Annotated in this window: 175 protein-coding genes, 14 tRNA genes and 3 rRNA genes (2 of these 192 cut by a window edge); 95 read left to right on the top strand and 97 right to left on the bottom strand. The window is 40.8% G+C overall.

Annotated features, from left to right (window positions below; genetic code table 11):
* The 8 genes from aspS to VYJ22_RS05085 form a co-directional block, all read left to right on the top strand.
* On the top strand, positions 1 to 45 hold the 3' portion of the coding sequence (gene aspS, locus VYJ22_RS05120; protein ID WP_329905438.1) for an aspartate--tRNA ligase. The gene continues 1,719 nt to the left of window position 1, outside the view; the window shows 45 of its 1,764 coding nt (coding positions 1,720-1,764); its start codon lies beyond the left edge, outside the window; the stop codon is at positions 43 to 45.
* Between the two features lie 227 nt (positions 46 to 272).
* Entirely contained in the window at positions 273 to 1,811 is a 1,539-nt protein-coding gene (locus tag VYJ22_RS05115; protein WP_329905437.1) for a S8 family peptidase, read from the top strand.
* Between the two features lie 236 nt (positions 1,812 to 2,047).
* Positions 2,048 to 3,142: a Nif3-like dinuclear metal center hexameric protein gene (locus tag VYJ22_RS05110; protein WP_329905436.1), complete on the top strand. Its 1,095-nt coding sequence runs from the start codon at positions 2,048 to 2,050 to the stop codon at positions 3,140 to 3,142.
* A 9-nt stretch (positions 3,143 to 3,151) separates the two neighbouring features.
* On the top strand, positions 3,152 to 3,916 hold the full coding sequence (locus VYJ22_RS05105) for a zinc ribbon domain-containing protein (RefSeq protein WP_329905435.1): 765 nt from the start codon (positions 3,152 to 3,154) through the stop codon (positions 3,914 to 3,916).
* An 18-nt stretch (positions 3,917 to 3,934) separates the two neighbouring features.
* Entirely contained in the window at positions 3,935 to 5,275 is a 1,341-nt protein-coding gene (gene tilS, locus VYJ22_RS05100; protein ID WP_329905433.1) for a tRNA lysidine(34) synthetase TilS, read from the top strand.
* Between the two features lie 374 nt (positions 5,276 to 5,649).
* Positions 5,650 to 7,668 carry a transcription termination factor Rho gene (rho, locus tag VYJ22_RS05095; protein ID WP_329905432.1) on the top strand — a complete coding sequence of 673 codons (2,019 nt, stop codon included), beginning with the start codon at positions 5,650 to 5,652 and terminating at the stop codon, positions 7,666 to 7,668.
* Between the two features lie 155 nt (positions 7,669 to 7,823).
* Positions 7,824 to 7,897 (top strand) — tRNA-Arg (locus tag VYJ22_RS05090).
* Between the two features lie 49 nt (positions 7,898 to 7,946).
* Positions 7,947 to 8,019: transfer RNA gene (locus VYJ22_RS05085), tRNA-Pro, on the top strand.
* 372 nt (positions 8,020 to 8,391) lie between these two features.
* Here the strand turns inward: VYJ22_RS05085 and VYJ22_RS05080 are convergent.
* The 4 genes from VYJ22_RS05080 to VYJ22_RS05065 form a co-directional block, all read right to left on the bottom strand.
* Positions 8,392 to 9,300 (bottom strand): IS982 family transposase, encoded by a 909-nt coding sequence (locus VYJ22_RS05080; protein ID WP_329905397.1) that lies wholly within the window; start codon positions 9,298 to 9,300, stop codon positions 8,392 to 8,394.
* Between the two features lie 480 nt (positions 9,301 to 9,780).
* Positions 9,781 to 10,059, bottom strand: coding sequence for an encapsulin-associated ferritin-like protein (locus VYJ22_RS05075; protein ID WP_329905430.1), 279 nt, complete (start codon positions 10,057 to 10,059; stop codon positions 9,781 to 9,783).
* 86 nt (positions 10,060 to 10,145) lie between these two features.
* On the bottom strand, positions 10,146 to 11,459 hold the full coding sequence (locus tag VYJ22_RS05070) for an outer membrane beta-barrel protein (RefSeq protein WP_329905429.1): 1,314 nt from the start codon (positions 11,457 to 11,459) through the stop codon (positions 10,146 to 10,148).
* Positions 11,460 to 11,470: 11 nt separating this feature from the next.
* Entirely contained in the window at positions 11,471 to 12,025 is a 555-nt protein-coding gene (locus VYJ22_RS05065) for an RNA polymerase sigma factor (RefSeq protein ID WP_329905428.1), read from the bottom strand.
* 163 nt (positions 12,026 to 12,188) lie between these two features.
* On the opposite strand from VYJ22_RS05065, the gene VYJ22_RS05060 reads away from it, so the two are divergent.
* The 10 genes from VYJ22_RS05060 (at position 12,189) to VYJ22_RS05015 (ending at position 20,517) form a co-directional block, all read left to right on the top strand.
* Positions 12,189 to 12,938, top strand: a complete 750-nt coding sequence (locus VYJ22_RS05060) for a NigD1/NigD2 family lipoprotein (protein ID WP_329905427.1) — start codon at positions 12,189 to 12,191, stop codon at positions 12,936 to 12,938.
* A 105-nt stretch (positions 12,939 to 13,043) separates the two neighbouring features.
* Positions 13,044 to 13,970 (top strand): hypothetical protein, encoded by a 927-nt coding sequence (locus tag VYJ22_RS05055; protein ID WP_329905426.1) that lies wholly within the window; start codon positions 13,044 to 13,046, stop codon positions 13,968 to 13,970.
* A 200-nt stretch (positions 13,971 to 14,170) separates the two neighbouring features.
* Positions 14,171 to 14,905 (top strand): NigD1/NigD2 family lipoprotein, encoded by a 735-nt coding sequence (locus tag VYJ22_RS05050; RefSeq protein ID WP_329905425.1) that lies wholly within the window; start codon positions 14,171 to 14,173, stop codon positions 14,903 to 14,905.
* 491 nt (positions 14,906 to 15,396) lie between these two features.
* Positions 15,397 to 15,472 (top strand) — tRNA-Gly (locus VYJ22_RS05045).
* Between the two features lie 1,529 nt (positions 15,473 to 17,001).
* Positions 17,002 to 17,084 (top strand) — tRNA-Leu (locus VYJ22_RS05040).
* A gap of 45 nt (positions 17,085 to 17,129) precedes the next feature.
* Positions 17,130 to 17,213: transfer RNA gene (locus tag VYJ22_RS05035), tRNA-Leu, on the top strand.
* A 143-nt stretch (positions 17,214 to 17,356) separates the two neighbouring features.
* Positions 17,357 to 18,181, top strand: a complete 825-nt coding sequence (gene ispE / locus VYJ22_RS05030; protein ID WP_329905424.1) for a 4-(cytidine 5'-diphospho)-2-C-methyl-D-erythritol kinase — start codon at positions 17,357 to 17,359, stop codon at positions 18,179 to 18,181.
* The gene (locus VYJ22_RS05025; RefSeq protein ID WP_329905423.1) at positions 18,163 to 20,001 is read left to right on the top strand and encodes a YgiQ family radical SAM protein; all 1,839 of its coding nucleotides are present in this window, start codon (positions 18,163 to 18,165) and stop codon (positions 19,999 to 20,001) included. The genes ispE and VYJ22_RS05025 overlap by 19 nt, the downstream gene beginning before the upstream one ends.
* A gap of 102 nt (positions 20,002 to 20,103) precedes the next feature.
* A tRNA-Arg gene (locus VYJ22_RS05020) sits at positions 20,104 to 20,175 on the top strand.
* 156 nt (positions 20,176 to 20,331) lie between these two features.
* The gene (locus tag VYJ22_RS05015; protein ID WP_329905422.1) at positions 20,332 to 20,517 is read left to right on the top strand and encodes a hypothetical protein; all 186 of its coding nucleotides are present in this window, start codon (positions 20,332 to 20,334) and stop codon (positions 20,515 to 20,517) included.
* Between the two features lie 80 nt (positions 20,518 to 20,597).
* On the opposite strand, the gene VYJ22_RS05010 is transcribed toward VYJ22_RS05015, so the two are convergent.
* Entirely contained in the window at positions 20,598 to 23,879 is a 3,282-nt protein-coding gene (locus tag VYJ22_RS05010; RefSeq protein ID WP_329905421.1) for a S41 family peptidase, read from the bottom strand.
* A gap of 217 nt (positions 23,880 to 24,096) precedes the next feature.
* Here VYJ22_RS05010 and VYJ22_RS05005 point away from each other — a divergent pair, with 217 nt between their 5' ends.
* The 7 genes from VYJ22_RS05005 to VYJ22_RS04975 all read left to right on the top strand — a co-directional run bounded on the left by VYJ22_RS05005 (position 24,097) and on the right by VYJ22_RS04975 (position 31,076).
* On the top strand, positions 24,097 to 24,666 hold the full coding sequence (locus tag VYJ22_RS05005) for a DUF4199 domain-containing protein (protein WP_329905420.1): 570 nt from the start codon (positions 24,097 to 24,099) through the stop codon (positions 24,664 to 24,666).
* 47 nt (positions 24,667 to 24,713) lie between these two features.
* Positions 24,714 to 25,667 (top strand): glycosyltransferase family 2 protein, encoded by a 954-nt coding sequence (locus tag VYJ22_RS05000; protein ID WP_329905575.1) that lies wholly within the window; start codon positions 24,714 to 24,716, stop codon positions 25,665 to 25,667.
* Positions 25,664 to 26,188 carry a nitroreductase family protein gene (locus VYJ22_RS04995; protein ID WP_329905419.1) on the top strand — a complete coding sequence of 175 codons (525 nt, stop codon included), beginning with the start codon at positions 25,664 to 25,666 and terminating at the stop codon, positions 26,186 to 26,188. Before VYJ22_RS05000 ends, VYJ22_RS04995 begins: the two co-directional genes overlap by 4 nt.
* Complete coding sequence (locus tag VYJ22_RS04990; RefSeq protein ID WP_329905418.1) at positions 26,178 to 27,209, top strand: FAD:protein FMN transferase; 1,032 nt, start codon at positions 26,178 to 26,180, stop codon at positions 27,207 to 27,209. The genes VYJ22_RS04995 and VYJ22_RS04990 overlap by 11 nt, the downstream gene beginning before the upstream one ends.
* 91 nt (positions 27,210 to 27,300) lie before the next feature.
* On the top strand, positions 27,301 to 28,971 hold the full coding sequence (locus VYJ22_RS04985; protein ID WP_329905417.1) for an AMP-binding protein: 1,671 nt from the start codon (positions 27,301 to 27,303) through the stop codon (positions 28,969 to 28,971).
* A gap of 168 nt (positions 28,972 to 29,139) precedes the next feature.
* Positions 29,140 to 29,376 (top strand): hypothetical protein, encoded by a 237-nt coding sequence (locus tag VYJ22_RS04980; RefSeq protein WP_329905416.1) that lies wholly within the window; start codon positions 29,140 to 29,142, stop codon positions 29,374 to 29,376.
* Between the two features lie 1,568 nt (positions 29,377 to 30,944).
* Positions 30,945 to 31,076 carry a hypothetical protein gene (locus VYJ22_RS04975; protein WP_329905415.1) on the top strand — a complete coding sequence of 44 codons (132 nt, stop codon included), beginning with the start codon at positions 30,945 to 30,947 and terminating at the stop codon, positions 31,074 to 31,076.
* Positions 31,077 to 31,155: 79 nt separating this feature from the next.
* Here VYJ22_RS04975 and VYJ22_RS04970 read toward each other — a convergent pair whose 3' ends face one another.
* From VYJ22_RS04970 to feoB, 5 genes are all read right to left on the bottom strand, one after another.
* A complete protein-coding gene (locus tag VYJ22_RS04970) occupies positions 31,156 to 33,300 on the bottom strand; it encodes a S9 family peptidase (RefSeq protein WP_329905413.1) in 2,145 nt (714 codons plus the stop codon).
* A 163-nt stretch (positions 33,301 to 33,463) separates the two neighbouring features.
* Positions 33,464 to 33,537: transfer RNA gene (locus VYJ22_RS04965), tRNA-Arg, on the bottom strand.
* A gap of 56 nt (positions 33,538 to 33,593) precedes the next feature.
* A tRNA-Arg gene (locus VYJ22_RS04960) sits at positions 33,594 to 33,667 on the bottom strand.
* Between the two features lie 84 nt (positions 33,668 to 33,751).
* A complete protein-coding gene (locus VYJ22_RS04955; protein ID WP_329905412.1) occupies positions 33,752 to 33,955 on the bottom strand; it encodes a FeoB-associated Cys-rich membrane protein in 204 nt (67 codons plus the stop codon).
* Positions 33,952 to 36,504, bottom strand: a complete 2,553-nt coding sequence (gene feoB / locus VYJ22_RS04950) for a ferrous iron transport protein B (protein ID WP_329905411.1) — start codon at positions 36,502 to 36,504, stop codon at positions 33,952 to 33,954. Before feoB ends, VYJ22_RS04955 begins: the two co-directional genes overlap by 4 nt.
* 379 nt (positions 36,505 to 36,883) lie before the next feature.
* Between feoB and VYJ22_RS04945 the strand changes: the two genes are divergently transcribed.
* From VYJ22_RS04945 to VYJ22_RS04925, 5 genes are all read left to right on the top strand, one after another.
* Positions 36,884 to 38,413: a Do family serine endopeptidase gene (locus VYJ22_RS04945; protein WP_329905410.1), complete on the top strand. Its 1,530-nt coding sequence runs from the start codon at positions 36,884 to 36,886 to the stop codon at positions 38,411 to 38,413.
* Positions 38,414 to 39,152: 739 nt separating this feature from the next.
* On the top strand, positions 39,153 to 40,016 hold the full coding sequence (locus tag VYJ22_RS04940) for a sigma-70 family RNA polymerase sigma factor (protein ID WP_329905409.1): 864 nt from the start codon (positions 39,153 to 39,155) through the stop codon (positions 40,014 to 40,016).
* Between the two features lie 114 nt (positions 40,017 to 40,130).
* Positions 40,131 to 41,432 carry an acetyl-CoA hydrolase/transferase family protein gene (locus VYJ22_RS04935; RefSeq protein WP_329905408.1) on the top strand — a complete coding sequence of 434 codons (1,302 nt, stop codon included), beginning with the start codon at positions 40,131 to 40,133 and terminating at the stop codon, positions 41,430 to 41,432.
* 11 nt (positions 41,433 to 41,443) lie between these two features.
* Positions 41,444 to 43,057, top strand: coding sequence for a sulfatase family protein (locus tag VYJ22_RS04930; RefSeq protein ID WP_329905407.1), 1,614 nt, complete (start codon positions 41,444 to 41,446; stop codon positions 43,055 to 43,057).
* Between the two features lie 821 nt (positions 43,058 to 43,878).
* Positions 43,879 to 44,391: a hypothetical protein gene (locus VYJ22_RS04925; RefSeq protein ID WP_329905405.1), complete on the top strand. Its 513-nt coding sequence runs from the start codon at positions 43,879 to 43,881 to the stop codon at positions 44,389 to 44,391.
* A 264-nt stretch (positions 44,392 to 44,655) separates the two neighbouring features.
* Here the strand turns inward: VYJ22_RS04925 and VYJ22_RS04920 are convergent, their stop codons facing one another.
* Positions 44,656 to 45,702: an endonuclease/exonuclease/phosphatase family protein gene (locus VYJ22_RS04920; protein ID WP_329905404.1), complete on the bottom strand. Its 1,047-nt coding sequence runs from the start codon at positions 45,700 to 45,702 to the stop codon at positions 44,656 to 44,658.
* A gap of 242 nt (positions 45,703 to 45,944) precedes the next feature.
* On the opposite strand from VYJ22_RS04920, the gene VYJ22_RS04915 reads away from it, so the two are divergent.
* The 4 genes from VYJ22_RS04915 to VYJ22_RS04900 all read left to right on the top strand — a co-directional run bounded on the left by VYJ22_RS04915 (position 45,945) and on the right by VYJ22_RS04900 (position 53,060).
* Positions 45,945 to 48,713 (top strand): carboxypeptidase regulatory-like domain-containing protein, encoded by a 2,769-nt coding sequence (locus tag VYJ22_RS04915; protein WP_329905403.1) that lies wholly within the window; start codon positions 45,945 to 45,947, stop codon positions 48,711 to 48,713.
* Positions 48,714 to 48,733: 20 nt separating this feature from the next.
* Positions 48,734 to 49,546, top strand: coding sequence for a DUF5689 domain-containing protein (locus tag VYJ22_RS04910; protein WP_329905402.1), 813 nt, complete (start codon positions 48,734 to 48,736; stop codon positions 49,544 to 49,546).
* A 22-nt stretch (positions 49,547 to 49,568) separates the two neighbouring features.
* Positions 49,569 to 51,200, top strand: coding sequence for a DUF5689 domain-containing protein (locus VYJ22_RS04905; RefSeq protein ID WP_329905401.1), 1,632 nt, complete (start codon positions 49,569 to 49,571; stop codon positions 51,198 to 51,200).
* A 153-nt stretch (positions 51,201 to 51,353) separates the two neighbouring features.
* Positions 51,354 to 53,060 carry a DNA/RNA non-specific endonuclease gene (locus tag VYJ22_RS04900; RefSeq protein ID WP_329905399.1) on the top strand — a complete coding sequence of 569 codons (1,707 nt, stop codon included), beginning with the start codon at positions 51,354 to 51,356 and terminating at the stop codon, positions 53,058 to 53,060.
* Between the two features lie 13 nt (positions 53,061 to 53,073).
* Here VYJ22_RS04900 and VYJ22_RS04895 read toward each other — a convergent pair whose 3' ends face one another.
* Together VYJ22_RS04895 and VYJ22_RS04890 are read right to left on the bottom strand one after the other, a co-directional pair.
* Positions 53,074 to 53,214 carry a hypothetical protein gene (locus tag VYJ22_RS04895; RefSeq protein WP_329905398.1) on the bottom strand — a complete coding sequence of 47 codons (141 nt, stop codon included), beginning with the start codon at positions 53,212 to 53,214 and terminating at the stop codon, positions 53,074 to 53,076.
* A 524-nt stretch (positions 53,215 to 53,738) separates the two neighbouring features.
* Complete coding sequence (locus tag VYJ22_RS04890) at positions 53,739 to 54,647, bottom strand: IS982 family transposase (RefSeq protein ID WP_329905397.1); 909 nt, start codon at positions 54,645 to 54,647, stop codon at positions 53,739 to 53,741.
* 900 nt (positions 54,648 to 55,547) lie between these two features.
* Here VYJ22_RS04890 and VYJ22_RS04885 point away from each other — a divergent pair.
* On the top strand, positions 55,548 to 57,164 hold the full coding sequence (locus VYJ22_RS04885) for a hypothetical protein (RefSeq protein ID WP_329905395.1): 1,617 nt from the start codon (positions 55,548 to 55,550) through the stop codon (positions 57,162 to 57,164).
* A 12-nt stretch (positions 57,165 to 57,176) separates the two neighbouring features.
* On the top strand, positions 57,177 to 57,824 hold the full coding sequence (locus VYJ22_RS04880) for a hypothetical protein (protein WP_329905394.1): 648 nt from the start codon (positions 57,177 to 57,179) through the stop codon (positions 57,822 to 57,824).
* 438 nt (positions 57,825 to 58,262) lie between these two features.
* Here the strand turns inward: VYJ22_RS04880 and VYJ22_RS04875 are convergent, their stop codons facing one another.
* From VYJ22_RS04875 to VYJ22_RS04850, 6 genes are all read right to left on the bottom strand, one after another.
* Complete coding sequence (locus tag VYJ22_RS04875; RefSeq protein WP_329905392.1) at positions 58,263 to 59,693, bottom strand: MFS transporter; 1,431 nt, start codon at positions 59,691 to 59,693, stop codon at positions 58,263 to 58,265.
* Entirely contained in the window at positions 59,690 to 61,006 is a 1,317-nt protein-coding gene (locus VYJ22_RS04870; RefSeq protein WP_329905391.1) for a bifunctional folylpolyglutamate synthase/dihydrofolate synthase, read from the bottom strand. The genes VYJ22_RS04875 and VYJ22_RS04870 overlap by 4 nt, the downstream gene beginning before the upstream one ends.
* A 33-nt stretch (positions 61,007 to 61,039) precedes the next feature.
* A complete protein-coding gene (locus VYJ22_RS04865; protein WP_329905389.1) occupies positions 61,040 to 62,308 on the bottom strand; it encodes an adenylosuccinate synthase in 1,269 nt (422 codons plus the stop codon).
* Between the two features lie 15 nt (positions 62,309 to 62,323).
* The gene (locus VYJ22_RS04860; protein ID WP_329905388.1) at positions 62,324 to 62,791 is read right to left on the bottom strand and encodes a Fur family transcriptional regulator; all 468 of its coding nucleotides are present in this window, start codon (positions 62,789 to 62,791) and stop codon (positions 62,324 to 62,326) included.
* A gap of 309 nt (positions 62,792 to 63,100) precedes the next feature.
* Positions 63,101 to 63,682, bottom strand: a complete 582-nt coding sequence (gene ruvC, locus VYJ22_RS04855; protein WP_329905574.1) for a crossover junction endodeoxyribonuclease RuvC — start codon at positions 63,680 to 63,682, stop codon at positions 63,101 to 63,103.
* Between the two features lie 11 nt (positions 63,683 to 63,693).
* On the bottom strand, positions 63,694 to 64,026 hold the full coding sequence (locus VYJ22_RS04850; protein ID WP_329905386.1) for a DUF4286 family protein: 333 nt from the start codon (positions 64,024 to 64,026) through the stop codon (positions 63,694 to 63,696).
* 66 nt (positions 64,027 to 64,092) lie between these two features.
* On the opposite strand from VYJ22_RS04850, the gene VYJ22_RS04845 reads away from it, so the two are divergent.
* The 4 genes from VYJ22_RS04845 to VYJ22_RS04830 all read left to right on the top strand — a co-directional run bounded on the left by VYJ22_RS04845 (position 64,093) and on the right by VYJ22_RS04830 (position 70,331).
* Positions 64,093 to 64,166, top strand: a tRNA-Ala gene (locus VYJ22_RS04845).
* Between the two features lie 167 nt (positions 64,167 to 64,333).
* Positions 64,334 to 65,260 (top strand): DMT family transporter, encoded by a 927-nt coding sequence (locus VYJ22_RS04840; RefSeq protein ID WP_329905384.1) that lies wholly within the window; start codon positions 64,334 to 64,336, stop codon positions 65,258 to 65,260.
* 305 nt (positions 65,261 to 65,565) lie between these two features.
* Complete coding sequence (locus VYJ22_RS04835; RefSeq protein ID WP_407989381.1) at positions 65,566 to 68,832, top strand: S41 family peptidase; 3,267 nt, start codon at positions 65,566 to 65,568, stop codon at positions 68,830 to 68,832.
* A 1,280-nt stretch (positions 68,833 to 70,112) separates the two neighbouring features.
* Positions 70,113 to 70,331, top strand: a complete 219-nt coding sequence (locus VYJ22_RS04830; RefSeq protein ID WP_329905383.1) for a hypothetical protein — start codon at positions 70,113 to 70,115, stop codon at positions 70,329 to 70,331.
* Between the two features lies 1 nt (position 70,332).
* On the opposite strand, the gene VYJ22_RS04825 is transcribed toward VYJ22_RS04830, so the two are convergent.
* The 19 genes from VYJ22_RS04825 to VYJ22_RS04735 form a co-directional block, all read right to left on the bottom strand.
* Positions 70,333 to 71,070: a phosphatase PAP2 family protein gene (locus tag VYJ22_RS04825; protein WP_329905382.1), complete on the bottom strand. Its 738-nt coding sequence runs from the start codon at positions 71,068 to 71,070 to the stop codon at positions 70,333 to 70,335.
* Positions 71,071 to 71,080: 10 nt separating this feature from the next.
* Positions 71,081 to 71,938 (bottom strand): SH3 domain-containing protein, encoded by an 858-nt coding sequence (locus VYJ22_RS04820; protein WP_329905381.1) that lies wholly within the window; start codon positions 71,936 to 71,938, stop codon positions 71,081 to 71,083.
* Between the two features lie 9 nt (positions 71,939 to 71,947).
* Complete coding sequence (locus VYJ22_RS04815; protein WP_329905380.1) at positions 71,948 to 73,780, bottom strand: BatD family protein; 1,833 nt, start codon at positions 73,778 to 73,780, stop codon at positions 71,948 to 71,950.
* A 7-nt stretch (positions 73,781 to 73,787) separates the two neighbouring features.
* Positions 73,788 to 74,480 carry a tetratricopeptide repeat protein gene (locus VYJ22_RS04810; RefSeq protein WP_329905379.1) on the bottom strand — a complete coding sequence of 231 codons (693 nt, stop codon included), beginning with the start codon at positions 74,478 to 74,480 and terminating at the stop codon, positions 73,788 to 73,790.
* A gap of 46 nt (positions 74,481 to 74,526) precedes the next feature.
* Positions 74,527 to 75,555: a vWA domain-containing protein gene (locus VYJ22_RS04805; RefSeq protein WP_329905378.1), complete on the bottom strand. Its 1,029-nt coding sequence runs from the start codon at positions 75,553 to 75,555 to the stop codon at positions 74,527 to 74,529.
* Positions 75,555 to 76,538 (bottom strand): vWA domain-containing protein, encoded by a 984-nt coding sequence (locus VYJ22_RS04800; protein ID WP_329905377.1) that lies wholly within the window; start codon positions 76,536 to 76,538, stop codon positions 75,555 to 75,557. The genes VYJ22_RS04805 and VYJ22_RS04800 overlap by 1 nt, the downstream gene beginning before the upstream one ends.
* The gene (locus VYJ22_RS04795; protein ID WP_329905376.1) at positions 76,535 to 77,527 is read right to left on the bottom strand and encodes a BatD family protein; all 993 of its coding nucleotides are present in this window, start codon (positions 77,525 to 77,527) and stop codon (positions 76,535 to 76,537) included. Before VYJ22_RS04795 ends, VYJ22_RS04800 begins: the two co-directional genes overlap by 4 nt.
* Positions 77,528 to 77,533: 6 nt before the next feature.
* Positions 77,534 to 78,406: a DUF58 domain-containing protein gene (locus tag VYJ22_RS04790; protein WP_329905375.1), complete on the bottom strand. Its 873-nt coding sequence runs from the start codon at positions 78,404 to 78,406 to the stop codon at positions 77,534 to 77,536.
* A 14-nt stretch (positions 78,407 to 78,420) separates the two neighbouring features.
* Positions 78,421 to 79,413 carry an AAA family ATPase gene (locus tag VYJ22_RS04785; RefSeq protein WP_329905373.1) on the bottom strand — a complete coding sequence of 331 codons (993 nt, stop codon included), beginning with the start codon at positions 79,411 to 79,413 and terminating at the stop codon, positions 78,421 to 78,423.
* A 153-nt stretch (positions 79,414 to 79,566) separates the two neighbouring features.
* Positions 79,567 to 81,045 (bottom strand): LysM peptidoglycan-binding domain-containing protein, encoded by a 1,479-nt coding sequence (locus VYJ22_RS04780; protein ID WP_329905371.1) that lies wholly within the window; start codon positions 81,043 to 81,045, stop codon positions 79,567 to 79,569.
* 24 nt (positions 81,046 to 81,069) lie between these two features.
* On the bottom strand, positions 81,070 to 82,383 hold the full coding sequence (rimO, locus tag VYJ22_RS04775) for a 30S ribosomal protein S12 methylthiotransferase RimO (protein ID WP_329905370.1): 1,314 nt from the start codon (positions 82,381 to 82,383) through the stop codon (positions 81,070 to 81,072).
* Positions 82,380 to 83,333, bottom strand: coding sequence for a signal recognition particle-docking protein FtsY (ftsY, locus tag VYJ22_RS04770; RefSeq protein WP_329905369.1), 954 nt, complete (start codon positions 83,331 to 83,333; stop codon positions 82,380 to 82,382). Before ftsY ends, rimO begins: the two co-directional genes overlap by 4 nt.
* 21 nt (positions 83,334 to 83,354) lie before the next feature.
* Positions 83,355 to 84,500 (bottom strand): carboxynorspermidine decarboxylase, encoded by a 1,146-nt coding sequence (nspC, locus tag VYJ22_RS04765; RefSeq protein ID WP_329905368.1) that lies wholly within the window; start codon positions 84,498 to 84,500, stop codon positions 83,355 to 83,357.
* Between the two features lie 1,138 nt (positions 84,501 to 85,638).
* Positions 85,639 to 86,721, bottom strand: a complete 1,083-nt coding sequence (locus VYJ22_RS04760) for a S41 family peptidase (RefSeq protein WP_329905367.1) — start codon at positions 86,719 to 86,721, stop codon at positions 85,639 to 85,641.
* Positions 86,721 to 87,662: a DUF3316 domain-containing protein gene (locus VYJ22_RS04755; RefSeq protein WP_329905365.1), complete on the bottom strand. Its 942-nt coding sequence runs from the start codon at positions 87,660 to 87,662 to the stop codon at positions 86,721 to 86,723. Before VYJ22_RS04755 ends, VYJ22_RS04760 begins: the two co-directional genes overlap by 1 nt.
* 1 nt (position 87,663) lies before the next feature.
* Positions 87,664 to 90,321 carry a DNA gyrase/topoisomerase IV subunit A gene (locus VYJ22_RS04750; protein ID WP_329905363.1) on the bottom strand — a complete coding sequence of 886 codons (2,658 nt, stop codon included), beginning with the start codon at positions 90,319 to 90,321 and terminating at the stop codon, positions 87,664 to 87,666.
* 54 nt (positions 90,322 to 90,375) lie between these two features.
* Positions 90,376 to 90,882, bottom strand: a complete 507-nt coding sequence (locus tag VYJ22_RS04745) for an isochorismatase family protein (RefSeq protein ID WP_329905361.1) — start codon at positions 90,880 to 90,882, stop codon at positions 90,376 to 90,378.
* Between the two features lie 147 nt (positions 90,883 to 91,029).
* Positions 91,030 to 92,223, bottom strand: a complete 1,194-nt coding sequence (locus VYJ22_RS04740; protein ID WP_329905359.1) for a saccharopine dehydrogenase family protein — start codon at positions 92,221 to 92,223, stop codon at positions 91,030 to 91,032.
* Between the two features lie 253 nt (positions 92,224 to 92,476).
* Complete coding sequence (locus VYJ22_RS04735) at positions 92,477 to 93,433, bottom strand: alpha/beta fold hydrolase (protein WP_329905358.1); 957 nt, start codon at positions 93,431 to 93,433, stop codon at positions 92,477 to 92,479.
* Between the two features lie 891 nt (positions 93,434 to 94,324).
* Between VYJ22_RS04735 and VYJ22_RS04730 the strand changes: the two genes are divergently transcribed.
* Together VYJ22_RS04730 and VYJ22_RS04725 are read left to right on the top strand one after the other, a co-directional pair.
* On the top strand, positions 94,325 to 94,783 hold the full coding sequence (locus VYJ22_RS04730) for a hypothetical protein (protein WP_329905356.1): 459 nt from the start codon (positions 94,325 to 94,327) through the stop codon (positions 94,781 to 94,783).
* Between the two features lie 789 nt (positions 94,784 to 95,572).
* Positions 95,573 to 95,788: a hypothetical protein gene (locus tag VYJ22_RS04725; RefSeq protein ID WP_329905355.1), complete on the top strand. Its 216-nt coding sequence runs from the start codon at positions 95,573 to 95,575 to the stop codon at positions 95,786 to 95,788.
* 964 nt (positions 95,789 to 96,752) lie between these two features.
* On the opposite strand, the gene cls is transcribed toward VYJ22_RS04725, so the two are convergent.
* The 4 genes from cls to VYJ22_RS04705 form a co-directional block, all read right to left on the bottom strand.
* Positions 96,753 to 98,204: a cardiolipin synthase gene (gene cls, locus VYJ22_RS04720; RefSeq protein ID WP_329905353.1), complete on the bottom strand. Its 1,452-nt coding sequence runs from the start codon at positions 98,202 to 98,204 to the stop codon at positions 96,753 to 96,755.
* Between the two features lie 162 nt (positions 98,205 to 98,366).
* Positions 98,367 to 98,951: a ComF family protein gene (locus tag VYJ22_RS04715; protein ID WP_329905352.1), complete on the bottom strand. Its 585-nt coding sequence runs from the start codon at positions 98,949 to 98,951 to the stop codon at positions 98,367 to 98,369.
* Positions 98,952 to 99,082: 131 nt separating this feature from the next.
* Positions 99,083 to 99,559 carry a regulatory protein RecX gene (locus tag VYJ22_RS04710; RefSeq protein ID WP_329905351.1) on the bottom strand — a complete coding sequence of 159 codons (477 nt, stop codon included), beginning with the start codon at positions 99,557 to 99,559 and terminating at the stop codon, positions 99,083 to 99,085.
* Positions 99,556 to 100,449, bottom strand: coding sequence for a HemK/PrmC family methyltransferase (locus VYJ22_RS04705; protein WP_329905350.1), 894 nt, complete (start codon positions 100,447 to 100,449; stop codon positions 99,556 to 99,558). Before VYJ22_RS04705 ends, VYJ22_RS04710 begins: the two co-directional genes overlap by 4 nt.
* A 27-nt stretch (positions 100,450 to 100,476) precedes the next feature.
* On the opposite strand from VYJ22_RS04705, the gene ribD reads away from it, so the two are divergent.
* The 21 genes from ribD to VYJ22_RS04600 all read left to right on the top strand — a co-directional run bounded on the left by ribD (position 100,477) and on the right by VYJ22_RS04600 (position 132,026).
* Positions 100,477 to 101,478, top strand: a complete 1,002-nt coding sequence (gene ribD / locus VYJ22_RS04700; protein ID WP_329905349.1) for a bifunctional diaminohydroxyphosphoribosylaminopyrimidine deaminase/5-amino-6-(5-phosphoribosylamino)uracil reductase RibD — start codon at positions 100,477 to 100,479, stop codon at positions 101,476 to 101,478.
* A 573-nt stretch (positions 101,479 to 102,051) separates the two neighbouring features.
* Positions 102,052 to 103,098: a DHH family phosphoesterase gene (locus VYJ22_RS04695; RefSeq protein ID WP_329905348.1), complete on the top strand. Its 1,047-nt coding sequence runs from the start codon at positions 102,052 to 102,054 to the stop codon at positions 103,096 to 103,098.
* A 7-nt stretch (positions 103,099 to 103,105) separates the two neighbouring features.
* Positions 103,106 to 103,714 carry a DUF4827 family protein gene (locus tag VYJ22_RS04690; RefSeq protein ID WP_329905346.1) on the top strand — a complete coding sequence of 203 codons (609 nt, stop codon included), beginning with the start codon at positions 103,106 to 103,108 and terminating at the stop codon, positions 103,712 to 103,714.
* Entirely contained in the window at positions 103,711 to 105,114 is a 1,404-nt protein-coding gene (glmM, locus tag VYJ22_RS04685) for a phosphoglucosamine mutase (RefSeq protein ID WP_329905345.1), read from the top strand. Before VYJ22_RS04690 ends, glmM begins: the two co-directional genes overlap by 4 nt.
* 15 nt (positions 105,115 to 105,129) lie before the next feature.
* Positions 105,130 to 106,560 carry a 23S rRNA (uracil(1939)-C(5))-methyltransferase RlmD gene (gene rlmD / locus VYJ22_RS04680; protein WP_329905344.1) on the top strand — a complete coding sequence of 477 codons (1,431 nt, stop codon included), beginning with the start codon at positions 105,130 to 105,132 and terminating at the stop codon, positions 106,558 to 106,560.
* A 65-nt stretch (positions 106,561 to 106,625) separates the two neighbouring features.
* A complete protein-coding gene (locus VYJ22_RS04675) occupies positions 106,626 to 108,089 on the top strand; it encodes an MltF family protein (RefSeq protein WP_329905343.1) in 1,464 nt (487 codons plus the stop codon).
* A 33-nt stretch (positions 108,090 to 108,122) separates the two neighbouring features.
* On the top strand, positions 108,123 to 110,003 hold the full coding sequence (locus VYJ22_RS04670; protein ID WP_329905342.1) for an ABC-F family ATP-binding cassette domain-containing protein: 1,881 nt from the start codon (positions 108,123 to 108,125) through the stop codon (positions 110,001 to 110,003).
* A 12-nt stretch (positions 110,004 to 110,015) separates the two neighbouring features.
* A complete protein-coding gene (locus tag VYJ22_RS04665; protein WP_329905341.1) occupies positions 110,016 to 110,912 on the top strand; it encodes a TIGR01212 family radical SAM protein in 897 nt (298 codons plus the stop codon).
* A 1,061-nt stretch (positions 110,913 to 111,973) separates the two neighbouring features.
* On the top strand, positions 111,974 to 114,994 hold the full coding sequence (locus VYJ22_RS04660) for a tetratricopeptide repeat protein (protein ID WP_329905339.1): 3,021 nt from the start codon (positions 111,974 to 111,976) through the stop codon (positions 114,992 to 114,994).
* A 6-nt stretch (positions 114,995 to 115,000) separates the two neighbouring features.
* The gene (locus tag VYJ22_RS04655; RefSeq protein WP_329905338.1) at positions 115,001 to 116,842 is read left to right on the top strand and encodes a TonB-dependent receptor; all 1,842 of its coding nucleotides are present in this window, start codon (positions 115,001 to 115,003) and stop codon (positions 116,840 to 116,842) included.
* Positions 116,843 to 116,876: 34 nt separating this feature from the next.
* Positions 116,877 to 118,112, top strand: coding sequence for a Cof-type HAD-IIB family hydrolase (locus VYJ22_RS04650; RefSeq protein WP_329905336.1), 1,236 nt, complete (start codon positions 116,877 to 116,879; stop codon positions 118,110 to 118,112).
* A 76-nt stretch (positions 118,113 to 118,188) separates the two neighbouring features.
* Positions 118,189 to 119,886: a glutamine--tRNA ligase/YqeY domain fusion protein gene (locus tag VYJ22_RS04645; protein WP_329905335.1), complete on the top strand. Its 1,698-nt coding sequence runs from the start codon at positions 118,189 to 118,191 to the stop codon at positions 119,884 to 119,886.
* Positions 119,887 to 119,900: 14 nt separating this feature from the next.
* Positions 119,901 to 120,560 carry a DedA family protein gene (locus tag VYJ22_RS04640; RefSeq protein ID WP_329905334.1) on the top strand — a complete coding sequence of 220 codons (660 nt, stop codon included), beginning with the start codon at positions 119,901 to 119,903 and terminating at the stop codon, positions 120,558 to 120,560.
* Between the two features lie 211 nt (positions 120,561 to 120,771).
* Positions 120,772 to 121,512 (top strand): (Fe-S)-binding protein, encoded by a 741-nt coding sequence (locus VYJ22_RS04635; RefSeq protein ID WP_329905333.1) that lies wholly within the window; start codon positions 120,772 to 120,774, stop codon positions 121,510 to 121,512.
* Positions 121,509 to 122,876, top strand: coding sequence for a lactate utilization protein B (locus tag VYJ22_RS04630; protein WP_329905332.1), 1,368 nt, complete (start codon positions 121,509 to 121,511; stop codon positions 122,874 to 122,876). The genes VYJ22_RS04635 and VYJ22_RS04630 overlap by 4 nt, the downstream gene beginning before the upstream one ends.
* A gap of 11 nt (positions 122,877 to 122,887) precedes the next feature.
* On the top strand, positions 122,888 to 123,472 hold the full coding sequence (locus VYJ22_RS04625) for a LutC/YkgG family protein (RefSeq protein WP_329905331.1): 585 nt from the start codon (positions 122,888 to 122,890) through the stop codon (positions 123,470 to 123,472).
* Positions 123,473 to 124,910: 1,438 nt separating this feature from the next.
* Positions 124,911 to 126,869: a DNA topoisomerase (ATP-hydrolyzing) subunit B gene (gene gyrB / locus VYJ22_RS04620; RefSeq protein ID WP_329905329.1), complete on the top strand. Its 1,959-nt coding sequence runs from the start codon at positions 124,911 to 124,913 to the stop codon at positions 126,867 to 126,869.
* 22 nt (positions 126,870 to 126,891) lie between these two features.
* Complete coding sequence (locus VYJ22_RS04615; protein ID WP_329905328.1) at positions 126,892 to 128,700, top strand: membrane dipeptidase; 1,809 nt, start codon at positions 126,892 to 126,894, stop codon at positions 128,698 to 128,700.
* Positions 128,701 to 128,830: 130 nt separating this feature from the next.
* Entirely contained in the window at positions 128,831 to 129,484 is a 654-nt protein-coding gene (locus tag VYJ22_RS04610; RefSeq protein WP_329905327.1) for a hypothetical protein, read from the top strand.
* 177 nt (positions 129,485 to 129,661) lie between these two features.
* Positions 129,662 to 130,510: an SDR family NAD(P)-dependent oxidoreductase gene (locus VYJ22_RS04605; protein ID WP_329905326.1), complete on the top strand. Its 849-nt coding sequence runs from the start codon at positions 129,662 to 129,664 to the stop codon at positions 130,508 to 130,510.
* Complete coding sequence (locus tag VYJ22_RS04600; protein WP_329905324.1) at positions 130,503 to 132,026, top strand: class I adenylate-forming enzyme family protein; 1,524 nt, start codon at positions 130,503 to 130,505, stop codon at positions 132,024 to 132,026. The genes VYJ22_RS04605 and VYJ22_RS04600 overlap by 8 nt, the downstream gene beginning before the upstream one ends.
* 28 nt (positions 132,027 to 132,054) lie before the next feature.
* On the opposite strand, the gene VYJ22_RS04595 is transcribed toward VYJ22_RS04600, so the two are convergent.
* The 8 genes from VYJ22_RS04595 to VYJ22_RS04560 form a co-directional block, all read right to left on the bottom strand.
* A complete protein-coding gene (locus VYJ22_RS04595) occupies positions 132,055 to 132,807 on the bottom strand; it encodes an acyl-[acyl-carrier-protein] thioesterase (protein WP_329905323.1) in 753 nt (250 codons plus the stop codon).
* Positions 132,808 to 132,907: 100 nt separating this feature from the next.
* Positions 132,908 to 133,603 (bottom strand): ABC transporter ATP-binding protein, encoded by a 696-nt coding sequence (locus VYJ22_RS04590; protein ID WP_329905322.1) that lies wholly within the window; start codon positions 133,601 to 133,603, stop codon positions 132,908 to 132,910.
* Between the two features lie 23 nt (positions 133,604 to 133,626).
* On the bottom strand, positions 133,627 to 135,084 hold the full coding sequence (locus tag VYJ22_RS04585) for a DUF5687 family protein (RefSeq protein ID WP_329905321.1): 1,458 nt from the start codon (positions 135,082 to 135,084) through the stop codon (positions 133,627 to 133,629).
* A gap of 219 nt (positions 135,085 to 135,303) precedes the next feature.
* Positions 135,304 to 135,390, bottom strand: a tRNA-Ser gene (locus VYJ22_RS04580).
* Between the two features lie 213 nt (positions 135,391 to 135,603).
* On the bottom strand, positions 135,604 to 136,038 hold the full coding sequence (locus VYJ22_RS04575) for a hypothetical protein (RefSeq protein ID WP_329905320.1): 435 nt from the start codon (positions 136,036 to 136,038) through the stop codon (positions 135,604 to 135,606).
* 619 nt (positions 136,039 to 136,657) lie between these two features.
* Positions 136,658 to 137,116, bottom strand: a complete 459-nt coding sequence (locus tag VYJ22_RS04570; protein ID WP_329905319.1) for a hypothetical protein — start codon at positions 137,114 to 137,116, stop codon at positions 136,658 to 136,660.
* A 344-nt stretch (positions 137,117 to 137,460) separates the two neighbouring features.
* Positions 137,461 to 137,976 carry a methylated-DNA--[protein]-cysteine S-methyltransferase gene (locus tag VYJ22_RS04565; protein WP_329905318.1) on the bottom strand — a complete coding sequence of 172 codons (516 nt, stop codon included), beginning with the start codon at positions 137,974 to 137,976 and terminating at the stop codon, positions 137,461 to 137,463.
* 56 nt (positions 137,977 to 138,032) lie between these two features.
* Positions 138,033 to 139,628 carry a lamin tail domain-containing protein gene (locus tag VYJ22_RS04560; protein ID WP_329905317.1) on the bottom strand — a complete coding sequence of 532 codons (1,596 nt, stop codon included), beginning with the start codon at positions 139,626 to 139,628 and terminating at the stop codon, positions 138,033 to 138,035.
* Between the two features lie 168 nt (positions 139,629 to 139,796).
* Between VYJ22_RS04560 and VYJ22_RS04555 the strand changes: the two genes are divergently transcribed.
* From VYJ22_RS04555 to VYJ22_RS04520, 8 genes are all read left to right on the top strand, one after another.
* On the top strand, positions 139,797 to 140,813 hold the full coding sequence (locus tag VYJ22_RS04555; RefSeq protein ID WP_329905572.1) for an aspartate-semialdehyde dehydrogenase: 1,017 nt from the start codon (positions 139,797 to 139,799) through the stop codon (positions 140,811 to 140,813).
* Between the two features lie 5 nt (positions 140,814 to 140,818).
* Positions 140,819 to 141,664, top strand: coding sequence for a pantoate--beta-alanine ligase (panC, locus tag VYJ22_RS04550; protein WP_407989455.1), 846 nt, complete (start codon positions 140,819 to 140,821; stop codon positions 141,662 to 141,664).
* A 13-nt stretch (positions 141,665 to 141,677) separates the two neighbouring features.
* A complete protein-coding gene (locus VYJ22_RS04545; RefSeq protein WP_329905314.1) occupies positions 141,678 to 143,234 on the top strand; it encodes a glycoside hydrolase family 10 protein in 1,557 nt (518 codons plus the stop codon).
* A 15-nt stretch (positions 143,235 to 143,249) separates the two neighbouring features.
* Positions 143,250 to 144,377 (top strand): radical SAM family heme chaperone HemW, encoded by a 1,128-nt coding sequence (hemW, locus tag VYJ22_RS04540; RefSeq protein ID WP_329905313.1) that lies wholly within the window; start codon positions 143,250 to 143,252, stop codon positions 144,375 to 144,377.
* A 147-nt stretch (positions 144,378 to 144,524) separates the two neighbouring features.
* Entirely contained in the window at positions 144,525 to 146,798 is a 2,274-nt protein-coding gene (locus VYJ22_RS04535; RefSeq protein ID WP_329905571.1) for a GH92 family glycosyl hydrolase, read from the top strand.
* 135 nt (positions 146,799 to 146,933) lie between these two features.
* Entirely contained in the window at positions 146,934 to 147,368 is a 435-nt protein-coding gene (locus VYJ22_RS04530) for a copper resistance protein NlpE N-terminal domain-containing protein (protein ID WP_329905312.1), read from the top strand.
* A 148-nt stretch (positions 147,369 to 147,516) separates the two neighbouring features.
* On the top strand, positions 147,517 to 147,948 hold the full coding sequence (locus tag VYJ22_RS04525; RefSeq protein WP_329905311.1) for a flavodoxin family protein: 432 nt from the start codon (positions 147,517 to 147,519) through the stop codon (positions 147,946 to 147,948).
* A gap of 11 nt (positions 147,949 to 147,959) precedes the next feature.
* Positions 147,960 to 149,420, top strand: coding sequence for a catalase (locus VYJ22_RS04520; RefSeq protein ID WP_329905309.1), 1,461 nt, complete (start codon positions 147,960 to 147,962; stop codon positions 149,418 to 149,420).
* A gap of 116 nt (positions 149,421 to 149,536) precedes the next feature.
* Here VYJ22_RS04520 and VYJ22_RS04515 read toward each other — a convergent pair whose 3' ends face one another.
* The 3 genes from VYJ22_RS04515 to VYJ22_RS04505 are packed head-to-tail and all read right to left on the bottom strand — an operon-like array spanning position 149,537 to position 153,024.
* A complete protein-coding gene (locus tag VYJ22_RS04515; RefSeq protein ID WP_329905308.1) occupies positions 149,537 to 150,358 on the bottom strand; it encodes a purine nucleoside phosphorylase I, inosine and guanosine-specific in 822 nt (273 codons plus the stop codon).
* Between the two features lie 12 nt (positions 150,359 to 150,370).
* A complete protein-coding gene (locus tag VYJ22_RS04510) occupies positions 150,371 to 151,642 on the bottom strand; it encodes an amidohydrolase family protein (RefSeq protein ID WP_329905307.1) in 1,272 nt (423 codons plus the stop codon).
* 14 nt (positions 151,643 to 151,656) lie between these two features.
* On the bottom strand, positions 151,657 to 153,024 hold the full coding sequence (locus VYJ22_RS04505; protein ID WP_329905306.1) for a dipeptidase: 1,368 nt from the start codon (positions 153,022 to 153,024) through the stop codon (positions 151,657 to 151,659).
* Positions 153,025 to 154,134: 1,110 nt separating this feature from the next.
* Between VYJ22_RS04505 and VYJ22_RS04500 the strand changes: the two genes are divergently transcribed.
* The 5 genes from VYJ22_RS04500 to VYJ22_RS04480 are packed head-to-tail and all read left to right on the top strand — an operon-like array spanning position 154,135 to position 159,913.
* Positions 154,135 to 155,235 carry a chorismate-binding protein gene (locus VYJ22_RS04500; RefSeq protein ID WP_329905305.1) on the top strand — a complete coding sequence of 367 codons (1,101 nt, stop codon included), beginning with the start codon at positions 154,135 to 154,137 and terminating at the stop codon, positions 155,233 to 155,235.
* A 9-nt stretch (positions 155,236 to 155,244) separates the two neighbouring features.
* The gene (gene menD, locus VYJ22_RS04495; protein ID WP_329905304.1) at positions 155,245 to 156,915 is read left to right on the top strand and encodes a 2-succinyl-5-enolpyruvyl-6-hydroxy-3-cyclohexene-1-carboxylic-acid synthase; all 1,671 of its coding nucleotides are present in this window, start codon (positions 155,245 to 155,247) and stop codon (positions 156,913 to 156,915) included.
* Positions 156,912 to 157,736, top strand: coding sequence for a 1,4-dihydroxy-2-naphthoyl-CoA synthase (gene menB, locus VYJ22_RS04490; RefSeq protein WP_329905302.1), 825 nt, complete (start codon positions 156,912 to 156,914; stop codon positions 157,734 to 157,736). Before menD ends, menB begins: the two co-directional genes overlap by 4 nt.
* A complete protein-coding gene (locus tag VYJ22_RS04485; protein ID WP_329905301.1) occupies positions 157,736 to 158,797 on the top strand; it encodes an o-succinylbenzoate synthase in 1,062 nt (353 codons plus the stop codon). Before menB ends, VYJ22_RS04485 begins: the two co-directional genes overlap by 1 nt.
* 12 nt (positions 158,798 to 158,809) lie before the next feature.
* A complete protein-coding gene (locus tag VYJ22_RS04480) occupies positions 158,810 to 159,913 on the top strand; it encodes an AMP-binding protein (protein WP_329905300.1) in 1,104 nt (367 codons plus the stop codon).
* Between the two features lie 13 nt (positions 159,914 to 159,926).
* Here the strand turns inward: VYJ22_RS04480 and VYJ22_RS04475 are convergent, their stop codons facing one another.
* Entirely contained in the window at positions 159,927 to 160,457 is a 531-nt protein-coding gene (locus VYJ22_RS04475; RefSeq protein WP_329905298.1) for an NUDIX domain-containing protein, read from the bottom strand.
* A complete protein-coding gene (locus VYJ22_RS04470; protein ID WP_329905297.1) occupies positions 160,454 to 161,419 on the bottom strand; it encodes an ROK family protein in 966 nt (321 codons plus the stop codon). The genes VYJ22_RS04475 and VYJ22_RS04470 overlap by 4 nt, the downstream gene beginning before the upstream one ends.
* 186 nt (positions 161,420 to 161,605) lie before the next feature.
* On the opposite strand from VYJ22_RS04470, the gene VYJ22_RS04465 reads away from it, so the two are divergent.
* On the top strand, positions 161,606 to 162,490 hold the full coding sequence (locus tag VYJ22_RS04465) for an EamA family transporter (RefSeq protein ID WP_329905296.1): 885 nt from the start codon (positions 161,606 to 161,608) through the stop codon (positions 162,488 to 162,490).
* Between the two features lie 356 nt (positions 162,491 to 162,846).
* Here the strand turns inward: VYJ22_RS04465 and rrf are convergent.
* The 7 genes from rrf to VYJ22_RS04430 form a co-directional block, all read right to left on the bottom strand.
* Positions 162,847 to 162,957, bottom strand: a 5S ribosomal RNA gene (rrf, locus tag VYJ22_RS04460).
* 165 nt (positions 162,958 to 163,122) lie between these two features.
* Positions 163,123 to 166,020, bottom strand: a 23S ribosomal RNA gene (locus VYJ22_RS04455).
* Between the two features lie 163 nt (positions 166,021 to 166,183).
* A tRNA-Ala gene (locus VYJ22_RS04450) sits at positions 166,184 to 166,257 on the bottom strand.
* 37 nt (positions 166,258 to 166,294) lie between these two features.
* Positions 166,295 to 166,368 (bottom strand) — tRNA-Ile (locus VYJ22_RS04445).
* Positions 166,369 to 166,758: 390 nt separating this feature from the next.
* Positions 166,759 to 168,286: ribosomal RNA gene (locus tag VYJ22_RS04440) — 16S ribosomal RNA — on the bottom strand.
* Together the 16S, 23S and 5S rRNA genes with 2 tRNA genes alongside form the textbook arrangement of a ribosomal RNA operon.
* Positions 168,287 to 168,491: 205 nt before the next feature.
* A complete protein-coding gene (locus VYJ22_RS04435) occupies positions 168,492 to 168,692 on the bottom strand; it encodes a hypothetical protein (protein ID WP_329903671.1) in 201 nt (66 codons plus the stop codon).
* A gap of 967 nt (positions 168,693 to 169,659) precedes the next feature.
* A complete protein-coding gene (locus VYJ22_RS04430) occupies positions 169,660 to 170,967 on the bottom strand; it encodes an IS5 family transposase (RefSeq protein ID WP_329903374.1) in 1,308 nt (435 codons plus the stop codon).
* A gap of 1,152 nt (positions 170,968 to 172,119) precedes the next feature.
* Between VYJ22_RS04430 and VYJ22_RS04425 the strand changes: the two genes are divergently transcribed.
* From VYJ22_RS04425 to VYJ22_RS04415, 3 genes are all read left to right on the top strand, one after another.
* Entirely contained in the window at positions 172,120 to 172,722 is a 603-nt protein-coding gene (locus tag VYJ22_RS04425; RefSeq protein ID WP_329905295.1) for a riboflavin synthase, read from the top strand.
* A gap of 91 nt (positions 172,723 to 172,813) precedes the next feature.
* Complete coding sequence (locus tag VYJ22_RS04420) at positions 172,814 to 173,365, top strand: nitroreductase family protein (RefSeq protein WP_329905293.1); 552 nt, start codon at positions 172,814 to 172,816, stop codon at positions 173,363 to 173,365.
* A gap of 36 nt (positions 173,366 to 173,401) precedes the next feature.
* Entirely contained in the window at positions 173,402 to 174,010 is a 609-nt protein-coding gene (locus VYJ22_RS04415) for an aminotransferase class IV (RefSeq protein ID WP_329905292.1), read from the top strand.
* Between the two features lie 1,364 nt (positions 174,011 to 175,374).
* Here VYJ22_RS04415 and VYJ22_RS04410 read toward each other — a convergent pair.
* The 14 genes from VYJ22_RS04410 to VYJ22_RS04345 form a co-directional block, all read right to left on the bottom strand.
* Entirely contained in the window at positions 175,375 to 176,589 is a 1,215-nt protein-coding gene (locus VYJ22_RS04410) for an OmpA family protein (RefSeq protein WP_329905291.1), read from the bottom strand.
* A 37-nt stretch (positions 176,590 to 176,626) separates the two neighbouring features.
* The gene (locus VYJ22_RS04405; RefSeq protein ID WP_329905289.1) at positions 176,627 to 177,775 is read right to left on the bottom strand and encodes an OmpA family protein; all 1,149 of its coding nucleotides are present in this window, start codon (positions 177,773 to 177,775) and stop codon (positions 176,627 to 176,629) included.
* A gap of 467 nt (positions 177,776 to 178,242) precedes the next feature.
* Positions 178,243 to 179,232 (bottom strand): DUF5106 domain-containing protein, encoded by a 990-nt coding sequence (locus VYJ22_RS04400; RefSeq protein WP_329905287.1) that lies wholly within the window; start codon positions 179,230 to 179,232, stop codon positions 178,243 to 178,245.
* Between the two features lie 94 nt (positions 179,233 to 179,326).
* Positions 179,327 to 180,004, bottom strand: a complete 678-nt coding sequence (locus VYJ22_RS04395) for an OmpA family protein (protein WP_329905285.1) — start codon at positions 180,002 to 180,004, stop codon at positions 179,327 to 179,329.
* 34 nt (positions 180,005 to 180,038) lie between these two features.
* Positions 180,039 to 181,019, bottom strand: coding sequence for a dihydroorotate dehydrogenase-like protein (locus VYJ22_RS04390; RefSeq protein WP_329905284.1), 981 nt, complete (start codon positions 181,017 to 181,019; stop codon positions 180,039 to 180,041).
* A 168-nt stretch (positions 181,020 to 181,187) separates the two neighbouring features.
* Positions 181,188 to 181,889, bottom strand: coding sequence for a YggS family pyridoxal phosphate-dependent enzyme (locus VYJ22_RS04385; protein ID WP_329905282.1), 702 nt, complete (start codon positions 181,887 to 181,889; stop codon positions 181,188 to 181,190).
* A complete protein-coding gene (locus VYJ22_RS04380) occupies positions 181,873 to 182,316 on the bottom strand; it encodes a DUF4494 domain-containing protein (protein WP_329905281.1) in 444 nt (147 codons plus the stop codon). The genes VYJ22_RS04385 and VYJ22_RS04380 overlap by 17 nt, the downstream gene beginning before the upstream one ends.
* Before the next feature lie 135 nt (positions 182,317 to 182,451).
* On the bottom strand, positions 182,452 to 183,339 hold the full coding sequence (locus VYJ22_RS04375; protein WP_329905278.1) for a copper resistance protein NlpE N-terminal domain-containing protein: 888 nt from the start codon (positions 183,337 to 183,339) through the stop codon (positions 182,452 to 182,454).
* A gap of 880 nt (positions 183,340 to 184,219) precedes the next feature.
* Complete coding sequence (locus VYJ22_RS04370) at positions 184,220 to 185,128, bottom strand: IS982 family transposase (RefSeq protein WP_159036305.1); 909 nt, start codon at positions 185,126 to 185,128, stop codon at positions 184,220 to 184,222.
* 595 nt (positions 185,129 to 185,723) lie between these two features.
* The gene (gene gcvP, locus VYJ22_RS04365) at positions 185,724 to 188,591 is read right to left on the bottom strand and encodes an aminomethyl-transferring glycine dehydrogenase (RefSeq protein WP_329905276.1); all 2,868 of its coding nucleotides are present in this window, start codon (positions 188,589 to 188,591) and stop codon (positions 185,724 to 185,726) included.
* Positions 188,592 to 188,595: 4 nt separating this feature from the next.
* The gene (locus tag VYJ22_RS04360) at positions 188,596 to 189,255 is read right to left on the bottom strand and encodes an MBL fold metallo-hydrolase (RefSeq protein ID WP_329905274.1); all 660 of its coding nucleotides are present in this window, start codon (positions 189,253 to 189,255) and stop codon (positions 188,596 to 188,598) included.
* A gap of 17 nt (positions 189,256 to 189,272) precedes the next feature.
* Positions 189,273 to 189,896 carry a 16S rRNA (guanine(527)-N(7))-methyltransferase RsmG gene (gene rsmG / locus VYJ22_RS04355; RefSeq protein ID WP_329905272.1) on the bottom strand — a complete coding sequence of 208 codons (624 nt, stop codon included), beginning with the start codon at positions 189,894 to 189,896 and terminating at the stop codon, positions 189,273 to 189,275.
* A gap of 8 nt (positions 189,897 to 189,904) precedes the next feature.
* Positions 189,905 to 190,723: a DUF3298 and DUF4163 domain-containing protein gene (locus VYJ22_RS04350; protein WP_329905270.1), complete on the bottom strand. Its 819-nt coding sequence runs from the start codon at positions 190,721 to 190,723 to the stop codon at positions 189,905 to 189,907.
* A gap of 486 nt (positions 190,724 to 191,209) precedes the next feature.
* Positions 191,210 to 191,536: a hypothetical protein gene (locus VYJ22_RS04345; protein ID WP_407989453.1), complete on the bottom strand. Its 327-nt coding sequence runs from the start codon at positions 191,534 to 191,536 to the stop codon at positions 191,210 to 191,212.
* A 266-nt stretch (positions 191,537 to 191,802) separates the two neighbouring features.
* On the opposite strand from VYJ22_RS04345, the gene VYJ22_RS04340 reads away from it, so the two are divergent.
* Complete coding sequence (locus VYJ22_RS04340) at positions 191,803 to 192,897, top strand: AI-2E family transporter (RefSeq protein WP_329905268.1); 1,095 nt, start codon at positions 191,803 to 191,805, stop codon at positions 192,895 to 192,897.
* A 28-nt stretch (positions 192,898 to 192,925) separates the two neighbouring features.
* Here the strand turns inward: VYJ22_RS04340 and VYJ22_RS04335 are convergent, their stop codons facing one another.
* A complete protein-coding gene (locus tag VYJ22_RS04335; RefSeq protein ID WP_329905267.1) occupies positions 192,926 to 193,222 on the bottom strand; it encodes a DUF3784 domain-containing protein in 297 nt (98 codons plus the stop codon).
* Between the two features lie 381 nt (positions 193,223 to 193,603).
* Between VYJ22_RS04335 and VYJ22_RS04330 the strand changes: the two genes are divergently transcribed.
* Both VYJ22_RS04330 and VYJ22_RS04325 read left to right on the top strand, forming a co-directional pair.
* Positions 193,604 to 194,779 carry a proline dehydrogenase family protein gene (locus VYJ22_RS04330; RefSeq protein WP_329905266.1) on the top strand — a complete coding sequence of 392 codons (1,176 nt, stop codon included), beginning with the start codon at positions 193,604 to 193,606 and terminating at the stop codon, positions 194,777 to 194,779.
* Positions 194,780 to 195,046: 267 nt separating this feature from the next.
* Complete coding sequence (locus VYJ22_RS04325; protein ID WP_329905265.1) at positions 195,047 to 195,199, top strand: hypothetical protein; 153 nt, start codon at positions 195,047 to 195,049, stop codon at positions 195,197 to 195,199.
* A 44-nt stretch (positions 195,200 to 195,243) separates the two neighbouring features.
* Here the strand turns inward: VYJ22_RS04325 and VYJ22_RS04320 are convergent, their stop codons facing one another.
* Positions 195,244 to 195,393, bottom strand: a complete 150-nt coding sequence (locus tag VYJ22_RS04320; RefSeq protein WP_329905264.1) for a hypothetical protein — start codon at positions 195,391 to 195,393, stop codon at positions 195,244 to 195,246.
* Positions 195,394 to 195,735: 342 nt separating this feature from the next.
* Between VYJ22_RS04320 and VYJ22_RS04315 the strand changes: the two genes are divergently transcribed.
* From VYJ22_RS04315 to tpx, 3 genes are all read left to right on the top strand, one after another.
* Positions 195,736 to 197,889 (top strand): TonB-dependent receptor, encoded by a 2,154-nt coding sequence (locus tag VYJ22_RS04315; protein ID WP_329905262.1) that lies wholly within the window; start codon positions 195,736 to 195,738, stop codon positions 197,887 to 197,889.
* 4 nt (positions 197,890 to 197,893) lie between these two features.
* Positions 197,894 to 198,349, top strand: coding sequence for a DUF4625 domain-containing protein (locus tag VYJ22_RS04310; RefSeq protein WP_329905261.1), 456 nt, complete (start codon positions 197,894 to 197,896; stop codon positions 198,347 to 198,349).
* 140 nt (positions 198,350 to 198,489) lie between these two features.
* Entirely contained in the window at positions 198,490 to 198,993 is a 504-nt protein-coding gene (tpx, locus tag VYJ22_RS04305; protein WP_329905260.1) for a thiol peroxidase, read from the top strand.
* Between the two features lie 853 nt (positions 198,994 to 199,846).
* Here tpx and VYJ22_RS04300 read toward each other — a convergent pair.
* The 18 genes from VYJ22_RS04300 to VYJ22_RS04215 form a co-directional block, all read right to left on the bottom strand.
* On the bottom strand, positions 199,847 to 201,166 hold the full coding sequence (locus tag VYJ22_RS04300; protein ID WP_329905258.1) for a cupredoxin domain-containing protein: 1,320 nt from the start codon (positions 201,164 to 201,166) through the stop codon (positions 199,847 to 199,849).
* 155 nt (positions 201,167 to 201,321) lie between these two features.
* Positions 201,322 to 201,453 (bottom strand): hypothetical protein, encoded by a 132-nt coding sequence (locus VYJ22_RS04295; protein WP_329905256.1) that lies wholly within the window; start codon positions 201,451 to 201,453, stop codon positions 201,322 to 201,324.
* A gap of 262 nt (positions 201,454 to 201,715) precedes the next feature.
* On the bottom strand, positions 201,716 to 202,867 hold the full coding sequence (locus VYJ22_RS04290; RefSeq protein ID WP_329905254.1) for a DUF4856 domain-containing protein: 1,152 nt from the start codon (positions 202,865 to 202,867) through the stop codon (positions 201,716 to 201,718).
* A gap of 54 nt (positions 202,868 to 202,921) precedes the next feature.
* A complete protein-coding gene (locus tag VYJ22_RS04285) occupies positions 202,922 to 203,542 on the bottom strand; it encodes a hypothetical protein (RefSeq protein ID WP_329905253.1) in 621 nt (206 codons plus the stop codon).
* A 16-nt stretch (positions 203,543 to 203,558) separates the two neighbouring features.
* Entirely contained in the window at positions 203,559 to 204,482 is a 924-nt protein-coding gene (locus tag VYJ22_RS04280; protein ID WP_329905252.1) for a DUF4302 domain-containing protein, read from the bottom strand.
* 2 nt (positions 204,483 to 204,484) lie between these two features.
* Positions 204,485 to 205,432 carry a putative zinc-binding metallopeptidase gene (locus VYJ22_RS04275; protein ID WP_329905251.1) on the bottom strand — a complete coding sequence of 316 codons (948 nt, stop codon included), beginning with the start codon at positions 205,430 to 205,432 and terminating at the stop codon, positions 204,485 to 204,487.
* A 16-nt stretch (positions 205,433 to 205,448) separates the two neighbouring features.
* Positions 205,449 to 206,936, bottom strand: coding sequence for a RagB/SusD family nutrient uptake outer membrane protein (locus VYJ22_RS04270; protein ID WP_329905250.1), 1,488 nt, complete (start codon positions 206,934 to 206,936; stop codon positions 205,449 to 205,451).
* A complete protein-coding gene (locus VYJ22_RS04265; protein ID WP_407989345.1) occupies positions 206,933 to 210,289 on the bottom strand; it encodes a SusC/RagA family TonB-linked outer membrane protein in 3,357 nt (1,118 codons plus the stop codon). The genes VYJ22_RS04270 and VYJ22_RS04265 overlap by 4 nt, the downstream gene beginning before the upstream one ends.
* Positions 210,290 to 210,692: 403 nt before the next feature.
* Positions 210,693 to 213,146 (bottom strand): TonB-dependent receptor domain-containing protein, encoded by a 2,454-nt coding sequence (locus tag VYJ22_RS04260; protein ID WP_329905248.1) that lies wholly within the window; start codon positions 213,144 to 213,146, stop codon positions 210,693 to 210,695.
* 959 nt (positions 213,147 to 214,105) lie between these two features.
* Positions 214,106 to 214,936: an FKBP-type peptidyl-prolyl cis-trans isomerase gene (locus tag VYJ22_RS04255; RefSeq protein ID WP_329905246.1), complete on the bottom strand. Its 831-nt coding sequence runs from the start codon at positions 214,934 to 214,936 to the stop codon at positions 214,106 to 214,108.
* Positions 214,937 to 214,973: 37 nt separating this feature from the next.
* Entirely contained in the window at positions 214,974 to 215,804 is an 831-nt protein-coding gene (locus tag VYJ22_RS04250; protein ID WP_329905245.1) for an FKBP-type peptidyl-prolyl cis-trans isomerase, read from the bottom strand.
* Positions 215,805 to 215,839: 35 nt separating this feature from the next.
* Positions 215,840 to 216,424 carry an FKBP-type peptidyl-prolyl cis-trans isomerase gene (locus VYJ22_RS04245; protein WP_329905569.1) on the bottom strand — a complete coding sequence of 195 codons (585 nt, stop codon included), beginning with the start codon at positions 216,422 to 216,424 and terminating at the stop codon, positions 215,840 to 215,842.
* 202 nt (positions 216,425 to 216,626) lie between these two features.
* Positions 216,627 to 217,379, bottom strand: a complete 753-nt coding sequence (locus VYJ22_RS04240; RefSeq protein WP_329905243.1) for a DNA alkylation repair protein — start codon at positions 217,377 to 217,379, stop codon at positions 216,627 to 216,629.
* The gene (locus VYJ22_RS04235; protein ID WP_329905242.1) at positions 217,366 to 217,665 is read right to left on the bottom strand and encodes a GNAT family N-acetyltransferase; all 300 of its coding nucleotides are present in this window, start codon (positions 217,663 to 217,665) and stop codon (positions 217,366 to 217,368) included. The genes VYJ22_RS04240 and VYJ22_RS04235 overlap by 14 nt, the downstream gene beginning before the upstream one ends.
* On the bottom strand, positions 217,649 to 218,407 hold the full coding sequence (locus VYJ22_RS04230; protein ID WP_329905241.1) for a lysophospholipid acyltransferase family protein: 759 nt from the start codon (positions 218,405 to 218,407) through the stop codon (positions 217,649 to 217,651). Before VYJ22_RS04230 ends, VYJ22_RS04235 begins: the two co-directional genes overlap by 17 nt.
* 974 nt (positions 218,408 to 219,381) lie before the next feature.
* The gene (locus VYJ22_RS04225) at positions 219,382 to 219,840 is read right to left on the bottom strand and encodes a DUF4293 domain-containing protein (RefSeq protein WP_329905239.1); all 459 of its coding nucleotides are present in this window, start codon (positions 219,838 to 219,840) and stop codon (positions 219,382 to 219,384) included.
* 3 nt (positions 219,841 to 219,843) lie between these two features.
* Positions 219,844 to 220,173: a DNA-directed RNA polymerase subunit omega gene (locus tag VYJ22_RS04220; protein ID WP_329905238.1), complete on the bottom strand. Its 330-nt coding sequence runs from the start codon at positions 220,171 to 220,173 to the stop codon at positions 219,844 to 219,846.
* A 27-nt stretch (positions 220,174 to 220,200) separates the two neighbouring features.
* Positions 220,201 to 221,013, bottom strand: coding sequence for an outer membrane protein assembly factor BamD (locus tag VYJ22_RS04215; RefSeq protein ID WP_329905237.1), 813 nt, complete (start codon positions 221,011 to 221,013; stop codon positions 220,201 to 220,203).
* A 162-nt stretch (positions 221,014 to 221,175) separates the two neighbouring features.
* Here VYJ22_RS04215 and VYJ22_RS04210 point away from each other — a divergent pair, with 162 nt between their 5' ends.
* From VYJ22_RS04210 to hemH, 5 genes are all read left to right on the top strand, one after another.
* Complete coding sequence (locus VYJ22_RS04210) at positions 221,176 to 221,589, top strand: DUF2721 domain-containing protein (protein ID WP_329905236.1); 414 nt, start codon at positions 221,176 to 221,178, stop codon at positions 221,587 to 221,589.
* A 110-nt stretch (positions 221,590 to 221,699) separates the two neighbouring features.
* Positions 221,700 to 221,771 (top strand) — tRNA-Glu (locus tag VYJ22_RS04205).
* Positions 221,772 to 221,804: 33 nt separating this feature from the next.
* Entirely contained in the window at positions 221,805 to 222,059 is a 255-nt protein-coding gene (gene rpsT, locus VYJ22_RS04200; RefSeq protein ID WP_329905235.1) for a 30S ribosomal protein S20, read from the top strand.
* Between the two features lie 39 nt (positions 222,060 to 222,098).
* Positions 222,099 to 222,170: transfer RNA gene (locus VYJ22_RS04195), tRNA-Glu, on the top strand.
* Positions 222,171 to 222,880: 710 nt separating this feature from the next.
* On the top strand, positions 222,881 to 223,927 hold the full coding sequence (hemH, locus tag VYJ22_RS04190) for a ferrochelatase (RefSeq protein ID WP_329905233.1): 1,047 nt from the start codon (positions 222,881 to 222,883) through the stop codon (positions 223,925 to 223,927).
* A gap of 264 nt (positions 223,928 to 224,191) precedes the next feature.
* On the opposite strand, the gene VYJ22_RS04185 is transcribed toward hemH, so the two are convergent.
* Positions 224,192 to 225,634 (bottom strand): alpha-amylase, encoded by a 1,443-nt coding sequence (locus tag VYJ22_RS04185; RefSeq protein ID WP_329905232.1) that lies wholly within the window; start codon positions 225,632 to 225,634, stop codon positions 224,192 to 224,194.
* A gap of 390 nt (positions 225,635 to 226,024) precedes the next feature.
* Here VYJ22_RS04185 and VYJ22_RS04180 point away from each other — a divergent pair, with 390 nt between their 5' ends.
* The 4 genes from VYJ22_RS04180 to VYJ22_RS04165 all read left to right on the top strand — a co-directional run.
* On the top strand, positions 226,025 to 226,768 hold the full coding sequence (locus VYJ22_RS04180) for a succinate dehydrogenase cytochrome b subunit (RefSeq protein ID WP_329905231.1): 744 nt from the start codon (positions 226,025 to 226,027) through the stop codon (positions 226,766 to 226,768).
* A 34-nt stretch (positions 226,769 to 226,802) separates the two neighbouring features.
* Positions 226,803 to 228,746, top strand: coding sequence for a fumarate reductase/succinate dehydrogenase flavoprotein subunit (locus tag VYJ22_RS04175; protein ID WP_329905230.1), 1,944 nt, complete (start codon positions 226,803 to 226,805; stop codon positions 228,744 to 228,746).
* A 21-nt stretch (positions 228,747 to 228,767) separates the two neighbouring features.
* On the top strand, positions 228,768 to 229,523 hold the full coding sequence (locus VYJ22_RS04170; RefSeq protein ID WP_329905228.1) for a succinate dehydrogenase/fumarate reductase iron-sulfur subunit: 756 nt from the start codon (positions 228,768 to 228,770) through the stop codon (positions 229,521 to 229,523).
* Between the two features lie 596 nt (positions 229,524 to 230,119).
* Positions 230,120 to 230,686 carry the 5' portion of a GLPGLI family protein gene (locus VYJ22_RS04165; RefSeq protein ID WP_329905226.1) on the top strand. 270 nt of this gene lie beyond the right edge of the window, so only the first 567 of its 837 coding nucleotides appear in the window; the start codon lies at positions 230,120 to 230,122; its stop codon lies beyond the right edge, outside the window.

Raw genomic sequence — 230,686 nt, 5'->3', positions numbered from 1 at the left:
CAGCTAGAAGAATTATACCTCACGCTTAAGCCTGTGCAAGAGTAATTATTTCTCTTTAGGGATTTATACTTAGCAACAAACTCTATTTACCCGAAGATCGCAGTATATTAAGACAACACTGATCTTCGGGTAACGATTATATAATAGACTTGTTTTATACTCCTTTTTAATATCTTCCTCATATCGAATAGGAATATAAGGACAAATATTAATTAGCTTTTTTATATTCAATTATAATCGAAACCTGTACTAATCTTTAATAAATATACAAAATGAAAACAAAATTTATTTTCTTTATTTTTTGCGCCATACTATTTGGCTGCACCAATAACCAAAGACTAGAAGAAGAGAATGGAATGGAAACGGGATCAATCCTTTCTCACAAAGAAATCAACGACCTCATAAAGAAACGAATAAAAGAGACCGGGCAATTCGCATGGAATAAGGAAAGCGTTGACGTTGTATGGAGTGCCTTGGTTTGTGGCGACAGCATTCTCAGTGTTGGTTACGGAAGTTCACCGGTCGAAGATGGGCATAATCTCCGGGCCGTAAATAGGGATGAACTTTATCAATTACTTGAGATAGCGCCAGATAAAGCTTACGATCCCATAAAACTTAAGTCTCAATCAATGAGAGTAGGTTTTATTGACGAAGACACTGTTTTGAATGTTGTAGATATTAAAGTGGCAAGCAAAGAAAAACTTGCAGAACTGCTTGCTGATAAAAGATTGCGTTATATAGAACCCACAGGTTATAGATTTTTCTCTGAAGACGAACTCATTGGGCAAGAAAATGAGAATAAATCTTCTTCAGATCCCGGAAATTCATCGGGCTGTGGGTATAGTGATGACAAAATTGCTGAAGCCGACTACATATTGGTGGCACCCGGAGCAAAAGTCCCATGGAACTTCTATATCCATAGAATTCCTGAAGCATGGAAATTCAGCACAGGTGCTGGCATCACACTTGCAATAGTAGATACGGGTATCTCTCCTGAACAAGAACTGCTCAATAAATCATTCAACGAGGGCTATTCTCAAGGACGCTATATCGAGAAACATGGTGTATATGTAAATAGTTGGTTGCCATCATCATCTACCAATTACGACGGAGTGGATGATAAATGTGGACATGGAACCAAAATGGCTTCAGCAGCTACGGCTCCCCGGAATGATCATCATCTACCCGTGGGTATTGCATATAATGCAAACCTTGTGATGTATAGAGCTGTAAAAAATGTGGTGATCGATGGTTATAATGAACAAAACGGAGTAGCCAGGGCACTCAAAGAACTTGCCGATAATAAGGATGTGAAGATTATATCAATGTCGTTGGGACATATCATGAAGCTAAATAAAGTTGCTGATGCTATTAAATATGCTTACAGTAAAGGTAAAATTATTTTTGCAGCCGGAGGAACTTCTACTTCATGGACTAGTTGGGCTGGCGTGATATTTCCGGCAAACATGAAGGAGACATTTGCCGTAACAGGAGTTAAAGAAGGAGAAGAAATTCGGTGTGATATTTGTCACTCAGGTAGTCTTATTGATTTTACTGTAACTATGGAAAGAAAGGGAAGTAAGAACAATGTCCCCGTATTGAGCTATTACAATAATAAAGCCAGTTATGTAGGAGGGTCATCTGTAGCTACTGCTTCCATGGCTGGTATTACAGCTCTTGTATGGGCTCGTCATCCTGAATGGACAAGAGAGCAAGTCATTAATAAATTGATAGAATCTTCCCAATATTCTAAAAACAGAAGTAATCAATTTGGTTATGGCAATGTCGATGTTCTAAAAGCAGTGCAGTAGTAACTGATTATAGATGTATTATAAGGTATTAAGTTTGCAATATTTTATGATGAAAATCAAGGGAAAATTATTGGATAAATAAGCTTTCCGATCTTTTATCAAAAAACAAACTTAATTACCTTTGTATAAGCATTCATGAGGGACGTTTTTTTTATTAAGCTAATCTCATTGTTTATACAGTATGTGTATGACTATGCTACTATTAGATTATAAACTTAACAAATCCACAAATCATTATGATTATAAAAGAAATACTATCCCATCTGGAGTCATGCTTGCCGCTTGCCCTGCAAGAATCATATGATAATTGTGGCATACAGATTGGTGACCCCATGCAAGAAGCATCGGGAGCACTACTTTGCGTGGATATTACAGAAGAAGTATTACAAGAAGCTGTAAGCAAAGGGTGTAATTTGGTTATTGCCCATCACCCGTTGCTTTTCAAAGGTCTTAAAAGTATAACCGGTAAAACTTACATAGAAAGATGTGTGCTTTTTGCCATCAAGCAAGGATTAGTGATTTATTCCGCTCACACCAATGCTGACAATGCTCTCGGAGGTCTAAACTATGTATTGGCAGACCTTTTCGGGCTGAATAAAGTCACAGCCTTACAACCCATAAAAAACACATTGATAAAGCTAGTTACATATGTACCCGAAACACACGCAGAAGATCTAAGAAAAGCATTGTGGGATATAGGTGCGGGGCATATTGGAGGCTATGACTGTTGTAGCTATAATGTGCATGGTGAAGGTACATTCCGTGCCGGAGATGGCACCAATCCGTTTATGGGAATTCAAGGTAAGCTGCATACGGAAAAAGAGGTATGTGTATCTCTTATTATGCCCAGCTATCTGCAACCTCTTGCTCTAGCTACGTTGTTAGAGAATCATCCTTATGAAGAACCGGCTTATGATATCATTTCACTTTGCAATGAATGGGACGGAGCAGGCACAGGCATAGTAGGTGAACTTGAGAGTGAGGAGGATGCCCTGAAATTTATTCATCATATCAAACATATTTTTCAAGCGGAAAGAGTTTGTTATTCGACTTTGCCCCATAAAAAAGTAAAACGAGTAGCGATTTGTGGTGGAGCCGGAGGTTCTTTTCTTAGTGCAGCTAAAAGAGCAAAAGCGGATGTTTATATTACAGGAGAAGCAAAATACAATGACTTTTTTGATGCAGAATGTAAGCCTACCCTAGTAACTGTGGGACATTACGAGAGTGAAATATTTGCAACAAAGTTATTCAATAAGATTATTTCAGATAAATTCCATAACTTTGCAATTCATATAAGTCAAATTAATTCCAATCCGGTTAATTACCTATAATAATATAGTATGGCAAAAGAAATAGTAAAATCAGAGCAGGAACAAACAGTTGAAGAGAAACTGATTGCTTTGGGACGCCTCCAGGAAACCCTCTCCAAGATAGACAAAATCAAAACTCTCCGTGGTGAATTACCATTGGAGGTACAAGATTTGGAGGATGAGATTGCAGGGTTGGAGACTCGCTTGTCCAACTATGCTGCCGAGAGCAAGGCTCAGACTCAAGCTGCATCTGATGAAAAGACCAAAAGTGCCAATGCTAAAAGCTTGATCGAAAAATATAATAGTCAGTTGGATCATGTAAAGAACAACAGGGAATACGATAACCTCAAAAAGGAGATCGAATTTCAGGACTTGGAGATCAAACTTTCCGAAAAGAAGATCAAGGAGTACAACGAAGAGGTTGCTCAGCGCAAACAAAGAATGGAAGAGCTCAAAGAACGAATGGACGGTCGTGCTTTGGATTTGTCTGCAAAGAAAACAGAATTGGACAGTATTGTATCTGAGACTAAGCAAGAGGAAGAAAAACTTCGTGTTGAGGCCAAATCTCTTGAAGAAAGCATCGAACCCCGCTTGCTCAATGCTTTCAAACGTATTCGCAAAGGGGCTCGCAACGGTATGGCTGTAGTGCCTGTTGAGCGTGATGCTTGTGGCGGTTGCTTCAATAAGATTCCACCCCAAAAGCAATTGGACGTGAAATTGCACAAGAAGGTTATCGTCTGTGAATATTGCGGTCGTATCATGATCGATCCGGAGCTTTTTGAAAATGCAAAATAAATCTTAAAAACGTATTTTATGGATACTTTTCTCGAGAAAGTAAGAAATACTATTTTAAGGGAAAAGTTGATTGTTGATCATCATAGCAATATCATCATTGCCATCAGTGGAGGTGCAGATTCTGTAGCCCTGCTGATGGCTCTTCGATTGTTAGGGTACAATGTTATAGCAGCACATTGCAACTTCAACTTGCGGGGAGTAGAAAGTAAACGGGATGAAGATTTTGTAAGAGAGCTCTGCTCACGCGAAAATATTACATGCAGAGTAAAATCATTTGATACGTCAGAATACGCTGCAAATAAAAAAATATCCATAGAGATAGCTGCACGCGAACTACGCTATAGCTGGTTCAGGGCATTGAGAGAGGAGCTCAGGTGTGATTATATAGCGGTAGCTCATCATGCCGATGACAATGTGGAAACCCTATTGCTGAATCTCTCTTTTGGAACCGGGATAAGAGGGCTTAGTGGCATGCCTTATAAAAGAGATGATGGAATAATAAGGCCTTTATTAGATGTGTCCCGAGCTGAGATTATCACCTTCATTGAGAGCAATTTTTGGGAATACGTAAATGATAGTTCCAATGCAGAGAATGTATATCGACGCAATATTATTCGTAATCGTATCATTCCATTGTTAAACGAGCTCAATCCGTCTTTTCTAGCAGCCGGAGCGAAAACTATTCAAAACTTACGAGGAGCCGAGGCTTTTTTTGATGAAACCATTGCATCGTATCGCAATCAGGTATTTCAGGATAATATTATTAATGTAACTGATCTTTTGAGATCACCATCTCCTCAAACCTTATTATATGAATGCCTCAGAATATATGGGTTCAACCGCACCCAGGTATTCAATATTCTTGAAAGCATCAATAATAAATCCGGAGGCATATTTTTAGCTGATCCATACCGACTTTCATGCCACAGGGATCAACTTATTCTTTCATGCCAAAGTAGTGATAATAACGAAGAAATGTTTTTGGAAATAGAAGACATACTCAATACTCCATACTTTGAATCACTGCTTATTCCATGTGACCTTTCAGTATCACTGAGGACAGACAAAAATACGGCTCTCTTTGATTATGATGCTCTGCAAGGTAAACATTTGACTATCCGTACCCGGCGAGAAGCCGACAAAATAGCTCCCTTTGGCATCAGAGGCAATAAGAAGGTAAGTAAAGTATATAAAGACCTTCATATGAGTATTGATGAACGAAAGGTGCAACCTATCCTTTGTGTAGACAACGAACCGGTTTGGATCATAGGCATTATGGCAGGGCGCAATTACGGTATTACAGCATCGACCAAACGTATGCTAAAACTAACAGTTAAAGACACTTTCAAAAGTTATTGAGGATTAAATACCCGCTTTATAGCAATCCATTTGTTAAAAAGATAGTTTAAGCATGATCCAATTATAACTTTCGTTACAATAAATTTGAGGAATAGAAGTATTTGTTATATATTTGTTGCGTTGATGTGCTCAATAAATATATCAGCGGTGGTTTCCCGTATATGTGTAAGATATATAAATTATCTCCATTATATCATTCGGCACAATCTATTATTATAATAAAAACAAATTTCAATTTGAATTTAAATACACTATAAATGATTTTAATTCGTTTATGTGTTATAATGCTTTCTGTGACATCATTAGATTCCATATCTAATCCTTTTTCATACTATTTGTAAACTAAGACAATCATAATTATTTCATCATAAAATATGCAGAAATATAATATCTCAGAGCTTAATGATAAGACCGTAGATGAACTTAAAACATTAGCTTCGGAGCTGGGCGTAAAAGGAGTCAGCACCAAACAAGACCTTATTTATGCCATTTTGGACGAGCAAGCTGTTACAATGGCCGGTGCTCAAATGGAGAAGCAAAAGGAAAAGGACGAAAAACGGAGTGAAAGAAGAAAGCCGGGAAGACCTAAAAAAACCGCAGTAAAAAAGAACACTGCTAAGGAAGGCGAAAAAGAGAATACAGAGGTATCTCCAAAAGCACCTGAATCAAAACAACCGGAAGTAGCAACTCCAGCCAAAGAGACTAAGTCAAACGAGACTAGTGCTACTAAGAAGAAAGGTAGGCCTACAAAAGCTGACAATACAAATAGAAGTAAAGAAAAAGCTCCAGTAACAGCCGAGACCTCGAAAGAAGAACCCATCGCGGAAAAACAAAAAGAAACTATTCCGGAAGACTTATTTGCCGAAGTATCTGCCAAAGAAGAAAAAGAGGTTAAGTCTAAAGAAGTACAAAAGCCAGAGGCTCAACCTCTGAAAATGGTACAAAAGATCGAGGAAGTTACTCCGGAGTCCAATAATAAGCCGGCTGAACCCGCTACACAGACCCAGTCAGATAGTGATAAAGATGTTTCATCATCAGCATCTGCTGCATCCGGCGAACCTATGAGAATGGTGTTTAGACACAAAAACAGTAATTCCGTTTTAGATCAAGTACTACCTTTCTCTTCCACACCCAACCAACCAACCACACCAGCACCCGCCAAGAAAAGCCCTACCCCCAAACAGCAACAACCTGCAGTAAAAAACATCAAACCACAAACTGAAGTTGCTCCCGTGAAGCCTGTCTTAGAAACGACTTATGACTTCACCGGCATTCTTGAGTGTTCTGGTGTTTTAGAAATCATGCCTGACGGCTACGGTTTCCTTCGTTCATCAGATTACAATTATCTCTCATCACCTGACGATGTATACGTATCTCCACAACAGATCAAGCAACTTGGACTGAGAACTGGCGATGTGGTTGAAGGCACAATAAGACCTCCGAGAGAGGGAGAGAAATATTTTCCGTTTGTAGCACTAACCAGTGTCAACGGACGCTCTCAGGAAGAGATTAGAGATAGAATTCCTTTCGATCATCTCACACCTTTGTTTCCTGAAGAGAAATTCCGCTTGGAATCACCTAATGTTGCTTCCGTGCACGACAAGACAGCTGTGAGAATAGTAGATATGTTCTCTCCTATCGGGAAAGGACAAAGGGGGCTCATCGTAGCCCAACCGAAGACCGGTAAAACTATGCTCCTCAAAGATATTGCAAATGCCATTGCAGCCAATCACCCTGAAGTATATATGATAGTACTTCTGATTGATGAGCGCCCCGAAGAGGTAACGGATATGGCGAGAAGTGTAAATGCAGAGGTTATAGCATCCACTTTTGACGAACCGGCAGAGCGCCATGTAAAGATTGCAGATATTGTACTCAACAAAGCCAAGCGTATGGTTGAGTGTGGTCATGATGTAGTCATCCTGCTCGACTCTATCACACGTCTTGCCCGTGCTTACAATACAGTACAACCGGCCTCGGGCAAAGTCCTCTCGGGTGGTGTGGATGCCAACGCCCTCCAGAAACCTAAAAGATTTTTCGGAGCTGCGCGTAATATTGAAAACGGAGGCAGCCTTACCATTCTTGCCACGGCACTACAAGAGACAGGGTCCAAAATGGATGATGTGATCTTCGAAGAGTTCAAAGGCACAGGTAATATGGAACTACAACTTGATCGCCGTTTGGCAAACAAAAGAATCTATCCGGCTGTGGATATTGTATCCAGTAGCACTAGACGTGATGATCTTCTTTTGGATGATACTACGCTTAATAGGATGTGGATCTTGCGTAAATATCTCTCGGACATGAACCCTATTGAGGCTATGGAGCACGTAAGACAACATCTCGAGAATACCTCCACAAACATGGAATTTCTGGCATCAATGAATAGCTAAAAGCATTATTGGCAATTAACGCCACATGCTACGATCATCAAATGCGTTTTTTATTGAGTTGTATCTGTAAAAAACGCATTTTTTATTGCAATTTATTTATCAAACATTTGGGATGAGACAAAAAAAACTCTACCTTTGCGCCATGAATAAAGGATGGTCGGGTAGCTCAGCTGGATAGAGCAATAGCCTTCTAAGCTATCGGTCCTGGGTTCGAATCCCAGCCCGATCACTATCACTTCAAACAGAGTATCTCTTATAGATTCTCTGTTTATCTCTTTCGGGATGTAGCACAGTTGGTAGCGCGCCACGTTCGGGACGTGGAGGTCGGAAGTTCGAGTCTTCTCATCCCGACACATTATTGGCATAAGCACAATGTCTATAACTCCTACTCATCGTGATAAGAGCTAGGCAATCATCAGAATTATTAAATTAATCGACTATCCAACAGTTAGAAAACTGTTAGTTAGTCGATTATTTTTTGTACTGATAGCTGAAGGATTAAAACTCATTGTACAAACCTTAGAATGTAAGGAACTGATTAAAGACTCGATAATTCTGTTGATAGAGCAAATGATTCTTAATCATTGGGCATAAGTTCTGATCTGAATATGTCTACTAAAAAATATACTGCAATACATCAATTACACGCAGCTCCTTTCAGAAGACTTTAGACTCGCGGTCAAAGAAATAAGAAAATCTTTATTCTACTAACGTGAGTTCGGTCTAAGCGTGATGTACTAAGTGGGTTGATGGATTGTGTATGATTTCTAGGTTTAATTCCGGCTTTTTGGGTAGCAGATTGTAGGCAATTATGCCGGCAATCAAATTAATGGCGAAATTATTGACGCTTCTGTGTCGTGTATGCTCTATTTGACAAACGTTTTTGAGTAGGTCATTAACGGTTTCCACAAGTGCTCTTTTTCTGAGTAATATCCTATCATACAGGCTCATCAGAGTGTTTTTCATGTTTTTCTTTATCTTCGTAATCATGTGTATGTCGTCAATGAAGAGCTTATCGAAAAGACTTTGTGAGATGTATCCTCTGTCGCCAACAAGTTTGCCGAATAGTTTCTTCGTGAAGGTTCCGCCTTTAAGTGGAGCACGGTCATCCGTATTCCCCGGTGTGATTTGATATTGAATGATTTCACCCCGGTCGTTAATCACAATATGTAGTTTGAAACCATAGAACCATCCCATACTGCATTTGCCCTTTTGGGCCCATCCTTTCATGGTCTTATGCCCGTGTGCCCGCTTGATATGGCAGGTGCGTAAAGGTGTGGAATCAATGAATGAGATACCGGTGCATTCGCCCAGACAACACATATTGAGAAATGAAATTAGTTTGAATGCCACCTTGCTTTGTAATTCCACAAAACGATTGTAAGAGACCAACGAAGGAAAATCCGAATGACATTGTTGCGTAATATATTGAAGATAAAAGGACTTAAAATCGCGATACCTCGAATGATGGAAAAGAATCAGAATAGTCATGATTTCAGCATCGGACATCCTAAACTTGCGATTTCTTCGCTTTTTGTTTCCTTCGCAAAGGGTTCTTTGCTGAATCAAGGTATCGAAAAGTTTGGAAAAATCATCGGTAAGACAGAAAATTTCAACTATATTTGTTTTCATAAAGTGGTGTTTTGTTTGTTTATATCTTATTGATTGTCAACTACTAAGATACAAATAATTCACCACTTTTGCAATGAAACACATAAGAAATTACACTGATTTACAACACTTTGTAAACTCTATTATTCCTATTATCCCTTATATCGAACTCACGTTCTACTAGAGACTGTTGCAAAAGTCAACAGTCTTGTGGATTTTGGAGGCAAAGCCGACAAAAGACTCTTTGACCGGGCTGAGAGGGTAAAGTGCAAGGCGCTAAGAGTGAGTGCACAGGGAGTTTACTTCAGGTAAATGACCAAGCGCGAATCTCGCAAGCAACGAAGCAATTGGCCTGCTATGCAACGGTCTCTACTAATAAAACAGACTTCCGCTGAATATCATAGAAAGATTAGCAATTAGTTATCATACAGATATGTAAATAGAAAAAGGAGAAAATGTCTAATGAGACATATTCTCCTTTAAATTATATGGAAATAAAGATCAATCGTGTATTTCACCTTCTGTAAATAGGAACTTCTTGAGATGCTCGTCCCAACCTTCCATATTTCTGCGGAGCCACTCCAACGTCATACAAGCATGCTCCATCTCTTCTTCCATATTATGCTTGAGTATCTTTTTGAGAGAGCTGTCTTGCTCCACTTCTACTCTTTGATTGTACCAGTCTACAGCTTCGATCTCCTCTTTTAAGCTTGTCAAAGCTCTCAATCTGCTACGTCCTTTTTGACTAATCTCTTCCGCGGGCTCGTGATAATCATTCATATCTTTTACTGTTTAAATGAATATAATAGTGATAATTTATCAACACATGTCAAGAGATGAATGTTCAACCATCAAGAAACCCCTGATCAGAAAGTAAATCTAATACCGCCTTTGATCCCCAATTGAAGAGGATTTTCCGTACGTATGGTGCGAATAGGAGTATCATCTTTGAAATAATATGATGCCGTAGGTTGTATATAGATTCCCATATACCTGCTGAGACGATATTCTCCTCCCAATCCTACATGTAAAGATGGCTGGAAATTAGTGAGTTTGAATGTATCATCACCAAACTTAGCAGATACGCATTTCTCTATCATGATGCCACCTGTTACATCTGTACGGAAACGATGATTCTTATAAAAAGTCCAACTCACATTTACAGGCACACCGATATAATGCAGTGTTTGTTTCACATTGCTCGCTTTTTCACGTATCTTCACATCACTATTAAGAAGAGTGTAGATAATACCCGTTTCTATTCCTATATTCGCGCCCAATTCTTTTCTTACAGATATACCGACCTGTACGGGTAGCTTATGATCTATCCTTTCTATCTCCTCACTCTCATATGGAACTCTGGACAGGGAATAAGCTGATATAGCCGGCATCCTATCACTCATTACCTCTACAGCCGGCGGGTTTGATCTGGTGTATGCAAAATAGTCGTATGATGACCCTAACGAAATATTACCCGTAGAACCGGAACCGGCTGATGCTACAGCCAAAGAAACGTTCCATGCACCGGAAGCTGTTGTTTTCCCCATACTGCTATGCTCTGCCATTATAGGCTCTCGTGTCCGTTCCGGTTCAGGCCCCACATTTGTCTTCTTTTTCAAATGGGGCTCAGGCTCAGCACCTGATTTATCAAGACTATTGATGGTTGCATATTCTTTTGACGAAGCCATAGTATCATCGCCCATATCTTGCGGATGTAGGGTTTGAGAAAAAGCTTCCGATGACCTCTCCCTTGTTATTAAAAAACTATCCAGGTTGTTAGATACTCGAGTAGAAGCCTCGGAAGCTTTTGAATTTCCCATATTACTAGCTATAAGTTCAGCAGATGAGGGGGAAGGTATCGAAGGGAATGTGGTTTGAGGAGTTACATGAGGAAGTGTGCCTGACTCAGGAGATACAGGATTAGAAAGATCGGCTCTGTCAACCTGTGGCTCGTCTTTATGCCCACCCAAAGGCACAAAAAGGATGAGCAAAGCTACAGCTGCAGCCAATGGCACCGCAAAGAAGAATACCCTTCGGCTCATAGAGACATGCGGTGCAGTGCTTGCCTTTGCATCGAGATCCTTTCTGATAAGATCCCATCCATTCAAAGGAGGCTCAACCTCATAACCATCAAGTTTATCCTTGAGTGAGTTAATCCATTTATCTTCTTTCAAATCCATAGAATCCATTGTTATCTGTCATGTTCCTTCAACCAACCATTCACTTTCTTTGCCAATAAAGTCTTAGCTCTAAAATACTGTGAGGTCGATGTTTTTTCTTTAATTCCTAATAAGTCCGCTATTTCTTTGTGCGATTTTTCTTCAAAAACAAAGAGATTAAATACTGTTTTGTATCCCATAGGCAATTGATTGATAAGCTCAAGCAATACCTGCATCGGTATTTTCTCAATCTCGTCTTCATCCACATCCTCGTTCTCATCTTCTTCTTTGATTGTCTCGGGTGATATGATCAGATATTCTTTTTTCTTTCTGATATAGCTCAGCACCTCATTGACCATTACTTTCTCCAGCCATGCTCGTAATGAGCCCTCCCCTCGCCATGTAAACTTCACAATAGAGTTATAGATATGCAAGAACCCATCGTGCAGAAGATCCTCTGCCTCTTGGCGATCTCCCACATAGCGCATGCAAATCTTGAACAGCCTGCCGGCGTATGTGCAATACAACTGTTGCTGGGCAGCTCTATTACCAACTTTACATAAGTCCGTCAATTCTTCCTCTGTCATATTCACTCTAACAACCTGCAAGTAAAATGGAACTACACGGAAAATACTGCATACTCTTTACAAGCTTTTAATCTATATTTGTAAAAACAAGCAGTAAAAAACACAGGTCAACATTTATAACATAAAAGCAATCAAATTATTCTTTCGTAAAATTATAATTTTTATGCAAAGTAAAAGAATTACATGGAGTGCATCACACTTCTTGGAAATATTACTAATCATTTTCGGTGGTATAGCTTGGACTATCCTTATGCCATCATGCAATAAAGATGAACTTGCACTCATAGGATCCGGTGAAAACCATATATTCTCCGCCATATGCACCGCAGTAAAATCCGATCTGGGTCAAATCGAATTTGTCCAAAACAATAATAATGTATTCGTACCGCAAAACACAGAGTCCAACTTACTGAGATCAGTCAATAACCATCAAAGATATATTATTGAGTTTCGTCCCGTAAAAGAGTATGAGCGCCCCAAACGCGTCACGATAGAACTTCTCAACATCTACCCTATTACCACTAAAGATATTGATATCATCGATGAAGAAAATGCGGGTCGCTTCGGTGATGATCCTATTGCTCCGGCATCAAACTATGGTAATTATGCTCCCGTGTCCGCGTCTCATGATTTTATAGATATTAAGTTTGTCACAGCCAAAACAACCGAATCCCAACTCGTATCACTCTGCTACGATCCCAAGCTTGACAATGACAGCAACTACCTTACACTAGAGTTGAGATTCAAAGCGGACTATGGAAATATTAATGGTATAGACCCCCTCAACAATTTTATCATATCTTTCAAAACCGATAAGATCAAAGAAAAGCTAAATGGCAAAAAAGGCATTAGGCTCTATACACTCAAAAAACTTGACGACAAGCAAAAAAGCTATATCCATGTAAACTTTTAATGTCCCTATTTACAGGGAAATCACGACTTTTATTGATTTTTATTTCCTTATGCAAACGATTAACTTTATTTTTGGGAATAAATTTCACAAAACTCATTGATACTCATGCTCAGAAAAAGTCCATATATCCTCCTCTTACTTATAATAACAGTACCTTTTTTTGTGGGAAGTTGCACCAAAGACGATGTTAAGACGTCGGATTTGGACAAAGCCATCAAAGAGTGGGCTACAATACATGTCACAGCACCCGGGCAGATATACTTTACCTTGGACAACAACGCCAAGATAATGCCTAAGGACACCACATTTTTCAAAAACAGATATGCTTTTCAAAATGGACAGAAGTGCTTGTTGTACTTTGAGAATCTTGAGTCCAAGACTGATGGCTTCGATAAAGATATCAAAGTAGTGGGCTTAGAATTTCTCATCACCAAAGAAGCCACACTCTTCAACTCCAAACCGGATGAAAAAGAAAGAGAATACTATCTCGACATACACCGCAAACACATCAGAGACACCTTATACAATAAAATATTTATCAGCCTGGACAAGGACCTCAAGGATGACGAAAAACGTCGCAAAGCTGATAGTATATTTCAGAAGAAACTCGATAGTATTCTCCGCATCAAGGGTGACATGTTGCTGAAAGCGATGGTGGACAGTATCAATAAGCTACGCAATGACAGCCTGGGTTATGACCGCATTATGCTCCAAAAAGAGAATGCTATCAGCAAAAGCGGATCCTCATTCATCCTCAACTTCGACGTTCCTACACCCAACTCCACTCCGGTAGTCGCATTAGTATCCCTATGTTACATTGACAGTCTTAATACAGATCCCAATTATGCCTTATTAGAACTGAAATATAATTCGCACAGCAAGCTGGACTACTCCAATATCAAAATCAACAGAGGAAGACTATGCTTCAATACGGAGAGCATCGGCGAGAAGATCAAAGGAAAGAAAGGGATAAAGATCAGAGCTTTTAAAAATTTGGAAAATGACGACAAGCAGATATATGATGTAAAATAAAGAATTCACCATCCAAAATACGTGTGCATGCAAATTAGCAGGGCTGCATGATAAAATCAGTATAATATCGATTTTGTCATGCAGCCTTCATTTTTGAGAAAGTTCTGCGAATTATAATCAATATACATGCAGTAAAAACATAAACGTATCATTTTACCAATAAAACAGAATATAGTTTAAATTTTAAAACTCACGCAACTATGAAATCATTCAAAACAACTAAGTTATTGCTGTCACTCCTGGCATGTGTGATGGCTTGGGGACTGACTTCGTGTAACGAGGACTCACCTACGTATGAGCCAACCTATTATTCTACGACAACCTTAAAGCCCCAAGTCGACAATCCCGGTAAATTCTTCTTCCTCACCGACGCCGGGAAAAAACTACTTCCTGTCAACACTACTTTTCCCGGCATAGAAAATCCACAACAAAACAAGAGATATTACATAGCTCTCAAAAAACTGGATTCTACTGCCGTAGGCTATGATGCAGTAGTAAATATTGAAAGAGGCGTAGAAATTCCTATCAAAGATGTTGTACTATTCAAAGAAGGCATGGAAGATGAGTTGGGGAAAGACAAAGTGTATATACCCAACAATGAATTTTTAGGATATACCCCTCCTATGTGGGTTACTGACAACTACATCACCATTGCATATGCTTTGATAAGCTCAGGCGATCTCAAAAATCATATTGTGAACTTGGTATACGATAAGAAATACGACACCAATGAAGGTTACGTTACTCTGCGTATGACCCACAAAGCTCTCAGCACAAGCACGGCGGATATGAGAGGTCCATTCCTTACCAGTTTCAAGACCGACCCGATTAAAGAACTTCTCAAAGGCAAAAAAGGAATTAAGATCATGGCATGGCGCTCTCCTTCATCGTCAGAAATGACTACATTTACCATAGAGCTCAAGAATAACAACTAAGCTTAGTCAGAAGAGTATACCATTGTGATTAGTGCAAATAGTTTTGAGGGTGTATCTGGGTTTTACCCATCAGATACACCCTTCCTATTTTAAATTCAACTTAAACAATACGAGACCGTTGCATAGCAGGCAAATTGCTTCGTTGCTTGCGAGATTCGCGCTTGGTCATTTACCGGAAGTAAACTCCCTGTGCACTCACTCTTAGTGCCTTGCACTTTACCCTCTCTGCCCGGTCAAAGTGTCTTTTGTCGGCTTTGCCTCCAAAATCCATGAGACTGTTGACTTTTGCAACAGTCTCAATACAGTATCAAGAGCAAAAAAGTAGTAAAATTCATTTATGGTAAGCATGGTGCTAATGTCTTATTTACAAAATCCTTATAGCATACATTCATCTGAGTCCATTATAAAATGAGATAAAAACTCTCCAAAACCGCTTGCAGAATAAAGAATAATGCATATCTTTGCATCGCAATTAAGGAAAAAGCACAATTGCGGAAGTAGCTCAGTTGGTAGAGCATAACCTTGCCAAGGTTAGGGTCGCGGGTTCGAGTCCCGTCTTCCGCTCCACTATCACACCACATGATCCATATAGATCATGTGGTGTGTTTTTTTAATTCATCAATCTATCCTGTCAATAAATCATAAATCCATAGTATATGGAACCCAAATAAACCTCGACTATGAAAACTCCGGTTGATCTAAACATTCTTAAAAACCTACCATCATCTTCAATTATCGAGGCTAAAAACGCTACAAAAACTATCATTATGTCACATTTAAACACATGATAAGCTTTGGATATATTTTCGCAAGAAACCATAAAGAGCAGCTCTTGACAACAGGTTTTTCATGTTGTATATTTGTATGGAATGAAATCAGGAAAAGTTTATAAAGAGACTGTTGCAAAAGTCAACAGTCTCATGGATTTTGGAGGCAAAGCCGACAAAAGACACTTTGACCGGGCAGAGAAGGTAAAGTGCAAGGCGCTAAGAGTGAGTGCACAGGGAGTTTACTTCAGGTAAATGACCTAGCGCGAATCTCGCAAGCAACGAAGCAATTGGCCTGCTATGCAACGGTCTCATAAAACAAGTCTCAACAGCAAAACCATGGTTCGGGGTTATAACATATTAAAAATAAGATTACCGCTGCGAATTTACTCGTATATCCTTTGAGAAAAGGGAACTTGTATCCCTCCCCCTTATGAGGGTGATATATCTTTTGCTGACTCTTGCCTACAATCTCACCCCATCCCTACCTTATCATAGCCACATCAAAATATTCATCCGCCATTTGGGATAGGTTATTCTTATATGATAGGCCTGTCGACTTATCATACAAGGCCGACAGACTTATCATATAAGGATGAAAGACCGTTGTACAAAGACAGTAATCCTATTATGATAAAATCCGTATATATAAGTAAGAAAAGATGATATCATCCTGATTAAATAAGAAAATGACCTATAAGACTTCACATTGATCAATTATTCATTTTACAGAGTAATTGTGCTGCATTGATTTATTAAGCACCTTATTGCTGGCAATTTTTACACCTGAAAAATAAATTCTTATTTGAACTTTGTACAAATAAGGCGGGTGACATAACTAAAATACAATAAAAATCCAGAGGAAAAATGAGTTATAAAAATTATTTAGTTCACTCAGATAAAACATACTATGAAAAAACTCAGACTTTTCTGCAAAATGCTTTTTTTTGACAAAATGTCAAAAAAGACACATTATGGGTGGAAACCAGGCCCGCATAATGTGCAAAGACAATACTCACATACAAAAGTCCGACTTTATTCCTGAATAAAATACTTGTATATACAGTAATGCTAATCTTGCCCGATGAATACTAAAGGAGTCTGAACAATAATGGCACGCAGACAGGCATGAAACAACAAGAATTTTACATAAAAACCAATAATAATCCTTGGGTGATATTGGATTTTAGAAAAATGTTGTATATTTGCACTCGCAAGACAAAAGATGGCTCCTCAACAATAACCATCGGAAGTCTAAAAGAAAGTAGAGCCTGCAGACTCGAAGGATAAAGCGTTATCCGAGATCGGCTCACAATGATATTTAATCAGGCCCGAGTGGCGGAATTGGTAGACGCGCTCGTTTCAGGTGCGAGTGTTCAAAAGACGTGCAGGTTCGAGTCCTGTCTCGGGCACTGACCAATTATTATTGATTAAAAAGCTTTCTAAAACATAAATTTGCGCGGGTGGTGGAATTGGTAGACACGCTACTTTGAGGGGGTAGTGCCGGTTACGGCGTGTGAGTTCAAGTCTCATCTCGCGTACTTCAAAAAATGGGTCAACGTCCTTGCGGATATTGACCCATTTTTTAATATTGAAACGAATGTAAGAAAGTTCGGGATACTATCACTCTATTCATACATACATTAGCATCATACATCAATTTTCAAATATTACAGATTCAAAGATGATCTTATTCCCCAATGCCAAGATTAATCTGGGACTATATATTACGGGTAAGAGAGCCGATGGTTATCACTTGCTCGACACTGTTTTTTATCCCATACCCTTGAAAGATATCATAGAATTTAGAGCAAACAATGAGCTCTCAGATGATACTCTCACTGTAAACGGCAACGTGGATACCGGCAAGTGTGAAGATAACTTGGTGCTGAAAGCGGTGCGTAAAATGCGAGAAGCAACACAAGTGCCATATCTGGAGATACAGCTCACCAAAGCAATACCTTCGGGAGCCGGTATGGGAGGCGGGTCTGCAGATGCGTCCTTTATGCTCAAGGGCTTGAGAGATGCTTACGCTCCACAAATCGACAATGCACAACTCAAGGAGATAGCTCTTAGTCTCGGGGCTGACTGCCCTTTTTTCATCGACAATACTCCATCGGAAGCTCAAGGCATCGGTGAAATACTTCACCCAATGCCACATTTGAATCTCAAAGGTTATTACCTGATTATAGTGAAACCCGATCTGCACATCAGTACGGCAGAGGCCTTTCACGGACTGCCCTCTATTACTCCTCCCCTACACTCTGCAGCAGAAATAGCACGCCTACCAATCGCAGAATGGAAGGGAAGGATGAGTAATGTTTTTGAAGATAGTCTCTTTCCCCAATATCCTATCTTAGGCGAATTAAAAGACATGCTATACCGACATAGAGCTGTCTACGCTTCCATGACGGGATCAGGCTCAGCATTATATGCGCTGTGCACCGAGTCCCTTTTAGATAAGATCAGTGAGGTGAACAACTGTTTTGTATGGGAGAAACAGCTGTAAAAAAAAGACAGGATCTCAATAAATGGCTACCTACCACGAAGAAAGAAATGGATCTTCGGGGTTGGGAGCAAGCAGATGTGATCCTGTTCTCGGGCGATGCTTATGTGGACCACCCATCATTTGGGGCTGCCGTAATAGGGCGATACTTGGAGTCGATGGGACTCAAAGTGGCTCTGGTACCACAGCCCAACTGGCGTGATGATCTGCGTGACTTCAAGAAGCTGGGCAAGCCCAAACTCTTCTTCGGAGTTTCACCGGGATCCATGGACTCCATGGTCAACAAGTATACTGCTCGTAAGAGACTCAGAAAAGAAGATGCTTATACTCCAGACGGACGTAATGACTTACGCCCGGAATACCCCTCAATAGTCTATACGGAAAGTCTCAAAAAAATATATCCTGACGTACCTATCATTTTGGGAGGTATCGAAGGTAGCCTGAGGAGACTGGCGCACTATGATTACTGGCAAGACAAACTAAGACCCAGCATCCTGGTAGACAGTAAAGCTGATCTGCTCATGTACGGTATGGGCGAGCTTCCCTATGCCGAACTTATACCTCGCTTATTGGCAGGAGAGGATCTCCGAGACATCAAAGATCTCAAACAAACGGTTTACCTGGCAGATACCAAAGAATTCCAAACTGCTCCAGAAGATATCATCCTGTATCCCTACGAAGAATGCCTCAAAGACAAGAAGAAACATGCTGCCAACTTCAAGCATATAGAGCAACAAAGCAATATGTATGAGGCTAAAAGGATGATACAACGCACTGGGAGCAAGTATGTAGTAGTCAATGCTCCTTTCCCGCCTATGACCCAGCATGAGATAGATGCCAGCTTTGATCTACCCTACACACGCCTGCCACATCCGAGATATCAGGGCAAAAAGATTGCTGCCTATGAAATGATCAAACATTCGATCAATATTCACCGCGGTTGCTTCGGAGGATGTGCGTTCTGTACCATAAGCGCTCACCAGGGTAAGTTCATAGCCTCACGCTCGGAAAAATCGATTCTAAAGGAGGTGGAAGAAGTAACACGCATGGATGATTTCAAGGGTTATTTATCAGACGTGGGAGGCCCTTCGGCCAATATGTACTACATGAAGGGCAAAGATCAGAACTTGTGCAAGCTATGTAAAAGGCCTTCGTGTATACACCCCGCTGTTTGCAAAAATCTCAATGCCGACCATGGACCTCTTTTGGATCTGCTACACAAAATAGACGCTCACCCCAAAATAAAGAAAAGTTTTATAGGTAGTGGAGTGAGATATGATTTACTGCTCGAGCCATATCAAGACAAACAGATCAAGAAAAACGCGCTGATGTATGCGCGTGAGCTCATTACAAGTCATGTTTCGGGACGTCTCAAAGTTGCACCCGAACATACGGGCGACCATGTACTACAGTTTATGCGCAAGCCCACATTCAAACTCTTCTACGAATTCAAAAAACTATTCGATACGGTAAACAGGGAGGAAGGGCTGAAGCAACAGCTCATACCTTATTTTATCAGTAGTCACCCCGGCTGTACGGATGAGGATATGGCAGAGCTCGCTGTACTTACAAAAAAGCTGGGATTCCATCTGGAGCAGGTGCAGGACTTTACACCGACTCCCATGACATTGGCTACGGAGATCTATTACACAGGCTACCACCCGTATACACTGGAAAAGGTATACACTGCCATAACAGAGAAACAGAAAAGCGCCCAACAACAGTTTTTCTTCTGGTACAAAGCCGATCAGCGAGAAAAAATACGCAAAGAGCTTATACGCATGCGTCGCCCCGACCTAATGAAAGGACTTTTCAGCAAATAATCTTCGCGAAAGAGCTTTGATAGCCATTGGATATGCATTCCTTTGAGCTTCTCCTCTGAAAATTCAAGAAAAAACCATATCTTTGTGCCCATCAAAAAGATTGCCCTTGTAGTTCAACGGATAGAATAGAAGTTTCCTAAACTTTAGATTCGGGTTCGATTCCCGACGAGGGTACTAACATCGCTATAAATGTGACTATTGCAACAGCCGCGGATGATATAGCGGACAGTCATCGACAAGCAAAGAGGGTAATAAACAAATTACCCTCTTTTTCATTATAGGACATAATCCGTGTCATGCTATGAGACTGTTGCAAAAGTCAACAGTCTCGTGGATTTTGGAGGCAAAGCCGACAAAAGACACTTTGACCGGGCAGAGAAGGTAAAAGTGCAAGGCGCTAAGAGTGAGTGCACTGGGAGTTTACCTCAGGTAAATGACCAAGCGCGAATCTCGCAAGCAACGAAGCAATTTGCCTGCTATGCAACGGTCTCGCTATATCTACTTACAACGCTATAATTGTAGACAAAAAAATCCACTGCCATAATCGACAGTGGATTTTTACGGAATGGGAGTTCACACTACTCTCACAAAAAGGCTTATTTCTTCTTAGCCGGCAGTTCTTTGATAAGCTCGTCTATAGCTTTCTTGAGCTGAAGATCATCACCATTGATCAAAGATTCGGGGCTATTATACACTGTGACATCAGGTAGTATCTCTTGATTCTCTTTGGGCCTGCCCTGCATGTCTACCACAGTGACCTGAGGCACACCAAATACAAGTCTGGGATTGATCTGATTTTCCCACCACACGGCAGTCATGGTACCCGGTACGGGTGTTCCTACCAATTTTCCAATCTTGAGATACTGGTAGATGCTAGGGAATCCTGAGGCATCGGAGTAGTTACCTTCGCACATAAGCACGGCAGAGGGTTTGTTCCATTTGTTGAACGGGTCACTACCAATGTACTGGCCACGGGGCTTAAACTGCTCATATTCCTTCCCACTGAGTAGAGTGGCGAGGTCATCGTGCAACCAACCACCGCCATTGAAGCGGGTATCTACTACAACAGCTTCATAATTACGATATTTGCCCAAGAGGTTTTTATATACTTCACGGAAGCTACCACTATTCATACCACGTACATGTACATAAGCGATGCGCCCTCCGGAATACTTCTCTGCTATTTCTTCACGTTTTTTGACCCAACGTTTGTACTGCAGTTCTGACTCATAACCAGAGCTGATAGGTTTCACAATCTCTTCGAACCGTTTGTTTGTTGAGGGGTCGAAGGCGGTAAGAACTACCCTCTTACCGGCTTTACCGTCGAGCAGATTAGTATATGGCTTACCGGCTTTGATGGGTTCACCATCGATCATCTCAATGATAACTCCGGGTTTAAACTTCGATTTAGCATTGGAAAGAGGACTCCCCTTCATTATCTCAATGATCTTGAGCCCATCACGTGGGAAAGACTCATCAAAGAATGCACCTAACGAAGCTGTCTGGCGTGAAGCACGGCCTCCGAAATAACGAGCACCGGTATGAGAAGCATTGAGCTCGCCCAACATTTCGGAAAGCATCTCCGCAAAGTCATAATCATTGTTGATATAAGGAAGGAATTTGCTGTAATTATCCTTGTAATATGCCCAGTCTACACCGTGCAACTTGGGATCATAGAACTTGTCCTTTACTTGTTTCCATACGTGATTAAAGATATAGATCCTTTCCTGCTCCGGCTTGTAGGCAAACTGAGCTTCGAAGGAAATAGGCTTAACAGAAGGGCCTTCGATCTTCTGTAGTGTACCTTTGGAGAGTAAGAAGAGTGTCTTCACATCTTTGTCGGAAATGAGCTGACCTTGTCCTATATTGGGTAATATAACTTTGGTGCTATACTCCTTGAAGTCGGTCATCATCAAGTCATATGTATCTTCGTATTTGGCGATAAAATACATTTTTTCACCCTTGGGATCCAATACTGCATCGGACATACTGCCGGAATTACGTGTTAGACGCAAGATACGGTATTCCCTATTGTCCAAATCAAACTCCAGCGGCTCAGATTTCTTCACATCTGCCTTTGCATCTTTGGCTTTATCATCCTTCTTCTCTTTTGATTTTTTATCCTGTTTGGCTGATTTATCTTTAGACTTGTCTTTACCGTCGTCCGTTTTGTTGTCCTTTTCTACCTTATCCATCTCCTCTTTCAGAGCAAGGTCTTCTTTACTCATGACAAATTTGTCATAAGCCTCAGCATCAAGGAACATAATATAAATATCGCTTTCAGCGCCCCAACTACCATGACTACGATAACCTGCACGGTCAGAGTGCCAAATAATGGCCTTGCCACCCAATACCCACTTGGCAGAAGTATCGGTATAGCCACTTTGGGTGAGGTTGGTTATCTTTTTACTGCCGTCGGCTTTAACCAAAGCAATATCCTTATTATTCCACCCACCGATTCCAATATAATCGGTAACAATCCATTTACTATCGGGAGACCAAGCAAAGTCCTGATCACCATCCATGTAAGAGTAATTATATTTACCTTCCATCACGGTACGGCTCTGTTTACTTGCCAGATTATATACACGAATCTCGCTACGATCTTCAAGATAAGCGACTTCTTTACCGTCAGGCGAATAAATAGGTTGGAAAGAGGGTGACTTAGTATTGGTCAGCTGTGTCTCTTTCAAGTCACGGGCATAGCAAAATGACTTGTCTTCCTTACGGCTCAACTCTGTCTGATAAATATTCCATGTGCCACCACGCTCTGCTGAATAAACTAACCCTCTACCATCAGGTCTGAAATCTACATCGCGCTCCTGTTCGGCAGTGTTAGTGATACGTTTGGTTGTACCGTATTCTACAGAAGTGACATACACATCGCCCCGAGCCACAAAAGCAATTTCCTTGCCATTGGGCGATACAGCCATAGACTCTGCTCCTGATCTCAACGTCTGGTAGTCTACATCCTTTTGGTAGTTATCGGAGATAATGCTGATATTAAGCTTGCGGGGTGCGGCACCGGGAAGCATGGTGTATATCTCTCCATTGTAACTAAAACAAAGCGTATTATTATTGTCAGCAGAAAGATATCTTACGGGATTTTTACTGAAATTGGTAAGTTGCTTTGGTGTTCCTCCCTGAATATTATTGCTATATACATTGAAGGTACCATCCTGTTCGGATAGGTAATAATAAGTCTTGCCGTCTTTTGCCCATACAGCATTCCTGTCTTCACCCTTGAAGGATGTAAGTTTGGTATGTTTATTTCTATCGAGCATCCATACGTCTCTGGCAATAGATGAAACTTGATGCTTACGCCAAGGATCCTCATAGCCTTTCTTATCGGTATAAAGAATCTTATCGCCATGGAGCGACATGTTCTCCATCAGAAACGAAGAGAATAGAGCGGGACGCGAACCATCGATCTTCACTTGGTATATCTGAGAAAACGTCCCCGGAAACTGTGAGAACTTGACATCAGGGAGAATATTTGCCTGAATAAGCAATACGGAATCAGACTTAAATACTTCGGGGATCTCGTTGGCTGAATTGAAAGTAATGCGCCGTGCAGCCCCCCCTTCACGACTTACAATATACACATCGAATCCTCCCTCACGATCACTGGCAAAAGCAATCTGCTTGCCAGAAGGAGACCACACGGGTTTGGTATCATATGCTTCTTGACTGGTAATTTGATTGGCTCTACCTCCTTGGGATGATACGGTATATATATCACCCTTGTAGGTAAAAGCAACTTCTTTGCCATCCGGAGAGATGGCTGCATTACGAAGCCATAGTGGATTACTCTGCGCATGAGCAGCAAAGCAAGCACTTACTCCGAAAAGCAAAAGAGAAATAAAAGCTTTCTTCATGTTTGATCTATTAAAGAGGTTATGTTAGGAAATTGTTTCAAAAATAATGTTTATTTCTCTGGTTATAAAACTCATGCCATCATTAATTGTAATTACACAATATCAAAAGCACCTACTATGATGCTTACTCCTCGATCCAGCACCATTAAATCACATAAAAATATCGGCGATATCATTATTTAGAATTACCTTTGAAAGCTAATAGCAACCTAAAGATATGACAGTTATAGAAGACAAGAGCAACCTATTCAAAGTAAGCGCCCGCCTGGGTTTGGTGCTGGGACTTTATTTTATACTCAAATACCTATGCATGCTCAATTTTTTCAGAGCACCTGAGTTATTAAGCCTGATATACATTTTCCTCACACTCATGGTACCGGTAATCGTGTATGTCCTTATCAAAAGATACAGAGACTCACGTCCTGCTGACCAGCCATTCGGGGTGATGCACGGTTGGCAATTCGGAGTGATGCTCTACGCCTTTGCGTCCATATTAGTAGCATTGCCTCACTATGTTTTCTACGAGTATGTGCTTCCTGCGCATATAGATCAAATCGAGATGATGGCAGAGCAATTGCTACAGAAACCTGGTATGGAAGAGATATTTAACCAAGCATTCAAAGGGCTTACTCTCACTGAGCTCATAGAAAAATCAATGTCTGTGCCTGCTGTAACCAGAGTGTTCAATGATATTTCCGACAATTTATTTTGGGGTATCATCATCAGTATTCCCATTGCATTCATGCTACGCAAGAAAGATACGAGGAAGCAAGAGACTAATATTTAATGATTACCCATGAGCATCAGTATCATACAAAAAAAGAACCGATTATGATAGATATTTCCATAGTTGTACCGTTGTATAATGAGGCTGATTCATTGCCCGAGTTGGAAGCATGGATCGAAAAAGTAATGAACGAACACGGTTTTAGCTACGAAGTTATTTTTGTAGATGATGGCAGCAAGGATAATTCATGGGAAGTGATTGAGTCTTTGAGCAAAAAGAACCCTTGCGTAAAAGCCTTGAAGTTCCGAAGAAACTATGGCAAATCGCCGGGTTTACATTGCGGATTTGATAAAGCTCAGGGTGAAGTGGTAATTACCATGGATGCTGACCTACAAGACAGCCCTGAAGAGATACCGGAATTGTACCGCATGATCAAGGAAGAGGGCTATGACCTTGTAAGCGGATGGAAAAAGAAACGCTATGACCCGATATTGAGTAAAAACCTGCCATCCAAGCTTTTTAATGCTACGGCACGCAAACTGTCAGGTATACATAATCTCCACGATTTTAATTGCGGGCTCAAAGCTTACCGTAATAAGGTAGTCAAAAGCATTGAGGTGTATAATGACATGCACCGTTACATCCCGTATTTGGCAAAAAACGCGGGATTCTCAAAGATAGGAGAAAAGGTGGTGCAACATCAAGCACGCAAATACGGCTCTTCAAAATTCGGGATAAGCCGATTCTTCAACGGTTACCTTGACCTGATGACCCTATGGTTTACCTCCAAATTCGGTCGTAAACCCATGCATTTTTTCGGTTTGGGTGGCACTATTATGTTTTTCATTGGTTTTATAGCCCTTGCCGTGATTCTATTCAATAAACTCATAGCCCTGCAAGAGCACACACCTGCTCCTCTTGTAACCGACAGACCATACTTTTACATAGCCCTCACGGCAATGATTCTGGGCACTCAACTTTTCATAACAGGATTTCTTGCCGAACTTATAAGTCGCCAAGCTACAGACAGGAATCAATATATTATAGAAAAAGAGTTATGAATTTATACCAAGAAATACTGCTCAGACGAAGATCTATCAGAGCTTTTACAGACAAGAAGATAGGTGATGAGATAGTAACATCACTACTCGAAGCGGGGCAATGTGCCCCATCGGCATGCAACAAACAGCCATGGAGATTTCTCGTTGTACAAAAGCCCAAAGGCAGAGCGCTCATTCAACAATGCTATGACAAAGAATGGTTTACTACAGCGCAACTCTACATCATTGTCATAGGAGACCATGAAGAGGCATGGTCACGTCCTTCCGGCGACTCTGTCGATATAGACACCAGCATCGCTACCACTCAGATGATGTTGCAAGCTCATGACCTGGGTTTGGCTTCTACGTGGGTATGTGCTTTCGATCAAGACCTGTGCAAAAGACTTTTTCATATCCCCGAGCATCAGGAACCCATATCCATACTTGCCGTAGGATTCCCTGATCCTGACTACACATCCAAAGCCGCATATAAAAGAAAGCCTCTTTCCGATATCGTAATTTATGAGAACTATGAAGAATAAACATCTTCACGCCGTCCTTATGCTTATTGCAGGGACATTGATTTCGCTATGCATAGCCGGTTGCGCACATTCTATAGGAGAAAGTAAAAAGTATCAGTTTGATGAAGGTGAGATATTCCACACCTATTATCATATAAAATATCGTAGCGAAACAAACTATCACAACAATCTAAAGAACGTATTCAAAGAGTTCAATCACTCACTCAATCCATTTGACAGCACAAGTATCGTCACGGCTATAAATCGAAATAAATCGATGTATACAGATTACATGTTTCGCACTGTTTATAATAGAGCTATCAACATATCTGAAGCTACACAGGGTACTTATGATGTTACCTGCTCCCCTATTATCAACTTATGGGGTTTTGGATTTGACAAAGCCTCTACCCCCACGGACAAAGCCATAGATAGCCTCAAGGTCTTCGTGGGATACAAAAAAACGCATCTCAGCGGCGACTGCTTTGTCAAAGAAGACAGTCGTATATTGCTCGACTTCTCTTCCATATCCAAAGGCTATTGCACTGACCTATTAGGCCATATGCTCAAGTCCAAAGGAATCAATGATTACATGGTAGAGCTGGGAGGTGAGATTGTATTTGAAGGAGTCAACCCAGATGGCAAACCTTGGCATATAGGCATCAACAAACCTATCGAAGACTCTACGGGCATGGTACAAGACCTGCAACTCATTGTACAGCTCAAAGGCAAAGGCGGATTAGCCACGTCAGGCAATTACCGTAACTTTCATATCATAGATGGCAAAAAAGTAGGGCATACTATAGACCCTCTGGCAGGCAGACCTATACAAACGGATATTCTTAGCGCCACGGTGATTGCAGAGGACTGCATGACAGCTGATGGACTCGCTACAGCCTTTATGGCAGCAGGATCTCAGAGAGTCAAGTCTATAGCATCGCAATTCAATAATATAGAGTATTTACTCATTATAAGTGGAGACAAAGGGGGGTATACTACTGTGATGAGTGATGGTTTTAAGAAGCTAATAGTTGAAAATTAAATTAAAAGCTATTATATTTGCACAAAAAATAAAATTATGTGCAAAGTGGCATAGGGAATAAATGCGCATAATTTGATATTAATATCAAATCATGATTGAAAAAAATTTTATATCACTCATTGAAGAGAGTATCCAACAACACTGGACGTCTTATGCTCTGACAAATTACACAGAAGGCAATTCATATACATTTGGTGATGTAGCGAAAGAAATAGCCCGCAGACATGAGATCTATGCACACGCAGGAGTACAACCAGGTGACAAGATTGCTCTTATGGGTAAAGACACTGCAGAATGGTGCATAGGCTTCCTGTCCATTGTTACGTACGGAGCTATTATCGTGCCCATACTTCAGGATTTCCCGGTCAATGACGCAGAAAGCATTATCACCCATTCGGAAGCAAAGATACTCATGGTATCAACGAATATCTGGGCTCAGATGAAAAGTGAAAATATGCCGGGGGTTACAGCCTCTATAGATATCCAGACAGGACAGACTTTGATGGACAAAACTCCGAATCAGAAACTGTCATTGGCAATATCGGAAAAAGATAAATTCTTTGCAGAGAAATATCCCAATGGGTTGAACCCCGCTGACATTAACTATCATAAAACGCCCAATAGCGAGATTGTCCTCATCAATTATACATCAGGAACCACGGGTTTCAGCAAGGGAGTAATGATAACAGGGAACAACCTTGCGGGCAATGTCACATTCGCTGTAAGCAAAAAGATCCTTCTCGAAGGAGATCCTATCATTTGCTTCTTGCCTCTTGCACACATGTACAGTTGTGCATTCAACTTCCTTCTTCCTATAGCTGCCGGAGCTCACATCTATCTTTTGGGCAAGATACCTGCTCCACACGTCCTCACTACAGCTTTCAAGAAAGTAAAACCAAAGCTTATCATCAGCGTGCCTTTGGTCATGGAAAAGATTTATCAAAAATCAATACTGCCCAAGATACAAGACAGTAAGGTCAAATTGCTACTCCAACTACCATTCTTCTCTTCCATTATAAGGAAGAAAATCAGAAAAGAACTGATGAAAGGTTTAGGGGGCGAATTCAGACAAATGATCATAGGAGGCGCACCTCTAAGCAAAGAAGTGGGTGAATTCCTTTATGACATCAATTTCCCATTTACCGTAGGCTATGGAATGACAGAGTGTGCACCTCTGATCACCTATTCATATTGGGAAGAGTGGAAGCTGGGATCATGCGGCAAAGCCCTCCCCGGCATCATGGAGGTAAGGATCAACTATGAAGAGAATACCACCAGCATGAAAGACGTGGGTGAAATACAAGTAAGAGGAGAAAATGTCTGCTTGGGTTACTTCAAGAATCCGGAACAAACAGCCAACCTGTTTACAGACGACGGCTGGATGAAAACAGGTGATTTGGGATATGTGGATGCTCAGGGCTACCTCTTTATCAAAGGGCGCTCCAAAACAATGCTCCTTGGAGCCAATGGGCAGAATATATATCCGGAAGAGATAGAATCTAAAATCAACAACAACGCTTTTATCTTAGAAAATGTAGTGGTCTCGCGCAATGGTAAACTCACAGCGATCATTGTACCTGATCAGAAAGCCATCATGGAAGCAGGACTCACGATGGAGCAAGCATGGGATGAGATAGAGCGTTTTAGAGCACATTTGAATGAGCAGCTGGGGTCATACGAGAAGATTATACGCTTCGAAAGACGTGATGTTGAGTTCGAAAAAACGCCCAAACAAAGCATAAAAAGATTTCTCTATAATTGACCGATTACGTCCTTAAAGCAGGCTATTAAAGCAAAGTACTGGACAAGATTGGCTTAAAAAAAGCGAGTTAAGAAAAAAAATTATGATTATTGTGATATAATATTCAAAAAACATTTATCTTTGCAACGCTATAAAAGAGAATTCTATCACTAAACTTATTTAAAAAAAATGAAGAAATTCGTTGCTCTTGCTGCTGTATTAGTAGCTGCTACTTTCGTTTCTTGTAACAACAAGAACCAATCTGAGCAAACTGCAGACTCAGTTGACACAACTACAGTTGTTGTTGAAACTCCTTCTAGTGAAGCAGTAGAAGCTGCTGCTGATACTTTGGCTAACAAAGCTGATGCAGCATCAGATTCAATCGCAAAAGCTGCAGAAGAAGTAAAAGACGCTGTTAAGAAGTAATTTTACTTTTACCAACCGGTAATTAATTTTACCCGGACCGTACAGTATAAAGCCCTCGTCTTTAAGAGATGAGGGCTTTTTATTTTGACAGACATATAAGAGTGCGCAATAAGCTATTTCTTTTTCTGCTTTGTCCAATAGGATACTTTTCAGAAGTCTAAAGATTGGTAAAATGAGACACTGTTGCAAAAGTCAACAGCCTCATGGATTTTGGAGGCAAAGCCGACAAAAGACACTTTGACCGGGCAGAGAAGGTAAAGTGCAAGGCGCTAAGAATGAGTGCACAGGGAGTTCACTTCAGGTAAATGACCAAGCGCGAATCTCGCAAGCAACGAAGCAATTGGCCTGCTATGCAACGGTCTCAAAATCTACAAAGCAAGCCATCAATACAAGATCACTTTCTTTCCCTTTGAGCCACGATGGGAGTATCTACTACAGTTTTTTGATAAGCTTACTCTCCCAAGCGATTTATAGTTACAACAAGGAAAGGCTACTTACATTTTGTCAGCTTAAATGGGCTGTATGCGCGCATGATGATTTTCCGAATTTAACCACCACTACAAACAAACTGTAAGCACTTGACAAAGGCTTATCAAAGTATTATCTTTGTATCAGATGCTCTTTACACCCCATATACTGTCTCAATCTATACCTCCTGAAATGAACTGCACTCTAACGAATATATTATTATCTGTACCCCCGGTAGATACGACTCCTTTTTGCTTTAAAATGCCTACTTTTCGCATACATTTGAGTCTCAAATACCCCTACTCTATCAACCTCACAGCTCCCTCATTTCTGAGATGAAAAACAAACTATCGCATCAAGCCAATCATCCCATCACACACGGTCGACTGACCTATCGTATTAAGCCAATCATGCTATCATACACGGTCGACTGACCTATCGTATTAAGCCAATCATGCTATCATACACGGTCGACTGACCTATCGTATCAAGCCAATCATCCTATCATACACGGTCGACTGACCTATCATATCAAGTCAAGCATCCTATCGTACACGGTCGACTGACCTATCGTATCAAGTCAAGCATCCTATCGTACACGGTCAACTGACTTATCGTATCAGAATTTACTTCATAAAAACAGTATCAGTAGGGGCAATCATCGAGTATAGAAAGTACAACATACCAGGCTAATATATTTCAATTATTCATGATCATATCACGAATGAGAGATTTGATTTAATAAGCCCCCAAATACAACGTCAAAAACTCTATGGGTTCAACTATTTTACCTCATTTACGAGCAAATTACCCCAATGTCTTAACTAAAATACAGCCAATCGGATGGAAATACTGTACTTACCGAAGATGTTTAGTTTATTAGGGACTAAGTACCTAACACCCATCCGGCGGCGATGATATAGAAAGCTCAAATTTGACAAAATGTCAAAAAAGCCTTATATACCTAAAAAGAAACTGTTGCAAAAGTCAACAGTCTTGTGGATTTTGGAGGCAAAGCCGACAAAAGACACTTTGACCGGGCAGAGAGGGTAAAGTGCAAGGCGCTAAGAGTGAGTGCACAGGGAGTTTACTTCAGGTAAATGACCAAGCGCGAATCTCGCAAGCAACGAAGCAATTGGCCTGCTATACAACGGTCTCAAAAAAATATAAGACGTAACGAAAGCTATGAGTATCCAACTCTTTTAGATTTCAAAAACTGTCTTAGCGAATAAGATCCCATAGGGATAAACATACAAAGAAGCCCCCGACAGGTAATTACTGCCGAGGGCTTATAAATGGTGTTAGTATGGATTACTTATTGATACCCACTCTATTGAGAATGAAAGCATATTCAAAAGCTATATCCTTGATACTATCATAACGCCCTGTAGCACCACCATGACCCGAATCCATATTCATATGTAACAATAAGATATTGTTATCGGTCTTCATTGTGCGCAATTTAGCCACGTATTTAGTAGGCTCGTGGAATAACACTTGAGAGTCATTGAGCCCCCCTGTCACTAACATGTTAGGATAGTTTTGCTTCTTGATGTTATCATAAGGAGAGTAAGAGTACATATAATTGAAGTATTCCTCTTCATTAGGATTTCCCCACTCCTCATATTCACCTGTAGTGAGGGGTAGCGTATCATCAAGCATAGTATTGATCACATCTACAAAAGGAACCTGAGCAACTATAGTTTGATAGAGGTCAGGACGCATGTTTGCTATAGCACCCATAAGCAAACCACCGGCACTTCCTCCCATAGCAGCCAATTTGGGGGCTGAGGTATATTTATCGGCAATCAGCTTCTCACTACAAGCTATAAAGTCATTGAAGGTATTCATTTTATGAAGCAATTTACCATCTTCATACCACTGTTCACCCATATCACTACCACCTCGGATCTGAGCTATAGCGTATACAAAGCCCCTATCTACAAGGCTGAATATGGAAAGATTGAAGTCTGCATCAGATGTACTACCATAACTTCCGTATGAATATATAAGAGCGGGATTGGAACCATCCTTCTTGAGGCTTTTCTTATACAAAACAGCCATGGGTACTGACACACCATCCTTTGCTTTGGCCCATACTCGCTCTACAACGTAGTCATCAGGATTGAATCCAGAAGAAACTTCTTGTTGCTTGAGCTTCTCCGTTTTAGCTGTAGCCATGTCATATTCATACAAAGTTACAGGCCTGTTGAGCGAGGAGTAAGAATAGCGTATTTTGGTAGCATCGTACTCAGGATTGCCCCCCACTGATACACTGTAAACGGGTTCGGGGAACTCGATCATATTGATGTCTTTACCGGCAACATCTCTGATTTTTATCTGCGTAAGGCCATCTTTACGTAGCTCAATGGCAACAAAATCCTTGTAAACATCCAAACCATCTATTCTGGTATTTTTGTCATGAGGCATGTAGAGCGTCCAGTTGTCTTTCTTTTCGTATCCGGTCAATGGTGCGGTATAGATCATACCATTGAGGTTGGTTTTGTCTTTATAATAAATAAAGAATTTATCATGATGAACAGACACGGAGTAAGTCACATCCTGTACTCGAGGCATAAATATTTTGAAGTTGTCCGTAGGTTTGTCGGCACTTACAAAACGCTCTTCGGATGTGGTACTGCTGGATGAAGAGATAAAAATGTGCTTCTTGAGTTTGTCACGGGAGACACTGCATGAAAATTTAGGGTCTTTTTCCTCAAAGACCAATACAGGATTCGGATCCGACAGCTTTTGTCTGAATATTTTATTGGAGCGCAATGACTCATCTATGGTACTATAGAAAAGCGTCTCATTATCATTGGCCCAAACACATGAAGTGGCTCCCTTAACGGTAAAACCTATTTCTTTATTGGTGTTAAGATCTTTGATCTTAAGCATAAACTCAGCAAACGAACCACTTTCATTATAAAAATAAGCAACCTTACTATTGTCCGGGCTTACCGAGTAACCCCTGAAAATAAAGGCACTCTTTCCTTTGCCAAGCTCATTGACATCGAATATTATCTCTTCGGGAGCAGTGAGTGCACCTTTCTTGCGGCAATAAGTCTTGTATTGCTTGCCCTTGGTGGTGCGGGTATAGTAATAATATCCGTTACTGTAAACAGGATAGCTCTCATCATCTTCTTTGATGCGACCAAGTATCTCATCATAGATATCCTTTTGTAGGTCTTTGGTCGATGCCATCACAGTATCAGTATACTTGTTTTCTTCCTTTATGTAAGAAATTACATCTGGATTTTCCTTATTTTTCATCCAAAAATAAGGGTCGATACGTTGTTTGCCAAAATTGACAAACGTATCGGGTTGCACTTTGGCAACCGGCGGATTAATAAAATCAGACTGTTTCAATATTTTCAATTCTTTTTTTGATGTATTGCACGACGAAATAAGCAGTATAGCACCCAATACAGCAATAATGGATCTTTTTTGTTTCATAAGCGTTGGTTATTAAATGGTTCTTTATAACATATTAGTTGGTGAAAGTTTTGGTGAAAGTTAAGAAAAGTATTGTTATTGTCCTACATAAAACGGCGATTGCATTATGAGTACATAAACAAAAGAGGGTATGTCTTTTGTGACACACCCTCCCACTTGATTGTGACCGCGACAGGATTCAAACCTGTAACCGGCTGATCCGTAGTCAGCTACTCTATTCAGTTGAGCTACGCGGCCAATCATATTTTGAAATGAAGAACAATGAAAAAGGATCATCTGAAAGTCAGATAAAGTGACCGCGACAGGATTCAAACCTGTAACCGGCTGATCCGTAGTCAGCTACTCTATTCAGTTGAGCTACGCGGCCTTTTGTTCATCATTTCGGTTGCAAAGGTATGTTTTTTATTTGTAATTACAAGGGGTTTATAATAATATTTTTAAGCTTAATGTATTACTTATTCTTCTTTTTATTCATTATTAAACTTTTATAAGTATCATCTTTTTTCTTCTTGGGCGGTGCGGACAAATCGCAACCACTACATCCTCCGCCACAAGTGCCATCTTTGCCGGAGGAAAAAAGGCGAATAATGGATCGTATCAGGAAATACAGAGCCACAAGGCCTATAATAATAACTATTATATATTGTATACTCATGAAAATATCGGAAGATTACCTATTTGATAAACTATAAAACATATCAGCCATGCCAAAGAGCATGAATACACTGCAGAGAACACACTCCACTTCCAACTGCCGGACTCTTTCCCAATAGCGATAATAGTAGCAATACAAGGGAAATATATGAGCACAAATATCATGAAATTATAAGCAATGAGAGGTGAGAAAGAGAGGCTACCGTCAGGTTGCTTGTCATTCTTGATTCTTTCGCTCAGGTGTTCAGTAGCTTCAGAGGAATCATCGGCATCCCCGGTGTATATAACCCCCAAAGTACTTACAACAACTTCTTTTGCAGCCAAACCGGAAAGAAGGCTGATACCCATTTTCCAATCAAAACCCAAGGGTCTAATTATAGGTTCAGTAAATTGCCCTATCCGTCCAATATACGAATTTTCCTGCTGAACCGTATGTTGCAGATGTACTAAGCTATCCTGTATTGCTAATTTTTGATCAGGTAATATGTTTTTGTCCGCAGCTACCAATGCAATCTTATTTTGCACTTCCTGCTCCTTCGCTGTGTTATTGGGGAAATATCCCAAAAACCAGATTACGATAGATGCCAGCAAGATTACGGATCCCATTTTTTGGAGATACTGCTTGGCTCTCGTCCACATATGGATAAGTACTGAGCGGGTTGTGGGAATACGATAAGGAGGCAATTCCATTACGAATGGGACATCCTCTCCTTTGAAATATGTGCTCTTGAGACCTTTTGCAGAAATCACCGCAAGTAAAATCCCAAACATGTAAAGACTAAACAAAACAAGCCCTGCAGAGTTTGGGAAAAAGGCTCCTGCAAGCAAAAGATAAACCGGCAAACGAGCCGAACAGCTCATAAAAGGCAGGATGAGCATCGTTATCATACGACTCTTACGACTTTCTATGGTACGTGTAGACATGATTGCCGGAACATTGCAACCAAAGCCCATTACAAGTGGAATAAATGATTTGCCGTGCAGGCCCATTTTATGCATTACCTTATCCATAATAAAGGCTGCACGAGACATATACCCGGAATCCTCCATCAAGGATATGAAAAGGTACAAAATAAGGATATTGGGCAAGAAGACCAAAACACCTCCTACACCTCCTATAACTCCTTGTATAAGCAAGTCCTTGAGAGGCCCGTCACTCATGGCATTTCCAAGTAATCCACCCAAGAGCCCCACAAGGTTTTCCAGCCAATCCATAGGATATGCTCCCAAAACAAATGTACACTCGAACATCAATAGCATGATGGCAAGAAAAAAAGGAAATCCCCAAATATGATGGGTTACAATGTGATCTATCTTGTCCGTTACACTCTCCAGGTGTACTCTTGCAGGTGTATAAGTCTCCCTGAGTGCTCCGGAGATAAATCCGTATCTCTGATCGGTCATAATAGTCTCTACATCATCCTCATGACGTAGCTTCTCATTGAGTACTTTGAGCAAATAGTCTCTGTAAGATATAAGATATGCCCCTTTGGTAAAGTGATTCATCAGATATTTCTCAATCTCCTTGTCCTGCTCCATCAGTTTAACGGCGACATAGCGTGAAGGCAATTTCAACGAAACTTGCAACTGCTCGGAAATCTTACGTGACAAATCTTCTATAACGGGCTCAATAAGACTTCCATAATTGATCTGTATGGGTCTAATCTTTCCTTTTACGGGATGCAGATATTCCTCAGATCCTACCTTGAGGCCTTCATAAACATCGATAACTTCATTGAAGAGAGCCTGAAGTCCCAAGCCATTACGGCAAACCGTGGGAATCATGGGTATACCCAACAATTGGGCTAAAGCAGGATAATCAAAACGTTCTTTGCGTTTGCTAAACTCATCGAACATATTAAGCGCCATCACCATAGGCAGCCCCATCTCTTTCACTTGCATTGTGAGATAAAGGTTTCTCTCAAGATTGCAAGTATCCACCACATTGAGTACAATATCCGGCCTTGTCTCTGCACTGAGATAATCACGGATGTATAGCTCTTCGGGGCTATATGGTGACAAAGAATAAGTCCCCGGCAAGTCAATTAGCTCTATACGGTAGCCTGCATGATTGATATAGCCACTCTTTGCTTCTACAGTGACACCACTGTAATTACCGACATGCTCATGCGCACCGCTTGCTTGGTTGAAAAGCGAGGTTTTGCCGCAATTAGGATTTCCTATAAGGGCTACCCTTATAGTACCCTTGGTACGGGATGAATGATGAGAGGAAAGAAACTCAAGATCGGAAAGTACGGGAGATGACTCTTCTGTAGCGTATGACGAAGGCGAGGGTAAGTGTGTATGACTATCCTTGGCAGTATCTTCTATCTTCCTCACTTCTATCAGTGCGGCATCCTCACGCCTCAATGATACATTATAGTCCAAAATCCTGTAATATATAGGATCTTTCAGGGGAGCGCTCTGTATTACCGAGACTTCTTTGCCCTGAACAAACCCCATCTCCAAGATGCGCTTACGAAAAAGCCCTTTACCTCCAACTTTTTCTATGACAGCCTTCTCTCCGGTCTTAAGCTCTGATAGTTTCATATAACAAATATACTAAGAGTATGAATGGCAAATCTGCAAGATGTCCCAATTACCTACATATAGGTATATAAAAGAAATCTATCAGTAAAAATTTGTTTTTTATACTTTTTATAAACATCTTGATGAAAACGTATTATAAACAATCAAGACCTCAAATATATAACTTTTTGACATTTTAATAATATTTCCGGCACAAACTCGTTATAGAATAGTAAATAGTCAGTATTATGTTAAACAAGAAACGTATTTTATTGGAACATTTCTACGGTTTTAATTTTTGATAATTTATACAGCTTCTATCTTTTCGGCGCTGTATTACTGACCCTGAAGGTCTAAAAACACATTTTAAAAGTAAATTATTATAATTTTAAATAGTGATATGAATAAAATATGGAAGAATATGGCTACTTCGCTTCTCATTGTAGCCATCAGTGCAGGTACTGCTGCCGGAACGGTTTCATTATTAAAAACCTCATCAATCAGCAGGAATTTATCTACAACGCAAGTATCAACTGCAAGATCACCCGAGTATGACAACACCTATGGCTTTAGGAACACATCCCTTACAGCCGACCAAGGTGTAAAGAGTATGGGCAACGCCCCTGATCTTACACCTGCGGCAGAAAGAGCAGTGCAAGCTGTAGTCCACATCAAAGTGCAAGGAGAAAGAGAGGTCAGAGGGGGCTATATAGATCCGCTGGAATTCTTTTTCGGGGGACGAGAAAGTTCTCGTATGCCTCAGAAACAAGAAGTAGTTGGTTTCGGATCAGGTGTCATTATCAGTGATGACGGCTATATCATTACCAATAGTCATGTTGTTGCAGATAGTAAAAACATAAATGTTACACTTAATGACAACAGAAGCTTCAAAGCAAAACTGATAGGAACAGACCCAAGTACGGATATTGCTTTGATCAAAATAGAAGGAAAAAACTTCCCCACGCTACCTTTCGGAGATGCAGATAAACTACGCTTAGGTGAGTGGGTATTGGCTGTAGGTAATCCCTTCAACCTCACCTCTACTGTAACTTCGGGTATTGTGAGTGCTAAATCAAGAGCGACAGCCGAAAGAGATCCTAAAGGCGGTCTTAAAGTAGAGTCTTATATCCAAACAGATGCTGCCGTAAACCGAGGGAATAGCGGAGGAGCTCTGGTAAACGCTGCGGGTGAACTCGTAGGCATCAATTCTATGATTTTCTCGGAAACAGGTAATTTTACAGGTTATTCATTTGCTGTCCCCATCAATATAGCGGCCAAAGTGGTGGCAGACATCAAGAACTACGGCAGTGTACAGCGCGCTATGCTGGGAATAACGGGCGGAGACGTAACTAATGAATTGGTTACATCTAAGAAATTGTCTGTAAATTCAGGTTTCTACGTAGCTGATTTCTCCGAGATCAGTGCAGCTGTAGCAGCAGGTATAGAGAAAGGGGATGTTATCACGGCTATCAATAAAAACCCTATCAGAAACTTTGGAGAGTTGCAGGGGTATACAAATCGTTTCAGACCAGGAGATGTAATACAAGTAACAGTAAACAGAAAAGGCAAAGAACTCACTTTGCCTGTAAAACTCAAAAATCAGGACGGAGGAGCATCAATAAGCAAAAGCTCCGGACTGGGGATTTTAGGCGGTACATTCAAAGCTCTTGAAAGAAATCAAATGAGATCTTACGGCATATCATATGGGTTAGAAGTATCCAAACTCAACTCAGGTAAGCTCAAAGCCGCAGGTATCAAAGATGGCTTTGTAATACTTAGCGCTAATGACTATCCCTTGCGTAGTGTAAGTGACCTCGAAAACATTATAAGAAAAATAATGAGTGCTCCCAAAGACAATAGAGGATTATTCCTCAAAGGGTTTTACCCTGACGGACAGATTAGATATTATGCCATTGATCTGGGGCAATAAAACATAGACAAAGAGCAAGAAAGACAAGCTTTAATTTAAAAATGCGGGAATAATCGGTTCCCGCATTTTCTTTTTCAAACCTGCGGTATACGTTATAAGAGACTGTTGCAAAAGTCAACAGTCTCGTGGATTTTGGAGGCAAAGCCGACAAAAGACACTTTGACTAGGCAGAGAGGGTAAAGTGCAAGGCGCTAAGAGTGAGTGCACAGGGAGTTTACTTCAGGTAAATGACCAAGCGCGAATCTCGCAAGCAACGAAGCAATTGGCCTGCTATGCAACGGTCTCTATAAAAACATAACCTCATCAAATCGTTTATGCCCCTTTGCACTGAATGTAAAAATAAAATAGCCAATTGTGCAATAATTTTCAATAACAATTAGCCATTTCACCACAACAAATAGAATTTAACTCATGTTTAACTTATAAGAATAGTAAATAAAGTATTTACATTTTTTTAAATGAAATAATTAATTGGACTCTTAACTCAATCCGGTTTTAGGGATAAATGCTGAAGATGCAATATATACTTTAAAGAGTGTCATAATATTTATTTTCATTACCAAACAGGAAATACATTGTCCATCCTCGACTATCATATCATGCAAGGGACATGTGGATTTACATAACTAAGTTTGTGTATTTTACTAAAACAAATTGACTGCAAAAAATAGGGCAGGATGGATATGTGACTTCTTTTTACTAAATTTGCAAACTCTAAAGTAAAATCAGATAGCAACAAATGAGGCAGCTAAAGATTTCTAAGTCCATTACAAACCGCGAAAGCGCGTCTTTGGATAAATATTTACAGGAAATTGGGCGTGAGGAATTAATCACAGTTGAAGAAGAAGTAGAATTGGCGCAAGCCATAAAGCGAGGAGATCGTAGAGCACTTGAAAAACTAACAAGAGCTAATCTGCGCTTTGTGGTGTCTGTAGCCAAGCAATATCAAAATCAAGGATTGAGTTTGCCGGACTTGATCAATGAAGGCAATCTTGGTCTTATCAAAGCTGCTGAAAAGTTTGATGAAACTCGTGGTTTTAAGTTTATTTCTTATGCTGTATGGTGGATAAGACAATCGATTCTTCAAGCTCTCGCCGAGCAATCAAGAATTGTGCGCTTGCCCCTGAATCAGGTAGGAACTCTGAATAAAATAACGAAGGCTCTTCAAAAATTCGAACAGGAAAACGAACGTCGGCCATCATCAGCAGAGCTGGCGAAAGAATTGGATATTGCGGAAGACAAAATCTCTGATACCCTAAAAGTATCGGGGAGACATATCTCTGTAGATGCTCCCTTTGTAGAAGGTGAAGACAATAGCCTTTTGGATGTACTAGTCAATGACGATGCACCCAATGCCGATAGATCCCTGATCAATGAGTCTCTGGCCACAGAGATAGAAAGAGTGTTGGGAACACTATCGGACAGAGAGGCTGAAATCGTAAAACTGTTCTTTGGTATCGGTGGCTGTCAGGAAATGACGCTGGAAGAGATTGGAGATAAATTCGGACTCACCAGAGAACGTGTACGTCAGATCAAAGAAAAAGCGATTAGAAGATTGAGACAGAATGATAAGTGTAAATCTCTTAAGCCATATCTCGGATAAGAACACTATCATCTTGTGGATATAACTAAAGTTAATTAAATTTGTAACCATCCTATAGCAAGCACGAGCTAAAGGATGGTTTTTTCTTATCTAATCCTAAAATCTAAGGAATTCATGTCAACTAACTGGAGAGAAACTTATCTAAACAAAATCTGCACAGCGGACGAGGCTGTAAGAAAAGGTATTAAAGAAGGTGATCATTTGGTATTCGGGCATGCGGCGGCAGCACCTGCAGTCGTTTCGAAAGCGTTGTATGACAATAGGGCCTGTTTCAAGGATCTATCCGTCTTTCATATGCTTTACTTTGGAGAAGCATGGCACCTAAAACCAGAAATGGAAGGGATCGTAAAACCGGTACTCAACTTTCTGGAAGGGAATTCACGCCCGGCTTACAACGAACGCAGAGCAGATTTTCTTCCTTGCCATTTCCATGAAGTACCTGATCTGTTCAAACAAAAATTTTATCCTGTAGATGTAGCTGTAGTAAAGCTCTCCGAGCCTGACGAAAGCGGCTATTGCTCTTTTGGTATCTCTAATGACTACACCAAACCGGCTTGTGAGTGCGCACGCACAATAATTGCAGAAATAAACCCCAATATGCCATATATCGGTGGCGACAATTTCATACATATTTCGCAAATAGACTATATCATAGAGGATAACTCCCCTATCACTGAAATCCCGGGACCTCCTATAGGTGAAATAGAGATGGAAATAGGACGTCGATGTTCCGAGCTTATTCACGACGGAGACACTTTACAATTGGGTATAGGAGCTATACCCGATGCTGTACTCCAATGCCTGAAAGATAGAAAAGATATGGGAATCCATACAGAAATGTTTACGGATGGAGTGATGCATATGATCAGATCGGGCAATATCAATGGAGCAAACAAAACTCTGCATCCCGGCAAAGTTGTTACTACCCTTATCATGGGCTCAAGGGAATTATATGAATTCCTTGATCACAACCCCATGATAGAAGCTTACTCTGTCAATTATACCAATGATCCCTTCATTATAGGAAAAAATAAGAAAATGATTTCTATCAATTCATGTATTGAAGTTGATCTTACGGGACAAGTAGCCTCAGAATCCATAGGTCATAATCAATTTAGCGGGACAGGCGGCCAAGTCGATTATCTGCGTGGTGCAAGAAGATCAGAAGGAGGATTTTCTATTCTGGCATTTCCTTCCACAGCGCGCAACGGCAAAGAGTCTCGCATAGTACCGTTACTCAAAGAAGGAGCTACTGTCACATCCATGCGTAATGATGTTGATTACTTTGTCACCGAGTATGGTGTGGCAAGGCTCAAGGGTAAAACGCTCAAGCAACGTGCCTATGCATTGGTAGAGATAGCCCACCCACAGTTTAGAGAGACACTATTAAAGAATATTAAAGAGAGATTCGAATAAAAACTTTTTTAATGAAATCTGATTGTAAAACCATTTGCATCGCCGGGTTCACCGGCATTTTACCTCTAATAAGCTTGGGGTGTAAAACGGCAGCTAACTCCAACAAAGAAGTTAAACTACCTAAACAGTACAATATCATCTATATTATGTCTGATGATCATTCGCAACAAACAATGAGTTGCTATGATCGCAGATATATACAAACGCCTAATATGGATCGTATTGCAAATGAAGGAATAAGATTTACCGAAAGTTTTGTTGCCAATTCTATTTCCGGCCCGAGTAGAGCATGCATGCTTACCGGCAAGCATAGTCACAAAAACGGCAAGCTAAACAACTCAACAGAATTTGACGGCAACCAGCAAACAATGCCGAAACTACTACAAAAAGCAGGCTACAACACTGCCATCTTTGGGAAGTGGCACTTGGAAAGCATACCCCAAGGTTTTACCAAATGGTGCATCCTGCCCGGACAAGGAGATTATTACGATCCTCAATTTATCATCGAGTCTAATATTGCCGGAAAAAAATCAGACACTATCAGCAAACGTGGTTATGTAACAAATCTTATCACTGATATGAGTCTGGACTGGTTGGAGCATAGAGACAAGTCAAAGCCCTTTGCCCTGTTTATCCATCACAAAGCCGCCCATCGGAATTGGATGGCGGATACGGTGGATCTTAATGCATATGAGGATAGAGACTTACCTATCCCCTCTACTTTCTGGGATGATTACGCAACACGTCAGGGTGCAGCCAATCAGGAAATGAGCATCTACAAAGACATGGATATGGTCTATGACCTGAAGATGATGAAAAAAGATGTTAAAACGCGTCTCTCTGGAGCTTATACATGGAACAATGATACACAAGGTATACATGGAGGACTACGTCCTGAAGTAAAAAAAGCATTTGATAAATTTTATGATCCTATCATCCGTGATTTCTACGCCAAGAATCCTCAGGGAAAGGATCTGGCTGTATGGAAATATCAGCGTTACATGAAAGATTATATGAAAATCATCAAGTCTCTCGATAGGAATATCGGCCGAGTACTCGACTACCTCAAAGAGCATAATCTCCTCGAGAACACACTCATCGTCTATACATCGGATCAAGGATTCTACATGGGCGAACACGGGTGGTTTGACAAAAGATTCATGTACGAAGAGTCTATGAGAACGCCACTTATCATGCGTCTACCGCAAGGTCTAAACAAAAGAGGCGATGTAACGCTGATGGTTCAGAATATCGACTATGCCCCCACCTTCCTTGACTTAGCAGGAGTACGTGTACCCCAAGATATGCAAGGACGCTCATTGCTTCCATTGCTCAAAGACAATAAACCGCTCAAGCCCGATGCATGGCGCAAAGGACTTTACTACCACTTCTATGAATATCCGGGCGAACACAAAGCTAGACGCCACTATGGAATCAGAGGCGAGAGGTACAAACTGATACATTTCTATAATGATTTTGATGAATGGGAGTTATTCGACCTGAAGAAGGATCCGAATGAACTTCGAAATGTATACAATAAGCCTGAATACAAGGCTGTAAGAGATAGTATGCTTACAGAGCTCAAAAAGCTGGAAGTACAATATGATGCTCCTATAAAAGACTGATTGTCCAAATCGAGCCATATCCTATTTTATAAAGAGCGATAAGTTATTTTATCGCTCTTTTTATGTGCCTATTCTCCATTTTTTATAAACATTCAAATATGCTATGTGATAAAATGAGACCGTTGCATAGCAGGCAAATTGCCTCGTTGCTTGCGAGATTCGCGCTTGGCCATTTACCTGAAGTAAACTCCCTGTGCACTCACTCTTAGCGCCTTGCACTTTACCTTCTCTGCTCGGTCAAAGTGTCTTTTGTCGGCTTTGCCTCCAAAATCCACGAGACTGTTGACTTTTGCAACAGTCTCAAAATACACTGAATCACCATTCATATATACCTTATTTGTGTTTACAAAAAAACACATTGTACATTACTATCATTCTTATCCCGATTAAGGTATTTAATACCCGATTAGCAAATTTCAGCCCACAATGAGCAAAATTATTGGAAAAGATATGGAAAACAGATAAGTCCCATTTCTCTATCGTCCAATGCCATAATTTGAAATTTCAACAAGCACCATCTATTGGAATATAACCATTTATTTATAAATAATATAACACTACAGAAACCAAAAATAAGTTAAAGAATAATTACTGTATCTGTAGCTATAATTTGAGGCATATATTTAATAAGGAATTTGTTAAAATCGGAGCTAATGTTGGAAGATAAGCTCTTTATAGTTATTTTTGTAGTCATGTTTTTGGAAAATCAAGCGGATTTTGACCATTGACATGCGCCCGAAACACGGGCAACCGCACTGGTGAAAAGTTGGGAAAAACTTGTGTAACACAGTGACGGTGATGTTGAATTTAAATAGATTATTATGAAGTTGAAAAAATTTGTTTTCGGCTTTACCATGGTTTTTACGCTATTGACCGTGAGTATATCAGCGATAAAACCGGAAGACGTATCATCCTCAGGATTGAAAGTCGGTGGAGTAATGCCGGAAATGAAGTCTACTACAGATGGTCTTGCTCATTTGATCCCTCAAAAGAACTCTCATCGTTATACACTGGTCCACTTTTGGGCAGCATACGATGCAGAAAGCAGAGCGGAAAATGTGCGCTGGAATAGATTCTTTACTCAGCACACAAATGACAGGATTAACTTCAAGGGGGTATCTCTAGATACCGAAAAAAGTGTGTACAAACTCACCCTTGACCTTGACAAAGTAGACTCTTCTACTCAAATGCTGGTAGCAATCAAAAAGCAAGATGAAGTGAAATCAACCTACGGTCTTGCCAATGGTTTTCACAGTTATTTGGTGGATGAACTAGGAGTAGTTCGTGCTGTGGATCCTACTCCTGATCAGCTAAATCAATTTTATGAGAACTAAGTCTCATTAGCTTAGTTTCCCTTTTTGAAGGGTCATAGATGACCGACAGACTTTGATTTATAGTAAAGAGTTCGCTGTTTCACAAAATAACGAACTCTTTTTGCTGAATTGAATCATTCTCTATAAATAGTAAAGGCTCGTGATTTACTCACGAGCCTTTACTATTATTGCGTCTCAATGCTTACAAAGATAAATCTCTCTATATCTCAAATACGGCTAAACTTAATCAGGCCTTGTATTCCTAAAATGCCGCACATAATACGTCTAAATCTTCTTGACGATATAGAGATATACAGGGAAGTGATCACTATATCCGCCCTGATATTGTCCTCCAGCAAAGGTGCGGAAAGGATATCCTTTAAAATGGCCTCTTTGCTGACGTAAAAACTCACTGTTGAAAACATGGGCGTATTCTCCGCTTTTCTTATCCTGAAGTACTTTGAATGTTGTATAATCAGAACCTATAAGATTACCATTGACTACCAGATTATCAAAAAGATTCCATACATCCCTATAAGCCAATGTTCCTATCCCCTTACGATAAAGGCTCGTCATAGGGTTGAACAAGTCGAGAGCCGCAAGATTCTCAGGGGTATCTTTGGTTTGCAATCCTCTTTTTATACTGGGTGATACAGGATCATCATTGAAGTCTCCCATGAGTATTACTTTGGCAGAAGCATCATGATTGACCACAGAGTCAGATACACTTTTCATTACTCTGGCGGCAGCCATACGGCGATTGAGAGATATCTGCTCACCTCCCGCTCTGGAAGGCCAGTGAGCTACAAGGAAATGGAATTTGTCACCAAGAATTGTACCGCTTGCTTCCAATACATCTCTTGTTTTTACATTGGGCTCTCCGGGTATATTCACAGCATGAGCTTTGGACGATAATAGCTTGAACACAGAGACCTTGTAAAGCAAAGCACAATCAATACCGCGCGCATCAGGCGAATCATAATGTACAATGCTGTAACCATAGCCCTTGAGTTCCGGTTGAGCAATAAGATCTTCCAAGACCTTGATATTTTCTATTTCACATACGCCTATGATATCAGGGCCTTTATCACTGCCTATTTGAGATATCACCGAAGCCATATGGTGTAGCTTTTCACGGTATCTTTCTTCTGTCCATGCATTAGCACCGTTGGGGAGAAACTCTTCGTCTTTATTGGGGCCATCTATGGTATCAAAGAGATTCTCCAGGTTATAAAAAGCCACAGTGACTTTGGCATACTTGGCCTTATCCTGAGCTTGTAACGATGTTATAACAAACAGAAATAAAAGAAACGATAGGAGTCTATTCTTCATATTTTGCGAGTTTTTTCTTAAAAATATCTTATATTTGAAGTATTAATCTTGTAAACAATGCTTGTCTTGGGTATGATCATGTTGCAAATGTATGAAATTTATGCACACCTTTCTGCTTTTGCATAACTCTTTGTCCTAATATTCTAAATAATAGAACACGGATATAATACACTAAACGAAAAATATTTGTTGTTTTTTTTAATCTTTAGCTGCAAACTACCATACCCCATAATATTATGCGTATGAAAAAAATCGCTACAACTCTTTTATTTGCCTTGGGTATTAGTGCCGTATGTCTCGGTCAGAACCAAGGTCACGGTGAGGGCAAAATTATAGATGATGCTACCGGGAAACCGATGAATAAAGTACAGGTTTCCGTAAAAGGCCCCAAAAATATCGTTGTAACAACCTCATCGGACGGATTATTCAATCTCAAATCACTCCCCCAGGGTTCATATACTATGACTATCAACGCTCCGGGTTATGAAGCCGTGCAGGTGACCATAGTAAAAAAAGCCTCAGGTGAGATAGGAATACCACTGATCAGACTCAAAAGCATTAGTGGTGATACAGACAAAAACTACCTGGATATCACGGTAGATGAGCTCGGTGATACTGACAGCGGACATTCCAATGAATACTCACCACTCCTCACAGCTTCAAAAGATCCTTTTCTGGCTGCTGCAGCTTACACCTTCAGTCCTATGCGCTTCAGAGCCAGGGGTTATGAAAGCGGATATACTCCGCAATATCTCAACGGCATGCTTATGAACGATATGATCACAGGTTATTCGTCATGGTATCTCTGGAGCGGACTCAATGATATCCTGCGCAATCAGGACAATAGTGTGGGGATACAACCTCTGGAAAATGACTTCGGCAGTATAGGTGAAGCTACTAATATAAATACGAGGGCATCAGGCCAAAGAGCTCAAAAAAGACTTACTTATTCCAATAGTAATAGGACATACAGTAATAGACTGATGTTTACCTATGCTTCAGGGATGATGGAAAACGGATGGTCTGTAGCAGGTTCTGTATCAAGACGTTGGGGCAATGGTATTTATTCCTATGTCAGAGGACAATTTTATGATTCATGGGGATATTATCTGGGTATAGAAAAAATGCTCAACCCTCGGCATAGATTGTCTTTGACTTTTATAGGGTCTCCTACAAAAAGAGGAGTAGGTTCGGCTTCTACACAAGAAGCATATGATCTGGTAGGATCCAATTTCTACAACCCCAATATCGGAAAACAAGATGATAAGTGGAGAAATTCGCGTGTAAAAGATTATCATGAACCCATGATACAATTGTCACACATCTGGAAGCCCGGAGATAATACCAATCTTACCACTTCGGTGGGATACCGATTCGGCAAGAATGCTTATAGCGCTCTTACTTGGATGAATGCTCCCGATCCACGACCCGATTATTACCGTAACCTCCCCAGTTATTTTACAGCACGTGCAGTTGATCCTTCTTTTATACCAGACGAAGCATCTGCAGAATACGCTGAAAATTTATGGAAATCCGATAGAAACACTCGCTATATCAACTGGGACAAACTCTATGAGATAAACAAGAATAACAATAAGAAGACCTATGACAGCAACGGCATATTATTGGCAGAGGGGCTCGGCTCTGAATATGCCATTGAAGATAGGATGAATGATCAGCAACAGTTCAATTTTGCTACAGTATTGAATACCAACGTTGCAAATAATTTCAAGTTGGATGCCGGGCTCAACATGCGACTCAACAGGACTCATAATTATAATAAGATGAAGGATCTGCTGGGCGGTGAGTATTGGTATGATATCGACAAATTTGCCGAGAGAGATTTCTCAGGTGATCCTGCCAAGGTACAATTAAACCTACTTGATCCCGACCGCATAGTCAAGAAAGGAGATAAAATGGGGCATGATTACTATGCATATATCCGTGATTACAACGCCTGGGCCGTAGGCAAATACAAATATGACAATCTGGATGCCTATGCAGGAGTCTCATTAGGCGTCACCTCCATGATGCGAAAAGGTCTACAACAGAGGGGGCTTTTTCCCACAAATTCCTATGGTGAGTCAGACACTAAAAAGTTCTTCAATTACGGGTTCAAACTTGGGGGTGTGTATAGTGTTACAGGTAATCACTTCTTAGAAGCCAATATGGCTCTGATGCAACAGGCACCTTACTTCCGCAATATCTTTATCTCACCACGGACTCGTAACTCTTATGTTACAGATCCCAAGCCTGAGAAGATATACTCGGGAGACTTGAGCTATAATATACGTTTGCCTTGGTTACGAGGGCGTATAACAGGCTTTTATACTCGCATCAATGACCAAACCAGAGGAATGAGTTTTTATGATGACTCTCAAGGCTCGTTCTCCAATCTTTCCATCACAGGGATAGATACGGAATATGCAGGACTCGAGGTCGGAATGGAAGCTAAGCTGAGCCCTACTCTCACTGCCACGGGTGCATTTACCTATGGTAGATATCGATATGCATCAGATGCGGATTTTATCCAAACAGTTGACAACTCGGCCAAAGTGATTATGCAAGACAAAGTCTATTGGAATGGGCTCAATACCTCGGGTACTCCTCAAACAGCAGGGACCATAGGGCTCACCTATCGAGCTCCATGGTACGGCATGTTTGGTATCAATGCCAATTACTTCGACAGGAACTTCATTTCCATGAATCCCATTATCCGTACAGAAAGAGCTCGCACTGATCTTGAGAATAAATATGCAATCCCCGAAAAACTCAAAGGAGGCTTTACTCTTGATGTCTTTGCAGGATATTCATACAGAATTAACTATACCACTTACTTGAGGTTTAATATCTCCGTAAGCAATGTCCTTAATAACAAAAAGATGCAAAGCGGGGGTTACGAGCAGTTGCGTGTAATGGTAAACAATGACAAGATAATACGTCCTTTCGACTCCAAGCTGTTCTATATGTATGGTACCACATTCTTCTTCAACACGTCACTGCAATTCTAATGTTAATAAGATCAAAAATTATGAAAAGTAACAAGATATACGGGATCTTCCTAAGCTTAGTAATCGCAGGGTTCTTCAATTCATGTAATTACAACTCTTTCAATGAACCTCAAGCTCCTGATCACAGTGGCAACGTAGCTATAAAACCCACTCACACCATTGGGCAACTCAAAGCTTTGTACAAAGGTAGCGCTACCAAAGTTGTCGATAATATCATCATCAAAGGTGTTGTAAATACTGACGACGAAGAGGGTAATTTCTACAAATCGCTCTATATTCAGGATGAAACAGGAGGTATAGAACTACGCCTCAGCGGAGTAAATATGGGCAAAATATATCCTCAAGGTAGTACTGTGGTATTCAAATGCGAGGGGCTTACCTTGGGAGCTTACGGAAACCAGGTAAGTATAGGAGCCGAATCAAACAATCCTAAATATGACAATGGCTATATCTCTGAGCAGATGATCCCGGCAAGACTTCTTTTTGTTTCAAAAAGTACTTTAGAACCACGTTTACTAGATCTTTCATCTTTGAAGAAAGAGTATGCGGGCACACTAGTAAAACTGAAAGATGTACAGTTTATCGATTCAGAACTTTCACAAACCTATGCAGACCCTGAGAACAAAAAGAAAGTACCGGCAGTAAATAGAACTATCATAGACAAAAGCGGCAAAACCATCATTGTACGTACCAGCAGTTATTCCAAGTTTGCAGGTCTACAATTGCCCAAAGGTTCAGGAGAAATTACGGCTCTGCTTACTTACTTTGTAAACACACCTCAGCTTGTAATAGTACGAGCAAGGGATGTAAAGATGAATAACCCAAGATTTTAATAAACAAAAAAACATAATAGAAATGAATACTGGCAAAAAAAACAAACGTTCGGCTTTCGCTCTTTATGGATTACTGTCCCTTATCGGATTATCCTCTGCTATGACCTCATGTAAAGACAATGATGACAAGTATGAGATGCCCGAGCTGGTAACCACAACGGAAATCACAGACAACACCATCTCTTTCCCTACTGAGGGTGGTGAGTTTACTCTCAATATCAAAACAAACCGCAACTGGCATGCCGAAGCAGGTGATACTTGGTACACGCTTACTCCCGATAAAGGTGTTGCCGGCACTCATGCAATCGTAATAAAAGCTCTTCCCAACTCTTCATTGGAAAGAAAATCTATCTTGAAAATTAAGAACATAAGTCAAACTCTGACATTGTCCATCAAACAAGGAGGCAAAGAGCTACCCCAACCGGATACCAAAGCCATACCCGCTGTATTGGAATTTGGTAAAAAGCTGGCTGAAAAAACACCTACTCCTTTTGATCAAGATATGCTCTTAGAGGCAGTGGTGGTAAATAACACGGACGAAGGGCAATTCCTGTTCCCGGGATACCTCCATGTGATGGATGCAGATGGTCACAGTATGGTGATGACTACAGCAAAAGGCTCGACCGACAAATTGACCTTTGGTGATAAAATCAAAGTACAGACAAAGGGTAAGAACATCACGAATTATGGTGGCACCATACAGATGGAAGTTCCTCAGGGTGGTTTTGTAAGTATAGAGCATAACCAACCCGTTACACCCAAAGAAGTCTCTATTGAAGATGTCAATGCCGGCAAATATGATTTGGCTTACGTTAAGATTACGGGTGTTCAGTTTGAAAAAATAAACGTTCCTTTTGCCGAAAAAGGGAAATTTGGGAATCATACCTTAGAAACAAAAGATGGAAAGAAAATAAATCTTGAAATCAACAAAAGTTGTAAATTCTATGCGGATCAAGTTCCTGAAGGCAGTGGTTATGTAATGGGAGTAATTACTACATACAACAAAGACGGCAAAATTATACGTAGCATACGCCCAAGCCTAAAAGCTGATATGGTAATGAAAGAAAAGCGCTTTGATGCCGGAGGGGGGCAACCCAATCCTAATCCCGACCCTACTCCCGGCCCTAAAACACTTCTTTTCGCAGGATCTGACTTTGAAGATTGGAATGCTTTTCTTGGAACCCTCAATAAATATGGATTAAAAGAATATGCTACTCAAAAGGATAATGGCAAATCAGGGAAAGCAATGCAAATCAAGACTGATAAAAACGGAAAAAGTAATGACTACGTTTTTACCGTAAAGGTGGGTGATAAACCCGTAAGCTTAGCAGGCAAAACTAAAATCAACCTTTACATCAAAGGAACAGGACAGAAAAGTTTGTCTTTCGCTTTGTACACAAAAGACAAAAAACTATATGTATATAATTTAGGTGACGTTTCAGCAGACAAAGCTGTTTCACCCACATTGGCTGACAACATGGGGTTCAAATACGACGGCACTATCGATACCAAAGACAAATGGGTAAAAATAACCCTTGATATATCATCTGTTAAAGATCTTGATAATATTCCCGAAAATAGCTTATTCACAGTTAAAATAGGGAGCAAAGACAGTGCATACGATCTGCTGCTTGACGAGATTACCGTAGAATAATCCATTTCCCGATACAATAATAGGCTGTGATATCAAATTAGATGTCACAGCCTTTTTTACTTTCATGCTGATTTTAGAGACAAATCTCCTTTTTATATTGAAAAGCTAAAGTTACTTTTGTACGATTGAAAAGAATACACAAACGCTGATATAATGACTCTATTAAAAAACATTTTTACTTACATCTCCGCCACAGCCACCATGCTTATTGGCTCGTGTTCAACATCAAATCAAAATGAACCTATAACACCTAATACAATAGGCGACAACAATATTGTTTTTGTAGGATCAATAGCAGAAAATCCATCTCTCAAATTCGTATCATCTACCTGGTACGAACACGAGCAGATAGGCATATACATGCGGGCTTCCAAACTGGGACTCAGCAGCATCCATACTCGCACGGCCGACAATAGTCAGTATCTTTCGACAAAAGGAGGCGTAGAGCCACAGTTCAAAGGATATGAGAGTCAAGATATCCTGAAAATGCCTCACGATGGAGCTCATGTTGATTTCATAGCGTATGCCCCCTACTCTGCCGACATATCAGTTGATGGAGATATCAGCATGAACACCAAAGCAGATCCTAATTACCGAATAGTGAGGAGCACCAATCTCAAAGGATGCAGCAAAAAAAGTGCATTGTCAGATCTTAATCTAAAATTCATACATATTACTTCACGATTGGTCATAGAACTGAGAGATTCGAATAATAAACCGATCGGAAACGCACAAATCAGCGTGAGTGGACTCTATTCACTGGCTAGATTCAATGTATTTACAGGTCTCGTAACGGGAGCAAATACTCCTCAAGAGGTATCTTTGGTATCCAACAAAGGCCAATACCATGCAGGGGTACTACCTGCCGAATACACATCACAAATTCCTGTGAATATAAAGTACCAAGGCAAAGACTACTTATATGCTTGGGAGCACCCCATAGTCATGCCCGGCAAGCTATATTACTTAGTCATCACACTCACAAGTGATGGTAAGGCAGTAGCCCAAAAACTCCCCTTGAACGAAGCTATACAAAATCTGAATGACCCCAAATTCGACGATAATAACAACTTTGATCCCAACCCACCTGTGGTGGTTCCCGAAAATGAATTTATAGATGGCGATCCGTCACTCACCGAAGTGCCCCGTCTCGCAGGTGGTAGCAATAATTACTTCATTACTCATCGATCAGACGGAGATGTTACCTATTCACTTGAATATGACATAGCCAAACATCACTCTCGGTTTGTCTGCTTTACTTTCAACAGCAAGAACAGCCGCAAAGCCGTAAAGCGTACTGACCTATGGGCATGGGATCCTAAAATACCTGCTACATACAGCACCGAAACATGGTTTTACAGGTCAGGATTCGACAGAGGCCATCTTGTTGCCTCGGAAGATAGGGTCTACAGTAAGGAAGCCAATGAACAGACATTCTACTACAGCAATATGAGCCCTCAATATCATGATTTCAATGCAGGGGTATGGCAGCAGTTGGAAGAAAGAGTGCAAAGCTGGGGACGGGACAATAACTTCCGTGACACTATTTATGTGGCAAAAGGCGGTACCATCACGGACGATGCCATTCTTACTACAAAGCTCAAAGGCAAGATGCCTATACCTCGCTATTACTGGATGGCATTGATAGTAAAAAAAGGCAATGAGTACAAAGGGATAGCCTTCAAAGCTGATCATACCAAGCCCGCCAAAGTACCACGACTTGGCTCTATGGCCATGTCCATAGACGAACTTGAGAAAACCATAGGGTTGGACCTTTTTCCTAATCTTCCCGATGAGATAGAAAACAAGGTGGAAGCAGCCAATCCTCTCCTTAGCCCCTATGTTTGGCCGGGGATATAATATCTCTATAAACTTATGCGCCCTGCGTCCACCCACCAATGGAATCTGTAGAATAAGGAGACGCCTGGCTAAGTATAAAAACGAATCCGCTCATTCCTCCCGGAGTAAGCGGATTACTTTTGCTGATGTATATTGTTTTTAAGACTTGCCTCATAGTCGGCTTATTTCATCCGACTTGTATAATACAAACGCATGTGAAGAGGTTTTACTGCGTAACGTGGCAACAATTATTTTTTTTTAACAGACATACCAATACCTAAACAAACGGCTATTCCATAGCATTTTTAGGGAAAAGCACTTCTTATTATATTCTGCCGAGAGGTCAGGTAGTATATGGGATATGATGTCATAAAAAAATTGTCTCCTAAACAAAAAAATACGCTTTCCCCCTTGACAAAGGGCTGTGCAATATTGTATCTTTGTCATGTAGGTCATACCTCTGAGATCATGGTAAGACCAATTACTTATATTTATCTATACTTTATTTACTACAAAAGGAAATGGAACTTGAAGCGAATATCTCACTTATATACTCCATACACCTAAGCTTGCCACAAGTCAACACATTTGCCCCTTACTAATCATGCCTAAATACCAAAGTATCAAATCTATTATTGACGGTAGGATTGGTGTTATTTTGTCAAATTATATGCAACCCTAACAAAACGTGAGTTCGGTCTAAGCGTGGTGTACTAAGTGGGTTGATGGATTGTGTATGATTTCTAGGTTTAATTCCGGCTTTTTGGGTAGCAGATTGTAGGCAATTATGCCGGCAATCAAATTAATGGCGAAATTATTGACGCTTCTATGTCGTGTATGCTCTATTTGACAAACGTTTTTGAGTAGGTCATTAACGGTTTCCACAAGTGCTCTTTTTCTGAGTAATATCCTATCATACAGGCTCATCAGTGTGTTTTTCATGTTTTTCTTTATCTTCGTAATCATGTGTATGTCGTCAATGAAGAGCTTATCGAAAAGACTTTGTGAGATGTATCCTCTGTCGCCAACAAGTTTGCCGAATAGTTTCTTCGTGAAGGTTCCGCCTTTAAGTGGAGCACGGTCATCCGTATTCCCCGGTGTGATTTGATATTGAATGATTTCACCCCGGTCGTTAATCACAATATGCAGTTTGAAACCATAGAACCATCCCATACTGCATTTGCCCTTTTGGGCCCATCCTTTCATGGTCTTATGCCCGTGTGCCCGCTTGATATGGCAGGTGCGTAAAGGTGTGGAATCAATGAATGAGATACCGGTGCATTCGCCCAGACAACACATATTGAGAAATGAAATTAGTTTGAATGCCACCTTGCTTTGTAATTCCACAAAACGATTGTAAGAGACCAACGAAGGAAAATCCGAATGACATTGTTGCGTAATATATTGAAGATAAAAGGACTTAAAATCGCGATACCTCGAATGATGGAAAAGAATCAGAATAGTCATGATTTCAGCATCGGACATCCTAAACTTGCGATTTCTTCGCTTTTTGTTTCCTTCGCAAAGGGTTCTTTGCTGAATCAAGGTATCGAAAAGTTTGGAAAAATCATCGGTAAGACAGAAAATTTCAACTATATTTGTTTTCATAAAGTGGTGTTTTGTTTGTTTATATCTTATTGATTATCAGCTACTAAGATACAAATAATTCACCACTTTTGCAATGAAATACATAAGAAATTACACTGATTTACAACACTTTTTAAACTCTATTATTCCTATTTTCCCTTATATCGAACTCACGTTAACAAAATATCAAAGTGTAAGTATGTAGCAAAAATTCATTAAGATCATAAACAAGAGCCGTATAGAGGATAATACATCCTCTTTACGGCTTTTTTATCGCTATGCTGTAATGTGCGTTTTTCTTAACTACGCTTCATTATTTTTCTAACTACGTCATGATATTTTCCTAACTAAACTTTTCAGGTTTCTTAGTTAGAAAAATAATGAAACGTAACTAAGAAAATAATACCATCAAGTTACAAAAATAACCGAACTAAATTTGAGCATACTATTAATCATTAAGAATCAAACAACCGAAATCAAAAAGAAAGATATATTCCATTTTTAATTTCAAAAACATATATAATAACCAATAAATACGTCAAATTGAACATAACGAATATACATGACAGCTCGTATTTTTTTTGACAGTTTGATTATTTTTAGCCCTCAATAAAGCTTTCTATTTCATATTATCAATTTTCAAAATCTTATCAAACAACAGCCCCAAAGCCCCATGAAATATTAGAGGCATTCAGGCATTACGTTCTATTTGTGATAGCACAGGCAAAATAGTTTATAGAGGGGACTAAGTATATTGACTAAAACTTAACGTAAAAACCCATGTTTAAGACAAAAAAGTACTGTAACACTCAATAATGATATCAAAAAAAGTTAAACCGATGACTATTTTTAAGACAATCATTTTGATGTTGAAATATTTACACTACTTTTACTGCGATTTTTAAATATTTTAATAAATACGTGAAAAACTTATTTTTATCAATTACCCTACTATCAGTGGTATTGATGTCTTGTTCGAAGACGAATGTGAGTAGCCTCTCAAACTTTAACCAGACTGAGACTATCAATTCGGAACTTAATCTAATTACAGCCAAGCAAAATTTTGCAAAATTACTTTCCAAAGCTGTATACGAAGACAGCGAATTGAGAACCTTCCTCAAAAACGAAGCTATTAAGCAATTTGACCGTGACTATGACGTGTTTTATCCGTATGTAAAAAACAAGATTGCGAGTAACGGCAAAACATTTCGTCAGGTATTACTGTCTTATTGTAGCAAAGAATCTGAACTATTAGACATCGAAAAAGCTCTACCAAAACTAAACATTTTAATTCCTGATTTGACTTTGTACAGCAACTTCTCTGCTGATACCTGGGATGTAAATGATAAAGATCTTGTAGTGTCATACCAAGCAGATGGAGAAGACAAGCCATTGTACATAGATGGAAACACTGTAGATGTAATTAAGAAAGGAGAAGTTCCTGCTACGGCAATCCTTGTAGTAAAAGAAAACGAACGAATGAAAAGCGTTTCTGCCATGAGAGTTGGAGCTAATGGTGTGGATTGCCAGTATGACTTTGCAGATAAAGCGTATGATGCAAATGAGTTTAAAGAGGAATCTAAGATGAGAGGGGATCATTATGATATATATTTTCAAAATGAAGAAATTAATAATTCGATATCTACTTCATATTTAGATGAATCTCTTATCAAAGCTTATAATGAAAATTTAGACAAATCTTGTCATCGTGACTATATTTACTATAGTATGAGTAAAGATAATACCAACAATGGGCGTCTAAATCACAATATACGTGAAGAACTGTTAAAATTTACGATCAAACCAATTGCATATGATGGTTTGAACGCTCAGGATGACAAAAATCCCAAATTACAAGAAACGTCAAGAAAGACTTATGCTTTGACGAATGAAGAGGTTCTTGACAGGGTTTGGACAGATGGAGCATATGAATTTGTTTTTGATGTTTTCACAGTTCATAAGACTAGTGGTGGTGATAAAGTTGATCACCAGTCATTGCACTGTCCTGTACGAGCAAAAGATCTTTTTGGCTTTTCAAGCATGTACGTTCATAGAACAAATAGAACTCTAATTAGAAGATCTAAATACACGTACTATCCTGATTCAAAAAGGCTAGTTTCAAAATGGGTATATCCTGCTAAGTATGTTGTAGGAAGTTCTTTGTTATTAAAAAAGTGGGATATTTATTCTGATGCTACAACTATAAGAATCATTGCTACAGAATATAATCCGACAAGATCAATTGAGAATACAGAGACCTTTAAATATACGCACTCACAAGAAACTTCATTTTCACACGAAGATAAAGACTCAAATACAAAACACACATTCACTCATAAAGATGAAACATCAAAGACCTCATCTATTAAGATAAATTATACTATTACATCTAAAGTTTTAGGCACATTGGATATAAACTATACAGACAATGTTATTTTAGGAAAAGACACTAACCACTCTGGAAATAATTACAATGTTATGCTTTATAATAATGGTGTAGTAACAGCTGCGATACTACCTAAAAATTTAAATAAATAATACAGTTGACCAATGACTAAAATTCAGAAATTACTCACAAGCGGCCTACTGCTTGCCCTTACACTCCTTTCTACCTCATGCAGCAAGCATGACGATGATATCAAATTATCACCTATAAGAGGTTTTTACAGGATATTTAGAATAAACGCTGAAACACCGATAAATGTAAATAACTTCGGAGAGAATAATGATTTGGTTTCAGGCTATCGCTATTTTTTCCCCAATGGTCGTCAAGATAGCCGAATGTTAGTTTACGATATCAATGACCCTCGCTTTTTTATGCGTGTGAAACCTTTTAATGATGATAAAGGGAGATATAACGCTAAGAATTTGATCGATTTCAATATACCTATCCCTGAGGCAGGTATAAAATCTGGAACCCCCTACATTGGAGAGTTTAAGTATGGATTCAATAATTACGAATATAAGCTGGCATCCAATGGCATTGATATCACAATAGAAAAAAAAGACAATAACAGCGATAAGCAATATGGAGAGATAATCTCTGTACAGCAAAAATCTAAGAACGCAATAGATGTAAAGGCAAAACTCAGACTATTTGACTTCACTAAGAAAGATTATATAACCACATTAGTTACAATAGAATATGTCAAAGTGGGAGATATTTGGGATGATCTTTACAAAGAAGTAAATATGTAATAATCTCTTTATAGCCAATCACAGCTTATAGCTATGTAATGAGCAAAAGCCCCGATTCCTCTCTGCGAATCGGGGCTTTTTTTGAACGAATCCCTTATGCCTTTGTCTACATTTTGAACCTTATTTGAGAATTAGCAAGATCGCAATAACGTTGGCTTGATACATCAGCAATAAAGTAAATAAAAATGTAAAAAACGGGTAAAAGCATAATGATAGCAGAAAGCCTAAAAGAAGATATGCTGTGATAATATCACAGCATACCGGAGCTAAAACGTCACGGAACTTGAAGTCATCGCGTCTCTATGTGATCATTGCTCTACACAAATATAATTATTTACCTGCATACAGCACAATCAATAAAAACGAGATCGCCCTTCGCAGAACGATCTCGAAAAATAGATGGTAATTGTTTTTGGTTGTAAACCAATAAAGAATCAATTACTTTTTGACATTAGGTAATTCCAATCCGTAACCTTTTTTCTTGTCTTCGACCTTGAGCCACAAGCCCAAAAGCAAAGCAGCAACGCCCAACAAGGCAAAAAGAAGCATGGGGTTGGTGTAATTGTATTGCAGAGGATCCGTAACGCCCGGGTTGGACTTACGCAGTACGCTACCAATAATCATAGGTAAAGAATAAAGCCCGATATTTTGAATCCAGAAGATAACGGCGTAAGCAGAACCAAGCAATTTGTTTTCCACCAACTTGGGTACGGAGGGCCACAAAGAAGCGGGAACCAATGAGAATGATATACCCAACAGTACAATGGCAAACAAAGCAATGGGTTTGCCCAAACCAACACCGAATTTAGGTAAGAAAGCGAAGATCAGGTGGCAACCAATCATCAGGATAGCTCCAAAGATAAGCATAGTAGCTCCTTTACCCTTTTTATCCAAATATCCACCAAGAAAAGGCGTAATGGCTGCTGCTCCGATAGGGAACCAGAAGAAGATCTTGGCTGCACCTTCTGCACTGATTTGCAGGTTACACTGCAACATGTTGATGGCATATTTTTGGAATGGGAAGATAGCCGAATAGTACAATACACACAAAAATGCCACGATAAGGAACGTACGGCTCATAAAGAGTTTACCCAAATCACGGAATTTGAAAGGATCGTCCTTTTCCTCAAGTGTAGCTCCTACCTGATCGTCCAATTTCTTGTCCAAAAAGAAGAACATAATGAATGAGAGAAGACCTATAAGAATAAGGCAAGCGCAGAAAAGTACGGGACGGGAAACATCGGCCATAGCTCCTGAATTTGCCAACAAAGGACTAATAACAACAACAATAGCAACCCCGACACGAGCAATAGCCATCTCCAAACCCATCGCCAAAGCCATTTCATATCCTGAAAACCACTTTACAATAGCTCTGGATACGGTGATACCTGCCATCTCAACACCACAACCGAAAACCATAAAGCCCACGGCAGCCATCTTGGCAGAAGGAGGCATACCTTTGAAAAAAGGAGTTACATTCCACCAGCTATCAGGCAGATTGAGGTTATTGGTAAACCAAGCCTCCGCTCCGCTACCGATAAATGAGTTGGATACGGCATAGTACTTCATAAAAGCACCTATTACCATGACAACTCCTGAAAGTACCGCCGTTTTGCGAGCACCTATCTTATCGAGAATTACTCCTGCAAAGATAAGGAAGAAGAAAAAGACGTTAAGAAACATTTCGGAACCAGCAAAGTTACCGTAGGCAGTAGGCTCCCAGCCTCTTTCTTGTTGCAAAAGACTTTGCAACGGGGACAACACATCCACAAACATGTATGCAAAGAACATGGTAGATGCCAAAAGCACAAGAGCCGTCCATCTCACAGCAGGCTTGTCCCTCATGGTTTGTTTAAATTGTTCTGTCATTTTTGATCGCTATTAAATAAATGATTAATAATTTCTGAAACTATAAAATTACTTCCACCAATGAAAATGATATCATTGTCCTTAGCTTCTGCCATGGCGCACTGATAGGCATCCACGACAGTGGAATAGCTTTGCCCATGTAATTTCTTGGGTGTGGCTTTTTGTTTCAGGGCCTCTGCGTCTAAAGCCCTTTTTATATCAGGCTGTGTGAAATAACAAACAGCACTTTGAGGTATCAGATTGAGCAGGCCGTCAATATCTTTGTCACTCACGAATCCTATAACCATGTGTAAAGTAGAGCCTTTGCGAGCAGATTGTAACTGTTGCAGTTGTATCGCAATCTTTTCAAATCCCCCCACGTTATGCCCCGTATCACAGATTACAAGTGGTGTGTCGTGCAACTTCTGCCAACGTCCCATGAGTCCTGTCATTTCATTTACATGAGCAAAGCCTTGGCGTACGGCACGAGCATCAAAGATATGATTATTTTGCTTACACAGGACTCTCAAAGCCGTCAAAATGGTACGAGCATTGAGGCACTGAACTTCGCCAGCCAGCTCACCCAGAACATCACCATAATCAGCAGTATCGTAAAGAAAAAATCCATCGGGAAGTCTTTCATAGGAAAGGATGACGGACTCATTCTCTGCAAATGATACGGGTGACCCCACATCTTTTGCTTTGGAAGCGAAAACTTCTTTTACCACTCCGCAAGCTTCACCTATTACCGACGGCACACCACTCTTGATAATACCTGCTTTTTCGTGGGCAATAGCTTCTTCGGTAGAGCCTAAAAACTGCGTATGATCAAGGGATATATTAGTAATAATACTGAGAATGGGAGTAATAATATTGGTACTATCCAATCTGCCTCCCATACCTACTTCGATAATCGCATAATCCACACCGGCATCTCTGAAATAGCAAAAAGCCATCATGGTTGTCAGTTCGAAAAACGAAGGTTTTAGTTTTTCGACCCACGGCATACTCCGGTCTACAAAGCTCACCACATAGTCCTGTGGTATCATCTCACCATTGACTCTGATCCTCTCTCTAAAATCAATGAGATGAGGAGATGTGAATAAGCCTACCTTATAACCGGCAGCTTGCAACACGGCAGCGATGGTGTGGCAAGTAGATCCTTTGCCGTTGGTACCTGCCACATGAATACTCCGAAAAGATTTGTGCGGATGCCCATTAGCTTCATCAAGGGTTTTCACCGTATCCAAGCCGGGCTTATAGGCAGAACCACCCTGGTGCTGAAACACCGGGGTAGCACTGTATAAATACTCAATAGTCTCTGAATAAGTCATTGGGAAAGAACAACGAAGTGTCTTCGATTTTCGTTAGTGGTGACACATTATAGTCTGTTCCCTATCAGGACCTACAGAAACAATAGCTATCTCCACGCCCAATTCAGACTCCAAAAACTTGATATATTCTTTAAATTCTACGGGGAACTCATTTTCAGTCTTCACATCTTGCATCGTTTTGTTCCAACCTTTGAATTCCTTGTATACAGGTTTCACATTTTCGTTCAATTCGTAAGGGAAATCTTTCACTTCCTTACCATCGATTTCATATGCCACGCAAGCCTTGATTACGGGGAAAGTATCCATGACATCGCTCTTCATCATGATCAGTTTGCTCACGCCATTGAGCATTACAGTATAACGCAAAGCCACAAGGTCTATCCAACCACAACGTCTTCTGCGTCCTGTCACAGAGCCAAATTCATGTCCTAGGTCGCATAGTTTCTCTCCTGTTTCGTCAAGAAGTTCGGTAGGGAAAGGGCCTGCCCCCACACGGGTACAATAAGCTTTGAAAATACCGTAAACATCACCAATATTACGAGGAGCCACACCCAGACCGGTACAACATCCTGCACAGACGGTATTACTGGAAGTAACAAAAGGATAAGAGCCGAAGTCAATATCGAGCAACGATCCTTGTGCACCTTCTGCAAGAACTTTCTTCCCCTCTTTGAGTGATTTATTCACCAAGAACTCACTATCAACAAAGGTAAATGTCTTGAGAAATTCTATTGCTTGCATCCAGCGAGCTTCGAGCTCTGCTATATCTTGCGTATAATTCAAAGAAGCAAGCATGCGCAGATGTCTCTCCTTTGCAGCATTATACTTGCTTTCGAAATCATGTTCGATATCACCGGCACGCAAACCATAACGGCTTATCTTGTCTGTATATGTGGGACCGATACCTTTACCGGTAGTACCTATTTTGGCTCCGCCTTTGGCCGCTTCGTTAGCAGCATCCAACAATCGGTGTGTAGGCAATATCAAATGAGCTTTTCTTGAGATCACCAATCTTTTTGTGAGGTCATGGCCACTTTTGGCCAAAGCTTCGGCTTCTTCCTGAAACAATACAGGGTCAAGTACTACCCCGTTACCTATAACATTGATCTTATTACCTTGGAAAATACCGGAAGGAATCGAACGAAGGATATATTTCTCCCCGTTGAACTCCAAGGTATGGCCTGCGTTAGGACCTCCCTGAAATCTGGCGACTAAGTCATATTGGGGCGTAAGCACGTCCACTATTTTACCTTTTCCTTCGTCGCCCCATTGGAGACCTAAAAGCACATCTACTTTTTCCATTGTCTTTGTTTATGTTTATTTTAAATTCGTTTTCTTTTGTTTCCTAGAGCACGTGGCACAACGCCCAAAGGTGTAAAGCACCGGTCTACACACCTTGAACCGCCCCAATAACGTCTTATGAGTAAAAGTCTGGCTCTTTTCTCTGGGATAAAAGGAGACTTTGCCGCATTTGTTGCATATGGCAATAAACTGATCTTCGGTATGGTATGCCATGATGTAAAGCACACAAAAAGAAGATTCAGCCGGTATCTTTACCACTATATCCGCTTCTTCCAGCAAATCCAGTACATTATAGATAGAGCCTTTGGTAATACGGCTATGCTTTTTGTTATGATTGTGATAAAGATCGGATGCCGTAAAGGGGCCTTTCTTATCAAGCATATAGGCAGAAGCCAATACTTCATACCGTTCCAAAGTATTTCGTAGCTTATGAGAATCAATGTAAGTTCTCAATTTTTCGTTCTGAAGCTTAAGAATATCCATTTGAAATCTAATAATGTAATGACTCATTACCTAAGATCACAAATATAAGATTTTTCTATAAGAGCAGATTCAAATTTGAAGGCGAATTATCAGTAGAACTCCTTTTCACAAGAAAAAACTTGCCTATTGAGCCCCCAAAGCTATGTCGGAACAGAAATAAGAAGGAGATTGCCCGTGGGTTTTAAAGCAAGAGTAAGTTTGTTACTTTGTATCACTGCTCACGTTTGGTTATTGGCTTGCAATACCAGGCATACATACACTTCGCCAATCTTGGATATCGGTAAAGCTAAAGTCTCCTCAGAAACAATCTTATTTCAAGCCCTTGACTCTACCGGGATTCTGCTTTACAAAGTCGCCCCAGTTTTTGGTTGCACCTTTATTACTCCCCGTCATAGGGATAGATGTTGTAAAAAAATGGCACAAAGCCGCCGCTACACCATCAGTTGCATCTAGATCCGCAGGCATATCTTTTTCAGGAATTTTGAGAAAGCGCTGCACCATACCGGCGACTTGCTCTTTGGATGCTCCACCATTGCCGGTGATGGCTTGCTTGATACGCATAGGTACATACTCCGTAATAGGAATATCATAACTCAGTGCCGAAGCCATAGCTACCCCTTGAGCACGCCCCAACTTGAGCATACTCTGTACATTCTTTCCAAAGAAAGGAGCTTCGATAGCAAGTTCATCGGGTTTGAATTCTTCAATAAGACCGCTTACTCGATCAAATATTCTTTTGAGTCGCAGGTAATGATTTTCAAATTTGCTCAATCTGATTACCCCCATTGCCATGAGTTCAGCCTTCTGCCCCCTCACTCTGATTAGGCCGTAGCCCATAATCAATGTGCCGGGATCTATACCCATGATAATGCGTTCGTTTGGATTAGACATCATAACTTCTATCAGATTTCTTCAATCTCCATCATGGTTATAAAGCCTGCCATTCGATTGGCAAAACGGTCTGCCAAAGCTTCATTCAAATCCACACCGTACTCTTCGAAATATTTGTCCAGTACAGCCATATTTTTTGCTTCGAAATGTAAAGCATAGCTTACCCCCTCCTCTGCGGCATTATCTTTGAGGACACGATGCAAGCGGGGATTACTCAATAGATTGGTTTTCAACACTGCAGGGATAAACTCTGATTTAATATAAGAGACAAACTCCGAACAGATAGCCGGATCAACTGCAAATGTGGTGTTGTATACAATCATTTTTTCTTGAACTTTATTCATATTTATCAACAAAAGTAGGTATTAGTTTCAGAATTATACTTACATTTGCCCTCGAAAAAGAAACACGGGGTATTAGCTCATCTGGCTAGAGCGCAACACTGGCAGTGTTGAGGTGAGCGGTTCGAGTCCGCTATACTCCACTCACATCATCATTTATCGATTACCCCGGAATGTAATCGTCAATATTAGTCCTAAATGACCTGTACAGGTTATTTAGGACTAATCATATCAGAGGGCATAGGCAAACAGCGGGAGAAAGATAATACGGTAAATTGGTATTTTGAGTAACTGTGGTTATTTTTGTCCAATGATGCCAACCAACAACAAAATCAAAGGACTGCTTGCCGCCTTATTGGGTACATCCATTATAGGGCTGTCTTATATCTTTGTCAAAATAGGACTCAGATACAGTAGCCCCATAGATTTACTTGCCGATCGTTTATTGCTTGCTTTTGCGGCAATATACATACTACAGCGCACACGCATGGTAAAGATAAGGGCGGTAAACTACCACCAAAAAATATCTTTATTCGGACTATCTCTTTTATATCCGGCAGGATTCTTTGCTTTCCAGATATTAGGCATACGTATTGTCCCCGCTTCGGAAGCAGCTATTATTTATGCACTTTTACCTGTAGTGACACTCATGGCATCGAGTATTATACTCAAGGAGCGTACCATCTTTGTCCAGAAGCTTGGCTCTGTGCTCTCGGTTTTAGGAGTAATTTACATCACCGTACAATCCGTGCACAGTGTTTCCATGAATTATTGGGGATACATATTTATTCTGATTTCGCTGGTTACCATTGTTGCTTATTTTATCGTACTCAAACATATTATCTCGGACATTCCTCCTATCACTGTGACCTTTTATATTCTCTTATATTCCACGTTGCTTATCAATGTGATCAACGTAGGCATTTATGGTCTGGAGCATAATTTCAGGGATTACTTCGTGCGTTTCCATTTCCCTCAATACATCTATATTTTGATATATTTGGGCATTCTTTCCACATTGGTTACCTCGTTTCTTACCAATTACAGCCTCAAGGTATTGCCGGCATCTATCGTGGGAGTATTCAACAATCTCAGTCCCGTGATAGGATTATTTGCAGGAGTACTGCTTCTGAGCGAAACGCTCCATATTTACTATATCTACGGAGGTATACTCGTATTGGCAGGACTGGCACTAAGCTCTCTGACCAAAAGTGAGGATAAAAACAAAAAAAAATGATAATGCACAGAGGGAGCCTGGTTTCTCTTTCCATTAAATAAGCTCTTGAGGTTGGTATTTAGAGCTAAACAATGCATCAAAATCATAATTTGCAATACAAACTACCGTAAATTAAAATAGGCGCCTTGCCGATAACGGTTAATTTCCATATTTTTGTTTTTTACGGTATATTGTTTCATGATGTATGCCGGGCTTAGAGATTAAACACAATAATCGCATTTTAGTCTTTTGAAATACAATTATGAATATTATTAATTACCCTAAATCCAAAGCACACAAATAATCTTCAATAATAAAACATCGAAATGAAAATCAAAAAGTTCATCATTTCAGTCATTGCGACAGCATCATTCTTCATAACAGTAGGCGCTCAGAACAACCCTCTGTGGATGAGATATCCTGCAATATCGCCTGACGGCAAAGAAATTGCCTTCTCCTATCAGGGTGATATTTATAAAGTATCGTCCAATGGAGGACAAGCTGTAAGACTGACAACTAACCCGGCTTATGATTCCAAGCCTGTATGGTCTCCAGACGGCAGAACCATTGCATTCCAAAGCGATCGCAACTTCGGTAGCAAAGATATCTATGTCATGTCTGCTACAGGAGGTGCTGCCAAGAGAATAACTACCCACTCCGGTGGCGAAACGCCATACACTTTCACACGCGATGGCAAAAAAGTAATTTTCTCCGCACACATACAAGACCTTGTTACCAGTGCCATGTTTCCGAGAACGGGTTTCACGGAGCTTTACCAAGTATCTCTTGACGGCGGTAGGCCGGAGATGATATTACCCACGCCGGCACTCAATATCTGTTTGAACAAAAAAGGAGACAAATTTGTCTATCAGGATCTCAAAGGATTTGAAAATGTGTGGCGCAAACATCACACCTCATCCGTAACACGAGATATCTACCTTTACGACATCAAAACAGACACTCATAGCCCCATAGTTACATGGCAGGGTGAAGACACCGATCCTGTTTTTGCTTCAGATGAAAGAAACATTTATTTCCTGAGTGAAAGATCGGGGTCATTCAATGTTTATAAAACATCCGTAGCCAAAGATGCCGAAGCCAAGCAGCTCACCAACTTCAAAGAACATCCCGTAAGATTCCTCAGTATTGCCAATGATGATAAACTCTGTTTTGGGTTCGACGGAGAGATATACACCATGCAAGAAGGTCAAAAACCTCGCAGAGTAAACGTCACAATACTCAATGACAATGACCAAGACAATATCACACCTATGACTTTCAGTAGAGGCGTTACATCCGCTGCCGTTTCGCCCGATGGCAAGCAAATAGCTATGGTAATCCGTGGTGAAGTTTTTGTAACCTCTGCTGATTACTCTACGACCAAGCAAATCACCTTTACGCCCGAAGCAGAGAGTGGAGTTTCTTTCGGTGCCGACAACAGATCTCTTGTATATACCAGTAACCGTGACGGCAAGTCTGACCTATACATTGCACGTATAGAACGCAAGGAAGACCTCAATTTCCCCAACGCTACCCTGATCAAAGAAGAGAAATTGATCAAAAACAACGATTCCGAAAAACAAAACCCCGAGTTCTCCCCGGATGGTAAAGAGATAGCCTTTGTGATGGACAGATCCAAACTCATGGTTTATAACATTGCCAATAAAAGCATCAGACAAATTACAGATGGTAAGTATCAGCACGAAACAACAGGAAGCATGAACTACAGCTGGTCGCCTGACGGCAAATGGTTTGTATTGGAATATGTTTCCAACAACCATGCACCATACTCAGACGTTGGTATCGTAAGTTCGCAACAGCCCAACGGTAAGATACACAACCTCACCAATAGTGGTTACTTCGATCAGAATCCTCGATGGGTCATGGGTGGTAATGCTATTATCTACAGCTCTGAGCAGTACGGCATGCGCAACCATGCTTCGTGGGGCTCTATGAGTGACGTAATGATTGTATTCCTCAACCGTGAAGCTTACAACAAGTACATGCTCAATACTGAAGAATACGAACTGCTTACCGAAGCCGAAAAAGCAGCCAAGAATAAAGAAGAGGAAGAAAAGAAAAAAGAAGACAAAAAGAAGGAAGACGCCAAAGATAAAAAAGATCAGAAAGCGAAAAAAGATATTGTAGTGGAATTTGACAATATCGATACACGCATTGTACGACTTACTCCAAACTCTTCACAGCTGGGCGATGCTTACATCACACAAGACGGCAAGAACCTTTACTACATGGCTGCCTTTGAGGGTGGATATGACCTGTGGGAGCATGATCTCAGAAAACGCTCTACCCAACTTCTCAAAAAGCTCAACGGCTCATGGGTGGGATTTACCCCTGACAAAGAAGGCAAGAATCTATTTATGATCGGAGGCAGTTCCATACAGAAGATGGAAGTACCTTCTGGCAAAATCACACCCGTATCCTTCAGTGCGGAGATGAAGCTCGACAAAGACAAAGAGCGAGCTTATATGTACAAAGTGGTCAAAGAAGAGGAAGCCAAGAGATTCTACCGCAAAGATATGCATGGAGTAAACTGGGACAAACTGACAAAGCATTATGAGAAATTTCTGCCGTATATCAATAACAACTACGACTTCTCGGAGATGCTCAGTGAACTCCTGGGTGAACTGAATGTATCGCACACAGGATCAGGCTACAGATCTACAAGCTTTGCTGACCAAACGGCTGAGTTGGGACTCTTTCTCGACATCAAACCGGGCAAAAAAGGGCTCAAAGTACAGGAAATCATTGTAGGCGGACCTTTTGATAATTATCGCTCCAAAGTAAAACCGGGAGACATCATAGAAAAGATTGACGGTAACGAGATCACAGAGAATACCGATTACTTCCCATTTCTCAATGGCAAAGTAAAAAAGAATGTGCTTGTCTCTTTCTACTCTCCTGAGAGAAAAGAGCGGTGGGATGAGGTGATCAAACCTATCTCATCAGGTACGCTGAGTTCACTCCTCTACGACAGATGGATCAAGCAACGTGCCGCAGAAGTAGAAAAACTGTCAAACGGCAAACTGGGCTATGTACATATTCCATCTATGGGCGACGAGAGTTTCCGTAAGGTTTACTCCGATGCTTTGGGTAAGTACTATGAAAAGGAAGGCATCGTCATAGATATCCGCTACAATGGCGGAGGTCGTCTGCACGAAGACATCGAAACGTTCTTCTCCGGCAGTAAATATCTCACCCAAGTAATACGCGGTAAAAAATATTGTGACATGCCCAGCCGCCGATGGACTAAGCCATCTGTAATGATGATTTGTGAGGCAGACTATTCCAATGCACACGGCACCCCATGGGTATACAAGCACATGAAAATAGGTAAACTTGTAGGTATGCCTGTTCCCGGCACCATGACCAGTGTAAACTGGGTAACACTGCAAGATCCCACACTATACTTCGGTATACCGGCTGTAGGTTATGAGAAAGCCGATGGCACGTATTTGGAGAACTTCCAGTTGGAACCGGACGTGAAAGTGAAGCTAGATCCCAAGAAAATTATCAAGGGAGAAGATAATCAAATAGAAGCAGCTGTAAAACAACTGCTCAAAGATATAAAATAGCAAAACCATATTTTACATATAGAAGTAAGGGCGATAGCATGATGATGCTATCGCCCTTTACTGTATATCGGTAGAGAGTATCGTATCATAAGTATATAACCCCGCTATTTTGAAGATTCATATTTATCCGTAATGCTGAGTTCTACCACCGTATGCTCACTTCTAGCTTTACACACAATACTTCCGTCCTAACCTGTAACTCATGTTCGGGAATTAAATGCTATGCGAATACTCTGGGCATGAGGTAATATATCATTTTGCATCTTTCTACCGTTAGCAAACACTTTTCAACGCATTTATATGAGAAAGCCACGTCCCACACAAAGTCAAAATAACATTATGATACCTATAAATCCAATATAGCATTCATATAGTCACATCAAGCTTGCCTCAAAGGGGGCTTGACAAAGGGGGGAGTCATGTATTATCTTTATAAACCAATTAAAGACAAATGACCTCCAAAAACAAATATATGCGGACTAATAATACTATGATAAATAATTGTATAAGAGTAAAATTCCAGGCTGGGTGTAAACGACTTCAACTGACAGCTCTGCCATCACACATCTTTAATTGCGCAAAAGCTTTGCATACCTTATACTTCGTTAAACTATTAGTCTGATTGACCTATAATTTACTCCTTGCATATCCTATCCCCCCTCGTTGCCTAGAAAAGAGTGTCCTGCATTTCTCATATCACAATTCTATACTCTCCTTCAATTATATCACAGTTGAAACGGGCTTGTATTTCAGTTAAAACACCTCTGTACTTTAGTTAAAATGTTTCTGTATTTTAACTAAAACATAAAAACATTTTAGTTAAGACACAACAATACTTTAGTTAAAACAAGGCGATGTCTCAACTGAAGCATTTTCACCTTCATACAATCTTATTATTATATCTGCGTAAGAGATACTACCCTGTGTAGATATTCATAATTGCACTTCTAAAAAGTATTGTGATAACGTTTATGAAAAAAAATATTATCCTTCAATAATTTAGTTAATACATTATGAATAACTTACAAAATACAATTATAAGAAACAGCAATCAGCCTGATTATCAAATCGACAGGAGAAAAGCAATAATAATGACTTATTGACAAGCAGACAGATACAAAAAAGGGAATGGATATATCACATCATAAAAAGAGACTGTTGCAAAAGTCAACAATCTCGTGGATTTTGGAGGCAAAGCCGACAAAAGACACTTTGATCGGGCAGAGTAGGTAAAGTGCAAGGCGCTAAGAGTGAGTGCACAGGGAGTTTACTTCAGGTAAATGACCAAGCGCGAATCTCGCAAGCAACGAAGCAATTGGCCTGCTATGCAACGGTCTCAAAAAGTCAAAAGCGAGAGCCAACTCCATATAACAAATAAACACAAAGGATATAAACTCCTTTGTGTTTATTTGCTTTTGGTCATCACACTCCTAAGAATAAGTCCTACATGGGGACTGCAATGGCAGGATCTGTACTGCCTGCATCAGAGAAGCAGATAGTTTACTTCTTGATGTATTCCAGTTTGGGCTGTTCGATGAAAGTACCCGTTATCTGAGCTATCTGAGCTGACACGGTAAGTAAAAACACCATAAATAGGATGAGGGAATAGTTCCACAACTTAATACCATGAGAGAATACTTTTCCCGTATTTTTCTCATACGGTGTGATCCACATATAACGCATCCATAAATAAATACGATATACAAGATATCCTACAGCCAAACCAACGATCATCCCTACTACAATATCCGAGACAAAATGTACGCCCAAATAAATACGACTATAGGCTATAATAGCGGTAATAGTAAAGATAATAATGGTATAAAGTCTGTTCTTATAAATAAGTGAGGTATACAAAGCATATGCAAAGAAATTGGAGGCATGTCCGGAAAAGAAACCGTACTTACCGCCTCTATATCCATATACAACGCTTACACTATCGCTTACACCGGGAAAATGTGTAGGTCGTAAGCGGGCAAAAAACGGCTTGGCCAAATGAGAGCTCAGCTGGTCACAAATAAGGATGCAAAGAGCCATACCGATGAGAAGAAATACAGCTTCCTTCGTTGCTCTTTTATAAAAAATAAAATAAAGAAATGCAATGATGATGCCCACCCAAGCCCACTTATTGGAGATAAGATACATAAAAGCATCCCAATATGGGGTGTGGTGGCTGTTGAGAAACTCAAAGAGTTCTTTTTCATGCTGAACAAATCGGTCCAAAAAACTTAAAGGCATTGGTTAAATATTATTGAGGTTCGTTATTATTGATAATTTCCATATAGGATTTTTCCAACCAGCCCTGCTTACCGTCTTCTATTTTAATAGGATACCAATTATTGATCTCCTCGCCCGTGATCTTTACTTTGGTACCTTCGTGTATATTGAATACTACAGTACCATTGGTGTCAGGCGTGCTGCGTACACTCACCCTACCCTCCATGATAATGGCTTCATTGTAAGCATCGGTATATTGTGATCTTTGGTGCGTACCCATCATATTGAATAGGATGCAAAGAATGAGGCTGATAACAGCGATATAAAAACCAAGTTTCTTTTTACCAGAAGTACGAGCCAGAAAATAATATACAACTCCTCCCAGAAAAACAGCAAAGAAAACAACACCTAATATATTCAGGGTAAATAGCGTGATAGAAAAGCTAAGAGTATTCCACAGATTGCCGAAGAAAGTATCGCCCGGAGTAATCTTGTCTATGGTTTTGAGTTGAGCCATGCGCAAGTTGTCCTTGATATCATTGTCCATAGGATCAAGCAGAAGCGCTCTCTCATAGTTGAGTATTGCAGGACCCATTTTACCTAACCGATAGAAACAATTGCCAAGATTGTAGTAATAGGATGAATACCCCCCTTTGGTCTGGATGAGATGCTCATAAATGGCAGCAGCAGAGTCATAGTCCTTCTTATTGTAGAGATCGACAGGATCGCCTTGAAGATTGACTTCTTTGAGTGCTTTATCACCTGTCTTTTCCAGAGAGGTAGTGTCTGCCGATTTGGGTTTGATAACAAGTGAATCTTGAGCCGAAGCAATACTATAGCTGCACAGCAGAACAATAAAACTTATGAGATATTTATGAATATTTGACATTGCACAGATTTACTTTGTTTTGAAATTTTCTATTTTACCAATAATCTCAGCTGTATGGCTGTAAAGGTCATCCATAGCTCCTTTGTCTCCGGAAGGTGCATAGCGTGCAAACTCCGCTTGATCTATAATGCCTAGAAGTTCGCCTGACGTTTCTTGGTCAATACCTTTTTCCATCAAAGCCTGGCGGATATTATCCCTGTTGAGGAGTGATAGTGGCAACTTGAATTTATCACCCAAATAACCCCATAAAGCTTGGAGTATTTCATTGTAAAACTCATCTTCCTTGCCTGCTCTTTTATAAACATCAGACTGTTTGAGGCGCTTCACTGCAACCTTATTGGCCTTGCGGTGTCGGAGATCCACAATATCGGCATTGAGGGCAATCTGTTTTCTCAATACAAAAAGGACAATGAGACTGATCAGCAGCAATAGCAAATAGACAGCCACATAGCCATTGCTACGGGAAAACTCTAATCCGTCAAGTGTACTCTTTCCCTGATTTTTCTTAAGATAGCGGATGTCTTGATTGAGAAGTTTTACATCTTCCTTGTTGGATGAAGAGCTAATCACACTTGTAGAGCTTTTGCCCTTAGCCACATTAAGTTCGAAAGGATTGCTTTTGATCGTTTTATATCTGGCGTCGGTAGGATCAAAATAAGAAAATTCAATCGGTGGTATGGTGAATTTTCCGGTTTGTCGAGGTACGGCATAGTACTCTATAGTCTTAGTACCCGTAACACTTCCGCCACCAACATTGAGCTGATTTTCGACTTTGGGATCAAACACTTCAAATTCTGACGGGAAACTTACTTTAGGATTGGATACTAATTTAATATTTCCTTTACCTGTAATAGTAAGCCTTAAGATAAGCGACTCATTGGTTTTTGGCTCTCCGCTGGTGATCTCGGCTTTCAAGCCGTAAGAGCCTACTGCACCATTGAAACTGGACGGCTTGCCTGCCGTGGGCAAAGCCTGTACATCAATAGCAACAGGAGAAGTATACAGTTTTCTTTTGACGAGTATGGGGCTGGCAAAGAACGGATCTATATCATCATCATCGGGCGGTAGTGCAAGGCCTAACTCTATCATACCGGCAGGGATAACAAGTCTTCCTGATTTTTGAGGGAATAGAATCACCTGCTGTATTACAGCCGTTCTGTAGTTGCGCCCATTGTATGTCTCAAGATTGAGTTGTGATTTATCTTTATCATCTACGGTCTGTGAGATGAAACCATCGTACTCTGGCATTTTGAGGTCTTCGAGTTGGCGTATGCCTATATTGGCATTGACAAAGAGCTTGAAAGTAACTGCTATGGCTTCCTGCTCATATACCTTGGTCTTACTTACAATAGCTCGGTAAAAGAGATTATTGCTATTGAGCGAAGGAGTATTGGCTGCACCATTGACATTACCTCCGCCTGACGACGAAGCCGAGCTACCTGCACCGGAGGGAAGTACTTTGATCTTGAATGGTGAAGTGGTGTACTTATCACCCTTGATACGGATGGATGCTTCACCGATATTGAACACACCTTCTTTCTGCGGCATGAGCGTATAGGTATAGCTATTGCTTGTGCTGGAAGAGGTGCGACCGTTTACAATCTGGATTGAGGAACTTGTGGCTATTGCCGGTCCGAATAAGACATCAAAACCGGAGAAAGAGGGTGCATTGAAATCTGTACCTCTACCACCCTCGGCAACAAAAACAATCTGAAACCTTTCGCCCATGGCTACACTCGGGGGAGCCTGTACTTTGAACGAAACTTGTGCATTCAATGCTGTGCAGGCAATCAAATGCAACACGAACAAACCGTATAATATGTGATGACTTCTCTTTACCATGCTTTTTCTACCACTTCTTTTTTATTCTAGTATTGGCTTGCTGAGCTTTTTCTTTCTTAGCTTTTTCTATTTTCTCCCGAGTATTATCCTCGTCCTGCTTGTAAGCATTGAGTATCTGCTCCGCTTGTTGCTTACTCATCTCTTGTTGCTCAGGGTTACCTTGAGATTGATTATTATCTTTTTTCTCCTTGTCTTGCTTGTCGTCTTTCTTGTCCTGATCTTTATTGTTCTGTTGCTGATCCTTGTTTTGATCTTTATTCTTGTCTTTGTTATCCTTATTATTGTCCTTGTTCTGGTTATTTTGTTGTTGTTGCTGCTGCTGTTGTTTCAGCAGATTACGAGCCAAAACATAGTTGTATCTCGTATCGTTGTCATCAGGATTGAGTTTCAATGACTGTTTATAGGCTTCAACACTCTTGGCATAGTCCTTCTTGTGCATATAGATGTTGCCCATATTGTGCATCACATCCGCCTTCTTCTCAGGGGAGAGTGTAGGATTTTCTGCCAATGAAGAGTAGTAATTGATAGCCTCATCCTGCTTATTCTGTTTATATAGAGCATCAGCCAAGCCAAACTTGGCAGCTGAGGATAAGCTGTCTTTTTGTAAAGCTTTGCGATAACGTATCTCTGACTGCGTAAAGGAATTCTTCTTAAACAGTTTATTCCCTTTACGAGTATCAGTCTTTGCTCCTTGCGCCATCAAGCTACAAGGGACCAAGAACAATATTAAAAGATATATAACATGTTTACTTTTCATCCTTGAATATATTATGTTTTCTAAGAAATCTGCTTTTACGTTCTTGGATAAAGAATTCGATGATAAGCAGGATCAAAGCGATCTGTGCAAACCGCTCGTATAATTCTATATAACCTGTAGGTGCATTGAGGGAAACATTGGCTTTGGGCAACTTATCAAGTTGGGTGATAAGACTCTCGGCTATAGACGAAGCATTCTGCCCCGTGATAAAAATACCGTCACCGGCCTCTGCTATTTGCCTACACATTTGTTCGTTGAACTTCGTGATCACCACATTACCGTTTTCGTCTTTGAGATAGTTATTATCGTAAGGGATGGGACCACCTTCAGGTGTGCCTATACCAATTACGTTAACTTTGATATTTTTCCCAAAAGCCTCTTTAGCTGCACCTATAGCATCATCCTCATGATTCTCGCCATCGGTGAGTACTATGATAGCCTTACCGATATCTTTATTGGAAGAAAATGACTTGGTAGCTAAACTGATCGACTGGCCAATGGCAGTACCTTGGGTAGATACCATATAGGGATCGATATCGCCAAGCAACTCTTTGGCCGCAGATAAATCCGTGGTAATAGGTATCTGTGTGTATGCATTGCCAGCAAAGACAATCAACCCCACCTTATCTCCGGCCATCTTGTCCAACAAACGCGTTAGGACTTGCTTGGAGAACTTAAGTCTATTAGGCGCTAAGTCTTGGCTCAACATAGAATTGGAAATATCCAAACAGATCATGGCTTCAATGCCTTTTTGGTCTTCAGGCGTTTGCGAACCTCCGGGTATCTGCGGACGTGCCAGTACTATGATAAGAAAACAAATAGCCAGTATGAGCAAACTGCCTCTGAGCATTCGTCTTTTAGCAGAAGCTTCGGGCTTGAGCAGCTTGAGCATCTTCACCTCAGCGAACTTGCGTTGCAGCGATCTTCTTTTATAATATGCGTAGAACCAAATCACCACAAGTGGTATCACGAGTAGTAACAGGTAAAAATATTCGGGATTATAGAAATGCAGTTTCATCACGGGTTAGTTCTTAAATATGTGTTGCGAAGAATGAACTCCAAGAGCAGCAGAATAAATGCTATCAAAGCAAAAATAAAGTATTCTTCGTGATGTACCTGAAAACTCTGTGTGGAGAGTTTGGTCTTCTCCAGCTTATCGATCTCTTGATAGATTGATTCCAAGCTTTTGTTATCTACAGCTCGGAAATATTTGCCACCACTGACTTCGGCTATATTCTTAAGAGTGGGTTCGTCTATATCGACGGGAACCATCTGAATACGCGTTCCAAAAGCTGTGGGAATAGGATAAGGGGCTTCACCACGCGTACCTACACCTATAGTGTATACTCTGATGCCGAATGTTTGAGCCAGTTTAGCTCCCATATTCGGAGTGATGTCTCCTCGGTTGTTGGAGCCGTCAGTAAGGAGGATAATTACTTTACTTTTAGCTTTACTGTTTTTAAGACGGTTTACCGATGTAGCAAGTCCTACTCCTATAGCAGTACCGTCTTCCAGCATGCCGATATGAATATCCTGCATTCTATTTAAGAGTACGGCATGATCCGTAGTAAGCGGACACAAAGTAAAAGTTTCACCGGCAAATATTACCGAGCCTATATTATCGTTGGGGCGGTTGTTGATAAAAGTTTGCGCCACTCCAAGTGCAGCTTCGAGACGATTGGGTTTGAGATCCATCGCTTGCATACTACCGGAGATATCCAAAGCCAACATAATATCAATGCCCTCCACGCTGTCTTTGCTCCAGCTATTGGAACTCTGCGGACGAGCTATCGCAATAATGATAGCAGCAATAGCTAATGTACGCAATACGAAAAGAGCATGTCTCAAATATGCACGTAAACCGCCACCCATTTTGTCCAGTGATTTCATGGAAGAAATGAGTAGCGTTGGGTGTGTTTTGTTTATTCTATAGATATACCAAGCAATGAGCAATGGTATAATCAGCAACAAAAATAACAGCTTGGGATGCAAAAACGTCATGCTTCACTCCTTTCTTCCGCAGTGTCGCCTTCGGATTTAACCCATTCCGCATTTGCTGTGCGTATAAAGTCTACTGCTAATACCATAGACAGTCTGTCTTCATCGGGCAAAGACTTATAATTGGCAAACTTTGCCAAGTTAGCTGTTTTGAGTATTCTTTTCAGCTTTGTAGTGAGATCTTGATGCCCCAGTAGCTCTATGTAATCGATCAATTCTGTTGAAGTCATCTCCATTACAGACACATGCTTTACCTCTTCTATGTAGTGTCTGAGGATGTCTGTCATTTTAGTATAATAAAGTTTATACTGACCACTCTCCGGCAATTTTTCCTTCGAGAGGACTGTAAGTGCGGTAAGAGCTCTTTCTATAGGAGGGATGAGAGGATTGATCTGTGGTGCCTCCGACTTTTCACGCTTCAACTTATACCCACGACTTTCATACCATATCATGAGAGCCAATAGCAGAGCTATGATTACCCAACTAATAGGATTACCATATACCAGTATCAGTATATCCTTCAAAGTATAAGGCACCTTCCACGGTTTCTTAATATCCTTGAATTTCTCGGGGTGCTGCATATCGACATCAGGTTGCAGTACTTTGAGCACAAGACTATTCGACTTTGCTTGCAGGGTTCCTGCTTGCACCGTGATAGGCGGTATCGTTACAAGCTCTACGGAGTCAAAAGAAGTAATGAGCATTTTCATTTTTACCTCTTTGACTCTTCCGTCAATATCAATGGTATCTACCGGAGCAAACTGCAATACTTCAAAGTGACGCACGGTAGAATCCTCCGGCAAAAACAGTTTAGTCTTAGCCAAGTCACCGGTACGTACCGTTATATCTATTACAGCCTGCTCTCCTACTTTTATCTGGTCTCTGTCTATCTTTGCTTGGATAGATAAGTTCTGAGCTTTCGCACCTTGAGCGACTGTCAGAAATAAAAGCAGAAGAAGGGATGAGTAGTATCTATGATTAATCCTTTTCATTTTGAATTAGGACCTTCGTTTAAATAATTGAATAAGCTCAGGCACATAGTCCTGTCCTGTGTGAACTTCGACCTGATCGATGCCCAAGCGACTACATAGTTGTTTGCGCTTGTTATCCTGAGTTTCGAAAGCCTTCAGATAAGTGTCCCTGATCTTTCTTGACGAAGTATCGATCCATCTCTCTTGACCGCTTTCGGCATCCAACATTCTGATGAGCCCCATATTGGGAAGCTCTTCCTCTCTGATATCATAAGTACGTATACAAACGATATCATGCCGGCGTGAAGATATGGTAAGAGCATTCTTATAGTCTTCGTCATTGTCCATAAAATCAGAAATAAGGAATGACGTACACCTTTTCTTCAACACTTGCGTAAGATAAGTAAGAGGAACGGAAAGATGTGTACCTCTAGACTGAGGACTAAACTCCAGAAGTTCTCTTATTATATACAATATATGTTTCTTGCCGCTTTTGGGCGGTATGAACTTTTCTATCTTATCGGTAAAAAGGATGGCTCCTACCTTATCATTATTTTGAATAGCCGAGAATGCCAGTGTGGCAGCGATCTCCGTGGTGAGCTCTCTTTTAGTTTCGCTTTGCGTACCAAAGAGAGTACTTCCCGATAGATCCACCATAAGCATTACCGTAAGCTCTCGTTCCTCTTCAAAGACCTTGATAAAGGGATGCGCGTATCTGGCGGTAACGTTCCAGTCAATATCCCGCACGTCATCACCTACCTGATAGTTGCGCACTTCGCTAAAAGCCATACCCCTTCCTTTAAATGCAGAGTGATATTGCCCCGCAAATATTTGTTCGGATAAGCCTCTGGCTTTTATTTCTATCCTTCTTACTTTCTTTAGAAGATCTGTCGTTTGCACGTCCAGCTTAATAATTAAGGTACTTCAACTTTGTTCAGAATCTCACTTATTATAGCTTCAGCCGTGAGGCTTGAAGCTTCAGCTTCGTAGCTGAGCCCCAAACGGTGACGCATCACGTCATGGCATACTGCGCGTACGTCTTCGGGGATAACGTATCCTCTTTGTTTGATGAAGGCATAAGCTCTTGATGCCAAAGCTAAATTGATAGAAGCACGAGGCGATGCTCCAAAAGAGATCATCGGCTTCAGCTCCTCCATACCGGCGAGCTCCGGATAGCGGGTAGCGTATACTATATCTACGATGTAACGCTCGATCTTTTCGTCTATATAAACCTGCTGTACCACCTTGCGAGCTTCGATAATGTCCTCTTTTGTCACCATAGGCTTGATCTCAGGCTGCATAGGCTTGATTTGTTGACGTATGATTTGTGCCTCTTCCGTCTTTTCAGGATAAGATATCAGCACCTTCAGCATAAAACGATCCACCTGCGCTTCCGGCAACGGGTAAGTCCCCTCTTGTTCAATAGGGTTCTGAGTAGCCATTACCAAAAAAGGATTGGGCAGCTTGTAGGTTTTCTCTCCTATAGTCACCTGTCTTTCCTGCATGGCTTCGAGCAAAGCACTCTGCACTTTGGCCGGTGCACGGTTGATCTCATCCGCAAGGATAAAGTTAGAGAATATTGGTCCCTGCTTAACTTGAAATTCCTCTTTCTTCTGGCTGTACATCATTGTTCCCACTACGTCGGCAGGCAGCAAATCCGGTGTAAACTGGATTCTTTTGTAATCTGCATCGATGAGGTTGGCCAATGTTTTTATCGCCAATGTTTTTGCCAATCCCGGCACTCCTTCCAAAAGAATATGCCCATCAGCCAATAGTCCTATAAGCAGTGATTCTATCAGGTGGTTTTGCCCTACAATCGATTGGTGCATCCCTTGTTTAAGAAGTTGCACAAACGAACTCTTTTGCTCGATGTACTCGGTAAGAGCTCTTATGTCAATAGGTTCCATGAATTGTTATTCGTCTATTTATGGTTTATATATGCTCGTTATCTATTAATCTATTGTGTGAAGCCTTATCATAACTCTCGCTTTCTTATATTCTTGTATATGGTGTAGCGAAATGTAAATTTACAAAAATTAACCGCAACCGCCTATAAAACGTTAGTAGTTTCCTTTTATTATGGAGTTATTGATATCTCTTTGTATGATTAACGCCTTTTTCACCGAATTAGTATTTTTAGCATCTATACCGTATTTTTCTGCTGCAGGAAGTGTCAGCTTAGTTCCTGCAGGTATATTATTAGGATCCTTAATAATATTACCATTCTCAAGATAGATATAGACCCAAAAAGCCTTATGACCGTATTTAGCTAAAGCCTTATTGGTAAGTTTATCGCCTTTTTTCAGGATTATCTTTTCCGCATAATTAGCTGAGGAAGACGGAATTTCTTTTTCTACAGATTTTAGATTTTGATCTATCGAATCCACCCCGTGCGACATGCTACTTATTTCATTTTCGATAGAATCGTTCTTCACAGAATCGCCCGGTATCTCTCCTTCAAATACGGGTTCTTCTGTTACTATCGTGGTATCGACTACCGTTTCAGATCCGTTGTGTAATAAGTTGGGCATTTTATTGTGAAAAAGCAGATATAGGACGGTTCCAATGACTAGGAATAGAATAATAAGCAGAATATACTGTACATTTCGGGCTTTTTTCTCCTTAATCTTCTTTGGGTCATCACCTCCTTGATTTGTGGGTTTGTCTTTTTGAGCCGATTTTACGGCAGGAGGAGCATCTTTGCTTGTAATCTCTCCAGCTTTATTTACAGACTCTCCTTTCGCCCCTTCTCCTGCCACAATAGTAGCTTCTTCCTTTTTATCCCCAATATTGTCATTGGCCGATCGTCCATGAGAAACATCGGTAGGAGGCATAACTATCGGTTGTATATGATCATCCTTGGGAGACTGTGTCTTAACCTCACGAGGAGGTAAATTCTCAAAATGAGGCTCGGGCTTATTGATAACCAAAATGTAATACTTCGGAGCCAGATCCGTCTCATCCCAAGACTGCACTTCTTTTACAGGCGTTTTGCTATCCTGCTTGTCAGAACTTACAAGCACTGGGGAAAACATCGAAAAAGGTTTGTTCAAGTTCTCGGGCACTTCTCCCAATGGGCTAAAAACATAGCCGTCATAATTCCCCGCATGATCTATCAATGGTTCGAAATAACCTATATTCTTCCAGAATACTTTATTTCCTTTCTTTATCAAACGGTCAAAAACTATCGCAATACTCTCCCACCATCCATTTACGACTTCGAGAGTGTATCCCGTGGTCTCGTGCAGAGCCTGCACAAGTGTATCATCCGTATACCCGTCTGTCCCCGGTTCGATAGGGGCAAGCTCCAGTTGCACCGCTGGGGGGATGAGATACAACTCACCCGTAGGCAAGTGAGCAATGTATTCAAGTTGCTTATGGGCACTCCACACCCCTATATTTCTTTGCACTACTTTCTCGCCCAGATTGAGTCGGCTTGCGAGTTGTGACGTAAAAGCGCTCCACAAACTTTCTGAGGTGGCTATCTCTATGCGTGCGTTATTTGCCAGTTGGGCAATCCATAATTCGTCTTGTATCATGAGATTGAAGGTTTTGTTTATTTTTTATTTTTTTATTTCGCCGTAAAGGTCAAAAGTTTCTGCTCTATTTATTGTTACGGGATAGAAGTGTCCCACTTTGGGAATAATAAGATCATTTCCCGTGGAGATAAGTACTTCCTGATCCACTTCTGGAGAATCAAACTCCGTTCTTCCTATGAAATAATCCCCCTCCTTACGGTCAATAATGGTTTTGAAGGTATGCCCTACCTTAGCATCATTTATTTCAGTCGCTATGCGCTGCTGCAAAGCCATCAGCTCATCGAGGCGAGCTTGTTTTACTTCCAAAGGAATTATATCATCATAGTTATTGCCCGCGTAGGTGCCTTGCTCATGAGAATATACAAAGGCGCCCAGTCTTTCGAATCGGATATCTTTTACAAACTGCTTGAGTTCCTCGAAATCCTGCTCGCTCTCTCCGGGATGCCCGGTCATGAGGGTGGTGCGTAGATGAATGCCCGGAACTTCCTGCCTCATCAGATGCAGTAAATCATACGTGGCTTCCTTGGTGATATTCCTACGCATGGCTTTGAGCATATTATTACTGATATGTTGGAGGGCAATATCCATATAATTACACACATTGTCCCGCTCTCTCATCACTCTGAGTATGTCTGTGGGAAAATGTGCAGGATAAGCATAGTGCAGCCTTATCCACTCCAACCCTTGAATATCGGAAAGTCGCTCCACCAGTTCCGGCAGGGCATTTCTTCGGTACCGATCGATACCGTAAAATGTAAGATCTTGAGCTATAAGCTGAATTTCCTTGACACCGATACGACTGAGCTCTCGTGCTTCCTGCACGATCTCATCCATGTCACGGGACTTATGTTTGCCTGTGATGATGGGTATAGCGCAGTATGAGCAGGTGCGGTCGCATCCTTCGGATATTTTGAGATAGGCGTAGTGCTTAGGGGTAGTAATAGACCGGTTTGTGCCGGCAAGATTATCATTATAATAAGCTTTGCCCAAATCACCGATCAGATTCTTCCAGTTAAATTTGCCGTAATAAGCATCTACTTCGGGGATTTCCGTCTTCAGGTCATCCATGAAACGTTCCGTGAGGCAACCCATAACATACACAGCACCCACACGTCCGTCCTTCTTGGCTTCTACCAGCTCCAATATCATATTTACTGATTCTTCCTGTGCATCACCAATAAATCCGCAAGTATTGAGCACGACAATCTCTCCGTTTACTTTCTCGGGATTATGCTTTACTGTGTAACCGTTTGCCAGGAACTGTTTGATCAGAGCCTCTGAGTCAACAAGGTTTTTGGAACACCCCAAGGTGATCACATCTACGCGATTCTTTCTCATTCGCCAAATAAAGAGTCTACAAATTCTTTTTTATTAAACAACTGAAGGTCTTCCATACCCTCTCCAAGTCCTATGTATTTCACAGGGATCTTGAACTGATCCGATATTCCTATGACTACACCTCCCTTGGCTGTGCCGTCGAGCTTAGTTATAGCCAGTGCATTGACCTCGGTAGCAGCCGTAAACTGCTTGGCCTGCTCAAAGGCATTTTGTCCCGTAGAGCCATCCAATATAAGCAGGATCTCATTAGGAGCATACGGTACCACTTTTTGCATCACACGCTTGATCTTGGTCAGCTCGTTCATGAGCCCTACCTTGTTGTGCAAGCGCCCAGCCGTATCGATAATCACCACATCGGCATCAGCTTTTACAGCCGCACTCACGGTATCAAATGCTACAGAAGCGGGGTCTGCACCCATCTTCTGCTTCACAATGGGGACTTGCACTCTATCCGCCCAGATCTCTAATTGCTCTATAGCGGCTGCTCTAAAAGTATCAGCTGCTCCCAGCATCACTTTATATCCATTTTGCTTGAACTGATATGCCAGCTTACCTATGGTGGTAGTCTTGCCCACACCATTGACTCCCACCACCATGATCACATAGGGCTTTTTGTCATGCGGGAGTTCGAAGTTGTCAGCATCGTTGCTTCCATTTTCAGTCAGCAGTTCCGATATCTCACTTCTGAGTATGCCGTTGAGTTCCGAAGTAGATACATACTTATCCCGTGCCACACGCTCTTCGATGCGCCTGATTACTTTGAGGGTGGTATCTACGCCCACGTCCGATGTGATCAGCACATCTTCAAGATCATCCAGGACTTCATCATCAACTTTGCTTTTGCCGGCAACGGCTCTGGTCAATTTAGAGAAAACATTCTCTTTACTCTTGGACAACCCTTCGTCCAGAGTTTCTTTCTTTTTCTTGGAGAAAAAACCGAAAACGCCCATATCTGTAATTGTATTTATTTCTTAGTCCATTCTGTACTTATAGTCGTCATAGCCATACTCCCTCAGCACTTCACAAGAGCCATCGGTGTGCTGTAAAACTATTGAGGGATGAGGGATTCCATTGAACATATTGGTCTTCACCGTGGTGTAGTGGATCATATCTTCAAAAATAATCTCATCCCCTATCGCCAAAGGCTTGTCAAACTCCCAATATCCTATAAAATCACCACTCAGGCAGCTATTGCCGCCTATGCGATAAGTGTTTTTGTCGGGACGGTGCTCCTCTGCACTCACAGCACCCCTGATAGCCGGCTGATAAGGCATCTCCAAGCAGTCAGGCATGTGGCATGTAAAAGATACGTCTACAATAGCCGTAGCGATACCGTGATGAGTAACAATATCTATAACAGAGCTACGCAAAAAACCCGTTTGCCATGCAAAAGCACTCCCTGGTTCCAAGATAAGATGCAGATGCGGATGGCGATTTTTGAAAGATCTGAGTACCTCGATGAGATGCTCTACGTTGTAGTCCTTACGGGTCATCAGATGCCCGCCTCCCATATTGAGCCATTTGGCCTCGGCAAGAGGGCGTGCAAAGTTATTCTCGATAAGTTCCAGAGTCTTCTCCAGATCATATGATGTACCCTCACACAGTGAATGAAAGTGGAGTCCCTCTACGCCTTGCGGCAGATGGTCTCCAAACTCGGCAGCAGGTACTCCAAAGCGTGATCCCGGGGAACATGGATTGTACAAGTCTGTCTCTACAGCTGAGTATTCGGGATTGATGCGTATTCCGTATGAGATGCCGTCGTTGGGACTCATGAGCGGTCTCATCTGTTCTATCTGTGAGAAGGAGTTGAAAGTGATATGGCTACTCCAGCGTTGTATCAGGGGAAAGTTGTCCTGCGTGTATCCGGGACTGAAGGTATGAGCCTTGGCACCCATCTCCTCGTATGCCAATCTTGCTTCATGGATCGAGCTGGCAGTACTATGCGGTACGTATTGTGTGATGATAGGGAAGGTCTTCCAGAGGGCATATGCCTTGAAAGCCAGAATTATCTCCACTCCGGCGTTTTGCGCCACGTAGCTGATGAGTTCGAGATTTCGTCGTAATAATTTCTCTTCCAGCACATAGCACGGCCCGGTTATTTTATTGAGATCTGTCATTAAATGTCGATACATAATATGTTACATTTACAAAGATAAATATAAAATACCTAATTGTCTGATTTTGGCCCTCCCACGCTCTCCAAGAGAGGCTTTAAGGCTTGAAGAGTAATGATAAAAATATACAGTAGAGAAACGACTGTTCACATATATTCGCAGTAAAATGAGTATATACACACTTGGGAAAACACCAAGAAAATAATCAAACTGACAGCTATTAGCAATTTTCGCTATCATTATGCCACCGAAAATCTTGGTTGAAGCATGAATAATTATTTTACAAAGCACTATTACACTGGATACTAAATTATGAGGAAATATCTTTTTTTGAAAAATTTATCTGCGATGTGCCTAAATCGTGTAATTATTGACCCATAAAAACGATAAAACAGCTGGCAAAAATACAATATCGAAATCATAGCCATAACAATTATACTTTAGTTAAAACGCAATTGTATTTTAACTAAAACGTTTGAGTATCTTAGTTAAAACACACAAATACTTTAACTAAAACACAGAAATGTTTTAACTGTAATACGAAGGTCGAAATGTAAAATACGATGAAAAAATATACGGGAGGCAGCTCCCTACGGGACAATAGGGGCATGATGATTTAGAAGGACAAGACCGAGATTGATTATGACAATATAATAGGGTAAGGCATGAGTGTCAGGGTGTATAAGTGATATGACGGGAGGGATATACAGGCATGTACTGCCAATATACACTCTCCTGGCATCGAATCATTTAAAAAACTCATTGTCATATCTATATGAAAATAAAAATTTGTATTCAAGAAGTCTATCTTTTTTCTTATTTCTACAAATATAATACATAGAGCCACCCTTTGTCAAGCCCTTAAGCGCAAAGATCCGAAATAACAAAATGATCCCATTTTCCCTTATATACAATCGGATTGTCACTTTAGGGAAATGCATCGCTTTAATCCCATTTACAACGCATAAAGAATGACACACTCGTGCAATAAAGAAGAAGACCCGCAAAGAAGCAACATGCCGTGTAGCTTTTACTCTCATAAACGTCATTTCCCGACAAAAGACATCCGCCTTACAAGCAACTTAGCAAGCTTGTAAGGCGGATGTAAATGGATCAAAAATGAAGAAAGGATAGGTTTACGTCACTTATTCCAATGATGAGTCCTTCTGTACTCCTCATATTTTTTATTGATATAGGCTATAGCTTCCTCTATAAGCGTATCCTTACCGGTAGCAATATCGTGTGAGCGCAGTGATACGTAGTAGTGAGGTTCTATACCATTTTCGATACTTTTCATTTCACTATCAGTCACCTTACATGCCGAAAACCTGATAGCCCAGCCATTGGGTAATTCCGATGACAAAGGGAGTCCACCGCCACCTCCTGTTTTATCTCCCATGAGGGTGACAAAAGGCTGATTTTTCATCTTCAGCGCAAAGTCATTGGCCGAACTGTAAGATCCTCTATTGGTAAGCAAGATTACAGGCTTGAACCACTTTACTCCCGCCTTCAGCGTATCCAACTGTATTTTTGTGGGCTTGGAGAAGTCGTTGTGTCCGGGGCCCGTTTTGTGGGAAATGTATCCTACCAGCTGTTTCTTACTGAGGAAATGCTGTGCAAACCGATCTGAAGTAGAGAGATCACCGCCCCCATTTTCACGTATATCTATGATCAATGCTCTGCAAAAAGAAAGTCTACTCAGCATGGCATTGAGGTTGCTTGTGCTCAAAGGGGAGGCAAAAGAAGGAAATCTGATGTATCCGATACTATCTATAGCATGATTGTTATATTTGAGATAACGGTACTTAGCCCCACCTGCGATTTTATAATCACGCTCAAGGTATTTATCGATAATATTGACATCAAAATTCTTAGGATAATCAAGGTGCCAGTTCCAATATCGTCCGTAATTAAATGGTGTGATGATATTGACATGACCATCCCTGAGCTCATCAAGCAAGTCACACATCACGCTGAGCAACGAGTCATTGCCCATATTGGGGGATATCTTTTTGACGTGCTTATAGTACATGTCTCTCCATGTAGAATCTTTAGGAAGTTTTTCCTCAAAATAGCAATAACGCTCGTCAAGTATTTGCCATAACTTGTCATAGTTCTTTTGAGGCGAGGCATCGAAGTCCCCTTCCGTACTGCACGAGGGTAACACTACCCCTATGCAGACTGTAACGAACAAAGACAATATGGCAGAACTAAACTGTTTCATCAGAATAACCGATCAGAAATGTAATTCAACAAATTATTACGTCCGATAATAGGCAATATATCTGTAGAGACACCCAACATCAAGCAATGTGAATTAATCTTGGTTCGAATATTATTTATGTTGTTTGATAAACTATTCCACTGATAACCGATCACAATGGTTTTGTAATCAAAAACAGGAATCTCTACTTGGAAATTGAGTCTGTTTGACACAGTGTTACCTAAGTGCGTAAAATATATGCCGGATCTCTTATTATCAATCAAAAAATGTTCGTAGTAGCTTTCTCCAAATTCCTGTGAGAAAGCAGCCCCCATCAGATTTATCTTATTGGATAACCTGAACAATACCGGAAAAGAGGCACTATTGACACGATAGGTCAACATCACATGCGCATTAAGGTCATTGAAAGACTTCAACGTACCCGGATTATTCCCATTACGGCTATTATAAATACCGCCCAAACTACCTCTGACATTAGGCCCTATAAAAATATTGGCAGTAGAGCCTAGTCGTAATTTATAAAGGTACCCCAAATCCAGACCGGCCATGACATAATATGCGTCAGAGTTCTTGGCGGGATTTTGAGTTTTAGAGAAGTCTAATTCGAAGCTGGTACTACGTATCCAGTTTTTTACAGCTCTGGGCTCTTTATTGAGCATTTTGGCAAGCAAAGAATTGTTTACAATAAGATTTTTGTAAACCTCAGTCTGTAATTTGAGATGATAGCCCCCATAATTCATAGGAGAGAGGTAAGTATCCTTGACATAACTACCCCCTGCACCCAAAGCAGTGATGCGATGGATAGGCGACAGTGCTTTTGGGAAAAGCTCATGCTCCAGAGTACTGAGCTTAGCGCCAGAAGTTTGTGCCCACGACGATACAGGAGCTAATAAGATACATGCACATGCTATAAAAAATGAATAAAAGATTTTTTTTGTCATACTAATCAATTTCTAAATTGCTAAAAAGGTTTGGTTCATAATCGTCATCATCCACAGTACTTTCCTCTGAAGATTCAGCAGGCTGTACAAGATGATGATATTCAAGAGAAGGAGCTTCTTTGAGGGGTTCCAACTCTGTAATTTTCTCTATAATAAAATTGGTAATACGTTTGCCTTTGGCTCTGATGCTTTTGACACCGATAAACTCATCGGCATCTATCTCGATAGGTTTGCGGTGAGCGTCTTTTCCTCCCAATACGATTTCAAAACGGGGATAATAAATATCGGTAAGCAAGATTACTTTATTCTTGGAATCTTCTCCTCCAATATTTTCTTTTTTCTCATCCTCAATAGTGAATCTTTTGAGATATGTAAAACCATGCTGAGCATCTTCATAAATGGCGGTCCATACTTTGAGCGGATTATATTTCTCTATTTTATAAAGATTGCTCTCAAAGTGGTTGGTGTCGCTAAAATTAGTAAGGTAGCACTCTCCATTGTCCAATATAACAAGAATCTTGTCTTCTGCAAAAAATTCGCCCAACAATGTTCCCTGACCATTATAATTGAGTCGCATAATATCCTTGTCGAACCAGACTTCTCGTCCGCCCAATGTAGATGTTCCCTGTGCCCTCAGGACAATGCTGTTTACATCGCCTTTGGTCAGCAAATTTCCTCTTGCCGAGCGGTTCTTGATGGCTATTTCACTGAAGTCCTTCTCAAATTCATTGATCCTTTGTTTAGGCTTACGTTTTAACTTGATGCGTATGGTCTCTGCCTCACCGTTTGTATTAGCAGTGAAATACACTACTTTAGAGCCGGTACCCCCTTGTGTAACATCATAATCCTTGTCACGTGTAATGGAAGTAACGCTAAAACGTTTGATGTAATACGGGCCTCTCTTGCCATCCTTGTAAACTACATTGTAAATGGTGCGATCGTCACTTTTGAGAAACCTGCCTATATGAAGAATCTCCTCATTGCCGACAAACTTCTTCTCGTCTACTTTGGTGACGATATATTTACCGGAACGGAAGAAAATAATAATATCATCAATACTGGAGCAGTTGCAGACAAACTCATCGCCTTTGAGAGAAGTTCCGATAAAACCGCCTTCACGATTGACATAGAGCTTCTCGTCCAGCTCCGCCACTTTAGTAACCTCGATAGTATCGAAATTCATGAGTTGGGTCTTTCTGGGGAAAAGATCGCCGTAGCGCTCTTTGAGATACTCAAACCAATGTATAGTATACTCGGTGATGCGGCTGATATTCTTTTTGAGCTCTGCAATCTCGCCTTCGAGTTGCAGCATCATTGCTTCATGCTTAGGGATATTGAATCTTAATATCCGAGCCATACGTATTTCCAGCAGACGGCGTAAATCATCATACTCAACAGGTCTGATAAACTTATCCATCCATGGCGTGAGCCTTTTCTCAACATGCTTGAGTGCTGCTTCTTCATTTTTGGCTTCTTCAAATTCCTTATCCTTATAAATACGCTCTTCTATGAAAATGCGTTCCAAAGACGCTGCGAAATAGCTTTCTTCACGATCTTTGAGTCGTAGAGAAAGCTCCTGATGCAATAGCTCTTTGGTTCTTTCGGCACTAAATTCGAGCAGTTTGCTTACGGATAAGAAATGAGGTCTATCCTGATATATTACACAAGCGTTGGGAGAAATACTGATTTCGCAATCTGTAAAAGCGTAAAGAGCATCCAAGGTTTTGTCTGAAGAAACACCTGAAGGCAGATGTATCCTGATATCGGCGGATGCTGCCGTCATATCATCAATCTTCTTTATCCTTATCTTACCCTTGTCATTGGCTTTAATAATGGAATCGATAAGCGAAGCGGTAGTCTTACCGGCAGGCAACTCGGTAATGCTCAAGGTGCGATTGTCGAGTTTTACTATTTTGGCACGGCTCTTTACACTGCCTCCCCTTTCACCATCATTATATCTTGATACATCCAATAATCCGCCCGTAGGAAAATCAGGGTATAATTTATAGTTGTCTCCTCTGAGATAAGCACAACAAGCATCGGCAAGTTCCATGAAGTTATGGGGAAGTATCTTGGAAGAAAGCCCCACTGCAATACCTTCGGCTCCTTGCGCAAGCAATAAAGGATATTTCACAGGCAGAGCTACAGGCTCATCAGCACTCCCGTCATAAGATCTTTTCCAAGGAGTGATCTTGTCATTGAAAACAACTTCATTGGCAAAAGCAGAAAGTTTCGCCTCTATGTAACGGCCGGCGGCAGCATCGTCACCGGTAAGGATATTACCCCAGTTTCCTTGTGTGTCTATGAGGTAACCTTTTTGACCCAATTGCACCAAGGCATCATTGATAGATGCATCGCCATGCGGGTGAAAAGCCATAGTAGCACCAACGATCTTGGCTACTTTGGTAAGCCTCCCGTTATCGAGCGTGTGCATGGCATGCAATACTCTACGTTGTACAGGCTTTAGGCCATCCTCGATATGAGGCACAGCACGTTCCAAAATCACATAAGAAGCGTAGTCCAGAAACCATGTTTCGTACATCCCACTCAAGTGATGCATTTTGGACTCTGCCATTACTTCAGCTTCTGGGGAAGCATTCTCTGGTTGGGGCGATGATAATGAGTTGCTTTCTTCGGTTGGATAATCGTTCTCTGACATAGACAGGCATTTACTTGCGGTGCAAAGATAGTGCTTTTAGATGGATATTTTTTTTTAGGCTTTGGGATGGATATAGGGAATAAAATCTTCAAGCAATTCGAGTTTCTTGCCCAATCCATGCAAGGCTAGGTCTTCAACACTCTGCTTTACACAATAATCCCCGGCTATCCCCGCCACATAGATCTTTTCGGCAAGCGTAAAGCTTGCAGGTACATGGTTGGCAAAAGCACTATACTCTTCGACTTCCCTGCGTGTAGCTTTTTCTACATATTCTACCGGATAACCTTGAGCCATAAGATCACTCACGACCGATGTTATAACCGGATAAATAGCCGCACCTACCGAATAGCGCACACAGTGCGGAGGCCAAATACCGCCTTCTCTTTCGAAACTGCAATGATCGGCAGGATGCTGATCCATGGTTATCACAATGGATTGGTACAAATGGTGATTGGCTTTCATCCACACAGCCAGTTTGTCCATAGCCTGAGCCGCTCCCTCAACAGCGAGCGAACCGGATATAAAATCAATCTGAGGATCTACGATAAGGAGTACATTCATATTTTGACTATCAGTAATAAGAAACTCTATGAAACAGAATATAAATATATAAAAGAATAGGCAAGTAAGACACGAAAAATGTGTCAAACTTGCCTATAATCATGTATGAGAAATATTTATTTTCAAAAAAGACTTTGTGCAGTGGTGTTACAGTTCCAAATCAACGTTGGTCTGCTCATGCCAAGGTAATCCCTGCTTGCCCAATTCTTCAAGGAAAGGATCGGGGTTGAATTCCTCCACATTGAATACACCGGCCTTCTTCCAAAGTCCTTTCATAAACATCATAGCTCCCACAGTAGCGGGTACGCCGGTAGTATAGCTTACGCCCTGAGCCCCAGTCTCATTGTAAGCAGCCTGGTGACTACAATTGTTCCAGATATAATAAGTTTTCTCCTTACCATCCTTAATACCCTTGATACGACACCCGATAGATGTCTCACCGGTATAGTTCTCTCCCAGATTTCCAGGATCCGGCAACACTGCTTTGAGAAACTGTATGGGCACAATCTCTACACCATTATAGAGGATAGGATCGATACGTGTCATACCTATATTCTGCATTACTCGCAAGTGGGTGAGATATTCTTGTCCGAAGGTCATCCAAAAACGTGCACGTTTGATTGTCGGAAAATTCTTTACCAAAGACTCCAACTCCTCATGATACAAAAGATAAGATTCGCGTGAGCCTATATTGGGATAAGTAAGAGGCTGATGGATTTCCTGAGGTTCGGTCTCAACCCACTTGCCATTTTCGTAATATTTACCCTTTTGAGTAATCTCTCTGATATTGATCTCAGGATTGAAGTTAGTAGCAAAGGCTTTGTGGTGATCTCCACCGTTACAATCAACAATGTCAAGGTAGTGGATTTCATCAAAATGATGCTTTGCAGCGTAAGCGGTAAATACGCTGGTCACTCCCGGATCGAAACCGCAACCGAGAATAGCGGTAAGGCCTGCCTCACGGAATTTATCCTGATAAGCCCACTGCCAGCTATATTCGTATTTTGCTTCATCAAGCGGTTCATAGTTGGCTGTATCCAGATAATTTACACCGGCCTCAAGACAAGCATCCATAATCGTCAAATCTTGGTACGGCAAAGCTACATTGATTACCAAATCAGGGCGGAAGTCTTTCATCAAAGCTACCAATTCGGCCACATTATCAGCATCTACTTGTGCAGTTTTCACCTTGACGTTTTTGATTTCAGACGCAATCTTATCGCACTTACTTTTAGTGCGACTTGCCAGCATGATATCTGTAAAGACATCAGCGTTCTGAGCTACTTTCTTCGCAACAACGGTACCTACACCCCCGGCACCGATAATCAAAACTCTTCCCATAGTTTATAAATATATATTTGTTATTAAAAGTTATTCATCCTTGCTTCAACTTCTGCATACGCTATCTAACATCAGGAATTGCCCCCCTATAGTTCATAGCAATACACATATAGCCAAATTTACTATTTTACTACAAAGATAACATAACGCATCAATATACTGTTTACTCCCATCATCTTTAAGACGCTTTGTACAGTAATATATCTACCTTGATACGTAGATATAAACCTTATAAAAAAGCCGTAACTCACATTTATTTCAGATGTTCTATAATAACATTAGCAGTTTGTCGGCTATGAGACACCAATCCACCATGCCCCGCTCCGGGGATTACTTTAACTGAAATTTCGGGTACTCTGCTTTTCAATTCTTTCACGACATCAGGATAGACTTCGAGAGAATTACCTCCTGTAATTACTGTTATCTTCTCTTTATAAATATTCAGTTTTTCAGGATGTATATTGAGTCTTTCAGGATCATTAGACTGATCCAACCATGTACGATAATTTGCCGTCATGGTGCACCTGGCTCTTTCATCAAAAACCTTGTACCAACTCCCATCTCCAAAAGCTGCTTTTTCCACAAATTCCATAGTCCCTTTTTCTATATCGCCGTTTTGCAGCATCTTCTTTGCACTGGTCATTGCTTCTTTTACACGCTTAAGGGCGGGCATATAGTTTACATTATCTTTTAGCAACCCAAAAACAGGAGGTTCATATAAGACTACACTCCGCACCTTTTCAGGGTTTGAAATCGTAAGTTGGATAACAATATTCGCGCCATAAGAATGTCCTACAAAATGAGCTCGCTCTATATCTAAACTTTTCATAAGAGATAAAACATCATTTACATCCTGCGACACACTACCCTGTTTTATATCCGGGGTAGATGCGCTATGTCCACGACGATCATAAACAATAATAGGATTTTTGACATGTGAATAAACCTGCTCTATTACCGGAATCCAAGAATGATGGTCATCCCACGAGCCATGTACAAATACTATAGGAATACCCTCACCCTTGTGATAACGAACAGCCAAATCTGCATCGCCGATATTGATTAGCCTAAGAGGTGCATCTGATACAAATTGTATTTGCTGTTCTTTTTGTATGGACTGAGCCAAAGCAGGAAATGACGTAATAAAAGCAAAACTTACAATTACAAGGGATAATATCCACCTGTAATGCGATCGAAGTTGATTTTTCATTTTGGTTCTGTTTTTTATGAATTATTTGATACTATGAATGTCATGTCTTATCGTTATATGAAGAATTTATCCATTCTGAGCTATTATCATAGTTCTCTTGGGATTAATAAGGGTTATTAAGTCGCAAAAGGATATTTCGTTATAAATAAGCCATAATTATAATATCGTCATGATATAATATGACACACTTTGAAACCAAAAACATGAAAATAGGGGCACCTGCATAGTCCTTCTTCATAGAAAGTGTCTGATTGGTTATGATCTTTATCGAGAGTGCAAAAACAAACGGCTTATGAAATATAACTTAGACTTGTTTATTAACACCTTAACTGCATTTATAAAACAATATATAAGTTCTACCTGAACGAGATATTTATGTAAAGGAAAGAATATTTTTTCAATAGAGCAATGACATAAAATCATAAATTTGAACACCTGATATACACATCATAGGGTTCCAAAATTCTTTATTTTTCAAATAATCGCACATAGCCTAAATCCGTATCTATCGTACTCCACAAGAGATATATTTCATGGTGCATCAACATAATCTTATAAACGATAATTCCTCCCCCAAAGGCAATGCGGTACAAAAAATAAATATCTATTTTTGCACAGTTTTTCAATTTTAGAATACTTTTTTGTAAAAGGATTATACTCCACCGTTATCCTCAATTTGTACTTGTTCTCATCTTATTACTCTGGGGCACTATTAAACCTCTTCATTCTCAAGAGAACATACCGGAAGTAGAAGCCAATGGCAATGTTTTAGATATCGGGAGAAAAGGGAATACAAGTCTAAATTGGTTCTTACAGTACAATCACTGGCTCAACCCTCATGTGGGATTGTCTGTGGGAGCAACCTTCAATTATACTAAATTTAGTTTTAAAATGACCTCGCCGCATGATCCTAATATCGAGTATCGTATTGGAGACGAGAAAGACGAGGATATACAAGTCTTGATAGGTCTCAAATTATCTACTTCGGCAATGTATAAGATAGGAGCTGTTGCAGACTTCAATTTCAAGTTTTCGCCTATACCTCTTTACCACTTACATGTCGAAAAAATGACAAAACCACAACAACCCTATAATACGACTAATTTTAGGGAAATGAAAATAACCGACCATGGCAAAACGGTGTACACGGGGTTCAACCCTACACTGGAATGCAAGGTAAGTGTTTTTTACTTGATCAAAACCTTTGTGAGAGCAGGCATTTCAAACTATAATCCCTACAATGCATATTACCGCTCGTCAGTAGATGGCCTAAAGCTAAGAGATCATCTATCCCTGAAACCAGACAAAGCTAACATGATATTCACTTTGGGTATTGCAAAAATGATCTAAGGATAATGTTGAAGAAAAAGAGAGGGATTAGTCAGATCAATTGGTTTTTCTTATCTCAGCCTCTTGACAAAGGGGGGTAAGATGTTGTATCTTTGGTAAGGAAATTTACTCTCCATACAACAAAGACTAATCACAAAAGATGAAAAACGATATGCCTAATAACTATTACGATAACGTGCAAGTAGCACTCAGTTTCCAGGAATATCATAAAACGATTTGGCGGAACATTAGGTTACATATTGTCAAATCGAAATAAGGGAATCTAAATATCATTTTGTCAGATTATGAATAAGACACAAAAAGATATTGAGAATCATCCGTAGATAGACCCACAGGGGCTATTTACGGATTTTTTATTTTCAGGTTGTTATCTTTATTTTTCTAACTAGAGCAACTTATTTTCCTAACTAAGTTTTAATATTTTTGTAACTAAGAAGTCCCAAATACGTAACTAGGAAAATAATAAAACCTAACTAAGAAAATAGAATCACGTAGTTAGAAAAAAACGTCGAAGTAGGCAATCGCTTTTTCCAAGGGTATTAAGGATTAGCCTTGAATATCAAAAAGAAATAAACAACCACACAAAACAACCATTTAAAGAACAAAATCAGACAAATTCATCTCAAAAAGAAAGCATAAACAAACAATGAATTAAACTCCCAGAACACGATTAAAAACATCATTTTGAAACTAACCCCAACATATACAACTTACAACTTTACATCTTGCTAAACATATGTTTATTTTGATTACCGTCATTTTTTCTTTAAATATAGCCATCTGAAAATCATGAAGAAAGACACTAGCATAGTTGACTTATTGTGCATGATGCTTACATTAAATACCTCAAACAAGGATGAAAAGGTTGACCTGGCAACGACGCAAAGAATAAACGGCTTGTCCCGATTGTGGAAGGCTGTCAAAAACAACTTCGTATATTATGACCAATTACAGTTTGATTGGGATAGTCTCTATACGGCCATGATACCTCAAATACGAGGCTAAAGACAATTATAAGTATATCAGATTATTGGAACGCACAGTGGCATCTGTAAAGGATGGTTATATGTGTATTTTTGACAACATAAGCCTTCCTCATAATCAACGTATAATCCCGGCTTCTTTTACAACAAAATTTTTTGATGGTAAGGTATATGTATTTTGATTTTATAAAAAAGGCAGTAAAAGGCACACAAGTAACAGTAACCTACGGGATAGATGTAATAGAATACGGGACTCGTATTTTAGGTCAACATGTGCCCTCATCTACCCCCACAATAGTTGTGTTACAAAGCATTCAACAATTATGAGCTGACGAAAAGTAAGATGATAAGAAGATGGTTATAAAATTTTTCAATGGGAAAAGACATTACGAGCTGATCATCTCCAATAAATTAATAGACTGGGATATACAGGAAAAGGAACACAAAATAGAGCGTCGAAAGAAGAGCGGTATACAACACCTATGACCTATAGGTCTAATAGGGAGTATTACAGGAGGCAGTAGCGGCAATGGTATCGTAATACCTCTCATAAAAGATATCCTAATGATAAACATTTGCACCAAGAAGGATATAGCTCCTTCAGGAATTTCTTTTATGGGAGTCGGCATACAACCGGACAATTAAGGTAAAAGACACAAAACAGAATTCCCTGAGGGGAAAAGACCCAGTATTAGAAAAAACTTGAAATTTACTTAATAGAGACTGTTGCAAAAGTCAACAGTCTCGTGGATTTTGGAGGCAAAGCCAACAAAAGACACTTTGACCGGGCAGAGAAGGTAAAGTGCAAGGCGCTAAGAGTGAGTGCACAGGGAGTTTACTTCAGGTAAATGACCAAGCGCGAATCTCGCAAGCAACGAAGCAATTGGCCTGCTATGCAACGGTCTCTAATATGGAACTTTAAATATCTAAACACAATAAGATGAGCAAACAAGTCTCTTGAGTAAATCAGAGTAAAGCATAGGCAATCAAAGGAGAGGCGAGAATATTCGGCCTAATGATTCTTTGGCTCGATGGATCCAACAACGCCCCAGCCATTCTTCCTGAGAAAGGGTATGACAATGTGAGAGATCTTGCAAAAAAACTTCTTCCATGCGACGCGTAAACTCTTTGTCATATACAATGGCATTGAACTCAAAGTTATGTTCAAGGCTCCTGAAATCCATATTGGCCGATCCGATAGAAGAAATTTCACCATCGACCATTAGTAATTTGGAATGCAGAAAGCCTGCCTCATACAGATTGATCTTTACTCCGGCTGTAAGAAGCCTTGCGAAATAAGAATTGGACGCGACCTGAGCCACCGGTGTGTCACTATTTTTGGGAATAATGAGTTGCACATCCACACCTGCAAGAGCTGCTGTGATAATTGCATTATTCAAGCTTTCTGTAGGCAGGAAGTAAGGTGTTTCGATATATATACGTTTTTTGGCTCGAGCTATGGCATTGGTTATCACTTGTGCGATAGAGCGCCACTCTGCCACGGGGCCTCCGGGAATAAATTGCATCTTTATAGTATTAGTTTCCTCTATGGGGAGTTGCCATTTCTCAGGATATGATTTGTCTACACTCACTACCTTACGAGATACTACATACCAGTCGATAAGAAAAGTCGTTTGCATAGCAGCTATGGCAGGACCTGAGATACGAAAATGAGAATCTCTCCATACTCCCATTTTATTTCCGGAGATATATCTTTGGGCAATGTTCATGCCTCCCACATAACCTATAATGCCATCGATAACAATGATTTTTCTGTGATTACGATAATTGACGGAACTTGTAAAGAAAGGAAACGCCACCGGCATAAAGGGATATACCTGAATGCCGTTTTTCTTGAGATAACGCCAATAATTATTGGGAACATGCCAAGAGCCTACATGGTCAAAGATAATACGTACCCTAACGCCTTCTTGTACTTTACGAATAAGGACATCACTAAGACGTTTGGTGAGCTCATCATCTTCAAAGATATAAGATTCGATATGGATATGACTGTGGGCATTTTCAATATCTTTGAACAAATCAGTAAACATCTCCGTACCCCATGAGTATATCCTTATATTATCAGCAAGCAATACGGGGAATTCGCTATTGTATTTGATCAGGTCAATTAGTTTTTGCCAATAACTGCTCACACTCTCGACCTTGTTTAGTTTTGGAATCTCTACGGTAGATGCTATTTGAGGCTTGATCATAAGCCTGCGATATACCCTTTTATTGATAATATGATTGCGTCTCTGATCCTGTCCGAAAAGCAAATAAATAATGAGTCCGAGAAAAGGTACAAAACCTATAACCAGAACCCATGCAGAGGCTTTGAGCGGATTCCTGTTTTCGCTCAAAACGACCCCTATGAGTCCTAATACAGTGATAACATATAATGCCAAAAACCACGGCGATAAGCTACTGAAAAACATAATATCCTATCAATCAACTTTGACAAAAAATGAATAAAATGGTAATAATAGACGTTTACAATGAGCTAAAATAAGGAATAAATATCAGCTAAATAAATAATTATATATGAAAAATCATTATAGGGCAAGATAATTGCGATTTGAGAGTAACGCCATAGCCCCTCAATAATAAAGATTGGAGGTAACTGCAACAACTGCTATATCCATGGATTGGGGGCCGTATATTTCTATACTATCGCACAAAGAAAGCATGGTGGCACCGGTGGTGAGTACATCATCTACAAGTAATAGTTTCTTATCTTGGAGCATACCGCAAGCTTTTCCCGGGAGAAAAGCATTCTTTACATTGGAAACACGTTGTTCTCTTGACTTAAATGTTTGGGAGTGACTGAATCGTTTACGTCTGAATGCTTTGTCATATATAGGAGTATTTAGGATAGAAGCAATACCTTGAGCTATGACAAACGATTGATTGTATCCTCTTTGGTTATACCTCTCCGGAGCAATAGGTACAGGGATAATCGCATCATATGTAATGCTTCTCTCAAGAATAATACGCCCCAACATACGCCCGACGTCATATCCCCATTCTAAATTATGCCCGTATTTGAGAGAATGCACCATGCGCTGCACGTCATTCTCTTTTTTGAAAGTGTATAAAGCATATAAATTATTTACAAAAGGAGATCCGACAAGACGCTCCAACCCTTTTTCCATGGGCTCAATATACTCCTCAAGTTTGAGCATACACAAAATGCATATCCCGGAAATACTGGCAGGAAGTTTGTGCCCGCATACAGGGCAATAGCGTGGATATATAAGGTCTAAAAATGCCTTGAAACAAAGTTTGGCTGTATGATTTAAGGTCGGCAGGTGTTTCATTCTTCAAAATCAGTATGAAGGAGTTTTTCTATTTCCCTTTTGATCTCTTCGTATTGATAACCTCTGTAAATTGCAAACTGCATGAGCTTACGATACCTTTTGTATGGGTCATCATCCTTGATCGAAAGATTTTTCTTAGACAAAAGATCTGGAAGCTTGCTATTTATATCATTTTCCTCTGATAAAACACCCCAAGCGTAAGAAATCTTGTCATCACTGATTCCTTTGCGTCGGAGCTCGCTTTTAATGCGTATTTTCCCCCAGCCGTTGAACAAATGCTTATCCCGGGTGAAAGCGCAGGCATAACGCTCTTCGTCAACAAATTTTTCATCCATCAACCGATCAATGATCCTACCTTTTACCTCTTCGTCAACACCTAGTTTGTCCAGCTTGGCTTTAACCTCAGATAAGCAACGTTCACCTTGCGAACAATAGGAGGCTGTCAGGTATAAGGCTCTACTTTCATCTATCATGACAACTCCGATTTGATGTGGATAAAGCGATCCTTACGGGATAAATCCTTAATAAGACTAAAAGTATGGCTCTCTCCGATGATATCTTTCATTGCTTGTAAAGTATCTTCAGCAAGAAGAGCGTTAATCTCTACCCACACCTCGCCTGCCGGAGCAAGAAATCCCGCCGGGATCAAACCAGCAATGCCTTTGTAAAAAACAAGAGGATCATCTTGCGGAGCAAATAAAGCGATATGAGGTTCATGCTCCAAGACATGACTCTCCATGATATTACTCTCTGAAGGCATAATATAAGGAGGATTGCTCACAATAAGATTAAAGGGAAGCATAGCAGAGAATTTTTGAGGAAAATCGAACAAACTACCTTCCAGAACTTCTGGTGCCGTTACAGCAAAATCAGATGCGACCTTATCGAAATTGTGTCGAGCTACCGAGATCGCTTCAGGAGATATCTCAAGTCCATAGACCTTTTCAGGAGATGTTAATTCTTTTGCCAAAGCACAAGCAATGCATCCGCTTCCTGTGCCAATATCCAAAATACGCAAATTGGACTTATAATCTGTTTGACTGATCAGGTAAACCATCTCTTCCGTTTCGGGACGGGGTATAAGGACTCCCGGTGCAACGTCCAACTCCATACCCATAAAGAATATCTTACCGGTAATATATTGTAACGGCTCTCCGTCAAGAAGCCTTTGCATATAATTTCTAAACAAATTCTCCTCTGCTACAGCTAAAATAGTATCTTTGTCAAGAAGCAGTAGCTGTGTAGGTGTAAGGTGCAGTACTTCCTGAAGCACTGCCCTCTCCATAGCTCTAGCCTCCTGCTCAGGATATAGTTGAGCTAAAGAAGGAAAATATTCCGAATGAAGTTGGTTGATTGTTTTCATACAAGACAAAAATAATCAAAAATAAAGATGAATCTTGACGAAATATATATGAGAAGATGTATTGAGTTGGCGCGATTGGCCGAAGGCAATACTTCTCCCAACCCTATGGTTGGATCTGTAATTGTACACAACAACTGTATAATAGGTGAAGGATATCATCACAAAGCCGGAGAACCTCATGCCGAAGTCATGGCTATAAGGTCGGTAAAAGACGAATCCCTTTTGCCCGAATCCACTCTTTACGTCAATCTAGAGCCTTGCTCTCATTACGGCAAAACACCTCCATGCTCAGAACTTATCATCAATAAGAAAATAAAGAGGGTTGTGATAGCTATGACAGACCCTTTTCCCCAAGTATCAGGCAAAGGAATCAAAATGCTCAGAGAAGCCGGCGTGGAGGTTGTATGCGGAATATTAGAGCATGAAGCAGCTATTCTGAATAAGACTTTCCTGACTTATCAAATAAAAAAGCGTCCGTTTATCACACTCAAGTGGGCAGAAAGCCTGGACGGATTTATCGATAGATTGAGGGACAACAGAGATATTCCTGCTTTCCGCTTTAGTTCAGGTGCTCGACAGAGGGAGGTACACAGACTACGATATATCAATGACGCTATACTTGTGGGACAGAGAACAGCTTATCTCGACAATCCTGAATTGACCGATAGATATTGGAATCAGAATAAACAACCGCTGAGAATAGTAATAGATCGGGAAAACGAGCTCGACAGAGACCTCAAACTCTTTGATGACAGTACCAAAACATGGATAGTGACAGAAGAAAAGAATTTGATTAAAAACGAAAAGTTTGATCGTACATATTTCAAACCCATTATATTCTCGCCTAATATTGCAGAAGAGGTTACAGACCTTTTGTATAGGGAAGGCATACAATCTATTCTAGTCGAAGGCGGAGCTTATATACTCCAACAATTTCTAGATAAACAGATGTATGATGAACTTATTATTGAGAAAAGCCCTATTTTGTTAGGTAAAGGCGTCACAGCCCCTAAGATCAAAAACACATAATTTACTAATTAGTGTGAAAATAACAGCAGTTAATAAAATCAAAGCCACGATTTAGGCTCAATTAAATAAAAATAAATCTCAAAACTGCGAGTATTACTTATTTTTTATTTAAAAATAATCGCTAAAACAAAATAATAAATTGACAGCAAAGGGATAGCAAACGGCCACTATTAAGCAATAGATATGGCAAAATAAAGTAAATATGTAAAGCAAACAGGGCTAAAAACCATCATTTTCAAGACAATTTGCTCAATAGACATACTTAAAACCTGCTATAAAACATATTAAAATCTTTGGTATTATAGTTTTTTACCCTCATCTTTGTAACACAAACCTAATCAATCTTTTTCTCCTTGAAAACTGATACCAAATGAAAGCAACAAAAAGACCGCCCAAAAGGATCGGTCTTTTTGTTTTTATGTACATTACCCTTCTCACACAACCGTACATAGCACTGATAAAGATCCAACAATAAACTTATAAAATGAACTCTATGAATTATTGTATATAAAATAATTGTGCAAGTTCGTTATCTTTGTAGATTAAAATATAGCAGGATGTGTTAATTATAATATGGATAAAATATACTTTAAACCGGAAGATTTAAATCATTTCAGAGACTTAGTACACAATGCCAAGTCAATAACTCTACTAACACATACCTCGCCCGACGGTGACACATTGGGGTGTTGCTTGGGATTGTATGGAGTACTTGGAAAGATGGCTCTCAAACAAGAGATAAATATTATATCTCCTGATGAACTACCCGCCTATCTCATGTGGATGAAGGATTGTGATAAGGTAATAGTACACACACAGAATCCTGAACGAAGCTTAGCGGTGATACAAAAATCGGATCTGATAATCTGCATTGATTTCAATGGAATACGCCGAGTAAGATATGAAGATCTCACAGAGGCAATCAATATAAATAAACATCCGCGGGTAATGATAGACCATCATCCTGAGCCGGAAAACCAATTTAGTATTCAATTTAGTTATCCCGAGCTATCCTCTACCTGCGAACTTTTATACCACATACTAGACGCTATGAATTGGCAAAAGTTTGTGACCGTAGATGCTGCTAATGCGATATTATGCGGAATAATCACAGATACAGGCTGTTTCAATTACAGCTCCGAGTCTTACCATACTTTCAATGTCGTAGCGGAATTAATAGCAGGAGGTGCACAAAAAAGCTTTGTGATTGATAAGTTGTATCATCACAATCCTGAGTTACGACTAAGACTTCAAGGCTACATACTGTATAGGAAACTGGATATACTCAAAGAGTATCAAACTGCCATCATCACCCTGAAGCAGGAAGAGCTGAAAGAGTTTGGAGCAACTAAAGACGATACAGAAGGCTTTGTAAATATGCCTCTCGAAATCGATGATATAAACTGCTCTTGTTTTGTACGTGAGGATCCTGATCAAATCAAGATTTCTTTACGATCTACAGGAGACTTTCCGGTGAATGAGATAGCCAAAAGAGCTTTTGGAGGAGGGGGCCATAAGAATGCTGCCGGGGCAGAATATAACGGCACTTTAGAAGAAGCGAAAAATATTCTCATAGAAAAATTAGTTGAAATAAGAGAAGAGTATAATCAATCTAAATAGAAAACAGATGAATCGAAGCAAAATTATTGCGGTAATATCGGTTGTAATAAGTGTGATCCTTTTGGCATCTTGCGACAAAAATCACCAAAAATCCATTACCGAAATGAAAAAAGACCAAGAGAAGTACATCAAAGAATTCAGAGCTTCCCATGGTATTTCAGTCAAGGAACTCAGCAAAGAAGAGCTACCGTCTACCATCGACGAGAAAGTTTTCTATAAATTCCCCAACGGGCTTTACATGCGAGTGCTTGACAGAGGCACGGAAAAACCCGAAAAGGACAAAACACACGTATTTGTCAAGCTCAAAGGATTTACTTTTGAAACAGACACTTTGGATAGATTCAATAATCTGAATGATCCGTCGTATCAACCCATCGAGTTTATATACACCTATTATTATGACAGAGGTGATTTCCATTACAGACAAGTAAAACTTGATGCTCCTCGTGCCAATCTGGACGCCATACTATGTGAAGGAATCGCATTTCCTATGAGTCTTTTGGGCAATGGTGCCAGGGTGCAACTCATCATTCCTTTCCAGATAGGGCCCAATGCGACCTATAATAAAGGTTATCCCTACTTTATCGAAGAAGCAGAATACAACTTTCACAAATGACACTTATAAAATCTATCTCAGGCATTAGAGGTACTATCGGAGGAGCTGTTCAGGATGGCCTGAATCCTATCAGTACAGCACAGTTCACAGCAGCTTACGCACAGTTTATCAAAAAAAGCTCAGGAAAAACTTGCCCCACTATTGTTGTGGGACGAGATGCCAGACCATCAGGACCTATGATCAAGCAGATCGTTATAGGCACCCTTACAGGTATGGGCTGTAATGTTATAGATATTGATATGGCTACCACTCCTACTACAGAGATGGCTGTAACAGGCAAAAAGGCTGATGGGGGTATCATCCTTACGGCAAGCCACAATCCTGAGCAGTGGAACGCCCTTAAGCTTCTCAACAGCAAAGGTGAGTTTTTGAATGATGCAGAGGGGAAAGAAATCCTTAGGCTTGCCGAGTCTGACGAACTGGAATTTGCAGAAGTGCAAAATTTGGGCTCAATACTTGAATCAGGAAGCTATCTCCAAGAACATATCGAAGCCGTACTTCAGGCCAAAGGTGTAGATGCAAAAGCTATAGAAGCAGCTGATTTCAGTGTAGCATTCGACAGCGTAAATTCGGTAGGCGGTATAGCTCTTCCGGAGTTACTCAAAGCATTAGGTGTAAAAAAAATATATCCTCTCAACGAAGAGCCCCACGGTCACTTTGCACACAATCCTGAACCACTACCCAAGCATTTGGTAGATATTTGCAATCTGGTCAAGGGTAAAAAGGCTGATGTAGCTTTCGTTGTCGATCCTGATGTAGACCGATTGGCAATTATTGATGAAAAAGGCGAATGTTTTGGTGAGGAATATACTTTGGTAGCCATTGCTGACTATCTTTTGCCCATCAATGGGGGGGGTAATACGGTTTCTAATCTGAGTTCTACAAGAGCTTTACGTGATGTCACGGAAAAGCATGGCGGCACTTACACCGCAGCAGCAGTGGGCGAAGTAAATGTAGTCACAAAGATGAAAGAGACACATGCTTTTATCGGAGGCGAAGGTAATGGCGGAGTTATTTTCCCCGAACTTCATTATGGACGTGATGCTCTCGTGGGTATCGGGCTTTTCCTTTCCTTATTGGCAAAAGAAAAGAAAACTGTGAGCGAATTGAAAGCTCAATATCCTGCATATTTCATGTCGAAACAAAGACTAGACCTACCTGCACATGTAAACTCGCTGGAGGTTTTGGAAAAGTTTGCAACAGAGATGAAACATGAGGGCAAAGGTACAATCAGTCTCATTGATGGCGTCAAAATCGACTTCCTCACAGAATGGGTACATATCAGGAGGAGTAATACCGAGCCTATTATACGCATTTACACGGAAGCTCCTACGCAGCAACAAGCCGATGCTTTGGCTGACAAATTCTTAGATACACTTAGAGGTTATATCGCTCAATAAATTAGATCACAAAATTTGGCACGCAGTAAGAAACCCCTACCTAAACTGGAGGGAATAGAGATTACAGATTTGGCTGCCGAAGGAAAGGCACTTGCCCGTATCGACGGACAAGTGCTCTTTGTTCCTTACGCCGCACCCGGAGATATCTGTAATATTCAGGTCACAAAGAAGAAGAAAAACTTTCTGGAAGGCAGGGTCATTGATATCCTGAAACCATCGGACAAAAGAGTTGAACCTATTTGTCCGCATTTCGGCACCTGTGGTGGATGTAAGTGGCAGCACCTACCCTACACCCTACAACTCGAAGCAAAAAATCAAGTTGCTCACGATGCGTTGGACAGAATCGGCAAGATTGACGTGCAGGAATATCTACCAATTCTGGGCTCAAAAGAGACAGAGCGCTACAGAAATAAACTGGAATTTACTTTTAGCAATAAACGCTGGCTCACAACGCATGAGATCAGCGTTATGGAAGAGAATGCGCCTGTGCAAGCTCGTTACGGACTTGGGTTTCATATTCCCGGTATGTTCGACAAAGTTCTGGATATCAAACATTGCTATTTGGGGAGTGACATCAGTGATGAGATAAGGCTTTTCATCAGAGAATACTCTATCGCCCAACCTGAAAAATACCCGTTTTTCGACCTGAAAGATCAAGAAGGTCTTATGCGCACACTTATGATCCGCACTACCTCTACCGAACAAATCATGGTAGTTGTGGTTTTATATCGTAAAGACGATGATGCTATCTCCGAATTACTTAATGCTGTTAAAGAGCAATTTCCACAGATTACATCATTATTGTATGTTATCAATGAGAAGTGTAATGACACCATTGGAGATCAAGATATTTTCTGTTACAGCGGAAAGCCTTTTATAGAAGAAGAGATGGAAGGGCTCAAATTTCGCATAGGCCCTAAGTCATTCTATCAGACGAATAGTACGCAGGCTTATGAGTTATACAAAGTAGCCAGAGATTTTGCTGGTCTTACCGGTAACGATCTTGTGTATGATCTCTATACCGGTACAGGTACTATAGCCAATTTTGTAGCTCGTGATGCCCGTAAAGTAGTAGGGATCGAATATGTACCCGAAGCTATCGAAGATGCTAAGATAAATAGTGCTATCAATGGCATAGATAATACGCTGTTTTATGCCGGAGATATGAAAGATCTACTTACGGATGATTTTATCGATGAGCATGGCAGACCGGATGTCATTATCACAGATCCTCCCCGTGCCGGCATGCATGAGGATGTGGTGAAAACAATACTCCGAGCAGCACCGCGTAGAATAGTATATGTAAGTTGCAACCCTGCTACGCAAGCCAGAGATCTGGCTCTGCTCACAGAAGACAACAAATATTATGTCAGATATTCACAGGCGGTGGATATGTTCCCACATACCCACCATATTGAGAATGTAACGCTCCTCGAAGAAGCCTAAAGGCCTCATACGTTCCCTTTCATTGTTTTGCGGCAAAAGCTTATTATGGATAAAAGATATCGATTATGAAGAAAGAACATGGCAACACCACCACTTTCCAAGACATTCTGCTTATCGGCAGTTTGGCTTTGCTTTGCGCGCTTATAACTCTTCTATCCAAACCGGCAAAATCCAGCATAGATTATACTCAAAATGTAGCCCCGAAAGAAGAAGGCACTCCCTTGCCGGATACCTTGAATATTATTACTTTGTCCGGATCCACTACTTACTTTACCATACAGGAAGAAGAGATGGGTTACGAATATGAGTTAGCAAAGCTTTTTGCCGAGTCACATCAGCTACCTTTCAAAGTTACGATTGCGCCCAATATCGAAGATCTTCTGAAAGCCGTGGCCAATGGAGATGCAGATATCTGCATTACTCCCCAGCCCATAACTCAAAGTGGCAAAACAAGATTTCTCTTTGCCGGTCCGGAGTCACAGTCGGGATTGGTATTGGTTCAAGCGAGTAACAGGAAAGACAAAAAAATATCCAATGTGACAGAGCTTTTGGGAAAGAAAATCACCGTACCAGCAGGTTCGCGATATGCCGAGAGGATAAAACATCTATCCGAGCAGCTTGGCGGAGAGATCAATATTGCTGAAGCTCCAGGGGATACAATAAATACGGAAGAATTGATGAACGAAGTGTCTTTGGGCAATATTGATTATACTCTTGCAGACGAAGAGACAGCAAAGCTCATTAAGACCTATTACAACAATTTGGATATTAGTATTGAGGTTGGTTTCAAGCAACGTTTACGTTGGGTGGTCAATAAAGGGAGTGACAAACTTGCCGAGTTACTGGACAAATGGGCTGAAAATCTATCTTTGGATAAGGATTACAAAATGATCTACAAAAAGTATTTCGAACTCAATAAGTCCAACGGTAATATATCCGGCAGTAAGGCTACGATAGATCATAAGAGGGAAAAAATCATACTCCTTTCCAATGGTGCCATTTCACCGTTTGACAATCTATTCAAAAGCGAGTCCAAACGTCTCGGATGGCCATGGCAAATACTTGCCTCTATAGCTTACCATGAGTCAAGGTTTACCTCAGATATTATAGGATGGTCGGGTGCAAGAGGGCTCATGGGTATTATGCCCAATACAGGACGTAGGTTTGGCGTAACCAAAGATCAACTCCTCGATCCTCGTATTTCCATCAAAATCTCTGTAGACTGTCTTTTGGCATTCGGGAAAAGCTTCAGAGAGATCGATGATTCCATACAACGTATCAAACTTACCTTAGCCTCATACAATGCAGGGCTTGCCCATATTCAAGATGCCCAGCGTCTTGCCAAGAAATACGGGCACAACCCTACTGTTTGGGACAATAATGTAGAAATATGTCTCAAGCTCAAAAGCGATCCCAAATATTATAATGACCCCGTGTGCAAATACGGCTACCTCCGAGGAAAAGAAACGATTGGCTACGTTACCAACGTAGTGGGACGTGCCGATAATTATATGGCCAAAACACGATAACATGCCTTTGCAACTCAACAATCCCAATTCACAATGCTTCAAATAGACAATCTCACCAAGAGTTTTGGTGACCGCATATTATTCCAAAACATCTCATTTAGTATAGACAAAGGTCAGAAAGTAGGACTCATCGCTCCAAACGGAACGGGAAAAACTACCCTGATCAACCTGCTTGCCGGGATAGATACGCCGGATAGTGGTAATATCATATTTCAAAATGGAGTTCGATGGAGCTATCTCCCCCAATTGCCACATTTACCGGAGACAGGTACCATTCTCGAGGCCTGCTTCAGTAAATTTGACCCCGTAGCTATGCTTACCCTGGAATGGGAGAAAGCTCTTGCGGAAAACGATGATGAAAAGATGCAAAAACTCCTGCCGGAAATGGAAGCTCTCGATGCATGGAGCTATGAGCAGAGAGCCAAAGAAATACTGGGTCAATTGGGGCTCAATGACTGGGACAAGCCTGTAACCAATCTTTCGGGGGGAGAAACAAAACGCATTGCTTTGGCAGCAGCTCTGATCAGTAATCCCGATTTGCTCTTTCTCGACGAGCCTACAAACCATCTTGACCTCAAAACCATCGAATGGCTTGAGGGCTATCTGTCACGTTCGCTCATCAGTCTCCTACTCGTCACCCATGACAGATATTTCTTGGATAGAGTTTGCAACCAAATTCTGGAGATCGACAGTATGGAAGTTTATAAGTATAAGGGCAACTACAACTACTATCTCGAAAAAAGGCAAGAAAGACTGGATGCTGAGCAAAAAGAAATAGAGAAATCAACTAATATCTATCGGCGTGAACTCGACTGGATGCGTCGACAACCTCAAGCCCGTGCAGGCAAAGCCAAAGCACGGATAGATGCTTTTTATGACCTCGAAAAGAAAACCAAAAGCCAGAGAAATGATGATGAAGTCAACCTCGGTTCGGCTCAAGCGGGGCATATAGGTAAAAAAATATTCGAAGCGGAGCATATCAGTAAGAGCTTTGGAGACAAAATCATCCTCAAGGACTTCAACTATATCTTCAGCAGATTTGACAAAGTAGGAGTAGTGGGCGAAAACGGTGTGGGCAAGACCTCCTTCCTTCGCCTTCTTTTAGGTGAGATACAACCGGACAAGGGTGCTTTTGAGATTGGCTCTACCATTCGTTTCGGATACTATAGCCAGAAAGATCCGTCTTTTGACCCCAACAAAAGAGTGATAGATGTAGTAAAAGACATAGCAGAAAACATAGAGTTCGCACAGGAAAGCGGTATCGTAAAAGTAACAGCATCGCAGATCTTGACACAATTTCTCTTTTCTCCGGAAAAGCAATACACTCCCGTAGGCAAGCTGAGCGGAGGCGAGCTACGACGCCTTTATCTCTGTACCGTGCTGATTGGGAGTCCCAATTTTCTTATCTTGGACGAGCCTACAAATGACTTGGACATCCTCACACTGAACATTCTGGAACAATATCTTATTGATTTTACGGGCTGTGTACTCATCGTATCGCACGATAGATTTTTTATGGATAAGGTGGTCAATCACCTACTTTGTTTCGAAGGCGAAGGCGTGGTACGTGATTTCCCAGGCAATTACTCCCAATATAGATCGTTCCAAGAACTGAAGGAGCAAGAGATTAAGGCGGAAGAACAAAAAGTAAATGAGCCGGCAAAAGTAAAAACAGAGAAACCCCAAGGCAATAACAGACAGCGCAAGCTTAGCTTCAAGGAGAAACAAGAATTGGATGACCTACTCAAAAAAATACCACAGTTAGAGGCTGAGAGGTCCGATCTGGAAGTCCGCATGAGTAGTGGTGCTCTTGACAATAATGATCTGCTTGCAGCCGGCAATCGTATTGCTGCAATCATAGAGGAGCTGGATACACTCACCTTACGGTGGTTGGAACTGGAAGAGCTACAATAAAAAAGGAAGGAAATGAGAGACTGGATAGATTTTAGTTCTTTTCTAAAAGAATTTTTCCCTCACGATAAAGTACAAAAAATAACCCTCAACGCAGGATTTACATGCCCTACCCGTGACGGATCATTGGGCAAGGGAGGATGCACCTACTGTAACAACAAAAGTTTTAGTCCCGCCTTCGCACTTCATCAGAAAAGCGTTACAGCGCAACTCGATGAAGGAGTGAGTTTTTTCAGTCGCAAATATCCCCATATGAAATATTTGGCTTACTTCCAATCTTATACCAACACATATGGTGATGTGGCAGAGAGCATAGCCAAGTACGAGGAAGCTTTGTCCTATCCCGGAGTGGTAGGGCTTATTATAGGCACCAGACCCGACTGTATGCCACAGCCACTGCTCGATTATTTTCAAGAATTAAGTAAAAAGCATTTCCTGCTTATCGAGTACGGAGTAGAAAGTACTTTGGACAAGACCCTAGACAGAATACAAAGGGGACACAGCTGGCACACCAGTTGTGAAACGATAGAAAAGACTCATGCTGCGGGGATTATGACGGGGGCTCATCTGATTTTAGGATTGCCGGGAGAGTCAAGAGTAGAAATACTGAGCCATGCTCAAAGAATATCCCAACTACCCATAAAAACCCTCAAGCTACACCAACTCCAAATCATCAAGGGCACCTTGATGAGTAAAGAATATGAAGAAAATCCTGAAGATTTTCCCTTGTTTACGGAAGAGGATTATATACAGCTTTGCGTAGACTTCGTATCACTGCTCAGAGAAGACATCATTATCGAACGGTTTGTGTCCCAGTCTCCTCCATCACTTGTTATTGCTCCTCATTGGGGACTCAAAAACTATGAATTTACGGATAAAATACGCAAGCGGATCCGTGAAAGCAAACTCTAAAAATGTTTGGGGAAAATCAAATAAAAAAGAATATTAGAATTCAAAAAGTGGCAAACTATAAAATCAAAAAGATAGCCATATAGGCATTTAACTATCACAAAGAAATCATTTACAAAAAAAAAACGATCATACCTCCCCCTGAAGACAAAACCAATATTGATCATAAATCTATATTTTCAAGAGCAGATATTCTTTTGTTATTTTTCTAACTAAGTTTTATAATTTTCCTAACTACGCTTTTATATTTTTGTAACTAAGAAAATCTTCTTGCCTAGTTAAGAAATAAAGATTGCCTAGTTAGAAAAATATAAAAGCGTAGTTAGAAAAAAACTGCATAACCCACAACAATAAAAAAATCCGTAAAGAGGTTGTATAAGCCTGTTTACGGATTTTTTATGATATGTGGCGCAATATTTTACATTTTGACAATTTGATATTGAGGAGTTATAACTTCTTTTTGACAATATGTAAATGCAACATTTGCCATAGTCCTACAAGAACCATAGATAAATATATGATCAGCGGTATTATTTTGTAATATGTTTTCCCCATGTTATTTTTCTCTTGAGTCAACTTTGAATTTGTAAATTATTAGTAGAGTCAGCATAAAAAACTTTATAGCATAATCCTTGTCACATCCCACGCCACAAAGATACAACATCTGCCCCTCCTTTGTCAAGAGGAAAAGCCTATTTTCTACAATATAAATCTCAAGTTAGATTTTGCTAAACAAACACACAAGAGGCTAATGATTTTAATAAGAAAATAATAATTGTACTATAATTATGGTTGAATAAGTGTCGGTAACCACCGAAGACTATTGGCTGTAATAGCATAATTTTAAAATACAAAAGATAAATGTTAAAACTTGTGGAATAAAGAGGATAGAATATTATCTTTGTATAAAGTGAAATATAAGAACTTACACGCCTTGCCTTGTCAAGAAACATCATTGTGGTAAGTATAGAACACCCATGCAGGGATATCTCACCTAAACAATGAATGAGATTGGACAGAGTAAGAAAAATATGTGTAAAAACATTAAATACAATTGAGACAATATGACAAAAAAGATTCTTTGCCTCTGCCTGAGCGGTATGTTATCGCTACCGATAGCCGCCCAGCAAATTGTCAACAATACTGACACTGAAACTATCAGTAACATTACGCAATACATTGGTCAGACCAACTACCTGGGAGCTGCTCAGCTTGTTCGTTGGGCACAAATAGATCAATTCAATAAAGAAGAGCTTGCTTATGCCAAGCTGCTGAATGATCTGCACAACTCTTCGCAAGATCCATCAATAGTGATCAATACTTTTTTGGAAAGATACCCTTCTTCTATCTCCAAACAAAAGGTAAATCTGATCCTTGCCAACATATATTTGCAAGAGAAAGACTATAACAGAGCCTTATATGTCATAGAAAACTTGGATGAGAGAGGCCTCTCTCTTACAGAGAAAACTCAATATCAAGTGCAATGGGCTTATACTTTGATGAAGAAATACCCTAACCGTGTCACTGACGTCAATTCCAAGGAAAGCAGGCATGCCAAGGCTCTTCTCCAAAGTGGAACAAGAGGTGCTGAACCTTGGGCCGAAACAGCTTATCTCTATCTGGGAGCATTAGAGTTTGTTCAAGGGAACAGCAATACGGCTAGAAATATTTTCAACAATACCCATTGGAGTAAAAATATTGAGCCTGAAGCAGGCTTTTATAAAGTAATTTTGGCTTATACCGACAAGCAATACCAACAAGCCATCTCTACAGCCCAAACTCTGCTAGCACAATATCCGGAGATGAAAAGCCGCCCGGAACTTATCAGCACCGTGGGACAATCCTATTTTATGCTCAATGACTATGAGCAAACCATCAATACGTTGCAATCACTCCGCAATATTACCGGTTATGAACTAACGCCGGGAGAAGGTTATGCACTCGGGACATCGTACTACAATACCAAAAGGTATCAGGAATCTCTCATGCCTCTTGGTGTAGCTGCTGACGGTGATGACCTCATCGCCGCAATAAGTAATCTCCAAAGGGGAAACTCACTTATTTATCTGGGGCAAAACTCTGATGCGATATTGGCCTTCGAGGCGGCAGGCAAAAAGAAAGGAGCTGATACGGCTGTAAAAGAGATAGCTCTATACAATATGGCTTTGTTGCAAAGAAGCGCAGGCACCTCCAACTTCGGACAAGCCGTAAAAAATGCAACAGCCTTCTTGCAAGAATTTCCCAACTCGACCAAAAGAGAAACCATGGGGCAGATACTTGCAGAGTTTTTCCTCACAAGTAAAGACTACGCTACCAGCCTGCAAACTATTAATAAGATAAACCGTCCTACAGAATCTATAGTAAAAGCTCATCAATATGTATTGACCCGTATGGCAGAGGAAAGCGGCCGAAATGGTAATGGCTTTGAGCGAATGGAATATCTTAATAAAGCTATAGCCTTGGGGAATAAATCGCCTCACTACGGGGAAGCTTTGATCATGCGTTCTTATGCCAATTTCCGAAATCAGAACTTCACTGCGGCAACCGACGATGCACGCCGATATTTGCAAGTAACCTCGTCCGGAGGTAACCAAACCGATCAGGCATATTATCTTTTGGGGTATTCGGAATATAATCAAGGGAACTACTCAGAGGCCTACAGCGCTTTCAGCACATACACGACTCTGAACAGTATAACACCGAAATATAAGGCTGACGCCCTATGTAGAATGGCTGACTGTAAATATCGACAAAAGAACCTGGACGAAGCCGAACAGCTATACAACCAAGCAAACAAACTGGTGCCAGAAGGTGTGGATGATGCTTACTATAGATTGGCAGGGATATACGGACTCAGAAAGCAATATACCCGTCAGATCAATATAATAGATGAATTCCTAAAAGACCATCCCAACTCGGAAGTATCACCTGAGATGCTGTACCAACGTGGTAGGGCAGCCGTGATGGGGCACCTGGCTCCACAAGAAGCAGAAAGGTCATTCAAAGACGTACAGAATAGATACCCCGACACGAAATGGGCTCGTACTGCAGCTTTGGACTTGGCTCTCATGTATTACAATAACGGACAAACCGAACAAGCCATAAAGACCTACAAAGAAGTAATACGCAATTATAAACAGAGCGATGAAGCACGCTCGGCACTCGCAGACCTTAAAACCATTTATCTGGAAAGCGATAGAATCGGTGAATACACGGCATTTGTAAATTCATTGGGATCGGAATTTGCCATGAGTGCTAATGAAAATGCGCATCTGGCATTCTTATCCGCCGAAAGCAAATACCGTAACAAAAGCGGAAATCCGGAACAGCTTTTACAAAATTATCTCAATCAATATCCTTCATCGGTGGATGCTCCCAAGGCAAAACTATATTTAGCAACTTTACTCAACGAACGTGGAGAATATAACAAGGCATTTGAGTTATATACTCAGCTTACCGGCCCACAAATAATACCTGAAATAAGAACCATGGCTCTTGCCAAAACAGGGCAAATGCAGGTAAAGAACAGAAAATATGACGAAGCCTTGAAATCGTACGAAGCATACTACAGTATTGCGACCACCTCTGAGGAAAAGCAAGAGAGTGCTTTGGGGCTTGCCCGTAGTGCCTGTGAGATGAAAGATTATAAGAAAGCACTCAAAGCAATAAATGATTTATTGGGATCTGATTCAAATCTGTCTAAACATATAGCAGAAGAAGCCACATTGCTCAGAGGAAGAGCTCATGAGGGACTCAAAAACAATAAAAATGCTTTGGCAGATTATAAAAAAGCCGCTAACGACACCGATACCCCTACGGGAGCGGAAGCTTTGGTAAGAGAAGCATCGTTACTCTTTGCCCAAGGGAATAGAAAAGAATCAAAGAAACTGATTGATCAGTTCATAAAACAAAGCACTCCTCAGCAATATTGGCTTGCAAGAGGCTTCGTATTACTCTCTGACATTTATGTCAAAGAGGGTGATAAGTTTACCGCAAAGCAATATCTCGAAAGTCTGAAGCAAAATTACAACGGACAAAATGCGGAGATAGATGCAATGATAAATGAAAGATTACAAAAATTTTAATCAGACATGGCAAGAAAAATGAAAAAGAGCAATTATATATTACTTATTTCTGCATGGGCTTTGGGATGCCTGTCGGTAAACGCGCAAAACAAAACAACAAACCCTAAAGCCTCTTCAGGTGCTGATACGCTGAGAAGAGAACTTACGGTGGTGACGGATCAGAATATCCAACTGGGACAGTTGCAAGGCCTCTCTCTCAACCCTGTAATATCGAAACCGGTAGTGCCCCCTTTCAAAGCATCCTACCTTTACCTGCCTGATGTGTACAAACCCACAAGCCGTTTGTCTCCACGCAACGCCATAAGTCCTATGGCAGGATTGTTCAATAAGAAAAATCAGCGAGGCTATATCAACGTCGGCGCCGGGCTTATGTACAATGCCAGAGCAGATCTGGGAGTAAAGATTTTGGCTGACGAATCAAATACGCTGGACTTTTTATTGAGCCACAGGTCATCCTGGAGCGATATGTCTACTGCTCTCAAGGACATTAAGTCCAAAGCAAAAGATAGTCGCTTTATAATTGATTTGAATTACAACCATGTTTTTCCCTCCTTTGAATTAGGGCTCAACGGAAGCTATCAGAATCATTATTACAACCTCTATGGCATAGATAATATGATTGATATAAATAACATCGGAGTAAATTCGGATCGCGATATCAAAGATGATATAACAGCACATCTTTTCAGGCTCGATGCTAAGGTAGAGTCTTCTTCTCTCAATAACATTGACTGGATATATGAAGGTGATGCCAGGCTCAACTTCATTACCAAAAACATGAGCCTTTACAACAACTCACACAAGGTTACAGAACTCAACCCTATAGCTCATCTTAGTGTATTCAAAGCTCTGGGCACAGATTCACGATTCGGTATTTTCGGGAGTTACGAAGGCAAATTCATCAATTCCGATGATCCCCTATTCTATACTTATGAAAAAGAGAAAATAGAGGATTTTGCAAAAGCAGACAAGAAAGAGATACCCGACACACCCAAAACAAGCAATTTATCCACTCTGAGTGCAGGACCTTATATTTCACTCAAGGGTTCCAACGGCACTACTCTATGGGATATGAAATTGGGTGCCGGTGCATCTATTGTTTTCGGGATCAATTCCGGTGTTTTCTTTTGGCCTAAGGTGGATGCGGGACTTCAATTTTCTGACAACTGGAGTATCAGAGCCTTGCTTTGGGGGGGTACGGAAGCCAACACCATGATTACAATGGACAAGATGATGCCCTTTATAGCCAAAGATTATGCACTGAGACCTTCCAGAACCAAACTTGCAGGACGATTGTCTTTGAGCGGGCTTATAGCTTCGCAGGTAAAACTGACTCTCTATGGAGAGTATGAGAAAAAAGATATGGACATTAACTTCCGTCCCATAATTTTGAATGGCTCTTCACCGGAAGAAGCTAGGCTTACTTTCCGTCCGTATTATCAGAACACTCAGAGAATAACCGGTGGAGCAGATCTGAAATATCAATACAGTAGTTTATGGGGATTGAGTGTAGGAGCCAAATACAATCATTATGACAAGACAGATCTGATACTATCCGGTCGCCCTGAGCTGGAATTTTCCGCAAAGGCTTTTATCAATCCTATACAAGCCTTGTTAATCGAAGCTGCATTTGATCACACTTCGGGAGAAAAATATTATACTCCTCAGTATACAGAGTATAAACTGGGAGCAAAGAATAGACTTTCTGTGCATGCCAATTATGCGATAAACGACAAGTTTTCCGTTTATCTCAATGGAGCATATCACCTCAAAAATTATAATGAGAGGTTTTATGGCTATGCCCTACAAAGTTACTGGGGAATGTTAGGAGTCAATTTTAATTTCTAACAGAGAAAAGTCAGAAATTTTTATTTCTTGAATTATGAAATACAAGATTATAGCATTAGACGTAGACGGCACTCTGGTCACATCAGACGGAGTATTAGCCGAAAGAGATAAAAACGCCCTTATCAGAATACAAGAGGAATCCGGCATGAGGATTATCCTGGCCTCAGGAAGACCTCCTCAAGGGCTGAAAGCTTTGGCGAATGATCTCAAATTGGATGAATATAGCGGATATATATTACCTTTCAACGGAGGACAAGTAATCAACTGCCGTACCAAGAAAGTAATTTCCGAAAACACTCTGAGTAAAGAAGTGGTGGCTGAGCTTTATGAAATGAGTAAGGAGCATGGGCTTACCATACTTACATATGGTAGTAAAGGTATTATCTCGGAAAACCCTGAAGACCCTTTCCTCCAAGAAGAAGCACGGCTCAATCAAATGGACGTTATCCGTGTAGAAAACTTCCTCGAAGCAGTCAATTTCAATCCTCCCAAATGTCTTCTTGTAGGACCGCCTGAGAGGGTCAAAGAGGTAGAGGGGCTTTTCAAGTTGGACTTACAAGGAAAAGTAAATGTATTCCGCTCTGCAGAGTTTTTCCTCGAACTCGTTCCGTGGGGAGTCCATAAGGCTCAAGCTATAGCAGGCCTATTGGACAAGTTGGATCTCAATCGCAATGAGCTCATTGCTGTGGGAGATAGTTTTAATGATGTAGAAATGATACAATATGCTGGCTTGGGAGTAGCTATGGCCAATGCCAAAGAACCGGTAAAAGCTTGTGCCGACTATGTGACGACTGATAATGACAACGCAGGGATAGCCCACATGCTTGATAAGTATGTATTCAACGATTTTGATGAATGCCCCTATACACCTGAACAAGTAAACGAGATTGTTCCCGGAACATTGATGGACTCTTTGGGTATCAGATGTACTGTACTGGGAAAAGGATATGTAGAAGCAACCATGCCTGTAGATATACGCACAAGGCAACCGATGGGAATACTCCATGGCGGAGCCAACCTTGCATTTGCCGAAACGATAGCCGGCTTCGGATCTCTCGTGCTATTGGAGCCCGGAGAGATACAGGTGGGCATGCAGGTTAGCGGTAATCACATAGCCTCGGCTCTCGAAGGTGATATCATGAGAGCTGAAGCCCGCATCATACACCAAGGACGTAGTACACATGTCTGGAGCGTAGAGATTTTCTCTACAAAGAGTGGTAAATTGATCTGTAGCGTGAGAGTGCTCAACAGCATCTTGAAAAAGCGATAGATCATAGGTAAGTAAAAATCATTAACTTTGCACCTCAATAAAATAGTCATCAGAAACCATTATCCATCAATAATCAATGAACGAAGAATTAGATAACGCGATTGAGAATAAGAAAAGCTTAAACTTCGTTGAGCAAGCTGTAGAGAAAGACCTAAGCGAAGGTAAAAACAATGGCAGGATACAAACACGTTTCCCGCCGGAGCCCAATGGTTATCTGCATATCGGACACGCCAAAGCCATCTGTTTGGATTTTGGTATAGCCGAGCGTTACAATGGGGTATGTAATCTACGCTTTGATGATACCAATCCTGTGAAAGAAGATGTAGAATATGTAGACGCCATACGCAACGATATTGAATGGTTAGGATTTCACTGGGGCAATATTTACTATGCCTCGGATTATTTCGACAAACTCTATGCTTTTGCCGTAAGGCTTATACGTGAAGGCCATGCTTATATAGACGAGCAGTCTGCCGAGACTATAGCCTCGCAGAAAGGAACGCCCACCACTCCCGGGACGGACAGTCCTTTTAGAAGCAGACCTGCCGAAGAAAGTCTGGATCTTTTCCGCCGAATGAACGAAGGAGAATTCGAGGAAGGAGCAATGACCTTGCGTGCTAAGATAGATATGGCATCATCCAACATGCACTTTCGCGATCCCATTATTTATAGGATAATCAAACATCCTCACCACAGAACAGGTAATAAGTGGAATGTTTATCCTATGTACGATTTTGCTCACGGACAAAGTGATTACTTCGAAGGTGTAACCCACTCGATCTGTACGCTGGAGTTCGAAGTGCACAGACCACTTTATGACTATTTTATTGATCTGCTCAAAGAGAGTGACGATTACAGACCTCGTCAGATCGAATTCAACAGGCTCAACCTCACTTATACGATGATGAGTAAGCGCAAGTTGCTGCAACTTGTCAAAGAAGGTTTCGTCAGTGGGTGGGATGATCCACGTATGCCTACTATCTGCGGATACAGACGTCGTGGCTATACCCCGCAATCTATCAGAAACTTCATTGACAAAATAGGCTATACCAAATATGACGGTATTATAGATGTAGCCCTGTTGGAGCATGCTGTGAGAGAAGACCTCAATGCCCACGCTACACGTGTATCTGCTGTAATCAATCCTATCAAACTTATCATCACCAACTATCCCGAAGGAAAGACTGAGGAGATGACAGCTGTAAATAACCCCGAGCAACCTGAAGAGGGGTCACATACCATTACGTTCAGCCGTGAATTGTATATAGAGCAAGACGATTTCATGGAAGATGCTCCCAAGAAATATTTCCGTATGACTCCGGGGCAAGAAGTACGTCTCAAAAGCGCATACATTATCAAATGCACAGGTTGCAAGAAAGACGAGAACGGCAAAGTGGTCGAGGTTTATGCAGAATATGATGATCAAACACTTTCAGGCATGCCTGAAAGCAACAGAAAAGTCAAAGGTACGATACACTGGGTATCTACCCAACACAGCATCCCGGCGGAAGTGCGCTTATATGACAGGCTTTTCATGGACGAGAACCCCTCTGAAGTAAAAGATAAATCTTTGGAAGAACTTCTCAACCCTGACTCTCTGCAAGTGCTCACGCATTGCCGTGTAGAGCCTTTCTTAGCAAATGCCCAAACGGGCGATCACTTCCAGTTCCAACGTATCGGATATTTCACGGTTGATCCTGATAGCAAGCCTGACAACTTGGTATTTAACCGCACTGTGTCACTCAAAGACGCATGGAAAAAAGCCAATAAATAATCAAGATTGTTTCAATGGAATCAATATCTTTCATTCAGTGGTGTCTGGATCATCTCAATTACTGGACCATCACTTTGCTCATGGCTATTGAGAGTTCTTTCATCCCTTTTCCCTCAGAAGTAGTGGTGCCGCCTGCTGCTTATAAAGCAGCGGTGGGCAGTGGCGATCTCAATGTCTTTTTGGTGGTAATATTCGCTACCATAGGAGCAGATATAGGCGCACTGATCAACTATGTGCTCTCCATGTACCTCGGCAGGCCGATAGTATACAAATTTGCCAATAGCAAAATAGGAAAAGCTCTTCTTATCAATGCAGAGAAAGTGCACAAAGCCGAAGTTTATTTCGACAAAAACGGGATTATCTCCACGCTGATAGGGCGTCTCGTGCCCGGTATCAGACAACTGATCTCAATCCCCGCCGGTCTAGCAAAGATGAAGCTATCCACGTTCCTGCTGTATACTACCATAGGTGCGGGTATATGGAACAGTATCCTGGCTGCCATAGGATATTACCTCTCCAAAATACCCGGAATAAAGACGGAAGAACAGCTCATGCAACAGATCAATGCTTACAGCCATGAGATCGGACTTGGCATCCTTATATCTGTTATTTTACTCATTTTAATTATTCTTTTCAGAAAAAAAATAAGACGAAAGAAAATAGAGGTAAAATAATTACATAGAGGAGATTATTTTAATAAATAGAAGATAACTCAAGCTTGGAATTAAAAAAATTCCAAGCTTTCTTATTGTATTTCTAAACATATTTGTATTTTTATCCAACGATGGTTACATTTTCCATTTAGAGATATATCCACCCTATACATTTTTATAGTGGTTATATACCTTAAAATATTTTCACAAAAACACTTGTTATTTACACACAATGAAAGTAGGTTTATTTATTCCGTGTTATGTCAATGCAGTTTATCCTAAAGTAGGGATTGCAACCTACAAACTTCTGACATCATTAGGGCTTGACGTTGACTATCCTTTGGATCAAACATGCTGCGGACAGCCTATGGCAAATGCAGGGTTTGAACATCAAGCGAAGAATCTGGCTACAAGGTTTGAGAGGCTATTCAAAGATTGCGATGTGATCGTAGGTCCCTCGGCCAGTTGCGTAGCTTTTGTAAAAGAGAATCATCCGCGTATTCTTGGTAAAAAAGAACATGAATGCCATGCCCCTGAAGTAATACGCGACGTATGCGAATTCCTTCATGATGATCTCAAGATTACATCTATCAACTCTTTCTTCCCTCACAAGGTAAGCATCCACAATAGCTGCCATGGCGTGAGAGAATTGAATTTATCCACTCCCAGCGAAAGAAATTTGCCTTACTTCAACAAAGTGCGCAATCTGCTGGAAATGGTAAATGGGATTGAAGTCGTAGAACCCCAGCGTATCGATGAATGCTGTGGCTTTGGTGGTATGTACGCCATAGAAGAGCCTGAAGTATCGACTTGTATGGGACACGACAAAGTTACTGATCACATGAGTACCGGTGCCCAGTTTATCACAGGTGCCGACAGCTCTTGCCTCATGCACATGCAAGGGGTTATTGACCGAGAAAAACTTCCTATTCAAACAATTCACGCAGTAGAAATCTTAGCAGCAAACTTATGAGCACAAAGCATAGCAAAGCGGCTGCCCGCTTCTTAGAAAACAAAGCCGGTGCCAAATGGCACGACGAAACCTTGTGGATGGTGCGCCAGAAGCGTGATAACATCAGGAACCAAGTACCCGAATGGGAAAATCTACGTCAGCTCGCTCACGATATCAAAAGATACAATGTTACCCACCTCGAAGAGCTACTGCAGCAATTTGAGGAGAATGCCAAGAAAAACGGTGTTATTGTACACTGGGCCAAAGATGCCAAAGAGCACAACGATATCGTATATGATTTGCTGAGCAAACACAATGTAAAAAAGTTTGTAAAAAGTAAATCCATGCTCACTGAGGAATGCCACCTCAATGAACACCTTATCGAGAAAGGCATCAACGTAATAGAAACGGACCTTGGCGAACGCATCCTCCAGCTTATGGAAGTACCGCCCAGCCACATCGTGCTACCTGCCATTCACGTCAAAAGAGAGGAAGTAAGTGAGCTCTTCCATGAAAAATGGGGCACTGAAAAAGGCAATTATGACCCCACATACCTCACTCATGCTGCACGCAAAAGCCTCAGAGAAGATTTCATCTCAGCAGATGCAGCTATGACAGGTGGTAACTTCGCAGTAGCATCTACCGGCGAAGTAGTGGTATGTACCAACGAAGGTAATGCCGATATGGGTATGTCTTGTCAGAAACTCAATATCTGCTCTTTCGGTTTAGAAAAGATAGTTCCCGATCTTGATGCAGTGGGCGTATTCACGCGTCTTTTGGCTCGCTCAGCTACGGGACAACCCTCTACCACCTATACCGCACACTTCAGAAAACCTCACAATGGGGGTGAACTGCACTATATCATCGTAGACAATGGCAGAACTGATATCATGGGCAATAAGGATCACGTGAAGATACTCAACTGCATTCGCTGTGGTGCTTGTATGAATACTTGTCCTGTCTACCGCCGCTCCGGGGGATACTCTTACACTTATTTCATTCCCGGACCGCTGGGTGTAAACCTCGGTATGCTCAAAAGTCCCAAGGAATACTCTGACAACGTATCTGCATGTACACTCTGCCTCTCTTGCTCCAATGTATGTCCCGTAATGATAGACCTGGGTGAGCAGATCTACAAGTGGCGTCAGAAGCTCGACGGATACGGCAAGGCCAACCCCGAAAAGAAAGTAATGTCTATGGGAATGAAATTCCTCATGGAAAGGCCCAAGCTGTTTAGCACATCGCTCAAGATGGCTCCTATAGCCAATCACATGCCACGCTTTGTACTTTACAACAGCATCAACGCTTGGGGAAAAGGTCGTGAACTACCACAATTTGCGTCAACCTCTTTCAATAGCTGGTGGAAGAAAAATTTTAAAAAATAAGCAGTTTTACTATGAATAGCAAAGACATGATTCTGCAAAGAATCAGACAACATACGACAGAGAAAGCTCCCAAGCCAAGCATGGACTTCAAACCCATTACCTTTGAAGATAAGATGAGCAAATTCATCGATATATCCAAAGGTGTGGGAGGTAATGCGGTAGAACTTCAGGAAGGACAAGATATCAATGAATTGATCAAGAGTATTTATCCTGAAGCCAAACGCATCGGCTCAGCACTGCCATATATCACGGTAGCTACTTATTCGCCCGAAGATATGGAAAAACCCGGGGATATGAACGGCACAGACTTGGCTATTATAGAGGGGGAAATAGGGGTGTGTGAAAACGGCTGTATCTGGGTGGATCAGACGATTACAAAGCGCGCTTTGTTTTACATCTCGGAATACCTGGTAATTGTATTGGACAAATCCAAACTCGTCAATAACATGCACGAGGCTTACAAGCGTGTACAAGAGATCAACTCCTCATCACCCTACTCATGCTTTATCAGCGGGCCGTCCAAGACAGCGGACATTGAGCAGGCTTTGGTAGTAGGTGCACACGGAGCCAGAGGCACCACGGTAATATTGAAGTAAACTCTCATTTTTACAACTGATACTCAACCTTGCAGTGAAGAGATCCTATGGCGGATTTCTTCACTGTTTTTTATTGGGAAAACACCACTTCGATGAAGGGTCATCAACACCGGGCTTTTGACATTTTGTCAAATAAAGCGTCTTGTTTCGAGTTTAATAACAGAAAATCATTTATCTCACAACGAGTATTCTAAATATGTTTACTTGAGCTTTTTCGATGTTTATTTTTTTCTTTCTTAGTTAAGAATCCTTGCTTATTTATACATTGTTCAAATAACACCGCTATTCAGGATGCATTATATAACTTCAGGGGTATGGCTTTTTAAATGATAGCAAACGCGGTGCGTCTTTTTGTGAAGAATCTTTTTATATGCTCTCACGTGTGGCTATAATATCATTAATTGAGATGGAGTTTGTAAATACCCCGATATGTCCTTTCTCAAGGCTGTATACCCGGTAATAAAAGATGTCCTATTTTAGTTAAAACGTATTTGTATCTTAACTAAAACACGCTCGTCCTTTAACTAAAACACCAAGCTGTTTTAACTAAAACACAAAAGTATTTTAGTTAAAACACAAATCAATCTTGCAGTAGTTTTATGGATAATTGAGAACAAAAAATCCCGACCTCTACAATAAAGAAGTCGGGAGCTGTAATCTCTCCGCCGAGTCACTATGATACCATCCTTACGCCCAAAAGGGAATTAGGCGCTACTATGAGTCATAAGAAATATCGCGTAAAAACCGAATCTGCACTACATCTCCGTCATGTGCCACAGCGAGTATTATATTGCACTCCGGTAGTAGTCGCACACATCGTATAGGCAGGTACAATGCGCCACAAACATCCCATAAAGGATTTAAAAAGGTATAAAATAGAAGAAACGATAGACCTAAAAGGCTCAACGAAAGCTATCAACAGAATAAAAACAAGTATAGTCATAAGAAATAGAGGCATTAAAGTAAATTCAATAATATAGTGATACAAAGATAATACATCCGGAAGCCTTTGTCAAGCCCCCGCTGAAGAGGTATACAAAGCAGTCGGTCTCATTTTGCACACAAGCTGCAATAGCTTGACAGATGAGTACAAAAACGGCTATTTTTTATACAAATAGTCACATGACACTCTTGTCGTCCCAAGCAATTGGTGATCAAGATGAGGGCTTTTGAAAAAAAAGAATTCATTCACACAAATAGCGTGCGATATATAAGTGGGCATGGCATATCACTCACCCTAATGCAACAAGCGGTATAAGCAGAGGCAAATCCACACAAAATGGCGTACCTCGTATCCTCTTTTTCCTGATAATTTACACCGCATTGCACACATAGGGAGCATTCTATCATAAAGCTCTATAAATCTTGCTTCTTTGGCCTTTTTTTGCTAACTTTGTTCAGATTATATCTCACATCTTTTTAGATTTAATTCACAAAAATGAACGAAGAAAACAACACTACGTCGCCCAAAGATTATTCGGCCAGTAGTATCCAGGTCTTAGAAGGATTAGAAGCTGTGCGCAAACGCCCGGCGATGTACATTGGAGATATCGGAGAAAAAGGTCTGCATCACTTGGTGTATGAAGTTGTGGACAACTCAATTGACGAAGCTCTTGCAGGTTACTGCGACGATATACATGTCATCATCCACGAAGACAATTCCATAGAAGTTCAAGACAACGGTAGAGGTATCCCTGTAGATCTTCACGAAAAAGAAGGCAAAAGCGCCTTGGAAGTCGTGCTCACGGTACTGCATGCCGGTGGTAAGTTTGACAAAGGATCCTATAAAGTATCAGGAGGTCTTCATGGCGTAGGAGTTTCTTGTGTGAATGCATTATCGGCCAAGCTTATAGCTATAGTAAACAGAGACGGCAAAATACACAAACAGGAGTTTGCAAAGGGTATTCCGCAGACAGAACTGGAGGTTATAGGCAGCACTGACAAGACTGGAACCACTATCATATTCAAGCCGGACGATAGCATATTTATCACGACGGAATATCAATATAAGATTCTTTCGGATCGTCTTAGAGAACTCGCTTTCCTCAATGCGGGCATATCCCTCTCACTCACCGACAAGAGACAGAAAAACGAAGACGGCACGTACAAATCAGAGGTATTCCATTCGGAAGAAGGCCTCAAAGAATTTGTCAACTATATAGACCGCATGAAGGAGCCGTTGGTTGATAACGTGATCCACATTATCACCGAGAAACAAGGTATACCGGTAGAGGTGGCAATGACCTACAATACATCTTATCAAGAGAATGTATACAGCTATGTCAATAATATCAACACGATAGAAGGAGGTACTCACCTTGCTGGTTTTCGCAGGGGACTTACCCGTACGCTCAAGAAATACGCTACAGACTCCAAACTTCTCGAAAAAGTAAAAGTGGAGATCACAGGCGATGACTTCCGTGAGGGACTCACCGCTGTAGTGAGTATCAAGGTAGCAGAACCACAGTTTGAAGGCCAGACCAAAACCAAACTGGGAAACAACGAAGTTACCGGTGCGGTAGATATGGCAGTAAGCGAAGCTCTGGAGATCTATCTCGAGGAGCACCCCAAAGAAGCCAAAATCATTGTAGACAAGGTAGTGCTGGCAGCAACAGCGCGTCATGCGGCCCGAAAAGCCCGTGAGATGGTACAGCGCAAATCTCCTCTTTCAGGAGGCGGACTGCCGGGTAAACTTGCCGACTGCTCTTCGAAAGATCCTGCCATGAGCGAACTATTCCTCGTCGAGGGAGACTCCGCAGGCGGTACAGCTAAGCAAGGACGAGACCGTGAAACGCAGGCTATACTACCGCTGAGGGGTAAGATACTCAATGTAGAAAAAGCTATGCAACACAAAGTGCTGGAAAACGAAGAAATCCGTAACATATACACAGCACTGGGAGTAACCATAGGAACGGAGGAAGACAGCAAAGCCCTCAACCTTACCAAGCTACGCTATCACAAAGTAATCATCATGACCGATGCCGATGTGGACGGAAGCCACATTGCCACACTGATCTTGACCTTCTTCTTCCGCAATATGCGTGCACTCATCGAAAACGGTTATGTCTATATCGCTACTCCTCCACTCTACTTGTGTCGCAAAGGCAAGGAAGAGGAATACTGCTGGAACGAGCAGCAGCGCAAAGCATTTATAGCCCGTGTAGCAGATGGCAATGAGAACAAAGTACATGTACAGCGCTACAAAGGTCTCGGTGAGATGAATGACGAGCAACTATGGGAGACAACCATGAACCCGTCGAACCGTACACTACGCAAAATTACAATTGAGAGTGCTGCTGAAGCAGACTCCATTTTCTCCATGCTTATGGGTGACGAAGTAGCTCCGCGGCGAGAATTTATCGAGAGCAATGCTACTTACGCTCGTATTGATGCTTAATGAAACATATAGTCAAAACGATATGAACAAAGACCTTCCACAAGCTCTGCAGGAGCTTTTTAAAGAGGTTGAAAAGAATAAGGGGGGAAGTCATATGGCTTCTCCCTTGTCATATACAGCCCCTCTGATCGGGGTGAGTGCCAATCTCACAGACGGCCAGGGCTCATGCATTGCTCGAGCTTATACTGATAGTGTAATCAAAGCGGGAGGCATACCGATGCTCATTCCCGTTACCACTGATACCGTTGTATTGGCCAATGCACTGAGACGTGTGGATGGTCTCATCCTCTCAGGCGGTGACGATATCAACCCCGTGTATATTGATGAAGATCCGGCTCCAGGCTTAGGCAACGTTTCTCCAGAGAGAGACATATACGACCTCAAACTCATCAAGCTGGCTACCGATATGAACATTCCTATCTTAGGTATTTGCAGAGGGCATCAGTTGCTGGGTGTTGCCTATGGCTGCGGTTTGTATCAGGATTTATATACACAGCACAAGCATGAGTTTGCTATAGATCATAGCCCCAAGATTCCCAAAACAGAACCATGCCATGGGATAGAACTTATACAGGACGATAGCTTACTGCACAAACTGCTCTTTGGCGATAAGCAAAAGATCAGGGTCAACAGTATACACCATCAAGCCTTGCGACAGGTACAGCCCCCATTTATTGAGACAGCAATAGCAGCTGATGAAATCAACGAGGCCATGGAAGCGCTACCCGAGAAGAATATCTTGAGTGTACAATGGCACCCGGAACAGTTGGTGGCGGGAGGAGACGAACTTCAGCTCAAGCTCTTTGAATATCTTATAGCGGAAGCTCGCCTTTATCGTAGAGCCAGGACATTCCACAAACATCACATGATCTTGGACTCTCATGTGGATACACCCATGAAATTCAAGGAGGGGTTTGATATAGGCACATACACGGAAGCCTTGGTAGATTTGCCCAAGATGGAGACGGGAGATGTAGATACTTGCTTTATGGTAGCTTACTTGCCTCAGGGTGACCTCACCTCGCAGGATCATGACAAAGCGGTGAAGTATGCGGTAGGAAAGTTGGCTATGCTCAGAGAACAAGTAGAGCGTCACCCAGAGAGAGCCAGTATTGTCACCACTCCCGAAGAAATACTTAGGGCAAAGAAATCGGGTGTCAAAGCTATAGTGCCGGGGATAGAAAACGGATATGCTATAGGCGAGGACTTGAGCATGCTACGTGAGTATAAAGAAATGGGAGTCGCTTATATAACACTATGCCACAACGGAGACAATCTCATCGCAGACTCTGCAAGAAAAAGCGAAGGCAGAAACAATGGTTTGAGTGACTTCGGAAAAGATGTAGTCAGAGAGATGAACAGGCTAGGCTTGATGATAGATGTGGCTCATGCAGGGCCCAAGACTATAGAAGACGTATTGGCAGTAAGTTCTATGCCCATCGTATCGAGCCACTCGTCATGCAGGGCTTTGTGTGATCATCCCAGAAACCTTACAGACGAACAAATCAAAGCTATTGCAGCCCATGGCGGTGTAGTACAAATATGCTTGTACGCCGGCTTTATCAACCAGGAAGAAGAGAAGGCATCCATACTCGATGCTGTAGATCACATAGAACATATCATCCGATTGGTGGGGGCTGATCATGTGGGTATAGGCTCTGACTTTGATGGCGACGGAGAACTTATTGGATGCAGGAATTCTCAAGATTTAATACGTCTCACCATAGAATTACTGCGAAGAGGTTATGAAGAAAACACACTTAGCCGGATATGGGGTGGAAATTTTTTGAGAGTAATGGAACATTGTCAAAAGCAAGAATATACATGTTAACAAAAACGGTTATTATTGACACTTTTTAATCTCAAACTCAAAAATTGATTCCAAAAAGTTTGATTTGTTCCAAATAAATCATAATTTTACAACCAGCTTAAATATATTTCAAACCAAATCGTTAAAGAAAATGAAAAAGGCTTTATTAATCTCATTATGCTTGGGCTCTGCCCTGATGGTAACATCATGCAAGAATAAAACCCAAAGCACAGAAGCTACAGACTCAGTAGTAATGGATACCACTGTAGTATCTGAACCTGCAACAACAGACGCAAACGCCATCGTAAGCGATACAACAAAACGCTATACCTACAAAGGTGCAGAAAAAGAACTTTATGTATGGTTCAACACTGAAGGTGCTACACCATCTGTGATATATAAGATGGAAGGATCTGACGAAATTGTGGAACTACCACAAACTTCTGCTGCAGCTAAAGCAGCTACTTACTCCAAAGATGATATTACCTTGGAAGTAAACCCATCTGATGAACTCACATTGAATATAGGCGGTAAAGCAGAGAAATTCATGCTTGTAGAGCCTCTTACTTACAATATGACTTCTACTGACGGCAAATCAACTTTGGTAGTTACTTACAAAACAATGGATGGTAAAAGAGTTGCTGTAATCCAGAAAGATGGAGGAGCAGAAACTACTCTAGCACAGACTTCGGCTTTTGCTAAAGGTGCAGAATACTCTGACGGAACTACGACATTGAGCACCAAGGGTGACAAAGCTACCCTTATGAGCGGTTCTGAAAAGATTCAGTACAATACTCAGAAATAAGTTTAATATTAGTAATATCATAAGATCTTTGAAGCGAAGGTTTGCCTTAGGGCAGATCTTCGCTTCTTTTTTATTCATAAGAATATAATATTACTAAATTTGATCGTCAGGAGCGACTTTACAATAATAGACTTATCCGTACCTCTCCAGTAACAAATCAGCAAGCCGAAAGATATTATGATAAAATATCCTTTCCTCAATAAGATACTATTCCCTCCCGTAAAAATAAACAGGAGTAAGCTTAGAAAGAAGATAAAGGGTAAAACCATTGTAATCACAGGCGCTACCTATGGTATAGGAGAAGCACTCACCTGGCTTTTGGCAGGCAGAGATGTACACCTCGTGTTAGTAGCGCGCACGGAAGAGAAGCTCCGTCAAATCAAAAGAGTGGCCGTAAGTAAAGGCGCTACAGTAGATATATTCGCAATAGACCTCCGTATGGATGATCAAAGAAAGAGGCTTATCGATGCTTTGTGTCTGTACTCTGAAGGTATAGATATACTGATAAACAATGCTGGTATATCCATCAAAAGATCTTTGATGGAATCACAGAATAGATTTCACGATGTCACACGTACTACGGCACTCAACTATTTTGCATCTGTAGATCTCTGTCTGGGTTTACTTACCCCCCTACAACACAGTAGTGGACACATCATCAATATCTCCGCTCTCAACGTATTACTGCCTCCCGCCCCTCATTGGGCTGCTTATCAGGCGTCCAAGTGTGCAAGTGATCAGTGGTTCAGAGCATCTGCACCGGAGATGAGAATGTACGGGATAGACACATCGATGATTTATCTGCCACTCGTCAGGACACGCATGATATCAGCCACTGAAATGTATCGGGATGTCCCAGCTATGGCACCACAGCGAGCTGCTGATCTTATAGCACAAGCGATTATTAATCGTAAGAGGACTTATAAACCGTGGTGGTTCAAATGGGTAAAAGCTGTTTCAGTCTTATTGCTACCACTATGGGAGAGACAAGCTAACCGTTTATTTCTCAAAAAAACACATGAATAAGAAGCTACTCAAAGCTCTCTTCGAGCTACATTTGATTTCAGGAAGAGGACTATTACGTTTTAGCCGTTGCTTGTTCAAAGAAGGTATAAGCCTGATGGCTCTGCTGGGATTTACAAAGCAATATTATGGCAATAGAGTAGCTGTGAGTTGTGAGGGAGAGCCTATTACTTACCATCATCTGTATCGACACTCCCACCTCATGGCATCTTACCTCTATCATCATTGTCATATCACTCCGGATAAACGAGTAGCCATCCTCTACCCCAATAGTATTGAACTCTTATATTGTCTCTTTGGCCTTTCGTACATAGGAGCAAACATTTATCTGCTCAATCAAGACTTGAGCAACGAGCAACTCATTGATCTTATAAAACAGAAGAAAATCAACTTTTGCATTTCCGATGCTGAGAAAAAGAATGTCTTTACATGTAACCATGAATTATCTGTCATAAACATCCAGTCTGCGAAAGATTATATCTATACAGATCAAAGCCAAAAGCACAAATCCATTAAGCGAAAAATGTTTGGTCGTGGAGAACTTATTGTACTCACGGGTGGGACATCGGGTCAATACAAATCGGCAGCAAGGAAGCCATCAGTCTTCAATTTTCTCAATCCCTTTTTTGCTCTTATAGAGCAGATCGGCATACATCGTTACTCAAGCGTATATATAGCTCCGCCTATATATCATGGGTTCGGATTGGCGGCTGTTATAGTAACATTGTTGATGGGAAAGACCATCTTTCTGCGTTATAGATTCTCAGCAGAAGCAGCATGTGATCTCGTCTATGAAAATGCTATACCACTTCTGGTAGCTGTGCCAACCATGGTAAGGCGTATGCTGGAATGTGACATAAACAAGCTCACATCCATCCAATGCATACTCTCGGGAGGAGCACCTCTTGATCAAAAATTAGTCCGTAAGACACAAGAATATTTAGGAGAAGTTTTGTATAATCTATACGGCACATCCGAAGCAGGATTCTTTATCATGGCTACACCTCAGGATCTAAATCACTATCCCCTTTGTGTGGGGCGACCTATAAAAGGTGTAAAAATCAGAATAGCTCAGCAAGACAAAAATGGCACAGGTCTGCTGCAAGTAAAAAGCGCATGGGCTATGGATCAAGCGCACAAGGCTTGGCAATGTACAGGAGATAGAGCGAAAATCAACGAAACAGGAATTATACACCTGCAAGGACGGGCAGACAAGATGATTGTTTCGGGCGGGGAAAATGTGTATCCCGAAGACATTGAACGGGTTTTACTGAGCCATCATTGCATACACGAAGCTATAGTGCTACCTGTAGAGATCGATGACTTCGGACAAAGGCTCCATGCTTTTGTAGTAACCGACAATCCTACAGTCAGCGATAAGGAAATCATCGAATGGCTCAAAAAGCGCCTAGCTCGCTTCCAGATGCCTTACCGCACCAGCATCGTTACTGAGTTACCCACGTTGAGTACAGGGAAAGTAGCTCCCCAAAAGTTATTATCAGATCAAAAAGATCAATAACAACAGCTCCTTTATGTGCTAATCTAATTTATCTTTTGCCCCAAATAATCTTAGCTCGGCATCGCTTGTCCTCTGAAGGCACGCTCTTGATCTCCGTAATGTACGTGTCGGGCGATATTTCTTCGTAACACACCGATAGTTCTTCACCATACAAGCATTCTTTCAGGAAAAGGATCTCAAAACGGCGGATGTAATAAGTATCATAGCGCTCCACTTCAAAAAGATCCATCATGCGCTCTACATATTTTACCGTGGTAAGATGCCTATTGATGTCCAGATCACTGTATTTGACACAAAATGGCTCTAACCGTAAGCAACTTTCAGGAGAAGCAATGCGCCCAGGAGCCGCAATATCTACGGCGTTACCACAGCAATGCTTTGTAAGGCCTTCCAGCTTGTCCAGCCCACACGGCTTACGGTCTTCTATTCCTATAGCTGCCCATCTGGATCGAGCTTTGGCTATAAGATTGCCATGCTCGTCAGTAACGGTGAAGCTTCTTAGGGTAAAAAGTCTGTTGATCTCTTCGATCCATGTGGATATATGTAAGGCTCTAGGCTCCATAGTAGGAGACACTCGCTCTACAGCCAAGCCTGATAACACCCATGTATAGCCTATCTCATGGAGTGTATGTATGCCGAAACCTCTGCGAGAAGCATGAATTCCGGCTGTGTGGATAAGGTAGTTTATCAAGGAGGTGAGAGGTAATTGTGCTCGGAAATCGAGCATAAAATCCTCTATTCTGAATACTACCGTTTCTATATTTGATATTTCTTGATTCATAGTTATAGTATTAAATATGCAGACAACTCAATGCTTCCGAAAGGAAAGGCGATGAGTTAGTGCTACAATTTACAAAGTTTTTGTATAGATATTTTAGGAACTATTCTCCAAAATATGCTTCCAATTCTGCTAAGGTGTGCTTATTGGTCATGATATCCTTTACCAAAACACCTTTATGCATCACAATAATTCGTTTTGAAACATCTGTAATATGATTCAAGTCGTGACTGGATATCAACGTAGTCATCCCCGTATGTTCATTCAGATCATTGAGTATCTTTTTGAGACGTATCTGAGATGTGGGATCAAGTGAAGTAAAAGGCTCATCAAGAATAAGGACATTGGGCTGTCCCATAATAGCAGCGGCAATGCCTATCTTTTTCTTGTTACCCAGCGAATACTCACGGATCAGTTTATCAGATTCAAGTATCTCTCCTGCAAAGAAAGGTTGCATATCCTCCAAGAACTTCCGGATGTCAGCAGCATTGAGTCCGTACAGAGTTCCTATGAAATCAAAATACTCCTTCACGTGCAAGAAGTCTATCAGAAAGCTTTCGTCCACAAAGGCTCCCACATACTTCTTCCAGTCATCATTGCCCGCAACAGCCATACCGTTTATGACAATTTGGCCTGAGTCCGCTGCAATAAGATCAAGTATAAGTCTGAATAATGTAGTTTTACCTGCACCGTTATTACCGACCAGTCCTACCGTTTCACCGGCACCGATGGTCAAGTTCGAGATGTCTACAACTTTGGTATTATTATATCTTTTAATGGTGTTCTCTATCTGTATCATATGAGTTTGTATATTTTTTATTACTAATTACGCTCCCTAAAGCCCGCAGCCATCTTATACTTATTTTTCTTCAGGATCCACACACACGGCTCTATCAGCACACGGTGAAAGATCAGGAGTATCATATTGAGCGTAAAAAAGCCCCAAATCACATATTGATTGCTGTGGAAAAGGCGTATCACGAGCACAGGTGATAGAAACACCAGCGTGAGGATTACAAAAGAAATGAAAGAGAAGCTATTGGTGCTGAATGACTTTTTGATATAAAAATCTTGATACTCCCACTGATATGCCGATGCAAAAAAGATAATGTATGCCCCCAACCCGGCGATAAAGCTGTAGATAAACAGCACCGACTGCAACTGCAAGTAGCCCAAAACAACACCTATAATAGAAGTAAAAAGCCCCACCAGACAAATCATTTGATACAAATAGAAGGTTGAAAGCACATAGTCTTTGAGCCTAAGATTGAAGGTGAGCAAACCATCGAAAGACGAGCAGTTGGCTCTGTATATAAACTGGGCAAACATCATCTGAGGCAAACATAGTGTAAATAAATATCCTAAACTTGATGATTTATTATCGTGCTCAAAATAAGCAAACATAAGTCCCATTATAAAGTAAAGCCCTATGCTTTTCATGACGCTTCTAAGAAACTTGGGGCGTACAAACTGTTTGATTTGCACCGTTGTCAACTGCCCCATTACTCCGTACTGAGCCATAAAGGAGAGTTTGTCCTCTATCTTATTGCTACTCGAGACTTCATCTTTTTCATAATAGAAGTTTTTGAATACCCTCACGTGAAGGATGTAAAAGAGAACAGAAAAACCTACCAATGAAAGAATAGCTACAATGCTGGAAAAGAATGTGCCGGAAAAGATCAAAACAGGTTGCACCCAATCGAACCAGTTGAAATATACAGGCAAAGCCAGCACTACGACCAACGCCAAAAAAGCCGATAGGAATTTCCAATCCAACTCCCATCTTCGTTTGATGTAGGAGGAGCACATGATATTGAAAATAATAACTGCAACTCCACAGAAAAAAAGGAGCAAGGCTCGTGTTCCCATACCATACTTCCATGCCGACATGACGCAGTAAGGAAGAAATACAAATAAGCCTAAGTAATTGAGCGGATTGATAAGAGGTTTGGTCACAACATACCGGATAAGTGTATCTCGTGGAATAGGAAGTAATCTGTACTGATTGATGTTGAGTGAGGTCATAGGCTGAACAAAAATGCGCATGAGTATTCCTAATATAATAATAGCAGGAATGAAGGATGCAAAACTTTCGACAACATCTTTGTTCGGGAAAAGATTGCCAAACATCATAGGGAGCATCAAAGAATACGCAAAAAGGAATGCTGATGATAAAAAGATGTATAATGTGAGGAGAATCTTAGAAAAAATATTTCTGTATTTTGAAGAAGATCGAAAAAGATCATAAAGCTGATGCTTATATAGTTCGCTTGATATCATGTGGATTGTATTACAAAATATTTACGGCTGTGAAAGTAATAAATTTATTTATACCACAGTTTGAGAAAACATGACAGTTGGCGAATATTTGGGATAGTAAGACTTTACAATCTGCACAAGAACATCATGCGATAGCAAATCGGAAGAAATACTTATGAAAAAAGGGAATAGAGTAAAAAGAAAAAGCTGCAGGATATACATCCTACAGCATTTATTCAGCGGAAGCGACGAGATTCGAACTCGTGGTACGGTTGCCCGTACGACAGTTTAGCAAACTGTTGGTTTCAGCCACTCACCCACACTTCCGAAGCGCATAGCTTTAACGACTGCAAAGATATGTAATTTTTATTTATTTGCAAGGATTTGTGGTAATTTATTAGCAATAAAATTTTCTTTTCGCCATCTGTAATAAGGGCGTGTGCTACCTTGTTGCTGCAATACTTTACACTATAATTCTGTAAGTAAATCACATGCCTATTCGTCCTTACGAGACTCCATAGTTGGGATTACAACAAAAAATCAAGGAAGCATTTTGAGATCGTGTATCCTATACTTGCTTCCATCATGTATTACCCGCAACTCTACATTGACTTCCTTGCCGGTTCTCATGCGATAGCCGATGCGATAGTTTCCATCTCCTGCAAGTTTTTCGACGGAGAGATTCTTGACCCATGACTCTTCACACTTGGTCGAATTCAGGAATGGATCGGTAGCCCAGTCAAAAGTATTGAGCCTATTGATCAATGCTCCTGTACAATACTTACTCAGCATCCGGTCTGTGACTTCTATATTGGGGGTAGCTTTACTACGCTCTTTGATATAGGAGATATAAAATTCCCTAAGCATCTCTATCACCCCATCACTCTTGCTCGAGGGCTTATCTGCATGCGCAACCATACTCATGGTACACATCATGACAATAACGCCCAATAATCTCTTGATATTTGCAGTCATATACTGTAGTCTTTATGTCATTATTAAAAACACCTCTTCCCAAAAAAGTGTTTTGATCAGCGACCAAACGTTAAAGATATATTACTATTATGAGACTATTGCAAAAGTCAACAGTCTTGTGGATTTTGGAGACAAAGCCGACAAAAGACTCTTTGACCGGGCAGAGAGGGTAAAGTGCAAGGCACTAAGAGTGAGTGCACAGGGAGTTTACTTCAGGTAAATGACCTAGCGCGAATCTCGCAAGCAACGAAGCAATTTGCCTGCTATGCAACGGTCTCTGTATATAAATAACGTATACTTGAAGCATATTAATACATTGAAGCACCTAAAAAGAAAATATATGTTCTGTCACATGATTATGTTTGCGACTTATGTGCAGACTAACAATGAAAGAACATATATATTAAATGATGGACGCAAGCATTGTCTTTTCAATGTGAATATGATTACCGCAAAAGAATGTTATTTTTCACCAATTGAATGCGTTGTTTTTCCGATGCAAATATTGATGTTTCCATCTTCAAAGATTGATCGCATCATTCTCAAAGATTGACCTTGTCATTCTCAAAGATTGGATTCACCATTTATAAACATTGATTTGGTCATTCATCCCGGAGAATTAATTTGAAAGAAAAAGCTTTTTAAACATGTCATTCGAGAAGGTAGCTTGGAGCAATAAAAATAACTCCTGTTCTTTGATCGTATGCATTTCCGGACGATTAAAGTCCTCAACAAGATAATCCAATAAGGAATTGTAAAATAAGAGAAGAAGGTGAGACGCCTTAAAAATCTTATTGTCGAAATCCGATCCTTCAGACTTATTATCAATATGTTCAGGATGAGGCAGACATCCTTTTTCACAAATGATTTCTATATGCGGAGTACTCAAGATAATAACTTCGGTATCACCGCATGGGGAAGAAAGTGAAAATGATTTGTCAATAGGGATGAATGTAAAATGTCTCTTTGGGATTTTTCGAGTCTCTCCATCCTCTGTGATAATCACCTCTCTTCGATGCACATAAATAATACGATGTAGTCGTTGTTCTGTTGGTGCAATTGATTCTCCTATTCCCATTTTCAATAAACTGAACCCGGGTATAGGATTGTATACAGAACATTCGCTAGGTTTAAGGTTTGACTGGTCTATAATTTTCATAATGAGATGTCTTAAATCTATTTTTATTCTATGCTATTTAAAATCAAAATATTTAGCCATGCTATAGTCACATGTGTAGTACTTTCTTTCTTGCGGTATAATACGGCATGAATATTATTTCTAACAATCAACAATCTATGCCTCATTATTGATCTGTAAAATAGCTCAATTAGGATACTAATGTTTCAGTGAGATTCTATACTCACGGGTGGTCTTTTATTGTTCACAAAGGGACAATCCGAACCGAGCAAAGAAAAGGGATACTATTTAAAATCGCCTTTTTCTTTCGTGATAAGTAAAGACTTCACGTGAGTCCCCCAACGGTAATTTCCGGTACCTCCTTGCGCCGGCACTATGCGATGACAAGGTACAAAATAGGAAACAGGATTACGAGCTATGGCATGAGCCACAGCTCTTACAGCACGAGGCTTGCCACACTGAGCAGCAAAATCACTATAAGAAATCGTGGTACCCAATGGCACTTGAAGTAGATGATACCATACCTCTTGTTGGAACGTCGTACCTACAAGGTGCAGAGGCATGGGTAAGTCGGAAATACTATGGTGCTGTTCGTAAGCATGGCAGATCTTCTGCGCCGAGACATCATCTCTATGCAAAGAGGTATGGGGGTATTCTTCCTTGAGGATAGACAACCCATCGTTTTCTTCATTTTGAAACCCGGCAAAAACAATACCTTCATCCATCCAAGCGATAAAAAGAGGTTGCCTCACCAGAGTGTCGCTTATTCCCCAATATATAATCTTATCATTATTTTTCATATTACATAATGTGTCCTTATATTCTAACTTGCATCAATTCCGCATCGCATCTGTAATTACTGAATGCACAGATAAAAATAATAATTTTTCACATCGCTATCCACTCCTGAGATATTCACACTCACGATATAGCGTCCGAGATACAGGCCATAACGCTCTTTGAAACCAAAACCCAATGAATTCAATATAGACTTGCACCATGTGAGGGTCTCGTCACCATCCATCTTGCCAAGACAAATACCACTGATATCATAGAGAAATGTACTACATTTAAATTGAGGAGACCGAGATGTAAAACCTACTATTCTGTGAGCAATCTCCAGTGGCGATAATTGGCGTTTGGAAGAAGAAGGCTCCTCCTTGTCCATATCGGGAGTATGAGACTTATCGGAGACAGAGTTACGCCGAGTAGGAGTAGCATACCCTGAAGATTTGAGAGCAAGAGCCCAATTCTTAAGATCGTCCGATGCCTTCCTAGCATCAATTCTCTCATAAGCTATACCTCGCTTGTTTTTAGAGCCTTGAGGAAAAAGTTCCGAATCATAATGCATCAGCTCTATTAACTCTTTGTTTTCTACATCTACCAATCCCAAAGTAAAAGCTTTGTTGGGCAAGCGTAAGAAAGGCACTATATTGATTATGGATGAGCTATTGGCTTGCGGACTAGCATGTAACACTCCTTCTTTGGATGCCGTAACTACAAGATACTGATGAGGCTCCATGTGTGTAAGACCACTAAGATCAATAGCTTTTATAATTTCATCCTCTTTTATAAGACCCAAGGCAATGCCCTCCAGAGAGATACTCTGATCACTTGGGTTGTAAAGTTCGACATACTCAGCTCCGTCTTTCGACGGGTTTGCCATTACCTCATTGAGTATGGGATAAATCCGACTTTCAGGTTTAGGTGAATTATCACCCCCCGGTGTATATGTTGGGGGTTCTTTTATGAAGGTATCTACTTTTAGCTCTTTGATGCTCAATAGCTCAGCACGTGTTTTGGTATAATTGATTATAAAACCTATGCCGGAACGATTGCTCCGCATTGGTCTATCGAAGGAAGAAGCTCCGATGTAATGAAAATGATCTTCATTCTCCTTGTTATGTAGCCACAACTTCCATCCCTTACCCCGTGCATAAGTAATATGGTACTTGATAATGCCACTGAAAGTAATCGGCACATCACGTGGAGATACAAGCACTTGCTCATCTCGGAGTATATATTTGCCTTTAATCTTTTCATGGGGAGAGACCGAGACTGTAACAAGATTGATCAATGAATTTTTACCTATACTCAAGGCAACATAGTCATAGCTCGACTGCCCGTCTTGTGCATAACAGTAAAGCAGGACATACATATTATTGGATACTGAAGGTGTATAGAGCATCTCTACAGTGCCTATCCATTGCATCTCATCTGCAAAAGGGATAGTAGTAAATAAAGAGCTTTGAAATAGGCCTTTATCACCAGAAGGACGTTTGAGTCTCAATGCTCCGTTTTTTATTTCAAAGTCCTGTGGCGTACCACGCCATTGAGTAGGATCGAAAGTTTGTACCGGATGTGAAACATCTAACTGCCATTGCCCCCATGAGGGAATAAAAGAAAACGAGAATAAAAAGAAAAGTAATAAATACTTTTTCAATGATTTCATGGTCAAAATGTGTTAATGCAGATAAAATAACTGCATGTTATTATGTATAACATAAAGTTTTTAAGGTAAACATGAACTAAAGGTATGGATTTTCATATCTTTGCATCACAAATGCAAAGTTATAACTTTGATATTTACACACAAAAAAACAGAAAATTTATTACCGGAATGAATATAGCAATTGTAGGAGTAAGCGGAGCTGTAGGACAAGAATTCCTGAGAGTCCTGAGTGAAAGAGATCTGAAAATAAAAAACCTCAAATTGTTTGGCTCTGCACGTAGTGCCGGACGTAAGTATACTTTCAGAAATAAAGAATATGAGGTACTGGAACTCAAACACAATGATGATTTTCAAGATATAGATATCGCATTCACCTCTGCCGGCGGCGGTATTTCTCAGGAATTTGCAGAGACTATCACTAAGCATGGTGCCATCATGATAGACAACTCCAACGCCTTCAGGATGGAACAAGACGTACCATTGGTAGTACCTGAAGTAAACGGTGAGGATGCACTATCGGCCCCCAGGAAAATCATAGCCAATCCCAACTGTACCACCATACAAATGGTAGTGGCTTTGAATGCCATAGAAAAGCTATCACATATCAAGAGAGTACATGTGGCCACATACCAAGCGGCCAGTGGTGCCGGAGCACGAGGAATTGAAGAACTCATCAAACAAACCAAAGAGCTGGCGGAGGGCAAAGATGCATCCGTAGAAAAATTTGCATACCAACTTGCCCATAACCTGATCCCTCAGATTGATGTATTCATGGATAATGACTACACCAAAGAGGAGATGAAAATGTACAATGAAACGCGCAAAATCATGCATAGCGATATCCAAGTAAGCGCTACTTGTGTGAGAGTACCCGTAACAAGAGCACACTCTGAAGCTATCTGGGTGGAGACAGAGCAACCTATTGAAATTGAAGAAGCCAAAGAGGCTTTTAAGAATGCTCCAGGCATCGTATGGCAAGACAATCCTGCCGAGCAGGTATATCCCATGCCGCTGTATATCGCAGAAAAAGACCCTGTGTATGTTGGACGAGTAAGAGAGGATCTCACTAACCCTTGCGGTTTGACCTTCTGGTGTGTAGGCGACCAAATCAAGAAAGGCGCAGCCCTCAATGCAGTTCAAATAGCACAGTATCTCATCGAAAAAGGAGTATTTAGCAAAAAATAATCATGATCACAGTATTAACTAAGATCGAGGAAGTAGAGAATTTTGTCTATGCACAGAAAAGTGCGGGCAGAACCATAGGTTTTGTGCCTACCATGGGAGCTTTGCACAAAGGTCATTTGAGTCTCGTAAAGAAAGCTTTGGATGAATGCGATGTATGTATAGTGAGCATATTTGTAAATCCCACACAGTTCAATGACCCCAAAGATCTGGAGACTTATCCTCGCACTTTTCAAGCCGATGCCGACCTACTTGAAGATGTCGGTGCTCATGCTATATTTCATCCCGAAGTAGAAACTATCTATCCCGAAAAAGATGATCGGATATTCGACGTAGGTGCAGTAGCAGAAGTGATGGAAGGCAAGCACAGACCGGGACACTTCAATGGAGTAATGCAAGTTGTAAGCCGTTTGTTTGAGATCGTGAAGCCTGATAAAGCATTTTTTGGGGAAAAAGATTTCCAACAAATAGCCGTAATCAAAGCGATGGTAAACCAAATGAGAAGCTCAGTAAGGATTGTGGCATGCCCCATAATCCGTGAAGAAGACGGACTGGCTCTTAGTAGCCGTAATGTAAGATTGTCCCACGACCTTCGCTGCAAGGCGCCCCACATTCATCAGATATTGCAGCAAAGCACCTCCTGGGCTCATAATATGAAGCCACAACAAGTAAAAGATAAGGTAGTGGAAGAGCTGAATAAAATTAATTCCTTGGAAGTAGAATACTATGATATTGTAGATGGAGATACACTTCAGAGCATCAAGGAATGGAATGAATCACAAAATATTATGGGTTGCATTACCGTTTATTGTGGAGAAGTACGCTTAATCGACAATATTCATTATTCAAACTAATCATTAGTCCGTTGTGAAAAGACATTATTGCATCATTTTTCTGGCTACACTATCACTTCTTACCGCTTGCGGTACTGCCTCAAAAGTCCGCAAAGCAAAGCCTGTGCCGGTGAAAGTCGTGCCCAAAGACACATTGGTTATTCCGTCAAAGCCGTGGGAGACACCACAAGTCGAGGGTGTAAAGCAAGAAATGAGGGCAGTATGGCTCACAACAATATACGGACTGGACTGGCCCAAAACCAAGGCAAACAATGCTTCGGGGATCAAAGCTCAGCAACTGGAATTGGATCATATTCTTGACAGGCTCAAGGAGGATGGGTTCAACACTATATTTCTTCAAGTGCGGCAGAGGGGCAATGTGATATATCCATCACAATACGAACCTTTCTCTCCGGACTTCACCTCGTCGGGGAATAGGCCCGATTATGATCCGCTTGACTATGCAGTAAAAGCTTGTCATAGTAGAGGACTTGCATGCCATGCATGGTTGGTGACATTCCCTTTGGGTAGTCATAAGAACTTCAGTAAGCTATCATCACATATCAAATCATCATGGACAGTAAAGCATGATGGAGAGTGGTATCTCAATCCAGGAGAACCGGAAGCGAGAGAATACATTGCAGATATTGCGGAAGAGATAGTGAAGAAGTACCCCGTAGACGGTATCCATATGGATTATGTAAGATATCCCGAGAATGCTGTGAAGTTCAATGATAAATTCACCTATAACAAATATGGACAAGGTGAAGGCCTGTACCAATGGCGCCGTGATAATATTACTGCTCTATTCCGAACAATCAACAAGAAGGTACATGCCATTTCTCCATGGGTGCAAATCAGTGCGGCCACATTGGGTAAGCTTAAATATTTACCCGAGCTCAAAAGCTCGCATGGATGGACGGCCTTTGAGTCAGTGCATCAGGACCCTGAATCATGGGAAAAAGGAGATGTAATAGACTTCGTAGTGCCTATGATGTATTATAAGGATCAGCTTTTCGAACCTTTTCTCCTCGATTGGCAAAAGTCACTCAAACAAGCCAAAGTAATCGCCGGTTTAGGGGCTTATAGAGTAGATGAGAGAAGCACGGTCAGATGGAACGTCAATGATATTTCATGCCAGATGGATTATGTCAAAGACTGTCACATGCCGGGAGTTTGTTTCTTTAGGGATGAGAATATCCGGAGCAGCCGTCCGGAAATGCGTATGATGATACGTGATAGATTCAAAACAAAAGCATTGGCTCTGTCATTGGATCGTGGTAAGAAATATCCCCCGGCAAAACCTATTAATATAGTCATACAACCGGGAAAAGATGATCTTAAAATCACATGGGCTACAGACTCTATCCACAATAAAACGCCTGAAACTTACCGCATCTGGGGTAGGATAACCGAGAAATCGGGTGACAGTAAAAGCATGCTTATAGCTGATGGAGTAAATGAAAAACAATACACCATCAGTAAGAATATCACACCGCATGGCGGATACATCGAGATAGGAGTAGAGGCCGTGAATCCGCTCGGATTTGTTGCACCTTGTGACAAAGGAGCTATCTATATGAATAAATGAGATAAGCCTTCCCGAATGAATTTATATATACATGTGCCGTTTTGTGCTTCCCGCTGTACTTATTGTGACTTTTACACGCAGACCAATAAGACTCTGAAGCAGGACTATCTACAAGCTCTCGAGCGAGAGATGGAGATTATACAAGCCACTATATATAATGGAGATATAGAGCATATTTATTTGGGTGGAGGAACCCCCAGTCTATTGTCAGCAAGAGAACTAGACACTATATTCAATAAAATATACAGTACTTGGCAAGTTCTTCCTCATGGTGAACACACTTTGGAAGCCAACCCGGATGATCTATCCATAGAATATACGGCATCCATAGCTTCATTGCCGATAAACAGAGTGAGCATGGGAGCCCAAAGCTTTGATAATAAAGATCTGAAGTTCCTGAACCGAAGACATGCCGCAGGACAGGTATATGAGGCCGTCGACAATCTGCGCCATCATGATATTACCAATATCAGTGTTGATCTCATTTATGGACTACCGGGACAGACATTGGAAATGTGGGACAAGAATATGGATGCCGTATTATCACTTGATATCCCTCATATATCCTCATACCATCTCATCTATGAAGAAGGTACGCCCATGACCAAGCTACTCAATCTTGGTAAAATAAAGGCCATAGATGAGGATATAAGTCTGCAGATGTTCAGACTGCTTATACATAGACTCAAAGCTGCAGGTTATGAGCATTATGAGATATCCAATTTTGCCCAACCGGGAGCTTACGCGCGTCTCAATACCGATTACTGGCGCTACACCCCTTATATCGGGTTGGGACCTTCAGCTCATAGCTTCTATGACCAGAGTAGACTTTTCAACGTCTCCTCTATACAGGAATATACACGCATGATACTCCGAGAAGATCAACTCCCTCAAAGCAAAGAGGTGTTAACAGTCAAAGATTTATTCAATGAGACAATACTGACTGGCCTTCGTACCATGTGGGGTATCAATGTAATGGAAATCAAAGAGAGATTCGGTAATGAGGTTTATGCTATACTCTTAAAATCAGCAGACAAATATCTCCGTCAAAATCTAATCAAAGAAACGGCGAACCACCACTTCATACTCACGGAAGAAGGCATTTTCGTCTCAGACGGCATCATGTCCGATCTCTTCATGTAATATCTCCACTGCAGCTATCTAACCGAAATCAACCGTATTTCCTGCAAGATGCTTGACACTTCTAAGCGCACTTATTGTTTTCAGGCTATTTTCAGTTTTTATCCCTATTTTTGTATAAGACATTAAATAATTACGCATTATTCCATGATGAAAAGAAAGATACTAGCTGTTATCTGTATGTACTGTACAGGTATAACTTCGTCATTGTTTGCCCAAAAACAATTTACTCCTACAGATTACGTCAATCCATTTATAGGTACTACTAACTACGGCACCACAAATCCGGGAGCTGTATTACCTCATGGCCTGATGAGTATTACACCATTCAACGTTACAGGCTCGAAAACAAATAAATTTGATAAAGATGCTCAATGGTGGAGCACGCCCTACTCCAAAGATAATACTTACTCAATAGGATTCAGTCAGGTAAACCTGAGTGGTGTAGGTTGTCCTGATTTAGGGGGATTGATAGTCATGGCAACAGCCGGAAAACTTGATGTTGATTACAAATCCTATGGTGATCATCTCTCTCGCGAAAAAGCATCACCAGGGTACTACAGCTCTTATTTTGAGAAATACAATGTAAAAGCCGAAGTTACAGCCACAATGCGCACTTCTCTGGCAAAGTTTACATTTGAAAAAGCAGGTAAAGGCAATATACTATTCAATCTGGGACAAGCATTGACCAACGAATCAGGTGCCACAGTGAGATTTCTGAATGACTCCACTATTATAGGCAGCAAACTCATGGGTACATTTTGCTACAATCCACAAGCTGTATTCAGGCAATACTTTGTAGCACGCGTGAGTAAGTCGCCAGAGCAATCAGGATATTGGAAAAAACAATTGCCTATGACCGGAGTAGAAGCAGAGTGGGATCCCGACAATGGCAGATATAAAATATATACCAAATACAAAAAGGAACTGAGTGGAGATGATCTGGGAGCATGGTTCACATACAACGTTAAAGCAGGCGAAGCCATATACGTCCAGACTGCAGTATCTTTTGTGAGTGAACAAAATGCATTACTCAATCTTGAAGCTGAACAAAAAAGGATAAACTTTGACGAAACTAAAGACAACGCCCGCAAAACTTGGGATAAGGCTCTTAGTGTAATCGAAGTAGAGGGTGGATCTAATGATCAAAAAACAGTATTCTATACAGCGTTGTACCATATGCTACTGCACCCTAATATACTGCAAGATGTCAACGGTGAATATCCCCTAATGGAGTCATTGGCTACAGGCAAAACCAATCACGAGCGTTACACTGTGTATTCCCTATGGGACACTTATCGTAATGTACACCCCCTGATGTGCTTGCTCTACCCACAGAGGCAACTGGATATGGTGAAAACCATGATAGATATGTATAAAGAAAGCGGATGGTTGCCCAAATGGGAACTTTATGGCAGGGAGACATACACGATGGAAGGTGATCCGTCTATTATTGTGATCAATGATACCTGGCAAAGAGGTCTCAGAGACTTTGATGTCAAAACTGCTTATGAAGCTATGCGTAAAGGAGCAGATACACCTGGCAAAAGCAACCTCATGAGACCCGATAATGACGACTATCTCAAACTGGGGTATGTGGCGCTCAGAGAGAAGTTCGACAATTCTGTTTCTCACGCCTTGGAATATTATATAGCAGATTGGAACCTGAGCCAATTCGCGCTTAAAGCCATGAACAGGCCTCATGATGCCAGTATATACCTCAAGCGCTCCCTGAACTACAAAAAATACTACAGTAAAGAGTACGGCACCCTACGCCCGATACTACCCAATGGGAAGTTTCTCACACCCTTCAATCCCAAACAAGGCGAAAACTTTGAACCATCACCAGGCTTCCACGAAGGTAACGCTTGGAACTATACCTTCTTTGTGCCTCATGACATCAAAGGTCTTGCTAAACTGATGGGAGGAGAGAAGATCTTCGTAGATCATTTGCAGAGTGTTTTTGACAATGGCAATTATGATCCGGCCAATGAGCCTGATATTGCTTATCCCTATCTATTCACCTATTATCCCCGTGAGGCTTGGAGAACACAAAAACTTACACAAGAGTTGCTCAGCAAGCACTTCAAAAACACACCTAACGGTCTTCCCGGCAACGATGATACGGGAGCTATGAGTGCTTGGGCCATCTATTCGATGATAGGGCTATACCCCGACTGTCCGGGAAATATGGAATACGCCCTTACTAAGCCCGTATTTGAGAAAGTAACAATACATTTGGACCCCAAATACTACTCTAATAAAAGTATTGTAATCGAAACGGACAAGAACCTCAACAATACATCTGATCAATACTTTAATGTGATCCGCATTGATAGCAAAAAGCACAAAAACCAATACAGATTACTGCACAAGGATTTGATAAATGCGCAAAAAATAACATTTTCACATGAAAAGAACTAATGAATGTCATTTTTTCTTGAGAAATAATATTGTTGTATCGAATATATCTTTAGCTTTGTACAAGATTTCAGCATAAAAGCAGCTGATCTATAGAGAGAAATTATTTGATTCACAAATCATTCTAAATTGAAGATTATGAAAAAGTTTTTAGCCCTTTCAATGATGGCTTTCGCCATGGTTGCTTGTAATAACAAACAAAAGACCGCAGAAAACACAGCTGATACAGTTGAGGTAGCAGAAAACGTTGAAGTTGCCATCCCTGTATACGTAGGTGTATTCAAAGGCGAGATCCCTGCAACAGTAGAAGCAAAGTCATATGACGTTACTTTGAATCTTTCGGCTGATAATCAGTTTGTAATGAACATGATCCCTAAATCCGGTAAAGATGCCGGTAAAGCCACTGAAACCAAAGGAACTTTTGAAGTTGCCGGTGATACCATCAAGTTGAATGATGAGAGCAAGACCATCTATGTACTCCAAGGCGAAAACAAACTGCAACAGCTTGATGCTGAAAAGAAACCTGCAGACAAGTTCGTACTTGACAAAGTTATCGATGTAAAGCCTCAATAAGATTTCAGGCTAAATAACATCAGAGGAGACTGCTTTATTAATTTAAAGCAGTCTTTTCGCTTTTATTACCTTGCGTAAAGAAGCGAAAAATATGTATATTTGTTTATAGCGATTATTCACATCACACGGCCTTATAGACACATTTTATATGAAAGCAACTATTATCTACTATAGCCATAAAGGCAAAACGGCCGGATATGCAAGGGAAATAGCCATGTACCTATGGTCAAAAGGTCTGGATGTAAGTCTTGCATCCGTATCTGATTACAAGGAGGATAAGCTACACAATACAGACTTTCTTCTTTTAGGATGTTGGACGTCAGGCTGGTTTATCGTTCATCAGCACCCTCACAAGTCTTGGGTAGATTTTGCACGAACCTTGCCTCACCCGTTTTCCCAGAAGCTACTTCTCTTTACCACCTATAAGATACGTACGGGTAGTATGTTCCGTAAAATGAAGAAGCATATTGCCCCCATAGATTCCAATATCTTTTCTCTAAAGTCACGTAGCGGGCACCTCACAGATACTGATAAAAGGACACTCGATACAATGATACGACAAAAACACATTAACGAATAAAACAATCATTCATGAACGGAAACAAAAAACTAACAAGTGTATCAGGCACCCCGGTACCTGATAATCAGAATGTATCCACCGCCGGCAAGCGAGGCCCCATGCTATTGCAAGATGTGTGGTATTTGGAAAAGTTGGCTCATTTCGACCGAGAGGTAATCCCTGAGAGACGTATGCATGCCAAGGGTTCAGGGGCTTTTGGAACCTTTACGGTGACCAATGATATCACACAATACACCTGCGCCAAAATCTTTTCGGAGATAGGGAAAAAGACCGATCTTTTCATTCGCTTCTCTACTGTAGCAGGAGAGCGTGGAGCAGCCGATGCGGAGCGTGACATTCGTGGTTTTGCAATGAAGTTTTACACCGAACAAGGTAATTGGGATTTGGTCGGCAATAACACGCCCGTCTTTTTCTTACGTGATCCGCTCAAATTTCCGGACTTGAATCATGCTATCAAACGTGATCCTCGCACCAATATGCGCAGTCCCAAAAACAACTGGGATTTTTGGACATTACTTCCCGAGGCGTTGCATCAGGTTACAATTACCATGAGTGATCGTGGTATACCTTATTCTTACAGACACATGCATGGTTTCGGTAGTCATGCATTTTCCTTCATCAATGCCCGGAATCAACGTGTATGGGTCAAATTTCATCTTCACACACATCAAGGTATCAAAAACCTTACAGACCAAGAAGCTGAAGCTATTGTAGCCAAAGATCGTGAGAGTCATCAGAGAGATCTCTATGAAAGTATAGAAAGAGGTGATTACCCTAGATGGACTATGAAGGTGCAGATCATGACAGAAGAGCAAGCACGTAACTGTCCGTTCAATCCTTTTGACCTCACTAAAACATGGTCTCAAAAGATTTATCCGCTGATAGAAGTGGGAGTAATCGAATTGAATCGAAATCCTGAGAATTATTTTGCTGATGTAGAGCAAGCAGCTTTCAATCCGGCTAATATAGTACCGGGGATAGGATTTTCGCCAGACCGCATGTTGCAAGGGCGTTTGTTTTCCTATGGCGATGCTCAGCGCTACAGACTGGGAGTAAACCACTATCAGATACCGGTAAATCGCAGTCGCTGCCCATTTCTCAATATTTATCATCGTGACGGTCAGATGCGTGTCGATGGCAACCACGGATCCACTCTGGGCTATGAACCAAACGGATATGGCGAGTGGAAGGAGCAACCCGAGTATAAAGAGCCGCCTCTCGAGCTAGACGGAGCAGCCTATCAATGGGATTTTCGTGAAGACGATGACGACTACTACTCACAACCCGGGGCACTCTTCCGACTGATGAGTCCTGAGCAGCAACAAGTACTTTTTGATAACACGGCACGTGCTATGGGAGACATACCCAAAGAAATAAAAGTGCGACATGCCAAAAACTGTATGAAAGCTGACGAAGCATACGGTCACGGTGTAGCAAAAGCTTTAGGTGTAGATCCTGCCGAATTGCTGTGATACACTGATCCGGGGATAATATAGAAGTCCCCTGTATTGATATACCAAAAGCCGCAATACTCATCTCTGAAGTATTACGGCTTTTATATTCTGTCAGGAGAAAAATCCTAATACTGCTACATTTCTTTGAGCAACTCTGTGACTATACGCCCCATCTTTTCGGATGCCGCGTTGGCTGCGTCTATCACATCTTGAGCATCATTGACGAAGTCATCCGCAAAATGATACCCCTCATTAGTGATCACCGACATACCGAATACCCTGATACCGGCATGGCGTGCCACAATCACTTCAGGTACAGTACTCATACCTATAGCATCACCGCCTACCCTACTCCAGAATGTATATTCTGCAGGTGTCTCATACGATGGCCCGGTAAGTCCTACATACACCCCCTCTTTTACAGGGATGCCCAGACGCTCTGCCACGGCCTTGGCTTTTTGGAAAAACTCTTTGTCATAAGCACGTGTCATATCAGGGAATCTTACGCCAAACATATTCATGTTAGGCCCTATTAGTGGGTTGGGTAAGTTGTTGATATGGTCTTTGATGAGCATGAGATCGCCGATTTTAAATGTAGTATTGATACCACCGGCAGCATTGGATACGATCAGATTCTCAATACCGAGAAGCTTCATAACACGGATAGGGAAAGTCACCTGATCCATGGAATAGCCCTCATAATAATGGAAACGCCCCTGCATCGCCAAGATGGGTACTCCACCCAGTGTGCCCACAATGAGATTACCCTTGTGTCCCACAGCTGTAGAGTTGGCAAAGTGAGGTATTTTATTGTATGGAATCACAGTAGCATCTTGAATCGAATCTGCCAGATTGCCCAGTCCGCTTCCTAATACAATAGCGGTTTTTACTTCATTAGGCAATCGAGAAGCCAAGTAAGAAGCGGCTTCATGATAGTGTTGTTCTTGCATTACCATATTTTTTACAAATCAATTTTTAGGAATCAGTTTATATGCTATTTCTTTTACTTTATTCATTATTTCTTCTTCTCCCGGTACATGCTTGTTTTGCATAAGTATTTTACCATCTACTATAGTAGTGTCTATGCAACTGCCGTTGGCAGCGTATACCAGGTTGGAGGTAAAATCATGTAACGGAGTCATTTCAGGCAGATTGAGATCTACCAGACACAAATCCGCCAATGCTCCTTCTTCGATACGCCCCGCATCGATGCGTAAGATGTCGGCACCTACGGCTGTAGCGCTGTGCAGTATGCTTTTTGCCGTAACAGCCGTACTATCGAAGCGCCACACCTTGCCGAGAAATGAGGCCAACTTCATCGCCACTACCATGTCGAGGTTGTTCGACGAAGAGCAACCGTCCGTACCCAGTCCTACGCCTATCCCACGGCGCTTCATTTCTTCAAACTTAAACTCATATCCACTGGCGAGTTTCATATTTGAGGCCGGGTTATGCACCACCTTTACTCCATGGGCAGCCAGTAAGTCCATCTCTTCATCGTCCACCCAAATAGCATGGGCAATAACCAGATTGGGGCTCAGTACACCCAAATCATTGAGATATCTGATAGGTGTAGTTCCATGAAGTTTCATACACTCATCCCACTCGCCCTTGGTTTCTGACATATGCAAGTGGATGAGTACATTGTGCTCTTGAGCAAATTGGTGGCAAAACTGTAATTGCTCTCCACACACAGTATATATAGCGTGGGGGCCTATGGAAAACTTGATGCGCTGTCCGAATTTCTTGAATTCCTCCAGATATCTGCTGCAATTGTCACGATCCTGTCGGGCACGCTCGGGACTTCCCTGATCAAAAAGCGTATAGGATACTACTGCACGGAGACCCATCTCGTCAGCTGCACGCGCGGTAGCCAGCGGGTTCATATACATATCCATAAAAGCTGTAGTACCGGTCTTTATCATCTCGAGACAAGCCAGTTTGGCTCCCCAATATACATCTTCGGCAGACATTTTGGCCTCCACCGGCCATATGTAATCCTGTAACCACTTCATGAGCGGTAAGTCGTCACCGTAACCACGGAATATAGTCATAGCAGCGTGGGTATGGCAGTTGTGAAAGCCCGGTATCACCGCTTTGTCTTTACCATCGATAATCTGTACGCCTTGCTGCAATGCATCGGCTTTTATTTCGGGAGATATGGAGGCTATCCTGTTTTCTTCGATAAGAATATCGGTGTATCTGCCCTGGTGCAATACACCTTTTATAAGTATGCTCATCCTTTATATTGTAACTATTGTTGTGCGGGATAATTTTTATAAAACTCTGCCACAGCCTCGATACCTTTACGGAAAATATCCACAGACATATTCTCGTTAGGTGAGTGTATGGCATTGCTTTCGAGACCGAATCCCATCAGCACGGTCTTCACGCCCAGAACTTTCTCAAAGGCGGCTATAATAGGTATACTTCCCCCACGGCGCACAGCCAGCGGTTTCTTTCCGAAAGCCACGGCACATGCTTTCTCCGCCGCCCTGTAGGCTGGGAGATCAATGGGGCATAGATAGGCCTCACCGCCATGCATGGGAGTAACATTTACTTTCACTGTTTTGGGGGCTATGCTTTGGATATAATCTACAAAAGCGCGGCTTATAACCTCATGGTCTTGGTTGGCTACCAACCGACATGATACTTTTGCATAAGCCTTGGAGGGCAATACTGTTTTGGCACCCTCTCCGGTATATCCGCCCCATATACCGCAAATATCGAAACTGGGGCGGCAACTATTGCGTTCAAGCGTGTGGTAGCCTTCCTCGCCAAAGAGTTCTTCTACCTCCAAGGCTCCCTTGTACTTCTCTTCAGAAAAAGGTACTTGAGCTATCATATCACGCTCCTCCTGCGACAAGGGTACTACGTCATCATAAAAATGAGGTATCTGTATGCGTCCTTTTTCATCCACTACACGAGCCATCATCTTACAAAGTTCGTTGATGGGATTTGCCACTGCTCCGCCAAAATGGCCTGAGTGCAGATCCCTATTCGGTCCAGTGACCTCGACCTGCCAGTATGCAAGCCCTCTAAGTCCTGTAGTAAGTGATGGAGTTTCGGCACTAACCATACTGGTATCCGACACCAAAATAAAATCACTCTTGAGCATTTCCTTATGTTGCTCACAGAAGGCTTCCAGATTAATAGAACCTATCTCCTCCTCACCCTCGAATAGAAACTTCACGTTACACTTGACCAGTCCTAACTTGAGTGCCGTTTCGAAGCCTTTGACCTGCACCATAGACTGTCCCTTGTCATCATCAGCTCCACGTGCCCAAATGTGTCCGTCACGGATCTGCGGCTCGAAAGGTTCACTCTTCCATAGTTCGAGCGGCTCCGGTGGCATCACATCATAGTGGGCATATATCAGCACGGTAGGTAGAGAAGCATCCTGTATATATTCGGCATAAACGATAGGGTTGCCCGGCGTACTGTAAATCTCGGCTTCGGTAGCACCCACCTGTAGCAGGTGTGACTTCCAGTGTTCGGCACAGCGTATCATATCATCCTTATGCTCACTCTTGGCACTGACGGAAGGGATACGTATCAAATCGAAAAGTTCTTCAATAAAACGGCTCTCGTTTTGCGCAATATATTCTTTGATGCTATGCATGGAAATATCATTTATAAATTAATACTATCTCACCAAAGATAACGAATTTGTCTTTCCCCTTAAAATAACTCCTTATAAAAACATGATCGACCTCCATACTCTTGTATCACTAAGAAATATATTGTATAATCAGCTCTACAATATCAACTTAACCGTAGAGAATAACAATAAATTTCATTTTGACACACAATACCACGATAAGCTTACACTATGACACAAAAGACCAATTCGATAAACCTTGCCGTCAAGTCCTAATAGACTGATTAGTGAGTATCTAAATATCTTTAATTAAGAGGAAAGGAGCGCAAAAAAACTATAACTTAGTTAGAAAAACAAGCTCAAAGAGACTTTTTGGTCTCAAAATTTAAGTGAATTAGCCATAAATACCCTGGAATATTTATACTAAATAAAGGGGATAAGCGCAGAAGTGTCAATATCTTCAAGATATTAATGAAACAGGCTCAGATACTATATTTTTCTATTTCTCTACATCAATCTGATGAGAAAACCCGATTGCCTGAAAATCCTTATATATACGGACAATTGACCTATCGTATCAAGTCGAACGACTTATTATGATAGGAAATAATCCTATCGTAATAGGTCAACAGCTCTATCATAATAAAATTGGGGATTCAATATGGGAGTTCGGTTTACACCTTTACATGCATTGACCGAATATAAAATGTTCATCACATAGCTTCACAGCTGAAATCTCGCTCCATAAACGACGGATAAAGGCTCCGAAATCAAGGTAATGGTACCACCCTCATTTTTTCAACAAGAGATACCATGCCGGGAACGCTCCAGACTACGTGGATTATGGACACAGATAGGATCATTGGTATTAATCTTTTTATGGGGGATGGGTAATGCATATAAGTGAATATTACACAAAGATACTACATGAAAAAGCCGATGTCAAGCCCCCTATACACCCACAAAGTATAAAAAAACAAAAAGTAAGCAAACGGGAGAAAAATGCATCATAATCACAAAACGCCAAGAGGTCCCTCGGCCAAAAATATCTTCTCAATAAGCATCGTGAACAAGCGGAATAAAATGAATATAAGATTCTTGGATAAATAAAGATGGTGTAGAAATAAATTTATGAGCAGACTTTTGTCTAACTTTGGACGTCAGTTTACTTTAGATAATATGCTTAACTCTTTAGAAGAAATCTTGTCAGGAGCATGTGCTTATGCGTGTTACAAACTACCTTACAAGGATTCCCTCCATATCATAACGTCCGAGAATGCACCCGTTACTGGTAACAATTTGTCGGATATCGACACCTTCGAAGGATTTGTATTTGCCCCATTTGCACTCACATCTCAAAATCCAATGCTCCTCCTCAAAGGTCAGGAGCGAGAGATCAGGATCAAAGATTTGCCTGACACTCCTCTCCTCTGCGATATTCACAATACGGATGAAGCTGAAGAGTTTGCTTCTTATCAGAAAGATTTCAGCATATTCACTCAAGCTTTGCTGACAGACCGGTATGAGAAACTGGTACTGGCTCGAAAGCATACGGTGGATGTTACCCGTGGTTTTGATGTCCATAACCTATTCATGACAGCATGTAGGAAGTACCCCGAAGCTTTTGTATATATATTTCACGCCCCTGCCACGGGAACATGGTTGGGCGCCACGCCGGAAATCTTGTTCGAAAAAAAGGCCGACGGCACGTGCCGTACCGTCTCATTGGCCGGAACCGTAACTCATGATACAGTCAGCGACTGGAGTCCCAAAAATGCATCCGAACAAGCCGTGGTAACGGACTATATAGCGGATACACTCACCTCACTGGACATACAGTTCAAGAAATCACAACCGTACAACTTTGACACGGCCAATCTGAGACATATTAAAACGGATTTCATCTTCACTTATCCTCCATCCAGTCCCCTCCATCGCTTAATACAGGCTCTCTACCCCACACCGGCAGTATGCGGATTGCCCAAAGAGGCGTCGAAGGAGTTTATTCTGAGTAATGAATCTATAGACAGAGCATATTACTCAGGATTTTTGGGGCCTAAAAAGAATGAAGATATCGCATTCTATGTGAATCTACGCTGTATGCAAGCGGATAATGAGAAGAAACGTGTGAATTTCTATGCCGGCGGAGGACTCCTGAAATCATCAACTTTTATGGATGAATGGAGCGAAACCAATAATAAAATGAATACCTTAGTGTCATTGATGAAATAAAGACATTACATGTATTCTGAAAAGAAAAATATATTGCAGCTCTGTGCTCTGCTCAAAGCTCACGGCATCCGTGAATTGGTGTTGTGTCCCGGAAGTCGCAATGCACCTATAGTACATTCGTTGGTCAATGATCCAGACTACACTTGCTACTCCGTAACAGACGAGAGGAGTGCCGGATACTTTGCCATAGGCCGTATATTGGAGACTCACAAGCCTGTGGCTGTATGTTGTACATCAGGCTCTGCGGTGCTGAATCTGCACCCGGCAGTATCTGAGGCTTACTACCGAAAACTACCCCTGATTGTAGTAACAGCAGACAGGCCCCAAGCTTGGATAGGGCAAATGGACGGACAGACGCTACCCCAGCCTCATGTATACAACAGCCTTGTAAAGATGTCGGTAAACCTACCGGAAGTAACCACTGCTACAGATGAATGGTACTGCAACAGACTGATCAACGAAGCTCTACTCGAAAGCAATCATCATGGCTATGGACCCGTACAGATCAATATCCCTATCTCGGAACCTCTCTTTAGATTTACGGAAGAATCACTTCCCAAAGCCAGAGTGATCAGAAGATTCGATAGTGTAACTGATGAGGTGAAACAGATGATATCAACGGCACACCGACTGATGATCATCAGAGGACAAGAAGAACTCGATTTTGCCGGATGTCAGCTCCCTATGGATGTACCTGGGCATGCAGTGGTGTTGTCAGAACAAATAGGTAACTACACCGTAAATGACAAGAAGTACATAAGCAACTTCGATGCAGTGATATATGCTTATCCCAAAGAACAAAGAGTTGAACTTGCACCCGATGTGCTGATAACTTACGGAGGACATGTGGTATCGAAAAGGCTGAAGGAATTGATACGTAAAAATCCGCCTGCACAGCACATTCATGTGTCTCGGGATGGAAAAGTAACAGACACCTACGCCTGCCAGACAATAGCTCTGGAGATGGATGTACAGGAGTTTGCTGAGATTATCAAAGGACTCCACGGCATCAATGATGCATACACACGACTGTGGCGTGAAACGTCAGACCTATTGCTGAGTAAGGTATATCATTTTCCTTACTCTGAAATATCAGCCATAGGCAATGTAATCAACCATTTACCAGCCAGTGCGGTACTACACCTCGGAAACAGCTCAGCAGTGAGATATGCACAAATATTCCGTATACCCGAAAATCAATGCGTATTTTGCAATAGAGGCACCAGTGGTATAGAGGGCTCAGTATCTACAATGGTAGGATATGCCGCTATGTCTGATAAGATGAATGTATTTCTGATTGGTGACCTCAGCTTCTTCTATGACATGAACGGGCTATGGAGCCACTACCTCAAACCCAATATGAGGATCATGATGCTCAATAACGGCGGAGGTGAGATATTCCAATCTCTGCCCGGGCTCACCATGGGGGGAACCACGCACGCTTTTGTAACGGCTTCGCATCACACATCGGCTAGAGGGTGGGCTGAGCAGATGAGTTTTGAGTATTATGAAGTAAATGATGAAAAAGAACTCGACATTGCTACTCAAAAATTATTGTCAGTCCGCACAGATAGGCCTATCTTTGTAGAAGTATTTACTGAAAAGGACTCTGACGTGCAAATACTCAAAGAGTACTACCACACACTCAAAATAACAACAAACAACATAGATATAAAATGAGCACAGAAAGAAATTGGATTGTAGTCAAGGAATACGAAGAAATAATATTCGACTACTATCACGGCATAGGACGTATTACCATAAACCGTGAGCGTTATAGAAATGCCTTTACCCCCACGACTACAGGAGAGATGAGTGATGCCTTGCATATATGCCGTGAGGATCCGAATATCAATGTTGTTGTTATCACAGGAGCAGGAGACAAAGCTTTTTGCTCGGGAGGAGACCAAAATGTAAAAGGACGTGGCGGATATATCGGTAAAGATGGTGTGCCACGCTTGAGCGTATTGGATGTGCAGAAACAAATACGATCGATACCCAAACCCGTAATAGCCGCAGTAAATGGCTATGCTATAGGCGGAGGGCATGTACTTCATGTTGTTTGTGACCTGAGCATCGCATCAGAAAATGCGATCTTCGGACAGACGGGTCCCAGAGTAGGTAGTTTTGACGCAGGCTTTGGCGCGTCTTACCTTGCCCGTGTGGTAGGACAAAAGAAGGCTCGTGAGATATGGTTTCTCTGCCGACAATACAATGCCTCAGAAGCTCTGGACATGGGGCTGGTAAACAAAGTGGTGCCACTGGAGCAACTCGAAGACGAATATGTAACATGGGCTGAAGAAATGATGCTGCTAAGCCCGCTGGCGCTAAGGATGATAAAAGCCGGGTTGAATGCTGAGCTGGATGGACAGGCAGGTATACAGGAGTTGGCAGGTGATGCGACTCTGCTCTATTACCTTACGGACGAAGCTCAAGAGGGCAAGCATGCTTTCCTTGAAAAAAGAAAACCGGACTTCAAACAATACCCTAAGTTCCCCTGATGAAAAGGATAGTTCAAGGTGAAGTTATCCCCTGCGAACTGAAATTTATCCGACCCGCAGGAACCTCAAGAGGCGTATATACCCGACGCAAGGTCTGGTATATACGCCTCTTGGCTGAAGACGGGACTATAGGTATAGGAGAGTCTGCCCCTCTACCCCATCTGAGTTGTGATGATGTGCCGGACTATGGGGATAAACTGGAGTACTTGGTTCAAGACTCTATACGCAACAATGGCATCGACATAGACACACTCCGGGATTACCCCTCGATGCTTTTCGGCCTGGAAACAGCAATGAGGCATTTGGAAAGATCGTCCTTCTCACTATGGGATAGTCCTTTTGCTCAAGGGAAAGAGGGAATCACCATCAATGGGCTGATATGGATGGGTGATTATGAATACATGAAAGCTCAAATCCTCGAAAAAATCAGCAATGGTTATCAATGTATAAAACTCAAGATAGGTGCCATAGATTTCGAAAATGAGTTGGCTCTGCTGAGGATGATAAGAAAAGACTTCGACAGTAAGAAAATACAACTTAGAGTAGATGCCAATGGCGCATTTGCCCCGATTGAGGCCATGGATAAGCTGCATAGACTGAGCGAACTGGAACTACACTCTATAGAACAACCCATAAGCCAAGGACAACACGGTGCAATGAAGGACCTCTGTGCCCATAGTGAACTGCCCATAGGGTTTGATGAAGAGCTTATCGGTATAAATCGCAGGGAAGATAAGATACGTTTACTTGACGAGCTTTCCCCACAATATATTATCCTGAAGCCATCTCTTCATGGTGGCTTTGTGGGCTGTAAAGAGTGGATAGACCTTGCAGAAGCTATGGGGATAGGCTGGTGGATGACCTCTGCACTGGAATCAAACATCGGGCTCAATGCAATAGCTCAATATACAGCATGCTTCGATAACAAATTGCCACAAGGCCTGGGGACAGGTAAGTTATTTACAACGAATGTACCCGTGCCTTTGACTATTCAGGGGGACTCTCTGTGGTACATACCGGGTGATGCGCCTTCGGCAGCTGATAATATCTTGCCACTCTAACTCCCATAGTTTATGCCTAGATTTGTCACCGATATAGAACAACAGCACTTGTATTTAATGGGTAGAGATTACTCTGCTAATGAATGCCAAACTGCATTTCTTGCTCGAGGATACGAGAGTTTAACGGAATTTTTGGGTAAATGGTTTGATGGAAGAGACTCTATTGAAGTAAAGACTTCAGGTTCGACAGGAGCTCCGAAAACAATGGTCGTTAAGAAAAAAAGAATGATGAATAGTGCTATGGCTACTTGTTCATTTTTCGGATTATCAGCACATGACCGTGTATTGCTGTGCCTTCCGTTGGATTACATTTCAGGTATGATGATGGTGATTAGAGCCTTGGTGGCTCAGCTTGATCTCTATTATGTCCAGTCCTCATCACATCCTCTGGATACAGACTTTACAGGTAATCCTGATTTTAGGTTTATTGCCATGACTCCGATGCAATTGAGTTGTGCAATGAGCGTAAAAAAGGAAGAGGAAAAACTGAATAGATCAGGGATCATATTAGTAGGAGGGGGGCAGATACCTCTGTCTCTCGAGCAAGAAACGGATAGACTCCAATGCAAGGTATACAGTAGCTATGGTATGACGGAGACACTATCGCACATAGCCCTAAGAAAAGTAAACGGAAGTGATAAAAGTAAGTTCTATTCACCTCTTCCGGGCGTTAAATTAACCTTGTCCAAGGATGATACGCTGATTATAGACGCACCTCATATCAATCAGAACATTCTTTATACAAACGATGTGGCTTTACTGAATGATAATAACACCTTTGCGATTGTAGGAAGAAGAGACAATGTAATCAACAGTGGCGGAATTAAGATTCACCCCGAAAAGATAGAAGAGCAGCTCAAGGATATTGTGACCACAAACTTCGCACTTACGTCAGTGGCTGATGAAGTGTTAGGTGAGAGATTAGTGATGCTCTTGGAGAAAGCAGCGCAATATGACCTGGTTGATTTAAAGCTTCAGATAAAAGCACAGATACCTTCTTTGTACGCGCCCAAAGAAATATATGCTGTACAAGCTGTACCAATGACAGAAACACATAAAATAAATCGTGCCGGATGTAAAAGGCTTGCAGCAGAAATAACAGGGGAAGAGAAATAGAGATAGATTCTCTTTATAAGATAGATTTATTTGCCAAAAGCTTTTTTACAGCTTCTCGTATTGACCTCAGACCGAACTCTTCGGGATTGACTTTACTCAAAGGCATGATCTTGATACCCGCAGCATCGTCGGCAGCGATGGCATTATCAAAGCTTTTGACTCTTACCGCAAAAAATAAATCTGATGTATTAACGACAATACCTGAATACGGATATATATTAGGAATAGAAAATAAATATCTTGGATGCTGTATGCGCAAGTGTGTTTCTTCATAAACTTCTCTGATCACAGCTTCTTCCACACTCTCCTCTACATCGACAAATCCACCGGGAAGATCAAGTGTATTTTTCATCGGTTCACGTCCTCTAACAACCGATAAAAGATACCCTCGCTCATCTGTAATAAAACAAGCTACCGCAGATGCCACATTGGCATAATACTTAAGCCCGCACTGCGGACAGAAGATAGCTCTCGGATTACTGAAATCGAGAGATCTTCCTCCGCAGTGAGGACAAAATTTGAATGTTTCTAACGGATGGTTCATTCTTTTGCTTTGGCTTCCCATCCCAATGCGCTTGCACCCAATACAGCTGCATCGCTTTCTTTGAGTTGAGAGAAGAGAAGCTTGGTTTTACCCTTATAGATATTCAAGATATTCTTTTCCATGTGATGCTTGATGGGGTTCATCAGCAGATCACCGGATTTTGTAAGACCGCCAAAAAGAATAATAGCTTCGGGGCTTGAGAATGTAACAAAATCAGCAAAAGCTTCACCGAGGATAGCTCCTGTAGCCTCGAAGATTTCCAGCGCCATGGGATCACCATTTACAGCTGCATCATAAACATCTTTAGATGTAATCTTATCTGCTTCAATGGCACGCAAAGAGCTTTCGTCAGAACGAATACTCAGATACTCACGTGCTGTTCTGGCAACGCCTGTAGCAGATGTATAAGTCTCCAAACAACCTTGACGCCCACAACCACACATACGGCCGTTGCGACGAACAATCATGTGACCAAGCTCACCGGCAAATCCGTCATGTCCATAAACCAAATTACCATTTACAACGATACCGCTACCAACACCTGTACCCAGTGTAATCACGATAAAGTCTTTCATACCTCTGGCTGCACCATAAGTCATTTCACCGATAGCAGCAGCATTCGCATCATTGGTCAATGCAACAGGTATCCCGATCTTATCTTCGATCATCTGCGCCAATGGTATCTTGCCTTTCCATGGCAAGTTGGGTGCAAACTCAATAGAACCTGTAAAATAGTTACCATTGGGCGCACCTACACCAATACCCTTGATCATCTCTTTACCGCCTACTTGCTCAATGAGCATGTTAAGCCCGACAACTAAATCGTTCAAATAGTTATCTACTTCATTGTGCGTTGCGGTTTTAATGGATGCGCTTACAACTACGTTGCCACGAGCATCTACTACTCCAAACACCGTATTTGTCCCACCCAGGTCAATCCCTATTACATAAGGTTTTTCCATGATACAATTTTTCTATCTTAATTAATATTGATTCAGTGTTCACAAAGGTACTTTTTTTATCCCTAATTCTTAATAACATAGTAATATTTTCTAAAAGAATTATTTTTACATTACAGCCTTTACACCATATACTTTGTAGATTCATTATCTTCGTATTGTTTTTTAACTTTTATAGATGATCAAACCGTGTGGGTCTCATTAGCAATACTCTCATCCGTATTACTGGGTGTTTACAATATATTCCAAAAACTCTCGCTCAGAAACAATGCAGTTTACCCTATTCTACTTATTACAACAGCACTGAGTGCATTCCTTTTTATCCCTTTAATACTTTTATCAAACTTCGGAGTCATCGAACCCGAAGCCATACTCTATGTCCCTAAGGTAGATTACTACGGACACGCTCTTGTAGTAGTAAAGTCTTTTATTGTGTTCGGGGCATGGAGTTTTGGATACTTAGCCATGAAACATCTTGATCTTACCCTGGTAGGTCCGATAAAAGCCTTCCAACCGGTACTTACAGTTACCGGAGCCACACTCATACTGGGTGAAAATCTGAATATAATACAATGGGCAGGGGTGGGACTTGGAATTATCTCCATATTTATGATGAGCAAAAGGAAAAAAGATATTATGATCCAAGATCAGGATGGAAAATTCATGATCTTGCTTATATTATCTATCGTATTTGGTGCTATGAGTGGCTTATATGACAAGTTCCTGATGACTAAACTTGACAAAATGTTTGTTCAAAGTTGGTATTTAGTTTATCAAACTATCCTTACAACGATCTTTATAATATTTATACCCAGACATGAGAATGTAAAGTTCCGATGGAAATGGAGTATTCCTTTTATTTCTATATTTCTAAGTATTGCTGACCTAGCATACTTTTTCGCCCTGAGTGATCCTGAATCAAAAATAGCAATCGTATCAATGATTAGAAGAAGTAGTGTTTTGGTAAGTTTTATTGGTGGAGTAATAATATTGCGTGAGGGAAATATAAAATCTAAAGCAACGATGCTATTTCTAATATTTATCAGTATCCTTCTGCTTTACTATGGATCATAAAATCCCTTAAATAGTCTTGTGTCACTGATGGCTGTTTATGGTTACAATAGAATTGTATTAGCACTTGCTTTATAGAGTTTCAATCCAGACTTGCTCTCTAAAGAAATAACAACGTTGCCAAAATACTCATATCCTCAAATCAGCTCTAACATCATAACTTCAGGACACGCTGTAACACACACACTTCTCATTTATCTTTTTAATCGGAATATACAAGCTTACACTCCCCTTGCTCTTTTATATGTATGTATAGGATAGAAGGATAGCTAGGAGGTGAGAAGTGTGTGGTTAGCATAGGGATAAAAAAGCAAGGGGAGTGTAAGCTTGTATACTTACACTCCCCTTCGTCTTTGTAAAAACGGCAGCTACCTACTCTCCCACTGTGACGCAGTACCATCGGCACGATCGGGCTTAACTTCTCTGTTCGGAATGGGAAGAGGTGGAACCCCGACGTTATAACCGCCTGAATATCTCTAAATAACATCGTTAAAAAAGAAGAATTAAAAACTCAACCAATACATTTTTATCGAGCTAATAATCGTAAAGCCAAAATACACTAAATGCTTTCTATAAAGATGTATCTCTCTCTGATTAGTTTTGAACTTTTCAGATATACTACTTTTTACTTAGCACTGCGTAAATATTTTGGGCTATTAGTACTGCTCGGCTATGACGTTACCGCCTTTACACCTGCAGCCTATCAAGGTCATAGTCTATAACCACCCTTATATGGAGATCTAATCTTGAGGCGAGCTTCGTACTTAGATGCTTTCAGCACTTATCTCTTCCGGACTTAGATACTCGGCTATGCACCTGGCGGTACAACCGATAAACCAGTGGTCCGTCCAACACGGTCCTCTCGTACTAGTGTCAGAGCCTCGCAAATCTCCTGCGCCCACAACAGATAGAGACCGAACTGTCTCACGACGTTCTGAACCCAGCTCGCGTGCCACTTTAATGGGCGAACAGCCCAACCCTTGGGACCTTCTCCAGCCCCAGGATGTGACGAGCCGACATCGAGGTGCCAAACCGCTCCGTCGATATGAGCTCTTGGGAGCGATCAGCCTGTTATCCCCGGAGTACCTTTTATCCTTTGAGCGATGGCCCTTCCATACGGAACCACCGGATCACTATGCTCTAGTTTCCTACCTGTGCGACTTGTTTGTCTCCCAGTCAAGCACCCTTGTGCCATTACACTCTGCGACCGGTTACCAATCGGCCTGAGGGTACCTTTAGAAGCCTCCGTTACGCTTTTGGAGGCGACCACCCCAGTCAAACTACCCACCATACAATGTCCTCTGAAAACAGAGTTAGAACCCAAATAACAAAAGGGCCGTATTTCAACAGTGACTCCTCGAATACTGGCGTACCCGACTCATAGTCTCCGGCCTATCCTACACATTTGTTACCCAAATACAATGTAAAGCTATAGTAAAGGTTCACGGGGTCTTTTCGTCCCGTTGCGGGTAATCGGCATCTTCACCGATACTACAATTTCACCGAGCTCGCGGTTGAGACAGTGCCCAGATCGTTACACCATTCGTGCAGGTCGGAACTTACCCGACAAGGAATTTCGCTACCTTAGGACCGTTATAGTTACGGCCGCCGTTTACTGGGGCTTCAATTCAATGCTTCTCCTTAAGGATGACATCTCCTCTTAACCTTCCAGCACCGGGCAGGTGTCAGGCTATATACTGCATGTTTCCATTTTGCATAGCCATGTGTTTTTGTTAAACAGTCGCCTGGGCCTATTCTCTGCGGCCTCTCCGGAGAGAGGCGTCCTTTTTCCCGAAGTTACAGGACTATTTTGCCTAGTTCCTTAACCGCGATTCACTCGAGCGCCTTAGTATACTCAACCCAACCACCTGTGTCGGTTTACGGTACGGGTGTTAATAAAATATGCTTAGCGGGTTTTCTTGGGAGCCTGTTTACATCCATTTCACTTCGTGCATGCACTCCGTGTACTGTCAGGTTCGGATCTCAAGGCGGATTTGCCTACCTCGATCAACTCCTACACCCTTTAACCACCTATTCCGTCAGATGGCAGGACTATCACTTCTCCGTCACCACATCGCTCTTATTATCAGTACCGGAATATTAACCGGTTCGTCCATCGGAATCGCCTTTCGACTTATCCTTAGGCCCCGACTGACCCTGATCCGATTAGCGTTGATCAGGAAACCTTGGTCTTTCGGCGAGGGGGTTTCTCACCCCCTTTATCGTTACTTATACCTACATTTGCTTTTCCGTAAACTCCAGCAATGGTTGTCCCATTACCTTCGACGTCGACGGAATGCTCCCCTACCGATGTTTTATTACATCCCACGGCTTCGGTAAACCGCTTATGCCCGATTATTATCCACGCCGGAATCCTCGACTAGTGAGCTGTTACGCACTCTTTAAATGAATGGCTGCTTCCAAGCCAACATCCTAGCTGTCTTTGCATTCTGACTTCGTTTGTTCAACTTAGCGGTTATTTCGGGACCTTAGCCGGTGGTCTGGATTCTTCTCCTCTCGGACATGGACCTTAGCACCCATGCCCTCACTCCTTGACTATGACTTGTACGCATTCGGAGTTTATCTGGACTTGATAGCCGGTGAAAGCCTCGCATCCAATCAGTCGCTCTACCTCATACAAGAAACATCAAAGGCTGCACCTAAATGCATTTCGGGGAGTACGAGCTATCTCCAAGTTTGATTAGCCTTTCACCCCTACCCTCAGTTCATTCGAAAGCTTTTCAACGCTTACCGATTCGGACCTCCACTCAGTGTTACCTGACCTTCATCCTGACCAAGGGTAGATCACTTGGTTTCGCGTCTACTCAAACCGACTATATTACGCCCTATTCAGACTCGCTTTCGCTACGGCTCCTCGTCTCTCGCGACGATTAACCTTGCCGGCCCAAGTAACTCGTAGGTTCATTATGCAAAAGGCACGCCGTCACATCTTTATCGATGCTCCGACCGCTTGTAGGCAGACGGGTTCAGGGTCTATTTCACTCCTCTGTTAGAGGTTCTTTTCACCTTTCCCTCACGGTACTGGTTCACTATCGGTCTCTCGGGAGTATTTAGCCTTACGGGATGGGCCCCGCTAATTCACACAGGATTTCTCGTGTCCCGCGCTACTCAGGATACTTCTAACCTAATTTCTTGATGCCGGATACGCAGCTTTCATGCTCTTCGGCCGGATTTTCCAATCCGTTCTCCTATCAATCAATTATAAGTAAATCGAAGTCCTATTACCCCGCTATTGCCGAAACAATAACGGTTTGGGCTGTTCCCCGTTCGCTCGCCACTACTAAGGGAATCACTTTTGTTTTCTTCTCCTATGGGTACTTAGATGTTTCAGTTCCCCACGTTCGCTCACTACTAGGTAGTGTGACATGTCTTCTACATGCCGGGTTGCCCCATTCGGATATCTGCGGATCAAATCGTATGTGCCGATCCCCGCAGCTTTTCGCAGCTTATCACGTCCTTCGTCGCCTCCGAGAGCCTAGGCATCCACCGTCTGCCCTTAACTAATTTTGCGCCGTCCGTATAATCTCTTACGAAATTAAACGGATTTAGTATACTTTAGCTTTTTTATTTGCTCTATGTTTTGTTGTTTTTTTAATGTCTTCTTTTTAACTATGTCAATGATCGCTTTTATCTTAATTTCCCCCTTATCTCAGTGAGAACATCAGATAACATACGTGGAGAATATCGGATTCGAACCGATGACCCCCTGCGTGCAAGGCAGGTGCTCTAGCCAGCTGAGCTAATCCCCCGTATATATGCTTTATTCCTATAAAGCTCCCTAAGGTGTAGTCCCAGGCAGAGTTGAACTGCCGACCTCTACATTATCAGTGTAGCGCTCTAACCAACTGAGCTATAGGACTGCGTTATGCTGTTCAATCTCTTTGCTGGGGCGTGTATCCTTAAATATATACGGAATGCTTGGATTAATTAGAAAACACTGCTTATTTGTCACTTAAAAGCAATGATCCTTTTCTCTCTTTCTGCTCGGCTTCCTTATTATTTATTATCCCCGGTTTCTCATTCGAGATGGTTTCTCGCATGATATCATATCGTCCCGAAAAATGTAGACCGTAAATCAGTTACATCCGGCCTATCCCCTTTTAGTTGTAATACCCAACACTTGTCTCTCTTTTGCAATACCTTTATAGCTTACCAGCATACAATCTATTTTAGCTTATCAAGCACTTTACTACTTTAATATTATTCAAAGCAGCGTGACCTTAAGCATTATTTTCTTTAAGAGTCTCCAGAAAGGAGGTGTTCCAGCCGCACCTTCCGGTACGGCTACCTTGTTACGACTTAGCCCCAGTCACCTGTATTACCCTAGGCCGACCCTTGCGGTTACGGACTTTAGGTACTCCAGACTCCCATGGCTTGACGGGCGGTGTGTACAAGGCCCGGGAACGTATTCACCGCGCCATGGCTGATGCGCGATTACTAGCGAATCCAGCTTCACGGAGTCGAGTTGCAGACTCCGATCCGAACTGGGATGGGGTTTGGAGATTCGCATCCTGTCGCCAGGTAGCTGCCCTTTGTCCCCACCATTGTAACACGTGTGTCGCCCCGGATGTAAGGGCCGTGCTGATTTGACGTCATCCACACCTTCCTCACGGCTTACGCCGGCAGTCTCGGTAGAGTCCTCAGCTTTACCTGTTAGTAACTACCAATGTGGGTTGCGCTCGTTATGGCACTTAAGCCGACACCTCACGGCACGAGCTGACGACAACCATGCAGCACCTACATAGACGCCCCGAAGGGAAAAGGACTTTCATCCCCTATCGTCTACATTTCAATCCCGGGTAAGGTTCCTCGCGTATCATCGAATTAAACCACATGTTCCTCCGCTTGTGCGGGCCCCCGTCAATTCCTTTGAGTTTCACCGTTGCCGGCGTACTCCCCAGGTGGATTACTTAACGCTTTCGCTCAGGAGCATACATTGTATCGCATACGCCCAGTAATCATCGTTTACTGCGTGGACTACCAGGGTATCTAATCCTGTTTGATACCCACGCTTTCGTGCTTCAGCGTCAGTAATGCCTTAGTAAGCTGCCTTCGCAATCGGAGTTCTGCGTGATATCTATGCATTTCACCGCTACACCACGCATTCCGCCTACCTCATCCATACTCAAGCTCCCCAGTTTCAACGGCAATGTCCGGGTTGAGCCCGAACCTTTCACCGCTGACTTAAAAAGCCGCCTACGCACCCTTTAAACCCAATAAATCCGGATAACGCTCGCATCCTCCGTATTACCGCGGCTGCTGGCACGGAGTTAGCCGATGCTTATTCGCTGGGATACATTCATAACACTACTCGTAGCGCCCGTTATTCTCCCGCAAAAGAAGTTTACAATCCATAAGACCTTCATCCTTCACGCGACTTGGCTGGTTCAGGCTCTCGCCCATTGACCAATATTCCTCACTGCTGCCTCCCGTAGGAGTCTGGTCCGTGTCTCAGTACCAGTGTGGGGGATAAACCTCTCAGTTCCCCTACCCATCGTTGCCTTGGTGAGCCGTTACCCCTACCAACTAGCTAATGGGACGCATGCCTATCTTACAGCTATAAATATTTCCTTACTCTATCATGCGATAATATAAGAATATGCGGTGTTAGTCCGTCTTTCAACGGGTTATCCCCCTCTGTAAGGTAAGTTGCATACGCGTTACGCACCCGTGCGCCGGTCGCCGGCAGAGTATTGCTACTCCCCGATGCCCCTCGACTTGCATGTGTTAAGCCTGTCGCTAGCGTTCATCCTGAGCCAGGATCAAACTCTTCAATGTTATATTTGTTTTTGTTTGTTTCTGTTTTTCGCTCTAAAGAATCTTGCTTTATCAGTTCTCGATTTATTAAGTTGTAGCCTGTATAAAGTTATTGTTTTTGACGGTTGGATATTTTGTTGATAAACCAACGTTTCTTTTTTACTTGTACTACACTTTTCGTTTCAATATGAAATATCTCAAAGATCGCTCTTTTTTCTCTTTTTATTCAAAACAAACTTCTTTTTCTTTCCCGCGGTGTCTCTTGGCGAAAACCGCTTCCGTTTGTTTGCGGATGCAAAGGTAAAGAAAATGTTTTATTACTTCCAAATTTTTTCGAAAGTTTTTTTTGATGCGGTGTAGAGCAGTCTAAAACAACCACCCTTACGGAATCAAAATCATCCTCATCCCTTTTCTTAATTGTACTCATGAAACGCCTCTCTCTTCTTTCCCCTTTTCCTCAGGATCGCCTCATACATATATAAGAGCAACCCTAACCTCCCGCACGAAATCCCGTACAGCCAAGGACAAAAAAACAGGTCCTTAAAAACCTGCCTACTTCAGTGACACCCCCCTCTCTATCCGATAGTGCTCAAAGCCCTAAAGAATTATTCGGAAGCATACATCCATCAGAAGTCGATTCATACAATCCCGCTCGAATTGTGAGTGCAAATGTAGACCCTTTTTTATTACAATCCAAACTTTCTTGAGTGTTTATTCTGTTAAAATATGTCAAACCACTACTCCACAGACTTATGGAGAAACAGTGAAATATCCAAAAACAACGAAGTCAACGGGAATAGGTGGCCACAATCCCCGGCAAGTGGCGTGACAATGGGGCGAAGCGACGGGGAGTGAGGGTGAATTGGCGAGGAGTGGAGAGTCCAGTTGAGCTCGTTCAGCTGTTTTTGTAGGAGATTGGGACAGCACAAATAGGCATAGCTCACCAATCGGCTAAAAGGGATTAGCTGTTTTTATAGGAGTTTACTAGGGTGGAAGGATTCGTATTTCCCTATGTCGACACGGGCTAAGGAGGGAAATCAATCAATACATATATATAGATGGCGGGTATATATGGTGTATGATGAATGTGCATGTGAGCTCCATTTTGACAGAATGACAGAATTGGGGCAGTGCGGCACAGACTACCGTCAGAGAGTAAAATGCCGGAATTCCCATAACTAAAGTTTTTGCGTTGGCTATAGGATTCCCTCAAATCGCAGTGTTTTTAGTTAAAAAACTAAGCTTATTTATACAAAGTCTAAATAAGAATCATCTTTCCAACGCCTTTTTTCGGGGTGAAGAAAGACCTTAATAAATCAAGAAGCGGTAAAATGTGCATTTATTGCACAATCATAAAATACCCTACCTCTATCGTCAATTTATTTAGTCGTCCCTTAAAAAGCACATTTCAGCGCAATCCTCTCCATTGGGAGTGTTTCGCTGATTTTGTTTATTAGGTACAAAAGAAGCTTCATGGCTCTTTTGAAGTTATATGCCGCTGCAGCTAACATTACATTGATAGCATCCCCGAAGAGCCCTTTGTAAAAGTTACGTCCCAAGCGATAATCTGATTTTAAATGTCCGATAGTTGGTTCTATTCCTGCACGCTTGCAGAAAAGTCGATGCTTCTTTTTACGTTGATAATAACTGTCTTTAGCTTTTGGAGTGTCAGGAATCAATATCTGCGTACCGTTTATTTCTTTTTTTCCACGGTAACCTCTATCTCCGGCCAGTTTCTTAATCCTTTCTCCCGTGAGTCTCTTCACCTGATCGAGGCTTTGCTCTATGGTATGTCCGTCGTACTCATTACGGAAAGAAGAGGCTCCCAAAATCACTCCCGTCATGGAGCGTATAATCGAGACTTTGTTTCCAAACTCATATTTTTTGTGCTCCTTACCTTTACTGATGCATTGAACATCCGGTTCATGAAGAGAATAAATCTTTTGAGTGGAATTACGCCGTTGCGAAAGAATCCTTTCAAAGAGGGAAATGAGTTTGTCGTACTCCCTGTTACTACCTAGGTTTCGTTTAAGTTCCCGAACCAAACGTCCCGCTATTGTTCGTAACCGTTTATCCGCTTTAAGAGCTTTCTTACGGTTCTTGGGATGGTTGCGAAAACGTTGATCCCGATAAATTCTTTTCAATACGAAAGTATAGCTTTGACGAATGGGTAGATTGAGAGCCCTTGCGATTTTGAGAACCTTGCCTACTATCTTCTTATGCAACTTGGCATCTGTAGGATAGGTCACATTCTTTTCCTGCACGGTGGAGTCTATAAAAGCGGTATCGTGGTGATCCTTATCATTTTTGTCATCATTCACACGAATACTTTCTGCAAGAATAAGCTCTATCCCTCTTTCGCCGATACGTTTGCGGAAGTGAACCAGTTCCGAGGCATTGCAGGGAAAGGAAGGTGTAAACTCCTGCATGCCACAAAAATATTGAAAATAAGCGTTCTCACTCCATTGTTCTACAACAGATTCATCTGAAATATTGCGCAAATGCTTGAGAATTAAAAGACCACACATTAAACGAATAGGCTTACCGGGACGACCATTGTCAGGGCAATACAAGGAAGAAAAAGCCTCTTCGAACCTTTTCCAATCGATTTTATGGGAAAGTTTATACAGAGGATGTTGCTGGTTGAGCAAATCGTCCAGCGAAGAGAACAGAGATTGAACTGTTTGAGTAGGGCGTATCATAAAAAAATCTGCAAGTTTCTATATCCAAAGATACAAAAACTTGCAGATTTATCAAAGAATAGAAGAGTGCAATTTGCTGTATATCAGAAAATAAACACGATTTTAAGGGGCGACTATTTAACCGGGTGCAAAAACAAAACAAAAGAATGCAGATAGATCAAATTCGATGAGGAGAGGTCTGCCATCCGTATAGGATAAGTCCGCCGTCCGTGTACATAAGTCTGCCGTCCGTGTACGATAAGTCAATTGTCCGTATAGCATAGGTCAGCTATCCGTATACGATGAATTTTGAAGGCTAAAAGACAGGAAAGAAAAAAGTGAAATGTGAAATGCGGAAGTTGGAGGATAAGTGAAATAAGCCTTTTGAAAGGGATAATGGAGAAGGGATATGGGATGAAACCGAATTCAACCATAGTATAATATAATGTATAATATATACTATCGGAGCCTACTCCAATGAGCGATGGAATTCCAACTACAGTATAATATAACGGCTCAGTCTGATAATCATGCATGGCTCACGCAATGTACTTAAGGCACTTATATCAGAATATCTGAAGGGGATAAATGCTGAACTATCAGAGAGAGAGAGAGAGAGAGAGAGAGAGAGAGAGAGAGAGAGAGGATACACCCACGAAATTCATGAGTATATAGACTTATAGGTCTGAATTTATCCGATTTCTCTGCAATATATTACCCAATCATACGCCATATATTCCCATGCTTATATAAAAATCAGTCGTAATTTGCTTGTAAACATAATCGGTTCATTGTTCATCATTAGCCCATTTGTAATTCGCACCCCCTTCCCATAAAGCAATTCGCAAAAAAAAACAGCCCCCACACAACAACAAAGATACAACACAAAACGGCCCTTTGTCAAGACCCACTAATCCCTCACAAAACATCACAAATCCAACAATCACAATGCCCCCCCTTAAACTGACAAAATGATACCACTCCCCTCAACCCTATATGATAATACAAAGCCATCCCTAAACCGCAGAAATAATGCTTTTCTCATCTTGGGAAATAAATTACACTTTATTAAATATAGAAACCGAATAAAGACACAATGATGAAATTTCAAAATCACAAAGGCAATTAAGATGCTTTTTAGTAAGTTTGTATAAATTAATTAACCCAATATATATGTTTTCAGGAATTGTTGAAGAATACGCTCGTGTAACAGGGCTGGAAAAAGAGAATGAAAATCTGAATATCACAATGACATGTTCATTTGTGAAAGACTTGAGTATAGATCAAAGTATAGCTCATAATGGTGTATGCCTTACTGTGGTGAGTAAAACAGATGACACATATACAGTGACTGCTATCAAAGAGACTCTGGAAAGATCTAACTTAGGACTACTAAAAGTAGGAGACTTGGTGAATCTGGAAAGAAGTATGATGATAGGTGGTAGACTTGACGGACATATTGTACAGGGGCATGTGGATCAGACAGCGATCTGCACGGATGTAGAAGAAGCAGGCGGAAGCTGGTACTATACTTTCGAATATGAACTGAACAAGGAGATGGCAAAGCAGGGATACATGACCGTGGAGAAAGGGTCAGTATGCGTAAACGGGGTGAGCCTCACAGTATGCAACTCAAAACTGAACACCTTCCAAGTAGCAATAATACCCTATACACACGACAATACTAACTTCTGCAACATAACAAAGGGCTCTGTGGTAAACTTAGAATTTGACATTGTAGGCAAATATCTTAGCAAAATGCAACAGTATTGCTAACTCTCATTCCCCGAGAAAGAATTGCGACTCCTCTGATTTTGTTCATAAGTGACATAACAGAGGAGTTTTTTCATTAAAAAAAATATATAATATGGAAAAGTCTTATTTCTATGACCTCATTAATAGTAGGCAAAGCGACAGAAAGTACGATCCTGAACGAGAAATACCGGAAGAGGTACTCATGCGTATACTCGAAGCCGGTCGTATGGCTCCCTCAGCCAACAACGGCCAACCCTGGGGCTTCATATTAGTCACAGAAAAAGAGCAGAGACGGAGGGTAGCAGATTGTTGCAGTGGTAGAGTGCTACGATTTAATAACTTTGCACATGACGCTACGGCACATATATTAATAATTGAAGAAAAGCCAATACTACTATCAAAGATAGGAGGACGAAAACAGGGGGTACATTTCCCACACATTGATATAGGCATTACAGCTGCTTACCTTACCCTCGCTGCCACTGCAGAAGGGATTGGCAGCTGCATACAAGGATGGTTTGACGAAAAGGAACTGCACCAAATACTGGGATTGCCGGAGAACAAAAAGATTCTTCTGAATATCACACTGGGGTACTCCCTTGATAAACATAGAACTAAAAGGAGAAAGGAGCTGTCACAAATAGTTCATAAGGATAAATGGTAGACCAAATAGTGGATTACACACGAGTAAAGCAAAGAAATGAAAGACTTATTCATTGAAACAATAAGGGTAAGAGACAAGAATACAGTAGAACTTCGGGATCTGCACCAAGAGAGGATGGTGCGTACCGGTAAATATTTGCATTGGAGAGAGGTGCCTGCAATTCCCAACCTATTAGAGATATGCCCTAATGATATTGAAGGTGATAATATTAAATGCAAAATAACTTATCACGAGAAAGGCATAAGTGACATCAGCTTCACAAAATATGTGAAACGCAAAATAGATACGCTTAGAATCGTTGTGGATAATGAGATCCATTACAGTCTTAAAAGTGCTGACAGGGCTGAATTAGAGAAAATAACACATATACTGAACGAAAACGAGGAAGCAATTATAGTGCGCAACGGATTACTAACAGATACAACATATTCTAACCTAATCATAGAAATAGCAGGGAAATTGATAACGCCCTCCCGCCCCTTATTGGAAGGAGTGCAAAGACAACACCTAATATCAACGGGACAGATTGTCTGCAAGGATCTAACCGTAGATGATCTTAAGATTGCGGATCGAATTTTTCTCATTAATGCTATGATGCCTCTAGAAGACTGCATAGGGCTTGAAAGAAATAGTATTATACTATAAGATAAATGGGCACGAGCTCATCCATGAAACATGAACTAATAATAAACCATGGCAATCACTACACCACACCTGCTACATATAAAAAGAGAGCTCCCCTAAACCAGGGAGCCCTCTACGATAAAATACACGAACATAATCAATCACTTAAATCACTTGTCTCTTTTGAATAGTTTCCAAAAAATGACTGGGCATTATTCACTCCTTGAATGATATACATACTGCCGTCGTCATAGAAGTTTGTAAGACTCATAATATTTTCTTTTTGTTATAATAATTTCTTTGTTTTGAGTACTTTCATTTCAAAAGGGACAATGTAGCATCCCAAATAATAAACATCAATAAAAAATCATATATAAAAACTGTACATTACAAATGTACTATAACCCGTACCATGACTCAATACCTTAAATTGAGTAGTTATGACCTCAAAGGCTCCCCATAAAAGAGTAATTATGTAAAAATGGCATTTATAATTTATAAATGGAGATAAAGTAATACGGAAACATGACAGAGATATAACTTTTTGGTATGTGATACTGATGAGACGACTGATAAGTAGTAAGAATACTTATGAAAAGGAATAAGCTTTTGCGACTCATAAGTTATATGATGGAATTAAGGTTAATTATGACAAATGTAACGTCACTAAAAACGGGAGGAATTAAGAGATAAAATCAGTACTGTACCCCAAAGTGTTTAAGGACAAGAATGTTATCTTAGTTCTTTGAACGAAAAAAGAATAACAATTATGAAACTTACACAAGTACAATTTAAGGGAATTATTTAGGATTCGAGGATTTACCCACAAAGATTAAAGCACTTGAAGGACCTGATTGTAGAGATTTCGATGTAAGAAGAACGTGAGTTCTATAAAAATGGGAGGGCTATGTTAGTAATAACAGCAGTCGTCGAATAATCGCAAGGGGTAAGATGCTCGAATTACGTGTACTCATGATACGTCGTTTTATGCCTTTTGTTCCCGGGGGGGGGGGAAGATGAAGAAAAGGAAATGAACGATTTAGTCGGATATCGGTACAGTTGTGATACTATTCCAAAAAATCTTAATAGCAAATTAAGTAAGTTGAGACCGTTGCATAGCAGGTAAATTGCTTCGTTGCTTGCGAGATTCGCGCTTGGTCATTTACCGGAAGTAAACTCCCTGTGCACTCACTCTTAGCGCCTTGCACTCTACCTTCTCTGCCCGGTCAAAGTGTCTTTTGTCGGCTTTGCCTCCAAAATCCATGAGACTGTTGACTTTTGCAACAGTCTCATGTTGTGTAAATAATCATGATTACCATACAATAAAAAAGGAGACTCTCTTGCGAAAGTCTCCTTTATGATTTTATCAGATGATAAGAAGAATATTACTTCTCAGCATTCATGATTACGATACGGTTCCAAACGTTTTCGCTATAAGGTTGCTCGTTAGAACCCTTCCAGTCGATCTTAATACGATCAGCAGAAATACCGTATTTCTTGATGAGCACATCAGCTACAGCTTTTGCACGACGCTCAGACAACTTGAAGTTGTATTCAGCAGTACCGGTGTCACGGTCAGCATAACCAACCAATGTGATAGTTTCGGTATTGTTCTTAGCGTATTCAGCAGTGTTGTAGATATTGATCATTTGGTTAGCATCGATGTGAGCGCTATTGATACGGAAGTAAACAACGTTACCTACAGTGATGTTTTCGCCAGCAACAGCTTCAGGACATTCAGGACAAGAAACAGGACGCTTGCTCAATTCTTCGTTTTCAGCGCGAAGAGTATTGATTTGGTTGTTCAAGTCGTTAACCAAAGCATAATCCATAGGAACTACTTCTTCCCAAGTCTTGTTGCCAAGGTTGAAAGTAAGACCTGCAGTCAAGAAGCCATTAACGTCTGATTTAGACTCTGCATTGTTTGTGCCTCTGAAGTGGAAACGAGATACAGCAGCTTGAGCTTCAATGTTGAAGTCGATAGCACGAGAGAGACGGAACTTAAGCATCAAACCACCATTCAACATAGGAGTGAAACGCTCAGGGTCGGTTTTTGTACCATCGGCCATTTTGGTCTGCCAGTTATAAGCAACACCCATACCTACCCAAGGAATCAAGTGGAAAACACGATTTTCACGATAAGGAGCGAAATAATTAATCACATCGAACATGAAATCATAGTGACCTGCGATGAAATAGTTCTCATTTCTTTGGTAAGTTTTACCACCTTCATAGCTGTGGTCATAGATATTCCAACCCATCAACTGAGCACGAGTTGCAAAATAAGGATTGTGCCATCTACCGATGCTCAAAGTAGGATTAGTCCAGCTAAGACGGTCTCCGAATTTGAGATTGTCATTCTTTGCAGCGCCACGGTTATTTCCGAAGAAAGTCATACCAGCACCCCATTGTACGTCGATGAACCAATGTCCACCGTCATATGCAAAAGCAACGTTCTTTGCGGGAGCAGTACCTGTAGCAGCAACAGCATCAGCAGCGGGTTGAGCAACAGCTACAGAATCCGTGATTTCTTCTTGTGCGGTGGCCATAAAGCAGCTAGCTGAGGCCGCCATAGCCATTATTAATAGTTTTGCTTTCATTGCTATATTCTATTGTTATGTTTCAAATGTTGATTAATTATTTAGAACGGATTACAACCACACGGTTCCAGCCCTTAGCATCGTAAGCCTTCTCTGTAGATTCTTTCCATTCTACCGTAACCTTATCAGAAGGTACATTATACTTCTCAGTCAAGATTTGAGCAACAGCTTTTGCACGCTTCTCAGCCAAACCAGCCATACGGCTTTCGTTAGCTTGAGTATAACCTGTAACTACTATTTCGCCACCATTATTCTTAACGAATTCTGAAGCATCGAAAATGTTGATCATCTGATCGCTATCTACAGTAGATTTGCCATGACGGAACAATACAGGCTTTTCAGTTAACATAGAGGATTGTTTAACACTCTTAACCTCGGGGCACTCAGGGCAAGATTCGGGACGAAGTCTAAGTTCTGAGTTTGTAGAACGAAGTGAGTTAACTTGGCTGTTAAGATCTTCGATCAATGCATAATCCATAGGAGTAACAACCTCGAAGCCAGTCTTACCAAGACGGAAGTTCAAACCGGCAGTAAGGGTTGTACGAAGAGCATTGTACATTGGAGAAGGATAACCCTTGCTTAGATTAAAGTTATTGTAGGTAGTCATACCTTCCAATACTAAATCAACACGTTGACCTAAACGGAACAACATTTGGATACCCGCATTAGCTGTAAGAGCATGTACATGGCCAGGGATTTCAACGGCTCCCATTTTTTCCTTATCGTTGTTGAATTTGTATTCATAACCAAGACCTACAAAAGGAATTAGGTGGAATGCACGATCTTCACGATATGGAGAGAAATAGTTAATTACGTCGAACATGAAATCATATTGAGCTCCAACGTAATTATTTTTAAACTTGTTTTCGCCATTAGCACCGGTAAATACAGAAGATTCACCGCCATTTACCAGCACACGAGATGCGAAATAAGGAGAGTGCCATTTCCCTACGGCTAATGAAGCAGCCCATGTAATACGGTCACCAAACTTTGCGTTTTGGTTGTCATTAACAAACATAGCACCTGCACCACCCTGAAGCGTTACAAACCAATTGCCACCGTTAGGGTGAGCAAATACGGTTTTATGAGCCGGGATATTAAGTTCGGCGGGCGCAGTCGTTTCTTGTGCACTTGCTGTGAGTGCAACAGCTCCCATTAAAGAGAGCATCATGTACTTTACCTTCATAATTTTAAAATGTTGTAAAAATAATATTCTGTTTATTTTCGCTACAAATATAGTCTATTTCCTTTGTACAAGCAAGTTTTAGACTCTATTATTATTTTTTTTTCTTAAAAAGACATTTAATTTGGGCCTGTTATTATTAAAAATTGATTAAATAACAAATGTTTTAAATACTTATAAACATAACCAAAATCAATGTCCAGGCTCATTAGAGCTTACTTTAGGCTATTTTACTTGATCGGAATCAATATCATAAATTTAAAACAAATAACCTAACTGTATACCTGTTTATGGTTCATAACTTCCAATCATTTATTATTGTTCAAAAATAAAACATTTATTTCTATTACACAATGGTTATTGACACAAAAGCAAAAATTTCATTAATATTTGTTAAACAGCAATTCGGGCAACAAACACAAAACGTTAAATCATAACAACTTACAATACAAAATCAACAAAGTGATTTTCTAACTGAGAGACTTAAAATAATTAATAATTTGATCAAATCTAGCGTCTTTTAGCAGAACTTTAAGATTTTTATCCAAAAGATAGATGGTAGGAGATGCCTTTAGATCATAAAGAGACTTCGATACAATGGTCTGATCTTCATCGATTCCCACCGTCACATAAGGTGGAATAATCTTGGCTGACTCTTTCCAAGCAAGCACATCACTTTCCGTATAGATAAATAGGACACTGAGTTTATGAGCATCTACAAGGTCTTTAATCTCCAAAGTAGAATTCAACTGTCCGATAAGATTATTGCACGCTGCACAGCCGGGAGTATAAAATACCAGCATGGTATACTTCGTGTTTACATTATTAAGATGATGCAATGAGCCCTCTGTTGTTTGATATATAAAATCGGTGGCAACAGTTCCCATTCTATTTCTATTGATAAGTGTAAGCAATTCTTTGTATCTGGTCTGTTCCGCAAATTTAACTTTCGGAGACTCTACAGCCCACATTAATATAGGTCTGTAGTAGTCTTCATTCATCATCGGGGAATTACCGTCATACAAATACTTCTTATAATTATCCAGAAAGAATTGCAACATTTCGCCATTGGAACTATCCAATGGTACAATAAGCAGTTTAGACACCTTGTCAAACGGTAAACTCAACGCCAAGCCCAGAAAATTAGCAAAACTGACTTCGAGCTTCTCAGGATTTCTCAAGTACTCCCTATTATTAAAGTCCATCTTATCCCAAAAATGATTAACGAGAAACATAGCCCTATCCTCAGGCTTCTGAAGAGCCTGCGGTATCTCGGGTAAGGGGAATGCAAGTTGAGGGTCAACACTTGTTGTCGACTTTGCACTTACCACAGAGTCCGAAGTTTGTGCATTACCCATCACCACAGCATCCTTATCCGCAGCCTTATTCTTACAGGAGGCGAACAAGAAAACAGTCGAGAGTACGATTACGCCATAGCCAAAGCATCTAAACATTTTCATTACCAAAAAGACTTAATGTTAAAAACTAAAATGAGATCTTGAATAACATCAAAATCTCACTTTAATAATAATTTAAGACAAAAATAATCAAATTTTACTTCAATGTACCTGCCTTAGCTTTTTCTACCATTCTTTGATTCGGTAAGATATAAACCTCAACTCGTCTGTTTGCTTTACGTCCCATATCCGTAGCATTACTTTCGACCGGCATATGGCTACCCATTCCCTCATATGCCATACGAGAGCTTGATACGCCTCTCATCGTCAAGAATGAGTACACGCTCTTGGCTCTACGCACAGACAGCGGGTCATTGATACGATCAGATCCGGTATTATCAGTATGTCCCACAATCTTAATATTTGTATCGGGATTATTTTGGGCACTTTGGGCAAAATTGCTCAAAGACTGACGTGAAGATGAGTTCAGATCACTTGAGTTCAGAGCAAATAAGATACCGCTATCAAAAGTCACTCTGATAGCCTCTCCATTATTTATAGTCTCCACCTTAGCATCCGGCAAAGAAGCCTCCAGCTCTTTCTTCTGCTTATCCATCTTATGACCGATAAGTGCTCCGGCAGTACCACCTACGGCAGCACCTATAGCAGCCCCCAATCCTGTATTACCGGCTACCTTACCGATACCGGCACCAAGAGCAGCACCTGCACCTACTCCGATAGCACCACCTTTTGTAGCATTATTTAAATTCAAACCGCATCCTCCAAAGAGTAATGCCCCGGCTAATAAGCCGGCAGTAATCATGTTCTTCTTCATAATCTTTTTTCTCTTGTTCTAATAATCAAAAACCTTATACTTCTTTACTGCTAAAGTATTTCATAAATTGCATACGCTCATAAACCGTTTGTGACGGTATATTAGCTGCGTTGAGTTTACCTTTAAATTCATCGATAGATCTGTAACCCTTCTTTTCCATCCAGATTTTCAATCCATCCAGTCCATCACGTATAGCTTTGGGGCCATTAGCGTAAATTGTAGAACACATCTGCACACAAGCAGCACCGGCCAATAGGCATTTCACCACTTCTTCCCAGCTGTGTACTCCGGTAGACGAGGCCACGGGCAATTCCGGTACCATACCGCTTACAATACCTGTATATCTCAATGTATCACTAATGTCATGAGCTGTAGTAAACACATTTCCGGATGTCATCTCAAGCTTGTTGATATCAATATCCGTCTGATAACTTCTATTGAACAAAGTCACCCCGTTAAGTCCTGCGGCAGCAAGCTTATCTATCATAGACACTAAAGCCGTATGATTTTTGGACAACTTCATAATTATAGGAATATGCACAGTAGATTTCAGTTTCTGTACAATGTCTATATATCCTTGTTCTTCTGCGATAGGGTCGAAAAATAAATCAGTCTCGAGCTTCATTACATTAATCTCCAAAGCATCTACTCCGCTCTTGGCGATTTGGCTTGCAAAATCCACCCATGTATCCAATTTATAGCAATTGATACTTGCTATCACGGGTACTTTTACAGTAGCCTTCACTTGTTTTACAAACTCAAGATATTTACCTACTTCATCATTTTTCACATAGGTAGAGATATAGTCATAAGCCTCGGGGTAATCAGTATTACCGAGCAACAAAGCGCCCTGACCTTCAATTTGTTCTTCGAATAAAGATTTTAATACAATCGCACCAACGCCTGCTTCAGCGATCTCTTTGATCTTTCTGAGATTTCTCGTCAAGCCCGAACTGGCGGCAATAATCGGATTCTTCAAATTCAATCCGGCAAAAGTCGTTGATAAATCTGTCATAATAATTCTTTTAATGCTGCTACTCTACCGTCTATCATATATTATTACAATGCAAAGAACTACGTCTTTCATCATCTTTTTACAAAGATAATGGAAAAACACTACGATAATAACACTTTTAAACAGAAAATTACACAGCGCATGATATTAGTTTATTTATATTAAATCTCAGTATTGTCTTTCACCAAAGATTAAAGAGCCCACTCGTATCACATTGGCTCCTTCTTGAATAGCCAAGTTGTAATCATGGCTCATTCCCATAGATACTGTATCAAAGTACGACATTTCATTCTTTTCATGATACTTCTCTTTCATTTCATCGAACAGTGATTTGAGGGTCGCAAACTCTGACTTCACCACCGCCTCATCATCCGTTTGGGTAGCTATCGTCATGAGTCCTCTCAATCGGATATGAGCATATGCACCTGCACTATCTACTATCAGTGCTACTGTATTACCCAGCTCTTGTATATCAAAACCGGACTTGGTTTCTTCCTTAGCCAAATGCACTTCCAACAATATATCTATCACCTTGTCTTGCTTAGAGGCCTGCTTTTGTATCTCCTGCAAGAGCCGCAAGGAAGTCACACTCTCGATCATAGATACAAAGGGCACTATAAACTTTACCTTGTTGGTCTGCAAGGGGCCTATAAAATGCCATTCGATATCAGAGTAATCCTTTAGCTCCTCATACTTCGATACAAGTTCTTGCACACGACTCTCACCGAAACAGCGATGTCCCCCACGATAGGCTTCTACAATGCAGCTTACGGGGTGAAACTTTGACACAGCTACCAGCTTTATTCCGGCCGGCAACTGTGCTTTGATCTTGTCAATATTCTCTACTATAAAACTATGACTTGACTTCATATGGAAATATATCCATTATATTGGTATCACTTACCGCAGCTATTTCATAAGTAGCCAATGACTTCTCCATTTGGGCAATAAGTTCTTTTACAGCTCCATTGAGCGAAGCAGCCTTTACGATCATCATTGCAGGCGTTTTCTTTTCCACAGCTTTCTTTTCATCAAAGGAAACAAACAGCACCTTAGCTCTGTAGTACCTATCGTCCTGATCTTCATCATTGAGAAACATCTCCGAGATTTTAGCTCTTTTGATGTTCTCTATTTTAAACTCTCCCATAGATACAAAAGGAGTAATCTCTTTTGTTATCCTTTCTTCGGCTTCGGTAAAACTTAAGGCGTCCACCAAATAACTTTCACTTACTTTTTTGGGGCTACCCGCCTCCTGAGTTTTGTCATAGCTGACTTTGCACTCAAACCAATTATTCATGATTTTACAATGATTATATTACAATGCGAGAGGAAAACAAGGTATTGTATGGCCTTATTCCCTCTCGTACAAAGTTAAAAGAAAAACCTATTATAATGATGTTGTATCGACCATTACTTGCGCACGGATTTTATATTATTGTTGCTTTTTATCCAATAAATATGCTACCTCCTTGCCGTTGTGCTTGAGTATACCGTTATCAGGCTTGGAGAGCCATTGCATAGAATCGTTTACAAATTTGCCTATGCTGATGTCTCCAGCATGCCCTTTCTTATCCAGCATAAATATATTGCCGTTAGGATTGAGCAGAAGTACATTGTGCATATCCCCATAGTCATAGTACAAAGCTTCCAACAGCTCGGCATTGGTAACTAAGTATTTTTTCTGCTCGGGGCTTGATATTCTGAACTCACGTTTTTTATTAGGCTGGTAATACACTACCATTCGGGAGTCTGGATCCACCACCAGCTTGTCGTAGCCAAAGACATATACATCCTTGTCAATCGCCTTATGGTCATAAGGCATTACCTCCTTATGTCCGTCAAAACTAACCTCTACGTATCTGCTTTCGCCCTGCGAATGATACTGTACGATAAGAGGTGACGGAGTGTCGGATGACCTATAAACATACGAATAAACATAGGGGGGTATTACAGCATCTTGTGATATCTTCGCTGTAAGAGTTTTATTTCCCAATCCGTCTACAATAAAAATATCTCCGTTTATTTTTACAAATGACAATTTACTGCCATTGTTTAGTGACAGTGACGATGAGTCATTGTCCCATTCAAGTTTGCCATGTTCCAAGACTGTGCTAAAGTGATCAATGGCTTTGGTCCATAACGTAAAGGTACTATCAGGTGCTATTGCCATACGTCTGTACACACCCGGAGATTCGGCTGAAGGCAACATCACATGATAATTACCGACCCAATCATTTATCAAAAAGGCTGTATCAATTCTCGAATTTTCCGACTCACCAATTTCTGAAATCTTATGGTTGCGGCATGAAAACCCGAGCATAACAACTAATACTGTAGCCGAAAGGACCTTGCATATCCTTAAAAAAGAAAACATTATATATAAAATATGTATTACTACTCTGTGAATTATCTAAATTTTAACACAAAGGTAATAATAATTACATATATTTTAACAGCTTGATTGGATTTTCAAATTTTATTTAAACAGAAATAGTACCATTGAGATAGAAATAAAATTATCATCGACTTACTCCTTATATGACAAAAAGAAAAGCATACTATCAAAATGTAAGCAAAAACGGAGTAGGTTCCAACAACAATATCTATACTTTCACGAGAGGCTCAAGCCCTCTTGACAAAAGGTGTTTCATGTATTATCTTTGTATCAATAAAGGTAATAAGACAGCGTTACAACTAATATCATAAAATATATTTCCCCTACAATAATCATGATCTATCTAAATACAACATCATATAAAAAAGGCATATTCAGGGTATATTTCTCATATACTGAGACCTATTCAAATAAATAATTATTGGATTTTTAACACATTAGATAGCGACTCACATGTATAAATCTATGCGTATACCCAATCCTTCTAAATCACATCATATACTTAGGTAACCCGTGAGGGAATATCTCAGAGCAAACTCTTTTCCATATTTTTCACGAATTTACAGATACTTCGATATTGTGTTACCCTAAATAACATCCGATCCTATCATAATAAGTCTGCAGACCTATTATGATAAACTTGTTGTCCGTGTACGATAAAACAACTGACTTATTAGGATGAAATGGTTGACTCATTATGATAAAACCGCTGACTCTATATAATAAAATTAGAGAATCAGTGCAGTATGAGCAAGATTATCACCGCAGCAAAACTCATCCTTCTTTAATACAACGTGAGTTCGGTCTAAGCGTGGTGTACTAAGAGGGTTGATGGATTGTGTATGATTTCTAGGTTTAATTCCGGCTTTTTGGGTAGCAGATTGTAGGCAATTATGCCGGCAATCAAATTAATGGCGAAATTATTGACGCTTCTATGTCGTGTATGCTCTATTTGACAAACGTTTTTGAGTAGGTCATTAACGGTTTCCACAAGGGCTCTTTTTCTGAGTAATATCCTATCATACAGGCTCATCAGTGTGTTTTTCATGTTTTTCTTTATCTTCGTAATCATGTGTATGTCGTCAATGAAGAGCTTATCGAAAAGACTTTGTGAGATGTATCCTCTGTCGCCAACAAGTTTGCCGAATAGTTTCTTCGTGAAGGTTCCGCCTTTAAGTGGAGCACGGTCATCCGTATTCCCCGGTGTGATTTGATATTGAATGATTTCACCCCGGTCGTTAATCACAATATGCAGTTTGAAACCATAGAACCATCCCATACTGCATTTGCCCTTTTGGGCCCATCCTTTCATGGTCTTATGCCCGTGTGCCCGCTTGATATGGCAGGTGCGTAAAGGTGTGGAATCAATGAATGAGATACCGGTGCATTCGCCCAAACAACACATATTGAGAAATGAAATTAGTTTGAATGCCACCTTGCTTTGTAATTCCACAAAACGATTGTAAGAGACCAACGAAGGAAAATCCGAATGACATTGTTGCGTAATATATTGAAGATAAAAGGACTTAAAATCGCGATACCTCGAATGATGGAAAAGAATCAGAATAGTCATGATTTCAGCATCGGACATCCTAAACTTGCGATTTCTTCGCTTTTTGTTTCCTTCGCAAAGGGTTCTTTGCTGAATCAAGGTATCGAAAAGTTTGGAAAAATCATCGGTAAGACAGAAAATTTCAACTATATTTGTTTTCATAAAGTGGTGTTTTGTTTGTTTATATCTTATTGATTATCAACTACTAAGATACAAATAATTCACCACTTTTGCAATGAAATACATAAGAAATTACACTGATTTACAACACTTTCTAAACTCTATTATTCCTATTATCCCTTATATCGAACTCACGTTAATACAAATACATGCACCATATCGCATCCCTATAGAATCAGAATTAAAAAAGAAGGAAGTAATATTAACAATATTAGATATCTTATACTCCACAAAACGATCGCTTTATTATACCCCCAAGATGATCGCCTCACAAAAGCTTCAAAATCGACTTTTTATTTAGAATTTGTACAAATAAGCTATTTTTCACAACTAAAAAAGTAGTTTTACCCTCTCCTATAAGCATTAATAAGATTACTTAATATTCAATATATCAAACCACTAAAAACAATCCCATATCCTACAAGAATAAGCCTATTATTGACATTTTGTCAAAAATAGCAAAGGGAAAGGAAGAGCTTTATCTCACAAAGCATTAACATATTTTACAAAAAAGTCTCCACTTTCTCTTTGTGAGAAAGTGGAGACTTACGATAGCCTATTTTGCTAAAACACTTGATCAGTTTACAGTCTGGCAAGCACAGAAACTGGGGACCAGATTTCTATCGCCAAAGCCGTTATCTACACGTGCCACATTGATCCAGAACTTATTATCCTTGAGGTATTCCATAGCATATGCCGCTTTGGATCTCGGATAACTATGCTCCCACTCATCAGCCACCACCTCGTATTCGGGGTGAGGTGCGTTTTTGAGTACATTATCTTGAGCATCCGCTTTTCCATCCTTCACTTCAATGATTTCATTCCAAATGCAATCCATCACTGCGATGAAACGATCCAGCTCAGCCTTGCTCTCACTCTCTGTAGGTTCTACCATGAGGGTCCCATGCACAGGGAATGATAGCGTGGGTGCATGATAACCAAAATCCATAAGTCGCTTAGCGATGTCGTTCTCATCGATACCGCTTTGCTCTTTGATCTTACGGCACTCGAGTATAAGCTCATGGCCTACTCTGCCGGTAGCCCCCGTGTAGACGATACCGTATGTATCCTTGAGCTTAGCAGCCATGTAGTTGGCATTCAGGATAGCAATCTTGGTGCTTTGGGTAAGTCCCTCTACTCCCAGCATACGTATATAAGCATAGGTCACAACATCGATACCGGCACTGCCGTATGGCGAAGCAGCTACCACATTGTCATGATCATCGATTTCTTTCCAGTTGCTATGAGTAGGCATGTAAGGCTCCAATTCGTGAGTAGCGCAGATAGGGCCTGAGCCGGGGCCGCCTCCACCGTGAGGTATAGCAAACGTCTTGTGCAAGTTGAGGTGGCATACATCTGCACCTATAAATCCGGGGTTGGTAAGTCCTACCTGGGCATTCATGTTGGCACCGTCCATGTAGACAAGACCTCCACACTCGTGTATTCTTTTGCACAGATCCAGGATGTTGGTCTCAAAGATACCATGTGTACTTGGATAAGTAATCATCATAGCAGCGATTTGATCCTTATTCTCCTCGGTCTTTTTCATGAAATCATTCCAGTCTACATTACCGAGTTCGTCACAATCGATAATCACGGGCGTATATCCGCACTGTGATGCACTGGCAGGATTGGTACCATGTGCCGAAGCCGGCAAAATCACTTTGGTGCGCTCATTGTTGCCATGAGCGTCATGATAAGATCTGATAGCACGAAGCCCCGCATACTCACCTGCCGCACCGGAATTGGGCTGTAAAGATACAGCGGGAAGCCCGGTGATTACGCCCAAATATTCTTTGAGATTTTCTAGCATCTCCAACGAGCCTTCGACCTGCTCTTCCGGAGCATAAGGGTGTATATTGGCAAAAGAAGGATTGCTCAACGGAATAACCTCCGAAGCTGCATTGAGCTTCATGGTACATGAGCCCAGTGATATCATGGAGTGAGCCAGAGAGATATCTTTGCGTTCGAGACGCTTGATATAGCGCATAAGCTCCGTTTCAGTGTGATAGATGTTGAATACTTCGTATGTAAGGAATTCGCTTGTTCTGAGGAAAGAATTGTCCACAGCGACTTTATCATCTATAGCATCACCATCAAACTCAGCATCCTTGCCCTTCACTGCAGAGAAGATATAAACAAGTACTCCCAGGTCTGATGCCTGAGTAGTCTCATCTATACTCAACATAACATTGCCGCAAGGAGTGTAGAAGAAGTTGACTCTGCACTCTACCGCTACCTTACGCACATCATCTTGAGAGATACCCTCAGGGAGCTCGACAAACAAAGTATCAAAGAAATTTTTGTGAAGCACCTTGAATCCGAGTGCTTCTATTTTTTCTGCTGCTATTGCTGCATAAGAGTGTATGCGACCTGCAATATTCTTAAGACCTTCCGGCCCGTGATATACGGCATAGAAAGCACTCATGGTAGCAAGTAGAGCCTGAGCGGTACAGATGTTGGAGGTAGCTCGCTCACGTTTGATATGTTGCTCACGAGTTTGCAGAGCCAATCGATAAGCCTGCTTGCCCATCCTATCCTTGGAAAGACCTATGATGCGCCCCGGCACGTTGCGCTTATATTCCATACGTGTAGCCATGTATCCGGCAGACGGGCCTCCGAAGTACATAGGTACACCGAAGCGCTGAGCAGAACCAAACACAATATCAGCACCCCACTCTCCCGGAGGAGTAAGCAGTACCATACTCATGAGGTCTGCAGCCACTGCGACTTTGATATCAGCATCATGAGCTTTCTGTATGAAAGCCTTATAATCCTCAACTGCTCCTTGAGCATTGGGAAATTGTACAATGGCACCAAATACCTTATCAGTAAACTCAAAGGTTTTGTAGTCTCCCACAACAATCTCTATGTGCTGTGGCAGAGCACGGGTGTGAATAACATTCTTTGTGGACTCAAAGACATATTGATCCACAAATAAAACATTGGCTCCGGCCTTACCTTTGGCTTTGGATCGCTCGTTGAACAACAAGAAAGCAGCCTCGGCACCGGCCGTTGCTTCATCAAGTAAAGAGCAGTTGCTCAACGGCAAACCAGCAAGATCTGTAATTACACTCTGAAAATTGAACAAAGCCTCTAAGCGACCTTGTGAAACCTCAGCCTGATAAGGAGTATAAGAGGTGTACCACACGGGATTTTCCAACACATTGCGTTGAATAGCCGGTGGAGTCACTGTATCATACCATCCTTGACCTATATACGAAGTGAATACTTCATTGCGCGAAGCTAATTCTGCCAAGTGCTCTCCCAGCTCGCGTTCAGTCATAGCTTCCGGTAAATCAAGCGGTTCTTTCAGCCTGATATTATCGGGGATAGTCTGACTTATCAATTGATCGAGTGAGTCTGCGTTGATGGCAGAAAGCATTTCCGGGATATCCTGTTCGCCAATACCTATATGGCGGATTGAAAACTTAGTAGTATCCATAAGGTTATTTGAAATAAGGGTTATATTGAATTTCATGTCCAATGGTAGTCTCGGGCCCGTGCCCGCTGTAAACTACCGTTTGAGGTGGTAAAGTAAATAAATTCTGCCTGATACTGAGGAGTAATTGCTCAAGATTGCCCCCCCAAAGATCGGCTCGGCCGATCTCTTCATAGAAGAGCACATCTCCCACCATTACAAAATCAGATTCGGCACAGTAGAATGCCACATGCCCCGGAGAATGCCCGGGAACAAACAGCACTTTGAGTTCGCTCTCTCCTAACTTGATGATATCCCCTGCTTGTATGTAATGGATGATATCCTGAGGCATATCCTCCATACTGAGAGTGATACCGAAAAGCCCCAACTGTTTGGAGGGAGAAGGCATGCCTTCTACTTCATTTCTGTGGGTATAAGCTTTGAGATGAGGCCATTTTTTCAATGCAAATGCATTGCCCCATGCATGATCGAAATGCAAATGGGTATTGAGAAGGAGTTTAGGATGCAGATTGTTTCGGTCTATATAATCTACCAGTGCGTTTTGCTCTGAAGCAGACATACACCCGCAGTCGACTATAGCAGCATCCCGTGTAGCAGTATCATGTAGAACGTAAGTATTTTCCTGAACTGTATTGAAAACAAATTTCTTGACTTGTACTTTTCCCATAATTATATTCAGATATGCTATAGCGGCAAATAGATTACTTTCTTGGTCTTGAAATAATCTTCATCAAAAGTGGGATATAAATCATGGATGTCCACCTGATTGCGGTAAGGTTTTGTTTCAGATTGCAGATCTCCGCCCTTGAGGCAAATGATGCCATTGGGCAAGCCATTATGATGCTCATGATGTACCAGTTTTCTAGCCATCGGCACCAATTCGTCCAAACGCATGACAGCTCTGCTTACTACGAAGTCAAATTTCTCATCAATAGCTTCTGCTCTTCCATGCAACGTCCTCACATTGGTGAGTCCTATGGCATCAGCCACAGCTTGTGCCACTTTTACCTTTTTACCTATACTATCGACCAGTAGAAAGGTACACTTGGGAAACATAATAGCTAATGGAATACCCGGGAAACCGCCTCCTGTACCGAAATCAATGATAGATGTACCATCCTTGAAGTGTAGCATCTGAGTAATACCCAACGAATGAAGTATATGATGACAGTACAACTCATCAATGTCTTTGCGTGAAATCACATTGATCTTACTGTTCCAGTCTCTGTAAACCTCATCCAATTGACCAAACTGCTCTTTTTGCTTTTCAGTAAGGTTAGGGAAATATTTATAGATAATATCTGTCATTATAAAATTTATTTAAGGAATCTATTGATCGGAGAATCCTCCTTTAAGATTCCGACTAAAGACTGATAAGGTACCTTTACCTTGATCGGGCCCAACGCATAGGCTGCAATTTCGTATTCATTAAAACAATATACGATGTATTGGCTATCGAGATAGAAATTACCGTTGGGTTGTATTTCGGCAGGATCCATGAAGCCTTCTGAAAACAAGTCATCAGGAGTTTTTTTATGATAATCCTCGACCAACTTATTTACAATGATTTTGGCAAGGGCATCATTGTATCCATCCACAAAAAGGTCACGCTCATTGATCTTGACAACGTTCTTTTTGAAATAAGTAAACTGATTGAGCTCTTGCCCGCCATGCGCCCCACCCTCATAGGAGTACTTTGTGGCAATGCATGATATGATACTGGAATCCTGATAAACGATGTTATTGGATATCTCATATTGATAATTGAGTAGTTCGTATGGCAAATCTCCATCAGACAGACTATCATTGGAAGTTTTGTAATTCTCCAAAAGATTTTCAATATATGTATTGATGGCATCCTTGGGCTGCATGCCTGCAACATTACCACCGAAAACTTCTTTGAGCATGGCTTGCGACATCTTTTCGTTATTCTGCGGTGATAGGTACATCACATTCACCTCCATTTTGGGGTCTGATTTACCTGCAACTAACGGATAGTCCTTTGCTACAAATAACGTATCAAAAGAGATTGGCACATAAGCTTCCTTATTGGCTTTATTTTTACAACCGGCCAATAAACTTGCCAGTAAACATACTACGATGTATAATTTCTTAGATTCTATTTTTCTCATCATGATTAACCTCAACTTTATGTGTGGTTTTCTTGTCAACAAATATACAATGAAGTAAATGATTTGCCTAAGTTATAAAGTTAATTTTTACCACAAAAGCAATCAATAATATTCGTGTATATGAAAACAATGATTATACATTGATATCTCTATTACAAAGGAAGCAATTAATTCCCGAAAAAACATCAAAAAAAAGCTGATAACCACTCACTCTAAACGTTTACTCAGACTCACGCCCCCCCTTAAATCAAAATGCAGATCACAAAGACAGGCACGTCTTCTGATCTGCATTTCAGCTGAGGTTAATAGATTGAAGCAGAAATCCAGTCATATATTGCCTTAGAGCTAAAATCGGCATATGAAAGGCTCTCTATAAAGATAACCGCATCGTCAGGGATTATAAGATTCACATCTTTAACGATTATCTTCACTTATATGACGCAACAATATTAAATACCCCTATTAGCTCACAAAAAAAATTTATAAATATTAAGGACGAGCAATATTTCTATTCGCTTCAAGTATGGGCAAATTACCTTCTGTTGGGATATATATGACCGTTTTATCATTCAAATTTTGTTGCTGGCGTACCCATAAATATTGTATATAGGTAGGCGTTAAAGCGCCATTTTCAATATGTATAGCTTGGGCAGCTCCTTTGGCTCGCTCTATTTCGGCTTGTGCGTTTAGCTTTTCTGCCTCCAGATTAGCTTTTGCTTCTTCTATTTTGATTTTTCTATTCTGCTCAGCTTTGGAAAACTCAGCCTTTCCGACCTGCTCGGCACGCCATACGTTATATTTGGGCAGACCAAACATGAGGGCAAAAACAATGAGAATAATTATGAGAAAAACTACTGATATAGCCTTGCCCGAGATGTTGGGTGAAAGATTTTTGTTTTGCATAATGTTCTGTTTTTATATTAATTATTAGATGATTCTTCTATTCAGGAAATCATTTTGGAATACAACATACTCCAAAGATAAAACCATAAAGACGTATTTGAGGGAAAAAAGACAGTCGACACATATGAATATTTGATAAAAGGTTATAGATTTGCATATAATGACTATTCCAAAAGTATATGAAATATTTTAATGAGAATCTCAAATTCCGAGTAATTTTACTTTTCCTCATCTTATTTCTTACGGTGATCCTTTTCAAGGAAGCCAGGCCATATATCAGCGGACTTCTGGGAGCGTGCACTCTTTACGTACTTCTAAGGCAGCAGATGGTAAAGCTCCACAAGGAAAAGAAGTGGAAAAAAGGTCCGGCAGCGACGCTCCTTATTATCGAGTCAATACTTTTCTTTTTAATTCCTTTGGGAATAATAACACTTTTGGCAATCAATGTAATAAGCTCTATTCATTTAGATATTGGCAGCCTCACGGGTACTGCCAATGAGTATTTTAATAAGATACAGGAATTCACCGGCATTAAAATATCATCGGACAATATATTCCAATACATACAGAATACGGCTAAAGTCGTTGTAAACACACTGCTAAGTGGCTCATACTCTATTATTATCAACAGTATGGTTATACTCTTTCTACTCTTTTATATGCTTTACAGCTATGAAGATTTTGAGCAAGCTATTTGGGAGTTGTTGCCTTTTCACGAAAGGAACAAAGGCATCATGATCGAGGAAACAAAGCAGATCATCAAGGCCAATGCGATAGGTATTCCTTTACTAGCTATTATTCAAGGTATAGTCGCTGCAATAGGATACTATATATTCGGCATTGACAACATCTTTATTTACGGAGTATTTACAGCTTTCTCCACAATTATACCCGTTATCGGTACAATGGTAGTATGGGTACCCTTATCAATAAGTCTCGTGTTGCAAGGCAGTTGGGGGATGGGAATAGGACTTTTTGCATACGGACTTCTTATTGTAGGCAGTGTGGATAATATAGCACGTTTTATATTACAAAAGCAATTGGCGGATATACATCCTCTCATCACCATCTTCGGCGTTATCTTCGGTATCAGTCTATTTGGTTTTTGGGGTATTATTTTCGGGCCCCTTATTCTATCTCTTCTTATTCTTTTCATCAATATGTACCGCTATGAGTATATACCCGGGTCAAAAGCTCTGCCACGTGTAACTACAGAGTTTAAAGAGAAGAAGATGGTAAGAAAATTTGTAAAGAATGATACAAAGGAGACGTAAATAGGAAGCAATGCATGCTCCCCCCTATTCAATTATATTTTTTACGAAAAATCAACACGTAAATCACAATCAGGACAACGAGTATTGATGTCATAATAATGATAGCAGTAGGGCTGTTCGGCACAAAAGCTGCTGCAAACAGAAGCAAGGCCATGGCTATACAGAACATCAATGTGATTCTCTTAAGGCCACGTATATCTACTCGCTCTTTCTTTTCCGGTGGCAACATATTATAACCTGATATGACATCCGGAAAGAAGTAGGTAAATAGCCCTACACCTAAGCAAATAATACCAAAAGCTCCTAATAATACAGAATTTTCCATAGGGCAGTATCAATTAATGTTATACATCATTTGTCATGGATATTAACGACCTCTAATATACGAATTAGAACTCAAATACAGAGCCCAACATCTACCCAATGCGAATAATGGCATGAGTTGTCACTATCCCCTACAATTCAAAAACATTTTAACACACGCGCCTACGCATATCACACAATCTGTAAAATGTTTCTCTGTTATTATTACCATCTGTCATTTTCTTTTGTATATTTAGAGCGACTTTATTGACACCATAGTTGTATAGAGGACTATAAAGAAGAACATACTGAACACGCCCCTCTGAAAAGACTCTTTTTTTGATTTTATTTCCGACACTTTTGGGTATAACACTTTAAAATAATCTAATTCTGTTCAAAACTTATGGTTGATTTCACTAATACATTGATTGCCTTTCAGGGCAAAACGAATCACGATCTGCTGAGAGCCAAGATTCTTTTCAAGGCAATGGGCACTCCTCAAGTAATATCTATGGGGAAAGTACTCACAAACCTAAGCACAACGTTTCATCTACCCACAGGATGGGTATTGAGAAATACCATTTACAAACAATTTGTAGGAGGGGAAGATTTGGAAAAGATAAGACCTTCCCTCAATACGCTGATGAGAAAAGGCGTACGCGCCGTATTGGACTATTCGGCCGAGGGTGGAGACGATGAGCAAGATATCCTAAACACCCATTATGAAGTACTCAAATCATTTCGATTTGCCAAGGAAAATCCGGCTGTATCTTTCACCGTATTTAAGCCCAGCGGACTTGTCAGAACTGATATTCTGGAGAAAAAGTCAATGAAGAAAGGCGAACTCTCCCCTGCCGAAAAAATTCAATTCAACGAATTTACCCGCCGTTTCATGAAGCTTTGTGAAATAGCAGCCAATATAAAGGTACCCGTACTGGTAGATGCTGAGCACTACTGCTACCAAGATGTGATAGACGAACTCACTGAGAAAGCAATGAAGCTGTACAATAAGGAATATCCCTACGTATTTGCCACTCTACAAATGTACAGACATGATAGGATGGATTATCTGAAGCGACTTGATGATATGGCACAACATGAAGGCTTCATGCCGGGAATAAAATTTGTACGAGGTGCATATATGGAACAAGAACGAGAAAAAGCTGCTCGCGAAGGATACCCTGATCCGATATGCAAAAACAAAAGAGAGACGGATGATAATTTTGATGAGGGTGTAAAATATGTATTAGAAAGAATCGATCGCTTTGCTGTATTTGTCGGAACTCATAATGAAGAAAGCATACGTAAGGCTGTAGAACTTATAGATAAATTGAATATCGACCGCAATGACCCACGGGTAATGCTCTCGCAACTGTACGGAATGAGCGATATACTCACCTACAACCTTGCCAATGAAGGCTATAGGGTATGTAAATATGTCCCCTACGCCCCGGTAAACAAAGTACTACCCTATCTCATAAGAAGAGCGGAAGAGAATACGGCAATAGCAGGACAAACGAGCAGAGAGCTTGAACTTATCAATAAAGAAATCAATAGACGTAAGAAGATGGCTGTGTAAACATATCTGGTTTACAAGCTTGAGCACTAAAGCATAAAATCCATTTCGTACTATAAAAACAGTACATCTCAAAAAAGGAGGATAGCAACATCATCGCCATCCTCCTTTATTATTACTTCCGATACATTTTTTCAAATCGAGACTGTTGCAAAAGTCAACAGTCTCGTGGATTTTGGAGGCAAAGCCGACAAAAGACACTTTGACCGGACAGAGAGGATAAAGTGCAAGGCGCTAAGAGTGAGCGCACAGGGAGTTTACTTCAGGTAAATGACCAAGCGCAAATCTCGCAAGCAACGAAGCAATTTGCCTGCTATGCAACGGTCTCAAATCAGGGATAATCATCGGTCGCAAGATATTGCTCATTGTGATATGTTAAAAACAAGCGTTTACCATCTGAGTTATTTTGTTTCTAATGATTAATAACATACTTTTGTATCTTACTATTTGGAATGATGAGCAAGTTTTTACAACTCAACAAAGCTTTGGTAAGCCTGATCATATGCTTGCAATTTGTTTTTTCCTACACGGCAAAAACAACTCACCATCATGCCGTATCTCACGAAGCAGAGACTTGCCATCACCACGATGGCTTCAGTGTAAATATTGAGAAACATTGCAACATTTGTGATTTTTTCTTTTCAAGTTTTTCTCAGTCCGAGGACAAAGTCACCTTTACACACACTCTTCTCTATCAAGAATTGCAAATTCCCGAAATACAATATCACATTGTATCTGCCTGCATCTCGTCACTACTAAGGGCTCCTCCTGCAAAATAAACAATCTTACTTATAATATGCAAAAAGATCCTGGATGAGGTCGAGCATGTCATAATACATATATCTTGGATAGTATGTGCATGTATCCCATCAAGATACTTTGCATATGCTATTAAAAAAAGTATTCTCTCCCGGGGACATATCGTCCTCATTTTATTACTCGTATCATATAATGTCTTTATGAAATATAAAGTATTGGCCATGGTTTGCTGCACACTGTTTGGAATAAACATAACGCAGGCGCAAAATCATCGTCAAGATTCGATTAAACAGATTGACCTCAAAACTGTAACCGTATCGGCCAACAGCAATATGGCACAAGCCCAAAAAAATACGTTCACGGTGAATGTAGCCGACTCGACATTTCTACTCAAAGAGTTCAAAGGCAATCTGGTGCAAACTCTTGAGAATATTCCGGGAGTTCAGTCCATGAATATTGGCTCAGGCTTTGCCAAACCTATGATCAGAGGTTTGGGGTTCAATCGTATTGCATTTATTGAAAACGGAGTAAAGCAAGAAGGACAGCAATGGGGAGCCGATCATGGATTGGAGTTTGATCCCTTCAACGCTGATCAGGTGATTGTGCGCAAAGGGCCTTCGTCCATTTTATTTGGGAGCGATGCTATGGGTGGCACTATAGAGGTACAGCCTAAAGCCAAACCGCTCGAGCCCGGTATTTATGGAGATTTTTCGGTTCTTGCCAAAAGTGTTTATGCAGGTATGGCAGGCTCGTTAAAATTAGGATGGAGCAATAAAAACTGGAATATTCACGGTAGGTACACCGAGCAGCATTTTGGTGATCTCAATGTCAATACCGATCATATTGTATATCTCACACGCAATATCCCCATCGATAAAAGACGTCTCAAAAACACAGCTGGCTATGAGAGAGACGCCAGCCTTATGGCGGAATATGCGACTAACGACAGATACAAAGTAAATGCATACATCAGTAACAGCTACCAAAAGATAGGACTTTTCCCCGGGGCTCATGGGGTACCTGACTTGTCTAGGACGAAAGACGATGGTAACCGATATAATATAGAACTGCCTTATAGCAGTGTAAACCACTTTAAGCTAACAACGAATCAGAGTTATCGGCTTCAAGACTGGCTATTCAATTGGGATATAGGATTTCAAAAGAACCTCCGCCGTGAATGGAGTGCTTTTCATACTCACTATTCCGGGCAGAATATCCCGGAAAAAGACCCTGACAAAGAGCTGGAGTTCGACCTGAACACCTATAGCTCCCAATTGAAAGCCAAATGGTTCAAGAATGAAAAATGGAAACATACCTTAGGCATAGATTTTCAGGCCCAGAACAATAAAATCGCGGGTTATTCATTTCTTTTGCCTCAGTTTACTCGCTTTACATCGGGCATAGTGTTGTATAGTGATTATACCCCCAATCGCAAGATATCATTTGGCGGGGGGCTAAGATATGATTTCGGCAAAGTAAATATTAAAGGCTTTGAAGATCCTTATTTGAGCAATTATCTCAAGAATATGGGTTATACAGATGATCTTATCGGGCAATACCATTGGCGGGCGCATCCTGTAAACAGATCTTTCGGAGACTGGTCTTTGTCGTTAGGGATGATATGGAATATTAGTCCTAACCAAGTAGCCAAAGTAAATATAGGTCACAGCTTCAGATTGCCGGGAGCAAATGAGCTTTCTGCAAACGGAGTACACCACGGAAGTTTCCGCCATGAGCGTGGCAACTCTATGCTAAACTCCGAAAACGGATGGCAATTGGATGCCTCTTATAACTTAAATACGTCTTTTATGAGCCTCACAATAAGTCCGTTTGCCTCTTATTTCAGCAATTATATTTATCTCAAGCCTTCAGGAGAATGGTCTGTATTGCCCCATGCGGGACAAATATATAATTACACTGAAAACAAAGCCCTATTTGCCGGTACGGAGTTGGAAGCTGAGTTCAAATTGACACCTTACTTGTCATACAGATTCAATGTAGAATATGTATACACCTATAATGTTGATGAGAAACTACCCTTGCCATTTTCTCCTCCGGCGAAATTGACCCATGCTTTACATGCTTCATGGGGTAAGCTCAATCTCGAGGCAGAGCATCAATTGGTGGCAGATCAAAACCGTGTAGCACGTAATGAAGATAATACTGCAGGACACGGAGTAATCAACCTTATCGGTGATTATTCTTTCCCTCTGCGTTCCATGCAAGCTTACATAGCGCTGAACGCCAATAATATTTTCAATAAAAGATATTATAATCATCTCAGTTTTTATAGAAAAATAGAGATTCCCGAACCGGGAAGAAACATACAGTTATTATTCAAATTATCATTTTAAGATTATGAAAGCAAAAATTTTGATGGCGTCTTTATTCGCCACAATTCTATTTGGCACAGTATTTACCTCGTGCTCCAAGGATGATATTGATTCGGAAAAGCCAAAGATCAATTTGATCGAGCCTGAGAATGGGGATAAGCTTCAGATTGGGAAAGACGTGCATTTCGAAATGGATCTGAGTGACAATGTCATGATCAAATCTTATAAAATTGATATCCATAACAATTTTGACAATCACTCACACGGCAAAGCAGAAGAGGGCAAACCTTTCCAATTCAATAAAACTTGGGAAGTGGGTCAAAAGACAGCACATGTGCATCATCATGACATCGTGATCCCTGCGGGCGTAAAACCCGGTAAATATCACTTTATGGTTTACTGCGTGGATACATCAGGCAATGAGTCTTTTGTAGTAAGAGATGTAGAGCTTACGACAGAAAATGTACCTCATGACCACTAACATCACCTAACTTGTAAAATAAAGCCGAGCCGGATCATGGGCTCGGCTTTTTGTTTATGTCAAGAACTATTATGACAAATATGATGTTGTAACCAAAGAGACAAAATATAATAATTACAGCAACTAAAATATTTATTGAAATGGCACAAGTTAAATTCAAAAACGAAATCGATGTACATACCAATGGCAACTTACCTGCAGTAGGTAGTATGGCTCCAGACTTTACCGGCGTAAAGATCGACCTGAGCGAATTGTCACTGAAAGATCTTAAAGGTAAAAGAGTTGTTCTCAATATTTTCCCCAGCGTAGATACAGGTGTATGTGCTGCAAGTGTGCGCCACTTCAATGAGGAAGCATCGAAATTGGAAAATACAATAGTACTTTGTATCTCCAAAGATCTACCTTTTGCTCATGCCAGATTTTGTGGGGCAGAAGGGCTGGAAAATGTAACTCCTCTTTCAGCTTTCCGTTGCGATTGCTTTGAAAAAGAGTATGGTATGCTCATGACAGATGGTCCGCTCAAAGGTCTTTTGGCTCGCTCAGTAGTAGTGGTAGATACAGAAGGTAAAGTTATTTATACAGAATTGGTTCCTGAGATTACCAACGAGCCTGACTACGAAGCTGCCATCAAAGCTCTGAAATAAGATAATAAAAAAGGTAAGTCCTAAAAAGTATTCCGTTCACTCGGCAATACTATGCTTTATCTTTCGAGATCGCTCATAGAGCGATCTCGTTTTTTTTAAGGTTGTTTTCTACCCAAATGTCATAGTTACCTAAGAGGAGACTGTTGCAAAAGTCAACAGTCTTGTGGATTTTGGAGGCAAAGCCGACAAAAGACTCTTTGACCGGGCAGAGAGGGTAAAGTGCAAGGCGCTAAGAGTGAGTGCACAGGGAGTTTACTTCAGGTAAATGACCAAGCGCGAATCTCGCAAGCAACGAAGCAATTGGCCTGCTATGCAACGGTCTCAAGAGATATTCGGGACAGTATCTTATCTACAAAGAAGTGGAGTTGCATAAGTAGAATAAAATCTAGAAAGATTGTTTTTCTATCTTTTCAGGAGACAACCCTAACAATCAATTCACCCATTTTATTTCCACCAATGATTTTTCTAACTGGATTACTCTTTTTTTGTAGTTACGCATTTATATTTTCTTAGTTAGAAAAAAAGAAAAACCTAGTTAGAAAAATAAAGCGGCGTAGTTAGGAAAAAAGCGACCACCGTTATTCAAGCAAAAAAACAGGCCAATATATAAGTGTATTAACTTTTTAACTAATGAATAAACCACAAAATGTCAGATCTGAGGACATTCATGATATTAAAAATAATAATAGTAAACGATGTTAATCTCCTATTTCCCTTTTTTATTCTATAATTTAGCGGAATTGTTATTGAATTTGGTAAAAGAAAAGTGATATAATTTCAAAATAATGAAATTATATCACCTTACATCAAAATCTTTTGAGGCATTTAGCTCCCTCTTATTTATCAGCCCTTATCATTCATCGGCAAAAAGACGGATACTAAAGTTCATATATGCTCCCACACTCCCACTTTCAACAACTACAGTGGAGTCGAAAAATGATACACGAAGTACACGGTTGTACTGCCCTTCTTTTGTCTCTGTACTAGTCCAATATCTCATTTGACTGTAATCAATGGTGCTACCTATGAAGGTTTCTTCTTTCACACCAGCATAATCAAATGTACACTTAACATCTTTTTCATTATTTTTACTCCAGTATTCTTCTTTGGAAATATCGTCTAAGGCAATATCCTTATCCCCAATGAAGCGCACGGTAATTTCTAATTTATTGATATTTTTACCCGATCTTATAAACTGATACTTGTATGCACACTGCATTTTGTTGTCTGAAGCGGCAGGGAATTTTTCACTATTGAAGGAACCTGTCTTTTTAAAGCGAAGTGCGTAGGTAATATTTTTACCATTGCTACTATAATCGGCTGAATAAGTTTTATTTTGCCCATGCACCGTAATTGATTCCAAAATATCCTTATGAGTAACTTGTTTATTAAAATTAACAACATCGGATTTTCTTGGGAAAATACCAGTCCATTCTTCTGCTGTAGGCAAGTGATATTTTTTATTATCTATGGTTACATTTTTTAGCGTTTTTGCAACCTCCCATGTAAAGTAGTCTGAGCCTTTGTGGTCAGTCGTAAAGCTCTTTTTATCCGCTTTCAAATTTCCAGAAGCAATATACTCAATAGCCAATTTAGGCTGAACCACTACTGAAGCAGTCACTGTAACTGGAATGGTTTTCTCTTTTCCACCTGATTTTATAGTAAAATTTGATGTTCCGGCTTTTACTCCTGTTATTGTAAGGGTCTTACCTGATACTGCAGCTGTTGCAAAATCTGTTTTTTCAGGCTCAATGGTATAAGTTTTATTATCCCCCCCTGATAACTCCACAGTAGCCTTTTCACCTTCTTTTATACTTACTTCTGAGGGAGTGAGTATAATATCTGTTATAGGTATACCTACATTTATTGTAATTTTAGCCGTTTTGTCTCCCGATGAAATAGACAAACTCTCCGAACCTTCTTTCAATGCCTTTACAGTAAGTTTGTTTTCCTTTATGGAAGCTTCAATAAATTCAGATGTTTTGGGACTAATTGCATATTTTTCGCCATCTCCTCCCGTTAGGCTTATATTTCCTATTTCTCCAACCTTGAGGTTGAGTGGAGTAGAGCTAAATTTTATCTCCGGTAAGGGTCTTACAGGATCGTTACTCTTATTACATGATACCAATATGGCCAGTAATACAAGCATAGTTAAAGTGGTTGATTTTCTCATTTTATATTAATTGATTAGACTGTATAATATTTGAGACAAAAGTATATATATCAAAAAAACATGTCAATCCCTTAAATTAGGGGTTTGCATAGAGTAAATACCCACAATAAGCTATTTTAAATAATTTTAAGATCACAGAAAATAATATATAGTGACTATTGCTTAGAATATATTATAAGACGTCTATATTTTAAGAATCTGATAATTGCTTCTTGTACGGGGATAAAATGAGACCGTTGCATAGCAGGCAAATTGCTTCGTTGCTTGCGAGATTCGCGCTTGGTCATTTACCTGAAGTAAACTCCCTGTGCACTCACTCTTAGCGCCTTGCACTTTACCTTCTCTGCCCGGTCAAAGTGTCTTTTGTCGGCTTTGCCTCCAAAATCCACGAGACTGTTGACTTTTGCAACAGTCTCAAAATGCTTTTAATCGACTTTATCAAAAAGAAAAAAGCAACCCTTAAAACCTCAACTCATCAAGTTTATTCTTGCTTCTAAGGTTCCAAGAGTTACTCTCCCTATTATCTCTTATCGATCTAATATTCTATCTTCATATGACTTCTTCCGGACCAGGCTCCCATAACTCAAATAAAGCTATAAGACGCAAGCATATATTTTCGATGGATCCCTTTACTTCGGCTCTATCGTTTAGGTGATGATTATCCCAGAATCCATTTTTGCCATCACTCAACTCTTTCATCATGCGTAGAGCAGTGTCTCTATCAATATACCGGGATCCATCCATACGACGAGAAGCTATAAGTGCATAGATAAACCCGTAGGCTTCCGAAATACGATTAAAAGAATTACTTGCTTTTTCTGTGACATCAGGTTTGGATACCCTCAATAGATACACTATTTGAGCAGCCATAGCTTGAGACAATCCTTGATATATAATTCCCGCTTGGCTCTCAGCCTTGAGATAGTCGTATTCCGTTATGGCTTCTCTACCTGCTATGAAAGCATTGTTGACACGTTTATTGATCCCTGAAAGGAAAGGAAAATCTACAAAGTCCGATTCCAAAAGATCCCTTATGTACTTACTCTTCGATAGTTCGTAAGCCATATCCCAGTGATGCTCAAGAAGTGTGTAGTTGTACGGCGAAACCAATGTTTGATTATCGTTCTGGCGGCGAAGTTCTGGATCTCTCAGCACACCATAGCCTATATGCTCATTAATGATTTGATCAAGTAAAGCAATACCAACAAACATATTGCGCAATGATAATTGCAAAGCCAATCCATGCGCATCCACTTGTGTTACATTATTTGCATTACCATTTATATATCCTACCCAACCTGATTTGCCGGGCTCTGCATGTCTATTCTTAATCTTATAATCGCCAAGGGTAGCAATCTTTATAAAATTGTCGTTTAGATCCTTTAGGACTTGGCTTTGGATTGTAGGGTTTGCCACAAACAGATCTCTGGAGGCTATGGAGATATCCTTTAGGGAAGTTCCATACAATGGCCCCTTTTCGGACATTGATTTATACAGTTCTTTTACATCAGTGATGTAAAGCCCCTCTAAAGTCTCAGTAAATACACTCAACAGATCGACCTGTTCTTTCGCATCCAAAGTCTCCACACTACTTTCCTCATCACGCAAAAAACTATATTTAGTTTTGTTATAAGCAGATTTAGGAGGATTGGGGAATTTGAGCTCACTATCTTCCGAACAAGATAAAAACAGTATTGTCATAGACAACAATACAATAGTCGTCTTATTTATTATGCTTCTATTCATTCTTTTTAATTATGGTAAAATTATTTTTTCGCAATATGATGGATCTATTGTTCCTAATCCATCGAAGCTCTTATAAAAATTAAATTCCAATTTTGGTGTTATGATCAATTTGTCTTCAGACTCAGCCTGTATACTAGCCCTCAATGTAAAGCGATTGCTTCCTCCTCCCACAATGGCAAGGTATATAGGATAGCCTGATTTCGCATTATAGCGAATTTGTTTGGAAGCTCCATTCTTATAATCAAGTTTTCCAAAAACCTCTTTACTTTTGAGTGTCACGAGTTTCTTCTCTTCGTTTACATAGCGTATCATGAAGTCTGAATACATGGGGGCGTTATCATTGTACGCATCGACTTCTCTTATATAAATATCTATTGTCACTGTATAATTTCGGATTTCACCTTTCGGAGTTATCCCGGGGTAGACAAAACCATTTTCGTCAGTCTCGGGATCACATGGTGATTTGAACATATTCTCATAACCCTCGTCCCGATCAGGAGTGTCTATAGCTGCAGAATCTATCTGAAAAATACGCCAATAGTCCTCCTCAGGCATATCATCTATTTTTTTGTTGCAAGCGGACATGAAAAGGAGTAGAGTAAAAAGGAGGCAATAATGTATTTTTTTCATAAAGAAAATTTGTTTTTTATTTTTTGGGATAAGTGATAGTAGCTTTGAACCCCTTTACTTCAGAAATGTAATGATTCTCGCTTTTCATTGTAAAGTAATTGAAAAGAATCTCCTGACTGAATCGCAATCCGGGAAAAAACTCTACCCCCTCTAAAGAAGGCGAGTATCCGGACGCAAGTCCTGTCCTGCCTGTTTTTGTAAGATCCAGATCTTCTTTTCTGAGAAAAGCAATGTAACGAACATCTGGATTAATAATTCTATCACTATATGTTTGTTGAGGATTGGGTGCATAGTTTGTTTCATAACGAACACGGCCTTTCGCATCTGTAATTGTGAGGATATATCGGCCCATTTTTTCAAAATGAGTTCTATTTTCAGAGACTTTCCGGGCAATATCCACAATCGATGATCCTAATGGAAGTTTTTTCATGACAATATATTCCATGCCTTGATCTTTGTGTCGCAGAGTACGAAAGACAAGTTGTCCATCCGAAGTTTCTTCGTTAAAAAGAAAATCATTCTGCCTACCTATCAGATGATAATTGGGGGTCGTGAAGGAAAGTTGCGCATAAGCCCCCATACTCACTTCGAACTGCGAAGTACGAGGTTTATCAGGCACTCGGTCAGACAGCATCTCAAGAGTCCCATTACGATAGAATTTGATGAAAAACTTATAGCCTCCTATTCCAAAATACGAACGAATGAATGAGAATCCATGCGGTATTTCATTGAGATCTTTGCGAATATCAGAAAATTTTGTGCTGTCTACATGAGGGAAGTAGGTCATCTCCCATCCGTTTTCCGCTGAAACAAGTTTTTCCCTTATTAATGCAATGCTCTGTTCAGTGCGTGTAACAGGAGAATTTTTAAAAGATAGCTCTACATCCTGAGAGCAGGATATAAAGAAACTGGTTAGGAATAAAATGATAAGGTATTTCATCGCTAATTGGGTTTATTGTTCTTTTTAATAAATCTGTACATAGCAACGGCGCATTCGGCCTGTAGCTTATATAAGTCTATGCCGAGAACCTCTTTATAGTATTTTGCGACAAAAGCTTGCTTGGCTTTGAGAGTCTTTAATGCTTTAGTTGCATTGTTTTTCTCCTCAATCCTTTGATCAAGCAAGCTTGGATCATCATTGGGGTCTATCGGTATAGGAGTAGTGGCGATCTGAATAAATTCGTCTATCTCTTTGCGTGAGTAAGATAATAATACACTCGCAGTCTCGGCAAAATCTTGCTCCGGCTTCCATGTGCCATCAGGACTAAAATATCCAAATTTAAGAGGGAAATAAGCCTTACCGTCTTCGTTCCATGTAAGCTTGCGATTAGTGAAGTTAAGTTTCTTGAACTCCTCAATGTCATATGGATATTTGGAAGTAAGTGTGTTCACAAAATTGCTATGCGCCATGCGCATTACTTTACGTACTTTTTTCACATCGGCCGGATCAAATGAGTCAAGGTCGAATATTTGCATCTGTAGAGGTTTGAGATTGTGTGATATTTCCTCACCCAGATCGCTGTAAAATGTTCGACTACCAAAGAGAAGTATCTGTTTAGGACTATTTTTTTTGACAAAATCTTTCCCTCCGATAGTCTTTAGAGAATATATATCAAACAGAAGTTCTGTTATCGTCTCCAATACAGGTTTTATCTTTGCTTCATCAGGGGGATACACATTAGGAATATCCACAACTAAATTGGCATCCCACCTATATTGTACATCGATATTATACTTTTTAGTAAGATTAATGTCAATCCATTTGTCCAACTCTGTATGAGGACGAAGAGTGGGACGTATAACGCTTTCTTTCTCGAAAACATCCGCTTTATTACAAGAGATGCTTCCAAATAAAAAACATAGTAATAGCGGAATAAGATATATTTTCATTTTTTATATACTTAGGTTATCTTGGGTTGGGTTCTATACCGGCTTTAATCGCTTGAGAAGGAATTTGCATAACCTGTCTGACATCGAATTTCTGCAATGTCTTATCAGGACTGAAAGACTCTCCTTTCTTATTTCTACTCACCAAAACATGGAATCTTCTGATATCAAACCAGCGCAAACCTTCGTGTATGAAAGCTCGTCTTCTCAACTCCGAAACAGCCTGAACCATGGAGCCTTGGTAAGTTGACAAGGGTTCAAAAGGTGTATAAATATTTTTCCCATTGGGAAAAAGATTCATAAGCTGGTTTTGTGACAGCTTCCACCAAGCAATAGTGCTAATAAAGACAGACAAATCTACAGAAGCCTCAAAATACTTCTTTTTCATCGCGTAGGCCTCTGCTCTGTTGAGTAATACCTCTTCTGTTGTGAAAAGATTATTATTCATAAAAATACCTCGTGGATTATTACCGGCTTCTTCATTGATAGAATAATCTTTGAATTTCTTTATATAAATAGCCGTACCGTTGCGTGAATTCTTACGAGTGGGGTAGATAAATCTTTCGTTGGCAGGGCCAAATTTTTCCAATAAATCTTTCAACAACTTAGCATTGAGTCCGTATTGCTCATCAATATAGTGTCGTCCGACGCGAGACTCTACCGATGCTATGAGCAAATTACCCTTCTCCTCAGGGAAAGTGTAAGCAGCAGATATTCCGTCATCGGTAAAAAGGAATCTATCATTATACTCTCGCCAATCGCGAAGGTGTGAAGCAGGGTTATTACCCAAAACATAAGTACTGTAAGCTATAGTCTTGTCCCAGTCTCCTTTGTAAAGAAAAAAGCGTGATGCCAAAGCATAAGCAGCCTCCTTATTGAAGTGGTAGCGCGGATGCTTGTAATATTTATCATCGACCAGACCTATTCCCAAAAGAAGATCATTTTCTATTTTTTCATAAACCTGACGCACAGTACCCCTATCATACTTGGGGAAAGCATTCTTTTCAGGTTTGCTCAGATATGGAATACCTAAGTCCACATCTGCTGTAGCAGGGTTATAAGGCTTTGCCCATATATTTACAAGCATAAAATGGAGATAAGCCCTTAGGAGTAAAGCTTCGCCATAGAGACTTTTGATCCGTGCTGTTTTATTAGTGAATTTTTTCAAAGCCTCCAACACATGATTGGCAAGGGCAATACCGCGATAACAATCGTTCCAATAATTAAGTGGGGTATCCAAATCTTCTTGGTCGTAGTCTCTCCAAAAATACATTCCCTCATTAAGTTTCCTGTTTACCCCTCCAATACGCTCGCCTGCATTATCGGTACGAGCCTCCAAAAAACCGAAATAAGACGCCTTGGGATAAGCGGCCGTAAGCATTTCAGCCAATTTCTCCTCGGAATCGACATCTACACTAAGGGTACTATCCGGCATTACTTCCAAGTAACGATCGCATGCAAGGCAAGAAAATACGATAGAGAATAAAAGAATTATTTTTTTCATCATAATGTCAAGTTTAATGTCAAGGAGTACATTTTAGTCATAGGGGAAGTCACACCACCTGTGCGGAAAAACTCAGGATCCTGCCCGTTAAGCTTTTTATCGGAATAAATAAGGAAAGGATTAGTCGCTTGTAATCTTAGTGCAAGTGATTTTAAGCCAACCTTCTTTATAAGACTTTCGGGTAGTTTATAGCCTAATGAAATATTTTTCATTCTGATAAAACTACCGTCTGCAACTCTTTGGTCTGAATAATTATAGGTATTATAAGCCCGTTCGATGTTTTCTTTCCCTATATTCTTAATCAAATCTGTGGATGCGAGTACAGGAACATTAGTAACGAGTTCATCTCCCGGATTGAGCCAACGATCCGAATAATATTTATTGAAAACATTCAGATCCTGAAATGAAGGATCATAGGTTGGCTGTAGTCTGATCTTATTTCCCGCCTGGAAAGTAATAAAGAATGAAAAATCGAAATTTTTATAACTAAATGTATTGGATATCCCTCCCGTAAAGTTAGGCTCTATAGGGCCATGATATTTGAGGTAGGACTTAGAATACTTGGTATCCAAAAAGTCTGCTCCCGTAATATTGGCGTAAGGAAGATTTTGGAAAGGATAATCACCAAAGTTAAACGTTGGAAGACCTTGCGAGCTTAGCCCTGTAAATTCAAAAGAAAAGAGAGACCCACGAGCATATCCCTGTAGATTACCTTGTCCCGTACCGGCAACAAGATCAAATGTATTGGGGGAGTTTCGGAGTCTTGTAATCTTTTGTTTGAAATAACTCATGCTAAGCATGGTACTCCACGAAAAATCATCCGTTTTGATATTTTTGGTATTGAGAGTAAGCTCCACACCCGTAGTTTTAAGATCACCGAAGTTGGCATATTTGAAATACTGACCTCCCACTCCTGAGGTACGTACGAGGTCTATAAGGTCAAATGATTTTCTTTGATAGACGTCGAGTGTAGCATTGAGCCTATTGCCAAACAGGCCTGCGTCTATACCAAAATTGAGCTCATACATCTTCTCCCAAGTAAGATCACGATTCTCAAGATGCTCCAGTTGCATCTCATTTTCTTTGTCTTTGAACCAACGGTTGGTGATCAGACTTTTAAAAACAGCTAAGGAGTTTATCGCATGTTCATTCATTTTGGCAGTAAGCCCATAACTCGCCCGTAGTGCAAGAGTAGAGATGTAATCATATTCTTTGATCTCATCTTCTTGATCAAGATTCCACTTACCTCCGATATTCCAAGTGGGCAACCAACGCGAACGCTCTCCTTTTCCTGCCATATTTGATCCTTCATAGTTGAATACGGCGTTGAGGATGTACTTACCGTCATAAGCATAAGTTGCATTTCCTGAAAAAGTGATACCTCTGTCACGACGAGACGTTAAACCAAAATAGTTTATATTTTCTGATAAAATCTTTTGGAAAATAAGAGGAGAAGTAAATATTTGATTACCTCGGTCAAATTGAATACCGTATCCTTGGAATGGATTTGTTTCTCTATCAGCATACCTGATTTCATTAAAACCGAACAGCTTCAATTGATGCTTGTCCCATTTTTTATCGAAATCCAAAGATGCTCTGAAAAGATAGCTCTGCAGTGTTGTTTCCGTTTTATTAAAAATACCTCCGTGGGGAAGAGCTACTTGTGGTTGTCTCAAAGGATTTTCGGGATCTCTGAAAAGGTAAATATTAGCATCTGCGACTTCACTATTTTCATTTGCCCTAAAAGCCATGATGGCATTCGAATTCTCCTTGATATAATGAGCATTAGAGGTGTTTGCCCTTCGTCCTACAACGAGGAGGTTACCCTTGAGGTTTTTATTGAATTTATATTCCGCCTCTCCTTGTATTTTCAGATCAAGCACATTGATTTTCATATAATTATTTTCATACTCATTGATGACGTTAAATGGTGCCCAGTTGTTACGGTAGTATTCCAGGTCACCGTTCTCATCTCTTGCTCTGAGTGTTCTGCTGGTTCCCATTGCATATACAAAGGGATTTATATCAAAATCTCTTTCAAAAGCTCCGATTTCTGAGTTTTTACGTCTTGAGAAGGTTCCGGGTGCTTTCTGATTTCTGATATTTCCTTGAATTATAAAATCTGTCTTCAGTTTATCATTGATATAAAAAGTATTGCGGTAATTTGCTGTGAAGCGATTGGTTCTTTCTGTGATAGTGAGTCCTGGGTCATGATAAAAGCCGAGAGATATGTAATTGGTCATATTTTTACTCCCACCACTGAAACTGAGCGAATGACTTTGGGTGGGAACATATGGCCTATATATTTCTTTGAACCAATCCGTATTGATACGCTCTCTACTTCTCAAGAAATCCATTTTGGCCTCATCAGTATTGGGGAGTTGGTATTTACCGGTTTGAGGATTATAATTATTTATACTATTATACATCTGATAGTAAACACCTCCTCGTCTGCCGTACAATGACGAAGCCATAGTAAAATACCCTTTGGCTTCCATCTCACGATACATAGACATGGTTTCTTGCGAATTCAGCAAATCATAATCACGATATGACGGAATAGGTCTATGGCCTTGTTCGTAAGTATAGCTTATTCTATAAGGAGTATTGCGCTGTCCTGATTTAGTTGTCACTACTATAACTCCATTCAAAGCTCTTGCTCCGTACATTGAAGTTGCCGAAGCATCCTTGAGTACTTGCACATCTTTGATATCAGAAGGGTTGATACCTGCTATAGCGGAGCTGATCAATGTAACAGCATCTCCTGATACAAGCTGGTCAAGGCTCAAGCTTACAATATCTTCATATACGGCTCCATCCACAACCCATAAAGGTTGTACATTGGCCTGAATGGAAGCTCCTCCTCGTATATTAATTCTTGGAGCAGCGCCAAAGCTTCCTGTAACATTCTGGATATTTAGTCCTGCTACTCTACCTTCGAGCATTCTGGACATATCTGCTACACCATCGAGTTTCACATCACTTGCAGAAACTCTAGCGGTGGCACCTGTAAAAAGTCGCTTATTTGTTGTTACAAGCCCTGTTACTACAACCTCTTGTAATTCTTGAGTAGCAGGCAAAAGTATGATCTTCATTTGAGGGCGGGCTTTGACCTCTTTGGTTTTCATCCCTACAAGAGATACGCTTAGGATGGCATCCGAAGGAACATTCAAATGAAACTTACCGTTATGATCGGTTGAAACTCCATGTGATCGATTGTTCTTCAATACCACTGCAGCTCCGATGAGGGGTTCCCCACTCTCGTCAACTACTATACCACGCACATCTATTTGAGCCATCAGCCAACTGGAGCTGATAAATAATAGTGTGAAGTATATCAATAGCTTTCTATTCATTTTTGATTCTTTTTGGTATTCAAAGCTTATGCTTTGGGTCTAAGTTTTGATTTATGAATTTTACACATCGGCTAAAAGTACATCAGTCAGTAGGGTAGTCTCAAATACCTTTGTTAAGTCTTGGCATCATTATTATCTGTGGCATTTGTCAAGATGCAACTATAACAGAAGAGATAGTTTTAGAGGATAAAACATATATTTATTCTATCTCCTAATATGCATTTCCGCTTTATATTGATTGAGGTTTGGATAGATGCACCATTCTTATTCTTTATAAGGTATATGTCTATCAATAAAATTTGGACTGATATACTGAAACAGACATAAGTCTAAAGTAGAAGAATCTTTCGTTACTCAATTATAATGAAAGAAGTCCTCTACTTTGAGACTTATGGCTCGGGTATTAAAAATTGACTGAAACTCCGCCCATCACACTTCTGGGGAGTCCTGAACGAACTCCATAAGGCGTGCGTGCTGCAATATTAGTTTGATTGAATAGATTGTTGGCTGACAAACTGAGTGTAACCAGTTTGCTTAGTTTATATTTTGCACTGGCATCTATTACAAAAGTTTTTCCTGCGATATCTTCGTGAGAGATAGCTCCTTTGCCAGCTTGCGTACGAAATCCTGAGCTGTAGCGTGCATTGGCTGCAAGCATGATGCATTTATAACCAAAGCTTGCCCCAAGGTTCAACTGATGCTTAGCAATGTATGGAATCTCATCTCCTTTTTTCACTTCGCCCCAGTTTTCACTGTGAAATTCATTTCTAAATGAAGTTTTTGTAAGAGTGTAACTCAAAGATAAAGGAAGTGAAAACTCTGATTTCTTGGAAAACAACTCATAGTTGAGTAGAAGTTCCAAACCGCTTACGTTGGCAGCACCTGCATTGAACTGTGTAAGTGTACCTGTACCACCTGAAGCAGTGAGATCACTACCGAGAAGGTTGCTGTAATGATTGAAGTAACCTACGATCTCACCATAAAAACGTGATGTATTATAGCGAGCTCCCAGTTCGTAATTGACACTCTTTTCTGGTTTGGTATCTTCTTTGCTTCCCGGAGGGGCAAATCCCATGTGTACACCACCAAAAGCAGATAGTTCTTGAGTAAACTTGTAATTAACCCCAATACCCGGTATGATGGTACCGCCAATATTGTTTTTCCTTTCTTTGAGACTTCCACCTTCACGCTCAGGATCCTTCTTACCATAGTCTTTTTGACCTATGGTAATATGCTCATATCTTACACCCGGGGTAACAAAAACATTTTTATATCTGAATTTGTAAAGCAAATAGGCCGAGGTAGCATTGGCATAAGTAATCTTGTTATCACTTGAGCCCGGTATACCTTTTTTGGTCAATATCATGGTACTGTTTTTCATATCATATCTATCAGTCCATTGAAATCGATCTTCATCATCTTTGTGGAAACGAAGTCCGGCTTCAATATCATTGAACGTCTCTCCCCAATAGAAATGATAGTCAGCTTTCATCTGTACGCCTTTGGCTGTATACTTCCTGCTATTGGCTTTTACAGACAATGCTCCTTTTTCATTATCAATCTCGCCACGGAGTAGCTGTATGTATTCTTGATTATGATTGGGATCTGCCAGCACTGATGCCAATGAGATTTTCAGATCCTTATTATTCTTGTCTTTTACGGTAATATTGTCAAGCTTGTACCAGTTACGAGAAAACTCGTTGGCGTAAGCTGTGATATTGAAATGGAATTGGTTTTTCAGATCTAGGCTATAAGTAGCAGCATATTGCTTGTGATCTGTTTTCATACGATCTTTGGCAGATGCAGCATAACGGCGCAATGGCGAAACTTTAAAATCAGCTTCTGTAATCCCCAAATAAGTTTCATCAGAAAGTTCATCAGAATATTGAAACTTAAGATCCAATTTGTGTACTATATCCTTACTTCTATCCGTATTGAATCTCATCTTGGCCACAACATCATTCCTGTCAAACCCTTTCTTATCAGCATAGTCGATTTGTTTGAACCCATCAGATGAGTGCTTCAAATAGTCTACCACATATCCGAAATATTTGTAAGTATTACCTACCGTAGTGCGCATACGTACAGTATTATAAGAACCATATCCGGCATCTACCCTCCCGTGAAATTTCTCAGGGATACGTGCAGAAATCATGTTGATAGCTCCACCAGTGGTAAATGGGCCGTATTGGATCTGACTACTTCCTTTAAGTACTTCCACTGCATCCATACGTCCTATTGTGGGGAAGTAATAAGCTGCCGGAGAAGCATAAGGAGCAGGAGCGGCTAAAATACCGTCCTCCATAATTGTAATTTTGGAAGACCTACCCGGTGATGATCCGCGCAAACTAATATTAGGTCTCAGGCCAAACCCATCTTCTTCATAGAAGTTTACTCCGGGAACTTTAGCCAATATACGATTGATATCAGTATAATTAAATTTTGCAATCTCTTCCGGCGATACGTAATAAGCCGATCCTGTACGGCTGAGGACAGCATGCTTACTGCCCAATATCGTAGAAGGAGAAATAATGACTTCATCAAGTGCAATATTTTGCTCTGATAGAATAAAATTATATTCTTTGTGCTGGTTGGGTAATAATTTAATATTTTGTTTCGTTGTTTTATAGCCGACCTTAGAGATCACTACGGTATGATTTCCGGCAGAAATATTCTTTATTTCATAATACCCCTTGCTGTCACTGACCGCACCTTGACTCTTGGGGCTTATGTAAACATTGGCTGCTTCGACGGGGACGTTATTCGTAGAAAGGATACGGCCTCTGAGGGTAGCTTGCTGCGCATAAATAAATGTGGGCAGAAGCATAAGTAGTAATGTAATTTTTGATTTAATCATAATTGTTTAAAATTTCCACGGGCAAAGATAACTTTTTTAAAATGTGATAAAAATCCCCTAAAAAGGGGGTTTTATATGATAAAAAATCACCATAAAAGGGGAATTAATTGCATTAAACCATCAAAAAACAGTCAAGCTTCTCAGCTCTGAAGGCATTCATATTGAAGGCTCGTAGATTTAGTTTAGCTTTCTTGATATGAGCTTATAAGCAATTGATATCAAAATTAAGGTCAGCTACAAAATATTATACCTAAACAGTAGATCGAGTTTCTTTCGAAAACCATTTGGGTGTGGATGATGAGCATTCTCCCAATGTTCTTTTTATCGGGTATAATAATTCAAAATCAAGTCAATACTTATCACGATTTCTTTTGCGTAATAAATGATAATTTTGGGGTCTGAAGCGGGCTACATTATTTCCTAAATTGGTGATTATTTTTTCTTAGTTAGGAGTTTGTATTTTCTTAGTTAGAAAAAAATATTTTCCTAACTACGCTTTGATATTTTTTCAACTAAGAAAATTTTTTTGCCTAGTTAGAAAAATAATGCGACGTAGTTAGAAAAATAATACAATGTAACTAGAGACTGTTGCAAAAGTCAACAGTCTCATGGATTTTGGAGGCAAAGCCGACAAAAGACACTTTGACCGGGCAGAGAAGGTAAAGTGCAAGGCGCTAAGAGTGAGTGCACAGGGAGTTTACTTCAGGTAAATGACCAACCGCGAATCTCGCAAGCAACGAAGCAATTTGCGTGCTATGCAACGGTCTCAACTAACTAAAAAGTGCCGGGATCCCACCAATTAACAAGATCCGCAAATAGCAATGTAAAACTATTTACGGATCTTATTAAATATCAACACTTCTATAAAAGCTATAAGCATAGATCACAATCAAATTATAGAATAAAAAAATCCCGATGGAATAATTTCCATCGGGATTTTATTTTATCAAGATTGAATTTTATTTCACCACTTTTACCAACTCAACTTCAAAGATCAATGTGCTGAAAGGAGGTATAGAGTAGTTGCCACGCTCGCCATAAGCGAGTTCCTGAGGGATAACAACTTTTACCTTTTCGCCTTCTTTCATCAACATCAACATCTCTGTCCAGCCTTTGATTACGCCATTTACATTGAATTCGATACCTTCTTCGTTCTTATCGAACTCAGTACCATCGATCAAAGTACCTACATATTTTACCTTTACTTTATCTTCAGCTTTGGGAGTAGCACCTGTACCTTCTTTGAGGACGATATAAGAAAGACCGCTAGGAGTAGTTTTTACATTTGCTTCTGTGCGGAATTTTTCTATAAACTTCTTACCGTCTTCGATATTCTTGCCATAAGTTTTCATAGCTTCAGCTTTCTGCTTACGACTTTGGTAGTTGTTCATGAAATTTTGAGCTACGCTATCAGACATAGGCTTGTTCAATGAATCTCTGAGAATCTTGGCATGAAATACTTCATAGAATTTGTCCATATCCACAGAATCAGCTCTCAATTGCTTGCCAATATTCATCGCAGTAAGACCACCTGCATAGTAAGAAAAGCGAGTACTGTCTTTCAACGCTTCTTTAAAACCACGGAGAAATTCCATAGAATCAATCTTCTGCCCCTGCTCTGCAGACATCTGGATGGTCTGAGCCATTTGGTCTCCATACATCATACCGATAGCACAAGCAAGGCTATCCTTTTCGGTCTTAGGCTCTACCTTCTTAGAACCACTTTTGTTACAAGAAACAGCTCCAAGCAACAAAGCCGCACCGGCAAGAGCCATAGTTAACTTTTTCATAATTAAATCTTTTAATAATAATTTTAATTTATTCTTATTACTTCTTCTTATTTTTCAAATCCGACACCTTATTACTTTGTAACGGTGTAGAAGCTTTACTCAAGGAGTCGACACCCTTAGCTCCCGGAGCCTGTGTTTCAGGTTTTGCTTTTCCCTTATACACATCTAATAACTCAACTTCAAAGATTAAAGTCGAATTGGCCGGGATCTCTTTTAGCGTACGCTCACCATAGGCAAGGTTGGCCGGAATATAAAACTCATATTTGGCTCCTTTGTTCATGAGACAAAGCCCCTCGGTCCAACCCGGTATTACCTTCAAAACAGAAAACTTTACCGGTTCGTTCCTCTTATATGAATTATCAAATTCATTGCCATCAATTGTTTTACCTATATAATGCACTTTTACGGTGTCTTGAACTGTCACATTAGGCCCCTGCCCTATCTTCAATACTCTATACTGAAGTCCGCTAGTTGTAACGGCGACATCAGGCTTACGACTATTATCAACCAAGGCCTGTTTATTCTTTTCGGCGTATTCGCTATTTTTCTGGGCGGCAGCTTTTGTGAAATAAGCTCTCAACATCGAATCAGCCACATTGCTGCTGATCTTGGGAGTTCCGGCGAAAACGTCTTGAAAAGCCTGGGCAATGATACGTTCATTAAGAGGATTGCCGGGGACTTCTTTCAACGATTTTTTAAAAGCATCAGCATTGGCTACACCAAAGGCATATGATACAGAGTCCGACTTGGTGGTCATTGCTCCCATCTGTACTACTTTGCTATCGATATTTCTCAACGTAGAGCAAGAGTAGCCGATTGTCAATAGCAAACCCACAAAAGGAATGCAGGCTTTTTTTCTCAATGACATAATAACTCAATTATTGTTTACTGATCCGTATGAAATCATACGATATCGAGAAGTTCGATAATAAAAATAAGAGTGCTGTTAGGCTGGATCATCTGTCCGGCACCTCTTTCGCCGTAAGCCAATTTACTGGGAATTGTAACTTTCCATTTAGAACCAACAGGCATCATTTGCAATACTTCCGTCCAGCCGGCAATAACTCCGCTTACAGGAAATTCTGCAGGTTCACCGCGATCCATTGAACTATCAAAAACAACTCCATTGATCAAAGTACCATGATAATGACAACGTACCGTATCCTTTAGGGTAGGTTTATTACCCGTGCCCATAGTGACTACTTCATATTGTACACCACTGGGTAATGTAGTTACGCCCTTTTTAAGTCCGTTTATTTTCAGGAACTCTTCACCGGCTTGCTCATTAAGCTCCATAGCTTTCTTTTGCAACTCCATAAAGAAGTTATTGATAACTTCTTTAGCTTGATCGTAAGTCATATCAGGTTCTCTTTCATGCAATACATCTTGTACACCTTTTACAAAGTCTTCCGATACAATGCTGTCGATGCCCGACGACTTGAAGTTATTACCGATACTAAGTCCTAATGCATAACTAACTTTATCCATCATATTTTTGATATTCTATAATTAAATAACGATTACATGTTTATTTGCGCAAAAGTAATGATTTTTATCGGATTGCGAGGCTTCAAACTCTATACACATAAGTATTTTACACTCTTTTGGCAATAACTTACAACCTGCATTTGCCGGATTCGATTGTCATAGATTCAAGGGCTGTAATAATAGAGCCACCTATCTACATAAATCACCCATCGATATCCTTGACAAGATAAGAGCTTTTGAACTGCATATAATATTTTCGCTGATCAGCAGGCATCTTTTCTATGGCATAACGCAGAGTAACACGGGGCATGGTGCCTGCATAAGAATCAAGAAAATCGTAAAGCAACTGTATATCCTTCTTGCCCATCTCCCTCAGTGTCCATCCTATAGCCTTACGGATAAGATCGTGTGGATGATACAAAAGAGCTGTGCAGATACGAATAGTATGATCGAAGATGCGCTGTCGAATAAATGCTTGTGTACTTACGATAGCAATACGTTGCTCCCATAGATCAGTAGAAGAGGCCAACCGATCCAACTCCCTCATTGCAAGGCTCTGATCACGAAGCAACCAATCGCCAACTATCCTACAACAGCTTATATCTACAAGATCCCAATTGTTGATATAAGGAGTATGTGACATGTAAAAATCGTAATACATTTTACGTCCGTTATCATCCGAAGCCTTGGCATAGGCCTGACATAATGATATGATAGCAAAAGTGCGCACTTCATGGTATGGCTCTCTCAACAACCTGTCCAGCACATCCAAGTCACGAACTCCATGTTGAGCAACGAGCTTACGTATCACCGGTACTTTTACTCCCAAAAATACATCACCCTCGCCATACTGGCCTTTATCGGACTTAAAAAAACGCAGTAAGATTTGAGCCTGCCGCTCATCTGCATTTAGTCGAATAGACTCGACAATCTCATTACTCTTATTTCGCGTCATGATGTAATACATCCTGCCACTCGGGGTGCCTCTGTAAAGCAACTACAGCATAAGAGCACACCGGAATGAGCTTGAGATGATGGAGTCTGCAATGCTCGACAACAGCTTTTATAAGCTCAGCAGCAATGCCTCCACCTCTATAATCAGGTCTAACCACCGTATGCGTAGCAACCACTTTATCGTCACCGCCATATTCCAATGTGGCATATCCGATTTCCTCTCCTTGGATACTGGCAGTAAATTTAATATCCTTAGAGGTTGTTGTAAATTTAATTTCCGGTCTCATTACATTCTTGTTCATTTAGCAATACTGAAGCTATACGAGCCTGGGCCTCACGTGCAGTATATTGTATATTCATGGGATATATCCCCATCTCCTCCATACGGATTTGAGGATGTATGGTGAGAATAAGCTTATGAGGACGAGGTGATATCTTCCCAATAGGTAATACATTAAAAGAACCGTCGATAGAAATGGGTACAATAGGCACCTGAAGTTCATTAGCCATAACAAATGCTCCTTTCTTGAACCTAATCATACGTCCCGTCTTAGTGCGACTCCCCTCGGGAAATATAAAAATAGAAGTGTTTTCTGCAAGCACTCTTTTGGCTGCTATCATTGTATTGTTGATAGATGATCTCTTATGGCCATCGACAAATATAAATCCTGCTGCTTTACAGGCAACTCCCACGAAAGGTATCTTTTTGATGCCTTCTTTCATGACCCACTTGAACCGTATACCAAGATATCCATACATCATGAATATGTCAAATGCACCTTGATGATTAGCAACAACAACATAAGGTCCTTTTTTATCCTTTAGATTTTCCTTACCACGGATTTCTATGGGACAAAGCGTGAGCCATAGTGCAGCTCTGGACCACACCATCCCCGGATAAAAACTAAACCACTTACTTCCGCCCAGGGTGCAACCTATAAAAGTCACCAAAGCACAAAGCATAGTAAGCACAAAAAAAACAGGAAAGACAATAAGCCAAAAATATATCAGATACAATACTCTTAACATATTATAGATAGTTCATTATTAATATAAGCAAAGTTATAAAAACAATGGATATTTATTGATCATTGCTGATCATTGTTAGGTATCAAATTCACTACAGACGGATTTTTCATACAGAAAACCATTCATTCTTGCACTCAGAGCAAATAAATTAGGTATTTGCCCTATTTTGGGGGTACTGGAAATAGTAAATATAAAGTCCTTAGAGCAAGAAATTTGGGCGATGGCAAAGAGAAAGAAATTTTGTAAACAATGGTGGTGATATCTGTATATAAATGTAAATAATAGATAAAATAATTTGTTTTTGTGAGAGCAATTGTTATCTTTGTAATAAAGACATTGAGTTATAGCAAGCCGCGTTGTCGATCTGGGAAACTCATCAGTATTTTAATTCCGAGGCATAAAGCCGATCCATTAATGGCGGGCCGCAATTCTTTTGAATATGTCTTTCGGGGCACAGCGGATTACAAAGGTGGTGACGTCCTCAAATCCTATCATTCGGAGTTTACGCAATCTACGCGCGGCTTCTTTTATTTTTATTCCAAGAGAATAAAAGAATGAGCGACTAATCTGTTCTAGACAGATTAGTCGCTTTTGCTTATAGATTCCTCTGTTTATTCAATCTCGGTCTATAGCTCCTCTATTGTTTGATATACTTCAGATATAGCATTTTACTTTTACAAGATGAGACTGTTGCAAAAGTCAATAGTCTCATGGATTTTGGAGGCAAAGCCGACAAAAGACACTTTGACCGGGCAGAGAAGGTAAAGTGCAAGGCGCTAAGAGTGAGTGCACAGGGAGTTTACTTCAGGTAAATGACCAAGCGAGAATCTCGCAAGCAACGAAGCAATTGGCCTGCTATGCAACGGTCTCAAGATATACTCTCGGCCTAATCAAATAAACAATAAAAACAGCATCCTGAGGGTGTAACCCATACGAATGCTGTTATATTGATATGATAATGTAGTATGCGTTCCTTAGCGAAGTCTATTGGAAGCTCTTACAAGCGCTTCATCAGCTCCTATATTTCTTACTGCCAAATATAAGCTTACAATACTAATAATAGGAATGGCCAGCCAAAATTTGATACCGAAGGAGCCTTGTATGGCTTGAGTAAAACGATATGAAATAATGCCCGCATAAATAATATAACCTATTATAACCAAGATGTTGAATATACTTATTCTTATTTGTAACACCCTTTTCTTGTATAGAAATATGGTGACAAAAGATAGAAGTACAATGATAGCATCAAGTACAAAAAGTGCCCATGTAGATTGTACAATCTGCCCACTAGCACTATTGTGAATCCCTATTGCATCCAACACGTAGCCGGTACCTGTAGGGTCAATAAAAAGAGCAATAGGAAAAAACAGCAAGAGCGTCATCAGAGCTCCGGCAAGTAATAACCACAATGTCTGAACTCTCTGCCACATAAGTTAGATCTTTTTAGCTTTTCCCGGCATGCTATAATAAAGCATACCCTCCTCATATTCTTTTGCAGCGATCAGTGTAGGCTTGGGAAGCTTTTCATAAAAACGTGAGATTTCGATCTGTTCACGGTTTTCAAAGACTTCTTCCAAACTATCGCTATAAGATGAGAACTCCTGCAACTTGCGTTCTAGATCGTGCTTCATCTCCTGGCTAAGTTGATTTGCTCTCTTAGCAATGATCATTACAGTTTCATATACATTCTCAGTATCTTCACTTAGTCTGACCATATCACGGGTTACCGTGTCTTGGGGAGCATTGATTTTCTTGTAATCCATCGGTGTATTATAAAAAAACTATTTTGTTTAATCTACTTTTACAATTCTTTTCTTAGTGTCATCATAAAGCTTTTGGGCTTCTTTGACGTACTTACCCTTGGGGAAACCATTGATATATGTGTAGTATTGGTCTACTACATCACGATATCTTTCCTGCATTTTATCTTGACGGCTATAGAGAGCTTCTTGATATTTGGCTTTGAGCATAATAAATACCAAATCATCCTTATATTTTGAATAAGGGTAATCTTCAATAGCTTGCTTGGCCGTCACCACACACGAGCGATAATTATTACCCATATAAGGGCCTAAGTTGTAATATAACTTTGCAGCCAAATATTCCTTGTATGCAAGTTTGTCTTGCATTTCGTAAAGCATATTGGTAACTTCCTTGGCATATTTGCCTGTAGGATAGTTTTCAAGATATGAGTTCAACTCTTTGATAGCATCATAAGTCGCTGTCTGGTCAAGACGAGGATCGGGAGATACTTTATATAACCCCTCACCAGCCTTGTACAAAGCTTCCTCTGCTTGTGCGTTTTTGGGATAGGTTTTGTAAAACTGCTGAAAAGTAAGTGAAGCATCAGCTTCTCTATTCATATTATAATATGAGTCTGCAAGAAGGAATAAGGATGGAGCCCCCTCCGAGGAGTTGCTATATACCGGCACTACTTCTTCCAACAAAGTGGCAGCGCGAGAATATTTCTTCTCATTATAGCACTTCTTGGCGTAAGAATATTTTTCGCCAATATCCCCTGACTTTTGCAATTGGGCATATTCTCCACATGAACCTAATAACATAGGAACCATGCAGAAAATTAAGATATGTTTTAATCTCATATATAATAATTCGAATTCGACCTAATATCCAATTAGTTTACAAAGTTAGTATTTTCATTTAAAATAATCAGAATAATATTCACTTACTCTAATTATTCATAGAACGAATCTAACTTCTCTTTATTACTTTTGTAGTCAGATTATATACACATATTAATAAGTATGGAACAATTGACACTTACTACCCCATCACTTCTTTTTTCAGCAATATCACTTATCCTGCTGGCATATACCAATCGTTTCCTTTCGTACGCCCAGCTTGTAAGAAATCTGCAATCGGAACATGAAAACAACCCCAATGCCAAAGAAACTTCTTTGCTCCAGATCAAAAACCTTTTCAAAAGATTACAATTGGTAAGAGCAATGCAGCTATTGGGTATCGGCAGTCTTCTCTTTTGCGTAGCAGCTATGCTTTTTATCTATATTCACTGGGATACACTTGCCGACTGGACTTTTGGTTCGGGTATGATATTATTGGCTCTTTCATTGTGTGTGTGCATATGGGAAATACAGATTTCCGTAGAAGCGCTGAGTATCAACCTGGAAAGCCTGAGAAAAGGACGCTCGTTAAAGTAAATAGTGCATAAGATTACTAAAAAATTTAAAGTGACTATTTGGTAATATCAAGTTTTGTACTATCTTTGCAATCGCAAATGAGGGTAACACCTCGGCTTTGCTAAAAGGCCGGCCCATTCGTCTATCGGTTAGGACGTAAGATTTTCATTCTTGAAAGAGGGGTTCGACTCCCCTATGGGCTACAGAGTAAAATTATAAAAAAAGAAACTTCAGAAATGGCAAACCATAAGTCATCTATTAAAAGGATTCGTCAGACTAACGCTCGTCGTCTGCATAATCGCTATTATGCGAAGACCACTCGCAATGCGGTTAGAAATTTCCGTGCGCTGACAGACCGTGCTCAAGCTGAGGAAATGCTACCAAAGGTGGCTTCTATGCTTGACCGTTTGGCTAACAAAAACATTATCCACAAGAACAAAGCTGCAAACTTGAAATCAAAGTTGTACAAGACTTTGAGCAAGATGGCTTAATTCGTTGAGACACTCGCAACTTATATAGTTGCTTAGGCCGGCCCATTCGTCTATCGGTTAGGACGTAAGATTTTCATTCTTGAAAGAGGGGTTCGACTCCCCTATGGGCTACCTTTTAAGGAAAGATGATTGTAATAAATCGTTTTTCCTTTTCTTGTTTATCTCCTTCCAACCTAAACCTTATCATACAAACCTTAGAGTTAAAAAAACGTCCTGCATGAGACTGTTGCAAAAGTCAACAGTCTCATGGATTTTGGAGGCAAAGCCGACAAAAGACACTTTGACCGGGCAGAGAAGGTAAAGTGCAAGGCGCTAAGAGTGAGTGCACAGGGAGTTTACTTCAGGTAAATGACCAAGCGCGAATCTCGCAAGCAACGAAGCAATTTGCCTGCTATGCAACGGTCTCTGCATGGGATTGTAATATAAAACTCTATTGGCATACTAAAGAAGGCTACAGACAGAGAAGGCTGAAAGAGAAAAGATTATAAAAAATGATGCATATATCCTGAATCTTTCCTTATTATAAAGAATATCAGAGTAATACTATTTATATATAAGCATCTTGTTCTTTATTGCAAATACTTGAGGCAATAGTAAGACTTGGCCAAAGCAAGTATCAGAAAATTATTCATCTTGTCCCCCAAAGACTCTGTACACAAGCTTATCTGTGAGCCTGCAAAATAGATTCTGCAAGTTATTTCCTACCGATGGGCTCATTGATGTTTCAAAAAGGATTTTATGAAACAAACTGTAAAATGAACTTTTTACCTATATCATGTGTATATTTGTAGACAAGATATATTAAAGATATAATACACGGAGTGAACCAATCCGACTCATCATTAGCCATACTCATTCTGAACATGGGGTCTCCTCGATCACCCCATGTCAAAGATGTAAAGAAATATCTCACAGAATTTCTGTGTGACAAACGTATCATAGGACTACCCTATCTACTCAGACAAATACTGGTCAGGAGCATTATAGTACCCAGAAGAGCCAAATTCTCAGCGGGGAATTATAAAAAGATATGGGACGATAATAAGAAAGCTTTTCCTCTCATTACCTGTACCGAGAGTATTGCCTCCAAACTTGAGGACAAACTTGGTATCCCATGCCATGTAGCCATGCGTTACGGATCGCCGGGAATAAGGCATGCAATCAAAGGACTGGCAAGACAGCAAAATCTCAAAAAACTTATTGTACTGCCATTATACCCTCAATATGCAATGAGCAGTTACGAAACCGTAGTGGAAAAAGTACACAAAGAAGTCCGTAGGATAAACTTTGGCCCTGAAGTAGAAGTAATACCTCCATATTATGCTCATAAGGCATACATCAGAGCAGTGTCAAAGACTATCGAACCTTTCCTCAAAAGACAACCCTTTGACAAGATTATCTTTTCATTTCACGGCATCCCATTGACTCAACTGCCACCCGAGTGTCGTAAGAATTATGATACAAAGAACAATCATCACTGCTGCGAATCTCAAGGAACAGAACACACGAAAGAAACTCTTTGTTATCACAATCACTGCTATACTACTGTACAATATGTGGCAAAAACTTTGGGACTGAAAAAGGAACAATATGAGCTGGCTTACCAATCTCGTTTAGGCCCAACTCAATGGCTCACCCCTTATATGGACAAAAGGATGGAGCAATTACCGGGCGAAGGCATTAAAAGAATCCTTACCGTATGTCCGGGATTTATTTGCGATTGTCTCGAAACCTTGGAGGAAATAGCAGTCACGGACAGAGATCTGTTTTTGAGCCAAGGAGGAGAAACATGTACTTATATACCTTGCCTCAACGACACAGATGAGTGGATAGAGGCTATGCGGTCAATATTGCACCCTTACCTCTAAGATATAAAGGCAATACCACCGCTGGGTGGTATTGCCTTTATATCTTAATTGCGATTTAGAGATATTCTTTTGCTGAGACTTTTGCAAAAGTCAACAGTCTCATGGATTTTGGAGGCAAAGCCGACAAAAGACACTTTGACCGGGCAGAGAGGGTAAAGTGCAAGGCGCTAAGAGTGAGTGCACAGGGAGTTTACTTCAGGTAAATGACCAAGCGCGAATCTCGCAAGCAACGAAGCAATTTGCCTGCTATGCAACGGTCTCTTACTATACTTTTTTGAGATAAACAGAAAGTGAACCATCTGCCACATGGAATACACCATTGCCATTTTCATCAATGGTAACTTCACAGTCTACATGCCCAAGCTTGTCATACCAAACACTCCCGGCATAGTCTTCCCCTACAAACATAGTCTTCCTTCCGCCTATCTGATTACTCATAATCACTACACAGCCATCAGGGTGATGCTCATCGCCATGACGCACCCAGCCTACCACATGCTCATGGTCAAAATAGTCATCTTGTTTACCATAAGCAAAATCACGGCGGACATCCAGCAATTGATCTATAATCCACTTCATCCCTTCTATAGGATGTTCGCCTCCAATGCCGTAATAATCACCATAAAATATACAGGGGTACCCATCTTTGCGCAACAAAATAAGAGCATATGCCAAAGGTTTGAACCAACCCTGCACATAAGAAGCGAGCGATTGATTTGGCTGTGAATCATGATTGTCTACAAAAGTAACCACATCTTGAGGGAACTCTGCAAGCACACTATTTGTAAAGATATTACGCATGTCATAGCCTTGTCCATTATCAGAAGCCATTTTCATATTGAAATGTAGCGCTACATCAAAAAGATCTATCTTAAACTCTACCTCCCGAAGGTATTCATCAATAGCCATGCGATCATAATACCAATATTCTCCTACAATATAAAAATCAGGGCCAAATTCTGCATGGATGTGGTTCACCAAGTCACGCACAAACCAATCATTGATATGCTTGATAGCATCAATCCTTATCCCATCTATGCCCGTTTCCTTGATAAACCAACTAACCCAACGCTTCGTCTCTTCGCATACATCAGGATGTTTATAATCAACATCAGTAAACATCAAATAGTCAAAATTTCCAAATTCTTGGCTCACACTATTGTCATTGGGATCAATACCCTTATTATCTCCGAGTATTACATATATGGCAGATTTGCCATTGGCATTATTGAAGTCGGTACCACTAAAATGCTCGCAGCTCCATTGAAATTGTGAGTATTTACCGTTACGTCCGGGGAAAGTAAATCGAGTCCAGCCCTCAATTTCATAAGCATCACTAATACCTTTATTACGATTATTAGGATCTACTTCTATGGCCATGAAGCGTTGTGTCTCATCCCCTCCGGCTTTATGATTCAATACCACATCGGCGTACACAGCGATACCATTGTCATGTAAAGTGGCTATACAATCAAGGAGCTCTTTTTTTGTTCCATACTTTGTACGCACACTCCCTTTTTGGTCAAACTCACCCAAATCATAAAGGTCATATGCTCCATACCCCACATCATTGTTATTGGTACCTTTGTAACAAGGAGGTATCCACACAGCGGTGACACCTATACTCTTGAGATGTTCTGCATCGTCTTTCAGTTTATTCCAGAGCTGTCCGTCATTAGGTAGGTACCATTCAAAGTACTGCATCATGATCCCGTTTGTCCTCATAAGAAATAGAGTATTATAATTCCTTCTATAAACTTATAAGATGAGCATAAAGTTTTACGTCATATTGATTTATTATGCTTTTACAAATGTATCCCCTGAATAGTGACACGATATATTGAGTACAAATCTACTCCCATAGAGCTCCTATATCAAAGAAAAGGAGTACCTTTAACCCATTAGCATAGGTCAAAAACAAATTAAAAACTCAAATTGCATCTTTTTTTCTTTAATTATTATTCCAATTAAAGGTAATTAGGTATCTTTGTAACGTTTTTATGAGGCTCATCAATCTAATATCTGACTCCATAAAAACAAAGATTAAACGGTAAAGTAAGGTATAAGTAAATACTATTAACTTAATATTATATTTCTATGTGGCTATCTAACTCTTCGATCGGGAGAAAACTTGTGATGAGTATTTCAGGACTCTTCCTCATTGTTTTCCTCGCATTGCATGGCACACTCAATCTGATGGCAGTATACGATGCTGCGCATATTGAGAATGGACAATTCACAACGAATATCTATAATGAGGTATGCGAAGTGATGAGTACCAACCTTCTCATACAGATTATGGTACCTGTATTGGCATTTGGTTTTGTTATTCACATTATCTATGCCTCTATACTTACTGTACAAAACCGCAAAGCTCGTGGCAATGACCGCTATGCCTCTTCATCAAAGACAGCAGTACCCTGGAATGCAAAAAACATGTATGTCCTCGGTATTATTATCTTAGGCATGATCGTGCTACATCTCTTCCACTTCTTCCAGCACATGCAGCTCAAAGAATGGCAAGGCAAAGAAGCAGCCTTGGGATTCAATCAGATCGTAGAAGTGTTTTCTAATCCCTACATTGTTGTGGCTTACCTCATCTGGTTCGTTGCGTTGTGGTATCACCTTACTCACGGTTTCTGGAGTGCCTTACAGACTATTGGTTGGAACAACCAGATTTGGTACAAGAGACTCAAGGTAATCGGTGTTATCATCTCCACCGTATTGGTACTCAACTTTGTGATCGTTGCCGTTTATTTCGGTTTCTTCTATAACGGGCCTATCTATCCTCACGAAGGAGCGGTAGAAGCTATTGAGCAAACAGTATCTTCTCTGTTATAATGAAGAACCTTAATCTAACAAAAGAATATTAATTATGAGCCAGATAAATTCAAAAATCCCTCAGGGCCCTTTGGCCGATAAGTGGACCAACTATAAAGACCATCAAAAGCTGGTTAACCCGGCAAACAAACGTCGCCTCGACGTTATCGTTGTAGGAACGGGTCTTGCAGGAGCCTCTGCGGCTGCCTCACTTGGCGAACTCGGATTCAATGTATATAACTTTTGCATTCAAGACTCTCCCCGCCGAGCACACTCTATTGCTGCTCAGGGCGGTATCAACGCTGCAAAAAATTATCAAAACGATGGTGACTCTGTCTATCGTCTGTTTTATGATACTATCAAGGGAGGTGACTACCGTGCACGTGAGGCCAATGTATACCGCTTAGCTGAAGTATCTAATGCTATCATTGACCAATGTGTGGCACAGGGCGTACCTTTTGCTCGCGAATACGGTGGACTTTTGGACAACCGTTCTTTTGGCGGTGCTCAGGTATCCCGTACATTCTATGCTCGTGGCCAAACGGGACAACAACTCCTCCTCGGTGCTTACTCCGCTCTTAGCCGTCAGGTAGGCAAAGGTGCCGTAAAGTTATTTACTCGCCACGAAATGCTTGACTTGGTAATGATAGATGGGCGTGCCAGAGGTATCATAGCTCGTAATCTTGTTACCGGCAAAGTAGAGCGCTTTGCTGCTCATGCTGTAGTAATCGCCACAGGGGGATACGGTAATGCTTTCTTCCTTTCGACCAATGCTATGGCATCTAACGGATCTGCCGCATGGCAATGCTATAAGAAAGGGGCTTATTTCGCCAACCCTTGTATGGCTCAGATTCACCCTACTTGTATACCTGTACATGGTGAATCACAATCTAAATTGACCTTGATGTCAGAGTCGCTGCGTAACGACGGACGTATCTGGGTGCCTAAGAAACTTGAAGATGCCAAGAAACTCCAAAGAGGAGAGATGCGCCCCACCGAGATCAAGGAAGAAGACCGAGATTACTATCTCGAACGTCGCTATCCGGCCTTTGGCAACCTTGTACCTCGTGACGTGGCCAGCCGTGCTGCCAAAGAACGCTGTGATGCAGGCTTCGGTGTAAACAATACCGGTCTTGCGGTATATCTTGACTTTGCAGATGCTATCAACCGCCTTGGAAAGAACGTAGTAGAAGCTCGTTACGGCAACCTGTTCCAGATGTATGAGAAAATCACCAACGATAATCCATACGAAACTCCGATGATGATATTCCCGGCTATCCACTACACCATGGGTGGTATTTGGGTTGATTACGAATTGATGACCTCTATCCCCGGTTTGTTTGCCATTGGCGAAGCCAACTTCTCCGACCACGGAGCCAACCGTCTTGGAGCATCGGCTCTGATGCAAGGATTGGCTGATGGATACTTTGTTCTACCATATACTATTCAGAATTATCTTGCGGATCAGATCCAGGTACCTCGCTTCAGTACAGACCGTCCTGAATTTGACAAAGCAGAAAAAGATATGCAAGAGCGAATCAACAAACTGATGAATATCAAGGGTACACGCTCTGTAGATAGCATCCACAAATCTCTGGGTCACATCATGTGGGATTACGTAGGTATGGGACGTAAGGCAGAGGGTCTGCGCAAAGCCATACAAGATATCAAAGAACTTAAAAAGGTATTTTGGAGCGAAGTGCGTATCCCCGGTGAAGCTAACAGCCTCAATGTGGAATTAGAAAAAGCTCTTCGTTTGGCCGACTTCATCGAGATCGGTGAGCTTATGGCTCATGATGCTCTCGACCGAGAAGAGAGCTGCGGTGGTCACTTCCGTCTTGAGCATCAAACTGAAGAAGGAGAAGCTCTTCGTCATGACGATCTCTTCTCTTATGTATCATGTTGGGAGTATCAGGGCGACAATAATGATCCTGTAATGTACAAAGAACCTCTCGAATACGAATTCGTGGTTCGCCAGCAACGTAATTACAAGAACTAACCATTTAAGAACAGAGCAATAATGGATAAGAATATTAATATAACACTTAAGGTTTGGCGTCAAAGAGGTCCTAAAGAAAAAGGAGCTTTCGAAACCTATAAGCTTGAAAATATATCACAGGGAAGTTCATTCCTTGAAATGCTGGACGTACTCAACGAAAAGCTGATCTCTGAAAACAAAGAGCCGGTTGTATTTGATCACGACTGTCGTGAGGGTATATGCGGTATGTGTTCGCTTTATATCAACGGACATCCCCACGGACCTGATGACAGCATCACCACTTGCCAGTTACACATGCGCCGCTTTGATGAAGGAGCTACTATTACCATTGAGCCATGGCGATCAGCAGGATTTCCTGTTATCCGTGACCTCATGGTAGACCGTACCGCTTATGACAAGATCATACAAGCAGGCGGATTCGTATCAGTCAATACCGGAGGTATTCCTGATGCCAATGCGATCCCTATTTCAAAGAAGAATGCTGACCTTGCTATGGATGCTGCGGCATGTATAGGATGTGGTGCGTGTGCTGCAGCTTGTAAAAATGGCTCGGCTATGCTATTTGTATCAGCAAAGGTAAGTCAACTCGCTCTCTTACCACAAGGACGCGTAGAAGCTTCTCGTAGAGCAAAAGCTATGGTAGCAAAAATGGATGAACTTGGATTTGGTAACTGTACCAATACTCGTGCATGCGAACTGGAATGTCCCAAAAACGTTTCAATCAGCAACATTGCACGCCTAAACAGAGAGTTCATTATAGCAAAGTTTAAGGACTAATTCACCGAAAGGTTTTAGACCAAATATTATTCAAAGCGTTATGCTCCGACTATGGGCATAACGCTCTTTTCTTGGGGATAAATGATGGAATTATTAACCAATGGAGACCGTTGCATAGTAGGCAAGTTGCTTGCGAGATTCGCGCTTGGTCATTTACCTGAAGTAAACTCCCTGTGCACTCACTCTTAGCGCCTTGCACTTTACCTTCTCTGCCCGGTCAAAGTGTCTTTTGTCGGCTTTGCCTCCAAAATCCATGAGACTGTTGACTTTTGCAACAGTCTCCAATGCTTTTTCTTTCGATACTATTCCGGAAAAGGGTAGTATCCAAACATAATAAGTTTTCACTCGGTTTTGTATAAGTCCCGAGAAATTACTTTTATTTGTTTTATATGTAATATCCTTATTTTATCTTTGTTTCTATTGAGTATAATAGTCAATCTCCACAACCTGCATAATATGCTTACTGACTGAAGTTCGGAGAAGAGCATTGAATGGGGTGATGAATATGATTTCCAAGACTTTTATACAAGGGCATATATACATAGGATTACTTTTTCGTTTGTTAAATTTAGTATTCTTCTACATTTTAATATCACATGAAAACACATCATCACTTTAATAGTATTTTCATCACTGTTTGTGCTCTTTTATTTCCACAAGCACTGCATGCACAGAGTGTACAAACACTGGATAGTGCCTATATGAAGATAGCATATAAGTATGAAAGGACACGAAAACCGCCTCGAGTAAGGCCCCTTACAGATCAGCTTATTTTGGCTATTGGTAAGGACGTTTCAGTATTTTACAGCCCCTTGACATTTGAGATGGATACTCTAAATGCATCCCCAAAAGGAGAAGAGATATTCATGAAACGTTTTAGTGATGCTTTTGATAAGGGAATTATTTTATCAAAAAAATACATGACTTATATTTTCAAAAACTATCCTCACGGAGCTGTGACAGTGACGGACATCATCAATACTGATGCCTATCTCTATGAAGATAAACTAAATGATCAAAAATGGCATATCGAAGATAGCACTAAAAGCATTCTGAACTATGAGTGCCAAAAGGCTACATGTACTTACAGAGGAAGACAATGGACTGCATGGTTTGCTCCCGAAATACCGATTGGCAATGGACCTTGGCTTTTGGGCGGATTG

The sequence above is a fragment of the Porphyromonas pogonae genome (assembly GCF_036320655.1).
Lineage (GTDB): Bacteria > Bacteroidota > Bacteroidia > Bacteroidales > Porphyromonadaceae > Porphyromonas > Porphyromonas pogonae.
Note: the sequence above shows the minus strand (reverse complement) of the source record. Positions and strands in the feature narration are given on the sequence as shown.

Bases quoted from the DNA above. Each gene is read 5' to 3' on its own strand.
- VYJ22_RS04670 (WP_329905342.1), top strand. From the start codon at position 108,123: ATGCTTCAAATAGACAATCTCACCAAGAGTTTTGGTGACCGCATATTA.
- VYJ22_RS04785 (WP_329905373.1), bottom strand. From the start codon at position 79,413: ATGGAACCTATTGACATAAGAGCTCTTACCGAGTACATCGAGCAAAAG.
- VYJ22_RS04400 (WP_329905287.1), bottom strand. From the start codon at position 179,232: ATGAAAATGTTTAGATGCTTTGGCTATGGCGTAATCGTACTCTCGACT.
- VYJ22_RS04995 (WP_329905419.1), top strand. From the start codon at position 25,664: ATGAATTTATACCAAGAAATACTGCTCAGACGAAGATCTATCAGAGCT.
- VYJ22_RS04630 (WP_329905332.1), top strand. From the start codon at position 121,509: ATGAGCACAAAGCATAGCAAAGCGGCTGCCCGCTTCTTAGAAAACAAA.
- VYJ22_RS05070 (WP_329905429.1), bottom strand. From the start codon at position 11,459: ATGGATTTGAAAGAAGATAAATGGATTAACTCACTCAAGGATAAACTT.
- rpsT (WP_329905235.1), top strand. From the start codon at position 221,805: ATGGCAAACCATAAGTCATCTATTAAAAGGATTCGTCAGACTAACGCT.
- VYJ22_RS04225 (WP_329905239.1), bottom strand. From the start codon at position 219,840: ATGTGGCAGAGAGTTCAGACATTGTGGTTATTACTTGCCGGAGCTCTG.
- VYJ22_RS04185 (WP_329905232.1), bottom strand. From the start codon at position 225,634: ATGATGCAGTACTTTGAATGGTACCTACCTAATGACGGACAGCTCTGG.
- gcvP (WP_329905276.1), bottom strand. From the start codon at position 188,591: ATGGATACTACTAAGTTTTCAATCCGCCATATAGGTATTGGCGAACAG.
- VYJ22_RS04695 (WP_329905348.1), top strand. From the start codon at position 102,052: ATGGATAAAATATACTTTAAACCGGAAGATTTAAATCATTTCAGAGAC.
- VYJ22_RS04895 (WP_329905398.1), bottom strand. From the start codon at position 53,214: ATGAGGCAAGTCTTAAAAACAATATACATCAGCAAAAGTAATCCGCTT.
- VYJ22_RS04860 (WP_329905388.1), bottom strand. From the start codon at position 62,791: ATGGATATTCTTAAGCTTCAGAACGAAAAATTGAGAACTTACATTGAT.
- VYJ22_RS04410 (WP_329905291.1), bottom strand. From the start codon at position 176,589: ATGAAAGCAAAACTATTAATAATGGCTATGGCGGCCTCAGCTAGCTGC.
- VYJ22_RS04645 (WP_329905335.1), top strand. From the start codon at position 118,189: ATGAACGAAGAATTAGATAACGCGATTGAGAATAAGAAAAGCTTAAAC.
- VYJ22_RS04615 (WP_329905328.1), top strand. From the start codon at position 126,892: ATGAACAAAGACCTTCCACAAGCTCTGCAGGAGCTTTTTAAAGAGGTT.
- VYJ22_RS04625 (WP_329905331.1), top strand. From the start codon at position 122,888: ATGAATAGCAAAGACATGATTCTGCAAAGAATCAGACAACATACGACA.
- VYJ22_RS04270 (WP_329905250.1), bottom strand. From the start codon at position 206,936: ATGATGAAAAAAATAATTCTTTTATTCTCTATCGTATTTTCTTGCCTT.
- VYJ22_RS04650 (WP_329905336.1), top strand. From the start codon at position 116,877: ATGAAATACAAGATTATAGCATTAGACGTAGACGGCACTCTGGTCACA.
- VYJ22_RS05025 (WP_329905423.1), top strand. From the start codon at position 18,163: ATGGGAGAAACAGCTGTAAAAAAAAGACAGGATCTCAATAAATGGCTA.
- VYJ22_RS04825 (WP_329905382.1), bottom strand. From the start codon at position 71,070: ATGCCTTTAAGTTTTTTGGACCGATTTGTTCAGCATGAAAAAGAACTC.
- gyrB (WP_329905329.1), top strand. From the start codon at position 124,911: ATGAACGAAGAAAACAACACTACGTCGCCCAAAGATTATTCGGCCAGT.
- VYJ22_RS04530 (WP_329905312.1), top strand. From the start codon at position 146,934: ATGAAAAAGTTTTTAGCCCTTTCAATGATGGCTTTCGCCATGGTTGCT.
- VYJ22_RS04740 (WP_329905359.1), bottom strand. From the start codon at position 92,223: ATGGGAAGAGTTTTGATTATCGGTGCCGGGGGTGTAGGTACCGTTGTT.
- VYJ22_RS05010 (WP_329905421.1), bottom strand. From the start codon at position 23,879: ATGAAGAAAGCTTTTATTTCTCTTTTGCTTTTCGGAGTAAGTGCTTGC.
- VYJ22_RS04250 (WP_329905245.1), bottom strand. From the start codon at position 215,804: ATGTCATTGAGAAAAAAAGCCTGCATTCCTTTTGTGGGTTTGCTATTG.
- VYJ22_RS04240 (WP_329905243.1), bottom strand. From the start codon at position 217,379: ATGACGCGAAATAAGAGTAATGAGATTGTCGAGTCTATTCGACTAAAT.
- VYJ22_RS04320 (WP_329905264.1), bottom strand. From the start codon at position 195,393: ATGTTTCTCAATATTTACACTGAAGCCATCGTGGTGATGGCAAGTCTC.
- VYJ22_RS04475 (WP_329905298.1), bottom strand. From the start codon at position 160,457: ATGAACCATCCGTTAGAAACATTCAAATTTTGTCCTCACTGCGGAGGA.
- VYJ22_RS04810 (WP_329905379.1), bottom strand. From the start codon at position 74,480: ATGGCGCAAGGAGCAAAGACTGATACTCGTAAAGGGAATAAACTGTTT.
- VYJ22_RS04295 (WP_329905256.1), bottom strand. From the start codon at position 201,453: ATGACCAAGCGCGAATCTCGCAAGCAACGAAGCAATTTGCCTGCTATG.
- VYJ22_RS04520 (WP_329905309.1), top strand. From the start codon at position 147,960: ATGAACGGAAACAAAAAACTAACAAGTGTATCAGGCACCCCGGTACCT.
- VYJ22_RS04595 (WP_329905323.1), bottom strand. From the start codon at position 132,807: ATGAATCAAGAAATATCAAATATAGAAACGGTAGTATTCAGAATAGAG.
- VYJ22_RS04850 (WP_329905386.1), bottom strand. From the start codon at position 64,026: ATGAATAAAGTTCAAGAAAAAATGATTGTATACAACACCACATTTGCA.
- VYJ22_RS04600 (WP_329905324.1), top strand. From the start codon at position 130,503: ATGAATAAGAAGCTACTCAAAGCTCTCTTCGAGCTACATTTGATTTCA.
- feoB (WP_329905411.1), bottom strand. From the start codon at position 36,504: ATGAAACTATCAGAGCTTAAGACCGGAGAGAAGGCTGTCATAGAAAAA.
- VYJ22_RS04215 (WP_329905237.1), bottom strand. From the start codon at position 221,013: ATGAGATTAAAACATATCTTAATTTTCTGCATGGTTCCTATGTTATTA.
- glmM (WP_329905345.1), top strand. From the start codon at position 103,711: ATGACACTTATAAAATCTATCTCAGGCATTAGAGGTACTATCGGAGGA.
- VYJ22_RS04640 (WP_329905334.1), top strand. From the start codon at position 119,901: ATGGAATCAATATCTTTCATTCAGTGGTGTCTGGATCATCTCAATTAC.
- VYJ22_RS04690 (WP_329905346.1), top strand. From the start codon at position 103,106: ATGAATCGAAGCAAAATTATTGCGGTAATATCGGTTGTAATAAGTGTG.
- VYJ22_RS04865 (WP_329905389.1), bottom strand. From the start codon at position 62,308: ATGGAAAAAGTAGATGTGCTTTTAGGTCTCCAATGGGGCGACGAAGGA.
- VYJ22_RS04470 (WP_329905297.1), bottom strand. From the start codon at position 161,419: ATGGAAAAACCTTATGTAATAGGGATTGACCTGGGTGGGACAAATACG.
- VYJ22_RS04800 (WP_329905377.1), bottom strand. From the start codon at position 76,538: ATGACGTTTTTGCATCCCAAGCTGTTATTTTTGTTGCTGATTATACCA.
- VYJ22_RS04930 (WP_329905407.1), top strand. From the start codon at position 41,444: ATGAAATCTGATTGTAAAACCATTTGCATCGCCGGGTTCACCGGCATT.
- VYJ22_RS04910 (WP_329905402.1), top strand. From the start codon at position 48,734: ATGAAAAGTAACAAGATATACGGGATCTTCCTAAGCTTAGTAATCGCA.
- VYJ22_RS04875 (WP_329905392.1), bottom strand. From the start codon at position 59,693: ATGACAGAACAATTTAAACAAACCATGAGGGACAAGCCTGCTGTGAGA.
- VYJ22_RS04835 (WP_407989381.1), top strand. From the start codon at position 65,566: ATGAAAATCAAAAAGTTCATCATTTCAGTCATTGCGACAGCATCATTC.
- VYJ22_RS04985 (WP_329905417.1), top strand. From the start codon at position 27,301: ATGATTGAAAAAAATTTTATATCACTCATTGAAGAGAGTATCCAACAA.
- VYJ22_RS05060 (WP_329905427.1), top strand. From the start codon at position 12,189: ATGCAAAGTAAAAGAATTACATGGAGTGCATCACACTTCTTGGAAATA.
- VYJ22_RS04500 (WP_329905305.1), top strand. From the start codon at position 154,135: ATGAGCAGACTTTTGTCTAACTTTGGACGTCAGTTTACTTTAGATAAT.
- VYJ22_RS04515 (WP_329905308.1), bottom strand. From the start codon at position 150,358: ATGGTAATGCAAGAACAACACTATCATGAAGCCGCTTCTTACTTGGCT.
- VYJ22_RS04745 (WP_329905361.1), bottom strand. From the start codon at position 90,882: ATGAATGTACTCCTTATCGTAGATCCTCAGATTGATTTTATATCCGGT.
- VYJ22_RS04830 (WP_329905383.1), top strand. From the start codon at position 70,113: ATGACCAAGCGCGAATCTCGCAAGCAACGAAGCAATTGGCCTGCTATG.
- VYJ22_RS04730 (WP_329905356.1), top strand. From the start codon at position 94,325: ATGACCTCGCCGCATGATCCTAATATCGAGTATCGTATTGGAGACGAG.
- VYJ22_RS04235 (WP_329905242.1), bottom strand. From the start codon at position 217,665: ATGAGACCGGAAATTAAATTTACAACAACCTCTAAGGATATTAAATTT.
- VYJ22_RS04815 (WP_329905380.1), bottom strand. From the start codon at position 73,780: ATGGTAAAGAGAAGTCATCACATATTATACGGTTTGTTCGTGTTGCAT.
- ispE (WP_329905424.1), top strand. From the start codon at position 17,357: ATGATCTTATTCCCCAATGCCAAGATTAATCTGGGACTATATATTACG.
- VYJ22_RS04350 (WP_329905270.1), bottom strand. From the start codon at position 190,723: ATGATGAGAAAAATAGAATCTAAGAAATTATACATCGTAGTATGTTTA.
- VYJ22_RS04405 (WP_329905289.1), bottom strand. From the start codon at position 177,775: ATGAAGGTAAAGTACATGATGCTCTCTTTAATGGGAGCTGTTGCACTC.
- VYJ22_RS04220 (WP_329905238.1), bottom strand. From the start codon at position 220,173: ATGGATTACAAGAAAATCAATGCTCCCCAAGACACGGTAACCCGTGAT.
- VYJ22_RS05110 (WP_329905436.1), top strand. From the start codon at position 2,048: ATGATTATAAAAGAAATACTATCCCATCTGGAGTCATGCTTGCCGCTT.
- VYJ22_RS04990 (WP_329905418.1), top strand. From the start codon at position 26,178: ATGAAGAATAAACATCTTCACGCCGTCCTTATGCTTATTGCAGGGACA.
- VYJ22_RS04170 (WP_329905228.1), top strand. From the start codon at position 228,768: ATGGATAAGAATATTAATATAACACTTAAGGTTTGGCGTCAAAGAGGT.
- VYJ22_RS04510 (WP_329905307.1), bottom strand. From the start codon at position 151,642: ATGAGCATACTTATAAAAGGTGTATTGCACCAGGGCAGATACACCGAT.
- VYJ22_RS04635 (WP_329905333.1), top strand. From the start codon at position 120,772: ATGAAAGTAGGTTTATTTATTCCGTGTTATGTCAATGCAGTTTATCCT.
- VYJ22_RS04420 (WP_329905293.1), top strand. From the start codon at position 172,814: ATGGAAAAGTCTTATTTCTATGACCTCATTAATAGTAGGCAAAGCGAC.
- ftsY (WP_329905369.1), bottom strand. From the start codon at position 83,333: ATGGGCGTTTTCGGTTTTTTCTCCAAGAAAAAGAAAGAAACTCTGGAC.
- VYJ22_RS04325 (WP_329905265.1), top strand. From the start codon at position 195,047: ATGACCAAGCGCAAATCTCGCAAGCAACGAAGCAATTTGCCTGCTATG.
- ribD (WP_329905349.1), top strand. From the start codon at position 100,477: ATGAATCTTGACGAAATATATATGAGAAGATGTATTGAGTTGGCGCGA.
- VYJ22_RS05080 (WP_329905397.1), bottom strand. From the start codon at position 9,300: ATGAAAACAAATATAGTTGAAATTTTCTGTCTTACCGATGATTTTTCC.
- VYJ22_RS04480 (WP_329905300.1), top strand. From the start codon at position 158,810: ATGCCTAGATTTGTCACCGATATAGAACAACAGCACTTGTATTTAATG.
- VYJ22_RS04300 (WP_329905258.1), bottom strand. From the start codon at position 201,166: ATGAGAAAATCAACCACTTTAACTATGCTTGTATTACTGGCCATATTG.
- VYJ22_RS04575 (WP_329905320.1), bottom strand. From the start codon at position 136,038: ATGACTGCAAATATCAAGAGATTATTGGGCGTTATTGTCATGATGTGT.
- VYJ22_RS04945 (WP_329905410.1), top strand. From the start codon at position 36,884: ATGAATAAAATATGGAAGAATATGGCTACTTCGCTTCTCATTGTAGCC.
- VYJ22_RS05055 (WP_329905426.1), top strand. From the start codon at position 13,044: ATGCTCAGAAAAAGTCCATATATCCTCCTCTTACTTATAATAACAGTA.
- VYJ22_RS04710 (WP_329905351.1), bottom strand. From the start codon at position 99,559: ATGATAGATGAAAGTAGAGCCTTATACCTGACAGCCTCCTATTGTTCG.
- VYJ22_RS04230 (WP_329905241.1), bottom strand. From the start codon at position 218,407: ATGTTAAGAGTATTGTATCTGATATATTTTTGGCTTATTGTCTTTCCT.
- VYJ22_RS04665 (WP_329905341.1), top strand. From the start codon at position 110,016: ATGAGAGACTGGATAGATTTTAGTTCTTTTCTAAAAGAATTTTTCCCT.
- tpx (WP_329905260.1), top strand. From the start codon at position 198,490: ATGGCACAAGTTAAATTCAAAAACGAAATCGATGTACATACCAATGGC.
- VYJ22_RS04255 (WP_329905246.1), bottom strand. From the start codon at position 214,936: ATGAAAAAGTTAACTATGGCTCTTGCCGGTGCGGCTTTGTTGCTTGGA.
- VYJ22_RS04485 (WP_329905301.1), top strand. From the start codon at position 157,736: ATGAAAAGGATAGTTCAAGGTGAAGTTATCCCCTGCGAACTGAAATTT.
- VYJ22_RS04780 (WP_329905371.1), bottom strand. From the start codon at position 81,045: ATGATACAAGACGAATTATGGATTGCCCAACTGGCAAATAACGCACGC.
- VYJ22_RS04415 (WP_329905292.1), top strand. From the start codon at position 173,402: ATGAAAGACTTATTCATTGAAACAATAAGGGTAAGAGACAAGAATACA.
- VYJ22_RS04345 (WP_407989453.1), bottom strand. From the start codon at position 191,536: ATGTTTGGTCTGCCCAAATATAACGTATGGCGTGCCGAGCAGGTCGGA.
- VYJ22_RS04310 (WP_329905261.1), top strand. From the start codon at position 197,894: ATGAAAGCAAAAATTTTGATGGCGTCTTTATTCGCCACAATTCTATTT.
- VYJ22_RS04935 (WP_329905408.1), top strand. From the start codon at position 40,131: ATGTCAACTAACTGGAGAGAAACTTATCTAAACAAAATCTGCACAGCG.
- VYJ22_RS05115 (WP_329905437.1), top strand. From the start codon at position 273: ATGAAAACAAAATTTATTTTCTTTATTTTTTGCGCCATACTATTTGGC.
- VYJ22_RS04820 (WP_329905381.1), bottom strand. From the start codon at position 71,938: ATGTCAAATATTCATAAATATCTCATAAGTTTTATTGTTCTGCTGTGC.
- VYJ22_RS04390 (WP_329905284.1), bottom strand. From the start codon at position 181,019: ATGACAGATTTATCAACGACTTTTGCCGGATTGAATTTGAAGAATCCG.
- VYJ22_RS04245 (WP_329905569.1), bottom strand. From the start codon at position 216,424: ATGGATAAAGTTAGTTATGCATTAGGACTTAGTATCGGTAATAACTTC.
- VYJ22_RS04425 (WP_329905295.1), top strand. From the start codon at position 172,120: ATGTTTTCAGGAATTGTTGAAGAATACGCTCGTGTAACAGGGCTGGAA.
- VYJ22_RS04560 (WP_329905317.1), bottom strand. From the start codon at position 139,628: ATGAAATCATTGAAAAAGTATTTATTACTTTTCTTTTTATTCTCGTTT.
- VYJ22_RS04505 (WP_329905306.1), bottom strand. From the start codon at position 153,024: ATGCATAGCATCAAAGAATATATTGCGCAAAACGAGAGCCGTTTTATT.
- VYJ22_RS04755 (WP_329905365.1), bottom strand. From the start codon at position 87,662: ATGACAAAAAAAATCTTTTATTCATTTTTTATAGCATGTGCATGTATC.
- VYJ22_RS05075 (WP_329905430.1), bottom strand. From the start codon at position 10,059: ATGAATGATTATCACGAGCCCGCGGAAGAGATTAGTCAAAAAGGACGT.
- VYJ22_RS04565 (WP_329905318.1), bottom strand. From the start codon at position 137,976: ATGAAAAATAATGATAAGATTATATATTGGGGAATAAGCGACACTCTG.
- VYJ22_RS04330 (WP_329905266.1), top strand. From the start codon at position 193,604: ATGGTTGATTTCACTAATACATTGATTGCCTTTCAGGGCAAAACGAAT.
- VYJ22_RS04430 (WP_329903374.1), bottom strand. From the start codon at position 170,967: ATGATACGCCCTACTCAAACAGTTCAATCTCTGTTCTCTTCGCTGGAC.
- VYJ22_RS05105 (WP_329905435.1), top strand. From the start codon at position 3,152: ATGGCAAAAGAAATAGTAAAATCAGAGCAGGAACAAACAGTTGAAGAG.
- VYJ22_RS04735 (WP_329905358.1), bottom strand. From the start codon at position 93,433: ATGAAAAATCAACTTCGATCGCATTACAGGTGGATATTATCCCTTGTA.
- VYJ22_RS04375 (WP_329905278.1), bottom strand. From the start codon at position 183,339: ATGCTCGGGTTTTCATGCCGCAACCATAAGATTTCAGAAATTGGTGAG.
- VYJ22_RS04805 (WP_329905378.1), bottom strand. From the start codon at position 75,555: ATGAAACTGCATTTCTATAATCCCGAATATTTTTACCTGTTACTACTC.
- menD (WP_329905304.1), top strand. From the start codon at position 155,245: ATGTATTCTGAAAAGAAAAATATATTGCAGCTCTGTGCTCTGCTCAAA.
- VYJ22_RS04840 (WP_329905384.1), top strand. From the start codon at position 64,334: ATGATGCCAACCAACAACAAAATCAAAGGACTGCTTGCCGCCTTATTG.
- ruvC (WP_329905574.1), bottom strand. From the start codon at position 63,682: ATGTCTAATCCAAACGAACGCATTATCATGGGTATAGATCCCGGCACA.
- VYJ22_RS04175 (WP_329905230.1), top strand. From the start codon at position 226,803: ATGAGCCAGATAAATTCAAAAATCCCTCAGGGCCCTTTGGCCGATAAG.
- VYJ22_RS04725 (WP_329905355.1), top strand. From the start codon at position 95,573: ATGAAGAAAGACACTAGCATAGTTGACTTATTGTGCATGATGCTTACA.
- VYJ22_RS04915 (WP_329905403.1), top strand. From the start codon at position 45,945: ATGAAAAAAATCGCTACAACTCTTTTATTTGCCTTGGGTATTAGTGCC.
- VYJ22_RS04750 (WP_329905363.1), bottom strand. From the start codon at position 90,321: ATGTCAGAGAACGATTATCCAACCGAAGAAAGCAACTCATTATCATCG.
- VYJ22_RS04655 (WP_329905338.1), top strand. From the start codon at position 115,001: ATGGCAAGAAAAATGAAAAAGAGCAATTATATATTACTTATTTCTGCA.
- VYJ22_RS04870 (WP_329905391.1), bottom strand. From the start codon at position 61,006: ATGACTTATTCAGAGACTATTGAGTATTTATACAGTGCTACCCCGGTG.
- rimO (WP_329905370.1), bottom strand. From the start codon at position 82,383: ATGAGAAAGAATCGCGTAGATGTGATCACCTTGGGGTGTTCCAAAAAC.
- VYJ22_RS04905 (WP_329905401.1), top strand. From the start codon at position 49,569: ATGAATACTGGCAAAAAAAACAAACGTTCGGCTTTCGCTCTTTATGGA.
- VYJ22_RS04955 (WP_329905412.1), bottom strand. From the start codon at position 33,955: ATGAGTATACAATATATAATAGTTATTATTATAGGCCTTGTGGCTCTG.
- VYJ22_RS04675 (WP_329905343.1), top strand. From the start codon at position 106,626: ATGAAGAAAGAACATGGCAACACCACCACTTTCCAAGACATTCTGCTT.
- VYJ22_RS04605 (WP_329905326.1), top strand. From the start codon at position 129,662: ATGATAAAATATCCTTTCCTCAATAAGATACTATTCCCTCCCGTAAAA.
- hemW (WP_329905313.1), top strand. From the start codon at position 143,250: ATGAATTTATATATACATGTGCCGTTTTGTGCTTCCCGCTGTACTTAT.
- VYJ22_RS04555 (WP_329905572.1), top strand. From the start codon at position 139,797: ATGAATATAGCAATTGTAGGAGTAAGCGGAGCTGTAGGACAAGAATTC.
- VYJ22_RS04285 (WP_329905253.1), bottom strand. From the start codon at position 203,542: ATGAAAAAAATACATTATTGCCTCCTTTTTACTCTACTCCTTTTCATG.
- VYJ22_RS04265 (WP_407989345.1), bottom strand. From the start codon at position 210,289: ATGAATAGAAAGCTATTGATATACTTCACACTATTATTTATCAGCTCC.
- VYJ22_RS04335 (WP_329905267.1), bottom strand. From the start codon at position 193,222: ATGGAAAATTCTGTATTATTAGGAGCTTTTGGTATTATTTGCTTAGGT.
- VYJ22_RS04660 (WP_329905339.1), top strand. From the start codon at position 111,974: ATGACAAAAAAGATTCTTTGCCTCTGCCTGAGCGGTATGTTATCGCTA.
- cls (WP_329905353.1), bottom strand. From the start codon at position 98,204: ATGTTTTTCAGTAGCTTATCGCCGTGGTTTTTGGCATTATATGTTATC.
- VYJ22_RS04715 (WP_329905352.1), bottom strand. From the start codon at position 98,951: ATGCTCAAACTTGAGGAGTATATTGAGCCCATGGAAAAAGGGTTGGAG.
- VYJ22_RS04975 (WP_329905415.1), top strand. From the start codon at position 30,945: ATGACCAAGCGCGAATCTCGCAAGCAACGAAGCAATTGGCCTGCTATA.
- VYJ22_RS04435 (WP_329903671.1), bottom strand. From the start codon at position 168,692: ATGAGTACAATTAAGAAAAGGGATGAGGATGATTTTGATTCCGTAAGG.
- VYJ22_RS05050 (WP_329905425.1), top strand. From the start codon at position 14,171: ATGAAATCATTCAAAACAACTAAGTTATTGCTGTCACTCCTGGCATGT.
- rsmG (WP_329905272.1), bottom strand. From the start codon at position 189,896: ATGACAGATATTATCTATAAATATTTCCCTAACCTTACTGAAAAGCAA.
- VYJ22_RS04585 (WP_329905321.1), bottom strand. From the start codon at position 135,084: ATGATATCAAGCGAACTATATAAGCATCAGCTTTATGATCTTTTTCGA.
- VYJ22_RS04340 (WP_329905268.1), top strand. From the start codon at position 191,803: ATGAAATATTTTAATGAGAATCTCAAATTCCGAGTAATTTTACTTTTC.
- VYJ22_RS04760 (WP_329905367.1), bottom strand. From the start codon at position 86,721: ATGAAACAGTTTAGTTCTGCCATATTGTCTTTGTTCGTTACAGTCTGC.
- menB (WP_329905302.1), top strand. From the start codon at position 156,912: ATGAGCACAGAAAGAAATTGGATTGTAGTCAAGGAATACGAAGAAATA.
- nspC (WP_329905368.1), bottom strand. From the start codon at position 84,500: ATGACAGATCTCAATAAAATAACCGGGCCGTGCTATGTGCTGGAAGAG.
- VYJ22_RS04210 (WP_329905236.1), top strand. From the start codon at position 221,176: ATGGAACAATTGACACTTACTACCCCATCACTTCTTTTTTCAGCAATA.
- VYJ22_RS04980 (WP_329905416.1), top strand. From the start codon at position 29,140: ATGAAGAAATTCGTTGCTCTTGCTGCTGTATTAGTAGCTGCTACTTTC.
- VYJ22_RS04370 (WP_159036305.1), bottom strand. From the start codon at position 185,128: ATGAAAACAAATATAGTTGAAATTTTCTGTCTTACCGATGATTTTTCC.
- VYJ22_RS04260 (WP_329905248.1), bottom strand. From the start codon at position 213,146: ATGATTAAATCAAAAATTACATTACTACTTATGCTTCTGCCCACATTT.
- rho (WP_329905432.1), top strand. From the start codon at position 5,650: ATGCAGAAATATAATATCTCAGAGCTTAATGATAAGACCGTAGATGAA.
- VYJ22_RS04925 (WP_329905405.1), top strand. From the start codon at position 43,879: ATGAAGTTGAAAAAATTTGTTTTCGGCTTTACCATGGTTTTTACGCTA.
- VYJ22_RS04570 (WP_329905319.1), bottom strand. From the start codon at position 137,116: ATGGGAATAGGAGAATCAATTGCACCAACAGAACAACGACTACATCGT.
- VYJ22_RS04360 (WP_329905274.1), bottom strand. From the start codon at position 189,255: ATGGGAAAAGTACAAGTCAAGAAATTTGTTTTCAATACAGTTCAGGAA.
- VYJ22_RS04590 (WP_329905322.1), bottom strand. From the start codon at position 133,603: ATGATACAGATAGAGAACACCATTAAAAGATATAATAATACCAAAGTT.
- VYJ22_RS04705 (WP_329905350.1), bottom strand. From the start codon at position 100,449: ATGAAAACAATCAACCAACTTCATTCGGAATATTTTCCTTCTTTAGCT.
- VYJ22_RS05065 (WP_329905428.1), bottom strand. From the start codon at position 12,025: ATGACAGAGGAAGAATTGACGGACTTATGTAAAGTTGGTAATAGAGCT.
- VYJ22_RS04900 (WP_329905399.1), top strand. From the start codon at position 51,354: ATGACTCTATTAAAAAACATTTTTACTTACATCTCCGCCACAGCCACC.
- VYJ22_RS04385 (WP_329905282.1), bottom strand. From the start codon at position 181,889: ATGAAGTCAAGTCATAGTTTTATAGTAGAGAATATTGACAAGATCAAA.
- VYJ22_RS04395 (WP_329905285.1), bottom strand. From the start codon at position 180,004: ATGAAGAAGAACATGATTACTGCCGGCTTATTAGCCGGGGCATTACTC.
- VYJ22_RS04380 (WP_329905281.1), bottom strand. From the start codon at position 182,316: ATGAATAATTGGTTTGAGTGCAAAGTCAGCTATGACAAAACTCAGGAG.
- VYJ22_RS04970 (WP_329905413.1), bottom strand. From the start codon at position 33,300: ATGAAACAAAAAAGATCCATTATTGCTGTATTGGGTGCTATACTGCTT.
- VYJ22_RS04180 (WP_329905231.1), top strand. From the start codon at position 226,025: ATGTGGCTATCTAACTCTTCGATCGGGAGAAAACTTGTGATGAGTATT.
- VYJ22_RS04290 (WP_329905254.1), bottom strand. From the start codon at position 202,867: ATGACAATACTGTTTTTATCTTGTTCGGAAGATAGTGAGCTCAAATTC.
- VYJ22_RS05005 (WP_329905420.1), top strand. From the start codon at position 24,097: ATGACAGTTATAGAAGACAAGAGCAACCTATTCAAAGTAAGCGCCCGC.
- VYJ22_RS04315 (WP_329905262.1), top strand. From the start codon at position 195,736: ATGAAATATAAAGTATTGGCCATGGTTTGCTGCACACTGTTTGGAATA.
- VYJ22_RS04535 (WP_329905571.1), top strand. From the start codon at position 144,525: ATGAAAAGAAAGATACTAGCTGTTATCTGTATGTACTGTACAGGTATA.
- VYJ22_RS04890 (WP_329905397.1), bottom strand. From the start codon at position 54,647: ATGAAAACAAATATAGTTGAAATTTTCTGTCTTACCGATGATTTTTCC.
- VYJ22_RS04610 (WP_329905327.1), top strand. From the start codon at position 128,831: ATGAAAAAGGCTTTATTAATCTCATTATGCTTGGGCTCTGCCCTGATG.
- VYJ22_RS04795 (WP_329905376.1), bottom strand. From the start codon at position 77,527: ATGAAAAGGATTAATCATAGATACTACTCATCCCTTCTTCTGCTTTTA.
- VYJ22_RS04280 (WP_329905252.1), bottom strand. From the start codon at position 204,482: ATGAAATACCTTATCATTTTATTCCTAACCAGTTTCTTTATATCCTGC.
- tilS (WP_329905433.1), top strand. From the start codon at position 3,935: ATGGATACTTTTCTCGAGAAAGTAAGAAATACTATTTTAAGGGAAAAG.
- VYJ22_RS04275 (WP_329905251.1), bottom strand. From the start codon at position 205,432: ATGAAAATATATCTTATTCCGCTATTACTATGTTTTTTATTTGGAAGC.
- VYJ22_RS04525 (WP_329905311.1), top strand. From the start codon at position 147,517: ATGAAAGCAACTATTATCTACTATAGCCATAAAGGCAAAACGGCCGGA.
- VYJ22_RS04920 (WP_329905404.1), bottom strand. From the start codon at position 45,702: ATGAAGAATAGACTCCTATCGTTTCTTTTATTTCTGTTTGTTATAACA.
- VYJ22_RS04880 (WP_329905394.1), top strand. From the start codon at position 57,177: ATGACTAAAATTCAGAAATTACTCACAAGCGGCCTACTGCTTGCCCTT.
- VYJ22_RS04940 (WP_329905409.1), top strand. From the start codon at position 39,153: ATGAGGCAGCTAAAGATTTCTAAGTCCATTACAAACCGCGAAAGCGCG.